Annotated in this window: 222 protein-coding genes, 3 tRNA genes, 1 other RNA gene and 1 pseudogene (2 of these 227 running past the window's edge); 125 read left to right on the forward strand and 102 right to left on the reverse strand. The window is 68.4% G+C overall.

Annotation, left to right across the window (positions count from 1 at the left end):
- Positions 1–41 carry the 5' end (the start) of a PadR family transcriptional regulator gene (locus E0H45_RS12990; RefSeq protein ID WP_131295191.1) on the reverse strand. 286 nt of this gene lie to the left of the window's left edge, so only the first 41 of its 327 coding nucleotides appear in the window; the start codon lies at positions 39–41; the stop codon falls past the left edge of the window.
- Positions 42–174: 133 nt separating this feature from the next.
- On the opposite strand from E0H45_RS12990, the gene E0H45_RS12995 reads away from it, so the two are divergent.
- Entirely contained in the window at positions 175–1,101 is a 927-nt protein-coding gene (locus E0H45_RS12995; RefSeq protein WP_131337361.1) for a helix-turn-helix domain-containing protein, read from the forward strand.
- Positions 1,102–1,199: 98 nt separating this feature from the next.
- Here E0H45_RS12995 and E0H45_RS13000 read toward each other — a convergent pair whose 3' ends face one another.
- Positions 1,200–2,063: a hypothetical protein gene (locus E0H45_RS13000; RefSeq protein ID WP_131337363.1), complete on the reverse strand. Its 864-nt coding sequence runs from the start codon at positions 2,061–2,063 to the stop codon at positions 1,200–1,202.
- 150 nt (positions 2,064–2,213) lie between these two features.
- Positions 2,214–4,145 (reverse strand): Xaa-Pro dipeptidyl-peptidase, encoded by a 1,932-nt coding sequence (locus E0H45_RS13005; protein ID WP_131337365.1) that lies wholly within the window; start codon positions 4,143–4,145, stop codon positions 2,214–2,216.
- Positions 4,146–4,290: 145 nt separating this feature from the next.
- On the opposite strand from E0H45_RS13005, the gene E0H45_RS13010 reads away from it, so the two are divergent.
- The 4 genes from E0H45_RS13010 (at position 4,291) to E0H45_RS13025 (ending at position 8,233) form a co-directional block, all read left to right on the forward strand.
- Positions 4,291–5,304, forward strand: coding sequence for a LacI family DNA-binding transcriptional regulator (locus tag E0H45_RS13010; protein ID WP_131337368.1), 1,014 nt, complete (start codon positions 4,291–4,293; stop codon positions 5,302–5,304).
- 14 nt (positions 5,305–5,318) lie between these two features.
- On the forward strand, positions 5,319–6,221 hold the full coding sequence (locus E0H45_RS13015) for a 1,4-dihydroxy-2-naphthoyl-CoA synthase (protein WP_202872274.1): 903 nt from the start codon (positions 5,319–5,321) through the stop codon (positions 6,219–6,221).
- Positions 6,222–6,300: 79 nt separating this feature from the next.
- Complete coding sequence (locus E0H45_RS13020) at positions 6,301–7,266, forward strand: phage baseplate protein (protein WP_131337370.1); 966 nt, start codon at positions 6,301–6,303, stop codon at positions 7,264–7,266.
- A 4-nt stretch (positions 7,267–7,270) separates the two neighbouring features.
- Positions 7,271–8,233 carry a phage baseplate protein gene (locus E0H45_RS13025; protein WP_131337372.1) on the forward strand — a complete coding sequence of 321 codons (963 nt, stop codon included), beginning with the start codon at positions 7,271–7,273 and terminating at the stop codon, positions 8,231–8,233.
- Between the two features lie 5 nt (positions 8,234–8,238).
- On the opposite strand, the gene upp is transcribed toward E0H45_RS13025, so the two are convergent.
- Positions 8,239–8,880 carry a uracil phosphoribosyltransferase gene (upp, locus tag E0H45_RS13030; RefSeq protein WP_131337374.1) on the reverse strand — a complete coding sequence of 214 codons (642 nt, stop codon included), beginning with the start codon at positions 8,878–8,880 and terminating at the stop codon, positions 8,239–8,241.
- A 104-nt stretch (positions 8,881–8,984) separates the two neighbouring features.
- On the opposite strand from upp, the gene E0H45_RS42430 reads away from it, so the two are divergent.
- From E0H45_RS42430 to E0H45_RS13050, 5 genes are all read left to right on the forward strand, one after another.
- Positions 8,985–9,146, forward strand: coding sequence for a hypothetical protein (locus tag E0H45_RS42430; protein WP_165546419.1), 162 nt, complete (start codon positions 8,985–8,987; stop codon positions 9,144–9,146).
- Positions 9,147–9,220: 74 nt separating this feature from the next.
- Positions 9,221–9,706 (forward strand): tRNA adenosine deaminase-associated protein, encoded by a 486-nt coding sequence (locus E0H45_RS13035; protein ID WP_131337376.1) that lies wholly within the window; start codon positions 9,221–9,223, stop codon positions 9,704–9,706.
- 31 nt (positions 9,707–9,737) lie between these two features.
- Positions 9,738–10,166, forward strand: a complete 429-nt coding sequence (locus E0H45_RS13040) for a nucleoside deaminase (protein ID WP_131337378.1) — start codon at positions 9,738–9,740, stop codon at positions 10,164–10,166.
- A gap of 13 nt (positions 10,167–10,179) precedes the next feature.
- Positions 10,180–10,270, forward strand: a tRNA-Ser gene (locus E0H45_RS13045).
- Between the two features lie 208 nt (positions 10,271–10,478).
- Positions 10,479–11,990, forward strand: coding sequence for a potassium/proton antiporter (locus tag E0H45_RS13050; RefSeq protein ID WP_131337379.1), 1,512 nt, complete (start codon positions 10,479–10,481; stop codon positions 11,988–11,990).
- Here E0H45_RS13050 and E0H45_RS13055 read toward each other — a convergent pair.
- Both E0H45_RS13055 and E0H45_RS13060 read right to left on the reverse strand, forming a co-directional pair.
- Positions 11,987–12,487: a LytR C-terminal domain-containing protein gene (locus E0H45_RS13055; protein WP_238154939.1), complete on the reverse strand. Its 501-nt coding sequence runs from the start codon at positions 12,485–12,487 to the stop codon at positions 11,987–11,989. The two genes, E0H45_RS13050 and E0H45_RS13055, sit on opposite strands and share 4 nt — an antisense overlap.
- Positions 12,488–12,582: 95 nt before the next feature.
- On the reverse strand, positions 12,583–12,876 hold the full coding sequence (locus E0H45_RS13060) for a type II toxin-antitoxin system VapB family antitoxin (protein ID WP_130386840.1): 294 nt from the start codon (positions 12,874–12,876) through the stop codon (positions 12,583–12,585).
- Positions 12,877–13,033: 157 nt separating this feature from the next.
- On the opposite strand from E0H45_RS13060, the gene E0H45_RS13065 reads away from it, so the two are divergent.
- The 6 genes from E0H45_RS13065 to E0H45_RS42435 all read left to right on the forward strand — a co-directional run bounded on the left by E0H45_RS13065 (position 13,034) and on the right by E0H45_RS42435 (position 18,505).
- Positions 13,034–13,738: a L,D-transpeptidase family protein gene (locus tag E0H45_RS13065; RefSeq protein ID WP_131337381.1), complete on the forward strand. Its 705-nt coding sequence runs from the start codon at positions 13,034–13,036 to the stop codon at positions 13,736–13,738.
- A 59-nt stretch (positions 13,739–13,797) separates the two neighbouring features.
- Positions 13,798–15,345 carry a helicase HerA-like domain-containing protein gene (locus E0H45_RS13070; protein WP_131337382.1) on the forward strand — a complete coding sequence of 516 codons (1,548 nt, stop codon included), beginning with the start codon at positions 13,798–13,800 and terminating at the stop codon, positions 15,343–15,345.
- A 162-nt stretch (positions 15,346–15,507) separates the two neighbouring features.
- Positions 15,508–16,848 carry a GGDEF domain-containing protein gene (locus E0H45_RS13075; protein WP_131337383.1) on the forward strand — a complete coding sequence of 447 codons (1,341 nt, stop codon included), beginning with the start codon at positions 15,508–15,510 and terminating at the stop codon, positions 16,846–16,848.
- Between the two features lie 21 nt (positions 16,849–16,869).
- Positions 16,870–17,394: a SigE family RNA polymerase sigma factor gene (locus E0H45_RS13080; protein ID WP_131337384.1), complete on the forward strand. Its 525-nt coding sequence runs from the start codon at positions 16,870–16,872 to the stop codon at positions 17,392–17,394.
- On the forward strand, positions 17,391–17,861 hold the full coding sequence (locus E0H45_RS13085; protein WP_131337385.1) for a hypothetical protein: 471 nt from the start codon (positions 17,391–17,393) through the stop codon (positions 17,859–17,861). Before E0H45_RS13080 ends, E0H45_RS13085 begins: the two co-directional genes overlap by 4 nt.
- A 482-nt stretch (positions 17,862–18,343) precedes the next feature.
- On the forward strand, positions 18,344–18,505 hold the full coding sequence (locus E0H45_RS42435) for a hypothetical protein (RefSeq protein ID WP_165546420.1): 162 nt from the start codon (positions 18,344–18,346) through the stop codon (positions 18,503–18,505).
- Positions 18,506–18,624: 119 nt separating this feature from the next.
- Here the strand turns inward: E0H45_RS42435 and E0H45_RS13090 are convergent, their stop codons facing one another.
- Complete coding sequence (locus tag E0H45_RS13090) at positions 18,625–19,824, reverse strand: SH3 domain-containing protein (protein WP_131337386.1); 1,200 nt, start codon at positions 19,822–19,824, stop codon at positions 18,625–18,627.
- 155 nt (positions 19,825–19,979) lie between these two features.
- Between E0H45_RS13090 and E0H45_RS13095 the strand changes: the two genes are divergently transcribed.
- Both E0H45_RS13095 and E0H45_RS13100 read left to right on the forward strand, forming a co-directional pair.
- Positions 19,980–20,495: a SigE family RNA polymerase sigma factor gene (locus E0H45_RS13095; RefSeq protein WP_131337387.1), complete on the forward strand. Its 516-nt coding sequence runs from the start codon at positions 19,980–19,982 to the stop codon at positions 20,493–20,495.
- Complete coding sequence (locus E0H45_RS13100) at positions 20,495–21,550, forward strand: hypothetical protein (RefSeq protein ID WP_131337388.1); 1,056 nt, start codon at positions 20,495–20,497, stop codon at positions 21,548–21,550. Before E0H45_RS13095 ends, E0H45_RS13100 begins: the two co-directional genes overlap by 1 nt.
- 34 nt (positions 21,551–21,584) lie before the next feature.
- Here the strand turns inward: E0H45_RS13100 and E0H45_RS13105 are convergent, their stop codons facing one another.
- Positions 21,585–22,088: a DinB family protein gene (locus E0H45_RS13105; protein WP_131337389.1), complete on the reverse strand. Its 504-nt coding sequence runs from the start codon at positions 22,086–22,088 to the stop codon at positions 21,585–21,587.
- A complete protein-coding gene (locus E0H45_RS13110; protein WP_131337390.1) occupies positions 22,085–22,879 on the reverse strand; it encodes a helix-turn-helix domain-containing protein in 795 nt (264 codons plus the stop codon). The genes E0H45_RS13105 and E0H45_RS13110 overlap by 4 nt, the downstream gene beginning before the upstream one ends.
- Before the next feature lie 125 nt (positions 22,880–23,004).
- Here E0H45_RS13110 and E0H45_RS13115 point away from each other — a divergent pair, with 125 nt between their 5' ends.
- From E0H45_RS13115 to E0H45_RS13125, 3 genes are all read left to right on the forward strand, one after another.
- Positions 23,005–23,367, forward strand: coding sequence for a nuclear transport factor 2 family protein (locus E0H45_RS13115; RefSeq protein ID WP_131337391.1), 363 nt, complete (start codon positions 23,005–23,007; stop codon positions 23,365–23,367).
- Between the two features lie 117 nt (positions 23,368–23,484).
- Positions 23,485–24,873, forward strand: coding sequence for an alpha/beta hydrolase (locus E0H45_RS13120; RefSeq protein ID WP_165546421.1), 1,389 nt, complete (start codon positions 23,485–23,487; stop codon positions 24,871–24,873).
- A 40-nt stretch (positions 24,874–24,913) separates the two neighbouring features.
- Positions 24,914–25,651 (forward strand): phytanoyl-CoA dioxygenase family protein, encoded by a 738-nt coding sequence (locus tag E0H45_RS13125; RefSeq protein ID WP_131337393.1) that lies wholly within the window; start codon positions 24,914–24,916, stop codon positions 25,649–25,651.
- On the opposite strand, the gene E0H45_RS13130 is transcribed toward E0H45_RS13125, so the two are convergent.
- Positions 25,632–26,489: an aminoglycoside phosphotransferase family protein gene (locus tag E0H45_RS13130; RefSeq protein WP_131337394.1), complete on the reverse strand. Its 858-nt coding sequence runs from the start codon at positions 26,487–26,489 to the stop codon at positions 25,632–25,634. The two genes, E0H45_RS13125 and E0H45_RS13130, sit on opposite strands and share 20 nt — an antisense overlap.
- Before the next feature lie 88 nt (positions 26,490–26,577).
- Between E0H45_RS13130 and E0H45_RS13135 the strand changes: the two genes are divergently transcribed.
- Positions 26,578–27,378: a methyltransferase domain-containing protein gene (locus E0H45_RS13135; RefSeq protein WP_131337395.1), complete on the forward strand. Its 801-nt coding sequence runs from the start codon at positions 26,578–26,580 to the stop codon at positions 27,376–27,378.
- Positions 27,379–27,823: 445 nt separating this feature from the next.
- Positions 27,824–28,576 carry a hypothetical protein gene (locus tag E0H45_RS13140; RefSeq protein ID WP_131337396.1) on the forward strand — a complete coding sequence of 251 codons (753 nt, stop codon included), beginning with the start codon at positions 27,824–27,826 and terminating at the stop codon, positions 28,574–28,576.
- A 163-nt stretch (positions 28,577–28,739) separates the two neighbouring features.
- Here the strand turns inward: E0H45_RS13140 and E0H45_RS13145 are convergent, their stop codons facing one another.
- From E0H45_RS13145 to E0H45_RS13155, 3 genes are all read right to left on the reverse strand, one after another.
- Positions 28,740–29,054, reverse strand: a complete 315-nt coding sequence (locus E0H45_RS13145) for a hypothetical protein (protein ID WP_131337397.1) — start codon at positions 29,052–29,054, stop codon at positions 28,740–28,742.
- Positions 29,051–29,233: a hypothetical protein gene (locus E0H45_RS13150; RefSeq protein ID WP_131337398.1), complete on the reverse strand. Its 183-nt coding sequence runs from the start codon at positions 29,231–29,233 to the stop codon at positions 29,051–29,053. Before E0H45_RS13150 ends, E0H45_RS13145 begins: the two co-directional genes overlap by 4 nt.
- A gap of 275 nt (positions 29,234–29,508) precedes the next feature.
- The gene (locus tag E0H45_RS13155) at positions 29,509–30,954 is read right to left on the reverse strand and encodes an MFS transporter (protein WP_131337399.1); all 1,446 of its coding nucleotides are present in this window, start codon (positions 30,952–30,954) and stop codon (positions 29,509–29,511) included.
- A 63-nt stretch (positions 30,955–31,017) separates the two neighbouring features.
- Here E0H45_RS13155 and E0H45_RS13160 point away from each other — a divergent pair, with 63 nt between their 5' ends.
- A complete protein-coding gene (locus tag E0H45_RS13160) occupies positions 31,018–31,437 on the forward strand; it encodes a winged helix-turn-helix transcriptional regulator (protein WP_131337400.1) in 420 nt (139 codons plus the stop codon).
- Here E0H45_RS13160 and E0H45_RS13165 read toward each other — a convergent pair.
- Entirely contained in the window at positions 31,418–32,596 is a 1,179-nt protein-coding gene (locus E0H45_RS13165) for an MFS transporter (protein ID WP_165546422.1), read from the reverse strand. The two genes, E0H45_RS13160 and E0H45_RS13165, sit on opposite strands and share 20 nt — an antisense overlap.
- A gap of 62 nt (positions 32,597–32,658) precedes the next feature.
- Here E0H45_RS13165 and E0H45_RS42440 point away from each other — a divergent pair, with 62 nt between their 5' ends.
- The 4 genes from E0H45_RS42440 (at position 32,659) to E0H45_RS13180 (ending at position 36,609) form a co-directional block, all read left to right on the forward strand.
- Complete coding sequence (locus E0H45_RS42440) at positions 32,659–33,063, forward strand: helix-turn-helix domain-containing protein (RefSeq protein ID WP_165546423.1); 405 nt, start codon at positions 32,659–32,661, stop codon at positions 33,061–33,063.
- 75 nt (positions 33,064–33,138) lie between these two features.
- The gene (locus tag E0H45_RS13170; RefSeq protein WP_131337402.1) at positions 33,139–33,915 is read left to right on the forward strand and encodes a GNAT family N-acetyltransferase; all 777 of its coding nucleotides are present in this window, start codon (positions 33,139–33,141) and stop codon (positions 33,913–33,915) included.
- Positions 33,916–33,917: 2 nt separating this feature from the next.
- Complete coding sequence (locus tag E0H45_RS13175) at positions 33,918–34,466, forward strand: hypothetical protein (RefSeq protein ID WP_131337403.1); 549 nt, start codon at positions 33,918–33,920, stop codon at positions 34,464–34,466.
- Positions 34,467–34,587: 121 nt separating this feature from the next.
- Positions 34,588–36,609 (forward strand): DUF222 domain-containing protein, encoded by a 2,022-nt coding sequence (locus tag E0H45_RS13180; RefSeq protein ID WP_131337404.1) that lies wholly within the window; start codon positions 34,588–34,590, stop codon positions 36,607–36,609.
- Between the two features lie 553 nt (positions 36,610–37,162).
- Here the strand turns inward: E0H45_RS13180 and E0H45_RS13185 are convergent.
- On the reverse strand, positions 37,163–37,810 hold the full coding sequence (locus tag E0H45_RS13185; protein WP_202872275.1) for a TetR/AcrR family transcriptional regulator: 648 nt from the start codon (positions 37,808–37,810) through the stop codon (positions 37,163–37,165).
- A 37-nt stretch (positions 37,811–37,847) separates the two neighbouring features.
- Between E0H45_RS13185 and E0H45_RS13190 the strand changes: the two genes are divergently transcribed.
- Positions 37,848–38,228 (forward strand): nuclear transport factor 2 family protein, encoded by a 381-nt coding sequence (locus tag E0H45_RS13190; RefSeq protein WP_131337406.1) that lies wholly within the window; start codon positions 37,848–37,850, stop codon positions 38,226–38,228.
- Complete coding sequence (locus tag E0H45_RS13195; RefSeq protein ID WP_131337407.1) at positions 38,225–38,425, forward strand: heavy-metal-associated domain-containing protein; 201 nt, start codon at positions 38,225–38,227, stop codon at positions 38,423–38,425. The genes E0H45_RS13190 and E0H45_RS13195 overlap by 4 nt, the downstream gene beginning before the upstream one ends.
- Positions 38,426–38,436: 11 nt before the next feature.
- Here the strand turns inward: E0H45_RS13195 and E0H45_RS13200 are convergent, their stop codons facing one another.
- From E0H45_RS13200 to E0H45_RS13215, 4 genes are all read right to left on the reverse strand, one after another.
- Positions 38,437–38,976: a dihydrofolate reductase family protein gene (locus E0H45_RS13200; RefSeq protein WP_131337408.1), complete on the reverse strand. Its 540-nt coding sequence runs from the start codon at positions 38,974–38,976 to the stop codon at positions 38,437–38,439.
- Positions 38,977–39,034: 58 nt separating this feature from the next.
- Positions 39,035–41,536, reverse strand: coding sequence for a Tex family protein (locus tag E0H45_RS13205; protein WP_202872276.1), 2,502 nt, complete (start codon positions 41,534–41,536; stop codon positions 39,035–39,037).
- 170 nt (positions 41,537–41,706) lie between these two features.
- Entirely contained in the window at positions 41,707–43,194 is a 1,488-nt protein-coding gene (locus tag E0H45_RS13210) for a DHA2 family efflux MFS transporter permease subunit (RefSeq protein WP_131337409.1), read from the reverse strand.
- Between the two features lie 59 nt (positions 43,195–43,253).
- Positions 43,254–43,871 carry a DUF624 domain-containing protein gene (locus E0H45_RS13215; protein WP_238154940.1) on the reverse strand — a complete coding sequence of 206 codons (618 nt, stop codon included), beginning with the start codon at positions 43,869–43,871 and terminating at the stop codon, positions 43,254–43,256.
- 76 nt (positions 43,872–43,947) lie between these two features.
- Between E0H45_RS13215 and E0H45_RS13220 the strand changes: the two genes are divergently transcribed.
- From E0H45_RS13220 to E0H45_RS13235, 4 genes are all read left to right on the forward strand, one after another.
- Positions 43,948–45,030 (forward strand): substrate-binding domain-containing protein, encoded by a 1,083-nt coding sequence (locus E0H45_RS13220; RefSeq protein WP_131337411.1) that lies wholly within the window; start codon positions 43,948–43,950, stop codon positions 45,028–45,030.
- Positions 45,031–45,143: 113 nt separating this feature from the next.
- Positions 45,144–46,418, forward strand: a complete 1,275-nt coding sequence (locus tag E0H45_RS13225) for an extracellular solute-binding protein (protein ID WP_131337412.1) — start codon at positions 45,144–45,146, stop codon at positions 46,416–46,418.
- Positions 46,415–47,353 (forward strand): carbohydrate ABC transporter permease, encoded by a 939-nt coding sequence (locus E0H45_RS13230; protein ID WP_131337413.1) that lies wholly within the window; start codon positions 46,415–46,417, stop codon positions 47,351–47,353. Before E0H45_RS13225 ends, E0H45_RS13230 begins: the two co-directional genes overlap by 4 nt.
- The gene (locus tag E0H45_RS13235; protein WP_131337414.1) at positions 47,346–48,248 is read left to right on the forward strand and encodes a carbohydrate ABC transporter permease; all 903 of its coding nucleotides are present in this window, start codon (positions 47,346–47,348) and stop codon (positions 48,246–48,248) included. Before E0H45_RS13230 ends, E0H45_RS13235 begins: the two co-directional genes overlap by 8 nt.
- A 250-nt stretch (positions 48,249–48,498) precedes the next feature.
- On the opposite strand, the gene E0H45_RS13240 is transcribed toward E0H45_RS13235, so the two are convergent.
- Positions 48,499–49,035, reverse strand: a complete 537-nt coding sequence (locus E0H45_RS13240) for a TetR/AcrR family transcriptional regulator (protein ID WP_238154941.1) — start codon at positions 49,033–49,035, stop codon at positions 48,499–48,501.
- Positions 49,036–49,245: 210 nt separating this feature from the next.
- Here E0H45_RS13240 and E0H45_RS13245 point away from each other — a divergent pair, with 210 nt between their 5' ends.
- A complete protein-coding gene (locus tag E0H45_RS13245; protein WP_272948972.1) occupies positions 49,246–50,019 on the forward strand; it encodes a nitroreductase/quinone reductase family protein in 774 nt (257 codons plus the stop codon).
- Here E0H45_RS13245 and E0H45_RS13250 read toward each other — a convergent pair.
- The 3 genes from E0H45_RS13250 to E0H45_RS13260 are packed head-to-tail and all read right to left on the reverse strand — an operon-like array spanning position 50,014 to position 53,825.
- Positions 50,014–50,769: a class I SAM-dependent methyltransferase gene (locus E0H45_RS13250; protein WP_131337417.1), complete on the reverse strand. Its 756-nt coding sequence runs from the start codon at positions 50,767–50,769 to the stop codon at positions 50,014–50,016. The two genes, E0H45_RS13245 and E0H45_RS13250, sit on opposite strands and share 6 nt — an antisense overlap.
- A 42-nt stretch (positions 50,770–50,811) precedes the next feature.
- A complete protein-coding gene (locus tag E0H45_RS13255) occupies positions 50,812–53,127 on the reverse strand; it encodes an ABC transporter permease (RefSeq protein ID WP_131337418.1) in 2,316 nt (771 codons plus the stop codon).
- Positions 53,124–53,825, reverse strand: a complete 702-nt coding sequence (locus tag E0H45_RS13260) for an ABC transporter ATP-binding protein (RefSeq protein ID WP_131337419.1) — start codon at positions 53,823–53,825, stop codon at positions 53,124–53,126. The genes E0H45_RS13255 and E0H45_RS13260 overlap by 4 nt, the downstream gene beginning before the upstream one ends.
- Positions 53,826–53,967: 142 nt before the next feature.
- Here E0H45_RS13260 and E0H45_RS13265 point away from each other — a divergent pair, with 142 nt between their 5' ends.
- The 3 genes from E0H45_RS13265 to E0H45_RS13275 all read left to right on the forward strand — a co-directional run bounded on the left by E0H45_RS13265 (position 53,968) and on the right by E0H45_RS13275 (position 56,366).
- Positions 53,968–54,756, forward strand: coding sequence for a sensor histidine kinase (locus E0H45_RS13265; RefSeq protein ID WP_131337420.1), 789 nt, complete (start codon positions 53,968–53,970; stop codon positions 54,754–54,756).
- Positions 54,753–55,412, forward strand: a complete 660-nt coding sequence (locus E0H45_RS13270) for a response regulator (RefSeq protein ID WP_131337421.1) — start codon at positions 54,753–54,755, stop codon at positions 55,410–55,412. Before E0H45_RS13265 ends, E0H45_RS13270 begins: the two co-directional genes overlap by 4 nt.
- 66 nt (positions 55,413–55,478) lie before the next feature.
- Entirely contained in the window at positions 55,479–56,366 is an 888-nt protein-coding gene (locus E0H45_RS13275) for a class I SAM-dependent methyltransferase (RefSeq protein WP_131337422.1), read from the forward strand.
- Positions 56,367–56,415: 49 nt separating this feature from the next.
- Here the strand turns inward: E0H45_RS13275 and E0H45_RS42445 are convergent, their stop codons facing one another.
- The 4 genes from E0H45_RS42445 to E0H45_RS13290 all read right to left on the reverse strand — a co-directional run bounded on the left by E0H45_RS42445 (position 56,416) and on the right by E0H45_RS13290 (position 59,741).
- Positions 56,416–56,979, reverse strand: a complete 564-nt coding sequence (locus tag E0H45_RS42445; protein WP_165546424.1) for a GNAT family N-acetyltransferase — start codon at positions 56,977–56,979, stop codon at positions 56,416–56,418.
- Between the two features lie 403 nt (positions 56,980–57,382).
- Positions 57,383–57,721, reverse strand: a complete 339-nt coding sequence (locus E0H45_RS42450) for a MarR family transcriptional regulator (protein ID WP_165546425.1) — start codon at positions 57,719–57,721, stop codon at positions 57,383–57,385.
- A 428-nt stretch (positions 57,722–58,149) separates the two neighbouring features.
- Positions 58,150–59,268, reverse strand: coding sequence for a protein kinase domain-containing protein (locus tag E0H45_RS13285; RefSeq protein ID WP_131337424.1), 1,119 nt, complete (start codon positions 59,266–59,268; stop codon positions 58,150–58,152).
- Positions 59,265–59,741 (reverse strand): hypothetical protein, encoded by a 477-nt coding sequence (locus E0H45_RS13290; RefSeq protein WP_131337425.1) that lies wholly within the window; start codon positions 59,739–59,741, stop codon positions 59,265–59,267. The genes E0H45_RS13285 and E0H45_RS13290 overlap by 4 nt, the downstream gene beginning before the upstream one ends.
- Before the next feature lie 389 nt (positions 59,742–60,130).
- Here E0H45_RS13290 and E0H45_RS43205 point away from each other — a divergent pair, with 389 nt between their 5' ends.
- The 4 genes from E0H45_RS43205 (at position 60,131) to E0H45_RS13305 (ending at position 61,730) form a co-directional block, all read left to right on the forward strand.
- A complete protein-coding gene (locus E0H45_RS43205; RefSeq protein ID WP_238154943.1) occupies positions 60,131–60,583 on the forward strand; it encodes a site-specific integrase in 453 nt (150 codons plus the stop codon).
- Between the two features lie 15 nt (positions 60,584–60,598).
- A complete protein-coding gene (locus tag E0H45_RS43210) occupies positions 60,599–60,910 on the forward strand; it encodes a tyrosine-type recombinase/integrase (protein WP_272948973.1) in 312 nt (103 codons plus the stop codon).
- Positions 60,911–61,064: 154 nt separating this feature from the next.
- The gene (locus tag E0H45_RS13300; RefSeq protein ID WP_131337426.1) at positions 61,065–61,262 is read left to right on the forward strand and encodes a hypothetical protein; all 198 of its coding nucleotides are present in this window, start codon (positions 61,065–61,067) and stop codon (positions 61,260–61,262) included.
- A gap of 87 nt (positions 61,263–61,349) precedes the next feature.
- Entirely contained in the window at positions 61,350–61,730 is a 381-nt protein-coding gene (locus tag E0H45_RS13305; RefSeq protein WP_131337427.1) for a hypothetical protein, read from the forward strand.
- A 471-nt stretch (positions 61,731–62,201) separates the two neighbouring features.
- Here the strand turns inward: E0H45_RS13305 and E0H45_RS13310 are convergent.
- Together E0H45_RS13310 and E0H45_RS13315 are read right to left on the reverse strand one after the other, a co-directional pair.
- A tRNA-Ser gene (locus E0H45_RS13310) sits at positions 62,202–62,289 on the reverse strand.
- Between the two features lie 60 nt (positions 62,290–62,349).
- Positions 62,350–63,165 (reverse strand): TIGR03620 family F420-dependent LLM class oxidoreductase, encoded by an 816-nt coding sequence (locus tag E0H45_RS13315; RefSeq protein ID WP_131337428.1) that lies wholly within the window; start codon positions 63,163–63,165, stop codon positions 62,350–62,352.
- 114 nt (positions 63,166–63,279) lie between these two features.
- Here E0H45_RS13315 and ffs point away from each other — a divergent pair.
- Both ffs and nadE read left to right on the forward strand, forming a co-directional pair.
- Positions 63,280–63,376: signal recognition particle sRNA small type (ffs, locus tag E0H45_RS13320), an RNA gene on the forward strand.
- 45 nt (positions 63,377–63,421) lie between these two features.
- On the forward strand, positions 63,422–64,240 hold the full coding sequence (nadE, locus tag E0H45_RS13325) for an ammonia-dependent NAD(+) synthetase (RefSeq protein ID WP_131337429.1): 819 nt from the start codon (positions 63,422–63,424) through the stop codon (positions 64,238–64,240).
- Here nadE and E0H45_RS13330 read toward each other — a convergent pair.
- The 3 genes from E0H45_RS13330 to E0H45_RS13340 are packed head-to-tail and all read right to left on the reverse strand — an operon-like array spanning position 64,233 to position 65,990.
- Positions 64,233–65,081, reverse strand: coding sequence for an alpha/beta fold hydrolase (locus tag E0H45_RS13330; protein WP_131337430.1), 849 nt, complete (start codon positions 65,079–65,081; stop codon positions 64,233–64,235). The two genes, nadE and E0H45_RS13330, sit on opposite strands and share 8 nt — an antisense overlap.
- 25 nt (positions 65,082–65,106) lie before the next feature.
- Positions 65,107–65,511: an SRPBCC family protein gene (locus E0H45_RS13335; RefSeq protein ID WP_131337431.1), complete on the reverse strand. Its 405-nt coding sequence runs from the start codon at positions 65,509–65,511 to the stop codon at positions 65,107–65,109.
- 2 nt (positions 65,512–65,513) lie between these two features.
- A complete protein-coding gene (locus E0H45_RS13340; protein ID WP_131337432.1) occupies positions 65,514–65,990 on the reverse strand; it encodes a MarR family winged helix-turn-helix transcriptional regulator in 477 nt (158 codons plus the stop codon).
- A gap of 163 nt (positions 65,991–66,153) precedes the next feature.
- Here E0H45_RS13340 and E0H45_RS13345 point away from each other — a divergent pair, with 163 nt between their 5' ends.
- Positions 66,154–67,779 (forward strand): long-chain fatty acid--CoA ligase, encoded by a 1,626-nt coding sequence (locus E0H45_RS13345; protein WP_165546426.1) that lies wholly within the window; start codon positions 66,154–66,156, stop codon positions 67,777–67,779.
- A gap of 7 nt (positions 67,780–67,786) precedes the next feature.
- Here E0H45_RS13345 and E0H45_RS13350 read toward each other — a convergent pair whose 3' ends face one another.
- On the reverse strand, positions 67,787–68,602 hold the full coding sequence (locus E0H45_RS13350; RefSeq protein ID WP_165546427.1) for a nucleotidyltransferase domain-containing protein: 816 nt from the start codon (positions 68,600–68,602) through the stop codon (positions 67,787–67,789).
- A 70-nt stretch (positions 68,603–68,672) separates the two neighbouring features.
- Here E0H45_RS13350 and E0H45_RS13355 point away from each other — a divergent pair.
- The 6 genes and pseudogenes from E0H45_RS13355 to E0H45_RS13380 form a co-directional block, all read left to right on the forward strand.
- A pseudogene (locus E0H45_RS13355) lies at positions 68,673–70,625 on the forward strand (DNA polymerase III subunit gamma and tau); the annotation flags it as partial.
- Positions 70,626–71,622: 997 nt separating this feature from the next.
- Entirely contained in the window at positions 71,623–72,183 is a 561-nt protein-coding gene (locus tag E0H45_RS13360) for a YbaB/EbfC family nucleoid-associated protein (RefSeq protein ID WP_238154944.1), read from the forward strand.
- A gap of 1 nt (position 72,184) precedes the next feature.
- Positions 72,185–72,784: a recombination mediator RecR gene (gene recR, locus E0H45_RS13365; protein ID WP_130386913.1), complete on the forward strand. Its 600-nt coding sequence runs from the start codon at positions 72,185–72,187 to the stop codon at positions 72,782–72,784.
- Positions 72,777–73,421 (forward strand): DUF5063 domain-containing protein, encoded by a 645-nt coding sequence (locus E0H45_RS13370; protein WP_131337435.1) that lies wholly within the window; start codon positions 72,777–72,779, stop codon positions 73,419–73,421. The genes recR and E0H45_RS13370 overlap by 8 nt, the downstream gene beginning before the upstream one ends.
- Positions 73,422–73,425: 4 nt before the next feature.
- Positions 73,426–74,073, forward strand: a complete 648-nt coding sequence (locus tag E0H45_RS13375; RefSeq protein ID WP_131337436.1) for a hypothetical protein — start codon at positions 73,426–73,428, stop codon at positions 74,071–74,073.
- Positions 74,074–74,094: 21 nt separating this feature from the next.
- Positions 74,095–75,465, forward strand: a complete 1,371-nt coding sequence (locus E0H45_RS13380; RefSeq protein ID WP_131337437.1) for a serine/threonine-protein kinase — start codon at positions 74,095–74,097, stop codon at positions 75,463–75,465.
- On the opposite strand, the gene dinB is transcribed toward E0H45_RS13380, so the two are convergent.
- Positions 75,462–76,658: a DNA polymerase IV gene (gene dinB, locus E0H45_RS13385; protein ID WP_420323327.1), complete on the reverse strand. Its 1,197-nt coding sequence runs from the start codon at positions 76,656–76,658 to the stop codon at positions 75,462–75,464. The two genes, E0H45_RS13380 and dinB, sit on opposite strands and share 4 nt — an antisense overlap.
- 87 nt (positions 76,659–76,745) lie before the next feature.
- Here dinB and E0H45_RS13390 point away from each other — a divergent pair, with 87 nt between their 5' ends.
- The gene (locus tag E0H45_RS13390) at positions 76,746–77,957 is read left to right on the forward strand and encodes an MFS transporter (protein WP_238154945.1); all 1,212 of its coding nucleotides are present in this window, start codon (positions 76,746–76,748) and stop codon (positions 77,955–77,957) included.
- Here the strand turns inward: E0H45_RS13390 and E0H45_RS13395 are convergent.
- Positions 77,840–78,427 (reverse strand): dihydrofolate reductase family protein, encoded by a 588-nt coding sequence (locus tag E0H45_RS13395; protein ID WP_131337440.1) that lies wholly within the window; start codon positions 78,425–78,427, stop codon positions 77,840–77,842. The genes E0H45_RS13390 and E0H45_RS13395 overlap by 118 nt on opposite strands.
- A 31-nt stretch (positions 78,428–78,458) precedes the next feature.
- Positions 78,459–78,779, reverse strand: a complete 321-nt coding sequence (locus E0H45_RS13400) for an ArsR/SmtB family transcription factor (protein ID WP_131337441.1) — start codon at positions 78,777–78,779, stop codon at positions 78,459–78,461.
- 161 nt (positions 78,780–78,940) lie between these two features.
- Here E0H45_RS13400 and E0H45_RS13405 point away from each other — a divergent pair, with 161 nt between their 5' ends.
- Together E0H45_RS13405 and E0H45_RS13410 are read left to right on the forward strand one after the other, a co-directional pair.
- The gene (locus tag E0H45_RS13405) at positions 78,941–80,209 is read left to right on the forward strand and encodes an aspartate kinase (protein ID WP_131337442.1); all 1,269 of its coding nucleotides are present in this window, start codon (positions 78,941–78,943) and stop codon (positions 80,207–80,209) included.
- Between the two features lie 5 nt (positions 80,210–80,214).
- A complete protein-coding gene (locus E0H45_RS13410) occupies positions 80,215–81,324 on the forward strand; it encodes an aspartate-semialdehyde dehydrogenase (protein ID WP_337590406.1) in 1,110 nt (369 codons plus the stop codon).
- A gap of 6 nt (positions 81,325–81,330) precedes the next feature.
- Here the strand turns inward: E0H45_RS13410 and E0H45_RS13415 are convergent, their stop codons facing one another.
- A complete protein-coding gene (locus E0H45_RS13415) occupies positions 81,331–82,320 on the reverse strand; it encodes a helix-turn-helix domain-containing protein (RefSeq protein ID WP_131337443.1) in 990 nt (329 codons plus the stop codon).
- Between the two features lie 1,149 nt (positions 82,321–83,469).
- On the opposite strand from E0H45_RS13415, the gene E0H45_RS13420 reads away from it, so the two are divergent.
- Genes E0H45_RS13420 through E0H45_RS13485 form a run of 14 tightly spaced genes read left to right on the forward strand, consistent with a single transcriptional unit; the run spans position 83,470 to position 99,594 of the window.
- Positions 83,470–84,336, forward strand: a complete 867-nt coding sequence (locus E0H45_RS13420) for an ABC transporter permease (RefSeq protein WP_131337444.1) — start codon at positions 83,470–83,472, stop codon at positions 84,334–84,336.
- Positions 84,337–84,352: 16 nt separating this feature from the next.
- Positions 84,353–85,141, forward strand: a complete 789-nt coding sequence (locus E0H45_RS13425) for an ABC transporter ATP-binding protein (RefSeq protein WP_130386923.1) — start codon at positions 84,353–84,355, stop codon at positions 85,139–85,141.
- A 3-nt stretch (positions 85,142–85,144) separates the two neighbouring features.
- Positions 85,145–86,257, forward strand: a complete 1,113-nt coding sequence (locus E0H45_RS13430) for a glycosyltransferase (RefSeq protein ID WP_131337445.1) — start codon at positions 85,145–85,147, stop codon at positions 86,255–86,257.
- Positions 86,254–87,576, forward strand: a complete 1,323-nt coding sequence (locus tag E0H45_RS13435; protein ID WP_238154946.1) for a glycosyltransferase — start codon at positions 86,254–86,256, stop codon at positions 87,574–87,576. The genes E0H45_RS13430 and E0H45_RS13435 overlap by 4 nt, the downstream gene beginning before the upstream one ends.
- Positions 87,573–88,316, forward strand: a complete 744-nt coding sequence (locus E0H45_RS13440; RefSeq protein WP_131337446.1) for a hypothetical protein — start codon at positions 87,573–87,575, stop codon at positions 88,314–88,316. The genes E0H45_RS13435 and E0H45_RS13440 overlap by 4 nt, the downstream gene beginning before the upstream one ends.
- Positions 88,309–89,502, forward strand: coding sequence for a hypothetical protein (locus E0H45_RS13445; protein ID WP_131337447.1), 1,194 nt, complete (start codon positions 88,309–88,311; stop codon positions 89,500–89,502). Before E0H45_RS13440 ends, E0H45_RS13445 begins: the two co-directional genes overlap by 8 nt.
- Positions 89,499–90,110 carry an acyltransferase gene (locus E0H45_RS13450; protein WP_131337448.1) on the forward strand — a complete coding sequence of 204 codons (612 nt, stop codon included), beginning with the start codon at positions 89,499–89,501 and terminating at the stop codon, positions 90,108–90,110. Before E0H45_RS13445 ends, E0H45_RS13450 begins: the two co-directional genes overlap by 4 nt.
- Positions 90,107–91,222 (forward strand): DegT/DnrJ/EryC1/StrS family aminotransferase, encoded by a 1,116-nt coding sequence (locus tag E0H45_RS13455; protein ID WP_131337449.1) that lies wholly within the window; start codon positions 90,107–90,109, stop codon positions 91,220–91,222. The genes E0H45_RS13450 and E0H45_RS13455 overlap by 4 nt, the downstream gene beginning before the upstream one ends.
- A gap of 2 nt (positions 91,223–91,224) precedes the next feature.
- Positions 91,225–92,226, forward strand: a complete 1,002-nt coding sequence (locus tag E0H45_RS13460; RefSeq protein WP_131337450.1) for a Gfo/Idh/MocA family protein — start codon at positions 91,225–91,227, stop codon at positions 92,224–92,226.
- Positions 92,227–92,228: 2 nt separating this feature from the next.
- The gene (gene wecB / locus E0H45_RS13465) at positions 92,229–93,281 is read left to right on the forward strand and encodes a non-hydrolyzing UDP-N-acetylglucosamine 2-epimerase (protein WP_131337451.1); all 1,053 of its coding nucleotides are present in this window, start codon (positions 92,229–92,231) and stop codon (positions 93,279–93,281) included.
- Positions 93,282–93,285: 4 nt separating this feature from the next.
- On the forward strand, positions 93,286–94,488 hold the full coding sequence (locus tag E0H45_RS13470) for an acyltransferase family protein (protein WP_131337452.1): 1,203 nt from the start codon (positions 93,286–93,288) through the stop codon (positions 94,486–94,488).
- Positions 94,489–94,513: 25 nt separating this feature from the next.
- Positions 94,514–95,815 carry a nucleotide sugar dehydrogenase gene (locus E0H45_RS13475; RefSeq protein WP_131337453.1) on the forward strand — a complete coding sequence of 434 codons (1,302 nt, stop codon included), beginning with the start codon at positions 94,514–94,516 and terminating at the stop codon, positions 95,813–95,815.
- Complete coding sequence (locus E0H45_RS13480; protein WP_131337454.1) at positions 95,812–98,436, forward strand: glycosyltransferase family 4 protein; 2,625 nt, start codon at positions 95,812–95,814, stop codon at positions 98,434–98,436. The genes E0H45_RS13475 and E0H45_RS13480 overlap by 4 nt, the downstream gene beginning before the upstream one ends.
- Positions 98,437–99,594, forward strand: coding sequence for a glycosyltransferase (locus tag E0H45_RS13485; RefSeq protein ID WP_131337455.1), 1,158 nt, complete (start codon positions 98,437–98,439; stop codon positions 99,592–99,594).
- 136 nt (positions 99,595–99,730) lie between these two features.
- Here E0H45_RS13485 and E0H45_RS13490 read toward each other — a convergent pair whose 3' ends face one another.
- Positions 99,731–101,671 carry a CocE/NonD family hydrolase gene (locus E0H45_RS13490; protein ID WP_131337456.1) on the reverse strand — a complete coding sequence of 647 codons (1,941 nt, stop codon included), beginning with the start codon at positions 101,669–101,671 and terminating at the stop codon, positions 99,731–99,733.
- A gap of 162 nt (positions 101,672–101,833) precedes the next feature.
- Between E0H45_RS13490 and E0H45_RS13495 the strand changes: the two genes are divergently transcribed.
- The gene (locus E0H45_RS13495) at positions 101,834–102,760 is read left to right on the forward strand and encodes a hypothetical protein (RefSeq protein ID WP_131337457.1); all 927 of its coding nucleotides are present in this window, start codon (positions 101,834–101,836) and stop codon (positions 102,758–102,760) included.
- Here E0H45_RS13495 and E0H45_RS13500 read toward each other — a convergent pair.
- Entirely contained in the window at positions 102,702–103,535 is an 834-nt protein-coding gene (locus E0H45_RS13500; RefSeq protein ID WP_131337458.1) for a helix-turn-helix transcriptional regulator, read from the reverse strand. The two genes, E0H45_RS13495 and E0H45_RS13500, sit on opposite strands and share 59 nt — an antisense overlap.
- A gap of 102 nt (positions 103,536–103,637) precedes the next feature.
- Between E0H45_RS13500 and E0H45_RS13505 the strand changes: the two genes are divergently transcribed.
- Positions 103,638–104,384, forward strand: a complete 747-nt coding sequence (locus E0H45_RS13505) for an SDR family oxidoreductase (protein ID WP_131337459.1) — start codon at positions 103,638–103,640, stop codon at positions 104,382–104,384.
- A gap of 453 nt (positions 104,385–104,837) precedes the next feature.
- Entirely contained in the window at positions 104,838–105,887 is a 1,050-nt protein-coding gene (locus E0H45_RS13510; RefSeq protein ID WP_202872279.1) for a hypothetical protein, read from the forward strand.
- On the opposite strand, the gene E0H45_RS13515 is transcribed toward E0H45_RS13510, so the two are convergent.
- Together E0H45_RS13515 and E0H45_RS13520 are read right to left on the reverse strand one after the other, a co-directional pair.
- Entirely contained in the window at positions 105,836–106,711 is an 876-nt protein-coding gene (locus E0H45_RS13515) for an NAD(+)/NADH kinase (RefSeq protein ID WP_131337460.1), read from the reverse strand. The genes E0H45_RS13510 and E0H45_RS13515 overlap by 52 nt on opposite strands.
- 16 nt (positions 106,712–106,727) lie before the next feature.
- The gene (locus E0H45_RS13520; protein WP_131337461.1) at positions 106,728–107,723 is read right to left on the reverse strand and encodes an SPFH domain-containing protein; all 996 of its coding nucleotides are present in this window, start codon (positions 107,721–107,723) and stop codon (positions 106,728–106,730) included.
- A gap of 78 nt (positions 107,724–107,801) precedes the next feature.
- Here E0H45_RS13520 and E0H45_RS13525 point away from each other — a divergent pair, with 78 nt between their 5' ends.
- Entirely contained in the window at positions 107,802–108,485 is a 684-nt protein-coding gene (locus E0H45_RS13525) for an NUDIX hydrolase (protein WP_131337462.1), read from the forward strand.
- A gap of 68 nt (positions 108,486–108,553) precedes the next feature.
- Here the strand turns inward: E0H45_RS13525 and E0H45_RS13530 are convergent, their stop codons facing one another.
- Positions 108,554–109,447 carry a carbohydrate kinase family protein gene (locus E0H45_RS13530; protein ID WP_131337463.1) on the reverse strand — a complete coding sequence of 298 codons (894 nt, stop codon included), beginning with the start codon at positions 109,445–109,447 and terminating at the stop codon, positions 108,554–108,556.
- An 86-nt stretch (positions 109,448–109,533) separates the two neighbouring features.
- Here E0H45_RS13530 and E0H45_RS13535 point away from each other — a divergent pair, with 86 nt between their 5' ends.
- Positions 109,534–110,745 (forward strand): alpha/beta hydrolase family protein, encoded by a 1,212-nt coding sequence (locus tag E0H45_RS13535; RefSeq protein WP_131337464.1) that lies wholly within the window; start codon positions 109,534–109,536, stop codon positions 110,743–110,745.
- Here the strand turns inward: E0H45_RS13535 and E0H45_RS13540 are convergent.
- The 9 genes from E0H45_RS13540 to E0H45_RS13580 form a co-directional block, all read right to left on the reverse strand.
- Positions 110,735–111,364, reverse strand: a complete 630-nt coding sequence (locus tag E0H45_RS13540; RefSeq protein ID WP_131337465.1) for a CoA transferase subunit B — start codon at positions 111,362–111,364, stop codon at positions 110,735–110,737. The genes E0H45_RS13535 and E0H45_RS13540 overlap by 11 nt on opposite strands.
- A gap of 1 nt (position 111,365) precedes the next feature.
- Positions 111,366–112,127 (reverse strand): CoA transferase subunit A, encoded by a 762-nt coding sequence (locus E0H45_RS13545; RefSeq protein ID WP_131337466.1) that lies wholly within the window; start codon positions 112,125–112,127, stop codon positions 111,366–111,368.
- A gap of 102 nt (positions 112,128–112,229) precedes the next feature.
- Positions 112,230–113,162 carry a tetratricopeptide repeat protein gene (locus E0H45_RS13550; protein WP_131337467.1) on the reverse strand — a complete coding sequence of 311 codons (933 nt, stop codon included), beginning with the start codon at positions 113,160–113,162 and terminating at the stop codon, positions 112,230–112,232.
- 43 nt (positions 113,163–113,205) lie between these two features.
- Positions 113,206–113,904, reverse strand: a complete 699-nt coding sequence (locus E0H45_RS13555) for a carbohydrate-binding family 9-like protein (RefSeq protein WP_131337468.1) — start codon at positions 113,902–113,904, stop codon at positions 113,206–113,208.
- A complete protein-coding gene (locus E0H45_RS13560) occupies positions 113,897–114,382 on the reverse strand; it encodes a hypothetical protein (protein WP_131337469.1) in 486 nt (161 codons plus the stop codon). The genes E0H45_RS13555 and E0H45_RS13560 overlap by 8 nt, the downstream gene beginning before the upstream one ends.
- A 9-nt stretch (positions 114,383–114,391) precedes the next feature.
- Complete coding sequence (gene lipB, locus E0H45_RS13565; RefSeq protein WP_131337470.1) at positions 114,392–115,021, reverse strand: lipoyl(octanoyl) transferase LipB; 630 nt, start codon at positions 115,019–115,021, stop codon at positions 114,392–114,394.
- A 4-nt stretch (positions 115,022–115,025) separates the two neighbouring features.
- On the reverse strand, positions 115,026–116,384 hold the full coding sequence (locus E0H45_RS13570) for a J domain-containing protein (RefSeq protein ID WP_131337471.1): 1,359 nt from the start codon (positions 116,382–116,384) through the stop codon (positions 115,026–115,028).
- A gap of 67 nt (positions 116,385–116,451) precedes the next feature.
- Positions 116,452–116,528 (reverse strand) — tRNA-Pro (locus tag E0H45_RS13575).
- Between the two features lie 24 nt (positions 116,529–116,552).
- Positions 116,553–117,491 (reverse strand): metallophosphoesterase, encoded by a 939-nt coding sequence (locus E0H45_RS13580; protein WP_420323334.1) that lies wholly within the window; start codon positions 117,489–117,491, stop codon positions 116,553–116,555.
- A gap of 32 nt (positions 117,492–117,523) precedes the next feature.
- Between E0H45_RS13580 and E0H45_RS13585 the strand changes: the two genes are divergently transcribed.
- Positions 117,524–117,991, forward strand: a complete 468-nt coding sequence (locus E0H45_RS13585; protein WP_131337473.1) for a GatB/YqeY domain-containing protein — start codon at positions 117,524–117,526, stop codon at positions 117,989–117,991.
- 8 nt (positions 117,992–117,999) lie between these two features.
- Here the strand turns inward: E0H45_RS13585 and E0H45_RS13590 are convergent, their stop codons facing one another.
- From E0H45_RS13590 to bagA, 4 genes are all read right to left on the reverse strand, one after another.
- The gene (locus tag E0H45_RS13590) at positions 118,000–120,393 is read right to left on the reverse strand and encodes a penicillin-binding protein (RefSeq protein ID WP_131337474.1); all 2,394 of its coding nucleotides are present in this window, start codon (positions 120,391–120,393) and stop codon (positions 118,000–118,002) included.
- 129 nt (positions 120,394–120,522) lie between these two features.
- Positions 120,523–122,874 carry an endopeptidase La gene (gene lon, locus E0H45_RS13595; RefSeq protein ID WP_131337475.1) on the reverse strand — a complete coding sequence of 784 codons (2,352 nt, stop codon included), beginning with the start codon at positions 122,872–122,874 and terminating at the stop codon, positions 120,523–120,525.
- Positions 122,875–122,959: 85 nt separating this feature from the next.
- Positions 122,960–124,078 carry an ArsA family ATPase gene (gene bagB / locus E0H45_RS13600; RefSeq protein WP_131337476.1) on the reverse strand — a complete coding sequence of 373 codons (1,119 nt, stop codon included), beginning with the start codon at positions 124,076–124,078 and terminating at the stop codon, positions 122,960–122,962.
- Entirely contained in the window at positions 124,075–125,025 is a 951-nt protein-coding gene (gene bagA / locus E0H45_RS13605) for an ATPase BagA (RefSeq protein ID WP_131337477.1), read from the reverse strand. The genes bagB and bagA overlap by 4 nt, the downstream gene beginning before the upstream one ends.
- An 84-nt stretch (positions 125,026–125,109) precedes the next feature.
- On the opposite strand from bagA, the gene E0H45_RS13610 reads away from it, so the two are divergent.
- The 5 genes from E0H45_RS13610 (at position 125,110) to E0H45_RS13630 (ending at position 128,440) form a co-directional block, all read left to right on the forward strand.
- Positions 125,110–125,271 carry a Sp36 family protein gene (locus tag E0H45_RS13610; RefSeq protein ID WP_130386959.1) on the forward strand — a complete coding sequence of 54 codons (162 nt, stop codon included), beginning with the start codon at positions 125,110–125,112 and terminating at the stop codon, positions 125,269–125,271.
- On the forward strand, positions 125,268–125,729 hold the full coding sequence (locus E0H45_RS13615; protein WP_131337478.1) for a RidA family protein: 462 nt from the start codon (positions 125,268–125,270) through the stop codon (positions 125,727–125,729). The genes E0H45_RS13610 and E0H45_RS13615 overlap by 4 nt, the downstream gene beginning before the upstream one ends.
- Positions 125,730–125,735: 6 nt before the next feature.
- Positions 125,736–126,560 (forward strand): NUDIX hydrolase, encoded by an 825-nt coding sequence (locus tag E0H45_RS13620; RefSeq protein WP_238154947.1) that lies wholly within the window; start codon positions 125,736–125,738, stop codon positions 126,558–126,560.
- Positions 126,557–127,324, forward strand: a complete 768-nt coding sequence (locus tag E0H45_RS13625) for an MBL fold metallo-hydrolase (RefSeq protein ID WP_131337479.1) — start codon at positions 126,557–126,559, stop codon at positions 127,322–127,324. The genes E0H45_RS13620 and E0H45_RS13625 overlap by 4 nt, the downstream gene beginning before the upstream one ends.
- Before the next feature lie 159 nt (positions 127,325–127,483).
- Complete coding sequence (locus E0H45_RS13630; RefSeq protein ID WP_131337480.1) at positions 127,484–128,440, forward strand: type IV toxin-antitoxin system AbiEi family antitoxin domain-containing protein; 957 nt, start codon at positions 127,484–127,486, stop codon at positions 128,438–128,440.
- Between the two features lie 167 nt (positions 128,441–128,607).
- Here E0H45_RS13630 and E0H45_RS13635 read toward each other — a convergent pair whose 3' ends face one another.
- Positions 128,608–129,285 (reverse strand): Crp/Fnr family transcriptional regulator, encoded by a 678-nt coding sequence (locus E0H45_RS13635; RefSeq protein WP_130386963.1) that lies wholly within the window; start codon positions 129,283–129,285, stop codon positions 128,608–128,610.
- 213 nt (positions 129,286–129,498) lie between these two features.
- Here E0H45_RS13635 and nth point away from each other — a divergent pair, with 213 nt between their 5' ends.
- From nth to E0H45_RS13665, 6 genes are read left to right on the forward strand one after another with little or no spacing between them, the layout of a single operon-like run.
- Positions 129,499–130,275 carry an endonuclease III gene (gene nth, locus E0H45_RS13640; protein ID WP_131337481.1) on the forward strand — a complete coding sequence of 259 codons (777 nt, stop codon included), beginning with the start codon at positions 129,499–129,501 and terminating at the stop codon, positions 130,273–130,275.
- Positions 130,272–130,889, forward strand: coding sequence for a TlpA family protein disulfide reductase (locus E0H45_RS13645; protein ID WP_238154948.1), 618 nt, complete (start codon positions 130,272–130,274; stop codon positions 130,887–130,889). The genes nth and E0H45_RS13645 overlap by 4 nt, the downstream gene beginning before the upstream one ends.
- Positions 130,886–131,650, forward strand: coding sequence for an NUDIX hydrolase (locus E0H45_RS13650; protein ID WP_131337482.1), 765 nt, complete (start codon positions 130,886–130,888; stop codon positions 131,648–131,650). The genes E0H45_RS13645 and E0H45_RS13650 overlap by 4 nt, the downstream gene beginning before the upstream one ends.
- Positions 131,647–132,819 carry a MarP family serine protease gene (locus tag E0H45_RS13655; RefSeq protein ID WP_131337483.1) on the forward strand — a complete coding sequence of 391 codons (1,173 nt, stop codon included), beginning with the start codon at positions 131,647–131,649 and terminating at the stop codon, positions 132,817–132,819. Before E0H45_RS13650 ends, E0H45_RS13655 begins: the two co-directional genes overlap by 4 nt.
- A gap of 42 nt (positions 132,820–132,861) precedes the next feature.
- Entirely contained in the window at positions 132,862–133,368 is a 507-nt protein-coding gene (locus E0H45_RS13660; protein ID WP_238154949.1) for a SigE family RNA polymerase sigma factor, read from the forward strand.
- 1 nt (position 133,369) lies between these two features.
- Entirely contained in the window at positions 133,370–134,071 is a 702-nt protein-coding gene (locus tag E0H45_RS13665) for a hypothetical protein (protein ID WP_131337485.1), read from the forward strand.
- Here E0H45_RS13665 and E0H45_RS13670 read toward each other — a convergent pair.
- From E0H45_RS13670 to E0H45_RS13685, 4 genes are all read right to left on the reverse strand, one after another.
- Positions 134,013–134,936: an alpha/beta fold hydrolase gene (locus E0H45_RS13670; protein WP_131337794.1), complete on the reverse strand. Its 924-nt coding sequence runs from the start codon at positions 134,934–134,936 to the stop codon at positions 134,013–134,015. The two genes, E0H45_RS13665 and E0H45_RS13670, sit on opposite strands and share 59 nt — an antisense overlap.
- Positions 134,933–135,370, reverse strand: coding sequence for a phage holin family protein (locus tag E0H45_RS13675; protein ID WP_131337486.1), 438 nt, complete (start codon positions 135,368–135,370; stop codon positions 134,933–134,935). Before E0H45_RS13675 ends, E0H45_RS13670 begins: the two co-directional genes overlap by 4 nt.
- Positions 135,371–135,423: 53 nt before the next feature.
- Positions 135,424–136,638, reverse strand: coding sequence for a Na+/H+ antiporter NhaA (gene nhaA, locus E0H45_RS13680; protein WP_131337487.1), 1,215 nt, complete (start codon positions 136,636–136,638; stop codon positions 135,424–135,426).
- 85 nt (positions 136,639–136,723) lie between these two features.
- Positions 136,724–137,386, reverse strand: coding sequence for a haloacid dehalogenase type II (locus E0H45_RS13685; RefSeq protein WP_131337488.1), 663 nt, complete (start codon positions 137,384–137,386; stop codon positions 136,724–136,726).
- Between the two features lie 50 nt (positions 137,387–137,436).
- Between E0H45_RS13685 and E0H45_RS13690 the strand changes: the two genes are divergently transcribed.
- A complete protein-coding gene (locus tag E0H45_RS13690) occupies positions 137,437–138,018 on the forward strand; it encodes a TetR/AcrR family transcriptional regulator (protein ID WP_131337489.1) in 582 nt (193 codons plus the stop codon).
- On the opposite strand, the gene E0H45_RS13695 is transcribed toward E0H45_RS13690, so the two are convergent.
- Positions 138,011–138,958, reverse strand: a complete 948-nt coding sequence (locus E0H45_RS13695) for a glutathione S-transferase family protein (RefSeq protein WP_131337490.1) — start codon at positions 138,956–138,958, stop codon at positions 138,011–138,013. The genes E0H45_RS13690 and E0H45_RS13695 overlap by 8 nt on opposite strands.
- 199 nt (positions 138,959–139,157) lie before the next feature.
- Between E0H45_RS13695 and E0H45_RS13700 the strand changes: the two genes are divergently transcribed.
- A complete protein-coding gene (locus E0H45_RS13700) occupies positions 139,158–139,916 on the forward strand; it encodes a GntR family transcriptional regulator (RefSeq protein WP_131337491.1) in 759 nt (252 codons plus the stop codon).
- Between the two features lie 283 nt (positions 139,917–140,199).
- Here E0H45_RS13700 and E0H45_RS13705 read toward each other — a convergent pair whose 3' ends face one another.
- Together E0H45_RS13705 and E0H45_RS13710 are read right to left on the reverse strand one after the other, a co-directional pair.
- On the reverse strand, positions 140,200–140,874 hold the full coding sequence (locus E0H45_RS13705; protein ID WP_131337492.1) for an SIS domain-containing protein: 675 nt from the start codon (positions 140,872–140,874) through the stop codon (positions 140,200–140,202).
- Between the two features lie 45 nt (positions 140,875–140,919).
- The gene (locus E0H45_RS13710) at positions 140,920–141,543 is read right to left on the reverse strand and encodes an NAD(P)-dependent oxidoreductase (RefSeq protein ID WP_131337493.1); all 624 of its coding nucleotides are present in this window, start codon (positions 141,541–141,543) and stop codon (positions 140,920–140,922) included.
- A 72-nt stretch (positions 141,544–141,615) separates the two neighbouring features.
- On the opposite strand from E0H45_RS13710, the gene E0H45_RS13715 reads away from it, so the two are divergent.
- Complete coding sequence (locus tag E0H45_RS13715; protein ID WP_131337494.1) at positions 141,616–141,960, forward strand: winged helix-turn-helix transcriptional regulator; 345 nt, start codon at positions 141,616–141,618, stop codon at positions 141,958–141,960.
- Between the two features lie 50 nt (positions 141,961–142,010).
- The gene (locus E0H45_RS13720; RefSeq protein ID WP_131337495.1) at positions 142,011–142,451 is read left to right on the forward strand and encodes a MarR family winged helix-turn-helix transcriptional regulator; all 441 of its coding nucleotides are present in this window, start codon (positions 142,011–142,013) and stop codon (positions 142,449–142,451) included.
- Position 142,452: 1 nt separating this feature from the next.
- Here the strand turns inward: E0H45_RS13720 and E0H45_RS42455 are convergent, their stop codons facing one another.
- Positions 142,453–142,593 (reverse strand): hypothetical protein, encoded by a 141-nt coding sequence (locus E0H45_RS42455; RefSeq protein WP_165546428.1) that lies wholly within the window; start codon positions 142,591–142,593, stop codon positions 142,453–142,455.
- Positions 142,594–142,869: 276 nt separating this feature from the next.
- Between E0H45_RS42455 and acs the strand changes: the two genes are divergently transcribed.
- Positions 142,870–144,804, forward strand: coding sequence for an acetate--CoA ligase (gene acs / locus E0H45_RS13725; protein ID WP_131337795.1), 1,935 nt, complete (start codon positions 142,870–142,872; stop codon positions 144,802–144,804).
- Between the two features lie 192 nt (positions 144,805–144,996).
- Here the strand turns inward: acs and E0H45_RS13730 are convergent, their stop codons facing one another.
- Genes E0H45_RS13730 through glnII form a run of 3 tightly spaced genes read right to left on the reverse strand, consistent with a single transcriptional unit; the run spans position 144,997 to position 147,286 of the window.
- Positions 144,997–145,479: a DUF402 domain-containing protein gene (locus tag E0H45_RS13730; protein ID WP_131337496.1), complete on the reverse strand. Its 483-nt coding sequence runs from the start codon at positions 145,477–145,479 to the stop codon at positions 144,997–144,999.
- Between the two features lie 8 nt (positions 145,480–145,487).
- Positions 145,488–146,204 carry a class I SAM-dependent methyltransferase gene (locus E0H45_RS13735; RefSeq protein ID WP_131337497.1) on the reverse strand — a complete coding sequence of 239 codons (717 nt, stop codon included), beginning with the start codon at positions 146,202–146,204 and terminating at the stop codon, positions 145,488–145,490.
- A gap of 59 nt (positions 146,205–146,263) precedes the next feature.
- Positions 146,264–147,286, reverse strand: coding sequence for a glutamine synthetase (gene glnII / locus E0H45_RS13740; protein WP_238154950.1), 1,023 nt, complete (start codon positions 147,284–147,286; stop codon positions 146,264–146,266).
- A 149-nt stretch (positions 147,287–147,435) separates the two neighbouring features.
- Here glnII and E0H45_RS13745 point away from each other — a divergent pair, with 149 nt between their 5' ends.
- The 4 genes from E0H45_RS13745 (at position 147,436) to E0H45_RS13760 (ending at position 151,159) form a co-directional block, all read left to right on the forward strand.
- The gene (locus E0H45_RS13745; RefSeq protein WP_131337498.1) at positions 147,436–147,876 is read left to right on the forward strand and encodes a hypothetical protein; all 441 of its coding nucleotides are present in this window, start codon (positions 147,436–147,438) and stop codon (positions 147,874–147,876) included.
- Between the two features lie 69 nt (positions 147,877–147,945).
- Positions 147,946–149,184: an MFS transporter gene (locus tag E0H45_RS13750; protein ID WP_238154951.1), complete on the forward strand. Its 1,239-nt coding sequence runs from the start codon at positions 147,946–147,948 to the stop codon at positions 149,182–149,184.
- Between the two features lie 162 nt (positions 149,185–149,346).
- The gene (locus tag E0H45_RS13755; RefSeq protein WP_165546429.1) at positions 149,347–150,663 is read left to right on the forward strand and encodes a GGDEF domain-containing protein; all 1,317 of its coding nucleotides are present in this window, start codon (positions 149,347–149,349) and stop codon (positions 150,661–150,663) included.
- A gap of 79 nt (positions 150,664–150,742) precedes the next feature.
- Complete coding sequence (locus tag E0H45_RS13760; protein ID WP_131337500.1) at positions 150,743–151,159, forward strand: MarR family winged helix-turn-helix transcriptional regulator; 417 nt, start codon at positions 150,743–150,745, stop codon at positions 151,157–151,159.
- Here E0H45_RS13760 and E0H45_RS13765 read toward each other — a convergent pair.
- Complete coding sequence (locus tag E0H45_RS13765) at positions 151,156–152,073, reverse strand: SMP-30/gluconolactonase/LRE family protein (protein ID WP_131337501.1); 918 nt, start codon at positions 152,071–152,073, stop codon at positions 151,156–151,158. The two genes, E0H45_RS13760 and E0H45_RS13765, sit on opposite strands and share 4 nt — an antisense overlap.
- Positions 152,074–152,171: 98 nt before the next feature.
- Here E0H45_RS13765 and E0H45_RS43635 point away from each other — a divergent pair, with 98 nt between their 5' ends.
- Positions 152,172–153,167: a winged helix-turn-helix domain-containing protein gene (locus tag E0H45_RS43635; protein ID WP_131337502.1), complete on the forward strand. Its 996-nt coding sequence runs from the start codon at positions 152,172–152,174 to the stop codon at positions 153,165–153,167.
- Positions 153,168–153,274: 107 nt separating this feature from the next.
- Here the strand turns inward: E0H45_RS43635 and E0H45_RS13775 are convergent, their stop codons facing one another.
- From E0H45_RS13775 to pseB, 10 genes are all read right to left on the reverse strand, one after another.
- Positions 153,275–153,490, reverse strand: coding sequence for a hypothetical protein (locus tag E0H45_RS13775; RefSeq protein WP_131337503.1), 216 nt, complete (start codon positions 153,488–153,490; stop codon positions 153,275–153,277).
- A 258-nt stretch (positions 153,491–153,748) separates the two neighbouring features.
- Entirely contained in the window at positions 153,749–157,327 is a 3,579-nt protein-coding gene (locus tag E0H45_RS13780; RefSeq protein WP_131337504.1) for a discoidin domain-containing protein, read from the reverse strand.
- 185 nt (positions 157,328–157,512) lie between these two features.
- A complete protein-coding gene (locus tag E0H45_RS13785; RefSeq protein WP_131337505.1) occupies positions 157,513–159,153 on the reverse strand; it encodes a solute symporter family protein in 1,641 nt (546 codons plus the stop codon).
- Positions 159,150–159,491 (reverse strand): DUF485 domain-containing protein, encoded by a 342-nt coding sequence (locus E0H45_RS13790; RefSeq protein ID WP_131337506.1) that lies wholly within the window; start codon positions 159,489–159,491, stop codon positions 159,150–159,152. Before E0H45_RS13790 ends, E0H45_RS13785 begins: the two co-directional genes overlap by 4 nt.
- Before the next feature lie 79 nt (positions 159,492–159,570).
- Complete coding sequence (locus E0H45_RS13795; RefSeq protein WP_131337507.1) at positions 159,571–160,419, reverse strand: class I SAM-dependent methyltransferase; 849 nt, start codon at positions 160,417–160,419, stop codon at positions 159,571–159,573.
- A gap of 50 nt (positions 160,420–160,469) precedes the next feature.
- Entirely contained in the window at positions 160,470–161,234 is a 765-nt protein-coding gene (locus E0H45_RS13800) for a cytidylyltransferase domain-containing protein (RefSeq protein ID WP_238154952.1), read from the reverse strand.
- Positions 161,222–162,037 (reverse strand): hypothetical protein, encoded by an 816-nt coding sequence (locus E0H45_RS13805; RefSeq protein WP_131337508.1) that lies wholly within the window; start codon positions 162,035–162,037, stop codon positions 161,222–161,224. Before E0H45_RS13805 ends, E0H45_RS13800 begins: the two co-directional genes overlap by 13 nt.
- Entirely contained in the window at positions 162,037–163,416 is a 1,380-nt protein-coding gene (locus E0H45_RS13810) for a class I SAM-dependent methyltransferase (RefSeq protein WP_238154953.1), read from the reverse strand. Before E0H45_RS13810 ends, E0H45_RS13805 begins: the two co-directional genes overlap by 1 nt.
- Positions 163,417–163,708: 292 nt before the next feature.
- Positions 163,709–164,848: a UDP-4-amino-4,6-dideoxy-N-acetyl-beta-L-altrosamine transaminase gene (gene pseC / locus E0H45_RS13815; protein WP_165546430.1), complete on the reverse strand. Its 1,140-nt coding sequence runs from the start codon at positions 164,846–164,848 to the stop codon at positions 163,709–163,711.
- Positions 164,838–165,821, reverse strand: coding sequence for a UDP-N-acetylglucosamine 4,6-dehydratase (inverting) (gene pseB, locus E0H45_RS13820; RefSeq protein WP_131337509.1), 984 nt, complete (start codon positions 165,819–165,821; stop codon positions 164,838–164,840). The genes pseC and pseB overlap by 11 nt, the downstream gene beginning before the upstream one ends.
- 133 nt (positions 165,822–165,954) lie before the next feature.
- Between pseB and E0H45_RS13825 the strand changes: the two genes are divergently transcribed.
- Positions 165,955–166,977 (forward strand): PseG/SpsG family protein, encoded by a 1,023-nt coding sequence (locus E0H45_RS13825; protein WP_131337510.1) that lies wholly within the window; start codon positions 165,955–165,957, stop codon positions 166,975–166,977.
- Here E0H45_RS13825 and E0H45_RS13830 read toward each other — a convergent pair.
- Complete coding sequence (locus E0H45_RS13830) at positions 166,970–169,198, reverse strand: hypothetical protein (protein ID WP_131337511.1); 2,229 nt, start codon at positions 169,196–169,198, stop codon at positions 166,970–166,972. The two genes, E0H45_RS13825 and E0H45_RS13830, sit on opposite strands and share 8 nt — an antisense overlap.
- Positions 169,199–169,318: 120 nt before the next feature.
- Between E0H45_RS13830 and E0H45_RS13835 the strand changes: the two genes are divergently transcribed.
- From E0H45_RS13835 to E0H45_RS13855, 5 genes are read left to right on the forward strand one after another with little or no spacing between them, the layout of a single operon-like run.
- Positions 169,319–170,071 (forward strand): N-acetyltransferase, encoded by a 753-nt coding sequence (locus E0H45_RS13835; protein ID WP_131337512.1) that lies wholly within the window; start codon positions 169,319–169,321, stop codon positions 170,069–170,071.
- 33 nt (positions 170,072–170,104) lie between these two features.
- Positions 170,105–172,387 carry a glycosyltransferase family 2 protein gene (locus E0H45_RS13840; protein WP_165546431.1) on the forward strand — a complete coding sequence of 761 codons (2,283 nt, stop codon included), beginning with the start codon at positions 170,105–170,107 and terminating at the stop codon, positions 172,385–172,387.
- Positions 172,387–173,211: a DNA replication complex GINS family protein gene (locus tag E0H45_RS13845; RefSeq protein ID WP_131337514.1), complete on the forward strand. Its 825-nt coding sequence runs from the start codon at positions 172,387–172,389 to the stop codon at positions 173,209–173,211. The genes E0H45_RS13840 and E0H45_RS13845 overlap by 1 nt, the downstream gene beginning before the upstream one ends.
- Positions 173,204–174,880: a hypothetical protein gene (locus E0H45_RS13850; protein ID WP_131337515.1), complete on the forward strand. Its 1,677-nt coding sequence runs from the start codon at positions 173,204–173,206 to the stop codon at positions 174,878–174,880. The genes E0H45_RS13845 and E0H45_RS13850 overlap by 8 nt, the downstream gene beginning before the upstream one ends.
- A complete protein-coding gene (locus tag E0H45_RS13855) occupies positions 174,877–177,036 on the forward strand; it encodes a glycosyltransferase family 2 protein (RefSeq protein WP_131337516.1) in 2,160 nt (719 codons plus the stop codon). The genes E0H45_RS13850 and E0H45_RS13855 overlap by 4 nt, the downstream gene beginning before the upstream one ends.
- A gap of 590 nt (positions 177,037–177,626) precedes the next feature.
- On the opposite strand, the gene E0H45_RS13860 is transcribed toward E0H45_RS13855, so the two are convergent.
- The gene (locus E0H45_RS13860; protein ID WP_238154954.1) at positions 177,627–179,117 is read right to left on the reverse strand and encodes a class I SAM-dependent methyltransferase; all 1,491 of its coding nucleotides are present in this window, start codon (positions 179,115–179,117) and stop codon (positions 177,627–177,629) included.
- A 59-nt stretch (positions 179,118–179,176) separates the two neighbouring features.
- Between E0H45_RS13860 and E0H45_RS13865 the strand changes: the two genes are divergently transcribed.
- Positions 179,177–179,920: a hypothetical protein gene (locus E0H45_RS13865; protein ID WP_131337518.1), complete on the forward strand. Its 744-nt coding sequence runs from the start codon at positions 179,177–179,179 to the stop codon at positions 179,918–179,920.
- On the opposite strand, the gene pseI is transcribed toward E0H45_RS13865, so the two are convergent.
- Complete coding sequence (gene pseI, locus E0H45_RS13870) at positions 179,917–180,966, reverse strand: pseudaminic acid synthase (protein WP_131337519.1); 1,050 nt, start codon at positions 180,964–180,966, stop codon at positions 179,917–179,919. The two genes, E0H45_RS13865 and pseI, sit on opposite strands and share 4 nt — an antisense overlap.
- 13 nt (positions 180,967–180,979) lie before the next feature.
- Positions 180,980–181,486 (reverse strand): GNAT family N-acetyltransferase, encoded by a 507-nt coding sequence (locus E0H45_RS13875; protein WP_131337520.1) that lies wholly within the window; start codon positions 181,484–181,486, stop codon positions 180,980–180,982.
- Between the two features lie 84 nt (positions 181,487–181,570).
- Here E0H45_RS13875 and E0H45_RS13880 point away from each other — a divergent pair, with 84 nt between their 5' ends.
- Positions 181,571–183,148: a glycoside hydrolase family 10-like protein gene (locus E0H45_RS13880; protein ID WP_131337521.1), complete on the forward strand. Its 1,578-nt coding sequence runs from the start codon at positions 181,571–181,573 to the stop codon at positions 183,146–183,148.
- Between the two features lie 4 nt (positions 183,149–183,152).
- Here the strand turns inward: E0H45_RS13880 and E0H45_RS42460 are convergent, their stop codons facing one another.
- Positions 183,153–185,621, reverse strand: a complete 2,469-nt coding sequence (locus E0H45_RS42460; RefSeq protein WP_202872280.1) for a DUF2339 domain-containing protein — start codon at positions 185,619–185,621, stop codon at positions 183,153–183,155.
- A 115-nt stretch (positions 185,622–185,736) separates the two neighbouring features.
- Between E0H45_RS42460 and E0H45_RS13890 the strand changes: the two genes are divergently transcribed.
- From E0H45_RS13890 to E0H45_RS13905, 4 genes are read left to right on the forward strand one after another with little or no spacing between them, the layout of a single operon-like run.
- The gene (locus E0H45_RS13890; RefSeq protein ID WP_131337522.1) at positions 185,737–186,021 is read left to right on the forward strand and encodes a hypothetical protein; all 285 of its coding nucleotides are present in this window, start codon (positions 185,737–185,739) and stop codon (positions 186,019–186,021) included.
- On the forward strand, positions 186,014–186,229 hold the full coding sequence (locus E0H45_RS13895; protein WP_238154955.1) for an acyl carrier protein: 216 nt from the start codon (positions 186,014–186,016) through the stop codon (positions 186,227–186,229). The genes E0H45_RS13890 and E0H45_RS13895 overlap by 8 nt, the downstream gene beginning before the upstream one ends.
- A complete protein-coding gene (locus E0H45_RS13900; protein ID WP_238154956.1) occupies positions 186,226–187,479 on the forward strand; it encodes an AMP-binding protein in 1,254 nt (417 codons plus the stop codon). The genes E0H45_RS13895 and E0H45_RS13900 overlap by 4 nt, the downstream gene beginning before the upstream one ends.
- Positions 187,472–188,221: an SDR family NAD(P)-dependent oxidoreductase gene (locus tag E0H45_RS13905; protein ID WP_131337523.1), complete on the forward strand. Its 750-nt coding sequence runs from the start codon at positions 187,472–187,474 to the stop codon at positions 188,219–188,221. Before E0H45_RS13900 ends, E0H45_RS13905 begins: the two co-directional genes overlap by 8 nt.
- On the opposite strand, the gene E0H45_RS13910 is transcribed toward E0H45_RS13905, so the two are convergent.
- On the reverse strand, positions 188,218–189,606 hold the full coding sequence (locus E0H45_RS13910) for an FAD-binding oxidoreductase (protein ID WP_131337524.1): 1,389 nt from the start codon (positions 189,604–189,606) through the stop codon (positions 188,218–188,220). The two genes, E0H45_RS13905 and E0H45_RS13910, sit on opposite strands and share 4 nt — an antisense overlap.
- 114 nt (positions 189,607–189,720) lie before the next feature.
- On the opposite strand from E0H45_RS13910, the gene E0H45_RS13915 reads away from it, so the two are divergent.
- Positions 189,721–190,926 carry a DUF2786 domain-containing protein gene (locus tag E0H45_RS13915; RefSeq protein WP_238154957.1) on the forward strand — a complete coding sequence of 402 codons (1,206 nt, stop codon included), beginning with the start codon at positions 189,721–189,723 and terminating at the stop codon, positions 190,924–190,926.
- On the forward strand, positions 190,923–191,441 hold the full coding sequence (locus tag E0H45_RS13920; protein ID WP_131337526.1) for a dTDP-4-dehydrorhamnose 3,5-epimerase family protein: 519 nt from the start codon (positions 190,923–190,925) through the stop codon (positions 191,439–191,441). The genes E0H45_RS13915 and E0H45_RS13920 overlap by 4 nt, the downstream gene beginning before the upstream one ends.
- Here the strand turns inward: E0H45_RS13920 and E0H45_RS13925 are convergent.
- Positions 191,422–192,000 (reverse strand): TetR/AcrR family transcriptional regulator, encoded by a 579-nt coding sequence (locus E0H45_RS13925; protein WP_131337527.1) that lies wholly within the window; start codon positions 191,998–192,000, stop codon positions 191,422–191,424. The genes E0H45_RS13920 and E0H45_RS13925 overlap by 20 nt on opposite strands.
- Positions 192,001–192,121: 121 nt before the next feature.
- On the opposite strand from E0H45_RS13925, the gene E0H45_RS13930 reads away from it, so the two are divergent.
- Positions 192,122–193,600 (forward strand): MFS transporter, encoded by a 1,479-nt coding sequence (locus E0H45_RS13930; RefSeq protein ID WP_131337528.1) that lies wholly within the window; start codon positions 192,122–192,124, stop codon positions 193,598–193,600.
- On the opposite strand, the gene E0H45_RS13935 is transcribed toward E0H45_RS13930, so the two are convergent.
- From E0H45_RS13935 to E0H45_RS13950, 4 genes are all read right to left on the reverse strand, one after another.
- Positions 193,589–194,569, reverse strand: a complete 981-nt coding sequence (locus E0H45_RS13935) for a GNAT family N-acetyltransferase (protein WP_131337529.1) — start codon at positions 194,567–194,569, stop codon at positions 193,589–193,591. The genes E0H45_RS13930 and E0H45_RS13935 overlap by 12 nt on opposite strands.
- 36 nt (positions 194,570–194,605) lie before the next feature.
- Entirely contained in the window at positions 194,606–195,661 is a 1,056-nt protein-coding gene (locus E0H45_RS13940; RefSeq protein WP_238154958.1) for an alpha/beta hydrolase-fold protein, read from the reverse strand.
- Positions 195,662–197,335 (reverse strand): arginine--tRNA ligase, encoded by a 1,674-nt coding sequence (gene argS / locus E0H45_RS13945; protein WP_131337803.1) that lies wholly within the window; start codon positions 197,333–197,335, stop codon positions 195,662–195,664. It lies immediately after the preceding gene.
- 142 nt (positions 197,336–197,477) lie between these two features.
- A complete protein-coding gene (locus E0H45_RS13950; RefSeq protein ID WP_131337530.1) occupies positions 197,478–199,559 on the reverse strand; it encodes a bifunctional glycosyltransferase/CDP-glycerol:glycerophosphate glycerophosphotransferase in 2,082 nt (693 codons plus the stop codon).
- Between the two features lie 24 nt (positions 199,560–199,583).
- On the opposite strand from E0H45_RS13950, the gene E0H45_RS13955 reads away from it, so the two are divergent.
- Positions 199,584–200,357 (forward strand): Fic family protein, encoded by a 774-nt coding sequence (locus tag E0H45_RS13955; RefSeq protein ID WP_131337531.1) that lies wholly within the window; start codon positions 199,584–199,586, stop codon positions 200,355–200,357.
- A 284-nt stretch (positions 200,358–200,641) separates the two neighbouring features.
- Here the strand turns inward: E0H45_RS13955 and E0H45_RS13960 are convergent, their stop codons facing one another.
- On the reverse strand, positions 200,642–201,439 hold the full coding sequence (locus E0H45_RS13960) for an HAD family hydrolase (RefSeq protein WP_131337532.1): 798 nt from the start codon (positions 201,437–201,439) through the stop codon (positions 200,642–200,644).
- A 416-nt stretch (positions 201,440–201,855) separates the two neighbouring features.
- Between E0H45_RS13960 and E0H45_RS13965 the strand changes: the two genes are divergently transcribed.
- Together E0H45_RS13965 and E0H45_RS13970 are read left to right on the forward strand one after the other, a co-directional pair.
- The gene (locus tag E0H45_RS13965; RefSeq protein WP_131337533.1) at positions 201,856–203,529 is read left to right on the forward strand and encodes a chitinase; all 1,674 of its coding nucleotides are present in this window, start codon (positions 201,856–201,858) and stop codon (positions 203,527–203,529) included.
- Between the two features lie 2 nt (positions 203,530–203,531).
- Positions 203,532–204,434, forward strand: a complete 903-nt coding sequence (locus E0H45_RS13970) for a helix-turn-helix transcriptional regulator (protein WP_131337534.1) — start codon at positions 203,532–203,534, stop codon at positions 204,432–204,434.
- Here the strand turns inward: E0H45_RS13970 and E0H45_RS13975 are convergent.
- Both E0H45_RS13975 and E0H45_RS13980 read right to left on the reverse strand, forming a co-directional pair.
- Entirely contained in the window at positions 204,431–204,880 is a 450-nt protein-coding gene (locus tag E0H45_RS13975) for an aminoacyl-tRNA deacylase (protein WP_131337535.1), read from the reverse strand. The genes E0H45_RS13970 and E0H45_RS13975 overlap by 4 nt on opposite strands.
- A 4-nt stretch (positions 204,881–204,884) precedes the next feature.
- Positions 204,885–206,096 carry an MFS transporter gene (locus tag E0H45_RS13980; RefSeq protein WP_131337536.1) on the reverse strand — a complete coding sequence of 404 codons (1,212 nt, stop codon included), beginning with the start codon at positions 206,094–206,096 and terminating at the stop codon, positions 204,885–204,887.
- Between the two features lie 71 nt (positions 206,097–206,167).
- Here E0H45_RS13980 and E0H45_RS13985 point away from each other — a divergent pair, with 71 nt between their 5' ends.
- Positions 206,168–207,055: a LysR family transcriptional regulator gene (locus E0H45_RS13985; RefSeq protein WP_131337537.1), complete on the forward strand. Its 888-nt coding sequence runs from the start codon at positions 206,168–206,170 to the stop codon at positions 207,053–207,055.
- Between the two features lie 88 nt (positions 207,056–207,143).
- Positions 207,144–207,926, forward strand: coding sequence for an SGNH/GDSL hydrolase family protein (locus E0H45_RS13990; protein WP_238154959.1), 783 nt, complete (start codon positions 207,144–207,146; stop codon positions 207,924–207,926).
- Positions 207,927–207,962: 36 nt separating this feature from the next.
- Here E0H45_RS13990 and E0H45_RS13995 read toward each other — a convergent pair whose 3' ends face one another.
- Together E0H45_RS13995 and E0H45_RS14000 are read right to left on the reverse strand one after the other, a co-directional pair.
- A complete protein-coding gene (locus tag E0H45_RS13995) occupies positions 207,963–209,504 on the reverse strand; it encodes a glycoside hydrolase family 18 protein (RefSeq protein ID WP_131337538.1) in 1,542 nt (513 codons plus the stop codon).
- Positions 209,505–209,532: 28 nt separating this feature from the next.
- Complete coding sequence (locus E0H45_RS14000; RefSeq protein WP_131337539.1) at positions 209,533–211,272, reverse strand: glycosyl hydrolase family 18 protein; 1,740 nt, start codon at positions 211,270–211,272, stop codon at positions 209,533–209,535.
- A 235-nt stretch (positions 211,273–211,507) separates the two neighbouring features.
- Here E0H45_RS14000 and ssd point away from each other — a divergent pair, with 235 nt between their 5' ends.
- The 10 genes from ssd to E0H45_RS14050 all read left to right on the forward strand — a co-directional run bounded on the left by ssd (position 211,508) and on the right by E0H45_RS14050 (position 218,915).
- Positions 211,508–212,551, forward strand: a complete 1,044-nt coding sequence (gene ssd / locus E0H45_RS14005) for a septum site-determining protein Ssd (RefSeq protein ID WP_238154960.1) — start codon at positions 211,508–211,510, stop codon at positions 212,549–212,551.
- Between the two features lie 25 nt (positions 212,552–212,576).
- Positions 212,577–213,755, forward strand: a complete 1,179-nt coding sequence (locus E0H45_RS14010; RefSeq protein WP_131337541.1) for a TadA family conjugal transfer-associated ATPase — start codon at positions 212,577–212,579, stop codon at positions 213,753–213,755.
- On the forward strand, positions 213,752–214,555 hold the full coding sequence (locus E0H45_RS14015; protein WP_131337542.1) for a type II secretion system F family protein: 804 nt from the start codon (positions 213,752–213,754) through the stop codon (positions 214,553–214,555). The genes E0H45_RS14010 and E0H45_RS14015 overlap by 4 nt, the downstream gene beginning before the upstream one ends.
- Before the next feature lie 219 nt (positions 214,556–214,774).
- On the forward strand, positions 214,775–215,344 hold the full coding sequence (locus E0H45_RS14020) for a type II secretion system F family protein (RefSeq protein ID WP_238154961.1): 570 nt from the start codon (positions 214,775–214,777) through the stop codon (positions 215,342–215,344).
- Positions 215,345–215,374: 30 nt separating this feature from the next.
- On the forward strand, positions 215,375–215,953 hold the full coding sequence (locus tag E0H45_RS43220) for a DUF4244 domain-containing protein (RefSeq protein ID WP_238154962.1): 579 nt from the start codon (positions 215,375–215,377) through the stop codon (positions 215,951–215,953).
- Positions 215,954–216,118: 165 nt separating this feature from the next.
- Positions 216,119–216,550 carry a TadE family type IV pilus minor pilin gene (locus E0H45_RS43850; RefSeq protein ID WP_420323328.1) on the forward strand — a complete coding sequence of 144 codons (432 nt, stop codon included), beginning with the start codon at positions 216,119–216,121 and terminating at the stop codon, positions 216,548–216,550.
- Positions 216,547–216,957 (forward strand): pilus assembly protein TadG-related protein, encoded by a 411-nt coding sequence (locus E0H45_RS14035; RefSeq protein ID WP_131337544.1) that lies wholly within the window; start codon positions 216,547–216,549, stop codon positions 216,955–216,957. The genes E0H45_RS43850 and E0H45_RS14035 overlap by 4 nt, the downstream gene beginning before the upstream one ends.
- A 110-nt stretch (positions 216,958–217,067) precedes the next feature.
- Positions 217,068–217,763, forward strand: a complete 696-nt coding sequence (locus tag E0H45_RS14040) for a response regulator transcription factor (RefSeq protein ID WP_131337545.1) — start codon at positions 217,068–217,070, stop codon at positions 217,761–217,763.
- A gap of 69 nt (positions 217,764–217,832) precedes the next feature.
- Positions 217,833–218,249 (forward strand): NYN domain-containing protein, encoded by a 417-nt coding sequence (locus E0H45_RS43955; protein ID WP_272948964.1) that lies wholly within the window; start codon positions 217,833–217,835, stop codon positions 218,247–218,249.
- Between the two features lie 189 nt (positions 218,250–218,438).
- Entirely contained in the window at positions 218,439–218,915 is a 477-nt protein-coding gene (locus tag E0H45_RS14050; protein WP_131337547.1) for a cupin domain-containing protein, read from the forward strand.
- A 45-nt stretch (positions 218,916–218,960) separates the two neighbouring features.
- Here E0H45_RS14050 and E0H45_RS14055 read toward each other — a convergent pair whose 3' ends face one another.
- The 8 genes from E0H45_RS14055 to E0H45_RS14090 form a co-directional block, all read right to left on the reverse strand.
- Positions 218,961–220,208: a CehA/McbA family metallohydrolase gene (locus E0H45_RS14055; protein WP_131337548.1), complete on the reverse strand. Its 1,248-nt coding sequence runs from the start codon at positions 220,206–220,208 to the stop codon at positions 218,961–218,963.
- Between the two features lie 16 nt (positions 220,209–220,224).
- Positions 220,225–221,325 carry an ABC transporter ATP-binding protein gene (locus E0H45_RS14060; RefSeq protein WP_131337549.1) on the reverse strand — a complete coding sequence of 367 codons (1,101 nt, stop codon included), beginning with the start codon at positions 221,323–221,325 and terminating at the stop codon, positions 220,225–220,227.
- A complete protein-coding gene (locus tag E0H45_RS14065) occupies positions 221,325–222,146 on the reverse strand; it encodes a carbohydrate ABC transporter permease (protein ID WP_131337550.1) in 822 nt (273 codons plus the stop codon). Before E0H45_RS14065 ends, E0H45_RS14060 begins: the two co-directional genes overlap by 1 nt.
- Positions 222,143–223,051: a carbohydrate ABC transporter permease gene (locus tag E0H45_RS14070; RefSeq protein ID WP_131337551.1), complete on the reverse strand. Its 909-nt coding sequence runs from the start codon at positions 223,049–223,051 to the stop codon at positions 222,143–222,145. Before E0H45_RS14070 ends, E0H45_RS14065 begins: the two co-directional genes overlap by 4 nt.
- Entirely contained in the window at positions 223,051–224,478 is a 1,428-nt protein-coding gene (locus E0H45_RS14075) for an extracellular solute-binding protein (protein WP_131337552.1), read from the reverse strand. Before E0H45_RS14075 ends, E0H45_RS14070 begins: the two co-directional genes overlap by 1 nt.
- 542 nt (positions 224,479–225,020) lie before the next feature.
- Positions 225,021–225,788, reverse strand: coding sequence for an RICIN domain-containing protein (locus E0H45_RS14080; protein ID WP_238154964.1), 768 nt, complete (start codon positions 225,786–225,788; stop codon positions 225,021–225,023).
- 321 nt (positions 225,789–226,109) lie between these two features.
- On the reverse strand, positions 226,110–226,490 hold the full coding sequence (locus E0H45_RS14085) for a hypothetical protein (protein ID WP_131337554.1): 381 nt from the start codon (positions 226,488–226,490) through the stop codon (positions 226,110–226,112).
- A gap of 37 nt (positions 226,491–226,527) precedes the next feature.
- Positions 226,528–227,190: the end of a DEAD/DEAH box helicase gene (locus E0H45_RS14090; protein ID WP_131337555.1), read on the reverse strand. The gene runs 1,647 nt beyond the window's last position; the window shows 663 of its 2,310 coding nt (coding positions 1,648–2,310); the start codon falls outside the window, past its right edge; its stop codon occupies positions 226,528–226,530.

Here is a 227,190-nt window from a genome sequence, read left to right on the forward strand (position 1 = left end):
GCGAGATCCAGTACGCCCTTGAGCAGCTGGCTCGTATCCATCGCGACCTCCTCCGGCACCGGCGGTGCTCCGCGGAGAAGACTACTACACATTGTGGAGTACTCCGTTAACCACTCAGATGTTCCGCAATTTCGATCAAGTCGGAACCCTGCCGGTGGGGGCACAGTGGTGGGCATGGCGGATGTGTTCGAAGAATTCGTGGCGGTGGTCGCGGCCGGTCTGCGCGGTCCCGACAGTCCGGTGAACGGTGCTGAGCTGGCGGGACGGGTGCATCTGTCGCGGTTCCACTTCGACCGGGTGATCGGTGCGGTGGCCGGTGAGTCGCCGTTCGCGTTCCGGCGGCGGGTGCTGCTCGAGCGGGCGGCGTACCGGTTGCTGGCCGAGCCGGTCGCCGTACTCGACGTTGCGATCGAGGCCGGGTACGGGTCGCACGAGGCGTTCACACGGTCGTTCGCCAGGGCTTATGGGATGTCGCCACGGGAGTGGCGGCGGGAAGCGTCGCGGATGTTCTTCCTCGCGGCGCCGAGTGGAGTGCACTTCCAGCCGCCGGCCGGACTTCGGCTGCCGGCTCGTAGAAAGGTGAGAGGCATGGACGTACTTGTCAGGATGGTCGAGCACCACGTGTGGTTGACCGGCGAGATGATCGAACGCGGCGCCCGCCTGGACGCCGCCACCTTGGACCGGCCGATCGAGCTGTCCGTCGAGGGGATCGACGACGACATCTCGATCCGCTACCTACTGGACCGCCTGGTCTGGCAGGAGGAGATGTGGCTGGCCTCCGTCGAGGACCGCCCGTTCCAGGTCCCCGAGTGCGGCCGCCAGGTCGTCACCCCGATCCCCGAACTCCGCACCCGGCACGCCGACGCCGGCGCCCGGTTCGTGGCCCTGGTCAACCAACTCAACGAAGACGGCCGCTTCGACGAAAGCTTCGTAGACACCACCTGCGAACCACCCCGAGTCTTCACCTACGGAGGCATGGTCGCCCACGTCCTGACCTTCGCAGCCCACCGCCGAACCCTCCTAGCCGGAGCCCTCCACTCCGCCGGCATCACCGACCTATCCTCCGGCGACCCCATGAACTTCGTAGCCGAAGGCAACTAACCCCTCGAGTCGTGGAATTCGGCTGCTATCGGGAGCCGATTTTCACGACTCGAGGTTGGGTGGAGGAGCCACCTGCCACGACTCGGCGAGAGGTGTGGTCAGGCGGCGAGGTGGGGGTGATGGCGGATGTGGAGGTCTTCGGCGATTCGGGCGACTACGGTGTGGGGGATGTTCAGGAGGTCGTACGCCGTGAAGACGCGGACGAGCCAGCCTTCGCGTTCGAGGTTCTCGCGCCTGCGGATGTCTTGGCGCCATTGGCGGACGTCCACGAGGTGGTGCCGGCCGTCGTACTCGATCGCCAGCTTGACCTCGGGATAGCTGAGGTCCGGTCGCGCAAGCCAGCCGCCCGCGGTGTCGGTGATCACGTAGCCGATCCGAGGTTCGGGTAGGCCGCCGAGGACGATGTGCAGGCGGAGCAAGGATTCCATCGGGGAGTCCACGCCGGAGCGCACGAGAGCTGCCGCTTCGCGTGCGAGCCGGACGCCTCGTACGCCGATCGCCGCGGCCGTCGCCTCGATCAGGTGGAGCGGCTCGACGTCGGTACGGCGTACCAGGGAATCTCCCGCGGCGACGAGTTTGGTGAGATCGCAGTACGGCGCCAGGTCGAGGAATGTTCGTTCGGGTGGAGTCAGCGGTAGTCCGTCACGCAGCGCGCGGTCGAGGTGCTGTACTTCGTGCACGCGCAAACCGCTGACCCGCGGAAGGGTCAGTCGCGGATCACGCTGGACAGTCACATGTACGACGTCGTCGGCGCGGTCGTTGGCGGTCCACAGACTCAATGCGGTCGCGTGGCTCGCCACCGCACCAGGCGTCATCAGCAACGCGGCCTCGGCCTGCAACCGGGGCGTGACGGCGACCGTCCCGTCGACGTACACAGGCCCCAGCACCCGTCGGTACCGCGTGCCGCGCAGCACGCCTCGGGAGATCCCCAACGCCTGGGCATCCGCCGTCGTGAACAACACCCCGTCATTGTGCCGATTTCGCCCACCCCACGACGTCCGTTGTCCACAGCCCCGCCCAGTCGTGGCGATTGGCTCCGGACCCATTCATCGAGTCGTGGATCGCGGCTGGTTTTCACAGCCGATGTTCACGACTCGGCGAACCGAGGAGTTCTAGTTCTTGGGGTCGTGGAGGTTGGGGCGTTGGGTGGGGGTTTTGATTTGGACTTCGATGGTGGGGATTTGGGTGGGGGCGGTGAGTTTGCCGGAGGAGACGGGGATGTTGAGTTGGCTGCCGGCCAGGTCGATGTCGATGGAGGCGTCGGTGGTGTTGGGGGACGTCCACTCGGTGTCGGACAGGGTGATCGCCAGTCCGACGATGCGGCCCTTGGGGATGATCTGGTCCTGGGCGCGGAGGGGGACGGTGACGGTGGTCCACTGGCCGGGCTTCAGCGGGGTCGGCTTCGAGAGCGACTTGCTGTGGGCGGCGTCGATCCAGCCGCGGCTGACGATGCCGTGATCGCTCTGGGTGGTGACCTTGTCGACGGTGTAGTAGCAGCTGTCGTCGTAGTCGGTGCTCGAGCCTTCACAGGTGCTTTCGTCGGTACGGCGTAGGCCGGAGTACCGCGTCGCCTCGCCGTACTCGATGAGTCGCGCGGTCACCGGTGTCGTCGACGAGTCGGACTTCAGCCGGAGTGTGACCGACGGCGTGCCGCTGATCCGCAGCGGTGCGGTGAGCGGTGCGGACAGGAACATCTGCCGGCCCGCGATCACCTCCGACGGGTCCGCGACGATGTCGTCCTCGGTCAGGTCGGGATCGTCCGTGACCATCACCGAACCCTTGCCCGCGGCACCTAGTTTGCCGGCCGCGAGCGGCACCGACATCGGACGGTTCACGGCCGGCCAGGTCCGGTAGTCGCGCCACACGTCGGGAGTCGTCTCGACCGAGACCATCGGCTCCTTCATGACGCCGTTCTGCACGCCCTGCAGCCAGTAGTCGAACCACTTGTGCAGTTCGTCCACCCACTCGTCGCGCCGGAACTCGAACGGATCCACATGGTCCTCGAGACCCAGCCACAGCTTCCGCGGCACGTTGTTTCGCGACAGCGCCGACCACCACTGCGAGAAGTTGTTGGTCTGCACGTTGTAGTCGCTGAGCCCGTGCGTCATGAAGACCGAGGCCTTCACCTTCGACGCGTTCTTCGTGTAGTCGCGCTCGGCCCAGAACGATGTGTAGTCGCCGGTGTCGTCATCGTCGTTGTCGCCGAGCCGGCCGCGGACCTCGTCGCAGGCCGCGCTGTCGTGGCCGACGTACCCGGCCAGCCAGGGCATGTAGTCGTCCGAGTACGGTACGCCGCCGGACCGGGTGTAGTCGTACCACGACGAGATCGCCGAGATCGGCACGATCGTCTTCAGGCCCTTCACCCCGGTCGCCGCGACACCGTTGGCCAGCGTCCCGTCGTACGACTTGCCGATCATCCCGACCGCGCCGGTCGTCCAGGACGCCAGCACCTGCTGCCCGTCGGCGGTGTGCGCGGTGTTGCGGCCGTTCAGCCAGTCGATCACGTCGACGACGGACTGGATCTCGTCCCGGCCGCCGACGTCACCGCAGCCGGTGGAGCGGCCGGTGCCGACGATGTCCACGCCGACCATCGCGTAGCCGCGGGGGACGAAGTAGTTGTCGTAGAACAACGGCATCTTCCGGATCACGCCGTCGCCGTCGTACGTCTTCTTCTCGCTCTCGTTGCCGCGTCCGCAGCAGGTGTAGTACGGCGAAGCGTCCATGATGACCGGGATCTTCGTGCCGGTGAGGGCGGTCTCGCTCGGCCGGACGATGTCGACCGCGATCACGTCGTCCTGGCCGTCGCCGTCGGTGTCCATCGTGGTGTCGACGTATACCGACTCACGGATCGCGTTCGCGTAGTCGTAGACCGGCTGGGTGCTCTTGGTGCGCGCGTCGACGTGCTGCGGCACACTGGGAGCTGCCGGGGCCGGCGTACCGGGCCCGTCCGGGATCTGAGCAGCCATGGCCGGACCGGTGACAGTCGTCAGGCTGAGCACGGCGGACGAGACCAGGATCGTCACCCTGGCGCGGACGGTCCTCATGGCTGGGAAGGCTAGTCACTCCCGCGCCGCAACGCCAGGTTCTGACCGGATTGGCAGCGACCTGCCCGATACTCAGCGTGAGAACGGCTGGGTTCGGTAGGGTGACCGCCACCGCCCCCGGGGGGACGCACGAAAGGGTAGGCCAGTGAATCTACGAGCACCGGTGACATTGCTGGACGTGGCGCAGCGTGCGGGTGTGTCGGTCGCGACCGCCTCCCGTGTGCTGAACGGCGGGGACCGGGTTCCCCGTCCAGAGCTGCAGGAAAGGGTCAAGGCCGCCGCCGTCGAGCTCGGCTACACGCCGAACGCGCAGGCGCAGGCGTTGGCCAAGTCGTCGACGAACGTGGTCGGAATCCTGGTGCACGACATCGAGGACCCGTACTTCGCCGCGATCGCGAACGGCGTGATGCGCGCCGCGGACGAGCGCAACCTGCTGGTGATGATGGCCAGTACGTTCCGTGACTCGGACCGCGAGATCGCCTACCTGTCTTCGTTGCGCGCGCAACGAGCTCGGGCCGCGGTGATGATCGGCAGCCGGCGGACCGACAGCGAGAGCTTGGCGCGGACGGCGACCGAGGTGGAGACCTTCCTCAACTCCGGCGCGGGTCTCGCCCTGGTCAGTCAGTCCGGGATGCCGGCGCATACCGTTGAACCGGACAACCGTTCGGGGTCGGCGGACCTGGCCCGCGAACTCGTCGGGCTCGGGTGGCGCAAATTCGCCGTACTCGGTGGGCCGGAAAGTCTTGCGACCGCACGGGACCGGCGCGCCGGGTTCGTCGCGGGCCTGGCCGAGGCGGGGCTGCAGCCGGTGGCGGTCGAGTCCGGTGACTTCACGCGCGACGGTGGGTACGCCGCCGCGGAGCAGCTGCTCGACCGCAAGGCCGATGTGGACTGCATGTTCGCGGTGAACGACGTGATGGCGGTCGGTGCGATGTCGGCGTTGCGGGCGCGTGGTGTCGACGTACCGGGTCAGCTCGGTGTCGCCGGGTTCGACGACATCGCGACGCTGCGGGACGTGTGGCCGGGGCTGACGACCGTACGACTGCCGCTCGAGCAGATGGGCCGCCGCGCGCTGGAGCTCGCCATCGAGGGCGGCGACGCGACGACCGAGACGTTCAAGGCGGAAGTAGTACTGCGGGAGAGCACTGCCCGCGGCTGAAATATGCTCGCCTGGTGACCGTCTCCGAGATCTTCGACCCGTCGGCCTGGAAGCAGGTGGACGGCTTCGAGCTGGCCGACATCACGTACCACCGCGCGGTTGACGCCGGTGTGGTGCGGATCGCCTTCAACCGGCCCGAGGTGCGCAACGCGTTCCGGCCGCAGACCGTCGACGAGCTGTACCGCGTGCTGGACCACGCCCGGATGTCCACCGACGTCGGCTGTGTGCTGCTCACCGGCAACGGCCCGTCGCCGAAGGACGGCGGCTGGGCGTTCTGCTCGGGCGGCGACCAGCGGATCCGCGGCAAGGACGGTTACAAGTACGCCGAGGGTACGACGGCCGACTCGATCGACCCGGCACGCGCGGGCCGGCTGCACATCCTCGAAGTACAACGGCTGATCCGCTTCATGTCGAAGGTCGTGATCTGTGTCGTTCCCGGCTGGGCCGCGGGTGGCGGGCACAGTCTGCACGTGGTCGCGGACCTCACGCTGGCGTCCGCGGAGCACGCGCGGTTCAAGCAGACGGATGCGGACGTGGCGTCGTTCGACGGCGGGTTCGGGTCGGCGTACCTGGCCCGGCAGGTCGGGCAGAAGTTCGCCCGCGAGATCTTCTTCCTCGGTGACGAGTACTCCGCCGAGGACGCGTACCGGATGGGCATGGTCAACAAGGTCGTTCCGCACGCCGAGCTCGAGGCGGTGGCGCTGGAGTGGGGCAAGAAGATCTGCGCGAAGTCGCCGACCGCGCAGCGGATGCTGAAGTACGCGTTCAACCTGATCGACGACGGGCTCGTCGGGCAGCAGTTGTTCGCCGGCGAGGCGACCCGCCTCGCCTACGGCACCGACGAGGCCGCCGAAGGTCGCGACGCCTTCCTGGAGAAGCGATCGCCGGACTGGTCGCCGTACCCCTACGCGTTCTAACACTGTCGGGTGGTTAGTTAGCAGAAAAATATGCGCGAACTGATGACAGTTCGCGGTAAACGACTTACCGTCGGGCGTTATGGACAATCTCTCCCGCCGTGGGTTGCTCGCTGGTGCCGGTGCTGTCGTCGTTGCCGGAGCCGTTGGTGTGCCCGCCTCCGCCAGCCCGTTCACCCTGACTCCGACGCGGCGTTTCGTGCTCGACGGGCCGGGTGGCGAGGTGTTTCGCAGCAAGCCGCTGGCGGACGTGACGGTCATGCAGTCGATCGCCTTCGACAGCGCGAACCAGCGGCTCTTCACCGGGCAACTGCGGGCCGGATCGCCTTCTACCAGTGGTGATCTGACGCTGACGCAGCTCACGCTCGCCGGCGACGTCGTCGGGCACATGTACCTGAGCGGGTTCGGCCACGCGGTCTCGATCGGCGCGGAGACCGTCGGGCGTACGACGTACCTGTGGACCGAGACCGACGTGGACACGGTGAACGCGCGCGGCCGGCAGATCGCCCGCTTCCGTTGGCAGGACGGCGCGACGCTGACCAAGGACTCGCCGGGGCTGCGCAGCTGGAAACCGGTCGCGGACGGCGCCGTGTTCACGCCGTCGGTGGATCAGCAGCACGGCCGGATCGGGATCCGGCACACGCTGACGGACGGCTTCCACATCAACGTGTACTCGCTGGCCGCGGCGCGCGCCGGGGACTTCTCGCGGGTGCTCGCGTCGTTCAAACAGCCCGCGATGACAGCGGGCATCGACTTCCAGGGCTGGGCGCTGTACGGCTCGTACGTCTACCTGTGGGAAGGCGAGGCGTACGCCGGTACGCCCGATCCCGCGGTGGCGACGTCGAGGCTCTGGACGTACGACATCACCAAGGGCGAGGTCGTCGAGTCCGTGAAGATCGTGGACGGCGCCGACCTGGTCTACCGCGAAGCCGAGGGTGTGGGCGTGTACGTCGACCGTCTTGGCTGCCCGCAACTCTGTTTCGGCTTCGCCTCCGGCGTGACGGGTGACCGCCGCGCAAACCTGTTCTATCGCAGCAGATTGGTCTAACCGTATGGACAACCTGTCCCGTCGTGGGTTGCTGAGCGGTGCCGGCGCATTAGTTGCCGCAGGCACCCTCGGCGTACCCGCGGCCTCCGCCCGGACCCTGTCCCTCCCGACCACCAAGCGCTTCAAGATGAGCGCGACCACCAACGAGTTCTTCCGCAGCAAGGCGTTGTGGGGACCGACGGTCATGCAGTCGTTCGCCTTCGACACCCCGAACAACCGCCTCTTCACCGGCCAGTTGCGATCGGGTACGCCGACCAACAGCGGTGACCTCACCCTCAGCCAACTCAACTTCTCCGGCACTGTGCTCGGTCACATGTACCTGACCGGATTCGGTCATGCGGTCTCGATCGGCGCCGAGGCCGTCGGGAGTACGACGTACATCTGGACCGAGACCGATGTCGACACGGCCAACGGGCGCGGGCGGCAGATCGCCCGCTTCCCGTGGCAGGACGGCGCGACGCTGACGTCGAGCTCGGTGACCAAATGGAAGCCGGTCTCCAACGGCAGCGTCTTCACACCGGCCGTCGATCAGCGGTACGGGCGACTTGGCGTTCGCTACTCGTTGTCCGGCGGGATGCACATCAACGTGTACTCGTTGGCGGCGGCACGGGCCGGCGACTTCTCGACCGTGCTCGAGTCCTTCAAGCAGCCTGCCCTGACCTCCGGGATCGACTTCCAGGGCTGGGCGTTGTACGGCGCGTACGTGTACTTCTGGGAAGGCGAGGCCTACCCTGGCGAGCCCGACGAGACCCAGGCGACGTCGAAGCTGTGGTGCTACGACATCAACGCCGGCGTACTCGTCGACTCGTTCCTGACGCTGGCCGGCAAGAGCCTCACCTACCGCGAGCCCGAGGGCATGGCGGTCTACGGCTCCACTGACGCAACGGCCCGCTTGTACTTCGGCTTTGCATCAGGAGTAGTCGGAGACCGCCGAGCCAACCTCTTCTACCGCAACACCCTCGTCTGACCTACTTACTGGGCGACGCCGTAGAGGCGATCGCCGGCGTCGCCCAGGCCGGGGACGATGTAGCCCTTTTCGTTCAGGTGCGAGTCCATGCCGGCGATGACGAGGTTGCACGGTACGTCGAGGTGGGTCAGTTCGTTCTCGACGCGTTTGACGCCCTCGGGGGCGGCGAGGAGGCAGATCGCGGTGATGTGGTCGGCGCCGCGGTCGACCAGGAACTGGATCGCCGCCGCGAGGGTGCCGCCGGTGGCGAGCATCGGGTCGAGGACGTAGCACTGGCGTCCGGAAAGGTCCTCCGGAAGGCGTTCGGCGTACGTCGACGCGGTCAGGGTCTCCTCGTTGCGGACCATGCCGAGGAAGCCGACCTCGGCGGTCGGGAGCAGCCGGGTCATGCCCTCGAGCATGCCGAGACCGGCCCGCAGGATCGGGACGACGAGCGGCTTCGGCGCGGCGAGCTTCACGCCCTGCGCCTCCGCGACCGGGGTCTGCACGGTGACCGGACCGGTCCGCACGTCCCGGGTCGCCTCGTAGGCGAGCAGCGTGACGAGCTCGTCGGTCAGCCGCCGGAACGTGGGTGAATCCGTGTGCTCGTCGCGCAGCGCGGTGAGCTTGTGGGCGACGAGCGGGTGGTCCACGACGAGGATCTGCATAAGGCCGAACGGTACCGTCGGCGATTCGCGGCGGGAAAGCGCGCTCGCTGTCAGACTTGAAACTGCATTGGATTCTGCCCTGTCGCCCACCAGGGAGCAGTTCGATGACCGAGAAGACGCCCGAGCAGCTCGACCGGCTGCGGCGCCGTGCCGCCTTTCTGCGCGAGCTCGACGAAGCGCGCGCCCTGCGCGACCGGATCGCGCCCCGGCGGGCCCGTGTCCGGCAGTTGCGCGAGGCGATGCGCAGAGCGACGTACCATCACTGACCGTTGACCGGTGTTGGCGGATCTGATATCGGCTTGAGATCGCCGGGACGCCGCAGGTCTGCGACGATGATGCGGTGTCTGATGCCACGGTTACCGACCTGGACTTCGCGGTCGCTGCGTACACCGAGGACGGGAACTGGACCGTCACGCCGCTGGTACTGCGCGGTGAGCCCGATCTGTCCACGCTGGTGTCCGCGCTCCGCCGGTATCCCGGTGAGGCCGGGGTGCTCGGCCTGGTGTCGGTCGACGAGGACTTCTTCGTCCTGGTCCGGGTGCTCGGCGGCCGTGCCCGGCTGCTGATCTCCGACGTGACCGCCGCGACCGAGTGGCCGCTGGCCCGGCAGGTCGTGGACGAGCTCGACATCCCGCTGGCCGATGACGACGACGAGCAGGTGCCGGCCGGCGACCTGACGATCATCGCCGACCTCGGGATGACCGCGATGGACCTCGGTGCGCTCTGCGACGACGTCGACCTCTACCCGTACGAGATGCTCGAGGAGATCGCCGAGACGCTTGGCTTCGGCAACCAGTTCCAAGACGCGATCGAAGCCGTTGGCTAGCCCGATCCTGCGGCAGGCGTGGTCGCGGTTGATGACGCTGGCTCTCGAGGAGGCCGAGCGGGCGTTGCCCGACGTACCGATCGGGGCCCTCGTGGTGGACGAGGGCGGGGAGATCATCGGGCGCGGCCACAACGAGCGCGAGGCGACCGGCGATCCGACGGCGCACGCCGAGGTGCTCGCGATCCGCGACGCGGCCCGGCAGGTCGGTGAGTGGCGGCTGACCGGCTGCACGTTGGTGGTCACGCTGGAGCCGTGCACGATGTGCGCGGGGGCGATCGTGCTGTCCCGGCTGGACCGGCTGATCTTCGCGGCGTACGACGAGAAAGCCGGCGCGGTCGGGTCGCTGTGGGACGTCGTCCGGGACCGGCGGCTCAACCACCGGCCCGAGGTGGTCGGCGGCGTGATGGCCGACGAGGCCGGTGCCCGGCTACGCGATTTCTTCATCGGCCACAGACCTTGATATTGTCCTCGGCGGTGGCGTGTCCGAGCGGCCGAAGGAGCGCGCCTCGAAAGCGCGTGACGGGCAACCCCCGTCCGAGGGTTCAAATCCCTCCGCCACCGCCATTCGGTCAGATGGTTCCGCACGAAGTGTGGGACCATCTGACCGAATATCAAGTGCTGTGGGATTTGGGAGGAGCCTGCGACGGTTCCCTCCGCCACCGCCAACCGCCCTCCGGGGCGGCCAGATAGGCCGGAGACCCTGATGCTGTGTGATGCGTCAGGGTTTTCGTCTCTCTGGACCTGACTCGGGACGCTCGACGAGAGGGCCCCTATGGATGTTGCGGAGCTCGACGGGATTCTGCTCGCGGGCGCGGCGATTCTGCTGGTCGCCGTGGTCGCGGTGCGGTTGTCCGCGCGGATCGGGCTCCCGTCGCTGCTGATCTACCTCGGGATGGGGCTGCTCCTGGGGGAGTCGGGTCCGGGGCACATCCACTTCGAGGACGCGCAGCTGGCGCATGCGCTGGGGTTCGCGGCGCTGGTGGTGATCCTGACCGAGGGCGGTCTGACGACCCGGTGGAACGAAGTGCGGCCGGTGATGCCGCTCGGGCTCGTGCTGGCGACAGTCGGGGTCGCGATCAGCGTCGGTGTCGTCGCCTGTGTGGCGCATTTCGTGCTGGGGCTGAGCTGGCAGCTGTCGGTGCTGCTCGGGGCCGTGACGTCGCCGACGGACGCGGCGGCCGTGTTCTCGGTGCTCAGACGGGTGCCGATCCGTCCAAGGCTGCGTGGGGCGCTGGAAGCGGAGTCCGGTCTGAACGACGCTCCGACCGTGCTGCTGGTCACGCTCGTCAGCACCGGCGAGGTCGGCGAGAAGGGCCTGCTGTGGTTCAGCGGCCTGGTCGTCTACGAGCTGGTGGTCGGCGCGCTGTTCGGGCTGCTGATCGGGTGGGTGAGCGTCGGACTGATCCGCCGGATGGCGCTCGGATCCGCCGGTCTGTACCCGCTCGCGGTGCTCTCCGTGGCGTTCATCTCGTACGCCGGTGGCTCGGTGCTGCTCCACGTGTCGGGGTTCGCGGCCGTGTACGTGACGTCGCTGGTGCTGGGACGGGCGGAGTTGCCGCACCGGATGGCGACCCGGTCGTTCGTCGACGGGATCGCCTGGCTGGCGCAGATCGGGCTGTTCGTGATGCTCGGGCTGCTGGCGTCACCGGGGGACTTCGAGCTGAACGACGTACTGGTCGCGCTGGTGATCGGGGTCGCGGTGACGGTCGTCGGGCGGTTTGCGTCGGTGGCGATCTCGGCGGCGCCGTTCCGGTTGCCGTGGCGGGAACAGACGTTCATCTCGTGGGCCGGCCTACGGGGCGCGGTGCCGATCGTGCTCGCGACCATCCCACTGGCCGAGGGCGTGCCGCAGGCGGCGCGGATCTTCGACGTGGTGTTCGTGCTGGTGCTGCTGTTCACGCTGCTGCAGGGGCCGTCGCTGCCGTGGCTGGCGAAGCGGCTGAAGGTGCTCGACGAGAACGCCGCGTACGAGGTCGACATCGACGTGGCGCCGCTGGAGTCGCTCGGCGCGGACATGCTCCAGGTGCACGTCCCGAGCGAGTCCCGGCTGGCCGGGGTCGAGATCGGTGAGCTACGGCTACCGCCCGGTGTCTCGGTCGCGCTGGTGATCCGCAGCGAACGAGCCTTCGTCCCGGACCGCCGTACGGTGCTCCGGGCCGATGACGACCTGCTCGTGGTCGCGCCCAGCCCCGTCCGCGAACAGACCGTCCGCCGCCTCCGCGCCGTCTCCCGAGCCGGCCGCTTGGCCGGCTGGTTCGGCGAACGCGGCCGCGAACAGAACTAGTTGGGGTTCTGGCCGGACGGGATCGGCTGCGGGCTGTGGATGACCGGGAGGCAGACCGTGGCGCCGGGGGCGACCGTGACCGACGGGATGCCCTTGAGCTTCACGGAGCCGAAACCGGCGCCGATGACCAGGTCGACGGTGTGGTCGGTCCGACCGTCGGCGACCATGACCGCCTTCTGGTTCAACTGACCTGCGACCAGGAGCATCTCGGGCGCATTCGCGGCGGCACCGCGCAGCGCCACCACGTCGACCTTGTCGCCCTTGGGCTCGTTCGCGGTCTTGCCGATGTTGAACCCGCGCTGCTTCAGCGCGTCGGCCACCCGGCCGGCCGAGCCCGCGCGGGCGCCGCCGTTGTAGACGTTCAGCACGACCTGCTTCGGCACCAGGCGGTTGTTCGTCAGCTTCTGCTCGGTGCAGGTCGCCTCGGCGCTGCTGTTCACCAACGAGTTCCAGCCCCACCAGCCCCCACCGGCAAGGATCCCCAGCAAGATCACCATCGTGATCGGTGTACGCCACCGGATCCGCGAGTGCGGTCTCGGTTGCGGATGGATCGCTGTCATTTGCTCCACCCCCCGTGAGCGGCAGCCATTGGTCAGTCCACTACCAGGACCCGTGCATGCAGGACCTGACGCTGCTGCAACGCGGCACGCAGCGCGCGGTGCAGGCCGTCCTCGAGGTACATGTCGCCCTTCCACTCCACCACATGCGCGAACAGATCGCCGTAGAAAGTCGAGTCCTCGTCGAGCAGCGCGTTCAGGTCCAAAGTGCCCTTCGTCGTGACGAGTTCGTCCAGCCGCACCTGCCTGGGCGGCAGCGAAGACCAGTCCTTCGGTCGCAGCCCATGGTCCGGGTACGGCTTGTCGTCCCCGACACGCTTGAAGATCACCCCCCGAAGTCTAGCGGTGTGAAAGGTCCTAGGAGGAGGTCATGAATGTCACCGGAATAGTCCGCTGCACCGACCCAACCTTTCGATGCCGTTGGACGTCCCACAGGAACAGGGCAGTGAGCGCGGTTCCGCGCCCACGAGCATGGGGGTGAACGGTATGCGAATTCTTCCGAAACTCGGTCTCGCGACCGCGTCGATCACGCTGATCGCGCTCGGTACGACGATGCCGGCCGACGCGATCACGGTGTCTCAGGTGAAGGCGGCCCAGACCCGCCTGAACGGTCTCGGCTGCACGTCGGGCCCGGTCGACGGCAAGGCCGGTGCGATGACCCAGGCGGCCACGGTCCGGTTCCAGTCCGCCAACGTCCTGAGCCAGACCGGCTCGCTGAACAGTACGACGTACGCGCGGCTGATGGCCTCGACCGCGAAACGCTGCGACGTCCGCCCGGTGCCGGGCCGCTCGGGGACCGGGCGCCGGATCGTGATCAGCCAGACGCAGAACTGGGTGTGGCTGATCGACGCGCGCGGCAAGGTGGTCCGGCAGGGCGGGATCATCGACAACCCGACGTACCTGAAGGCCGGCACGTACACGAGCGGCTCGAAGTGCGGGCGGGCGGCGCGGGTACTGCGGAACACCGACGGCGGACGGCTCTACCTGAACCATTTCGTCCGGTTCGCACCGTGCGGTGTCGGGTTCCACCAGATCCCGACGTACAAGTCGAACGGGCAGCAGATCCACGCCGACTGGCTGCTCGGGACGAACTACCGGGCCTCGCACGGCTGCATCCGGGTCTCGGCCTCGATGTCGGTGGCGATCTGGTCGTTCGCGGCCGGTGCGACGCGTGTGGTCGTGATGCGGTGACTGCGGAGGGCTAGCATTCGAGCGGGTTATTTCCGTCAACCGGGGAAAGGCACGCTCAGATGGCCGAGAAAGCCGACGTCGTGGAGACCGTGAAGCAGGGGTACGCGTTCGAGGGGGCGGCGCTCGAGCTTGGCGCACTGCTGGTCGACGGCGAGCCGAATCCGGAGGCGGCGGTCCGGATCCCGCTGGGGATGATGAACCGGCACGGCCTGGTCGCGGGTGCCACCGGTACCGGTAAGACGAAGACCCTGCAGCTGATGGCCGAGCAGCTGTCCGCGGCCGGTGTCGCGGTGTTCGCCGCCGACATCAAGGGCGATCTGTCCGGCGTCTCGCAGCCGGGTGAGGGTAACGACAAGCTGCTGGCCCGGACCAAGTCGATCGGCCAGGACTGGACCGCGTCCGGCTTCCCGACCGAGTTCTACGCGCTCGGTGGGCAGGGTGCTGGGGTCCCGATCCGGGCGACGATCACGTCGTTCGGCCCGGTGCTGCTGTCCAAGGTGCTGGGGCTCAACGACGTCCAGGAGTCGTCGCTCGGGCTGATCTTCCACTACGCCGACAAGGCCGGGCTGATGCTGCTCGACCTCAAGGACCTGCGGGCCGTCATCACGCACCTCACGTCCGACGAGGGCAAGGGCGACCTGAAGGAGCTGGGCGGTCTGTCCGCGGCGACCGCGGGCGTGATCCTGCGGTCGCTGATCGGGTTCGCCGACCAGGGCGCCGAGGCGTTCTTCGGTGAGCCGGAGTTCGACACCGCGGACCTGCTGCAGCAGCGCGACGGCAAGGGCGTCATCTCGCTGCTCGAGCTGCCGAACCTGCAGGACCGGCCGGCGCTGTTCTCGACGTTCCTGATGTGGCTGCTCGCCGACCTGTTCCACGACCTGCCCGAGGTCGGCGACGTGGACAAGCCGAAGCTGGTGTTCTTCTTCGACGAGGCGCACCTGCTGTTCAACGACGCCTCGAAGGCGTTCCTGGACTCGATCGCGCAGACCGTCCGGCTGATCCGGTCGAAGGGTGTCGGCGTGTTCTTCGTGACCCAGACGCCGAAGGACGTGCCGGACGACGTACTGGCGCAGCTCGGTTCGCGGGTGCAGCACCAGCTGCGGGCGCACACGCCGAACGACGCGAAGGCGCTGAAGGCGACGGTGTCGACGTTCCCGAGCTCGTCGTACGACCTGGGTGAGGTGCTGACCCAGCTCGGGATCGGCGAGGCGATCGTGACCGTGATGAACGAGAAGGGCGCACCGACCCCGGTCGCGTGGACCCGGCTCCGGGCGCCGCAGTCGCTGATGGCGCCGGCGTCCGCGGAGCAGCTGACCGCGACGGTGCAGGCGTCGGCGAACAACGCGAAGTACTCGCAGACGCTCGACCGCGAGTCGGCGTACGAGGTGCTCGCGGCGAAGGTGCAGGCCGGTGCCGCGCAGGCCGAGGCCGAGAAGCAGCAGCAGGAGCAGGCCAGGCCGCAGGAGCAGTCGCGGCCGCGGGCGCAGAAGCAGGAGAAGTCGATGGTCGAGCAGGTCGTCGGGTCGTCCGCCTTCAAGCAGTTCGCCCGTTCGGCCGGCCGGGAGATCGTCCGCGGCCTGTTCGGCGCAGCCCGCCGCCGACGCTGAGAAACCGGAGCGCTTTTCCCTTGTCCGCAAGGGAAAACCTGCGTTTGATTGTTGATCAAACGAATGAATTTCGAAGCATCGACGATCGTTCTCAAGTCGTCATCCACAGCCGCGCCGTCACCGATTGGGACCTGACGCCTACACGTCGTACCGTGTGAAGTGATGGTTGCACAGAGTAGGCGAGCGATACGTTCCTGGGCGCTCTGGACCCTGACGGTCCCGGCGTTCGCCGTTGTCGTGCTCGTCGACCTGGCCGCAATCGGTTACGGCGTGCATGCGTTCGCCGACCGCCAGAGCTGGCGCGGCCTGGACGTCGTGTTCGCGTTGACGGTCTCCGCGCTGATCTCCGTCGAGGGCGCCCGCCGGGTCGAGAGCCGCCGGCGGCGCGGCGGCGCGCTGCACAAGGACTTCGCCCCGGCATGGATGATCGCCGCGGCGATCATCCTGCATCCGGCGCTGGCGATCCTGGTCGCGGTGCTGCTGCGGATCTGGTGGCGGATCCGGGCCGGCAAGTGCATCCCGTACCGCTGGGCCTTCTCGACCGCCGTCCACGTCCTCGCGGTCGGCGCCGCGCACGCGGTCTTCGTCTCCGCGCGTGACCTGACCGGCGACAGCGGCCTCGGCCTGGTCGTGTCGATGGTCGGCGGCGCGATCGCGTACGTCGTGACCGACACCCTGCTGTGCGGGCTCGCGATCTCGCTGATCATCCCGGGCAGCAACCGCCGCGAGACGGTCGGCGGCCTGGACGACCTGTGTACCGACGCGACCGCCGCCACCTTCGGCTGCCTGCTCGCGGCGGCCTGCCTGATCAGCCCGTGGCTCGCGTTCGTCGCGATCCCGATCACGCTGACCGCGCAGCGCGCGCTGCTCCTCGGCCAGTTGGAGACCGAGGCCCAGACCGACCCGAAGACCAGCCTGACCCGGGTCGACTGGTGGCGCCGCCGGACCGAGCAGATGCTGCGCACCTCGCGGAACCAGCACGAGTCGATGGCGGTGCTGCTGATCGACATCGACCACTTCAAGCAGGTCAACGACCGGCACGGTCACCTGGTCGGCGACGAGGCCCTGCGCGCGGTCGCGACGATCCTGCGCAGTGCGATCCGGGCGAAGGACGTGATCGGCCGGTTCGGCGGCGAGGAGTTCGTGATCGCGCTCCCGGACACCGGCCTCGACGAGGCGACGGTGACCGCCGACCGGCTCCGCAACGCGGTCGCCAACAGCCCGCTGGCGGCGATGTGCGCCGGCGTACTCGACGACCCGGACCTGGACCCGGACACCTTCCACCTGACCGTCAGCATCGGCGTCGCGGTGTACCCGACCGACGGGGCGACCGTCGACGACCTGCTGCTCCGCGCCGACCGCGCGATGTACGCCGCGAAGGCCGCCGGCCGGAACCGGGTCCGCCTGGCCGCCGACACCGTCCCGGTGACCCGGCTGACCGCGTCGACCCAATTCTCGGAACAGACAGAACCTTTGGCGCCCGCTCAGCGTCCTGTGAGGTGAGGACGGCAGGACGGAGTGCACATGGCGGCAACGGGGAGTCGTGACGACGACTTCACGGCGTTCGTGCTGGCCAGATCCGCGCGGTTGGTGCACTTCGCGCGGGTGCTCTGTGGTGATGCGGGCCTCGCGGAGGATCTCGTGCAGACCGCGCTGGAGAAGGCGTACCTGCGCTGGGACCGGATCGAGATGGCCGACCCGTTCGCGTACGTCCGGCAGGCGGTGGTCAACCAGCACCTGTCCTGGGTACGGCGGCGGCCGTGGCGTGAGCGGCCGACCGGTGACGCGGCCGAGCTCGACCTGCTCCTCGAGGCCGAGGTCGATCCGAGTGGTGGGGTCCATCGGCGGGTCGCGGTCGGGGCCGCACTCGCCGCGCTGAGCCGGCGCGAGCGAGCGGTCGTCGTACTGCGGTATCTCGAGGACCTGACCGAACGGGAGACCGCGGCGGTCCTCGGAGTGGCGATCGGGACGGTGAAGAGCGCGAACGCGCGGGCCCTGGACAAGCTGCGGGCCGCGCCGGAGCTGAGCGCTGTGGGGGAGCGAGCATGAACGACGAGCGCGGGACGCCGGCCGAGGAGCAGCTCCGGGTCGCGCTGGCACCGGACGATTCCATCGCGCCCCTCGACCCGGCGCGGGTGATCGTGGGCGCGCGGCGGCGGCGGGCGCGGGGCCGTGTCGCTGCGGCCGGGGCTTCGGTTGCGGTCGTCGGCGTGATCGCCGTCGCGGGAATCGCGGGCAGTGGTCAGCTGCGCGGCGACGTACCGCAGCCTGCTGACCCTGGTCCGTCGGCGACTGTCCGCCCTACGACTCCTCCTCCGACTCGCATGACGCCGACGCCGACTTCACCTGTCCGGACGCCGACGGAGTCGCCTACAGTGCCGTCGACTGTGCCGCCTCGCGGGACGCCGACGGCGCGGCCTACGAGTACTCCGAGTCTGGCCACGCCTCTGCGGCCGCCTCGTACACCGTCCGGGTTGCCGACCCCGTCCAGCCCGCCGACCCGCACCCCGAGCTGAGGCCGGCAGAACCATTTCGCTACCCGGCTGCGTCCTTCAGCCCGACCGAACATCAAAAAGGTGCGGAGGGCAACAATGGACGAGGTAGGCCGGAAGCGGCGGATGACCCGGATACTGCTGGGCGGGCTCGCCGCCGCGGCGGTGGTCGGCGTCGCAGTCGCCGGTACGGCGATGGCGCGCAGCAGCAACTCAGCTGCCGACACAACCGCCCAAGGCGGACCAACCGCCGCGACCCCCTCCGAGGCAACACCAACCGCGGCCACCCCAAGCGCGCCTGCCACCCCCACGCGCTCCCCATCGGCACGGCCGGCCACCCCGACCCTCCCCCCGACCGAGTCCCCCACCTGCCGCCCAACCGCGACCCCGAGCCTCCCGCCGACCGCGACGCCGACGCGCCCGACCGCGACGCCGAGTCTGCCGCCGACTGCGACGCCGACTCGTCGGGCGGTTCCGACGCCGACTCGCGCGCCGAGGGCTTCTTCGTGTCAGACGCCAACGGTCTCGCCAACGGCGCCGCCGACCCAGACACCCGAGCCGCGGGCGACTCCGACGCGGTCACCGCGTGCGGTACGACCGACTGTCCCGGCCACGCCGTCGCTCCCGCCGACCCAGACGCCCGAGCCGACGGTCCCCTCGCGCGGTAAGTAGACGCGGTAAGTAGGCGCGGACCTCAGCCACTCACCAAGCCAACGGCCGCACGCCCGCCGAGCAATCAGCGAGCGTGCGGCCGTGGTGTTTCCGGACGTTGGTGAGTGGTGCAGGTTCAGCAGGCGCCGAAGCTACCCGCCGACACCCACGCCTTCGCGACATACATGCCGGCGTTGACCCGCAGCCACACATTGCTGGTGCCCTGCGACCCGGTGACGTTCTCCCCGGTCGTCTGGCACTCGACAGTCACCTGAGCCGACTTCCCGGCCATCCCAACAACCGCGCCAGTCGAGTTCGGCGCATTCCGCACGTTCAAATACCCGGACGAGATCGACACCGTCCCGCGCCCACCATCGCCGGTCCACAGGTACGTGACGTCGACCCACGAGTTGTCGGCCAGCTTGAGCGCGTCCCAGAACACGCCATCCGCGAGGTCGATCCCCGCCGGGTTGGCGACCGTCCGACCGAACTGGTCCTTCCCGCCGTTATAGCCGCTCTGGTACGCCGCCTGCGCCTCAGGCTTGCCCTGCGGCAGGTCCTTCCACATCTCGCGGGTCGCGCTCGGGTTCCAGTAGTCGTCTTTGGTGTTCCACGGGCCGACGTCCCACACCGGCTCGAACGCGCACCGCGAGGCGGTGCAGACCTTCACCGAGTACGTGCCGGATCCGGCGCTGGACAGTCCGCGCCGTGACGGCAGGGCGACGAAGTGGTCCCGGCTCACGATCACGTGGCCGTTGGCCGTCGTACCGCCGACCAGACCTTCACGCGTGGCGAAGACGTGCGACTTGAGCGGTGCCGCTTGGACCGTCATGCGTGGCGCGGCGGCCTGGTCCGTGGGCTGCACCGTGACGTCGCCGACCCACGGGCTCGCGCCGGTCGACGGTGCGCTGACGATGATGCGGACCTGGACCTGGTCGCTTGCACCCGGCAACGCAGTCGGCGTACCGGCCTTGGCTGCCGTCCACTCCGACCACCTGTTGTTGACCCACGACCGTACGTCGACCTCCGCCGACGAACCGTCCGGCGTACTGGACGTGTAGCCGACGACAACGGCGGACGTGGGATCTGCGAACCGGACCGGCGTGAGTTCGGCCAGGCCGGAGCGTTGCTTGATCTCGGTCGATCCGATCGCGGCCGGTGTGTCGCCGAGGACGATGCGGCTGCCGTCGACCTTGACGTTGCTGGATCCGGCGACGGGTTGGGCCGCGACCGAGACCGGATTCGGCACTGCGGCGGTGCTCGGCAAGGTTGCCGTAAAGATCGCGGCGGTCATCGCCAGACAGGCGGTGAGCGCGGTTGTACGGGTGATACGCATGGGCGGAACCTCCGGGGCGGTGAAGGCTTGAGCACCCAATGTGACTCACAAACACCTCTTCTGCATAGCCCGTGAATAAATTTCTCGTGACTGCACAGAACCCGATCGGTCACCCAGCGGGTTTGGACCGGTGTGACAGAGGCTGAGGAGAATCGATGACCCGGACCGCGGACGCCGACTTCGAGCGATTCGTCGTGGCGCAGTCGACCCCCTTGCTCCGCTTCGCGGAGATGCTGTGCGGCGATCGGCACACCGCCGAGGACCTGGTGCAGCAAGCGTTGATGCGGTCCTATCCGAAGTGGCACCGGCTGGAGGGCGACCCGTTGCGGTACGTCCGGCGGGTGCTGGTCAACCGATTCCTCTCCCAGGCCCGCCGGCGCTGGAACAACGAAGTACCCAGCGACCCGGTGGACAACGATTGGGACCAGCGAGCGGTGGCGGACTTCGCCGGGGCGGTTCAGACCAGGGAGGCCGTGCTCTCGGCCCTCAGCGGTCTGACCGTTCGGGAGAGAGCCGTGGTCGCGCTGCGCTACTCGCAGGATCTCTCCGAGGCCGAGACCGCCGAGCTGCTCGGCATGGCGGCCGGGACCGTGAAGAGCACGGCCTCCCGGGCGCTGGCCAAGTTGCGTCTGGCACCCGACCTGATCGATACCGGAGTTGGAGGAAACTGATGAGTGACGAGCAGCGGGTACACGACGCGCTCACGTACGAGATGGAGCCGTGGCAGCCGGACGCAGGTGACCTGATGCGGCGCGGCAAGCGGCTGACCTGGCTGCGCCGGGGACTGGCCGCGGCGGGTGTCACCGCACTGGCCGGAACCGTCGCGACGGTGTCCGCCGCGGTCGGCGGACCGGCGCTTCCCGTGAAGAACCTGCTGGCCGGCGGGGGAAAGCCCCCGGTGCCGGCGGTGATTCCGGCGGGTACGCCGACGGCGCCGTCGGTGGACCCAACCTGCCTGCCGCAGAAGCCGGAGAAGCCGCAGTTGCCCAAGGCGACGGTCTCGGTGAACAAGACCGTCGACCCGAACAACCCTCCGACGGCGAAGCCGACGCTCCCGGGCAAGCCCAGCCTGCCCACCGCGAAGCCGACGCTGCCCGGCAAGCCGAGCCTTCCGACCACCCCGCCGTCGCTGCCTGGTAAGCCACAGGTTCCGACGACCAAGCCGACGCTGCCGACGGCGACGCCGAGCTTCCCGACGACCAAGCCGAGCTGGCCGACCACGAAGCCGACCCTGCCGACGACGAAGCCGACGCTCCCGGGAACGCCGACCTTGCCGACAGCCAAGCCGACCCTGCCGACAGCCAAGCCGACTCTGCCGACGAAGCCGTCGCTGCCGACGACGAAGCCGACCCTGCCCGGGAAGCCCACCCTGCCGAGTGTTCCGTCGGCCAAGCCGGTCCCGACGCCGACGGTGCCGGACTGCGTTGACGGCGTACCGACCACGAAGCCGACTGCTCAGAAGCCGTCGCTGCCGACCCTTCCGACGGTGCCGGGCAAGCCGACCACCAAGTCGACTGTGCCGTCCCTGCCGACGGTCACGGTCTCCGGTGGCGTCAAGGTGACCGTCGACCCGGGCAAGCCGCAGACGGTCGAGCCGACACTCCCGAGCAAGCCGTCGGTGCCGACCACCAAGCCGACGTTCCCGACCCCGACGGAGAAGCCCAGCATCCCGACGCCGAGCTTCCCGACGACCTTCCCCACCGGCCACCCCTCCTCCGGCCGGTAGGGCACCCCGCCACCGGCGAGTAGGTCACGCAGCCCTACTCGCCGGTGGCACCATCCACCAGCTCGCGGGCCACGTCCAGGTGGCCCGCGTGCCGCGCGTACTCCTGCAGGACGTGGAACAGGATCCAGTTCAGCGTCGGCCGGTCATCGGCCCCGAAGCGCCCACCGGCTGCCGCGACCGTCGCCGGGTCCTCGCCGGCGACCACGCTCCGGGTGAACTCGCCGCCCGCGTGCAGTTGGGCCAGCAGGCTTTCCAGGGTGTCGTCGGGTTCGAGCGTCCAGGGGCTGTCCGGGTCGTCCGCGGAGTCGCCCCACGGGTGGTCGACGGGCTCACCGGTGAAGCCCCAGCGCAGCCAGCGCCGCTCCATGAAGATCAGGTGCTTCAGTAGTTCCAGCGGCGTCCATCCCGACGGCAGGCGACTGCCGCGCAGCTCGGTGTCGCTGAGCCCGATGAGCTTGTTCTGGACGATGCCGCGGTAGTGATCGAGGTACTGCAGATGCAGTTCGACCGTGTCGGCGAGGTCGCGTGCGGGCTTCATGACAGTGCTCGCAGGTAGTCGGCGGTCGCGTCGTCGGCCGGATAGAACGACTCGATCATCAGCTCCGAGACCGTGACGTCGAGCGGTGTGCCGAAGGTCGCGATCGTCGTCAGGAGCGACAGTTCGCGGCCGTCGTGGGTGAGGTTGAACGGTACGACGACCTCGGCCGGCCCGGGTGGAGCCGGCTTGTCGTTGACGGCGTACCCGCGAAGTTCGTCGTACAGGTCCTGGAGCTCGGGGTCCGCGGTGCCGGCCACCTGGCGTTGCAGGCTCGCGAGCGCGGCAGAGCGGACCTCGGCGATGTTGGCGATCCGCCGGGCCAGGCCGTTCGGGTGCAGGGTCAGCCGGAGCGCGTTGATCGGTGCCTGTAGCAACTTCTCGTCGACGTCCGTGGTGAAGATCGCGATCCCGGCGTTCGCCTCGACGATGTTCCACCAGCGGTCGACGACCAGCGCCGGGTACGGCTCGTGGGCCTTCAGCAGGCGGCGCAGCGTCGTCCGGATCGCGAGCATCGACGGCGAGTGCAGCGACGCCTCGCTGTAGATCGGCGCGAACCCGCCGGCAAGCAGCAGTTGGTTGCGGTCCCGCAGCGGTACGTCGAGATGCTCTGCCAGCCGCATCACCATCTCGCGACTCGGCTTCGACCGCCCGGTCTCCACGAAACTCACGTGCCGCGTGGACACCCCGACCCGGTTCGCCAGCTCGAGCTGACTGAGCCGCCGGCGCTCCCGCCAGCCGCGCAGAAGCTCACCGACGGGGCGCTGGAACGTCTCCTCGATCGTCGCTGCCATGGTCCGACCGTAGCGGGTGGCCCTCGACCTGACATAGACATCGCCATTACCTCTGACGTCATCGACGGTACGCCGGACCTGGCGGCAAGGTTCTGGTCATCGCAACCGATCGAGGAGGAAACACCATGAACGCAACGACTCTCGCCGACCAGTACTTCACGATGTGGAACGCCGCCGACGCCGACCGTCGGGCCGAGCTCATCGCCGGCACCTGGACCGCGGACGCGACCTTCCAGGACCCGAGCTTCGAGACCACCGGCCGCGACGAGCTGAACAAGCTGGTCGGCGCCGCGCAGCAGATGTTCCCGGGGCTCTCGTTCGTCCGGATCGGCGACATCGACGAGCACCACAACTACCTGCGCTGGACCTGGCACCTGAAGGCCGAGGGACAGGAGCCGGTCGCCGGTGGCACGGACATCGTCGTGCTCGACGCCGACGGGAAGATCCGGCAGCTGATCGGGTTCCACGACTTCGCCCCGGCACACTGAACCTTCGGGCACATCCGACTTCCGGCGACTCACGGATGGCCGATCGGCGGATGCGACGTGCCGGACCTGGCGCCTAGGTTGGCGGGCATGTGGAAATCGTTGACAGCGGCATCGATAGTGGGGTCTTTGATTGCGGCCGCCGTTCCGGTGAGTACGGCGGCGGCCGCGGGGACCCTGGACTGGAAGGCCTGCAAACCCGGCGCGGTCGAGCAGTGCGCGACGCTGACCGTGCCGCTGGACTGGTCGAAACCGGCCGGTCCGACGACGAACGTGTACGTCGCCAAGGTCCCGGCGAAGGATCAGAAACACAAGCTCGGCGCGCTGTTCTTCAACCCAGGCGGGCCGGGCGGCGCGGGCGGCTCGATCTTCGCGGCGGGGCTCGCGGACGCGGTGCTACCGCAGTACCGGGATCGGTACGACCTGGTCAGCTTCGACCCGCGCGGGACCGGGAGCAGCAGTCAGCTCGACTGCGGTCCGGTGCTACGTCGCGGCGTACCGGTGTTCCCGAAGTCCAAGGCGCAGTACGACGCTTTGGTGGCGTCGAGTCGGGCCACCGGCGAGCAATGCCTGAAGCAGCACGGCGACCTGATGCGAAACCTTGATACGCGAACGGTCGCGCGCGACATGGATGCGATCCGGGCCGCGCTCGGCGAGTCGAAGTTCAACTACATCGGGCTGTCGTACGGGTCGTACTTGGGCACGCTGTACGCGCAGCAGTTCCCGCAGCGCGTCGGCCGGATGGTGCTCGACGGGATCCTCGATCACAAGCAGGGCCCGTTGCGGCTCATGCTCGACGAGGCGAAGGAGATGGAGGCCGGCTTCAACCGCTTCGCCGCGTGGTGCACCAAGGACACGTCGTGCGCCCTGCACGGGCAGGACGTCGGCGCGGTCTGGGACGCGACCGTACGCAAGGCCGACAAGACCCCGCTGACCGGGCTGCACGGCCCGGTGAACGGCGACGTACTCCGGATGGCGCTCCCGACTTTGTTGCCGTTGACATCAATGGTCTCGGACAACTGGCCGGTGCTCGCGACCGCGCTGGCGAAAGCGGCGAAGGGCGACGGCACCGACTTCGCGAACGTCAGCTACGTCGGCGACCCCGAGACCGCGTACGCCGCCGTGTCCTGCATGGACCTGCCGGGTGAGCTGCGTGGGTACGCCGATGCGCGCGCCCGGCTCGCGCTCGCCAAGGCCGTCGCGCCGCGGGTCGGTGCCGCGGTCGAAGGCTGGGCGATCACGGCCGCCTGCGCCGGCTGGCCGATCCCGCCGAGCAACCCGTGGGGCGCGACGCCGGTGCACGGTACGCCGCCGATCCTGATCACGTCGACACTGCACGATCCGTCGACGCCGATCGCCAACGCCCGCAGCCTGGTGCGGCAGATCGACAACAGCCGGCTGCTGACCGCCGACGTCTACGGACACACGGCGTACTTCAACTCGGCCTGCGCGCGAGACCGGATCGCCGACTACCTGCTGGACGGGAGGCTGCCCGCCACGAACTGCTAATTCGGTGGAAGGTGCTCGCCGGACGTGCGCAGGATGGAACATGCTCACCACCGAAGAGCTGGACGTTTTCGAGCGCGACGGGATCGTGAAGATCCCGTCCGCGTTCACCTCCGACGAAGCCGCGGGGATGCGGGACGTGCTGTGGAACGAACTGTCCGCGCGGCATGACATGGATCGCGACGATCGTTCGACCTGGACGCCGTCGCGACCGACCGGTCTGAAGACCACCAAGTTCGATCGGCGCGCGCACGCGATCCTCGGACCGCGGGTGCGGTCGGCGCTCGACGGGCTGCTCGGCGAATGGGTCGAGCCGAAGCACCAGGGACAGGTGCTGGTGACGATGCCGGAGGGCGTGCCGTGGGCGGTGCCGCATCGGCAATGGCACACGGACGTCGGCTTCGAGACGGAGACCGGCGCTGTGAAGATCTGGGCGTTGTACGGCGATGTCGAGCCGGGTGGCGGTGGGACTCCGCAGGTCGCCGGCTCGCACAAGGTGATCGAGCGGTTCTTGACCACGACGGACGAGCGGGACTTCAAGGAGGTCCGCGATCGGTTGCTCCGGTCGGATCCGTGGTTCCGCAACCTGACGTCGGAGCAGCGCACGGTGGACCCGATGGAGCCGAAAGATCTCGACGGACTGCCGGTCCGCGTCGTCGAGCTCACCGGTCAGGCCGGTGACGTGTACCTGACCCATCCGTGGATCCTGCACTCGATCGCACCGAACGCGGCCGACACTCCGCGGATGATGCGGAGCCGGTTCATCTGGAGAGGGCCGTGATCAACCGCGCGCACCGAACCGGGTCCTCGGTGAGGCCGACAGAGAATCCCCAGAGCCAGTAGTCGACCGTTCGCCAGATCACCCAGTCGCGTGCCCGGTCCCGGTCCAAGGCGGCTTCCCGGACCGCGCTGTCGAAGTACTCGACGATGTCCTGCATCTCGTCGAGTCGCGTCCACAGCACCCGGCCGAGGTCGTACTCGATGTCGCCCTGGAACAGGACCGGGTCCACGGTGAGCCACGGCTCACGCGTCCCGGCGAGCACCTGCGCCGAGTGGAAGTCGCCGTTCACCGCTGCTGTCGAGGTGCTTTCGTACGGCGCGACGCTCAGCGCCTCGCGCAGAATCGCGACGTCGAACGGTCGGCCGAGTCGCTCCCACTCCGGCTCCAGCTGCGCCGATCGTGTGGTCACGATGTCCGCGGTCGACCGCGCTTCGGCCGGAGCCGGTACGGCGAGTCTGCGCATCAGCTGCCCGAGTACGGCGACTGCCTCGTCGACGGGCCGGGTCGTCAACGGTGTGGACAACCGCTCCAGCAACATCGCGCCGGCCTCGACGTCGACGTCGTACAGCTGGGCCATGCCCCGACCTGCCCACCAACGGAGCGCCCAGGTCTGCTCGGCCACCTCTTGTCCGGGCGGCGACATCCGCAGTACGAACTCCTCGCCGTCCCGCGTGACCGGCACGACGACCGCGTTCGACCCGTGTGCAACCGCTCCCACGACCGCCAGATCCCACCGCCGGCACTGCCGCTCGACGGCCATCGGCAGATCCCGGAGCCAGTCCGCGCCCTCGGTCCACCATCGCGGCATCCGCAGGAATTCCTCGGGAAGCTCGATCACTCGGTCAAGTTACCGGGGCAACCCGGGGCATTCACCTGATTTGCAAATGCCCTCCCCGGCGGCGGGATCGAGGACCATGATGTTGGGCATGGGCGGAGAGGTTGGCGCGGACGGGTTGCAGTTCGACGCGGAGGTTTCCCGGCAGATCGAGACGGTGTACACCACGACTGACGTGGTCGAGCAACGGCGGGCGGTGCGGGCGGCGCTGGCGTTGCGCCCCGGCGACCGGGTGCTGGACGTCGGTTTCGGGCCAGGGCTGCTGGCCGCGGAGATGGCCGGCGAGGTCGGGCCGAACGGGCGGATCTGCGGGATCGACGTCAGCGAGAGCATGCTGGCGATCGCCCGGACCCACGCCGAGGTCCCCGGCGGACCGGGCCTCGAGCTCGAACTCGGCTCGGTCGCGCGGATCCCGCACCCGGCGGAGAGCTTCGACGTGGTGGTGTCCACGCAGGTCTTCGAGTACGTCGACGACATCGCGGCCGCGCTCGACGAGGTGCGACGGGTGCTCCGGCCGGCGGGTCGCGTCGTACTGCTGGACACGGACTGGGGTTCGGTGGTGTGGCGATCGAGTGACGACGAGCGGATGGCGCGGGTGCTGACCGCGTTCGAGGATCACCTGGCGGATCCGCATCTGCCCCGGACACTGGCCGACGTACTGGCGAAGACCGGTTTCACGCCGACGCATCAGCAGGTGGTGCCGATCCTCAACACGGCGTACGACCAGCACACGTACAGCGGCGGCTTGATCGACATCGTGTCAGATTTCGTGCCCGGTCATGCCGGCGTGACGCAGGAGGAGGCGCGGGCCTGGGCGGACGATCTCCGCGGTCTCGGCGCGAGCTACTTCTTCAGCCTGAACAGGTACTTGTTCGTCGCGTCGGCCCTCTGACCCTGCCGGACACTCTTGGACGGTGTCGACCTCGGCGGGTGCGTCCTGGGAGAGACACACCCGCCGGGCCGGTCGTTCTCCCGCCCCTCAGTGGGAGAACTCGCGGCTCGGTGAACACCACCCATGCCCGAATGGCACTGACCGAACCGCGGGACCACCTACAGGTACCCCAGTTCGCGGTTTCGCACACACCCCGGCACGCGGTGCGGCCGGAAAACTTCACATTCCTCAAACCTTCACCGGTAGTTGCTGACCTGACAGCGGCCTAGGCTGGTTCGCGATTTTCGCGCACCCGGGGTCGGTGCGCGGACGCCCAAGGGGGAAGGACCAGCAATGCCGGAAGTGTTCGACGACGAGTTGACCGAAGAGCAGTTGGACGAACTGGAGGCGCTCGGCGCGGCCGAGGACGCGGACGTGATCCTCGGATCCGAGGCCGGTGGAAAAGATGCCTGAGGCAAGGATTTCCTGGCGCGGCTTCACGATGAACAAGCGCACCGTGGCGATGGCCGAGGCCGCGGAGAAGCTGTACCACTCGAAGTTCGCGATCCTGCAGGGGTCGTACAACGCCGGCGGCGTGGACGCCTCGGCCGGTACCCACGACGGCGGCGGCGCGGTCGACCTCGACGTACGGACGAAGAGCGCCGCGCAACGCGTGGCGGTGGTGAAGGCGCTCCGCCAGGTCGGGTTCGCCGCCTGGCTGCGGACGCCCGCGCAGGGCAACTGGCCGTACCACGTGCACGCGATCGCGGTCGGCGACAAAGACCTGTCCCGCGGCGCCGCACACCAGGTGGCGGAGTACCACCGGAAGCGGAACGGGCTGGCCAACCGCGGTCCGGACGACGGACCGCCCGGGTACTACGGGATGACCTGGGAGCTGTACCTGAAGGCACACCCGCCGAAGGAGCCGGTGCCGGACTCGACGATCTCGCTGGCCGCGATGGAGTACGCGCGGACGCACGATGCGATGACCGGCGTTTGGGGCGCGGACCGCGCCCGGGTGATCGCCTGGGCGGCGCACCCGCGGGTCGGCGCGATCACGAAGGCGGAGACGGTGCCGGCGGCCGGCGTTCCGTGGCACCTGCACTTCCAGCGGGTGATCCGGAAGGTGCAGCTGCACTTCAAGCTGGAGGTGACCGGGATCTTCAACACTCCGGTCGCCGGGGTGATGAAGCGGTACGGGTACAAGATCGTCGCTTGATCAGGTACGGCGCTTGAGCATGGACAAGGCCCCACCGGTAGCAGCCGGTGGGGCCTTGGTGGTCCACTACCGCCCGGGCATCCCCGGTGCAGCTGTGGAGGTGGAGAGCGGAACCGACGCCGATGCAGGGGTCAAGACGTCAGCTCCGCTTGCCTGTGTGGAGTTATCTCGAGTCGGCCGCCCAGACGTGCGCCTGGTGGAACTCGAGGTGTTGCCGCATCGCCGCCGGAGTGCTGCCGAGCCCGAGGTGGTTCATGGTCGGTACGACGACAGCGTGTACGTCGGACCGCTTCACCTCGTCGAGCAATGCGTGGAAAGCCGCGGACTCGGCCGAATCGCGCTCGGTGTAGACGGTCCCGAGGGTGAATCCCTCGGCGCTGGCGAAGGCGACCAGTGAATCTGTCGCCGCAGCCAGCTCCTCCGCGCAACTCAGCGCGTCGGCCCGTACGTACCCGAGCAGCGTCGGCCGGGTAGTCATCGCTCTGCGTCCACCAGCACCGGCTCGCTCGTCACCCGGAGGGACGCGAACCGGCGGCGCATGGCTTCCTCGTACTGCACTGCCTGCTCCGCCATGGCGGTGTGATCCGCAATCGGGTGACCGCCGAACCAGACCCGCACGCGACGGTGCGTTGTGGGGGTCTCCAGCGTCTCGGTCATCGCGGTTCCTTCGGCAGTCTCGGTCTCACCCCGGACGGCTTTGTCCGGTGTTGAGATAAAGAACACCTCACTGACGGGTACCTTCGGAACACTTTGGTAGGGACCTTTACAGAGGCCTAACGCAGAGTAGGGAAACCCTACGAACGCGCAGGTCAACGCCCTCTCAGCCGGATCGTCAGGCGGGCCGGAAACTCTGTCAAGAATGTTTGCAGGTATTTGCAGATAACGATTCGGCGTCGCGAATTGTGCGGCGAACGGAGAAATTGGATGTCCTGCTAACTGTTTGCACCAGTCCGCTCACGCACCGGAATGCAAGCCACCACAACACCGAGCACAGCGGCCGCCAGAGGTACGGCGAGCCCGGTGCGGAATCCGCCCGCGGTCAGTTCGTCGCCCGCCGCCAGAACGGCCGCCACCGCCGCCAGCCCGGTGCGGAATCCGCCCGCGGTCAGTTCGTCGCCCGCCGCCAGAACGGCCGCCACCGCCGCCAGTCCGAGTGCGGATCCGAACTGGAACGACGTCGTCAGTACGCCGCCCGCCAGTCCCTGCTCCTCCTCGGAGACTCGCTCGGTCGCAGCGATCGTCAACGGCCCATAGGTGAGCGCGAACGCGAGCCCGAGCAGCAGGAACGCCGGAAGCATGGCCGCGAAGGTCGCTCCCAGCGGCAGGAATGCCGTGTAGGCGAAGGCGGCCAGCACGAATCCGCCGAGCACCACGCGGCCGTTGCCGAACCGGGTCACCAGCCACGGCGTGAGGGTCGGGGCGAGTACGGCGTCGATGCCGATCACCATGAGGGCTAGTCCGGTTTCCAGTTCGGACCAGGCGAGCAATTCCTGCAGGTAAAGCACCGCGATGAACTGGAATCCGACGAACGAGCCGACCAGGAGGATCGCGCCGAGGTTCGCCCGGATCAGGGCGGTGTTCCGCAAGAGTCCGAGCCTGATCAACGGCGTGGCGACCCGCCGCTCGATCAGCGCGAAGGCCCCGAGCAGCACGAGTCCGGCAGCGGCAGTTGCCACTGTCTGTGCCGCCGGTACGTCGGGCGCCCGCACTACGGTTGCCACCAGCAACAACATTGAACCGGTCAGCGTGAAGGCCCCGGCCAGGTCGAAGCCTCCGGAGTGCGCGGTCCGCGCGGTGTCCCGGGGGATCAGCGCGACGGCGCCGGTCAGGATGACGGCCGAGACGATCACCGGCGCGAAGAACACCCATCGCCAGTCGATCGCGGTGAGCAGTCCGCCCGTGACCATGCCCAAGGAGAATCCGCCGGCCGCGGTTCCGGCGTACACCAGCAAGGCCTTGTTGCGTTGCGGCCCCTCCGGGTAGGTCGTCGTGATGATCGACAAGCCGGCCGGGGTCATGAACGCGGCCGCGATCCCGGTGACGAAACGGGCCAGGATCAGTACCCAGCCATCGGTGGCGAACCCGCCGAGGCCGCTGAACAGCAGGAACACCACCAGCCAGCCGACGAACATCCGGCGCCGGCCGAGCAGGTCGGCGGCGCGGCCGCCGAGCAGCACGAACCCCCCGTAGCTGAGGGTGTAGGCGCTGACGATCCATTGCAGTTCGCTGGTGGTCAGGCCGAGTTCGGCCCGGATGGACGGCAGCGCGACGCCCATCATCGAGACGTCGATGCCTTCCAGGAAGATTGCGCCGCAGAGGACGAACAGAACGGCCCAGGCGCGGCCGGTCAGCCGCTCCGGGGTGACGGTTGATGACACGTGCGACTCCCTCTCATGGTTACCTCTTGTAACTGACCCCATCATCAGGAACCATTGGGGATTGTGGAAGAAGGCACTTCAGAGGAACCGAGTCACTCCTGCTGCACCGAGGGCGCGTTCCAGTGGGACACGCGGGAGGACTGCGACGTCCGCCAGATCCTGGACCGGATCGGCGACAAGTGGTCCCTGCTGGTGATCGCGCTGCTGGACAACCGGTGCATGCGGTTCACGGAGCTGAAGAAGACGATCGACGGCATCAGTCAGCGGATGCTCACGGTGACACTGCGCCAGTTGGAACGAGACGGCCTGGTCAGCCGGACCGTTCACCCGGTCGTCCCGCCGCGCGTCGACTACGAGCTCACCCCGCTCGGCGTCACGCTGCACGCGACGATCCAGTCGCTCGTCACCTGGACGGAGACCCATCAGTCGGAGATCGCCACCGCGCGGGCCAGGTACGACGCGGTCAGCTCCCCGTCCGTGTGAAGCTCGCCGGATGCCTTGGTACGACGAGCAGCGTGAGGCCCGCGGCGCAGACCGCGAGTCCTGCGATGACGTTGAGAGTGACCGGCAGACCGAGCGCGATCGTCGCCGCGGGTGCTGCCAGGGCACCGATCAGCAGTGCGAGTGAGTCGGCGGCGAAGAAGATCGCGCCCACGCTCGCGAGCATTTCCCGTGGGGCGGTGCGCTGGATCGTGGTCTCGGCAGTGATGAGGAGAATGCTGCCGGGCAGGCCGATGAGGGCCGCGGCGACGATCGCGATCGGGATGTTCGGGGCGTTGAAGAGTGCGAAGTACGCCGCGGCTGTGGCGAGTTGGGTCAGGGTGAGGAGTTCGCGGGTTCCGAGGAGGCGGGCGGCTTTCGTGCTCAGGGCGGCGCCGATGAGGTACCCGGCGCCGAGGCCGGAGATCAGGTAGCCCACGCCGTACCCGGGCGCATGCAAGCGGTTGACGGTGAACGGTACGAGGAGCGCGGTCAGGCCGGCGTTGGCGGTCAGGAAGACCGTTTGGCCGACCAGGATGCCGCGCAGGGCCCGGTGCCGGATCGCGGCGCGGAATCCTTCGAGTGGCCGCGGTGGTTCACTCGTGCTCGCGTGCCGGCGGGTGTGGACTGTCGCGATGATTGCCGCTGACAACAAGTAGCTGGCGATGTCGACGGCGAGCACGAACTTGATCCCGGGGCCGGCCAGTAGCAGTGCGCCGAGCGGCGGTGCGGCCAGGCGGATCGCGCTGCCGGTGACGGCGTTGATCGAGTTCGCGGTGGCCAGTTCCTTGCCGGTTCCGACGACGGCCGGCAGCAAGGCGCGGGCGGCCGGACGGAACACCGTCGTTGCGGTGTTCTCGAGCAGGATCGCGAGGTAGATCGGCCAGATGTGGTCGCGGTCGGCGAACAGGATCAGCCCGACCGCCGCCGCGCTGACGAGGTCGGCGATCCACATCGCCCGTGCCAGGTTCCAGCGGTCCAGCAGGACGCCGGCCCACGGTCCGATGAGGAGCGCCGGAAGGGCCTCCAGCGCCAAGGCCAGCCCGGTCGCCACCGCCGACCCGGTCAAGGCGAAGACGTGGAACGGAATCGCGACCACGAGGAGCCAGGACCCGATCCCTGAGATCGCGCCACTGAGCCAAAGTCGCCGGAAATCTCTCACGGCGCCGGAATCTATCCTGTCGAGATAGACAACGGCAAGAGTGTTCTGTGAAGATAGGTTACATGGAGCTTGGTGACGTCCTGCGCGATCGGCGGAAGGCGGCCGGGCGGACGATCGCGTCGGTCGCCGTCGACGCCGGTCTGTCCGTGCCGTACATCGCGAACCTGGAGAACGGGCGCGGCAATCCCACGATCGCCGCGCTGGACCGGCTCGCCACGGCGCTCGGCGCGCAGCTCGAAGTACGGATCGGCGACGAGCCTCCTGCGCCGTCGCCGTCGATCGGCGCCGAGCTGGTGGCGGGCTCCGATCGGGTCGACGCGGTGCTTGCCGCTGTGGCCGGCGGAAGGTCGCGAGCCGCGACCCGGCGCGAGTTGATCGCGACGCTCGACGCACTCGCCGTACTCCTGGGTCGTCCGCCAGGCCCTGCTGACCTGAGCCGCCTTCTCGACCTGCTCCAGCTCGCCTGACCGGGCGCGCGGTGATCTCGGTCGTGCGGTGATCTCGGTCGCGCGTGGTGATCGAAGCGCCGTAGGGTCCTGGGCATGGAGATCGGTACGCGGATCGCCGCGGCTCAACTGACCGGAGCCGCGCGATCGAAACGACAGGTGGTCGCGGGGCCTCTCGCTGGTCTGCTGCACGACAAGGACGACTGGTACCTGTCCGGCCTGCTCGCGGCCGAACCTGGTCAGCCGTTCTCGCCGGACGACCTCCCGTGGGCGCTCGACACGATCCGCCAAGCCTTCGCGGCCGAAGGACGCTGGCTGAGCGCCGAACTGGTCGAGGAGGCGAACCCCGGTCTGGCCGAGGCGCTCGCGGCGAACGGGATGACGCTCGTGTCCCGCCTGCCGTTGCTCGTCGTCGAACCGGACGAGTTGGTCATTCCCGAACTCCCGTCCGGCGTGACCGTGCGGGTCGTGGCGTCGGACGAGGACCAAGAGGTGGCGAACGCGGTGTCGGCGGAGGCGTACGAGATGGATACCGCCGGCTTCGGGTTCAAGCCGGATCCTGCTGACGGCGGAGCAGTTCTCGTGTACGCCGACGACGTACCGGTCGCGACTGCGGCGTGGACCGCGGTCGCTGACGAGGTGTCCGAGGTTGCGGGGGTCGGGACGGTTCACAGTCATCGACGGCGCGGGTTCGGTGGCATCGCGACGGCGTACGCGACGTTGAAGGCGTTCGAGCTGGGTGGGGTGACGCTCGCTTGGCTGACGCCGGGGGACGACGGTGCGGACCGGGTGTACCGGCGGCTGGGATATGGGCCTAGGGCAACGGCCGTGCACCTCGGCGATCCTGGTGGGCATCTGGCCGACTTGCGCTGATCATGGCGGTGCGGGCGGAGATTGTTGCCGAGGACGGCTCGGGCTGGCTCCGGCTCGGCGGAGGGTTGTCCGATGAGCAGGTGGGGCGGCTTGTCGAGCTTTGGGTGGGGGAGGCCGCGTCGCCGCGGGAGTCTGTTGAGCGTCTGTTGGCCGGCGACCGGAGTGTGTTCAGTGGGGTGCGGTTGACCGATGCCGGAGCGCGGGTGGATCCGGGGTGCTGCCTGTTGCTGGAGGACTGGCGTAGTTGGGTCGGGGTCGAGAGCGGCGGTTGGCCGGATGTCGGGCACGACGGTCCGTGGCTGGAACGCGACGCTCTCGGGCTGACGATCTGGCCTCGCGGTGCGGAGGACTGGCGTTCGGAACCGGTGCGCGAAGGGCTGCCGGTGCGGGTCCTGTACGGCGAGGTGCCTGAACTGCGCCGCTCGCTCCAGACAGATCTCCTCGGTCTCCTCGACAGCCTCCGACGCTGGGCCAACACCCACTGCCCCGACCGCGCCGGTGCCCTAGTCGCGCACGCCGACCACGTCTTCGCAATCAGCGCCCCGGTCTAGCCGCCTTCTTGCATACTCGTTTCTTTGCACGCCGATCATGTGACGTTTCCCCTTGTGGATAAGGGAAAACTGGCTGCAGGTGTCTTGAACCTCTCGCTCCGCATGGCATAGAATCGAACACATGTTCGAGGAAGATCTGGAGTCGCTCCCAACCCGCGACCTGCTGGAAGGCGCCGCCGAATGCCGCGCCATCGCCAGCCTGGCCGACGCGCGGCTACTGGAATGCGCCCAGACCTACGCCGACCGCTTCCACCCCTCCGTCTGCGAACCCCGCCCCACCCGCCGCGCCCACGACGGCCGCGAACGCGCAGTGGTACTAGGCGGCGAAGGCTGCCCAGAGATCGCCGAGTTCGCGATCGCCGAGTTCGCCCTCGTGATCGGTGTCTCGCCCGGAGTCGGCAGCGACCTCCTCGCCGACGCCCTCGCACTACGCCACCGCTTCCCCCGCACCTGGGCCCGTATCCGGGCCGGCGAAGCCACCCCGTGGAAAGCCCGCCAAATCGTCCGGGCGTGCAGGAAACTCGACCACGCCGCCGCGGAGTACGTCGACCGCAAGGTCGCCGCGATCGTCGACACCCTCCCGCCGCACCGGCTGGAGAAGATCGCCCGCGCCGCCCGCAAACACGCCGACCCCGCCCGCGCCACCCAAGAGGCCGCCGAAGCCGCCGACGAACGCGGTGTGTTCGTCGGCCGCGGCGACGCCCACGGCAACAAAACCATCTACATCAAAGCCCCCGCCGCGGCCGTCAACGACTGCAACGCCACCATCACCGACATCGCCGAAGCCCTCCAGAAGCTCGGCGACACCCGCCCGGTCCAGCACCGCCGCGCCGACGCCATCGACATCCTCGCCGACCCCCGCTTCACCCAAGAACTCCTCACCCAAGCCCGCAACCAACCCCACCCAACCCCGCCAGACCCGGCACCCACCCCCACCGAACCCCAGCCAGACCCCAACCACGAACCCCACACCAACCACGAACCGCACACCCCCACAACCCCCGACAACCCAGCGGCGCCGAACGACGCGGCGCTGCCGAACGACGCGGTGGTGCAGGACGACGCGGTGGTGCAGGACGACGCGGTGGTGCACGAGCCAGCAGACCCGCTTGAGCCACCGGACTCGCTCGAACGTCCGGGGTCGCTCGAACCACCGGACTTGCTTGAGTCGCCGGGGCCGCTCGATCTGCTGGAGCCGGCGGGTCCACCGGACGATCCGTGGCTGGAAGCCACTGCGCCCTATGACCCTGACCCGCCGACCGATCCGTTCGACCGACGGGCACCAGCCCAGGACGCGGACGCGCGGAACGAACCCGGCGAGGGTTCGGCAATGGATGCTGCCGCACTGCGGTCACTCCGCGCCCGGCTCGCGCAGATCAAGGACGACGCCTACGCCAACCCGAGCTACCCCACCTATCCCACCCACCCCGCCAATCCGCGCACTCCGCACGATCCAGGCACCCCAGGCCACCCGCACGATCCGCGCGACCCAGGCAATCCACGCGACCTGGGTGGGTCAGGTGAGCTGGCGCGCCCAGAGATTCCAGCGCGACCGGCCGGCGGGACCAAGGGACAGGTGCGTCCGGGACCGGCGCGGGCAGGACGGGCACGCGCAGGACAGGTACGTCCGGGACAGACCGAGGTCGTCGTACATCTCACCGACCACACCCTCGCCACCGGCACCGGCGTACTGCGCGCCGAAACCATCGGACCACTCCTCGCCACCCAACTCACCGAACTCATCGGCTACGGCCCGTACACCGTCAAGCCAGTGATCGATCTCAACGACGCCGTGAGCGTCGACGCGTACGAGATCCCCACCCGCATCCGTGAACGCGTCAAACTCACCCACCCCGTCGAACTCTTCCCGTACGGCACCCGCGAATCCACCGACACCATCGACCTCGACCACATCCAGCCGTACGACCCTCACGGACCCACCGGGCAGACAAGCACCACGAATCTCGCGCCTCTCGGACGCTTCGGGCACCGAGTAAAGACCCACGCCCGCGGCTGGACCGTCCACCGCATCGACTACAGGACACTCGAATGGACCACACCCCACGGCTTCACCGTCCACGTCGACCCCACCGGCACCCACCGAGCCGACCCGACGACCCGACGCCCTGAGTCAACGCCTTGAGTCGACTCAGATGAGTCGCAGCGTCCCAACTGAGTCACCCGCGCAGACCCGACAAGCCACCGGGCAGAACGCCGTTCAGAACGGTGCTGCCCCTGAGACCGCTGTCGGGGCGCCCTTCGAGCCGCTGGTCGAGCCGCCCGCACGCCCTTGCCCTTCGCCTCGACGACGATGGCCAGGCCGGATGACGCACCGGGCAGACCCGGATGAGGTACCGCGCTGATCCGGATAGGACGCCGCGCTGATCCGGATGAGCGGCCTGCCTGGGGCGGCGTGACGCCGGGCATGCGTTATGCGAGGACGGGGCAGCGGCGTGGTTCGCGGCGGGGCGGCGGGACGTGGCGCGGGGCGGGTTTCTTGCGGCGCGGACGCCCGTCGCGGTGATCGTTGCGGCGACCGCGGACCTGGTCAGCGACACCGTTTGATTGATTGGCGCCCGCGCGGCGTGGGGTGGCGTGATGCCGCCCAGGCGTGATGCCGGACGGGCGGCGTGGGCGGCGTGACGCCGGGCGGGCGTGGTGCGCGGCGGGGCGTGCGTGGGGCGGGTTGCGCGCTTCTATGTCGGTTGTAGGAGGCGGGTGATGGTGGTGTGGAGGGTTTTGTTGGCGGTTCGGGTGGTGAGGTGGCCGGTGGCTACGGATTCGCCGGCGGCGTGGCCGAGGGCGATGAGGGTGGTGACCAGCCAGTGGGCGGGGAGGTCGCGGGTGATCTCGCCGGCGCGTTGGCCGCGGCGGATCAGGCGCTCGAAACGGTCCGCCACCGGGTCGTGGCGCTCGTCCCGGGACCCGGGCCGGGGCGCGCCGTGGGAACCGGGCTGCGACGCGCCGTGGGTGCCGACCTGTGGGGTGTTGTGGGGGCCAGTCGGCGGTAGGTGTAGCAGGAGGGGGTGGCGTTCGAATGTTCGCCAGGCGAGGTCGATGAGGCGTAGTACGTTGCCCAGCGCTGGTCCTTGGTCGAGGTCGAGGGCGTCGATCGCTTCGAGTGTCTCGGCTGTGAGTTCGTCGAGGGCTGCGTTCAGCAGTACGTCGCGGGACGAGAAGTGTGCGTACACGGTCTGTCTGGTGACGTGGGCTGCCTCAGCGATCCGTTCCAGGCTCGCGTCGGGCTGCTCGTCGAGCAGGACGATCGCCGCGGCCAGGATCGCCGTCCGGCTCCGGTCCGCGTCCGCGCGACGCCGGCGTCGTACCGGCTTGTTCTCTGACACCTTGTCAAGGTTAGTGGATTTGCTTATCTTTGACAGCATGTCAGATTTAAGCGCACGGGAGTTCGTCGCGGACTTCTTCGAATCGTTCACCCGGGAGGTGGTCGCAGGCGGTGACGCCGAAGCGGTCGTGGACCGGTATTACACGCCTGACATCGAGCAGATCGCCGACGGCATCACGCTCGATCGGCAGCGGTTGATCGACCACCTCCGACCGGTGCGGAAGAACGTGGTCTCCTGCTCGTACGACGTGCACGAGGCGATCCGCACGAGCGACCGGGTCGCTGCGCGGTTCACGATCCACGCGGAGCTGCGGCGCGGGCGGAAGATCGCGACCGAGGTGTACCTGTTCGGTGAGTTGGCGCCGGACGGCCGAATGCGCCGTACGACGCAGGCGACCCGCGACGTGAGTGCGCCATGACAACGTTCCGGGTGCTGGGTATGACTTGCAGCCACTGCGTTGGATTCGTGACCGAAGAGCTCGAGACGTTGCCCGGCGTCGAATCGGTGCGAGTGGATCTGCCGACGGGAATGGTTGCCTTGGTCACCGATCGATGGATCGACCCAGCCGCGATCCGCACTGCAGTTGAGGCGGCCGGCTACGAGGTCGAGGCGTGATGGGGGCGCGGTCAAACTGAGCGGCGGTAGATGACCAGCACAACGCCGCTTGGGAACAACCTGCAGTCACTCAACGTCAATGACTGCGGCGAGTCGGCGGGGAACAGACGACGACCGGTTCCGACGACGGTGGGGTAGACGAAGAGCCGAAACTCGTCGACTAGGTCAGCCGCGATCAGTTGGTGGGTGATGGCGATGCTGCCCGTGCAGACGATTTCGCCGCCAGTGTCGTCCTTCAGGCGGCGTACGTCGTCCAGACTGCGCAGGACCGTGGTCGGCTCCCAGGCTGGCTCTTGCAGAGTCGAGCTCACGACGTACTTCTGGACCTGGTTCAGGTACGCCGCGATGCCGGTCGGGTCGTCCGTCTGGGCGGGCCAGTAGCCGCGCATCTCCTCGAACGTGACGCGACCGGTCAGGAACGCATCCGCTCGCGTCATCTGCTCGCGCAGCGCGTCGAGTACGGCCGGTCCGCCGTCGGCAGGTCCGAACCAGTCACCGGCTTCGATTACGCCGTCGACGGTGATGTTCTGGGTGACGATCAGGTCGCGCATCAGGCTTCTCCTCGCTGGATTCACCCGGTACGTCGGAGCCGATCGTCACCCCTCGACGTCAGCGGACGGTGAAGCCGGCCTTGCGGAAGGCGTCGGCGAGAGAGGTCTCGTCCATCGGGGTCTCGGGCTGGTTGCCACGACCACCGGATCCCCGGTTGCCGCCACGACCACCCTGACCACCCGAGCCACCAGACCCACGCCCCTGACCGCCCTGACCACCGGACCCGCCCGACCCACGGCCCTGACCGCCTGGTCCACCGGCCCCACGCCCCCGACCGCCACCTTGGCCGCCGCCTTGACCCCCACCTTGGCCGCCACCTTGACCACGGCCCTGGCCGCCGCCCTGGCTGCGTCCGCCCTGGCCGCCCGCCTGGCGTCCGCCTGAGCCGAGTTCGTCGTCCAGGCGCAGCGTGAGCGAGATCCGCTGGCGCGGGATGTCGACCTCGAGCACCTTCACCATCACGATGTCGCCCGGCTTGACCACCTCGCGCGGGTCCTTCACGAAGTTCTTCGACAGCGCCGACACGTGCGCCAGCCCGTCCTGGTGCACACCGATGTCGATGAACGCACCGAACGCGGCCACGTTCGTGACCTGTCCCTCCAGCTTCATCCCCGGCTTCAGGTCCGCGATCTTGTCCACACCCTCGGCGAACACCGCGGTCTTGAAGGCCGGCCGCGGGTCCCGGCCCGGCTTCTCCAGTTCGGCCAGGATGTCGGTGACCGTCGGCAGACCGAACATGTCGTCGACGAAGTCCGCCGCCTTGAGCCGCTTCAGCTCCGCCGACCCGATCAGCGCCTTCACGTCCGAACCGGTCGCGTCGAGGATCCGCCGTACGACGGGGTAGGACTCCGGGTGCACGCTGGACGCGTCGAGCGGGTCGTCGCCTTCGGGGATCCGGAGGAACCCGGCCGCCTGCTCGAACGCCTTCGGGCCGAGGCGTGCCACGTCCTTCAGCGCCGTACGCGACGTGAACGGGCCGTTGACGTCGCGGTGCTGGACGATGTTGTCCGCCAGGCCGGGCGTGATACCGGAGACCCGGGTGAGCAGCGGCGCGGACGCCGTGTTCAGGTCGACGCCGACCGCGTTCACGCAGTCCTCGACGACCGCGTCGAGCGAGCGGGACAGGGAGTTCTCCGGCAGGTCGTGCTGGTACTGGCCGACGCCGATCGACTTCGGGTCGATCTTCACCAGCTCTGCCAGCGGGTCCTGCAGCCGACGCGCGATCGAGACCGCGCCGCGCAGCGAGACGTCCATCCCGGGCAGCTCCTGGGACGCGAACGCCGACGCGGAGTAGACGGACGCGCCGGCCTCGGACACGACGGCCTTGGTGAGCTTGAGCTCCGGGTGCTTGGCGATCAGCTCGGCCGCCAGCTTGTCGGTCTCGCGCGACGCCGTACCGTTGCCGATAGCAATCAGTTGCACGTTGTGCGCGGCCGCCAGCGCGGCCAGGGTGGCGATCGACTTGTCCCACTGGTTCTGCGGGACGTGCGGATAGATCACGCCGGTGTTGACGACCTTGCCGGTCGCGTCCACGACGGCGACCTTCACGCCGGTACGGAAGCCCGGGTCGAGGCCCATCGTGGCGCGGGTGCCGGCCGGGGCGGCCAGCAGCAGGTCGCGCAGGTTGGCCGCGAACACCCGGATCGCCTCGTCCTCGGCGACCTGCCGCAACCGCATCCGCAGGTCGATGCCGAGGTGCACCAGGATCTTCGTCCGCCACGCCCAGCGGACCGTCTCCACGAGCCACTTGTCGGCCGGGCGGCCCTGGTTGTCCACGCCGACCTTGCGGGCGATGGTGGTCTCGTACTCCGTCGGTCCGTCCGCCTCGACGCCCGCGGGCAGGGGCTCGATGGTGATCGTCAGCACGTCTTCCTTCTCGCCGCGGAACAGCGCGAGGATCCGGTGCGACGGCATCTTCGTGAACGGCTCGTCGAACTCGAAGTAGTCCGAGAACTTCGCGCCGTCGGTCTCCTTGCCCTCGCGGACGGCGGACGCCAGCCGGCCCTGCTCCCAGAGTCGCTCCCGCAGCTCACCGATCAGGTCGGCGTCCTCGGCGAAGCGCTCGACGAGGATCGCCCGGGCGCCGTCGAGCGCGGCCTGCGGGTCGGGGACCTCGGCGTTCACGAACACCGCGGCGGCGGCGATCGGCTCGACGTCCGGGTCGGCCATCAGCCCGTCGGCGAGCGGCTCGAGGCCGTTCTCGCGGGCGATCATCGCCTTGGTACGGCGCTTCGGCTTGAACGGGAGGTAGATGTCCTCGAGTCGCGACTTGGTGTCGGCCGCCAGGATCGACGCCTTCAGCGCGTCGTCGAGCTTGCCCTGGCTCTCGATCGAGTCGAGCACCGTCTGCCGGCGCTCCTCGAGCTCCCGCAGGTACCGCAGGCGCTCCTCGAGGGTGCGCAGCTGGGCGTCGTCCAGCATCCCGGTGACCTCTTTGCGGTACCGCGCGATGAACGGGACCGTCGACCCCTCGTCCAGCAGCGCCACCGCTGCCCGCACCTGGTTCTCACCGACCTCCAGTTCGCCGGCGATCCGCTGCTCGATCGACTGCACCACCACGTCCGATTCCCCTCTACCGACAACACCCGGCGAGCGTTCTGCCACCCTGCCGGACCCACATCCTTCCCCATCCCGCCCTCACTCCGAAACTCGATCCCCCACCCTGTGGACAACCGCAGTACGGCGAACTCCCCGCGGCCGGTGTGGTCGCGGGGAGTTCGGTTGGTGCGTCAGGCGGCTTCGCAGACGAGTTCTTCGTCCTCGGAGACGGTGTCGGCGGGCTGCTTGGCGGGGCGCATCACGGTGACGGCGATGGCTACCGCGGCAGCGACGATCAGGGCGGCGATGGCGAAGGACAGGTGGTAGCCGTCGGTCAGGGCGTCCAGAGCGGGCTTGGTGTCGGCGACCGAGGCGGTGCGGGTCGCGGACAGGGTCGCCAGGACGGCCAGGCCGAGGGCGGCGCCGACCTCACCCATGGTGCCGATGAGGCCGGAAGCCAGACCGGCGTCCTCGGGCTTCACGTCCGACATCGACAGGCCCATCAGAGCCGGGAAGCAGATACCGCCGCCCAGACCCAGCAGCAACAGCACCGGCAGGACGTGGACGACGTAGCTGCCACCGACCGGAGCCTGCGTGAACAGGGCCAGTCCGACGACGATCAGGGACAGTCCGACGATCAGCGGGCGGCGCGGGCCGAAGCGCATCACGAGCTTCTCGGAGTACTTCACCGACAGCAGCCCCATCACCACGGTGGTCGGCAGGAACGCCAGTCCGATCTCCAGAGCGTCGTACCCGAGCACCCGCTGCAGGTACAGCGAGCCGAGGAAGAAGATGCCGAACATCCCGGAGGCAGACAGTGCCTGGATCAGGTTCGCGCCGGTCAGGGTGCGGGAGCGGAAGATCCGCAGCGGTACCAGCGGGTTCGCGGCGGTCGCCTCGCGGACGATGAATCCGGCCAGCAGCACCAGCGTCACCGCAGTCAGCACCAGAGTCCGCGGTGCGGTCCAGCCGAGCTCAGCAGCCGGCTTCACGATCGTGAACACGCCGACCATGAGCGCTGCGGTGATCAGCACCGCACCCGGTACGTCGGTGCCCTTGCCGATCCCCAGGCCCTTGTCCTTCTCGATCAGCTTCACGGCCAGTACGACGGTCAGCACGCCGATCGGGAGGTTCACGAAGAAGATCCAGTGCCAGCTGATCGCCTGCGTCAGGACGCCGCCTGCCAGCAGGCCGATCGACCCACCGGCGGACGCGACGAACGCGTACATGCCGATCGCCTTGGCCTGCTCCCGCGGCTCGGGGAACAGCGTCACGATCATGCCCAGGATCACTGCGGAGGTCAGTGCGCCGCCAACACCCTGGACGAACCGGGCGATGACCAGCACCTCCTGCGAACCGGCCAGACCGCAGAGCACAGAGGCGGCGGTGAAAACGACCAGACCGGCGACGAAGACGTTCCGCCGACCGAGGAGGTCGCCGAGCCGGCCGGCCAGCAGCAGGAGGCCGCCGAACGCGATCAGGTACGCGTTCACCACCCACGCGAGGGAGGAGCTCGTGAAGCCCAGGTCGTCCTGAATGGCCGGCAGGGCTACGTTCACCACGGTCACGTCGAGCACGATCATCAACATGCCCGCGCAGAGGGTGTAGAGCGCCAGCCAGCGCGAGCGGCCGCCCTGCGCAGCCGGCGCAGTCGCCAGGGTGTCGGTCGTCGCGTACATTCCGGTCTCCTTGCAGTTCGTTGTAGTGGCCTTACACCTCTACGTCGAACCAGGAGCGGTCAGATTGACACGTCTTCAGAAGTTTTTTCGCGAGGCGGCCGAGACAGCCTGTACGCCGTGAGCGCCGGGACCAGTCCGGAGCCGACAAGGAGCAGTGTCGGCACCACCGACGCCAGCGCGAACCAGGTGAGCAGTACGACGACTCCACCGGCCACCGGGAGCGGTCGACGCAGCAGGAACAGGTTGGCGGACCGGAACAGCGACTTGACCGTGGAGGTCTCCGGCGCCGCGGGCAGGATCGCCAGACCGCTCAGGTACAGCCCGAGGATCATTCCGGTGAGCGGGACCAGGACGGCGAGCGCGAAGAACCGCACCGGACCGTCCGCGTTCGCCCAGAACGAGAGGCCGAAGGCCAGCATCACTCCGCCGACCCACAGACCGAACGCGGGCAGCCAGAACTGCTTCATCGCCCAGCGGAACTCCTGGAAGAACCGCCGCATCAGCTTCGGCTTCTCCTGGCTGATCGCGTCCGGCAGCACCCGCTGCATCGCGAACGCGGCCGGGAACAGCGTCAGGATGCCCAGGCTGATCACCACGAAGACCAGTTGCAGCATCAGCAGGTCGCCGACGACCGCGAGCTTCGTCAGCACGCTGCTCGTCCGGTTGGCCTTCTCCACCGATCGTCTCCTCGTTCCGTACGGGCGGGTCCTGATCGTATGATCACGAACAATCACGGAGAGACCAGGGGGCTGCATGCTTGCACAGGAGCGCCACGAGCTGATCCTGCGTAGCCTGCGCCGGCACGGGCGGCTCCGGGTGGCCGACCTGGTCGCCGAGCTGGGCGTCTCCGCGATCACAGTACGCCGGGACCTGGCCGAACTGGACTCAGCCGGCCTGCTCCGCCGGGTGCACGGCGGCGCGATCGGCACCGGGACCGCCGACCAGGGGACGCACGGGAGCCGCCTGACGATCGGCATCGTCGTCCCGAGCGCGACGTCGTACTACTCCGACGTGATCCGCGGCGCCGAGGCGATGGCGGACCGGTACGGCGCGCGCCTGGTCCTCGGCGTCTCCGGGTACGACGTGACGACCGAGCGCGAGCGGCTCGACAAGGTCCTGGGGATCGGGGTCGCCGGGCTGATGATCAGCACCGCACTCGGGGACGGCGACGCGGACCGGCTGGACACGCGGCTGGACGACATCGACGTACCGGTGGTGCTGATGGAGCGCGCGTTCGGGTTCCCGCAGGTGGGCCGCGAGTACGACCACGTCCGGACAGATCACGCGTACGGCGCGATGCTGGCGCTGCGGCACTTCGTGGCGCTCGGGCATCGCCGGATCGCGATCAACCTGCAGGCCACGGTCACGGCGTACTGGCTGCGCCGGGGCATCGAGTCGGCCGCGAAGGCGCTCGGCGTCGAAGTGTTCCTGTCGCCGGTCGACCTGCCGATGCGCGGCGACGATCCGGGCGCGGTGGCGCAGCTGGACGCGTTCCTCGCCGAGTGTGAGTCGTTCGGCAGTCGCGCCGTACTCGTCCACTCGGACGAACACGGCGCCCGCCTGGTCGAACGGGCGATGGAGCTCGGCCTCCGCGTACCCGAGGACCTGGCCGTCATCGCCTACAACGACGTCACCGCCGCGCTGGCCGTCGTACCGCTCACCGCGGTCTGCCCGCCGCGTCGTGCGCTCGGCGAAACCGCCTGCGACCTGTTGCTCCGCAAACTCCAGTCGCCGTCGATGCCCGTCCAGCACCTCAGCCTGCTTCCCACGCTCAACATCCGCACCTCCTGCGGGACCGCCACGACGGAACAGAATCTCGCCGTGTTCCGGTTCTGATCGAATGTGATCATTCGAGCGCCGAGGTATTGACGAGGAAAGCCCTTTCCCATACTTTCGCTGCACTTGGGGTCGCGGGCCCCGGCTGAACAAGTCAGCGAAGGAGTTCCCCTGTGAGACGTGGAGTGGGACTGACCCTGCTGGCCGCAGCGCTCAGCGTGCTGGTCAGCAGTTGTGGCAACGGGGTGATCGAGAAGAGCACCGACGGCGTGCCGCCGGCCGAGGCGACCGGGACCTTGCGGGTGCTGCTCCCGTCGTTCCCGCCCAGTACCAAGGGCAAGGAGGCGTTCCAGAAGGTCGTCGACGACTTCCACAAGACCTATCCGAAGATGAAGGTCGAGCCGGACTTCGCGACGTACAAGAACCTGAACGAGAAGATGTCCACCTCGATCGCCGCGGGTATCCCGTACGACGTGATGGTCACCGGCGTCGGCTGGGTCCAGCCGTTCGCGTCGAAGAACATCTTCGAGGACCTCGGCAAGTACGGCGTGACGCCGGACGTCATCAAGGAGAAGAGCACCCCCGCGCTGATCCCGGCGGTGACGTACGACAAGAAGCTGTACGCGTACCCGCTGATCGCGGACGCCCGTGCGGTCGCGCTGCGCAAGAGTGCCTTCCGCGAAGCCGGCCTGGACCCGTCGAAGCCGCCGAAGTCGCTCGCCGAGCTCAAGGTCGCGGCCGAGAAGCTGACCAAGCGGGACAAGAACGGCAACATCACCCGCAGCGGGTTCGACCTCGCCTCGGCGACCGGCTTCCGCCAGTCCTTCACCACCTTCCTGGCCTCGACCGGTACGCCGCTCTATGTCGGGGGCGAGCCGAACTTCGACAACAAGGCAGGCCTGGACACGCTGCTGTGGATCAAGTCGATGATCAACAACGTCCAGCCGTACGGCCAGACGAACGCCGCCCAGCAACCGCTCGTGCTCACTGGTGAGGCCGCGATGGGCATCGTCAACGGCGGCGTCGACTGCTCCGCCGACGGCATCGGGCAGAAGAACTGCGACGACCTGGAGTTCTTCCGCTTCGACAGTGGCAAGGAGATCGAGTACGTCGGCGGCGACCTGGCGTCGATCGGGTCGCGCAGCCGGCACAAGGACGCGGCCTGGGGATTCATCCAGACGCTGACCAAGCCGACCACGCTGGACGCGATCGCCAAGCTGAACAAGAAGATCCCGGCCTACAAGGACGCGAGCAACTCGCCGCAGGCGAAGTCGAATCCGTTGAGCCAGTTCGTCGCCGACGGCCTGGTCTACGCGGTCAACGAGAACGAAGTTCCGTCCAACTGGCTCGAGATGCGCGGCAACTTCGACATCCAGCTCACCCAGGCGGTCCTTGGACAAAAGGATCCCGCCAAGGTGCTGCACAACCTGGCAGGACAGTCGCGATGAGCACAACTCTTGAACGTCCAGCACTCCGCACGTCCCGGAAGGTGCCGCCGTCCAAGGACAGCCGGACCCTGCTGAAGAGCCAGATCCGGACCGGTTGGGCACTGCTCGCGCCGGCGCTGCTGCACTCCGGCATCTTCATCGTGATCCCGGTCGTCGCGGTCCTCGTCCTGAGCCTGACCAACTACAGCTTCGGTGACACCTGGGCCTGGGTCGGGTTCGGCAACTACGCCGACCTGTTCGGCGACGTCGACTTCCTGGCGTCGCTGTGGCACACAGTGCTCTACGCGATCGTGGTGATCCCGATCTCGATGGCGATCTCGCTCGCGGTCGCGCTAGGGCTGAACCAGAAGATCCGGGGTCTGAGCTTCTTCCGGACCGCGTTCTACATCCCGACCGTCACCGCGACGGTCGCGGTGGCGACCATCTGGCTGTGGATCTACAACCCGGGCTCCGGGTTGGCGAACGGGTTCCTCAGCCTGTTCGGGTTCGCGCCGAACCGCTGGCTGGCCGACCCGGCGACCGCGCTGCCGTCGCTGATGGTGGTCGGAATCTGGCAGGGGCTCGGCACCAAGGTGATCATCTACCTGGCCGCGCTGCAGGGCGTCTCCCGCGATTTGCTCGAGTCGTCCGAGATCGACGGTGCCAACCGCTGGCAGAAGTTCGCGAACGTGACCTGGCCGGCGATCGGCCCGGTGCAGTTCTTCGTCCTGATCACGTCGATCGTGGGCACCTTCCAGGTGTTCGACCTGGTCTACGTGATGACGCAGGGCGGTCCTGGGTCGGAGACGCGGGTGCTCGTGATGGACATCTATCAGAACGCGTTCCAGGACCTGAAACTCGGCTACGCGTCCGCCGAGACCGTGATCATGATGATCGTGATCGCGCTGTTCATCGGGGTCGGGCGCCTGCTCCAGAAGGCGGATGCCAATGACTAGCGCTACGTTGCCGGCGATCGGTTCCGCCAAGCCGTCGGCACTCCGGCCGGGCCGGATCCTGTTGTACGTCGTCATGACGGTCGGCGCGATCCTGATGATCACGCCGTTCGTCTGGATGCTGCTGACCGCGTTCAAGAGCAACCTGGAGATCGCGAAGTTCGGCTGGCTGCCGTCCGAGCTGCGCTGGCGCAACTTCAGCGAGGCGATGCAGACCGCGCCGTTCCTGCGGTACTTCCGCAACAGCCTGTTCATCGCGGTCGGTGAGACCGCGTTCACCCTCGTGGTGTGCACGATGGCCGGCTACGCGCTGGCCAAGCTGCCGCTGCGCGGGGCGAAGTCGCTGCTGAACTACTTCATCGTGCTGCTGCTGGTGCCGTTCCAGATCATCCTGGTGCCGCTGTTCCTGATCGTGAAGTCGATCCCGCTGTTCGGCGGCAACAACATCCTCGGCCAGGGCGGGATCGGCTGGCTGAACTCGTGGTGGGGCCTGATCATCCCGCTCGGCGCGGCACCGCTGTTCACCTTCCTGGCCCGGCAGTTCTACGTCTCGCTGCCGGACGAGCTGGCTCAGGCGGCCAGGGTGGACGGGCTCGGGGAGTTCGGCATCTTCCTGCGGATCATGACGCCGCTGATCAAGCCGGCCCTGATCACGATCGCGGTGTTCCAGATCGAGGCCGCCTGGAACGGGTTCCTCTGGCCGCTGATGATCACCACGTCGGACTCGATGCGGCCGCTGCAACTGGGGCTGGCGATCTTCTCCCAGAACCCGGCGGAGATCCAGTGGCCGTACCTGATGGCCGGTACGGCGCTCGCGACGCTGCCGATGATCGTACTGTTCGTGTTCGCCCAGAAGCGGTTCGTCGAAGGAATGGCGAACGTGGGGATCAAGGGCTAGCGGATCCGGGGGCAGATCCTCGAACAGGTGCTCACCCCGCCCCGGGTGAGCACCTGCGAGGCCCCCTCCACATGCGGTGGTCCCGAAGAAACACCGGAGTTTCCCACTAGGTCCCCCCTCTGGGTCACTCACCCGTTTATCGGCGGAGTGTGCTGTCCGTTACAGCATTCATGAGGATTTTTCGCCGGTTCCCGAAATGATTTCCCGAAGACGGCAGGAAGCACGACGTATCGCGACGACTTGTACACAATCAGTGCATATGGCTGTGGACGACGTACCGGACGATCGGCTCGAGGTCCGTCGTACCGAGAAGTTCCAGGGCGTTGGTGGCGCGGAGCGTGGCGAGGCCGTGGATGTTTGTCCACAGGGCGGTGGCGCGGAGGCCGGCGTCGGCGGGGTGGATCCGGGCGACCAGGTCGACGAAGTTCTGGAACAGCGGGAGCGATGTCGCGCGGAGGTTGCCTCCGGCGCCGGCCAGTAGGTCGTGGCGGAAGATCAGGTCGAACATGCCGGGGCGTTCGGCGGCGAACTGCAGGTAGTTTTTGGCAGCCGCTACCAATTGTTCTTCGGGCGGTCCGTCGGTCGTCGTTCCGAGCCGGGCGGCGAGATCCTGCAGTCCGGTGGCGGCGATCGCGGCCAGCAGCGCGTCGTGGGTGGGGAAGTAGCGCCGCGGTGCGCCGTGCGAGACGCCCGTACGGCGGGCGATCGCGCGCAGCGTGAGGTCGGCGAGGCCGTCCTCCTCGAGGAGTTCGACCCCGGCCTCGACGAGCCGATCGGGCAGTGTCACGTAGACATTGTCTCCTGCTTGGGTTGGCCCCACGGCCCGGGTACGATCTCGGACGTGACTGCCGGGTCGGCCTTGAGCCATTCACGAGTTGGGTCCCCGGCTGCGCTCTGAGCGCCGCGCGGGCCCCGCCGCCCGCTTCTCTCTGTCTGCAAAACCCTTTTTCACGACACCAGAGAGAAGCGAATCCTGAACGATTTCACTGCACAACTCATTGCGGAGTTCAAGGCGAACGACGGCCGGGTCGGCGGGCCTTTCGAGAACTCCAGGTTGTTGCTCCTGACAACCACCGGCGCGCGGACCGGGCAATCGCGCACCGCGATCCTCGGGTATTACCCGGACGGCGACCGCGTCCTCGTCGTCGGCTCGGCCGGCGGCAGTCCGAAGCACCCGGACTGGTACCACAACCTGCTCGCGAATCCGAAGGTCAGCATCGACCTCGGGCTCTTCGACTATCCGGCAACGGCAGTCGTACTGCGTGGCACCGAGCGCGACGAGGTCTTCGCCCGACTCGTCGAGGCTGACGCGGGGTGGGGCGAGTACCAGAAGGGCACTACGCGGACCATTCCGGTTGTGGCGCTCGTCCAGCAACCGGGGCCACCGGCACACGGTCGCGGCTCTTTCGCTGATGCATTGAAGACGATCCACTCCGCGTTCCGGCGCGAACTGACCTTGATCCGGCACGAGATCGCGACATCCGGGACGCTGGGCGCGCAACTCCGCATCAACTGCCTGACTGTTTGTCAGGGCCTGCACTACCACCACACCGGCGAATCAACCGGGTTGTTCCCGGCCCTGGTCGAGCAGCACCCGGAGCTGGCGGACGTGATCGCTGTACTGCAGAAGGAGCACGACCAGATCGCAGTGCTGCTCGCCGAGCTCGAGCAGCTGGTCGATACCAACGTCCTGGACCAGGTGGACGAGCTGATCGCTCAGCTCAACGCCCACCTGGACCGCGAGGAGGCAGCACTTCTGCCTTATCTATAGGGGCCTTTGGGCCAGCAGTGCGTAGGAGTTGGGGAGTCGGCCGGACCACGCCGCGGCGTTCGTGTCGCCCTGCGGGCGCCAGAACGGTTCGGCGTACTCCTCGAGGACCTGGAGCCGTAGGCCGGCTTTGGTGACCGCGGTGACGATCTGGCCGAGCGTCCACTGCCACTCCTGGGCGCCGTTGCCCGGGAACGTGTCGTTGATGTGCGACTCGGCGAAGTAGCTCCGGTCCGGCCGGACCCGCGGCTCGTCCTCGTCCCAGGTCCACAGCGGTACGGCCGGGTGGGCCTCGTACACGAAGAGGTGTCCACCCGGCCGCACCAGACGCGCCGCATCGCGCGCCCAAGCGTCGATGTCGCGCATCCAGATCAGTGCGCCCTTGCCCGTGTACACGAGGTCGACGGACGCGTCCCGCACCGGTACGCCGGGAACCTCGGCCACGACGTACCGACAGGCCATGCCAAGTTCTGTCGCCCTGCGCTGCGCAGCACCTGCCGCCACGGAGCTGTAGTCCACGCCCACGACGCTCCTGGCTCCGGCCTTCACCAGGGCCACGTCGTCGAGCCCATGTCCACTCTGGAAGTGCACCACCACCGGCCCCTCTGCCAGCACCGGCGCCAACAATTCCCGCTCCCGCGCGAACAACCCGTCGTCCCCGCGAGCCTCCTCGAGCAGCTCGTCGTACTCCACAACATGCTTCGTGGAAGCTCGCTCCCAAACGACCCGATTACCCGCCACGACCTCATCCATACACACAGTCAGCCCGACTGACCGCCGTCAAGCAAGCGCATTTCACTCGTTGTGGAGGACTTCGGCGATGGTGGTGCGGGCGGCCGTGCGGGCCGGGAAGTAGGCGCCGGCGGCGGAGATGAGGATGCCGGCGAGGACCAGGAGGGCGAGTAGGCCGGCCGGGTAGACGTCGAGCATGAAGTCCGGGAGTTCTATCTGGGCTCCGTTGGCCATGGCGGGGACGACCAGGCGGTGGGCGATGATGCCGACCGGGATGCCCAGCAGGCCGCCGAGGGCTCCCAGCGCGATCATCGAGGTCACGACCATCAGCGTGACCTGTGCGGGCGTCATACCGATCGACTTGAGCATGCCCAGGTCGCGGCGGCGTTCGCGGGTGTTGAGTATGACGGTGTTGAACACACCGAGCGCCGCAACGGTCCCCAGCATCAGCGTGAGCAGTACGACGGTCGCGAGTACGACGGCCACGAACGTGCCGGCGTCCTGACCGTCCGCCTCCTGCAAACCGGAGTCCTTCGCCTGCACGGCTTTGACCACCGCGTCCAGGTCCGTCCCGGGCTTCACGTTGATGTCGTAGATGTTCGCCCGCAGGTCAGGTGCGATCAGCGCGAGCGTCGCCCAGTTGGACAGCACCTCCTCGCCGGAGTTGTACATCGCCTTCCCGACGATCTGCGCCCGTACGCTCTTGCCCTTCGACTGCAGCGTGATCGTGTCGCCGACTGCCACACCGCTTTGCTTCAGGAAGCGTTCCGACACCACCACCTGTCCCGGACCGTCGAACCAGCGTCCGGCGAGTATCCGGTAGCCGATCTGATCGAAGTCCCCGCGGTAGAACGACACGCGGAGGTCGGTCTGCGTACCAGCCAGCCGCATCTCCAGGTCCGCCATCGCCGCCACCGACGTGACGCCCGGCGCCGAACGCAGTACGGCCTCGTCCTCAGCATCGGTCAGCTTCGCACCAGGTGGCGCATTTGGCCCTTCTGGCCCGGAGCCGTTCGGACCAGCGAAGATCGTCAGGTCAACAGCACCTGCTCGACTAGCCGCTGTCTGGTACGTCGTCAGCGACTTCCCCAGCCCCACTGCCAACGTCACGCTGGTGACACCGAGCACTACAGCCGCCAGCGTCAACGCCGTACGCCCAGGACGAGCGAACGGCAGTCCCAGACCCAGACTGACCGACCGGGGCAGCCGGGTCCCGCTCAGCCACCGCTGCACCCGCAGACCTCTCCCAGCGCGCGGTGCGCTCCCAGCACTGATCGCCTGCGCCGCTGACAGGCTCCGCGCCCGCAACGCCGGCACCAGGGCAGACAGCGCGACCAGAGCAGGTACGCCGAACAGCGTGACTACGTCGACCCAGGCGGGTACACCCGTACCGCCGGCGCCGTAGTTCTCGAAAGCCCTTGTCAGCAAGGATGTGGCGAGTATGTTGCCTAGGGCAACGCCGCCGGCACACCCGACGACAGCTGGGATCGAAACCATCCCCAGGTACACCGTCATCACTTGTGTCGGTGTGAACCCCAGGGCCTTCAACACACCGATGTGCTTGAACCCTGCGACCACAGCACCACTGACGACGTTAGCCACGATCAGTACGGCGACAGCGAGCCCTAGCCACCCGAACACCATCAGGAACGGCACGAACGTGTTGGGCTCGCCCGCAGCCATTGCCCGCAGCGCCAGGTACGACTGCGTACCAATGAGGGCATTGCTCGGCAGACCGGCCGTCACAGCCTTCTGCCCAGCCGTGAGCTCGGCATTGGTGGCGGCGTGGGTGAAGCGGTAGAGCATCTGCGTCGACGTCGGATGCAGTGCGTTCAACTGCTCCGGCGTGACCCATGCATCGGCCGACTGGCTCACGCTGTACGCGAACCCGACGATGGTGAGCGTCTGACCGTTGGCAGTCACTGTCCCGTTCAGCTGCGGCGTACCGCGGCCGCTGGACTCGGTCGGGTTCCGGTTGAGCACGATCTCGCCGGGCTTGTCCGCCCAGCGGCCCTTCCACACGTTGAGCCGGTCGACGGAGCCGCCGGGATCCGCACGCCCAACAGTCACGAGTGACCCCATCATCTGGGGCTGAGCGAGCTCGAGCGTCGCCTGCGGGAACGGTCCGCCGACAGCCGCCGCACTCCGTGCCGCCTCGGTCAGCTGCGCATCAGTCACCTTGCTGCGGTCGTACGACGCAGTCAGCTGCGAACCGCTCTGCTTTGCGTAAGCACGGTCGAACGGAGCGCTCGACGCAGCCAGCAGGCCTAGTGCGACGACGATCATCGTGGTGGAGAGCAGTACGACCACGCCGATCACCACGGTCTGCACACGGCGCCGTCGTACGGCCGCTCGCGCTACAGGCCAGACGGCGCTCACGCCGTACGCTCCAGGCTGCGTTCGCCGGCGATCTGCCCGTCGACGAAGTCGATGACCCGGCTGGCGCAGCGTGTCGCGAGTTGCTGGTCGTGTGTCACCAGCAGGAGCGTCTGGCCGATCTGGTTGAGGTCCAGGAGCAGGTCCATCACCTGCTCGCCGGCACGAGTGTCGAGAGCACCTGTCGGCTCGTCGGCGAGGAGGATGGCCGGGCGGTTCATCAGCGCGCGGGCGACCGCGACTCGTTGCCGCTCGCCACCACTCAGCTGCGAGGGGTACGTGTTGCGGCGACCGGCTATACCGAGCTCGTCGAACAGCTCGAGTGCGCGCTTCCGTGCGTGCGCTGCCGACGTACCGGTGAGCTGTGCGGCCAGCGCGACGTTGTCGAGCGCGGACAGGTCGTCCAGCAGGTTGAAGAACTGAAAGATCATCCCGATCCGTCGCCGCCGGAACAGCGCCAGCCCCTTCTCGTCCAGCTTGCCCAGGTCGTCGCCGTGCACCACGACGGACCCTGACGTCGGCCGGTCCAGGCCGGCGACCATGCTGAGCAGCGTCGACTTGCCGCTGCCGGACGGTCCCATCACCGCGACCGCCTCACCGGCGTGGATCTCCAGCGACACTCCATCGAGTGCGGCGGATTCGCCGTACTCCTTGCGTACGGCGGTGAGCTGTACGACCGCCTGTCCGTTGTCGTCCGTCATGCTGCTCACGCTAGGGGCGGAAGGCGCCCGCTGACGTCACCCTGCCGGGCGAATATCCGTGCCCTGTCATCCTGGAGATGTACGGCGTGCGCCTGACGGATGATGCGCTTGGGGGAACGGCTTTGGGACAGTGGAGCTCGTGATGTGGTTCCTTGTGGCGTTGCCGGCCGTGGCCGCTGGTCTGCTCGCGTTCGCGTACGTCCGGGCGCGGCGTGCCCACACGCGGGCGCTGGAGGAGCGCGGGTGGTTGCTGGAGCGCGAACGGGAGACAGCGGCGCGGAACGCCGTCGACGCGGAGCGGGCGCGGATAGCGCACGACCTGCACGACATCGTGAGCCACAACGTCAGTGTCATGGTCATCCAGGCCGGTGCGGCCCGGCAGGTGCTGGCAGCCGAGCCGGAGCAGGCTGAGGCTGCGCTACTCGCAGTAGAAGCCGCAGGTCGCGACACCATGGCTGAGCTGCGCCATCTGCTCGGGTTACTCGCACCGAAGGCCTCAGGTGAGGAAGACGACGCCCTGGCGCCGCAGCCGAGTCTGACGCGTCTGAGCGAGCTCATCGATCGCATCGCGTTTGCGGGTCTACCTGTCGAGGTGCGGATCTCTGGGGACCCGTACCCGCTTCCGACCGGCTTGGACGTCACGGCGTACCGCATCATCCAGGAGGCGCTCACCAACGCCCTCAAGCACGGCGACGGCGTCCAGGCCGAGGTGACCGTCCGCTACGCGCCGCACGCCTTGCGGGTCGAAGTTCTCAACTCCGGCCCGAGCGTCCTGACTGGTAGCGGTCGTTCGGTGGTCTCCGACGGAGACGGCCGGGGGCTCCTCGGCCTCAAGCAACGAGTCGCCGTGTACGGCGGCCAACTCGACGCCCGCCGGCGCCTCGGCGGCGGCTTCCGCGTCCGCGCCAAGCTCCCGCTGGAGCGCCCATGACCACGCGCGTGGTGATCGCGGACGACCAGGCCCTGGTACGCACGGGCTTCCGGATGATCCTCACCGCCCGCGGCATCGAGGTCGTCGGCGAGGCCGCAGACGGTGCCGAAGCAGTCGACGCCGTACGACGCCTGAACCCGGACGTCGTTCTCATGGACATCCGCATGCCCACCATGGACGGCCTGGAAGCCACCCGCCGCATCTTGGCCACCCCGACCGACTGCCGCGTCCTGATCCTCACCACGTTCGATCTGGACAGCTACGTGTACGCCGCCCTGGCCGCCGGCGCCAGCGGCTTCCTCCTCAAGGACGTGACGCCCGAACACCTCGCCGCAGCCGTCCGCCTGGTGACCACCGGCGACGCCCTCCTGTCCCCCTCCATCACCCGCCGCCTGGTCGAACGCTTCGCCACCCCAGCAGCCGCCCAACCCGCCATCCACCGCGACCTCTCCAACCTCACGCCCCGCGAACTGGAAGTCCTCACCCTGATGGGCCAAGGCCTCTCCAACGCCGAGATCGCCACCGCCCTCACCCTCAGCGAAGCCACCGTCAAAACCCACGCGGCCCGAATCTTCGCCAAACTAACCCTCCGAGACCGCTCCCAAGCCGTAGTCCTCGCCTACGAAACCGGCCTGGTCACCCCCGGAGACCGGTAACCCTTGCTGATTGGCTTCCGGGTCAACTAGATTCGCCACCTTCTCAATCGCGGGGGACCTGTGGCCATGCGTGACGAAACGGTATGCATTCTGTGTGCGGCGCGGGGGCCTTTCCGCTCTCGCTTCGCCAAGGACGGTTACGGTATCGCCGAGTGCCTGACGTGCGGCCTCGTTCAGCTCCAGCCCACGCCGACACCGGAAACCCTCCGTGCCCTGTACGAGACGGACTCGTACTTCGGCGGCGGGGGCTCGGGCTACTCGGAGTACGAGAGCCAGGAATCGGAGTACCTCGCAACCTTCCGGGAGGATGTCCGCCGGATCGCCGAGTTCGTCCCGTCCGGCAAGATCCTTGAGGTCGGCTGCGGCTACGGCTACTTCCTGCAGTGCGCCCTGCAAGCCGGGTACGACGCCTACGGCATCGATCTCTCACCAACTGCGATCAAGTGGGCGTCGGAGCGGCTGCCGAACCGGGTCTTCTGCGGTTTGCTGGAGGAGGTGCCGGAAATCCAGGAACAGCAGTACGACGTGATTTTCGGATCGCACCTCATCGAGCACCTCACCGAACCGGGCGCGTTCCTCGAGCGCGCCGGCAGCCTGCTCCGGCCGGGCGGTCTGCTCGTCCTGGTAACGCCCAACATCAGAAGCGTGCTCTCGCGGGCGTCCGGCCGACGATGGGTGTCCTACAAGATCCCCGAACACGTCAGCTACTACGACCCCCGCACAATCACAGCTCTCCTGAACCGCGCCGGATTCTCCGTCCGCGCCGTCGACAGCGCCTACCAGTACTACGCACTCCCGTTCGTGGCCACCCGCATGCGTGAGCTCCTGGACCCCGTCTCCCGCCTGATCCCACCCATCGAGCGCCTCCGCGGCCTACGAACCCGCCGAATCCGCGTCACCAGCGGCTCGATGCGAGTTATGGCAGTCCGACACGAGAAAGCCAGCAACGCCTGAGGGCCTCACCGTGAATGGTGAGGCCCTCGGCTTTCAGCTGATGGCTCGGTTACCACTCGTCGGCTACGCGCATTGGATGCTTGCGCAGGGAGTCTCTGAATGCGGCGCTGCGAGGACCGACCGATCGTGTCAGGAGGAGGTCATCGGAGATCCAGGTGCTCCCATCCGTTCCGGCCAGGATCGTCGCACCGGGGGCAAGCTCCCAGCCGGCCCGACTGTAGAACTCGACAAGGTGCGGGCCACAAGTCAGGACCCCCACATCTGCTTGGCCGGCGTCGATGCGGGCAACCGCAGCGGCAACCAGCCGTCCGGCCCAGCCCTCACCTCGAAAGGCAGGAAATGTCATCACCGCTGTCGGGCTCTGCACGACGTAGTGCTCTGCGCCAACTGAGACGGTCGTAGTGATGATCTCAAGGTGGCTGACGAGCTGGGAACCAGCCGCGTACAGCAGGTGGTGAGGCCTCAGGTCAGGATGAGAGGTCCAGTCACGGAACTGGTTCGGTCCGGTGAATCCCGCCGGCCAGATGATGCGCAGGAACGACAGTACCTGCGCCTTGAGAACCTCCGGCAGATGTTCGTCGGCACACTCGCGGAGTTCGATGTTTGTCTGCACGTCGGCAGGGTCTGGCCTCTGGGCACGCTTCGCAACTCGTTTACGGTGCGGGATGTGCCTGCGCAGGCTGAGACGGAACGACTCCGGGGCGGCTCCCGGATTGGGAGCCGCCCCGGCTGTTGTCGTTCTCCCGAAGGACCGAAACCACGCTCTGACCTGCGGGTTTGTGCCTCTCAGTGAGTGGCGGAGGATACGAGATTCGAACTCGTGAGGGGTTGCCCCCAACACGCTTTCCAATTCCTCGGGATCGAGTTCGCAGGTTGTCGTTGGGGCGTTGGCCCGCGTACCCCGACCTGCCCGTGGCTGCCTGTGAACCTCTGCGAACGCCAGCGAATGAGACCAGAACTGAGACCGGCGATACTCGGTCCTCTTGCCTGCGCTACGAGTGAGGACGCCGAGCGATCTACCGAACGTCGGGCTCGGCGCTCGCCCGATCAGACGATGGGACATCTCGCGCAGCGAGCGCGATTTCCTCGGCCCACGCCCAGGCCAAGCTCGAGTTACGGCGGTAGTAGGTCTTGCCGCTCGAGGTCGGCACTCGGGTGATCAGGCCGGCGCTTGCGAGGTCACGTAGCGGAGCCTGAACGCTGCTTTGTGCACGGAACCCGAGTTGCTCCGTGAGATCACTGGGGTTGATCACACCGTCACCCCTTGCGACGGCCAACATGACGGCGAGGCGATGTCGCTGTCCGAAGAGAGTCTTCGACAGCGATTGCAGCCGATCGTCGTCAGCAAAGGTCACTGAGCGATCGTACGTTGTTATCTATTATCTGTTACAGGTAACGCGTAACATGAACCTATGAAGTCAGCCCTGTTCGGTGCGTCGGATGTCCTACTGCTGGGCATCGACGCTGCCTGCGTGGCGGACGGTGGCGTTGGGTCATTCCCGAGGCGAGAGTGGGCTGTGCAGGTGCTGGCAGAGCAACTCCTGCGTGAACTGCCTCTCAACTCTTCAGCGGCAGCCGCGATGAGATGGTTCTGGGCGCCTGGTCGAGGAGTGACGACCTATCGAGTAGCGCAAGTCACTGAATGTCTCACAACCGAAGGTCGTCTGCTCCCTGTCGGTCAGGGACCTGTAGCGCGATGGACTCTGCCGCCCGAGCGGTTGGATGTTACGTTACTTCGGCAACGCCTCACCTTATGGGAGGCGAATGGTATTGATACTGCTGCTCATCGGGCATTAGCGATTACAGTTGCCTGGTCAAAGGCTCGGCGAGCGTCGGCTGACTCTAGCTTGGGTGCATAAATATCGTCGGCGTTCTTTCGCCAGCCCGCATTCCGTCGAACCTTTGTCGACAGGACGTAATCTCCGTTCCGCTTCTTCTTGGCAGAAACCTGAACCTGGCGCCCGGGAACATGCCGGAATGGCGCCTCCCAGACGAGTGGCTCGGTCTCTCGCCAGTCGGCGATCATTGCAGCGCTCAGGGCTTGGTCCATCTCTCTAGCGGTTTGGTATCGATTCTGCTGCGCTCGCTGGCCGGTCTTCGTAATTATTCGCCGCAGATCTCTAGGTGTCCAAACTGGCAACCGCGCGTCCTCAGCCGAAACCGGCGACATTTTACGAGACAAGCGGGACACGACATCGCTACGTGAGTACTTCTCATAGGGCAAGGCTCCGCCGAGCAGTTCGCGAAGTATGAGAGCAAAGGGATATATGTCGCTCGCCCTAGTGAGACTCTTTGTCGTTATCAGTTCCAGTGGGCTATAGAGAGTCGGGTTTTCGAGCGCCGGCACGGTGCCATTGGCGCCGAATTCACCAGCCAAGCCAAGATCGGCGATTTTGGCTACCGAACTGTCTTGCATTAGTAGGATGTTACCGCTCTTGACATCGCGATGAGCGATGCCGTGGACCTCGTGGAGCTCTGCTAGGCCGCGAAGGGCGGCTTGCGTGATGCGAACGGCCTCTGTTGCAGTGAAGGTCTCGCCCGATAGAAGGGCGTCTGTGATGCTCCCGCGTGGGTAGTATTCAGTGATCAGTTCGATCACTCGAAGTGGGGCTGAAAAGCCTTTAACATTTACCGCGGCAAGCACCGAAACGACATGCTTGTGCCTGATCTTCTGCAGTGTGGCAGGTTCAGGTAGTACTTCTCCGTGATCAAGCGACGAAATGTCAAACCGCTTGCCGACGCGGTAGCAATCGAGCAACTTATCCCACCAAACGCGAACCTCATTAATCCCTTCTGGGATGCTCTTGAGGCACTCGAAGTCGAGCGACAGCACTCGTTCGCGCTCTCGTCTGGTGTGATCATCAGGGTCCGAGCTTTCGGTCAACGCATTGTGCCCCGTCATGATGCGAGCAGCGGCACGGTCGCCCCGAAGGCTTCGGCGCCTCCGGCAGTCCAATACTTCGGCGGGCTATCCCAGCCGAAGGCAGTAGGAGATATGTGCTCGAGGTCCTTAGCTGGATGCTCGACCGCCTTGCCGATGCGCTCGGTCTTTATCTCTTCGTAGGGGATATCGAGCTCGACTCCCGCCAGCATTACGGCACTGATCGCCAGGACACGTTCGTAAGCAGATGTGTACTTCCAGTTGGCGTGCATTCGCGTCGCTACTAGGCCGATACGCTCAACATTGTGTGTGTGGAAGTCCTGTTGCAGTCGATCCGCCAGGTCAGTTAATCGGTGGGCTTGATCCAAGCCGTCGTTGGCGAGCACTCGGATTGGCGGCTGTATCGGCAGCGACAATAGGTGCGGCTCATTGGCCTGCTCCGCGACCGCCACATAGACCTGTCCGGACTTGATGCTCACTCCAGCGACGCGCATGCACTGATTGTGGATGCCCACGGCCACACGCGGAAGGCTTCACGATCACCAATCTGATAACGACCGGCTCGCTCAGTCACTAGACGACATCCTGGTGAGCAAGTCGGAATGGAAATGTCGCGCAGTTTGCCGAGTCGTCTATCAGCCGAACACGCAGATCTGTTACGAGGGGCAATTCGGTCTACGAGGGGGCGGTCCAAAAGCACCTCATTCCCCGTATCGGCGCGCACCTCCTGGACAAGCTCGAGCCGGAACACCTCGAGCGGCTCTACTCCAACATGGAGCGTGCCGGCAGCAAGGCCGCGACTGGGCGCCAAGCCCACCGAACGATTCGCACGGCACTTGGGGAGGTGCATCGGCGGAGGCGCATCACCAACAACCCGGCTGCAATGGCGAAGCCGCCACGGATCGACGAGGAGGACGACGAGGTCGAGCCGTACAGCGTGGCCGAGGTGCAGCTCATCCTTGACGAGGCGAAGAAGTCCCGCAACAGCAGCCGATGGGCGACCGCACTTGCGCTCGAACTGCGGCAAGGCGAGGCACTCGGGCTGATTTGGTCTGACGTCGACCTCGACAGGGGTGTGCAGAGAGTCCGCCGGGGTCGGGTGAGGCCGAAGTACGAGCATGGTTGCGGCTCGTGCGGTCGAGCGCACGCCGGCTACTGCCCGGAGCGACGGCAGATGAGGCCGGACGTGGCCAGCACGAAATCGAAGGCCGGCCGGCGGAGCATCGGCCTGCCCGACGAGCTGGTCGAGTTGCTGCGAGCGCACAAGCTCCAGCAGGACGCCGAGCGGATCGCTGCCCGGCAGCTCTGGGAGGAAGGCGGTTGGGTGTTCGCGTAGGAGATCGGGCGACCGCTGAACCCGAACACCGACTATCACCAGTGGAAGGCGCTCCTGTCGGCTGCTGGCGTCCGCGACGGCCGGCTACACGATGCGAGGCACGCGGCCGCGACGGTGCCGCTGCTGCTCGGCGTACCGGAGCGCGCGGTGATGGGGATTATGGGCTGGCCGACAACGGCTATGGCAGCTCGGTATCAGCACATCACCGAGGCTGTCCGCCGAGACGTCGCCGACCGGGTCGGGGGCCTTTGTGGGCCGCTCCTATTTCGATTGCTGACGGATCGACCGGTCACGCCGCAACGGGCGAGCAAAGCGATTGAACGATAAGGGCACTCGCCCCCGTTGACGCGACCTGCCCCGTGAACAGCGCTGTTGCTCGGTGCGACGCAGGCCCCTGTGCCCGCGTCCCGATTGCGCGCTTTCTGTAACGCCGAGCCTTTGGCCAGCGATGTGACCCCCACAACGTGGAGGGGAATCAGCTGTGTCAGAACCGGCAAACGCAGGATCAGAAGGCGCATCACCGTTCGACCGGATCCGGCGGGAGGATGAGTACGGCGACGAATACTGGCTCGCACGCGAGATGCAGCCATTGATGGGGTACGACAAGTGGGACAACTTTCAGCCGGTGATCGATCGGGCGATCCGGTCATCGGAGAACACCGCTACCTACTCCGACTAGGCTTTCTCCCAGCGTCGGCAAGAAGGTATAGACGGCGCACCGCGCAGTGATTATCGGCTGAGCCGCTACGCCGCCTACCTGGTGGCGATGAACGGCGACCCGAACAAGCCACCAGTCGCCGCAGCACAGGCCTACTTCGCGGTTCGTACCCGCGAGGCCGAGGCTGCGACAAGTAAGCCGATGGACGAGTTGGAGATGGCACGAAAGTACGTCGCTGTCCTCGAACGGCAGCAGGAGCTCACCAAGGAACTCGAGGCCGCCAAGCCGAAGGCCGGCAAATGGGATGCCTACTGTAATGCTGATGGTCTCATCGGCATGACTGAAGTCGCAGACATCCTGAGCACAACGTCCGGACCCTCACCAGTTGGCTCGTGGAAATCAACCCGTTCCGCAGGCAGGTCTCTGCCGGCGGGGGCGGTCGCAATATGCCGCGAACTGGCTACCAGAGCTCGGGTCACTTCACCGTGAAGACCGAGACCAAGAACGGGCAGGCGTTCCCTGTGGCTTACTGCACTCCCCACGGAGTGGATCTGGCTGTCGACTTCTGGGGCCACCACACCGAGTGAGACACATTGTCCTGGTCCTGCCACCTTGCCTCAGGTGGCGGGGCGCATGGGCCGGGACGGATCCACCGGCGGCCGGCGGCACCAGCCGCAACCGCGGGTCCGGTCACGGTGCGCCGACCTCGTCGAGCACCCGGCCGAGCTCGTCCCGCAGCTGCCGAGCTTCGCGTCTTGGGTAGATCGGGGATCACCTCCGGCCCTACTCAGTGCTCGCCTCTAACACCTGCTACGCCCGCGCGGGCGAGGGTGCAGATCGGGCCAAATGAGACCACAGACGAAACCGGCCCGGTTGCTGATGCGACCGGGCCGGTTCTACTTCGCGCTCCGGGCGAGCCGAAACTACGCTCTGACCTGCGGTTTCTCTACTCCGGCAGAGTGGCGGAGGATACGAGATTCGAACTCGTGAGGGGTTGCCCCCAACACGCTTTCCAAGCGTGCGCCCTAGGCCTCTAGGCGAATCCTCCAAGGCGAGAGAATACCGAGGGCACGCGGGAATCCGAAATCGGGGCGTGAACGAGAAGGAGCTACCCGACCAGCGCCGGCGCTAGCGCGCGCCAGTGCTCGATCGGCTGGGGTCCTGTGACTCCGGTGATCACGTTGACGGCGACGTGGTCCGCGCCGGCGTCCAAGTGCTCGGTCAGCTTGGCCTTGATGTCGGCCGGACTGCCCCAGGCGGCGAGTGCATCGATCATGTGGTCAGGCAGCGAGGACAGGTCGTTTTCACTGAACCCCTGTCGCTTCAGCGAGCTGACATACCCAGGGATCGTCGTGAAGAAGCTGATGGTGTCCCGTGCGATCGCCCTGGCCTTGTCCGCGTCTGTCTCCAGTACGACGAGGTGGCTGACGGCCAGGAGCTTGTCCGGCCCCAGGACCTTCCGCGCCTCAGAGGAGTACGCCGCACTGGTCAGGAACGGGTACGCACCAGCGGACCGGTCCGCAGCGAGCTTCAGCATCCGCGGACCGAGCGCGGCGAGCACGCGATGCTCCACAGGTACGTCCAGCTCGTCCAGGTACGCGTTGAGCGTCTCGATCGGCTTGGGCCCGTGCGCCCCGCCCAGACCGACCGTGAACCGTCCCGGAGCAGATGCCTCCAAAGCGGCGTACGTCGTACTCACGTCGCCCGCGCTGTACTTCACCACCGCCAGGATCCCGCTGACGAACTTGATCGCCGTCGTCGCGCCCACCAGATCGAAGATGGTCTGCAGCCCGGGCAGCGGTCCGCCGGACAGCCAGATCGCCGGGTACCCGAGCTCCTCGGCCGCCCGCGCCGCCGCGATGGACTCCGCACTGCTGTCGAGCCCGGTCGTGATGCCGAAGGGGCCGAATTGATGATCCGTCACCCATCAAGCTTGACCCTCGCGACCGGGCCGCGCACCCCTGTTCGCTCAGAGCTCAGAGGCCGGCGAAACAGCCGGTGGATTTCGGACGCGGTGATGGGATCCCGTACACTCATGGCTGGTTCCCCGCGTGGCGGTATCTCGCCCAATCCCCCCAGGGCCGGAAGGCAGCAAGGGTAAGTGAGCTCTTCCGGGTGCGCGGGGAATCCTCATGTCCGGGCACTGTCTAGGCTTGGTCCTCCCGAGACAGAGGAGCCCGATGAACCCCGAGAGCCGTTACCTGCAGGAACTGATCATCGCGGAGCTCGGTGTGCCCGCGGCGTTCGACGTGGACACCGAGGTCGAGCAGCGGGTGGAGTTCCTCGCGGACCGGCTCCGGCGGACCGGCGCGACGGCGTACGTGCTCGGGATCAGCGGCGGCGTCGACTCCGCCACGGCGGGCCGCCTCTGCCAGCTCGCGGTCGAGCGGGTCCGGGCGGAGGGCGGTCAGGCGACGTTCGTCGCGATGCGGCTGCCGTACGGCGTGCAGGCCGACGAGGCGGACGCCCAGCGCTCGCTCGAGTTCATCAAGCCCGACGAGACCCTGGCGGTCGACGTGAAGCCGGCCACCGACGCCATGGTCGAGGCGGTGCGGCACTCCGGCCTCGGCGACCGTGAGGACTTCCACGTCGGCAACATCAAGGCACGTCAGCGCATGGTCGCGCAGTACCTCGTGGCCGGCGCCCGCGGCGGTCTGGTGGTCGGCACGGACCACGCGGCGGAGGCCGTGATGGGCTTCTTCACCAAGTACGGCGACGGCGCGTGCGACCTGACGCCGCTGTCCGGGCTCTCCAAGCGCCGCGTCCGTGCGGTCGGCGAGTGGCTCGGCGCGTCGCCGGAGATCACCGGCAAGGTGCCGACCGCGGACCTGGAGACGAACAACCCGGGCGTCCCGGACGAGGCCGTGCTGGGCGTGACGTACGACGAGATCGACAGCTTCCTCGAGGGCCACGACGTGGACGAGAAGGCCGCCGGCACGATCATCGCGACGCACCGCCGTACGGCCCACAAACGAGCCGTCCCCCTCGCCTTCAACTGAGGAACTCGGTCACTAGCCGGGTGAAGAGGTCCGCCTGCTCGGCGTGCAGGAAGTGCCCGGCGCCGGTCGCGTAGTGATACGTGCCGTCCGGTACGTCGGAGCGGAACAGCTCGATCTCCCGCGGGCTGGTCGCCGGGTCGTGCTCGCCCTTGATCAGGAGCGTCGACTGGGTCAGCTGACCGAGGTGCTGCAGGACGGGCTCGACGAAGCTGGCTGACCTGGTGATCTCGCTGGAGAAGTGACCGGAGCGCTGGTGGTACTCGTCGGGGAGCTCGGTGTCGGCGGGCAGTTGCAGATCCTGGGACTCTGGGCCGAGGTAGATCTCCATGCGCCGGTCGCCGAGCTGGGCGAGCAGTGCGATCCGCTCGTCCCACATCTGCTTGGTTGCCGGACCGGTGTGTGGCGGGAGCTCGGCTCCCGGGAGGAGCGGCAGTGCGGCGCGGACGAGGCTCTCGGTGGCGAGCGCCATGTCCCAGGCAGGGTTCTCGAAGACGACCCGGGTGATCGAGTCCGGGTGTGCAACGGCGTACCGGAGTGCCAGGCGGCCGCCGTACGAATGACCGAGCAGTGACCACTGCTCGATGCCGAGCTGCTCGCGCAGCGCCTCGAAGTCGGCGATCAGGTCCTGTTCGTCGACCGGACCGGTGAGTGGGTCGGAGCGCTGCACGCCGCGCTGGTCGACGCCGATCAGATGGAAGTCGCGGGCGAGCCGGTCGCCCTGGAACGCCATGAAGTCGTACGAGCCCGCACCGGGGCCGCCGTGGACGAACAGCAGTGGCGGCGCGTCCGTGCGGCCGCGCTGGTCGACGTACAGCCTGGTGTCGCGAACCTCCGTCAGCATGACCGGAGCGTAGTGCGCGCCTGGCTCAGGCGGTGTGGGCCAGCTGGAGCTGGCGGACGCGGTTGGCGAGGCGGGCCAGGCGGATGGTCGCGATGTTCCGGTAGGCCGGGCGGAGGACGGTCGCTAGCGGGCCGGACTGCTCGAACGTGTGGGTGACGACGCTGTCCGCCCCGATGGCCCACGTGCCGACCTCACGGAAGCCGGGGACCTGCCAGACGATCTCGATGCGGTCCACCTCGACCACGGTGTACTGCAGCTCGCCGGAGAAGCCTGGACGCACGCGGAGCGCGTAGCGGGTCCCCGGGTTCGTCTCGCGGGGACCGTCGATGGCGATGAACGCCTCGTTCCACTCCGGCAGGCCCAGGGCGTCCAGCAGCACCTGCCGGATCGCCGCCTGGCCGGCGTGGATGGTCTCGGTGGCCTTTTCCATGACTAGTTCTCCTGGTGGGCGAGTGCGGGACCCCGACGGCGGGCCAGGGCAGCCCCGGTCGGGAAGGCGTCGGCGAGCGAGCGAAGGGTCGAGATCGTCTCGTCGAGCGCCTGGCCGGCGAGACGGTCGTCCATGGTGCGGTGCAGCCGGTTCTCCGCGGTGATGATGCGGCGGTGCAGCGCGCGGCCCTGCGGAGTCAGGCTGAGCGCGAGATAACGCCGGTCGATCTTGTCGATGCCGCGTTTCACCAGGCCCTGCGCGACGAGCCGGTCGACCAGCCGGCTCGGGCTGTTGCCGGTCTCGCAGACGAGCAGTCCGCCGAGGGCGTTCAGCGTCAGTGGGCCGTGGTCGCGGAGCACGCGCAGAACCTCTGCCTGGGAAGGCGTGATGCCGAGCGGGCGCAGCTCCGCCGCGAGCTGACGGTTCCCCTCACGCTGGATCGCCAGCACGAGATAACGAAGCTCCTCGACAACCTTCATGCCAGATATATTACACGACACGTGTGTCATGTCATCTGTTGGTCCTGAGTGTCTTGCCGACTGTTGCCTGAGGCGACAGTTCTGGAAGAGTTCCGGAAGAGTGCCGGAGAAAGTCCGGTTGAGGTCATGGTCAAGGTGACATCGCGGCTGGCACAGTGTCTGCATGAAGGGTCTGATGCAGAGTTACCAGCTGTCCCTGGACACGATCTTCCGGCGGGCGGAGCAGTTCTATCCGGACAAGACCGTCTACACAGGCGGTCCGGCGCCGACGAAGGTGACGTACGGCGAGTGGGCCGACCGGACCAGACGCCTGGGCGGGGTGCTGGACACGCTCGGGATCAGCTCTGACGGCCGCGTCGCCACCTTCGCGTGGAATTCGGGGCGTCACCTCGAGCTGTACTTCGCCGCGCCCTGCACCGGCCGGGTGCTGCACACGCTGAACATCAGACTCTTCCCCGACCAGGTCGTGTACATCGCGAACCATGCCGAGGACGAGGTCGTGTTCGTCGACCGGTCACTGCTCGGTTTGTTCCTGCCGCTGCTCGAGCGGCTGCCGGAGGTTCGCCACGTCGTCGTGATGGACGACCTGCCACAAGGTGCGCCGGCGGCGGAGATCCCCGACGACCCGCGGTTCCATGACTACGAGGAACTGGTCGCCGCGGCCCAGCCGGTGGAGTTCCACGTCGAGGACGAGAACCAGGCGGCCGCGATGTGTTACACGAGCGGTACGACGGGGAACCCGAAGGGCGTCGTCTACTCGCATCGGTCCACCTGGCTGCACTCGATCGGTGTCCTGACCAACGCCGGGATCGGACTCGACGAGACGGACACCGTGATGCCGGTCGTGCCGATGTTCCACGCGAACGCGTGGGGCCTGGCGCACGCGGCGCCGATGGCCGGTGCGTCGCTGGTGTTCCCCGGGCCGGACATGAGCCCGCAGGGGATTCTCAAACTGCTCCAGGAGCAGGAGGTCACGCTGTCGGCGGGCGTACCAACGATCTGGCAGGGGTTGGTGCCGCTGCTCGACGGGGTGGAGTTGCCGAAGCTGCGGCGGATTCCGTGCGGTGGGTCCGCGGTACCGGAGGCGCTGTCGGAGGCGTTCCGGGCCAAGCTCGGTCGGCCGATCCTGCAGGCGTGGGGGATGACGGAGACGAGCCCGGTGGCGACGGCGGCGCACGTTGCCGCGCGGAACAAGGACCTTCCGGAGGAGGAGCAGGCGCACCTGCGGGCGCGGGCCGGTCTGCCGTTGCCGGGCGTCGAGGTGCGGATCGTCGAGCCCGGTTCGATCACGCCGTTGCCGTGGGACGACGACGTCACCGGCGAGCTGCAGGTGCGTGGGCCCTGGATCGCGGCGGAGTACTACCGGCCGGACGACGGGGTGCAGCTGAACACCGAGGACGGGTGGATGAAGACGGGGGACGTCGCCGCCATCGATCAGTACGGGTCGGTGCGGATCGTCGACCGGACGAAGGACCTGGTGAAGTCCGGCGGCGAATGGATCAGCTCGGTCGAGCTGGAGAACCTGCTGATGGCTCATCCCGCGGTGAAGGAGGCCGCGGTGATCGGCGTACCGCATCCGAAGTGGGACGAGCGGCCGCTTGCCTGCGTTGTCCTTCAGGAGGGCGCGAGCGCGACGGGCGAGGAGATCCTCGAGTACCTGCAGCCGTTGGTGGCGAAATGGTGGCTGCCCGATGCGGTCGAGTTCATCGACGAGGTGCCGAAGACGTCAGTCGGCAAGTTCTCGAAGAAGGACCTCCGCAGCCGCTTCGCCAACTACCACTTGAAGTAAGGAATGGTCAGGCGAAGCTGGTCTGGAAGTGGTTCTGGAGGTGCGCGAGGGTTGATTCCACGAACTCGGTAGGCCACTCGGCGCCGGTTCGTTCGGCCAGGGCGGTGCCGCGGGTGATGAACTGGCGGCAGATGTACTGGTTCGCGGCGATGATCTCGGCGGGGTCGGTGCCGGCGGCCGGGATGGACTCCAGAGTGGCGCGTTGCTCGTCGGACAGGAACGCGTTCAGGCGCTTGGCTCCGCTGTTTCGGCGTACGCCGCGTTCGGCGAGCATGAGTGCGATGAGCTGGTCGCGTACGACGCCGACGCCCTGGTTGCCGACGATCCGCTCGTCCCGTCCGAGGACCGTGACCAGGTTCCCGAGGAAGTAGAAGAAGAGGTTCACGTTGGCGGCCGGCCAGTACGGTTCCCCGGGCCGGCCACCCTTCGGCGCGAGATCGCCCTCCGGGAACAGGGTCCCGTACCGGTCGAACAGCACCCGCACGCCGTCGTACTGGAACCGATCGAACGATGCGAGTGGATGCACGATCAGATCGACGTGCAACCAGTCCGCCGTGATCCCGAGTCCGCCGATCAGCCCCGGTATCCGATCCGCCAGCACGGTCGGCCCGGCGAGCTCCCGCAGTACGTCGTCCCAGTGCTTCTCGAACCACTCGATGCTGTCGTCCGTCACCACCAGATGTACGTCGACATCGCTGAACCGGTCGGCGGCGCCCGTCGCGTAGCTGCCGATCAGGTAAACCCCCAGCACCCGCTCGTCACCGCGCAGTACCTCTCCCGTGCGGGTGATCACCGCCTGCTGCCGCTCGTCCCCAGTCGTCACCCGCACCACCCTAGGACGCGCACCAGGGCGGGGGCGGGGAATTGTCCGGGGGCGGCGCTAGGGTTGCGGCGTGGAAGCGCCCCTTGCCTTGTATCGCCGGTACCGCCCGGACACGTTCGCGCAAGTGATCGGGCAGGACCATGTCACAGCGCCGCTGCGGAACGCGTTGAGCAACAACCGGGTCAATCACGCCTACCTGTTCTCCGGGCCGCGCGGGTGTGGAAAAACCACCAGCGCGCGGATCCTCGCCCGGGCGATCAACTGTGAGAAGGGACCGATCGCCGAGCCGTGCGGGGTGTGCAAGTCGTGCACCGACCTGGCGCGCGGCGGGCCCGGCAGCATCGACGTGATCGAGATCGACGCGGCGTCGCACGGTGGTGTCGACGACGCCCGTGACCTGCGCGAGCGGGCGTTCTTCGCGCCGGTCGAGAGCCGCTACAAGATCTACATCATCGACGAGGCGCACATGGTGACCACGCAGGGCTTCAACGCCCTGCTGAAGCTGGTCGAGGAGCCGCCGCCGCATCTCAAGTTCATCTTCGCCACCACCGAGCCCGACAAGGTGATCGGGACGATCCGGTCGCGTACGCACCACTACCCGTTCCGCCTGGTGCCGCCGAAGGTGCTCGCGGACTACATGGCGACCCTGTGTGAGTCCGAGGGCGTGTCGATCGAGCCCGCCGTGCTGCCGCTGGTCGTGCGGGCAGGCGCCGGGTCGGTGCGTGACTCGCTGAGCGTGCTCGACCAGTTGATCGGTGGCGCGGGGCCGGCCGGGGTGACGTACGAGCTGGCGGTGGCGCTGCTCGGGTTCACGCCGGACTCGCTGCTCGACGCGTGTGTGGACGGGTTCGCGGCGCATGACAGCGCGACGGTGTTCGAGACGATCGAGAAGGTCATCGAGACCGGTCAGGACCCGAAGCGGTTCGCCGAGGACCTGCTGCGGCGGCTGCGGGACCTCGTGGTGCTGTCCGCCGTACCGACTGCTGTGACCTCGGGTCTGATCGAGGCCGCCGAGGACCAGGCGGAGCGACTGCAGACGCAGGCCGCTGGGATCGGCCCGGCGGAGCTGACGCGGGCGGCGGACATCGTCGCGGAGGGTTTGCTGGACATGCGCGGGGCCACCGCTCCTCGCCTGCAGCTCGAGCTGATCTGCGCCAAGGTGCTCCTGCCCGGCGCTGACGACTCCACGAACGGCATCCAAGCCCGCCTTGACCGCATGGAACGCCGCCTCGCGATCGGCGTCCCCGGCGGCACCCCAGACGGCGTGTCAGCCGGCGGAGGTACGCCGGACTCCGCGCAGGCAGCTGCTGGTACGCCGGGCGCTGTCGCCACGAGCAGAGCAGCCGCCCGAGCAGCCGCGACCGCGGGCAACCGCCCAGGCCCGACAGATCCGCCCAGCCCAGACGGCGCAACCGCTCCGGGGAGTACGGCTGGCGAGAGCAGTGTGGCCGGCGCGAGCGGAGAGGTCGCCGGTGCAGGACAGGCCGGTGGTGCAGGGCGTGCGGGCAGTGACCAGTCCGCCGGTGGATCAGGTGCGGGTGGTGCTGAGTCGGCGGGCGGCGGCCCGGCGGGTGTGTCCGGTGGTGACGCCTCTGTGGGTGCTGCGTCTGGTGCTGGGGGCGGTGGCGACGGGGCCAGGCGGTCTGGTGGCGGTGCGGGCGCTGCGGCACAGGGTTCTGGGGGTGGGGCGCGTACGGGTGCCTGGGGTGACGAATCTGCTGCGCAGTCCAGTTCGCCTGCACAGGCCACTTCGCAGCCACAGTCCACGTCGCAGCGGGAGCCCAGTTCGCAGTCACAGGCCGGTCAGGGTGCGGCGGCTGGTGGGGTTGGGGCCGTTGGGTTGGGGGATGTTCGGCGGTTGTGGCCTCAGGTTTTGGAGGCTGTTAAGGCGCAGCGGCGGTTCGCTTGGATCATGCTGAGTCAGAACGCTCAGGTGATTGCGATCGACGATCAGACGCTCACGCTCGGCCTGGTGAATGCCGGTGCCCGGGAGAGCTTTGCGCGTTCGGGCAGCGACGAGATTCTTCGGCAGGCGATGATCGACACCATTGGCGTCGATCGCCGAGTCGAGGCTGTCGTCGACCCGTCGACCGACCCGGGAGCGGGGGGCGGCTCGGCTGGGCGGCCCGGCCCGCAGTCCGGCGGACCTGGTAACTCGGGCGGCCCCGGCCCGCAGCCTGGTGGCGCCGGTGGTCCTGGCGCCGCAGGTCCCGGTGGTGCCGGCGGCTCTGGCGCCGCAGGTCCCGGCGGCCCGACAGCTGATCCAGGTGCAGGCACGAGCGGTCCTGGTCCGAGCGGTCCAGGTGCCGGCGGTCCGGGGGCGAGCGGCTCAGGTGCGGGTGGCCCAGGAGTTGGCGGCCCGGGTGCTGGCGGTCCGGCTGCTGGCGGTCCGGGTGCGGGGGCGGGTAGCTCGCCGGGTGGTGGTGTGCCTGGAGCGCCGGGTGGTGCGGCCGGGGGTGGGGCTGATGGCTCGGGTGTACACGCGGGTGGCGGGGGTGGTGCGGCTCAAGGGGCGGCGCGGGGGGATGGGCGGGGGGCGGTTGCTTTGCAGGAGCCGCCTGCTTCTGAGTACGACGTACCGCCTGAAGATCCTTGGGAGGACGGGCAGCCGGCTCAGCAGGCGCCGCAGTCTGTGGTGGAGCGGCGGGAACAGGCGGGGAGTAAGCGTCGGGCGGCGGAGGCTGCGGTTGCCGCTGAGCAGGCGCGGCAGGCGGCGTCTGCGGCCGCGGCTGCTCCTGAAGTACCGCTGACGCCGGAGGAGGAGGCGGACTCGATCGGGGAGGACGACGTCGTTCTGGAAGAGGACTCCCGTTCGCACACCGACCTGCTCCGCGAAACCCTCGGCGCCCAGATCATCACCGAAGAGCCCAACTGAGCCCCTGGCCAACTGAGCGCCTAGCCAACTGAGCCCGGCCGAGCCGCTTGTCCACAGGCCTGTGGACAAGCGTGGGGAGACTGGTCGGTTTCTGGGGGTGGGTGGGGTTGTCAGGAGGACCGGCTAGTGTTGAGGCTCCGGTTGTTTGAGCGGTTCGGACGAGGAGATCGCAGTGTTCGACGGTGGCGGTGCTGGGGGCTTCGACATGTCCAACCTGCTCGCGCAGGCACAGGCGATGCAGAACCAGTTGATGGAAGCGCAGGCCGACCTGGAGGGCCAGGAGATCGAAGGCTCCGCCGGTGGCGGTCTGGTGACCGCTCTGGTGTCCGGCACGGGCGAGCTTCTCAGCCTGAACATCAAGAAAGAGGCCGTCGACCCGGATGACACCGAGACGCTGGCCGACTTGATCGTCGCCGCGGTCCGGGATGCCTCGGAGAACGCGAAGCAGGCTGCGGCTGCCGCGATGGGACCGCTGGCCGGTGGGCTGGGCGGCGCGTTCGGCGAGGGCGGCTTCCCCGGCTTCGGCGGTGACGCCCCGGCGGCCCCGGCAGGTTTCGGCCTGCCCGGCACCCCGCCCGCGGTCGAGGCGGCCGAGCCGGCCGACGACCCCGATCAGAACAAGCCGGCAAGTGGCGACAACCGTGGTGGCGTCGGGTTCGTGAACCCGGGGAATCCGGCCGGCGAGCCCGGCCAGAACCCGGGCTGACGTGTACGAGGGGGCCGTTCAGGATCTCATCGACGAGCTGGGGCGGTTGCCCGGTGTGGGTCCGAAGTCCGCGCAGCGGATCGCGTTCCACCTGCTCGCGGCCGACGAGACCGACGTACGGCGGCTCGCGCACGTGCTCGTGCAGGTGAAGGAGCGGGTCAAGTTCTGCGAGATCTGCGGCAACGTCTCCGAGGAGACGCAGTGCCGGATCTGCCGGGACCCGCGCCGCGACCTGAGCCTGATCTGTGTGGTCGAGGAGGCCAAGGACGTGGTCGCGATCGAGCGCACCCGCGAATTCCGCGGCCGGTACCACGTGCTCGGCGGGGCGATCTCGCCGATCGAGGGCATCGGGCCGGACGAGCTGCGGATCAAGGAGCTCATGCAGCGGCTGGCGAGCGGTGAGGTGACCGAGATCATCCTGGCCACCGATCCGAACCTCGAAGGTGAGGCGACCGCGACCTACTTGAGCCGCCTGCTGCGGCCCATGGGGTTGCGCGTCACCCGATTGGCTAGTGGACTTCCAGTAGGCGGTGACCTCGAGTACGCCGACGAGGTGACCCTCGGACGGGCGTTTGAAGGGCGACGATCAATCGATGACTGAACCAACCGATATTGCAGAACGGGCGCTGAGCACGGACTCCGAGGACCTGGAGGAGTTCGCTGAACAGATCGCCGACCAGGTCCGGAGCTTCCTGATCTCGGTGCGCGACATCGCCGCGCAACCGGACGAGGACGGGGTCGACGAAGGCCTCGCCTCGCTGCCGTACCTGCTGCTCGAGGTGAGCCAGTTGCTGCTCGCCGGCGGCCGGCTCGGCGCGTTCGAGGACTTCGTGCCGGAGGAGCGCTTCGAGAGCGACGCCGGCCCGGACCCGGACCTGGACGCGATGCGGGACCGGCTCGCGGTGCTGTTCGAGGGCCTGGACGAGTACGCGGAGGTCTTCGATCCGTACGCCGCTCCGCCGGAGATCACCGTCAACCGGCTCTCCGACGACCTCACCGCGATTGCGACCGACCTGGTGCACGGCCTCGCGCACTACGAGGAGGGCCGGGTCATCGAGGCGCTGTGGTGGTGGCAGTTCTCGTACGTGTCCACGTGGGGTGCCGCTGCGAGCGCCGTACTGCGGGCCATCCAGTCGCTGATCGCGCACGACCGGCTGGAGCCGGCACACGACCCGGAGACCGAGGCGACCGACCGTGAGCTCGTCGAGGTCGCCGAAGAGGCAGTCCAGCGCCGCTGACGCGATGTCTGTTCTCGAACTGGTCCGGAGGTTGCCCGATCCGGACGACGTACGGCGGGTGAGCCGGGCGCTCGCGGTGCTCGATCTGGTGCTGAACGAGGACGCGTCGACCAGGTACTACGAGTTCGACGCGCGCTGGTCGGCGACCGAGGAAGCTGCCCTGATGCGGGACGGCTCGGGGAACGAGTACTCGATCGTGTTCTCGCCGGACGGGACGTTCGCGTACGGGTTCGATCACGAGTCGCCGATGTCGCCGTACGTGAACGAGATGATGCCCTGGCCCGGGCTGGTGGACGGCGTACCCGAGGTGTTCCACGCGCAGCGGGACGACAAGGCGTTCTGGGATGAAGCGCCGCGGGCGACGGTGTGTTTCTGGCGCACGACGGACGACACTGCCTGGCGTTGTGGCCCGGTGGAGAACGTCGATGCCGACGGAGCGGACTGGCTGTTCGAACTGGTCGCGGACGGCCGGCCCGAGGCCTACCTGACCTTCGCCGAGGACTACTACGAACAGGCGCTGGACCTCGACGCCGTCCGGCACGTGTACGCGCTGATGCCGCTGACGGAGTACGTCGTCACGTCGCTCAATCGCCAGCGCCGCTTGGCCGATCTCAAGGAAACCATCGCCGAGATCGGTTACCCGCGGTCCTGAGGCGCGTTAGCGTGACGCCTGATGACAACGCATCCGCAGGATCCGGCGGTCGTCGGGCCGTTCGCGATCCAGGGGCGGCTCGGCCGTGGTGCGATGGGTGCTGTGTTCCTGGCCCGCTCGCCGGGCGGGCGGCTGGTCGCGGTGAAGGTGGTCCGCGACGAGCTCGCCGGAGACTCGGGATTCCGGGCGCGGTTCGCGCGCGAGATCGACGCGGCGCGCAGAGTCAATGGTGCGTTCACGGCGCCGGTCGTCGATGCCGATCCGTCCGCGGATCGGCCATGGTTGGCGACCGAGTATCTACCGGGACCCACGCTGCAGAAGGCGATTGAGACTTCTGGGCCGTTGCCGCCGGATCAGGTGCGGTCGCTGGCGAGCGGGCTGGCCGAGGCGCTGGCGGCGATCCACGCGAGCGGTCTCGTGCATCGCGATCTCAAACCGTCGAACATCGTGCTGACCGGCAACGGTCCGCGGGTGATCGACTTCGGGATCGCACGGGCGCTGGAGGAGGCGAGCCTGACCGCGACCGGGATGGTGATCGGTACGCCGGGGTACTTGTCGCCGGAGCAGATCACCGGGACGGGTGTCGGGCCGGCGAGCGACGTGTTCGCTCTCGGCGCGGTGCTGGTGTTCGCGGCGTCGGGGCGCGGGCCGTACGCAACCGGGAGCCCGGCGTCATTGCTCCATCGGATCGTCAACGAGCAACCACACATCCCGTCGCTACCGGAGCCGCTGGGCGACGTCGTACGCCGGTGTCTCGCCCGCGATCCCGCGCAACGGCCGACGCCGGCCGAAGTCCTGCAACTCCTCGGACCTGCAGCATCCCTGAACCCGCCGACGAGCGTCCTCCCACCACCAACCAAAGTCCTGCCACCGCAAACGACACCGGCGCAGCTCGTTGAGGCGACGTTCGAGACCAGCCGGACGCGACCAACCGTCTTCGCAGCGAGCAGCACCGTCCTCTGGCTCGCGTTCATCCCCGCGGACCCGCAGGTCAAAGCGCTCCACCCTGTCCTCTCATCGCTCTCCGCCTTGGTCTCCCTCGCTTTCTTCTGCCTCGCTGTCCGCTACTGGATCCTCGCCCTCAGACCAAAAGTCGTACTCCGCCTGTCGTCAGCAGGATTGACGGTCAACCGCAGGCGGCGGCAGGCCACCGTCCCGTGGCACGGCGTCACGCGGCTTCGCGTCGGCGGAGACATGAAGCGCCCGTGGCTGGTCGCCTGGCTCGAGCCGCCGTACCAGAACCAGCTCCCGGCCTCCCGTCACCATCACGGCGGGCTGCGCATCTACCCGATAGCCCACGGCGGATCCCAGAGCCGACGAAGAACCCAGGTGAACGAACTCCGCGCCGCCCTCAACTGGTACGCCGCCCACCTCCACGACAAATCGTTCTAGTCCGGGAGCATCGGCATCTCCAGGCCCGGCGACTTGCCGAGGAGGATGCCTCGGGTGATGGCGTTCGTGCCGAACTTGTCCTTGACCTGATCGAGAGCGGAGTCGAGCTCGTTGTTGGCGGCCTTGTCGAAGGGGAGCGCCAGCTGGAGCGCAGCCTCGTTCTCCAGGTTGCCGACGGAGATGCCGATCATGGTGAGGCCCTGGGCAGTGATCAGCGGATGGGCCGTGCGCAGGAGGGCTCGGGCGGTGACCAGGATCGCGCGCGTCTGATCCGTTGCCTGGGGCAACGTATGGGACCGGGTGGCGCGGGTGAAGTCGTCGAAGCGCAGCCGGAGTGTCACCGTCCGGCCGGAGCGGCCCGCGGAGCGCATCCGGCGGCTGACGCGGTCGACGAGACCTGCGAGTACGGCGTCCAGCGTGGCCGGGGACTTCGGCGAACGGCCCAAGGCTCGTTGCGATCCGATCGACCGGCGCCGTCGGCCCACCTCGATCGGACGCGGGTCCCGGTTGTGCGCGAGGGCGTGCAGATGCCGTCCGGAGGCGCGGCCGAGCATCGCGACCAGCGCCGCCTCGGGCAGCATCGCGACATCGCCCACCTTGGTCAGCCCGCGGTTCCGCAGCTTCTCCGCCGTCACCTCGCCGACGCCCCACAGTCGTGAAACATCCAACGGATGCAGGAACTCCAGCTCCCGGTCCGGCGCAACCTCGAGCAGGCCGTCCGGCTTCGCGACGCCGCTCGCCACCTTCGCCAGGAACTTCGTCCGCGCCACCCCGACGGTGATCGGCAGCCCGACCCGCGACAGCACCTCCGCACGTAAGCGTCGCGCGATCTCCAGCGGCGTACCGCGGATCTTCCGCAAGCCGGCCACATCGAGGAAGGCCTCGTCGATCGACAGCCCCTCGACCAGCGGCGTGGTGTCCTCGAACACCTTGAACACCGCTTTGCTGGCCTCGGAGTACGCCGACATCCGCGGCTCGACCACGATCGCGCCCGGGCACCGCCGCAACGCCTGCCCGCCGTTCATCGCCGTCCGCACGCCGAACGCCTTGGCCTCGTAGCTGCAGGCGAGCACTACGCCGGCACCGACGATCACGGGCCGGCCGCGCAGGCGTGGGTCATCGCGCTGCTCGACCGACGCGTAGAACGCGTCCAGGTCGGCATGCAGGATGGTCGCCGCCTGCAGTTCGAGCACGAACATATGTTCGCATAGACCGTGGGCAATTGAGATAGGGAGAATTCCCGACGCGCCGGACATCGATGTCAGGAAAGAATGAGCCTTATGGACCTGACGGCGTACCGCGATCTCTGGAAGACCCAAGGCGTGATGGCGCTGCTCGCCTCGGCCTTGATCGCGCGGTTGCCGGTGCTGGCGACGATGGTCCCGCTGGCTTTCCTGGCGAAGGATGCGGCCGGCAACTTCGGCTGGGCCGGTGTGGTCGCCGGCGCCTACTCCGTCGGTACAGCGGTTGCGAGCGTCGTCTGGTCCCGTATGGCGGACCGTAGGGGCGCGCGCAGGGTAGTGATCGGCACCGGGATGGCCTGGGGCGTCTGGATGGCAGTACTCGCACTGCTGCCGTACAGCTGGTACCGGCTGCTCCCGATCGCGGCCGCGCTGGCTGGTGTGTTCGTCGCGCCCGTCACGTCCGCGCTGCGCGCCAACTGGCCGCGAATCGTGCACGGGTCCCGCCTCCGTGCGGTCTACTCACTGGACGCCACAGCACAGGAGCTGCTGTTCGTCTTCGGTCCGATGCTCGGCGCGATCATGGTCAGTTTCGCGAGCCCACGGGCCGGTCTGCTGGCCTGTGCGGTCACGGCGGCGGCAGCGATCTGGTGGTTCGGTCTGAACCAGCAGTCCGGCGTACCGCACGACGAGGACGCCGGTCCGCGTCCCACTGCCCGGCAGCTGGTGTTCCATCCGCACCGTACTCCGATCCTGTTCGCCTGGGCGTGTCTGGTGATGGGGTTCGCGTCGATGTCACTCGGCATGGTCGCTGTCGCGGACGAGCACGGGAACCGGCTGATCGCCGGCATTCTCGAGACGGTCGCGGCGGTCGGTAGCGTGACCGGCGGTGTGATCAACGGCGCCCTGCCCGGCGGGCGTACGTCGGCCGTGTGGCGGCGGATGCTGTTGTTGGCCGGACTGGTCGCCGTCTGCATCTTCGTGACGTCGTCCGTGGTCGCGCTGGCGATCGCGATGTTCGCCGCCGGCTGCATGATCGCGCCGACGGTCGCCGCCCTCTACGAACGCGTCGGCGCGCTCACCCCGACCTCCGCGCACACCGAGATCTTCGGGTGGACGCAGAGCGGTGGAATGGTCGGCTCGGCCATCGGGTCCGCCGTCGCCGGCGCGGTGGTCGAGGCGTTCGGTGTTCGCTACGCGTGGGTCCTGACCGCGGGCCTCATCGTGCTCGCAACCCTGTCCCTGCTCCGGGTTCCGCCCCATCGGCCGGTCGACACCAGCGCCGTGGACGACGCCGCGGTCGCGGTGTAGCGCACGCGGTAGTTCGCCTCCAGGACGCCGCCGTCGCGGGCGCACATCGAGATCAGTTGCAGGTGCCGCCGGTCCAGGAGCATGCCGCGACCCGCGGCGACCGGGTGGATGAGCAGGGAGATCTCGTCGAGCAGCCGCCATCGCAGCAGTGAGCGGACCAGCGTGAGGCTGCCGATCACGCGTAGGTCGTCACCGGGCACGGCCTTGAGAGCCGACAGCACCCGACGCGTGTCGCCCTGCAGCATCTCGGTGCTGGGGCGCGCGACCACGGGACGGGAACCGACCACGAGGTTCCGGGTGCGCTCGAGTCCTTCGACCGCACCGGCGTACCGCTCGAACGTGCGCCGGCCCCACAGCACGGTCCCGCTCTCGGGCATCAGTTGCCCGATCGCCGGTCGCGCCAGCCATTGCTCCGGCCGCTCGACGATGCCGTCCTCGGACATGCACAACCTGGCCACGATGTTCCGCATACCAACTGAGATGCAGGTAACGCCCCGAATGTTATGACCGGCGGCCTCGGTGCAGTTCGGTCTCCAGGGCGTCGAGCCGGTTCGTCCAGAACTTGCGGTACCGGTCCAGCCAGCTGTCGATCTCCCGCAGCGGCTCGGGGTCGACGGCGTACAGCCGCCGGGTGCCGTCGACGGTCACGGTCGCGAACCCGTTGTCACGCAGCACCCGCAGGTGCTGGGACACGGCCGGCTGGCTGATGCCGAACTCCGCGCCGATCGTGCCGGCGATACTGCCGGCCGGCAGCTCGCCGTCGGCGAGCAGCTCCAGGATCCGGCGCCGGACCGGGTCGCCGAGAATGTCGAACGCGTGCACCGGTACAGTATTTCAGCGATGACTTATATGGACAAGTACCGCTGACCGGTTGCTGGTCAGCCGGTAGGCAACGGTCAGGTCACGGCTAGAATGAACCGAACGACTACGCCTGGTGCAACGCCGCACGGCGTACCGCAACCAGTGGTTTGAGGAGAAACACTGTGGGACGCGTCGTACACAAGTACGGCGGTTCTTCGGTCGCCGACGCCGATTGCATCAAGCGCGTGGCCCAACGGATCGTCGCGACAAAGAAGGCCGGGAACGACGTCGTGGTGGTCATCTCCGCCATGGGCGACACCACCGACGAACTGATGGACCTGGCCCAGCAGGTCTCTCCGCTGCCCCCGCCGCGCGAGCTGGACATGCTGCTCACCTCGGGTGAGCGGATCTCCGCCGCGCTGCTGGCGATGGCGATCGCGAACCTGGGGTACGAAGCCCGCAGCTTCACCGGCTCGCAGGCCGGCGTGATCACGACCGCCGCGCACGGCAACGCGCGCATCATCGACATCACGCCGGGCCGGATCGAGGACGCGCTCGGCGAGGGCCACATCGCGATCGTGGCCGGTTTCCAGGGCGTCGCCCAGGACACCAAGGACATCACCACGATGGGCCGCGGCGCCTCCGACACCACCGCGGTCGCGCTGGCCGCCGCGCTGGAGGCCGACTACTGCGAGATCTACACCGACGTGGACGGCATCTTCACCGCGGACCCGCGGATCGTGCCGGCCGCTCAGCAGATCCCGAAGATCTCCTACGAGGAGATGCTCGAGATGGCTGCCTGCGGCGCCAAGGTGCTGCACCTGCGCTGCGTCGAGTACGCGCGGCGCTACAACGTCCCCGTCCACGTGCGTTCCTCCTTCTCGCAGAAGGAAGGCACCTGGGTCGTCGATGCGAAGGAACTGGATCAGATGGAACAGGCGATCATCTCCGGCGTCGTGCAGGACCGCGGCGAAGCCAAGATCACGGTGGTCGGCGTACCCGACAAGCCGGGTGAGGCGGCCCGGATCTTCGAGACGGTCGCCGGTGCCGACACCAACATCGACATGATCGTGCAGAACGTGTCGGCGGTCGCCACGAACCGCACCGACATCTCGTTCACGCTGCCCCGCGCCGACGGCGCCCGGGCGATGTCCGCGCTGGCGCGGATGAAGGACGAGGTCGGCTACGAGCAGTTGCTGTACGACGACCAGATCGGAAAGGTCTCCGTCGTCGGAGTCGGAATGCGCTCACACCCGGGCGTTTCCGCGAAGTTCTTCTCCGCGCTCGCCGATGCCGGCGTGAACATCGAGATGATCTCCACCTCGGAGATCCGGATCTCGGTGGTCGTGGACGAGAACCTGGTGGATGCTGCCGTGACCGCGGCGCACACCGCATTCGATCTGGACGACGAGCACACCTCGGCTGTCGTGTACGGAGGAACGGGACGGTGACCCCTGTGAGCGCTGTGGAGAACACGATCGAGGACCGGACAGGTCTGCCTTCCCTGGCGGTGGTCGGTGCGACCGGCGCCGTCGGGTCGGTGATGCTGACCTTGCTCTCGACCAGGCAGAACGTCTGGGGAGAGATCCGGCTGATCGCCTCCGAGCGCTCCGCGGGCAAGCGGCTCAAGGTCCGCGGCGAGGAGGTCGAGGTCGTCGCGATCAGCGAGCAGGCCTTCGACGGCATCGACGTGGCGATGTTCGACGTACCGGACGAGGTGTCGGCGCACTGGGCGCCGATCGCGGCCTCCAAGGGCGCCGTCGTGGTGGACAACTCCGGCGCGTTCCGGATGGACCCGGACGTGCCGCTGGTGGTCCCGGAAGTGAACGCCGAGGCGGCCCGGAACCGGCCGAAGGGCATCATCTCCAACCCGAACTGCACGACGCTGTCGATGATCGTCGCGATGGGCGCGCTGCACCACCGCTACGAGCTCGAGCAGCTCGTGGTGGCGTCGTACCAGGCCGCGTCCGGTGCCGGGCAGTCCGGGATCGACGCGTTGTACGACCAGCTCACCAAGGTGGCCGGCAACCGCGAGCTGGGAAGCACGCCGGGTGACGTACGGCGCGTGGTCGGCAACGACCTCGGCCCGTTCCCGGCCCCGCTGGCGCTGAACGTCGTACCGTGGGCCGGCTCGCTCAAGGACGACGGCTGGTCGTCGGAGGAACTGAAGGTCCGCAACGAGTCCCGCAAGATCCTCGGCCTGCCGGACCTGAAGGTGTCCGCGACCTGCGTACGGGTCCCGGTCGTCACCACGCACTCGCTGTCGGTGCATGCCCGGTTCGTCCAGGAGGTCGACGCCGACGGCGCCCGCGAGGTACTGCGGGACGCTCCTGGCGTGCTGCTCTTCGACAACCCGGCCGAGGGCGAGTTCCCGACGCCGGCCGACGTGGTCGGCACCGACCCGACCTGGGTCGGCCGGGTCCGCAAGTCGCTCGATGACCCGAACGCGCTGGAGCTGTTCGTCTGCGGCGACAACCTCCGCAAGGGCGCCGCGCTGAACACCGCCCAGATCGCCGAGGTCGTCGCCAAGGAGTTCATCCCCGCCGCAGACCTGACAACGGCCTGAGCGGGGCTACAGCCAGTTCTCCCGGGCCGCGTGCAGGGCGAGCTGGAAGCGTGTGCTGGCTCCCGTGCGGTTCATCAGGCGCTCCAGGTAGCGGAAGAACGTCCGGCGGCTGATACCGAGCGTCCGGGCGATGGTGTCGTCCGCGGCGCCGGTCGCCAGCAGGGCCAGCAGGCGGCGCTCGATCGGCTCCAGGCGGTCGTCCTCGGTGCCCACCGACGCGTGCAGTGGCAGCGCGTTGCGCCAGCACAGTTCGAACATCCCGATCAGTGCGGACAGCAGGCTGCTCGGCCGGATGATCAGCAGCGACCGGTTCACGTCGGTGTCGCGCGCGGACATCGACACGAACGCGATCGCGCCGTCGATGATCGTCAGCTTCGCCGGTACGTCGGGTAACACCCGCGCCTGCTCACCGGCCTCCACGCAGGGGAGGATGTTCTCGGTCAGGTAGCCCGGCACCTCGACCGACTCCGGCGAGTACACGACCCGGTAGGAGACGCCGCGGCGGAGCTGGTCGATCTCCTCCTGGTTCGGGCCGCCGATGTAGTACGGCGGGGAGTCGATGGCCAGGATCTCGCGCTGTACGCCGCTCTTGATCTGGTGGATCCGCTCGACGATCGCGCTGCCGGTGACCACCTCGATCAGGTGCGTGGTCGACTCGTTGTGCACGGTCCGGCGGAACTCGTCGTACGCGTTCAGGACCTCGATCCGGGCCTGCTTCAGCTCGGACTCGCGGCGCAGCGTCATCGCCTCGAGGCCCGCGTCCGGCGGCACCGGCAGGTAGCGCGAGTGGTCCGAACCGGATCGCCTGGCCAACCCGGCCTGCACCAGGCCGCCCAGGGTGGCGTCGATCGAGCGCTCCCGGTCGGGGACCGCCTCGCCCAGTTCGGTGATCGACGACGGGCCGGTCCGCAGCAGATGCTGGTAGACCTTGATCTCGTCGTCGTTGAGCCCGAGCACCTTCAAATGGCCGACACGCTCCGTGTCCGGTGTGCTCACAAAGCTCCCCTCCCTTCCGGCTGCTGTCACCGTCCGCTACCGCCCTTCCAGCCTAGACGGGGCGATCCAGAGGCGTCGGCACTGAACGTGTCGACGCAGATGCACGCAGCGATATTTGTTGTCCCGTCAGCATTCTTGTGCCGTGTCACCATCTGGCCACCCTTTCCGCGCAGTCGTGAGCGAGAATTGAGGTCCAGCATCCCGGCGACGGACCACCTGAGCGCCGCCGGGATGCTGTTCCAATTCTGGCCCGAGTTGACTGTCTCGTCAGCGGAGCCTGTTTCGGTTGGGTCTCGATCCCGGCGCATCGGTGCCCTCGCACTTCCGTGCCATCACTGGCTGTGCTGGAGGGTGTACAAAATGTGGCATCTCCAATCGTGAGGCCGATGAGGAGGAGTGCCCGATGCGACCGGTTCCGCCCTGTGCCGCCGACCGTACCGGTGCCGCCGTCCCCAGCGCCCGCGGGTCCTTGCAGGGATCCCAACAGGCGTTGTCCTCCTGCGGTCTCCGGTCCGTCCCCACACCTGCTGCGCGCACCTGCCGGCGAACGCAGCACCTCTGGGGACGGACGCGAGGCGCGATGACCGCCGCCCTGGTCATCGTGCTGCCCGATCCGGCGCGGCTGTCCGCTCCCGCCCATTGCGGACGTGCTCCCGGATCGACGGTGGAACCCCAGGGGGTGCTGAAGGGTGCTCCGTGGATGGTGAGGCTGTCCATGGGGAGCGCGGATGTGATGTTGCGTGTCACGTCCGCCGCCCGGCACGCCCCGGCCAGGACGCACTTCCTGGGGTCCCGCCCATAACTTCCGTGCCCGTTGACCTCTCTGGTCACGCGGCCGGTGTGACAGGTCACGTCAACTTCGGACGGCGGGGTAGCGTCGTACATCGTGAATTGACCGCGATTTGACTTGGCTGGAAGGCGTTTTGGTCGTCCCCGGCTGTCAAATGTATATTCCGGATAACGATCGGCGAGGGACGACGCAGGTGTTGTGGATGCAGCGGGGTACGACGTTTGGTTGCCGTCCGTACGTCGTTGCTCACTAAGGAGGACCGCTGTGTCGTCGGCGTCCGTGTCGATCCGCTACTCTGCTTCCCGGTCTGCGTCGGCCATCGTGGATCCAACTTTCCGGCAGAGAGAGGCATCGCCTGAATGAACGCGACTAGCGTCGACGAGGAGTTCAACCCGTCGGTGCACGTGTACGAACCACACAAGGTCGGTCTGCCGGCACTGCGCCCGTACTTCAAGGCGCTGTGGCAGCGGCGGGAGTTCGCAGCGGAGATGTCCCGGACCAACATCCGGGCCGCCAACACGAACACCTTCTTCGGCCAGGTGTGGCTGGTGCTGAACCCACTGCTCCTGGCAGCGGTCTACTACCTACTGGTCGACATCATCGCCGGTGGGAGTTCCAAGATCGACGCCGGCGAGCGGTTCGCGCACATGTGCGGCGGCCTCTTCGCCTTTTACTACTTCTCCGGTGCCATGACTGCCGGTGCGGCCAGCGTCGTCGGTGGCGGCAAGCTGCTGATGAACCAGTCGTTCCCACGGATGCTGTTGCCGTTGTCCGCGGTGCGGACGGCGTTCTTCCGCTTCCTGCCGACCCTGGTCGTCTACCTGGTCATCCACCTGGCGATGCGGCAGCCCCTGCACTGGGCGATGCTGCTGGCTCCGGCGTTCCTGATCATGCTGACGGTCTTCGCCGCCGGCATGGGCATGATCTTCGCGGCCCTGCAGGTGTACTTCCGGGACACCACCAGCTTCCTGCCGTACTTCGTGCGGATCTGGCTGTACCTGTCACCGGTGCTGTGGTTCGCCGAGCAGGCCCCGGAGAAGTTCAAGGGCTTCATCCAGTACAACCCGCTCTACCCGCTGATCGGCGGCTGGGCGGACCTGCTGGTGCGTGGCGACATCCCGAAGTGGCAGATGTGGGCCGGCGGTGGGTTCTGGGCGATCGTCGCCTTCGTGATCGGCTCGCTGTTCTTCATGTCGAGGGAGCGTGAGTTCGTTGTCCGTCTCTGACACTGAGAAGAAGCCGATGCAGAAGAGCCCTTCGGACATTCCGGCCGTCAAGGTGCAGGACGTGTCCATCACCTACCGGACCACGTTCGAGCGGGTGCCGACCTTCAAGAGCGCCCTGGTGCGTTTCGGTCGCGGCGAGCGGGCGGTCCGTGAGGTCAAGGCCGTCCAGAACGTCTCGTTCGACGTCAACCACGGGACCACGATCGGCATCATCGGCGCCAACGGCGCCGGCAAGTCGACGCTGATGCGCGCGGTCGCCGGCATCCTGCCGCCGACCTCGGGCCGAATCGAGGTGCACGGCCGGGTCTCCACCCTGCTGTCGCTGGGCGTCGGCTTCAACGCCGCCCTGTCCGGCAAGGAGAACGTGGTCCTCGGTGGACTCGCGGCGGGCCTGAGCCGCAAGGAGATCGAGGCCCGGTACGAGGAGATCGCCGAGTTCGCCGAGCTCGGTGACTTCATGGAGATGCCGATGCGGACGTACTCGTCCGGCATGTTCAGCCGGCTGGCGTTCTCCGTCGCGGTGCACATGGATCCGGACATCCTCCTGATCGACGAGGCGCTGTCCGCCGGTGACGCGTCGTTCAAGACCAAGGCCGCGGCCAAGATGTCGGAACTGGTCACCAACAGCCGGACGATGTTCCTGGTCAGCCACGCGATGAGCAGCGTCCGCGAGCTGTGCAACGACTGCATCTGGTTGCACAAGGGCAAGCTGATGATGCGTGGCGAGCCGAACGAGGTCATCCAGGCCTACACGAAGTTCCTGCAGGTCGGCGAAGCAGAAGCTGTCTCACTCGAGGACCTCTGACCAATGTCACGCAGCACCGCGCCGGACGTGGGGATCATCACGACCGGCCACGACGTGGCCGATGCGCGCCTGCACAAGATCACTGCTGCCCTGCAGCAGCGTGACCTGTCGGTCGAGCTGTGGGGCCTCGGTGACGCCGACGGTGGGCCGGCGGGCGCGGACGTGCACGCCGGACCGCGCGGCAACCTGGTGCAGCGGCTGGCCCGGACCGCCGTACTGCCGTGGCGCACCAACGCAAAGGTGGTGATGACGGTCGACCCGGACATGATCCCGGTCACCCGGCTCGTCACCGCGCTGCGGCGGCGCAAGTTCGTGGTCGACGTGCACGAGGACTACGAGCGGCTGCTCGCCGATCGTGCGTGGGCCCAGGGTCCGGCCGGTCTGCCGGCCCGGCTGATCGTGCGCGCCGGGTCAAAGCTGGCCGCGGGCGCCGATCTCACCGTGGTCGCCGACTCGCATCTCGCACCGCACCAGGCGAAGCACCGCATCGTGGTGCAGAACCTTCCCAACCGCGGCTTCCTGGCCCCGTCCCCGCCGACCGGCGCACCGCGTGCGGTGTACGTCGGGGACCTGCGCCGGAGCCGTGGACTGTTCGACATGGTCGAGACCGTCGCCGCGGCGCCGGACTGGTCTCTCGACCTGATCGGCCCGGTCGCACCGTCGGACCGGGACGAGCTGGAGGCCCGGATCGCGCGGCCCGACCTGACCGGTCGGGTCCGCCTGCACGGGCGCCAGCCACCGGCCGACGCGTGGCAGCTCACCAAGGGAGCTTGGGCGAGCCTGGCCATGCTGCAGCCGACCCCGGCGTTCGTGGAAGCGATGCCGTCCAAGATCTACGAGTACCTCGCCAGCGGTCTTCCCGTGCTTTCCACCCGGCTGCCCCGGCAGACCAAGGTGATCGAGGAGTCCGGTGGCGGAGTCCTGGTGGACTCGGTGGCGGAGGCGTCCGAGACCCTGCGGCGCTGGTCCGCGGACCCCGGTGAGCTGGAGAAGCTGCGCGACCACGCGCTGCAGTGGGCGGCCGACCATCTGCCCACGAACACGCCGTACGACGACCTGGCCGACGCGATTCTCAATCTGCTGAAGGACTCTGCTTCCTTGAAAGGACGTGCATGACCGCCCGCCCACACCTGTTGTACGTCGCCTGGGGCTTCCCGCCCTGCCGTGGCGGCGGTGTCTACCGGGCTCTGGCCACGGCCAACCGGTTCGCCGCGCTCGGCTGGAAGGTGACCGTGCTGACGGCCGACCGCGACACGTTCTTCCGGTTCACCGGCGCGGACCTGACCCTCGAGGAGCGGGTCGACCCGTCCGTCGAGGTCGTCCGGGTCCCGTTCGAGTGGCCGATCCTCGAAGCCGACCTGCGCCGCTGGTCCAAGCGCCGGGCGTCGAACCCGAAGCTCTGGGCCAAGTGGCGCACGAAGCAGGACCAGATCCCGTTCCCGGAGAGCGGCTACGGGCCGTGGCGTTCGGTGATCGAGAAGGCCGCGGAGCGCATCCACCAGGCGCACAAGGTCGACCTGACGGTCGCCACCGCCAACCCGCACGTCGCGTTCACCGCGGCGTACCACCTGCACAAGAAGTTCCAGGTGCCGTACGTCATGGACTACCGCGACGCGTGGCTGCTGGACGTGTTCACCGGTGACCGGCTGCACGAGCCGAACAGCCGCGCGGCCAAGTGGGAGAAGAAGCTGGTCGAGTCCGCCCGCGAGGTCTGGTTCGTGAACGACCCGATCAAGGACTGGCACGAGAAGCTCTACCCGGCGCACGCGAGCAAGATGCACACGGTCGCCAACGGCTTCGACCCCGACCTGGTGCCGGACACGCAGGACCGGGGTGCGGTCATCGACCGGCCGCTGGTCTTCGGGTACGTCGGAACGGTGTCGCCGAAGGTGCCGCTCGCGGACTTCGTCAAGGGCTGGCAGCTCGCCAAGGAGCAGTCCGAGGAGCTCGCCGGCGCGAAGGCGAAGATCTACGGCTACCTCGGGTACTACGCGCAGCCGCGGGCGGACATGCTCGCGACGATCAACGCCGCCACCGAGGACGGGGTCAGCTACGAGGGCCCGGTCGGCAAGGCGGAGATCGCCAAGGCGTACGACGAGTTCGACGCGCAGCTGCTGATGCTGGGCAAGGGCCGGTACGTGACGAGCGGCAAGGTGTTCGAGTACCTCGCCACCGGGCTGCCGGTGGTGTCGGTGCACGACCCGGAGAACGCGGCGTCCGACGTACTGCGTGGGCACCCGTTGTGGTTCCCGGTCGCGGACGTGACGCCGGAGTCGATCGCGGCGGCGCTGATCGAGGCGGCGCACGCGGCCCGCACCGCGGACGAGGGGATCCGGGCGAAGGCGCGCGAGTTCGGTGCGTCGTACCGGCGGGACCTGCAGCTGGATCCGCGGATCGAATCGCTGGCCGCGAGTGTGAAGGTGGTGGCGGCATGAGCAACGTCGTTCTGCTGTCCACGCGCAAGCTGCCGCCGACGTACTTCGACCAGGTCCGCGAGGACCTCGGCGATCAGAACATCACCATCGACGTCGTCGGTTGGGTGGCGCCGTCGGCCTGGGTGGCCGACAAGGTCAACACCTTCACGCTGATCGGCCCGGGTCGCATGCCGGCCGCGCCGGCGCCCGAGCCCGAGCCGGCGCCGGAGTCGGTCACGGAGCCGACGGACGAGCCGACGGACGAGGCACCGGACGCGGTCATCGCGCCGGAGGCCGTCGCCGATCCGGAAACTGTCGTCGAGGACGAGGCGGAGGTCGCTCCGGCGGCTGCGCAGGTTGCGGCGGCCTCCACCACGGCCACCGCGCCGCCTGCCGCTGCGAAGCCGCGTCCCACGGGGGCCAAGCGGGTCGTGAAGGCCGTCGAGTGGCGCGCCCGGAAGGCGAAGAAGGTCGCCGGCCGGATGTTGCCCAAGGCAATCAAGACCTCGGCGCCGGTGAAGTTCCTGCGCGGTCAGCGGGCGACCAGCGATCTCGGCAAGACCTACTGGGAGCGGGTGCTCAGCCGTCGCGACGTGCTGTCGACCATCGACCAGGCCGATGTCGTGATCGCGCTCGACGCCGGTGCCATCTGGGCCGGCTGGAACCTCGGTCAGCGGAAGGCCAGCACCCCGGTCGTGCTCGGTCTGCCGGCGGCCCGCCGGGAGCTCGACATGATGAAGGCCCCAGTAGGTAATGGGTGACACGACGACGATGACGATCCACGAGCACCTGCCGGCGCCGTTGGCCCGGACCGCGGGAGCGGTCCGGCGACGCCTGCGGGGCTTGCGGTACTCGTACGCGCAGCTGCCGGCGTTCCCGCCGGCAGCGACGACCCCGGTGCGGATGCTGGTCGGACCGACCAACTCCGCCGGTCAGGGGCACGCCTGGGCACAGGCCGCCAAGACCCTGCCGGACGTCAGCGCCGTCGCGTTCGCCCTGCACCGCAAGGGACAGTTCCAGTTCGCCGACGACTACGGCGTACCGCTGGCCTGGTTCGGCCAGCCGCGCTGGCAGCGCGCCCAGGAGAAGTACGTCGTCGAGAACTACACGCATGTGATGGTCGAGTCGCTGCGCCCGATCTTCGGCGCCCGCGGGCTCTCGGACGCGGCCGCCGACATCGAGACGATGCTCGCCAAGGGCATCAATGTGAGCCTGCTCTTCCACGGCTCCGACATTCGCCTGCCCAGCCGGCACGCGAAGCGCGAGCGCTGGTCGCCGTTCACCCCGGGTGACGAGCTGACCGATCGCCTCGAGCCGCAGGCACGCCGGCACGCCGAGCTGGTCGAGTTGCTGCAGCTTCCGGTCTTCGTCTCCACGGTCGACCTGCTGGACGACGTACCGAACGCGCAGTGGCTGCCGGTCGCGATCGACCCGAAGCCCTGGCAGCAGGCCGCAAGGCCGTTGTTCTCCGGCGAGAAGCCGGTCGTCGCGCACGTTCCCTCGAACGCGAAACTCAAGGGCACCGAGGAGATCGACGCGGTCCTGACCGGGCTGCACGAAAGCGGCGCGATCGAGTACCGGCGGATCACCGGCGTACCGCACGAGCAGATGGCAAGCGTCATCGGTGACGCCGACATCGTCGTCGATCAGCTCCGGATCGGCCTGTACGGCGTGGCAGCCGCGGAAGCGCTGGCAGCCGGGCGGATCGTGGTTTCGTACGTCGGTGACGCGGTGCGCCACCGGGTGCGTAGTCTGGCCGGGCGAGAGGTGCCGATCGTGGAGGCGGATCCCGACACCCTGGGTGATGTCGTCACCGGCCTGATCGCGGATCGTGACGCCGCCGCCGAGCGGGCGGCCGCCGGCCCCGGTTTCGTGGCGGAGTTGCACGACGGACGCCGCTCGGCCGAAGTACTGAGAAGTTGGCTCATTTCGAAGGAGACCCTGTGACGTCCCGCATCGCGCCATCCGCCGACGTCGACGACAGCGCCCAGATCGGCGACGGTTCGTCGGTCTGGCACCTGGCCCAGATCCGCGAGAACGCGGTCCTCGGCAAGAACTGCATCGTCGGCCGCGGTGCCTACGTCGGGACCGGGGTCCGGATGGGCGACAACTGCAAGATCCAGAACTACGCGCTGGTGTACGAGCCCGCGTCCCTCGAGGACGGCGTGTTCATCGGCCCGGCGGTGGTGCTCACCAACGACTACTTCCCGCGCGCGGTGAACCCGGACGGGTCGCCGAAGAGCGGGCACGACTGGGAACCGGTCGGGGTGACGATGAAGGAAGGCTGCTCGCTCGGTGCGCGCAGCGTGTGCGTGGCCCCGGTCACCATCGGCCGCTGGGCGACCGTCGCCGCGGGTGCGGTCGTGACCAAGGACGTGCCAGACTTCGCGCTGGTCGCCGGGGTCCCGGCGCGCCGGCTCAAGTGGGTCGGCAAGGCCGGGGTCCCGCTGCTCTCCGTCGGGGACGGCGAGTGGAAGTGCCCGAACACGGGCGAGATGTACATCGAAACCGACGGACGGCTGCGGCCGGCCGGTGAAGCAATGGAGGAGAACTGATGGTGCAGCCGATTCCGGCCGCGAAGCCGATCATCGGGAAGGAGGAGCGCGAGGCTGTCGACCGTGTCATGCAGTCCGGCATGCTCGCCCAGGGTCCTGAGGTGGCGGCGTTCGAGCAGGAGTTCGGCGCAGCGCTGGTCTCCGGCCGGGCGTGCGTCGCGACGAACTCGGGCACGTCGGGTCTCCACCTCGGCCTGCTGGCCGCGGGGGTCGGACCGGGTGACGAGGTCATCGTCCCGTCCTTCACCTTCGCCGCGACCGCGAACAGCGTCGCGCTGACCGGGGCCACCCCGGTGTTCGTCGACATCGAGCCGACGTACTTCTGCCTGGACCCGGCCGCGGTCGAGGCCGCGATCACCGAGAAGACCAAGGCCGTCATGCCGGTGCACCTGTTCGGTCACCCGGCCAACGTCACCGCGCTGCAGGCCATTGCTGATAAACACAGCGCCGACAAGCCCGCCGAGCGCCGCATCCACATCTACGAGGACGCCGCGCAGGCCCACGGTGCCACCTGGAACGGCGCGCCCGTCGGCACCTTCGGCGAGTTCGCGATGTTCAGCCTCTACCCGACCAAGAACATGACGTCCGGTGAGGGCGGCATGAACTCGGTCGCGAACGCCGACCTCGAGCGCCGGATGCGGCTGTTCCGCAACCAGGGCATGCTCAAGCAGTACGAGAACGAGGTCGTCGGCCTGAACAACCGGATGACCGACCTGCACGCCGCCATCGGCCGCGTGCAGCTGACCAAGGTCGGCGGCTGGACCAAGCAGCGGCAGGAGAACGCGGCCTTCCTGGACGCGAACCTGCAGGGTGTCGCCGTTCCGGCCGTGGCCGCCGAGGCGACCCACGTGTACCACCAGTACACGATCCGGGTGACCGAGGACCGCGACGGTTTCGCGAACGCGCTCCGGACCGAGTACGGCGTCGGCTGCGGCGTGTACTACCCGATCCCGAACCACCGGCTCCCGTCGTTCCAGCGTGAGCTGGACCTGCCGGAGACCGAGAAGGCCGCGGCCGAGGTGCTCTCGCTGCCGGTCCACCCCTCGCTGTCCGAGGATGATCTGAACCGGATCGTGGCCGCGGTGAACACCGTGGCGAAGGCGGGTGCGTGACCATGGCGAACCTGCGTGCGGGCCTGATCGGCCTGGGCATGATGGGCCGGCACCACGGCCGCGTCCTGGCGTCCCTCGAGGGCGTCGACCTGGTCGCGGTGGCCGACCCGGGCGGTGACAAGTTCAACGTGGCCGGCGGTCGTCCGGTGCACGAGACCATCGAGCAGCTGATCGCCGAGAAGCTCGACTACTGCATGGTCGCGGTGCCGACGCAGTACCACGCCGAGATCGCGAAGGCGCTGGCCGAGGCCGGCGTGCACGCGATGATCGAGAAGCCGCTGGCCGGTTCCTCGTCCGAGGCGACCGAGATCGCGAAGGCGTTCGAGGCGGCGGGTCTGGTCGGCGCTGTCGGCCACATCGAGCGGTACAACCCGGCGCTGCAGGCGCTACGGGTTCGCCTCGAGGCCGGCGAGCTGGGTGACATCTACCAGATCACCACCCGTCGTCAGGGCCCGTTCCCGGCCCGGATCGCCGACGTCGGCGTCGTCCTGGACCTCGCCACGCACGACATCGATCTGACCGCGTGGGTGACGCAGTCGCCGTTCGTCACGGTGGCCGCGCAGAGTGCGCACAAGTCGGGCCGGCAGTACGAGGACCTGATCGCGGTGACCGGCAAGCTGGCCGACGGCACCGTGACCAGCCACCTGGTCAACTGGCTGTCCCCGATGAAGGAGCGTCTCACCGTCGTCACCGGTGAGAAGGGCGCATTCATCGCCGACACGCTGACCGCCGACCTGACCTTCCACGCGAACGGCACCGTCGTCACCGCGTGGGACGACGTCGCGCACTTCCGTGGTGTCAGCGAGGGCGACATGGTCCGGTACGCGATCAGCAAGCCGGAGCCGCTGCGCACCGAGCACGAGGCGTTCCGCGACGCGGTGCTCGGCAAGGAGGCGGACATCGTCACGCTGCAGCAGGGTCTGACCACCGTCAAGGTGGCCGAGGCCGTTCTGCAGTCGGCGTCCGAGGCTCGAACCGTCACGGTCGCCGGGGAGTCCCAGTAACCATGAAGGTTCTGAGCGTTGTCGGGGCGCGCCCGCAGTTCGTGAAGCTGGCACCGGTGGCGGAGGCTTTTGCCGCCACCGAGCACCAGCACGTGATCGTGCACACCGGGCAGCACTACGACAAGAACATGTCCGACGTGTTCTTCGCCGACCTGCGGATCCCGGCCCCGGACGTCCACCTGGGCGTCGGGTCCGGCAGCCACGGTGTCCAGACCGGTGCGATGCTGGCCGCGATGGACGCCGTACTGGACGAGCACAAGCCGGACTGGGTGCTGGTGTACGGCGACACCAACTCGACGCTCGCCGGCACGCTGTCCGCGGTGAAGATGCACCTGCCGGTGGCGCACCTGGAGGCCGGGCTGCGCTCGTTCAACCGGCTGATGCCGGAGGAGCACAACCGGGTCCTCACGGATCACGCGGCGGACCTGCTGCTGGCCCCGACCCAGGTGGCGATGGACCACCTGGCGAACGAGGGTCTGAAGGACAGGTCGCGGCTGGTCGGCGACGTGATGACCGACGTGTGCTTCCGGGTCCGCGACGCGGTCAAGGACAACGAGCTCGACCTGCCGTTCAAGCGCGGTGAGTACGTCGTCTCGACCATCCACCGGGCCGAGAACACCGACGACCCGGAGCGGCTGGCCGCGATCGTCGACGGTCTCGGCGCGGCCGGTACGCCGGTGCTGCTGCTCGCCCACCCGCGGCTCGTCGCGAAGTGCGCGGAGCACGGCATCAAGCTGGAGCGTCCGGACGGTTCGCTGCACGTCCGGGAGCCGCTGGCGTACCCGGAGATGGTCGCGGCCGTGCTCGGTTCGGCCGGTGTGGTGACCGACTCCGGCGGTCTCCAGAAGGAGGCCTTCCTGCTCGGCCGGGTGTGCACCACGCTGCGCACCGAGACCGAATGGGTCGAGACGCTGGACGACGGATGGAACGTGTTGACATCCGACGTGAGTAAGCTGCCCCAGTTGGCTGCCCGGCCGACGCCCACGGAGGACCGCCCGATGCCGTACGGCGACGGCCACGCTGCAGAGCGTGTCGTTTCCACTCTCGCGGAGTAACTACATGACGAAGGCCGCCGAAGAGAACAAGACGCAGCCGACCCAGGAAGCCCCGGGGTCGGCCGCTGTCACGACCCCACCTCCCGGCGCGCCCGTCAGTACGACCCCCGCCGACGCGGGCCCACCGCGTCCGGGCGGGAGGTTGCCACGAGTCGAGTCGCTCACCGGCTTGCGCTGGTGGGCGGCCTTCTTCGTGTTCTGCCACCACATGACCCAGCTGGCGCCACTGCCGATCTTCAAATTCCTGCAGTACGGCACGTCCGGCGTCACGTTCTTCTTCGTGCTGTCCGGGTTCGTGCTCACCTGGTCGTCCCGGCCGGGGACGAAGATCAGCACGTTCTACCGGCGCCGGTTCGCGCGGATCTTCCCGCTGTACTTCCTCACCCTGGTCGCCGCGATCTTCGTCTTCTACCGGTTCGAGCCGCCGACCGGGATGGCCTGGATCAAGCCGGTCTCGATGACTGTGCTGGTGCTGTCCGGGCTCCTGCTGCAGGGCTGGTCGAACAACCCGACGATCCTGTACGGCGGTAACCCGGCCGGCTGGACGCTGTCGGTGGAGGCGTTCTTCTACGCGTACTTCCCGTTCGTCTGGCGGGCCACGCAGCGGCTGAAGACGGTCGGCGGCCTGATCCTGTGCGTCTCGGTGCTCGTGCTCGGCGGTGCGTACCGCCTGGCGCTGTTCCACTACAAGGCCGACGTACCGGTGCTGCCGCAGCCGGTGCTGCACTCGGTGGCGTTCCTGTTCGGTATCGGCCTCGCGATCTCGCTGCGGTCCGGCTGGAAGCCGCGGATCCCGGTGTGGTTCGCATTCCTGGTCACCGGCGGCGGGCTGTACCTGCTCTGGTACTCCGGCTCGCACCCGACCCAGGTTCCGGGCGCGGTCACGATGGGCCTGTGCCAGAAGGAAGTCCTCACCTTCCTGTACGGCTTCCTGATCCTCGCGGTCGCCGCCCGCGACATGCGCGGTGGCCGGTCCGTGCTGCGCAGCAAGCCGATGGTGGCGCTGGGCCAGTGGTCGTACGCCTTCTACCTGATCCACGCCACGATCCTGTACGCGATCAAGGAGTACCACGGCATCGCCGGCCCGATCGGCTGGTCCAACCTGACCTGGTACGCCGGTGTCCTGGTCATCTCGATCTTCGCCTCGGCGCTGCTCTACAAACTTGTCGAGCACCCGCTGGAACGGAAGCTCCGAGGCCCCCGATGAAGAATCACTACCTAGTGGAGTTCCTGTGCGTGTCAGTGTTGTTGCCTTAGGCAAGATCGGACTGCCGTTGGCGGTCCAGTTCGCGGCCAAGGGCCATCAGGTCGTCGGCGTCGACATCAACGAGAAGTTCGTCGAGCTGGTGAACGCCGGCCAGGAGCCGTTCCCGGGTGAGGCCCACCTGCAGGAGCTGCTCTCCGAGACCGTGGCCGACGGCCGCCTGCGGGCGACCACGGACTACGCGGACGCGATCCCGAACAGCGACGCGGTCGTCGTGGTCGTGCCGCTGTTCGTGGACGAGCAGACCGGTCAGCCCGAGTTCGGCTGGATGGAGAACGCGACCCGTTCGCTGGCCGAGCACCTCACGCCTGGCACGCTGGTCAGCTACGAGACCACGCTCCCGGTCGGCACCACCCGGAACCGGTGGAAGCCGATGCTCGAGGAGATCTCTGGCCTGACCGAGGGCACGGACTTCCACCTGGTGTTCTCGCCGGAGCGAGTGCTCACCGGCCGCGTCTTCGAGGACCTCCGCAAGTACCCGAAGCTGGTCGGCGGCCTGTCCGAGGAGGGCGCGAAGCGCGCCACCGCGTTCTACGAGGCCGTGCTGGACTTCGACGAGCGCCCGGACCTGCAGCGCGCGAACGGCGTCTGGGACCTCGGATCCGCGGAGGCGGCCGAGCTGGCGAAGCTGGCCGAGACCACCTACCGCGACGTGAACATCGGCCTCGCGAACCAGTTCGCCCGGTTCGCCGGCCAGAACGGCATCGACGTCCACGCCGTCATCGAGGCGTCAAACTCGCAGCCGTACAGCCACATCCACCGGCCGGGCATCGCGGTCGGCGGTCACTGCATCCCGGTCTACCCGCGGCTGTACCTGTACACCGATCCCGACGCCACCGTCGTCCGGGCCGCCCGCGAGGCGAACGCCGGCATGCCCGACTACACGATCGGTCTGCTCGAGGGCGCGTTCGGTGACCTCAAGGGCGCCAAGGTTGTTGTGCTCGGCGCGTCGTACCGCGGTGGCGTCAAGGAGACCGCGTTCTCCGGGGTGTTCCCGGCCGTGGAGGCGTTGAAGGCGCGCGGTGCCGAGGTGTCCGTGCACGACCCGCTGTACACCGACGAGGAGCTCCAGGGTCTCGGCTTCACGCCGTACACGCTGGGCGCGCCGGTGGACGCGGCAGTCCTGCAGGCGGACCACGCGGAGTACGCGCAGCTGAGCCCGGCCGACCTGCCGGGTGTGAAGGTACTCGTCGACGGTCGCGACCGCACCGACCCGGCCAAGTGGGCGGGCGTGCGTCGGATTGTGATCGGAAGGTCGGTCAGCCAGTGACACATGCCGACCTGCGGGTCGTGATGATGGTCGCCAACGACGTCACCAACGACAGCCGGGTCCGCAAGGAGGCCGCAGCACTGGCCGAGACCGGAGCAGAGGTGACTGTGCTCGGGGTCTCGGCCAGCGGTCTGCCGTCGAGGGAGATGCTCGACGGAGCGCTGATCGTCCGGGTGGCGGTGCCTTTCACGCTGCGTGAGGAACGGAAACGAAGCCGCACGGCCCGCCGCAACTGGCGGCCGCCGATGGTGGGGTACCGGTACCGAGCAACCTATGTGGCGCGCAGCCAGCGGATCGCAGCCGAGCTCAAGGAACTCAAGGCGGACTCCGGGCACGCGATCGCGCGGGCCAAGGCGGGCCAGGGGAATCCGGTCAAGTTCAAGGCCGGCGTCGCCACCCGGCTGCTCCGCCGGGCGCGCTGGCAGGCCGCCGAGCGTGCCGCCTATGTCCGCAAGGGCGTCGGCAACAAGGCGGACGGACCGTTCAAGTTCGGCTGGCGGGCGTACGACGGGGTGCTGCACCGGATGCCCTGGCCGGCGCCGTGGCGCAAGCTGCACCCGGAGGCGCTGGACCTGGAGATCGCGTTCGGCGACCTGATCGACCGCCTCGAGCCGGACGTGGTGCACGCCCACGACATGCACGTGATCGGTGTCGCGACCCGCGCCGCCGGCCGCGCCAAGCTGCGCGGCCGCAAGCTGAAGGTCGTGTACGACGCGCACGAGTACGTCGCCGGACTCTCGCAGTACGGCGCGCGTACCCGGCGTTCGATCGCGGCCTGGGCCAACCACGAGCGTGAGTACATCGGTGACGCGGACCGGGTGATCACCGTCAGCCCGGCCATCGCGACCCGGTTGCAGCGCGAGCACAACCTGCGGCAAGAGCCGACCGTGGTGATGAACACGCCGAACCCTGCTGACGTGTCGGTCGAGGTGTCCGACATTCGCAGCCAGATCGGTCTGGCATCCGACGTACCGCTGCTGGTCTACAGCGGTGGTGTGACGCGAGCGCGTGGCATCCACACCGCCGTACAGGCGCTGGTGGATCTGCCGGACGCGCACCTGGCCGTCGTGTGTGTGCCTGGTGTGGCGACGGACGCGGTCCGCGAGCTGCAGGCGCAGGCCGTGCAGCTGGAGGTGCAGGACCGCCTGCACTGCCTGGACCCGGTGAAGCCGGACGAGGTGGTCGCGTTCCTGCGGACCGCCGACGTCGGGCTGATCCCGATCCTGCGCTACCCGAGCCACGAGATGGCGTTGCCGAACAAGCTGTTCGAGTACGCCTTCGCGGGGCTGCCGGTGGTGGTCAGCGACATGCCGAGCATGAAGGCGTTCGTCGACCGCACCAAGATCGGCGAGGTCTTCACCGCGGCCGACGCGCACGACCTGGCGTCGAAGGTCCGCACGGTGCTCGGCGACCTGGACAGCTACCGCGAGCGGGTCGCGGATCCGGCGTACCAGCAAGAGGTGTCCTGGGCCGGGCAGGCGACCAAGCTCCGTGAGCTGTACAGCGAGCTGACCGGGCAGCAGCTCGACATCACGCGGCCGGGCGGCAAGATGCGCAAGACCGGGCGGCACCTGCTGCTCGGACCCGTCAACAGCGCCGGCCAGGCGTGGTTGTGGGCGACCGCGCTCGAGCGTGAGGTGCCGGACGTCAAGGCGGAGTCGCTCACCACGGGCAGTGGCGCGTTCGACTTCCGCGTGCACCGCACGGGCACGTATCGCCAGTACCGGTCCGACCTGCGCTGGCAGCTGGAGCTGACGGCGTACGCGTTGCGTGAGGTCACCCACGTGCTGTTCGAGGCGGGCCGGCCGATGTTCGGTCAGCAGCGCGGGCAGATGTGGACGACCGACGTACCGATGCTGGACCAGGCCGGGATCAAGCACGGTCTGGTGTTCCACGGGTCGGAGATCCGCGATCCTGCGCAGCACCGCGAGCAGTACCGGTACTCGCCGTTCCGCAACCCGGACGACGAGCTGACGGTGCGCCTGCAGGCCGCGAACAACCTGATGCGCCGCCACCTCGACGGCTACAAGGGGCCGGTCTTCGTCACCACGCCGGACCTGCTGGAGTTCGTCGACAACGGCATCTGGTTGCCGCTCGCCGTCGACGTCGAGGGATTCGTGTCGACGCAGCCGGTGCTTGAGCGCGAGGTCCCGGTGGTGCTGCACGCACCGTCGGCTTCAGCTCTGAAGGGTTCCGCGTACGTCGATCCGGTGCTGACGGACCTGGATGCGCGAGGCCTGATCACGTACCAGCGGGTCCAGGGTGTGCCGCACGCGGAGCTCGCCGAGATGGTGAAGAGCGCCGACATCGTGGTCGACCAGTTGCTGCTCGGTTCGTACGGCGTGTTCGCCTGCGAGGCGATGGCGGCCGGCCGGGTCACCGTCGGGCACATCGCGGACCCGGTCCGGGACCTGCTGCCGACCGACCTGCCGATCGCCGAGGCGACGCCGGACGACCTGTCCGAGGTGATCGAGCGGCTGGTCGCCGAGCGCGACACCGCCCGCAAGATCGCCGATGCGGGACCGTCGTTCGTGCGCGACCTGCACGACGGGCGGAAGTCGGTCGCGGAACTGCTGCCGTTCCTCAACAACGAACTGGTGTACGAGGACGAGAGCGAGTAAGTGCGGATTCTGATGATCGCGCAGTCCCCGATCGCCGGGGACTCGCGGATCCTGCGGGAGGCGACGGCGCTCGCCGCGGCCGGTCACACGCTGCATGTGATCGGCCGGGACGTCCCTGACGGCTTCGAGGTGGGGCCTGGGATCACGGTGGAGTCGGTCTCCCGCTCTTCCGGTCTGCGGGCCGGGAACGGCGGGCTGACGGTCGGGCACGGACATTCCGGGCCCAAGGTGCTGGCCAAGCGGTTCGGGCGGTGGTTGTTGCTGCCCGAGCACCGCAACCGCACCGAGAAGCAGTGGCGGATCGCCGCGGCCCCGCGAGTGGCCGCGGCCGGTCCGGTCGACGTGGTGCATGCGCACGACTTCAACACGTTGGAGCTCGCTGCGGAGTACGCCTCGTTATGGTCTGCCTCGCTTGTGTATGACAGCCACGAGCTGTGGTTCGACCGGGCGCTGCCGGGTCGGCCGACGCCGTTGTGGCGGGCGCGCGGGCGGCGGTACGAGGTGGCGTTGGCGTCGAAGGCGCGCGTCGTCTTCACGGTGTCGGACGGGATCGCGGCGCGGCTGCGGTCGCGTGGACTGGCCGATGTGCGCGTCGTACGGAACACGTTCCCCTGGGCGGACGACGTACCGCCGGCACCTTCGCAGCCCGAGGGCTTGCTGTACGCCGGACGTGTCGGAGCCGGGCGTGATCTGCCGACCGTAGTCGCGGCGGCTCGTGAGCTGGCGCCGTTCCGGACGGTGCTGATGGGGTCGGTGGATCCCAACTATCGCTTGGATCTGGGGCCGGTGGAGACCGTCGCGGAGCGGTCCATCGACGAGGTCGACGACACGTTGCGCTCGTACGGCATCTCGCTCGTCACGCTCACCAACACCTGCGAGAACCACCGCCTCGCCCTTCCGAACAAGCTCTTCCACGCCGTCCGGGCCGGTGTCCCGGTCGTGGCGGCTGACCTCCCCGAGCTGCGGGCGGTCGTCACGCAGTACAAGCTCGGCGGCCTTTACGAGCCCGGCAACGCGCACTCGCTGGCGACCGCGGTCCGCACGGTGATCGACAACTACACCATGTACACCGACGGAGTCCGCTCAGCCGCCGCAGAACTCAACTGGGAACACGACGCCGCCACCCTCGTCACCGCCTACACGGACCTCTCCCACTAACCCCATTTGCCTGGCAGACCCACCAATTTGCTTGGCTGACCCACCAATTTGGCTGGTTGACCCATCAAATGCGGGGTTTGTGACCCTCATTCAGGGTCACAAACCCCGCATTTCGCTGGTCGACCAGGCAAATGGGCTAGCGGGACGCCTCGACCATTTGGCGCATCAGTTCGACCGGGTTCTTCTCCGGTTCCGGTTGGGCCAACCGGGTGGAGGGGACTCGGGCCTGCGGTACCTCGGCTGTCTGGAGGGCCGTGGTGTAGCCCGTCAGCGGGAGGGTGAGGGCCGAGCGGGTCGGGTCCAGCGTGATCGTCGCGCCTGTGAACGGAACCGACGGGTTGTCCGGCTCGACCGTGAGAACGAGACCCAACCGGTGACCCGCGGCGAACACGACATCGTCCGGGTTCAGCTCGAACGTGAGGTCGTACCAACGATCCGAGCGCAGCGATTCCTTGGCATACATGGACTTGTAGTGCCCGATGTCGGCCAGCGTCCGTACGACGACGGACGTGTCGGAGACCGCGGTGTTGATCTGCGTCTTCGCGTAGCAACCGGTGTCGAGCGCGTTGCCGTCACCCCAGCAGACGCGCGTGTCCGGCACGTTGGTGACGTTCACGTACCGGTTCGCCGTACCGTAGTCGACCAGCCGCGCCTTGATGCCTGAGGCAACCTTGTTCACCTTGACCCGGACCGACACCTTCCCGGTTCCGCTGACCCGGACCGCCTTCTCCAGCTCGTCGCTGAGGAACACCGCCCGATCGGTCCGCGGTGTCGTCGGATCGAGTACGACGGTGTCCGCCGACTCCTTGTCCGTCCCGGTGAAGCTGACCGGATCACTGGACGCCGCCGCGATCGACAACCCACCGGCCTTCGCACCGGCCGCCTTGCTGAGCTTCAGTGTGGTCTGCTTGGCGCCGGCCGCCGGCCATTTCGCCTCGTCGACGAACGAGCCGTCCTCACGCTGGACCGTCGCCTGCGGTGTGTCCATCACGCCGTTCTTCAGGCCCTGCAGCCAGTAGTCGAACCACGGGTGCAGCTTGTCCACCCACTCGTCGCGGAAGCTGAACCCGTCCAGGTGCACGCCCTGGTGCAGGAAGATCTTCCGCGGCACGTTCCGCTTCGCGAGCTCGTCCCACCATTCGCCGAACTGCCGGGTCTTCACGTTCTCGTCGCCGAGCCCGTGCACGACGTACACGCTGGAATGGACCTTCGAGGCGTCGAGCCGGTAGTTCCGCGGGTCCCACCACTTGCTGTACGAGCCGGTGCGGGTGTCGGAGTCCTGCTCGATCTCGTTGGTCATCTGCTCGCAGCGCGGCGAGGCGTCGTTGCTGACGTAGTCGTGCAGGAAGCCCATGTACTCGTCGTAGAACGGCACCCCGAAGCCGCGGGTGTAGTCGTACCAGCTGGAGATCGCCGCGATCGGCACGATCGTCTCCAGGCCGCGGACGCCGGTGCTTGCGACCGAGTTCGCGATCGTCCCGTTCCAGGACACGCCGACCATGCCGGCCTTGCCGGTCGACCAGTCGGCCTTCGCGGCGCTGCCGTCCGGCTTGTGCCCGGTGGTCCGGTTGTTCAGCCAGTCGATGACCGCCTTGGTGCCGAGCACCTCGAGATCCGCGCCGACATCGCTGCAGCCGGTCGACCGGAACGTCCCGGGCATGTCGACGAACGCGACGGCGTACCCGCGGGGCACGAAGTAGTTGTCCAGCCAGCTCCCGAACACCTGCCGGGTGCCGGTCGCGTCGAAGTAGGTCGTCGGATCGCCCGCGTAGTACGGCGAGGCCTGGATGATCACCGGTACGTCGATCCCGGCCTGGGCCGCCTCGCCCGGCCGGATGATGTCGACCGTGATCTGGTCGGTGATCCCGTTCGCGTCCCCGTCGAGCCGGGGTACGTCGACCTGCACCTTCTCGTGGATCGCGTTGTCGTAGTCGTAGGCGGGCACCGTCTCAGTGCCCTGGACGAAGGGTTTGGACGGTACGGCGGTAGGCCCGGCGACCGCGGTGAGCGAGGCGGCCGGGGCCACCACCGCCGCGAGTACCAGGGCCAGCCCGGTACGTAACCGAGTTCTGCGCATGCGTGGATCTCCCCCTATGGGCGGTAGGTGAAGACCTATTCTGTGCACAGAACTCACCTGCTCGCTCACTTTTCGTACACAGCAGGGGTAATACTTCGCCCGCAACTTTCGCTGTCCGCGTCGTATCAAGGGGTGTAAGAGTCTCTCCGAAAGGACGATCTGATGTTCCGTAAGGCCTTCGGGCTCGCCGGCGCCGCCGGACTTGTGCTCACCCTCGGTCCGTCGCTCCAGCCGGCCTCCGCCGCACCCGCGAACAACAGTGCGGTCGCGGCGGCTTGTGCGCTCGGGCTGGGCTCGTTCGACTTGGCCTCCGGCGTCAACAGTCGGGTCGTCAGCGCCACGGCGCCGCCGACCGTGAGCCCGGCCCTTAACACGCCGAACCTCTACACGACGCCGTACGCCGTGAGTAATCCGACCGCGTTCACCGCGGTGCCCGCGGGCAACGGCCGGACGACCCGCAGCGGCAAGGTCGTCTGGGGCGCCGGCTATCTGATGGAGAGCACCTACACGATCGGCAGCGACGGCAAGATCGTCGGTACGCCGGTGTTCAAGCGGATCGGCAACGGGTGGGGCGGGCGGTTCCTGATCCAGTCGCAGTACAAGGCGTCCGCGACCAGCAAGCCGACGCGGACGATGCTGTACTCGCAGGACATGTACGGCAAGTTCGGGCGCTGGACCGATGTCGGCCGGGGCTTCCGCAACACCGGGTACGTGACTGGGATGAGCACGATGAAGTCGTTCGCACTGATCGCCACGACTCCGACGTACGACATGTTCCTGGCGAACAACCGTGCGGGCGGTCTCTACACGGTCAAGATCCCGACCAGCGTCCCGCTGAAGCCGATCATCACGCCGGTGCGCACGTCGAGCTGGCAGATCTTCGAGCAGCTCGTGGCGGCCCCGTGCGGCAGGACCGGTTCGATCCTCCTCGGCATCGACAGGGACGCCAAAACCGCCTACCTGTACGCCGTCGGCCACGCCAACGGCACCTCAACCGTCATCAAGAGCCTAGGCAAGACCCCCGGAGCCTTCACCGACTGGGAGTCCTTCCGCTTCGCTCCCGCATACGACCCGCTGAACGGAGGCTGAGCCAGGCCGCGGTGGCCTGGTCGGCAGACGTGTAGGTGATGACGAACTGGGTGTCGTCGCCTGGTAGTTGGAGGGACTCCAGGGAGAAGGTGAGTTGCCCGGCGACGGGGTGGTTCAGGATCTTCGGGCAGTGGGAGCGGTTCTGGACGTCCTGGGAGGTCCAGAACCGCTCGAACTCGAGGCTGGCGGCGCGGAGCTCTTCGACCAGGGCCGCTAGCTCCGTGTCGTCGGCGTACTCGGCCGATGCTCGCCGGAGTACGGCGACCGCGTCCTGGGCGACGGTCTCCCAGTCGGCGTAGTAGTCGCGCGAATCCGGGTCCAGGAAGTACAAACGGGCCAGGTTCCGGTGTGCGGACCCCTCGAAGTCTGCGACCACCTCCAGTGCGGCGGAGTTCCACGCGAGGACGTTGCTCAGGCGGTCGACGACGATCGCCGGCAGGTCCTGCATCGCGTCGATCATCGCCTTGAGCTGCGGGCGGACAGGCGTCTTCGGTGGTACGGCGGGTGGTGCCGCGCACGCCAGCGACCGGAGGTGATCCCGCTCGGCCTGGTCCATCCGCAGCGCGTCCGCGACCGCGTTCAGCACCGCGACCGACGGGTTCGCGGCGCGGCCCTGCTCCAGGCGGACGTAGTAGTCGACGCTCACGTTCGCCAGCAGCGCGGCCTCCTCCCGGCGGAGGCCGGTGACCCGGCGATCCGGCCCGGGCCGCAGGCCGACGTCCTCGGGGCGTACCCGGGCCCGGCGGGACTGCAAGAACTCTCCCAGCGCACTCACCGATCCAGTATCCCTGCGAGGTTCAACGCACTGGGTGGTACTGCCAGACCTACGGTCGAAGCGGATCTTCTGAGCGAGCGCCGTACGGCGGAACGTGGAGCCATGAGCATTTCACGCATCGCACTCGTCACCGGCGCCGCCAGCGGAATCGGCGCCGCCATCGCCACTCGTCTCGCTGCCGACGGCGCGTCCGTCGCGTTGCTTGCTCGGCGCCACGATCGCCTCGAGAAGGTCGCGGCTCAGATCGCGGAGGCCGGCGGTACGGCGCTCGTCGTCCCGGCCGATGTCACCTCGGAGCAGTCCGTGGCCGAGGCAGCGGACCTGGTGCAGAACCGCCTGGGTGACCTCGATCTGCTGGTGAACAACGCCGGCCTGATGCAGCTGATCCCGTTCGGCGACGCGCCGGCCGCGGACTGGCGGCGTCTCGTCGACGTCAACCTGTCCGGCGTCATCAACGTCACGCATGCGTTCCTGCCCGCGTTGAAGCGGTCCGCCGAGACAAGGACGTCCGACCTGATCAACGTGTCGTCGCTGGCCGCGCAGCAGTTCCTTCCCGGCATGGCGACGTACGGCGCCTCGAAGGCGGGTGTCAGCTACCTGACCCGGGCGCTGCGCGCAGAACTCGCGAACGAGGGGATCCGGGTGACCAGTCTCGAACCCGGAATGATCGACGGCACCGAACTCGCCGACAGCTTCCCCGCCGAGCTGCAGTCGATGGTCGACGACCTCCGCACCACCCTCCCCGCCGTCCCGGTCACCGAGGTCGCCGACCTGATCGCGTACGTCGTCAGCCGCCCCCGAAACGTGAATCTCCCGCACCTAATCATCCAGCCGTCAAAGGAGATCTAGCACGCGGGGCAGGGTGGTGCGGACGCGACGAGCGCACGCATACGGCGGGGCAACTGCGTCGATGGCGCCCGGAGCCGAGGCTGGGGAGGATTTCTTCCCAAATCGGGTACACGATCCTCCCCAAGTCACCTCCGCCACGACCCCACTGCCCTTCGCCCGCTCGCCGGCCAGGTTCGCGTTGGTGGAGGATCTGGCAAACGAACGGATATCCCCTCGTGTTGGGGGTTCTCTGCTGGTGTGCGAGGAGAGAACCCCCAACACGAGGGGATATCCACTCCCGCACCCGACCACCCGACCCACCCAGGTGACTCCCAACTCAACCCAGCCGACCCACACATCCGTCACAAGAGCCATTTCTCTCTTCTAATCTTTCCCTCTGTCTGCCGCACCTGATCATCCAGTCGTCGGAGGAGGGCTAGCGGTTGTTCACCATGGGTTCGTAGGGTCGCGGGCATGATTGCGACGCGACGCACGCTGTTGAAGGCCGGGGCTCTGGGGATCGGGCTTGCCGCGACGCCGGGGCTCTCGTTGGCTGCCCGGCCCCGGCGGACTCGGGTGCTGCTGGCAACGAATGAGCCGTGGGGGACGTACCACGCGCAACCGTTGCTGGCCGAGGCCGTACGGCGTGGGTGGGAGCTGGTCCAGGTCGTTCCGGATCTGACGCAGATCAAGCCGGGTGACCCGGTCCCGGTCGCGACGCTGAACGACGTACCGCAGGCTGATCTGCTGGTGGTGAACGGCGCCTCGGACTGGCCGGCCGATGTGGCGGCGGCGTTGAAGCGGTTGCCGATGGCGGCGAGTTCGCTGGCGTATCTCAAGCCGGTGGAGGCGCCGCGGGCCAAGGAGTTCCGGTCGCGGTTGGAGCTCGTGACGGCGGCGTCGCCGGCCGAGTCGGACGTGTTCGCGGCGTACCTCGGCTGGAAGCATCGCGTGCGGATGGTTGGGTCGGCGCAGACAGACAACCTGCCGACGTACGCGCCGCAGAAGGACCGGGTGCTCGTGCTGACCAGCGTCACGCACCCGGACCAGACCGGCGACGCGGCGCCCGGCACGCAGTTGCTGCTCGACGCGGCCGCCAAGTTGGAGGCGGCGCGCAAGCACATCGTGGTCGGCCTGCATCCGCGCGAGGACCGGACGCTCTGGGACCAGTACGAGATCAGCGCGCTGGGTTCGGTGCCGGAATCGGCCACTGTGGACTGCGCGGTGGGCATCCCCGGCACGGTGTTCCCGATCGTCGCGGCCGTCGGCGTACCGCTGGTCGGCTGCGTGGACCCGAAGCTGCAGGTGCCGGACTACATCCTGGACGTGTGCTCGTCGACGATCGACGCGCCCGAGCAGGCCGTCGACGCGATCGAGAACGCCAAGCCGGCCAGCCGGGGCGCGGTGTTCAACGCTGTCGGCCCGATCGGCGGGTCGGCGCGGCGGCTGTACTCCGCGTGGCATGCCACGATTCAGACCACCAGGTGCAACTTGACCGGGGCGACGCCGATCTCGATCCGCTGACCCCAGCCGATGCTCAAGGTGTGGGACTCCATCCCGTCGCCGAACACGACCAGGTCCGACTCGGCCGTGATCGTCAACGACTCCGGTGCCTTGAGCAACCCTTCGGTGTTGTCGGTGCCGGTCGCCGGCGACGGCCAGGCCTCGCGGACGAACCAGCACAGCACCGGATCGATCGGCGTTGGCAAGGCCAACGGACTGCGCCGCTCCTGCCAGGCCGATCGGCACCAGCCGGTCGACCCGGTCCCGGTGCCGACCAGGATCCCGGACGACGACTGCCGCTCCGGCAATCCATCGGGCGAGCTCAGCCGGTAGCGCGCAGATTGATGCGTCCGGTGGCCGACGTACACCTCGTTCAACGCGACGAGCTGCTGCCCGTCATCGGTGCTCGCGGCAACCATCGTCCGGGCGACGACCTGACGTTCGGCCAGCAGGTCGGCGATCGCGGCGGGCTCGTGCGGCACGAGTACGCCGGGGTTGCGGGCCGGCTCGGGGTTGATCCCGATCACCGGCTGACCGTCCAGGTACTTGGCCACGTTCGCGACCAGCCCGTCCTGGCCGACCGCGATCACCACATCCTCCGGACCGAACCCGAACCGGTCCAGGTCGTTGCGCTCGGCAATGGCGCGGCGCCAGTCCAGCGGGATCGCCGCCGAGACCGTGGCGAGCGCGTCCTGCTGGGCCTGGTGCCGCGCATCCAGCTCGGCCAGATCCCGCCCGCGGCCGGCCAGGAAGAACCCGGCCTGCTGCCGCGTCCCGTGCCGGGCGACCAGCTCGGTGAGCTCGGTCGCACGATGCACGATCACTGCCCTAGGTGGCAGGCTCATGAGACGACCTCCAGGGTCAGGATGCCTGTCCGGCCAGCTTGGCCAGGAGCGGCGTGATGAGGTCCGGCGTCAGGTTCAGTGTGCCGATCTCCGGCAGCGCGCCCTGCTTGATCGCGAGCGCGAGGATGGTCGCCTGGTCGAGATCGACGTACGCCTCCAGCAACGCCTTCTCGGCAGCCGCCTCCGCCGCGCCGATCACCCGCTTGGCGTCCGCCTCCGACTCGGCCAGTGCGCGCTGACGACCGGCTGCGGCCTGCGTCTCGATCTGACCGGCCGCCGCGGCCTCGGTCGCACGCATGCGCTCGTTCTGACCGCGCTGGTTGACCAGCTGCTCTTCGCGCCGGGCGAGCTCGATCTGGTTCTGCAGCTCGTTCTCCGCGATCGACCGCTCCCGCTCGACGGCCATTGCCCGGCGTTCGTACGTCGCCTTGTCCGCGGCCTGCTGCACCATCTCGCGCGTCGGTGTCTGCAGCGCCTTCTCCACGTCCCGCTCCGCGCGTACGGCGACCACGCGCACGTCCTCGACGCCGATGCCGAGCCCGGTCAGCCGCTGGTCCTCCCGCAGGCCGGTGCCGACCGCCTGGCGGAGCGCGGTCATGCCCTCGGACAGCGCCTCGGTGAGCGTCATCCGGGCCAGCAGGTCGAGTGCGGTCTGTTGCGCCAGCTCGGTCAGCAGTCCGCCGAGCTGCTCGAGCGGGGTCGACCGCCAAAGACCGGTGTCCGGGTCGATGCCGAAGTCCAGCCGGCTCGCGGCGAGCGCCGGGTCGGTCACCCGGTAGGTGACGGTGGCCTGCACCACGACGTCCTGGAAGTCCTGCGTGCGGCCGTGGAACAGCAACGGCTGCTCGCGGTCGTCGACCGGGATCTCGCTCAGCGACGAGTTCAGGGCCCGGAACCAGAACGCCTGGCCGGCGCCGTCGTGCGCGACCTTGCCGTTGCGCAGGTGCCGCACGTGGGTGGTCGGGTTGGCCCGCAGGTGGCTGATGAAGCGGAACCGGGTGATGTCTGCCATCTCTTCGTTCTCCTTGTCGTCACTATGACGATAAGGGGTCGAGTGACTTCTCGTCAAGGTGACGATTAGAGTGGGGTGATGGACTTCGAGCCGCTCGGCCTGGCCACCGATCTGGTCATCCTGACCGTCCGCGACGGCCGCCTCCAGGTGCTGCTGATCCGCCGCGGCATCCCGCCGTACCGGGGCCGGTGGGCGCTGCCCGGCGGGTTCGTGCGGCCGGACGAGGACCTGGAGACGACCGCCCGCCGCGAGCTGGCGGAGGAGACCGGGCTGTCCGCGGAGCGGATCCACCTCGAACAGGTCGCGACGTACGGCGCTCCCGATCGCGACCCGCGTGGCCGGGTGGTCAGCGTGGCGTACCTGGCCCTGGTGCCGGATCTGCCCGCACCCGTCGCGGGCTCCGACGCCGCGTCGGCGAGCTGGGTCGACGCCACCGACGTACTGGACGACTCCGGCCGGCTGGCGTTCGACCACCACCGCATCCTCGCCGACGGCGTGGAACGCGCCCGCGCCAAACTCGAGTACTCACCCCTGGCCACCGCGTTCTGCCCCGCGGAGTTCACGATCTCCGAACTCCGCGGCGTCTACGAAGCGGTCTGGGGCCTCCCGCTCGACCCCCGAAACTTTCACCGCAAGGTCACCAAGACCCGCGACTTCGTAGCCCCGATCGGCACCACCACAACCCGCGACGGCGGCCGCCCGGCCCAACTGTTCCACCGCGGCACCGCCACCACCCTGCACCCCCCGATGACCCGCGGTTGACCTCCAGCCCGCCTATGACCCACGTCCTCATCACTGGACCAGGCCCGACTCGGCGGATCACTCAAGCTTCAGCGGTGATTCCGGGTGCGGACAGCTAGCTCCTCGGCGGTGATCAGGTTGGTGTGGGTGCCGGGGGAGGTGCAGGCCCAGCCGGCGGCGACTGTGCCGGCTTGGGCGGCGTCTTGCCAGGGGGCTCCGTCGAGGTAGCGGGCCAGGAAGGCGGCTACGAAGGCGTCACCGGCGCCGTTGGTGTCGACTACGGGGCGGTCCGGGAAGGTGATCGCGGGGAAGTGGCGGATCGGTTCGCCACGGACGTGGAGGTAGCTGCCGTCTGCGCCGGCCATTGCGACCACGACGTCGGCGCGGCCGTTGGCGAGGATCCAGTCGACGCCGTCGGGTGGCAGGGCGGCGGCGGAGACGAAGACGATGTCGGACGCGGTGGCGAAGTCCTTGTGGTGGTCGTTGCGGCCGTCCCAGTCGTGCAGGTCGGTGGAGATCGAGCGGTCGGCGGCGATCGCGTCTCCGAGGGCGTCGCGGGCGAAGTCCATGATCGAGACGTGGACGTGCTGGGCGTGCCGCATCACCGGGCGCCAGAGGTTCGGGTCGACGCGGAGACCGCGCGGGTGGCGGCCGTCGTACATCGAGAGCCGGCGGCCGTCCGGGGCGACCAGGTTGACCGATCGGCGGGTGCCGCTCGGGTGCAGGACGACGCGCAGCGGGATGCCGAGTTCGTCGTACGCACGGCGGATCCGCGCCCCCTCGGGATCGTCGCCGACCACGTCCACCAGCCCGGCGTTCAGCCCGAGCAGGTGACAGCCGAGCGCGACGCCGTGCCCGGTGTGCGCCAGGTACGACTCGATCGGTTCGACCGGAACCGTGTCCACATCCGCCAACGGCAGGCTCGGCACCCGCACGATCGTGTCGATGCCTACTCCGCCGATCACCAGCACATCCAACTCCACCGTCCCGTAATACCCGACTTTCGCCAGGGATCACAGGTGTCTTTCGCAAGCTGAACGGATAGTTGGTCTCCAGGCACAGTCGATCCATGCTGAACCGACGAATTCTCCTCACCTCCGCCGCCCTCGCCCCGCTCGCCGGTTTCGCCGCCCTGCGATCAGCGGGAGCAAGCACCGAGGTGCCCATTTCGATTCGGCTTCCGCGGCCGACAGGTCCGTTCCCGGTGGGCACGACCGAGCTGCACCTGGTCGATGCCGGTCGTGACGACCCGTTTGTTCCCGGACGCCCGCGCGAGCTGATGATCAGCGTCTGGTACCCGGCGAGCCGGGTCACCGCGCCCGCGCCGTACCTGCCGCCGTTGACCGCCGAGGTGTTCGGCGAAGGCGCCGCGATCGCCCTGCAGCAACCGGTCGGGACGATCGACTGGGTCGGCGCCAAGAGCCACGCCGGCCTGCTCGCCCCGGTCTGCCCGGGGAAGCGACCGGTCGTCCTGTTCTCGCCGGGATTCGGCGTGCCGCGGGGGCTCGCGTCGATCAGCGTCGCCGAGCTCGCGAGCCGCGGGTACGTCGTCGTCACCGTGGACCACACGTACGAGGTCTCAGGCGTCGAGTTCCCCGGCAACCGGATCGAAGTACAGACCCTGCCGCCCGCGCCGTACGCGATGCTCGCCCGCACGACCCGCTTCGCCGACCTGCGCTTCGTCCTGGACAGCCTCACCCGGCTCGCCCGCGGTGAGAACCCGGACGCGGAACAACGCCGCCTCCCGGCCGGACTCGGCAACATCCTCGACCTCGACCGGATCGGGTCGTACGGCCACTCGGCCGGCGGGCTCACCTCGATCGACCTCCTGGTCGCCGACCCGCGGATCCGCGCCGCCATCGACCTCGACGCCGAGCTCGGCTACGGGTACGACGACCCGGCAGACGCACCGACCGTCGCGCAGGGCACGAACCGCCCGTTCCTCCTGACGGGCTCAGGCGCGACCGGCCCGGGCCCGCACGACCACCGCACCGACCCGTCCTGGGGACTGTTCTGGGATCACTCGACCGGCTGGAAGCGCGACCTGAACGTCCCGAACGGCCGCCACTACAGCTTCGTCGACTACCAGGCGCTGATCCCCTGGTTCCAGCGGTTCTTCACAGTCCCGCCGGAGCTGATCGCGAACACCATCGGTACGGCGAACGCGGACCAGGTGCTGCGCGCCATGCGCACCTACATCCCAGCGTTCTTCGACCAGCATCTCCGGCACCGCCCGTACGACTGGACCCACGCGCTGCCGGAGACGAGGTTCATTGCTTGATCGGTGCCCCGGTCTTCTCCTGGAGCTCGTCGAAGGTGACGCCGTCGGCGAGCTCGACCAACTGCAGTCCGTCGTCGGTGACGTCCAGGACGGCGAGGTCGGTGATGATCCGGTTGACGACGCCGCGACCGGTGTACGGCAGGTCGCACTCGGCGAGGATCTTGTGCGAGCCGTCCTTGGCGACGTGCTCCATCAGCACGATCACCTTCTTCGCGCCGTGCACCAGGTCCATCGCGCCGCCCATCCCCTTGACCATCTTGCCGGGGATCATCCAGTTGGACAGGTCGCCGGTGGCCGAGACCTGCATAGCGCCCAGGATGGCCGCGTCGATCGCGCCGCCGCGGATCATCCCGAAGGACAGCGACGAGTCGAAGAACGAGGCGCCGGGCAGCGTCGTGACGGTCTCCTTGCCGGCGTTGATCAGGTCCGGGTCCTCGGCACCCTCGACCGGGTACGGCCCGACGCCGAGGATGCCGTTCTCGGACTGCAGGACGACGGTGACGCCGTCCGGGATGTAGTTCGGGACCAGGGTCGGCAGACCGATGCCGAGGTTCACGTACGAGCCGTCCTCGAGTTCGGCTGCGGCACGAGCGGCCATCTGCTCACGGGTGAGTGGCATCTCAGGCGTCCTTCCGAGGCTGAACGGTGCGCTTCTCGATCCGCTTCTCGACGTCCTTGCCGACGGCAACCACGCGCTGGACGTAGACACCGGGCAGGTGGATCGAGTCCGGGTCCAGCTCACCAGGCTGGACCAGCTCCTCGACCTGCGCGATCGTGACCCGGCCGGCCATCGCGGCCAGCGGGTTGAAGTTCCGCGCGCTGCGGTCGAAGACCAGGTTCCCGTGGGTGTCGCCCTTGAGCGCGTGCACCAGCCCGAAGTCGGTGGTGATCGAGTCCTCCAGCACGTACGTCGTACCGTTGATCTCCCGCGTCTCCTTGGGCTCCGACGCCTTCGCGACCGAACCGTCCGCGTTGTACTTCTGCGGCAGCCCACCGTCGGCGACCTGCGTCCCGACACCGGCCAGGGTGAAGAACGCGGCGATCCCGCAGCCGCCGGCCCGGAGCTTCTCGGCCAGCGTGCCCTGCGGGGTCAGCTCGACCTCCAGCTCCCCGGACAGGAACTGCCGGGCGAACTCCTTGTTCTCCCCGACGTACGACGACGTCATCTTGGCGATCCGCTTGTCGGCGAGCAGGATGCCGAGTCCCCAGTCGTCGACGCCACAGTTGTTCGACACGACGCTGAGCCCGGAGACCCCCTTGTCGTGCAGAGCGCTGATGAGCTGCATCGGGTTGCCGCACAACCCGAAGCCGCCGACGGCGAGGCTTGCGCCGTCCCCGATGTCCGCCACCGCTTCCTGCGGCGATCCGTACGTCTTGTCCATCAGCTGCTCCGTTGCAGTGTCGAGGCCCGATCCGCTCCGACTCTAACCAGCCGACCCGCGTCCCGCGATGTGAGTGGTACCACTCGGCTATGTGGTCAGGTGCTACGCGGATGCCTCGGACGCGTTCAGCGCCGCCAGTTCGTGCAGCGCCTCGTAGTGCGCGTCGTCCAGCTCAGGGATGGCGAGTACGGCGGACAGGTGCACGCGAGCGGCCGGGAGATTGCCCGAGCCTCGCGCCGTACGTGCCAAACCGACCCGCGCCACCGCAATGGTTTCCGGCTGGTCGGCGTGCTCCCCGATCGACAGGGCCCGGCTGTAGTCCGCGTGTGCGTCTTCCAGCTTCCCCTGCCGTCGGTAGAGCTCGGCACGCTCGCACAGCAGCAGTGCGGTCTCTTCTGCGAGGCACAGGTGCTCGGCGAGCTCCAGCGCCTCCGTGGTGGCGTCCAGCGGTTCGTCTACGACCTGTCGGAGCGCACTGAGGGCCAGGAACATGCCCCACCGGTCCTCCAGCATCCGGAACCGGCCCAGCGCCGTACGCAGGCTCTGTGCCGCGTCACCCGGCGCGGCTGTCGTCAGACCGGGGTAGCCACGGCACAGTTCGACGGCTGCGCGTGTCCAGGCGTCACCGGCCTCGTTGCGCTCCAGCACGTCCTCGACCACGGCAGCCGGCTCGAACGGCCCGAAGACGAGTGACCACAGCAGCACCGTCACGGAGTACCGGAACGGGCCTGCCGTCGTCAGCACGATCTGCTGGGCCAGCTCCACCTGCTCCTGCTCAGCCGACGCCGCGCCGTGGATGACGGCCAGCAGGTACTCCTCGTCCAGCCCGACCGGGACGGTCCGGCCGAGCATGCTGAGCACCCGCTCGGCCGCGGCCGCAGCCTCGTCCTGGAGCCCGTTCGACCACCAGTACGCCGAATAGCGCGCAACCAGCCGCAAGGCGGTCCGCAGGTCGCTCTCACACGCGCGCTCGATCGCGCTGACGACCTGGTCCGCCTCCAGACTGTGTGGTTCGCCGGAGCCCCCCAAGTTCACGTGCTTCATTGTCGCTCGCCCGTGTTAACGCCGTGTCACGGGGTCAGAAACGGAGGATGCCCCAGGTCGCCGGGCGGTGCATGTCCGCGATGCCCTGTGGTGACCAGACCCAGAACTCGCAGTCGTCGCCCTTCACGTACGCACCGTCCACGACCTCGTGCGGCCACTCGCAGCGCATCAGGTTCATCCGCCACTCGTCACCCGGGTTCGGGGGCGTCGCCCGGCCCTTGTTGTACGGCGCCAGGTCGGCCCACGGTACGGCGACCTCCGCCGACCACCCGGTATCCGTGTCCGACGGGTCGTTGAGCGTGCCGTCGACGTGGATCGCGGTCCCCAGACCGGGCAGGTTCGTCGGGTCGATCGGCACGCCGCCGTCGACGTACGGCTTCGGCAGCGTGAGTTCCCAGATCGTTCCGAGCGGGTTGATCTCGAACTCGTAGTAGTTCTGCCCGTCGCCGTCCGGGTCGAGGAACAGTTCGAAGTTGTTCTCGTGGAACAGCTTGCTGTTGTGCTCGGTCATCGTCGACCAGACATGCGGCTCCTCGAGCAGGCCGCCGACGTACAGGTACTGGTCGTCGTACATCAGCTTCGCCCGGGTCAGGAACCGTGGCGTGGGACCGTCGTGGATCGGGACGAAGGCGGTCGTCCACGGCGCGGCCTCCCAGGCCGGGTCGGTCAGGGTGCCGTCGAAGTTCGGCATGGTGGCGGTCCGCGGGCACTCGTAGACGGGCAGGTCAGGCATCGGCGCGCTCCAGCAGTCGGGCGAGAAGGTTGGCGAGCAGGAAGGTGACGGCGGTCAGCACCGGCACGACGGCGAGGATCCAGGGCGAGTCCAGGTGGCCGGTCAGGAACGCCACGACCAGCGCGACCATGAACGCGACGCCGAGGAACGGGATCAGCTTGGGGTGCGGCATCGCCAGCCGGCTGAGCGCCGTACCGCCGAGCACCATCGTGACGACCACGATCACGATCAGCAGCGGCAGCCCGAGGGCACCGCAGTTCGTGGTGTCGCGGAACCGTTCGCAGCCGCGCTCACTCAGCCACACCAGCGCGATGGTGGCGAACCCGCACAGCAGCCCGACGACGGCCAGGATCAGCCCCGGCGGCAGCGGCGGCGCGTCGTACCGCCCTGGGCGGGCCTCCTCCGCCTCGTCGTCGGCGGTCTCCAGCGCGGCTTCCAGATCGTCGGGCATCCGGTCGCCGTCGTCCTCCTGACTCATTGCGGCAGGCTATCGGGCTCCCAGGGAGTTAGCGATGGCATCGCGCACGTCGGCGTCGGTGGGGGCAGTCAGGCCCTGCTCAGCGGCCAGCTCGGCGAGCGAGACCATCGTGACGTCGTCCAGCCCGCAGCTGGTGAACGTGTGAAACACGGTCATGTCCGGGTCCACGTTCACCGAGAACCCGTGACTGGTCACGCCGCGCCGGATCCGCATGCCGATCGAGCACAGCTTCCGGCCGTCCTCGGTCCAGACACCGACCAGGCTGCTGGCGCCCTTCGGCGTGTCCCGGCGTACCAGCGGGAAACCGAGCGAGCCGAGGGCCTCGATCAGGCCGTTCTCCAGCCAGCGCACGATGTCGACCGGGCCGCGCTGGTGCAGGTCGATGACCAGGTACCCGACCAGCTGGCCGGGGCCGTGGTACGTCGCGAACCCGCCGCGGTCGACCTGCACCATGGGGATCGCGGCCGCCTCCGCAGGCAGGTCGTCGAGGACCGTCCGCGGGCCGTAGGTGATCACCGGCGGATGACTCAGCAGGAACAGGCGGTCCTCGGCCTTGCCCTCGACGCGCTCCTCGACCCAGCCACGCATGTCCTTGGTGGCGACGTCGTACTCCACCTCGCCGAGATCAATCCGCTGCATGCGTTCAGGTTAGGCCGTACGGCGCGCGGCGCAGCACGTCGTACAGCAGCCGGCGGTCGAGCACGTTGCCCTCCGGCTCCAGCCAGCTGAGGAGTTCACGATCGGCGGACCGGGCCGACAGACACGTCACGGCGGCCTCGGAGCCGGACGGCGTCATGATCCCGCCCTGGCCTTCCACGGTCGGGTGAACGATCAGGAAGCCGCGTACCTGAGCTGTCCGGAGCCGTCCGCTCCAGGCAGCGACAGCGGCCTCCAGTGCGGGCACCGGGCTGTCGATCGGCTGCCCGTTGAAGACGAGGGACCCGTAGTCATCGAGGGAGTACGCGCCGGGCGGTCCCACCAGCGACACGATCAGCGCGACGCGGTGCCCGTTGAGCAGCATGTGATCGACGGCGACGGCACCGAGCTGCGCACCGTGCACCAGCTTCGCCGCGGGCAGCGCGCCGACCACAGGGTCGAGGAGGTTGGCCGTACGCCGCTGCAGCAGCACGTCGTACGCCGCGATCGGCGCGGCGAGTGCATCGTCGACAAGCGGCTCGCCGGGACGGCCCCACAGGTTGAACTCGTACGCCGAGGTCCGGTCGATCGCCAGGTCCAACGCATGCGCCTTCGACCAGCGACCGGTGAGGATCCGGACGACCACCAGGCCGGCGACTACCCCGCCGAGCAGAATCCGGCCGACCGTGGATGCACCGCTCGCCGCGAACGGATTCAGCGTCAGGATCAGGGCCAGCAGGTAGAAGGCTGCGGTGAGCACGCCGAGCACCTTGAACAGGCCACCGAGAGGCACCCGCCTGCTCCAGTGCGGTGGCATCGCCACCACGATCATCGCGGCGGTTCCGATGCCGAAGACAACATCCCAGAATCCGTGGTAGCCGATGGTGACGAGGATCCAGACGACCAGTGCGCAGAAGGCGGTCAGCGCGATCAGGGCGGGGGTTCGCCAGCGGCCGAAGGTCGGGGTTGCGTGGATCGGGCCCGCGTCGACCGGCTGGACGTTCTCGCCGGTCGTCCTGGGCTCAGCCGGCTGTTCGCTCGACGACGACTCGCCCGACCAGGGCTGGTCGGTCGACCAGGTCCACGTGGGCTCCGGTTCGGGCTGCGGCTCCGGTTCGGGCCGGGGTTCGCGGCGGGGCTCGCGGGTGGTCGTCGTCGACTGGCCGGCGAGCAGGCGGTCGTAGGAGGCGCGCTTGACCGGGTCCGAGAGCGTGTTCCAGGCCTCCTGCACGAGCCGGAAGAGCGCCGCGTTGCCACCCTGGTCCGGGTGCACCTGGCGGACCAGCTTCCGGTACGCGGTCTTGATCTCCGCGGCGCTGGCCGTGCGCTCGACATTCAGCACTTCGTAGTGATCGGCCCCGCTCACCCCAGCACCTCCGCGACACGACAGAACGCACTGAGGGTCAGTCACCGCAGTGACTGACCCTCAATGGTGGTCGGGCTGACAGGATTTGAACCTGCGACCTCTTCGTCCCGAACGAAGCGCGCTACCAAGCTGCGCCACAGCCCGAAGTCGCGAGTAGCTTACATGGGCTCAGCGTCCGGACGAAATCGGGTTATTGCGTGGGACGAGGGTGAGCAATGTCGCCTCCGGACGGCAGGCGAAGCGGACCGGCGCGTACGGCGACGTACCGAGCCCTGCCGACACGTGCAGCGCTGCCTGGCGGCCGTCGTACCCCCAGGTCGACAGGCCCTTCACGCGGGACGTGTCGAGGTCGCAGTTGGTCACCAGCGCGCCGTACAACGGCACCGCCACCTGACCGCCGTGCGTGTGACCGGCGAGGACCAGCGGATAACCGTCGCCGACGAATCCGTTCAGGACCCGCTGGTACGGCGCGTGCGTGACGCCGATCGACAGGTCCGCCGTCGGGTCGACCTCGCCCGCGACCTCGTCGTACCGGTCGCGCTTGATGTGCGGGTCGTCGGTGCCGGCGAAGTCCAGGCGCACGCCGTTCACCTTCAGGGTGGCCTTGGCGTTGTTCAGGTCCGTCCAGCCGGCGCCGCTGAACGCGCGGCGCATCTCCTCGTACGGCAGGTCGGGACCGTGCGGCTTGTGGCGCTGCTTGTCCGCGGGCAGCAGGTACTTGCCCGGGTTCTTGAAGTGCGGCTTCCAGTAGTCGTTGGAGCCGAACACGAACACCCCGGGAAGATCGAGCAGATCGCCGTACGCACGGAGCAGCGGAGGGACCGAGTGCTCGCTCGCAAGGTTGTCGCCGGTGTTGACGATCAGGTCGGGCTCGAGCGCAGCCAGGTCGTTGACCCAGCGGATCTTCTTCTCCTGCTTGGGCATCAGGTGCAGGTCCGACAGGTGCAGCACCTTGAGCGGCGCGGTCCCCTCAGGCAGCACCGGCACAGTCACTCTGCGCAGCGTGAACCAGCGCACCTCGATACCGGCCGCATACGCGACACAGGCGGCACCCACGGCACTGACCACCGCAGTGGTCTTGAGGGTGGTGGTGGCGATCCTGCGCAAGCTCATTCCACCAGCCTGCCACAATTGTGGTCATGTCCAACTCCGGAATGAAGCAGCGCCTGCACGACGACATGACCGCCGCCCTCAAGGCGCGCGACGAGATCCGCAAGTCGACCCTGCGGATGGCGCTGACCGCGATCACCAAGGCGGAGGTGGCCGGCAAGGAGGCCCGCGAGCTCACCGACACCGAGATCGTCGACGTGCTCAGCTCCGAGGCCAAGAAGCGCCGCGAGTCTGTGGTCGCCTACCGCGACGCCGGCCGCGCCGAGCTCGCCGACAAGGAACAGGCCGAGGCGGACATCCTGGCCGACTACCTCCCCGAGCAGCTCAGCGAGGACGAGATCAAGGTCCTGGTGACCGAGACCATCGCCGCGACCGGCGCCGCCGAGCTCGGCCCGCGCGGCATCGGCAAGGTCATGGGCGCCCTGCAGCCCAAGGTCAAAGGGAAGGCCGACGGCGGCGTCGTCTCCGCCGAGGTCAAACGCCAGCTCGGCGCCTGACCGCTGGGCTAGCGGCCGCGGCGGCCGCAGTTCGGGTACTTCGGATTCGTCGGCGGACAGTTCGGGTTCAGCGTGGTCGGGGTGGTCGGCGGCTTCACGGTGGTCGTCGGCTTCCCCGGCTTGGTCTGCTTGCTGCCGTTCGACACGTAGATCGTCACCAGCGAGCCGTCGGGGGCGCCGTCGCGCTGCCGGGGATCGGTGTAGGCGACCGTGCCGGCGGTCTCCTCGGAGTTGACGGTGCCGGTCGCGATCGCGACCTCGAAGCCTGCCTGCCGGAGCTTGTTCGCGGCGTCCTCGGGGTTCATGCCGTTCACGAACGGCAGGTCCTTCACGTTGCCTCGCTGGACAACGCTGGACGGCGCGACGAAACGCGTCGTCGGGTAGCCCTGCAGGGCGGCCTTCATCGCGGCCTCCCAGATCGGACCGGCCGTACCGGAACCTGACGGGTCGTTGATGGGCTTGCCGTTCAGGCTCTGGCCCTGCAGTTCGTGGTACGGCGGGGACGCGTCGGCCACCGTGGCGGCCGCGGCGAGCTTCGACGAGTAACCGGCGTACCAGACCGCCTTGGCCTCGTTGATGGTTCCGGTCTTGCCCGCGAGGTCGCTCTTGCCGAACTTCAGCTTGCTGCCGGTGCCGCCGGTCTCCATGACCTGGTGGAGTACCGCGTTGACGCCGTCGGCGACCTCCTGTGACAGCACCTGCTTGCACTGCGCGCCGGGGATGCTCAACGCCTTGCCGGCCGAGTCCTTCACCGAGGTGATCAGCCACGGCTGGCAGTACATACCGCGGGCCGCGAAGGCGGCGTACGCGTTCGACAGTTGCAGCGGGGAGATGTTGTCGATGCCCAGGGTCATCGACGGGACCTGCTCGAGCGGTTCGCCCGTCTGGGCCTGGTACATCCCCAGGGACGCGGCGATCTTGGCGATCGGGCACAGGCCGGTCCGCTGCGAGAGCTGCAGGAAGTAGGTGTTGGTCGACTTCTGCGCCGCCTGGACCATGGTCGGGATCGGGACGTTCGTCGTCGAGTTCTTCGGGTCGTACGGCCTGGTGATCTTGTACGGGCCGTCGCAGGTGCTGAACGTCTGGCCCTCGAGATGGACCGGGCTCGGCGAATTGATCTTGTAGTTGAGCGGAATGCCCTTCTGGATCGCCGCGGCGATGGTGAACGCCTTCATCGTCGAGCCGTTCTGCCAACCGCCGTACCCGCCCGGGTAGCTCTTCGGGACGTTGTAGTTGTACGACGTCTGGCCGCGCTTGCTGCCGTACCCACGGCTCTGCGCCATCGCCTTCACCAGGCCGGTGCCCGGCTCGACGATCGTGATCGCGGCGACCGCCTGATCGGTCGTCTGGGAGTGGGTGTCGATCGAGCGCTGCGCGTCGGCCTGGATCTTCCGGTCGAGGGAGGTCTTGATGGTCAGGCCCGCGGTCTTGATGTAGTTGGCGCGGTCGGTCTTGGTCTTGCCGAAGGCCGGGTTGTCCTCGAGCAGCGAGACGATGTACTCGCAGTAGAAGGGGTACGGGCCGTTGGCGCAGCCGAGTTTGTTCGGGCGGACCTTGGCGGGGTCGATGACCGGCGTCTTGAGGGCCGAGTTGGCCTGGGCGACCGAGATGACGTTCAGCTGCAGCATCCGGCGGATCACCACGTCGCGGCGGTCCTTGGAGCGGCTGGGGGAGTTGGTCGGGTCGTAGCCGGTCGGGTTCTTCACCAGGCCCGCCAGCATCGCGGCCTGCGGGAGCGTCAGCTGGGACGCGTTCACCGAGAAGTAGTGCTGGGCGGCGGCCTGGATACCCCAGGCGCCGTCACCGAAGTTCGCGAGGTTGAGGTACTTCTCCAGGATCTCGTTCTTGGAGTACTGCTTCTCGACCGCGATCGCGTACCGCAGCTCGGCGATCTTGCGCTGGTACGTGTCGGCGGTCGCAGCGGCGAGCTCGGCCGGCGTCTTCGCCTTCTCGACCAGGCTGACCTTCACGTACTGCTGGGTGATGCTCGAACCACCCTGCTGCACCGAGCCCGACGACTGGTTCTGCAGCAGCGCGCGCAGCGTGCCCTTCGCGTCCAGCGCGCCGTGCTCGTAGAACCGGTCGTCCTCGATCGCGACGATCGCCTTCTGCATGATCGGCGCGACGTCCTTGAGCTTGACCGGTACCCGGTTCTGCTCGGCGAGCGTGGCGATCACCGACCCGTCGGCGGCCAGGATGGTGCTCTTCTGCTTGAGCGGCACCTCGTCGAACTGCTGCGGCAGGTCTTGCAGCGTGTCGGAAGTCTTCTCCGTGGTGAATCCGGCGAGGCCGGCGAACGGGATGGCGAGACCGGCGGCCAAGGCCCCCGACAGCACGCTCACCCCTAGAAACAGAACCACAGATTGGACGACACCGCGGTCGCCCTTTTCCCCTACGCGCATGGTTGTTAAGACTACGGGACCGCCGATCTGGGTTACCGCTGCGCGTGTGAGTTCGGTCACTCCTTCTGGACAAAGTTCATCCAAAAGGACGAGGGCCCGAGCACTTGCCCGGGCCCTCGGTACGCCGGGTCAGGCGGCGAACTGGTGCGCGCCGACCTCGGCCGGCTCCAGCGCCAGATCCAGCACCTCACGGACGTCGCTCACCGGGTGCACGGTCAGCTCCGCGAGCACGGACGCCGGCACGTCTTCCAGGTCCGGCTCGTTCCGCTTCGGGATCAGGATCGTGGTCAGCCCGGCCCGGTGCGCGGCGAGCAGCTTCTGCTTCACCCCGCCGATCGGGAGCACCCGTCCGGTCAGCGACACCTCACCGGTCATCGCGACCTCCGAGCGGACCGGCCGCCCGGACAGCAGCGACGCCAGCGCCGTTGTCATCGTCACACCCGCCGACGGTCCGTCCTTCGGAACGGCACCGGCCGGCACGTGGATGTGTGCGTTCCGCTCGGCCAGGTCGCCGACCGGCAGCCCCAGCTCCGCGCCGTGCGAGCGCAGGTACGACAGGGCGATCTGCGCCGACTCCTTCATCACGTCGCCCAACTGCCCGGTCAACGTGACTCCGGTCGGGCCGGTCTCCTTGTCGGCCAGCGACGCCTCGACGAAGAGCACGTCACCACCCGCACCGGTCACCGCCAGTCCGGTCGCCACACCCGGAAGCGCCGTACGCTCCGCGGACTCCGGCGTGAACTTGGGCGAACCCAGGTACCCCTTCAGGCCACCGCCGTCGATCGTCAGGTTGCCAACGTCCTCGCCCAGGGCGAGCTTCGCTGTCACCTTCCGCAGTACCCGCGAGATCGACCGCTCGAGCTGCCGTACGCCGGCCTCCCGGGTGTACTCACCCGCGAGCACCCGGAGCGCCGAGTCCTCGATGGTCACTTCGTCCGCCGTCAGGCCCGCCCGCTCCAGCTGACGCGGGAGCAGGTGGTCACGGGCGATGATGACCTTCTCGTCCTCGGTGTACCCGTCCAGCTGCACCAGTTCCATCCGGTCCAGCAGCGGCGCCGGAATGGAGTCCAGCACGTTCGCCGTGGCCAGGAACACCACGTCGGACAGGTCCAGCTCGACCTCCAGGTAGTGGTCCCGGAAGGTGTGGTTCTGCGCCGGGTCGAGGACCTCGAGCAGCGCGGCCGTCGGGTCGCCCCGGTAGTCCGCACCCACCTTGTCGATCTCGTCCAGCAGTACGACGGGGTTCATCGAACCCGCCTCGGTGATGGCCCGGACGATCCGGCCCGGCAGCGCACCGACGTACGTCCGCCGGTGGCCACGGATCTCGGCCTCGTCCCGGACACCGCCCAGGGCGACCCGGACGAACTTCCGGCCCATCGCACGCGCCACGGACTCACCCAGCGAGGTCTTACCCACGCCAGGAGGACCGACCAGCGCCAGTACGGCGCCACTGCGGCGACCGCCGACGACACCGAGACCACGGTCCGCACGACGACGCCGTACGGCGAGGTACTCCGTGATGCGTTGCTTCACGTCGTCCAGGCCGGCGTGGTCCGCGTCCAGCACGGCCCGCGCCTCGCGGATGTCGTAGCTGTCCTCGGTCCGCTCGTTCCACGGCAGCTCGAGAACGGAGTCCAGCCAGGTCCGGATCCAGCCGACCTCGGGGGACTGCTCGGACGTCCGCTCCAGCTTGTCGACCTCGGCGAGCGCGGCCTTGCGCACGTGCTCCGGCAGGTCGGCCGCCTCGACGCGAGCCCGGTAGTCCTCTTCCTCGGACTCGGCCTTGCCGTCGAGCTCGGCCAGCTCCTTGCGGATCGCGGCCATCTGCTGGCGCAGCAGGAACTCCCGCTGCTGCTTCTCCATGCCCTCCTGGACGTCCTTCTGGATCGTCTCGGAGACCTCGAGCTCGGCGAGGTGGTCCTTCACCCAGCCGATCAGCTTCTCCAGCCGCTCGGAGACATTCGCGTTCTCCACCAGCCAGGACTTCTGCCCGTTGTTCAGGTACGACGCGTAGCCGGCCAGGTCGGAAAGCTCCGCCGGGTCGTCGACCTGCTTGATCGAATCGATCACCTGGTAGGCGCCGCGACGCTGCAGCACAGAGGTCGTCAGGGTCTTGTATTCGCGGGCCAGCTCGACAGAGCGGTCGTCGGTGATCTCATGCATCACCGTCGCGCCCACCCAGAGCGCCGCACCCGGGCCGGTGGTCCCGGCGCCGATGCGGACCCGCTGGGTCCCGCGGATCACGGCCGCCTGGGCACCGCCCGGCAGCCTGCCGATCTGCTCGATCTCACCGAGCGTCCCGGCTTTGGCATATTTTCCGTCCAGCCGCGGGACCAGGAGCACCTGGTCCTGACCGGCGGCCTGCGCGGCATCGATCGCCGCCCGGGCCTCGCTGTCAGCGAGTCGGACCGGCACGACCATCCCCGGCAAAACCACGACGTCGTCCAGCGGCAGTACAGGAAGATTCAACGTATCGGTCACGCTGTCACACCCTTTTCCAAGTTGAGTCTGACAGGCTCAACCATGGGTGTAAGCAGGTAATTCCCGGCGTTCGCTGACGGTGAAATCAGGCGGTCAGCAGCTCGCCGATCTGGCGTAGACCGCTCAGATCGTGCACGTCGTCCGCCAGTGCGGGCACCTCGACGGTCTTGATGGAGCGGTGACCTCGGCGGAAGCGTTCGGCCCGCTTGTGGTCGCCAACGACCTGCTGCATCTTGTCCGCGTGCAACCGCAGTACGGCGGCCGTCAGCGGCGACTTGTCCGCTTCCTGCAGCTTCTCGGCTGCAGCGAGTGACCGCTCCGCTGACAGTTCTGGCGCCTGCGTGTTCGTCACCCGGTTCAGCACGACGCCGGCCAGCGGCATTCCCTCGGCCCGCAGCCGCTCCGCAAAGTACGACGCCTCCCGCAGCGCATCGTTCTGCGGGGCGGCCACGACGAGGAACGCGGTGTGCGGCTCGCGGAGCAGCGCGACCGTCTGCTCGGCACGCTGCCGGAACCCGCCGAACAACGTGTCGAACGCCGCCACGAACGTCTGTACGTCGGTCAGCACCTGAGCGCCGAGGACCTTGTTCAGCACCGACATCGCCATGTTCACGCCGGCCGACATCAGCTTGAACGGGCCACGCGCCGGCGCCAGCAGCAGCCTGAGGAAGCGGCCCTCGAGCAGCGACGCCAACCGCTCGGGCGCGTCCAGGAAGTCCAGCGCCGACCGCGACGGGGGAGTGTCCACCACGATCAGGTCCCACTCGCCGGTCCGCCCGGCCTGCTTGTGCAGCTGCCCGAGCTTCTCCATCGCCATGTACTCCTGCGTCCCCGCGAACGACGAGGAAAGCGCTTGATAGAAGGGATTCGCGAGAATCTGCTCGGCCTTCTCCGGCGTCGCGTGCTGCAGGACGACGTCGTCGAACGTCCGCTTCATGTCCAGCATCATCGCGTCCAGCCGGCCGCCGTTCTCGGCGTTCACCTCGGCCACCGCGCGCGGGGTGTTGTCGAGCTCGGTCAGTCCCAGGGACTGCGCGAGCCGCCGGGCCGGGTCGATCGTGAGTACGACGACCTTCCGCCCGCGTTCCGCCGCGCGCAGACCGAGCGCGGCCGCGGTCGTGGTCTTCCCGACCCCGCCGGAACCACAGGTGACGATGATCCGCGTTTCGGCGTCGTCGATGAGTGCGTCCAGATCCAGGTTCATGCCCGGAACTCCTCGGCCAGGTCGATCAGGGTGCCTTGGTCGATGCCGTCCGGTTGCAGCGTCAGCTCCGTCACCTGTTTGCCCAGGGCATCGATCCGGTCGCGGTTCTCGCGTTCGAGCCCGACCCGGATCGCGTGGTCGTGCGCCTCGCTCGCGAGGGTCTTCACCAGGTCGTCGCCGATCGTCAGGCCGGCCGCCTTCAGGCCTCTGGTCAGCTCGGCGGTGGGCAGTTTCTCCTTCACCGCAAGGGCGAGCGCGTCGTCGTCGAGCGGGCTGTTGCGGACCATGTTCACCACGATCGACCCGATCCGCAGGTCCAGTGCCTCCAGTTGCCCGACCGCGTCGAGGGTCTCCTGGACCGGCATCTCCTCGAGCAGCGTGACCAGATGCACCCGGGTGATGTCCGAGCGCAGCATGCCCATGATCGCGTCCGCCTGGTTGCGGATCGGTCCGACCTTGGCGAGTCCGGCGACCTCGGTGTTCACGTTCAGGAACGGCGCGATCCGCCCGGTCGGCGGGGCGTCCACCACCACGGCGTCGTACGCGAGCTTCCCGTGCTCCTTGCGGCGGGTGGCCTCGTACACCTTGCCGGTGAGCAGTACGTCGCGGAGCCCGGGGGCGATCGTGGTGACGAAGTCGATCGCGCCGACCTTCTCGAGCGCCTTCCCGGCGCGGCCGAGGTGGTAGTACATGTCGAGGTACTCCAGCAGCGCGGCCTCGGCGTCCACGGCCAGCGCGAACACGTCACCGCCACCGGGGCCCTGCGCGATCCGGCGTTCGACGTACGGCAGGGGTGGTACGTCGAAGAGCTGGGCGAGGCCCTGACGGCCCTCGACCTCGACCAGAAGGATCCGCTTGCCCTGCTCCGCCAGCGCGAGCGCCATGGCGGCCGCGACGGTGGTCTTCCCGGTGCCGCCCTTGCCGGTCACCACGTGCAGTCGCGCCATAGGTCCCAGGGTAGGACGTGCTCCACGACACACCGTTCCTGACCGGGGCGGTGGGGTGGGGGAGGCCTCGGTACAGTCCCCTTCATGAAGAAGTTCGAGTACTTCACCGCGCCGCTGCTGGTCCACTCGACCAAGGAGATCCTGGACAACTTCGGCCAGGACGGCTGGGAGCTGGTCCAGGTCGTCCCGGGCATGAACCCGGAGAACCTGGTCGCCTACTTCAAGCGGGAGATCGAGGACAAATGAGCCACCCCGAGGAGAAGCTCGCCGAGCTCGGCCTGAAGCTGCCCGACGTGGCCAAGCCGGTCGCCGCGTACGTCCCGGCCGTCCGGACCGGTGACCTGGTCTACACGTCCGGCCAGCTGCCGCTGCGCGAGGGCACGCTGATCGCCACCGGCAAGGTCGGCGACGCGGTCACGGCGGAGGTCGCCGGCGAGTGCGCCCAGCAGTGCGCGCTGAACGCGCTGGCTGCGGTCAAGGCGGAGATCGGCGACCTGGCGAACGTGAAGCGGATCGTGAAGGCAGTCGCGTTCATCGCCTCCACGCCGGACTTCACCGGTCAGCCGCAGGTCGCGAACGGTGCCTCCGAGCTGTTCGGCCAGGTGTTCGGCGCCGCCGGGCAGCACGCCCGCAGCGCCGTCGGCGTACCGGTTCTCCCGCTCGACGCCCCGGTCGAGGTCGAACTGATCGTCGAGGTCGGCTGACCACTCGTGCGGGACCTGAAGTCGCAGCTGATGACCGGCCGGATGGCCGAGGTCGCCCTCGAGTACGCCGCGGGCGCCCGCACGCCGGCCGAACCCCGCCCGGCATCCACGGTCATCCTGCTGCGCGACGCGCCGCGTCCGGAGGTCTACCTGCTGCGGCGGCAGCGGACGATGGCGTTCGCTGCCGGGATGACCGTGTTCCCGGGGGGACGGGTCGACGCGACGGATTCCACGGTTGCGGACTCCTGGTCGGGGCCGTCGCCGGAGTGGTTCGGCGAGCGGCTCGGCTGCTCGGCGGAGACGGCAGCGGCGTACGTCGCCGCCGCCGTCCGCGAGACCTTCGAGGAGTCGGGTGTCCTGCTGGCCGGACCGTCGAAGGACTCTGTCGTCGGCGACACCACCGGAGCCGACTGGGAGGCCGACCGGGTCGCCCTGGAAACGCGTGAGCTGGGGTTCTCGGAGTTCCTGCACCGGCGCGGGCTGGTCCTGCGCGCCGACCTGCTCGGCCCCTGGGCGCACTGGATCACCCCGGAGTTCGAGCCCAAGCGGTACGACACCGCGTTCTTCGTCGCCGCACTCCCCGAGGGGCAGGTCACCCGAGACGTGACGAGCGAGTCCGACCAGGTCACGTGGATCCGCCCGGCGGACGCGGTCTCGGCCGTCGACGCGGGCGAGGTGCTGATGCTGCCCCCGACGTACATCTGCTGCCACGAACTCTCGCAGTACGACGATGTCGCGGCGATCCTGGCCGCCGCCGGCGAGCGTGAGATCCGGGCGATCATGCCCACCGTGCGTGTCGACGGCGACCTGGCCTATCTGGAGACCACATGAACGTCACTGAGTACGCCACCCTGGTGCGGGCCGACAACCCCGGCCTGATGACGCTGGACGGCACCAACACCTGGATCCTGCGCGCCCCGGACGCGGAGCAGTCGGTGGTCGTCGACCCCGGCCCGATGCTGGAGGACCACCTCCGCGCGGTCCTGGACGCGGCCGGCAAGGTCGCCGTCGTACTGCTGACCCACAAGCACCCGGACCACTCCGAGGGCGCCGCGTGGTTCGCCAACCAGGCCGGCTGCGGCGTACGGGCGGTGGATCCCGAGTTCCGCATCCCCACCGACCACGCCCACGGCCTGGCGGAGGGCGACGTGATCACCGCCGACGGCCTCCGGATCGAGGTCCTCCCGACCCCCGGCCACACCCTCGACTCGGTCTGCTTCTGGCTCCCCCAGGACGGCTCGCTCCTCACCGGAGACACCGTCCTCGGCCGCGGTACGTCGGTCGTCGCGTACCCGGACGGTGCCCTGGGCCCCTACCTCGACTCCCTCGAACGCCTCCGAGCCTTCGCGAACTCCCCAGCCGACGTACTCCGCCTACTCCCCGGCCACGGCCCCGTGATCGACGACCCCTCCGACGTCCTCACGTACTACCTGGACCACCGCCAAGATCGCCTGGCCCAGGTCCGAGCCGCCATCGCCGAAGGCCACACCACCCCCGAGTCGATAGTCGAACACGTCTACGCCGACGTACCCCAATCCCTCTGGCCCGCCGCCGAACGCTCCGTCCGCGCCCAACTCGACTATTTGGCTGGCTGACCCACCAATTTGCCTGGCTGACCCATCAAATCGGGGGTTTGTGACCCGGAACCCGGGTGAGTAACCCCCGATTTGATGGGTCAGCCAGGCAAATTGGGGTTATCCACAGATACGACGGGAGGCGCCCCGGGACCGCGTGGCTCAGTTGATGCTGGAGGCATGAACCTCAGGCTGAAGGCGGTCGCCGACAAGCAGGGCAGCGTGTTCAGTCGTCGGCAGGCTCTCGGGTCCGGGTACACGCCCGAGCAGATCCAGGACCGCCTGCGCGACGGCCGATGGGAGCGAGTTCGCCACGGCCAGTACGTCGAGCGCGCAGACCTGAAGCACCTGCCGCCATGGGAACGTCAACTTCTGCTCCACCGGCGGCTGGTGTACGCGGCTGTCAACGCGATGCGGCCCGGTACGGCGATAGTCAGCCACCACTCGGCGCTCGTCGTCCACAATGTGCCGGTCTGGGATGTGGACCTCAACGAGGTGCAATTGACGAGGTCGAATTCGGCCCGCAGCGGCTCGGCTGCCGGCGTCAGACATCACCACGGCCAACTGACCAGCGACGCCGTCATCGAGTTCGACAACCTGATTGTCACCTCGGTCGCTCGATCCCTCGTCGAGACCGCGGCCACGGCGTCCTTCGAAGCTGCAGTGGTGAGCGCCGACGCCGTACTGCGGAATCGCCTCGTGCCCGATGCCCAGTTGCGCAGCGTGGTCGCGCAGACCGAGTTCTGGCCCGGTGGGCCGACCGTCCGGTCCGCTCTGGCTTTCGCGAGTCCGCTAGCGGAGTCAGTGGGTGAGTCGCGGCTGCGGGTGCTGATCCATCAGCAAGGCCTCCCGGTGCCGGAGCTTCAGGCGGTCTTCAATGACGCGGACGGCTTCATCGGCCGGGTCGACTTCTACTTCCCGGAGCATCGCACGATCGTCGAGTTCGACGGCCTGTCGAAGTACGCCGATGGGTCGAGCGTGGTGCTGATCCAGGAGAAGGCCCGCGAGGACCGGCTGCGCGCTCTGGGTCTGCAAGTGCTCAGGCTCACCTGGGAGGATCTCGCGCATCCGGCCCGTACGGCGATGCTCATCCGGCGGGCCTTCGCCCGGTCCCGGGAGACGCACCAGGCTGGGTAGCCCACCAAATCGGGGGTTCCACACCCATATCAAGGGTGTGGAACCCCCGAACTCGCTGGTCAGCCAGCCAAATTGGTGGGTCAGCCAGGCAAATTGGTGGGTCAGCCAGCCAAATTGGTGGGTCTGCCAGGCAAATTGGTGGGTCTGCCAGGCAAATGAGGAGGGGGTTAGCGGGCGCGGCGTTGGAGGCGGTCTACGTCTAGGAGGACTACTGAGCGGGGCTCGAGGCGGACCCAGCCGCGGGAGGCGAAGTCGGCGAGGGCCTTGTTGACGGTTTCGCGGGAGGCGCCGACCAGTTGGGCGAGCTCCTCCTGGGTGAGGTCGTGGTGGACGTGGACGCCGTCGTCGGCGGTGCGGCCGAAGCGGCTCGCGAGGTCCAGGAGGGCCTTCGCGACCCGGCCCGGTACGTCGGAGAAGACGAGGTCGGCCACTACGTCCGAGACCTTGCGCAGCCGGCCGGCCAGCTGCAGCAGCAGGCCGCGCGCGACCGCGGGGCGGCCGTCCAGCCAGCGGAGCAGCTCGTCGTGGGTCAGCGACATCAGCTGGGCGTCGGTGACGGCGGTGACCGTCGCGGACCGCGGTCCCGGGTCGAACAGCGACAGCTCACCGAACATCTGGCCCGGCCCGAGCACGGCGATCAGGTTCTCCCGGCCGTCGGCGGAGGTGCGGCCCAGCTTGACCTTGCCCTCGACCACGACGAACAGCCGGTCACCGGAATCGCCCTCGTGGAACAGCACCTGACCGCGGCGCAGCCGGCTCTCGGTCATCGAGGCGGCCAGGGCGTCGGCCGCCTCGTCGTCGAGCTGACTGAACAGCGGTGCCTGTCGGAGCACTGCGGCATCCACTTCTGGGCCTCCTAGGACCTTCGACCACGACTACGAACGTGGGATCCGCCACGTCCGTCGACCGATATGTGTACACCCGGTCGCCCCAAAACCGTAGCTCCTCGGGTATCGGCACCGCCATGTAGGCTCGCCCCGACTCGCCGGAGCACCCCTCCAGCGCCCGTCCTGGCCGGGCGGCGCGGGCTGTCGGCGGGCGGACGTAGGCTGGCCTGCATGCCATCCCCGCTTGCCGCGGAACCAGTCCCGGGCGCCCTCCCGACGGTCTCGCTGAACCTCCCCCGCAAGGCCCCGGTGTACGTCGACGAGACGCATACCCAGCTGGTCCGCCGGGCCCGGAAGATGCACAAGGTACTGACCGACACCTACCCCGACGCGCACTGCGAGCTGGACTTCACCAACCCGCTCGAGTTGCTGGTGGCCACCATCCTGTCGGCCCAGACCACCGACGTCATGGTGAACAAGGTGACCCCCACGCTGTTCGCGAAGTACCCGACCGCGCAGGCGTACGCCGAGGCCGACCGGGACGAGATGGAGGCGATCCTCAAACCGACCGGATTCTTCCGGGCGAAGACCAACAGCGTGATGAAGCTCGGCCAGGCGCTCGTCGACGACTACGACGGCGTCGTACCGAACAAGCTCGCGGAGCTCGTGAAGCTCCCCGGCACCGGCCGGAAGACGGCGAACGTGGTTCTCGGCAACGCGTTCGGCGTCCCGGGGATCACCGTCGACACGCACTTCGGCCGGCTGGTCCGCCGGTTCGGCTGGACCGCCGAGGAGGACCCGGTCAAGGTCGAGCACATCATCGGCGACCTGTTCCCGAAGAAGGACTGGACGATGCTGTCGCACCGGCTGATCTTCCACGGCCGCCGGCGCTGCCACGCGAAGAAGCCGGCCTGCGGCGCCTGCCCGATCGCCCAGTGGTGCCCGTCGTACGGCACCGGCCCCACTGACTACCAGGCCGCGGCGAAGCTGGTGAAGACGCCGGCGTGAAACTTCGATCCGGTACGTCGTTCCGCAGCGCGCGATCGCCCTTCGTGGGGGCGGTCGCGTTGGTGCTGTCGGTGACACTGGCGGCGTGTGGATCGGAGCAAGCAGGTGACAGCGGTACGCCGTCGTCCGGGCGGAGCGCGGTGGCGGGAGCGGACAAGCTCAAGGCCTGCCCGGCGGCGCCCTCGAAACCACCGGTCAGCAACGGGCTGCCGGACATCAGCCTGCCGTGTCTCGGCAGCGGTCCGGACGTCCGGCTCGCCGATCTCCGGGGGCCGCTGGTGATCAACGTGTGGGCGCAGTGGTGCGGCCCGTGCCGCGACGAAGCGCCGTACCTGGCCGCGCTCGCGAAGTCGGGCAAGGTCACGATGCTGGGGATCGACTACGACGACCCGCGGCCGGAGCTCGCGGTGAAGTTCGCCGGCGAGGAGGGCCTGGCCTATCCGCATGTCATCGACCAGGACAAGCAGATCCAGCGGGCGCTGAAGGTCGGCGGCCCGCCGCTGACCGCGTTCGTCGACGACAAGGGCGAGGTCGCCTACGTGCACCGCGGCGTACTGACGTCCCAGGAGCAGCTCGACACGTTGCTCAAGGAGAAGCTCGGGGTGACGCCATGATGGACGTGGAGATCCCGGAGTGGCTGCGACCGTTGGCGAAGGCGTCCGAGGACGTGGATCCGAACGTGCTGTCGCGGTTCCTGCCGCCGGACGACCCGTCGGTGCGCAAGTCCGCCGTCCTGATCTTGCTTGCTGACGGCAACGACGGACCGGAGGTGCTGCTCACCGAGCGGGCCTGGACGCTGCGCAAGCACGCCGGGCAGATGGCGTTCCCGGGCGGCGGCGCCGACCCGGAGGACGGGCCCGGGGAGAGCGGTCTGGTCCGCACCGCGCTGCGCGAGGCCGAGGAGGAGACCGGCCTCGACCCGAACGGCGTCGTACCGTTCGCGATCTGGCCGGCGCTCTGGGTACCGGTGAGCAACTTCGGCGTGTCGCCGGTGCTGGCCTGGTGGCGGGAGCCGTCACCGGTCGCGGTGGTCGACCCGGCCGAGGTCGCGTCCGTGCACGAGGTGCCGATCAGCGCGCTCGCCGACCCGGCGAACCGGATCAGCTGCCTGCATCCGAGCGGCTTCACCGGCCCGGCGTTCACCGTCGGTGACCTCTACATCTGGGGGTTCACGGCCGGGTTGCTGGACAAAATGCTGCAGCTCGGCGGCTGGTATCGCGACTGGGACCCCTCGAACGTCGTACCGTTGCCCGACCGACTGGTCGAGGCGGCCTGGCGGAGCGAGGGACGACGGCCGGAGGACGTGCGGCGGATGACCGCCATCGAGCACGATCTCGGCCGGGCGCCAGGTGACAAGTCGGAAGGCGTGGAATGAGCTGGCTCGACTGGGCGGTGCTGGGTACGGCGGCACTTGTGGCGATCTCGGGGTACGTCGAAGGATTCGTGCTCGGGGCGTGCGCCACCCTCGGCCTGCTCGGCGGCGCGGCCATCGGCGTCTGGGGCGTGCCGAAAGCGCTGGACCATTTCTCACCGAGCGTGACGGTGTCGTTCGCGGCGCTGGTGCTCGTGGTGGGGCTCGCCGCGCTCGGGCGAATGCTCGGGGCGCTGGTCGGCGCCAAGGTGCGGAGACGGTTGTCCTGGCGGCCGGTGCGGTTCCTGGACGCGCTCGGCGGTGCAGTACTTGCAGCGGCGAGCGTGCTGATCGTGGCCTGGGTCCTCGGCGTCGCGGTGAGCGGTGCCCGGATCCCGAGCGTCACGTCCGCCGTCCGCGGGTCGGAGGTGCTCGCGAAGGTGGACGAAGTACTGCCGAGCAGTGCCGACCGCGCGTTGCAGTCGTTCAACGACGTGGTCAACACGGACCTGTTCCCGCGGTTCCTCGACCCGTTCGTGCCGGAGCGGATCCGGGAGACGCAGCCGCCGGACAGCGCGATCGCCCGGCAGCAGTCGGTCCGCGACGCGTACACCAGGATCGCCAAGGTCACCGGTGTCGCCAGCTGCTCGCGCGGTCTTGAGGGCAGCGGGTTCGTCTACGCGCCGAAGCGCGTGATGACCAACGCGCACGTCGTCGCCGGGGTCAGCTCGCCGCAGGTCGAGGTGAACGGGAAGAAGTACGACGCGAAGGTCGTGGTGTTCGACCCGGAGACCGACATCGCGGTGCTGTATGTGCCGAAGATGACCGAGACGCCGCTGTCCTTCGACTTCACCGGTAAGGCCGACGACCCGGCGGTCGTGCTCGGCTACCCGGAGAACGGTCCGTTCGACTCCGAGCCGGCCCGGATCCGCTCCGAGGAACGGCTCCGCGGCCCGGACATCTACGGCGACAAGACGGTCACCCGCGAGGCGTTCTCGATCTGGGCCTCGGTCCGTCCCGGCAACTCCGGTGGTCCGCTGCTGTCCGCGAAGGGCGTCGTGTACGGCGTGGTCTTCGCGGCCTCCGTCGAGGACAACCGCACCGGCTACGTCCTCACCGCCCAACAGGTCGCCGCGGACGCCCGCGCCGGCACCTCCGCCACCCAAGAGGTCTCCACCCAGTCCTGCACCTGATGCAGCAGATCGCGGTGGTCACCGCGTTGAAGAACTGTGGCGGTGACTGCGAGTGAGGTGGGGCGTGAGTTGTCGTTCGACGAGTTGGTAGCGGCGAACGAGCAACCGTTGCTGCGGTTCGCCGTCATGCTGACCGGCGGACGGCACAGTGCGGAGGACCTGGTCCAGACCGTCTTTACGCGGGCGTACCGCAAGTGGAGCCGGATCAGCGAGGTCGATCAGCCCGAGGCCTATTTGCGCCGAATGGTGCTCAACGAGTTCCTCAGCTGGCGACGGCTGCTGAAGCACGGCGAGCTGCCGGTCGCCGAGCCCCGCGACGTACCAACCGACGAGGACATCGGCACCCGTCAGGCCCAGCGCGACGCCGTCTGGCAGCTGCTGGCCAGGCTGCCCCGCAAGCAGCGCGCCGTGCTCGTCCTGCGGTACTACGAGGACCTTCCGGACGACGAGATCGGCAAGCTTCTCGACGTCACCCCGAGCACCGTCCGTTCCAACGCATCCCGAGCCCTGGCGGCTCTTCGCGACCAACTGCCCGCAGAGGAGGCCTGACATGACGAAGCCGACCCGGCTGACCGACGACGAGCTCGGCGACCTCCTCCGGGAAACCTTCGCCGAGCACGAGACCTTGACCGATCACTTGCCCGAGGCAAGCAAGCGCCGAAGCCACGGCCCGGTCCTGCTCGCGGCCGCCGCCGTCCTCGTGGTGCTCGTCGGAGTCCTGTACGGCGTCAACCGCCCCGGCCACTCCGATCCGCCACCGACGGCGACGCCGGCTGCCACGCCGGCGGTCTCTGAGGACGGCCGCATCTGGGCTGTCGCCGTCGTCTCGATCGCGCGCCTGGCCGAACCCTCCGACGGCTGGCAGGTCGTGCAGGTGTTCGGGCAAGGGCAGCGTGCGCACACCCAAGTGCTGAAAGCATCCCCGGCCCCGGTCGTGACGTTCTCCGCCGCCGCGAAGGCACGGATCGAGGAAGCGGTCCGGCCGCTGGCGCCGGTCGCGTGGGGTGGTGGCGTGGACGAGTCCTGCACCGCCCGACGGGTTGCGACCGTCACGGTCGGCCCCGTGGCCAGCAAGGCCGACCACAAGGAAGTACCCACCAGCATCTTCTACGACTGCGGCCGCGGCTCGATCCTGACCTACCGGATCGAGAAGGTGGACGGCAGCTGGAAGGTCACCGGCACCGTCGGCGGTGTCACCGGCGTTCTGCCTGTGGGCGGATGTCCTTCAGCCAGTCCACGAGAAGGGTGTTGAACAGGTCCGGGGCTTCTTCGTGCGGGAAGTGGCCGGCGGGGGTGATGAGTTCGTGGCGCAGCGGTGCCGTGACCAGGTCCGGGGGTGTGGTCACGGTGGGGGAGACCGCTGCGTCCTGTGCTCCGTGGATTTGCAGGACGGGTACGGCGACCGGCGTACGCATCTTGGCCGAGTACTTCCGCCCGTCCGGCCGCAACCGGGACCGGGCGAACCACCGGTGGTACTCGAGCGCGCAGTGCGGCGCCGGCCACACCTGGAGCGCGGACCGATAGCGCCGTGACGCCTCCGAGTCCGGGAACGTCCCGCCGGGCGCGGCCCAGGCGCGGAGCAGGCGCTCGATGTGAATCCCGTCGTGCGCCAGCAGCCGGCGTTCGGGCAGGATCGGCAGCTGGAACCACGCGCTCCGCGTCAGCGCCTTCGTCTGCCCGGACCGGGTGAGCATCAGCGGGTGCGGCGCCGAGACGGCAGCCAGTCCCCGGACCTGCCGTGGCGTCAGTACGGCGGCAGACCACCCGATGAACCCGCCCCACCCGTGTCCGACGATCACCGCGTCCGTCGCGCCGAGCGACCGGATCACCCCGGACACGTCGGCGGCCGCGGTGTACGGGTCATAACCACGAGGCGTCTTGTCGCTGGCGCCGTACCCCCGCAGGTCCATCGCCACCGCGCGGTATCCGGCAGCCGCGACAACGGGCAGTTGGTGCCGCCAGGCCCACCAGAACTCGGGGAAGCCGTGCAGGAAAAGGACGAGCGGATCGTTCGCCGCGCCACACTCCGCGACGTGGAACCGGGCCCCGTTGGCCGCGACCAGGGAGTGCGACCAGGGGCCGTCGACCAGCAGGTCGACGACTCCTGCCGGGCTCAGCGCCGTACGCCCGACTCGGGCAAGGCGTACGTCTCGTCGTCGCCCTTGCCGATCGCCTTGAGGGCCTCGACCGATTCCTTCGAGGTCTCGATCGTCCGCGTCGGACCCTTCGCGCTCTTCAGCGCCCGCATCCCGATGAAGACCAGGATCGCGCCGATCAGCAGGAACGCGCCGGCGACGATCAGGAACGCGATGGCCGGGTGCAGGCCGGCAGCGGTCAGGCCGTACGCCGCTGAGATGCACAGCAGGATGACCGCGAGCAGCGCCAGGAACGCGGCCGCCGCGAACATCCCGGCTCCGGTTCCGGCCGCGATCGCGGTTTTCTTCAGCTCGGTCTTCGCGAGTTCGAGCTCGCTGCGGACCAGGCTGGACAGGTCCTTGCTGGCATTCGCAACCAGCTGGCCGACCGTGGGCTCGTCCCCGTTCATCGACATCGCGACTCCTTCCCGCACGTCCCTGCCTTGACACTACCGTCAGTGCCCGCGGGTCAATCGGTGTACGCGCGGTTCCGGCGAGCCAGGAGCAGGGCGGCGATCAGCGCGGCCAGCACCGAGGCGATCAGTACGGCGGCCTTCGCGCGCTCGACCTGGGCGGCGTCCGACCCGAACGCGAGCTGCGCGATCAGCAGCGCGACCGTGAACCCGATCCCGGCCAGCACCGACACCGCGGCGACGTCCCGCCAGGCCAGATCGGAGTTCAGCTCGGCTCGAGTGAAGCGCGCAGTCAACCACGATCCGCCGAACACCCCGATCGTCTTCCCGGCCAGCAACCCGGCGACGATGCCGATCGCGACCGGGTCGGTGAGCAACTGCCGTACGGCGCTGCCGCTGAGCGTCACCCCGGCGGCGAACAACGCGAACAGCGGTACGGCGACAGCCGCGGACCAGGGCCGCAGCCGGTGCTCGATCCGCTCGGCCGGCGCCTCGTCCTCGCCGGGATCCGCGACCACCCGCGTGACGAGCCCGAGCGCGACGCCGGCGATCGTTGCGTGGATCCCCGACTCGTGCATGAACCACCAGGCGGCGATCGCGATCGGCACGTAGAGGAACGGCGTACGGACGCGGCGGCGCTGGAGGACGTACCAGAGCGCGATCAGGGCGACCGCGGCGAGCAGCTGGAACACGTGGAACCCGTGCGAGAAGAACACGGCGATGACCAGGATCGCGCCGAAGTCGTCGACCACGGCGAGCGTGAGCAGGAACGCCCGTAGCGCGCTCGGCAGCGACGAGCCGACGATCGCCAGGACGGCGAGCGCGAACGCGATGTCGGTTGCCGTCGGCACCGCCCAGCCGTGCGGCTTGCCGTCGTTCGCCACCAGGTTGGTGATCAGGTAGATGATTGCCGGGAGCACCATTCCGGCGATCGCCGCGACCACCGGGACGACGGCCTCGTTGAGTTTCGACAGGGTGCCGACCACGAGCTCGCGCTTCAGCTCGACCCCGGCCAGGTAGAAGAACAGCGCCAGCGCGCCGTCGGAGGCCCAGGCCTCGACGGTCAGCGGGCCGAGCTGCACCTCGCGCAGGTGGTGGTACGCGTCCTGCCAGGGCGAGTTCGCCCAGACCAGCGCGACCACGGCCGCGGCGAGCAGCAGCAGACCGCCGGTCGTCTCGGCGCGCAGCGTGTCGGCGAGAAAGGCTCGCTCACGGCCGAGAATGCGGGGGAATGCGCGCTTACGCTGCCGGATCCGTGGGTGCTCGCTCATGGACGGCCCTTCATTCGGGGTCGGTCGGACGGACTGCCGACCAGACTTCCCGGCGCACCAACACTATTCTAACGTCTCCCGAGCGCTACTCCTGAAGCAGTTCGGCGAGCGCCTCGAAGTCCGCGACAGTGTGGTTCGGTGCGCTGAACACCTTCGGGTACGGCGTGGTGCGGCGGTCGATGTAGAAACCCTGGAGCCCGGCGCGCTGGGCCCCGTCGATGTCCCACGGGTGCACGGCCGCCAGACCCATCCGTTCCACGGGCACTCCGCAGACCTCGGCGGCGTACCGGTAGGCATCGGCGTGCGGCTTCCAGCGTTGCGGCACCGACACGTCGAGCCGGTGCTCGATCAAGGGCAGGATGCCGCCGTCCCGGAACACGTTTTCGGACATCGCCGCCGAACCGTTGGTCAGGGTGACGATGCGCACGCCGGCCTCGTGGATCTTGTGCAGCCCCGGTGCGACGTCGGCGTGCAGCGGCAGGCGGGTGAATCCGGAAAGTACGTTCCCGACGGTTTCCTCGGTGGGCTCGATCCCGGCAGCGACGAGCTGCGCCTCCAGGAGTCCAGCGGCCAGGTCGCGGAAAGCGGCGTACCCGTCGACCGCGGTCAGTGCGAACCCGTCCCGCAACGTCGCGGCGAACCACGCCTCGAGGCTGTGCCGGGGCAGCCCGGCCGCCGCGAATCCGTCCCGCAGCGGCTCCATATCGGTCAGCGTCTCGTTGACGTCGAGCACCAGTACGTCGATCATCACGGCTCCTCGCTATCTTGGATCGGTCGTTCCAAGATATGATGCCGGGTATGCCGGATGTCAAACATTTCGACGAGGCGGAAGCACTGGCCGCCGTCGAGCAGCTGTTCTGGCGCCGTGGAAGTGCGGCGACCGGGATCCAGGACGTGGTCGCGGCGACCGGGCTGAGTCGGTCGAGCCTCTACAACGCGTTCGGCGGCAAGGACGACCTGTATGCGGCGGCCGCCCGGCGGTACCTCGACCACCGGTCGCGGCCGATGTTCGACCAGTTGGCCGCGGACGGCCGCGGGCTCGTTGCGGTGCGCGCGTTCTTCGAACAGTTGCTGCGGTTGCGGTGTTCGGGGGAGTACGCCGGCTGGGGGTGCATGATGGCGAACGCGAACGCCGAGAGCCCGCCGGACGCCGTACGGGCGGTGCTGTCGGAGCATCACGCCGTACTGCGGGATTCGCTGGCCGCCGCGCTGAAGGTTGCTCAGGGCAACGGGGAGTTGCGGTCCGGGGTCGAGGTGTCGGGGGCGGCGGAGTTGCTGACGCTGCTCGCGTATGCAATCAACTTGCGTTCGCGGTCGGGTGCGACGCGGGCGCAGTTGCGGTCTGCGGTCAACGCGGCGCTGGCTGCGCTTGCTAGCTGATCCATGCCAGCGGATCCGGGCCCTTCGGGACGATGCCGGTCGGGTTGATGTTGTCGTGGGTGACGTAGTAGTGCCGCTTGATCTGGTCGAAGTCGACGGTCTCGCCGAAGCCGGGGAGCTGGTACAGGCGGCGCGCGTACGCCCACAGGTTCGGGAACTCGGTGAGCTTCTGCCGGTTGCACTTGAAGTGCCCGTGGTACACCGCGTCGAAGCGGACGAGTGTCGTGAACAGCCGGACGTCCACCTCGCGGAACGTGTCACCGAGGAGGTAGGTGCGGTCCGCGAGCCGTTCCTCCAGTACGTCGAGCCGCGCGAACAGTACGTCGTACGCCGCGTCGTACGCCTCCTGGCTGGTCGCGAAACCACAGCGGTAGACGCCGTTGTTCACGTCCCGGTAGATCTCCTCGATCAACTGGTCCATCTCCGCGCGATCGGCCGGAATCAGTTGCGGGGCGTCGGCGCGGTGGAACGCGGTCCACTCGGTGGACAGGTCGAGAGTGATCTGCGGGTAGTCGTTCGTGACCACCTCGCCGGTCGTGGTGTCGACGATCGCGGGCACCGTCACGCGGCCGTCGTACGACGGGTCGGTGCGCAGGTACGCCTCGGACAGGTACTGGATGCCCAGCACCGGATCGCGATCGTCCGGGTCGAGCGTGAAGCGCCAGCCGCGCTCGTCGCGGACCGGGTCCACGACCGCGAGACTGATCGCGTCCTCGAGGCCGAGCAGCCGGCGGACGATGATCGAGCGGTGCGCCCACGGGCAGGCGAGGCTGACGACCAGCCGGTACCGCCCCGGCTCGACCGGCCAGCGGCCCTGGTCGTCCGGTCCTTCTCCGGGCGCCGCCGTCGAGTCGCGGGAGATCCGGCCGGTGAATCTGTTGCCCTGCCGCGTCCATTCGCCGGTCGACGACGTCTCCTGCACGAACTGCCCCAGGGTCATAGCGCTAAAACTACCCCCCGCTGGGAATTGACTGGGCCTGTGGATCGTCACTGGCCGTGAGGCGGCACCGGACGTTACAGTCAGGCTGACAAGGACGTCCGGGACAACGTGGTCGCGGGCCCCTTGCGCGGTACGACACACCGCGGTCCGCGCCCCCCGGCACTGGTTTGCCGGGCAAATTCCCAGGGATACTGACCTCATGGCCCGCCCACGGAACAACCCAGGCGACCTCGCCGAGCTCCCTACCGAGCTGCGGACCGATCGTCCGAAGGGTGACCAGATTCGCGAGATTCTGGAGAACCTCACCCGCTCGCTGGCCGTCGGCACCGTGCTGCCGTCCGAGCGCGTCCTCGCCGAGCGTTTCGGCGTCGCCCGGATGACCGTCCGGCAGGAGGTCGACCGCGTCGTGGCCGAGGGCCTGGCCAACCGCCGCCCCGGCGGCGGCACCTTCGTCTCAGAACCGCGCCCGTCCCGGATGCTCGCGTCCTCGTTCAGCCAGGACATGATCAACCGCGGCATCGAGCCCGGCGCCAAGGTCCTCGAACACCGCGTCGGCGCGGCCGACGAGCACCTCGCCCGCGAACTCGAAGAGGCCGTCGGCGCACCGGTCCTGCACCTGGTCCGCCTGCGCACCGCCGACGGCGACCCGATGGCGGTCGAACGCACCGCCCTCTCCCTGAACCGCTACCCCGGCCTGGACGAGATCGACTTCGCCGAGAAGTCCCTCTACACGGTCCTCGCCACGCGGTACGGCGTCACGCTCGGCATGGTCTCCGCCTCGATCGTCGCCGCCCCACCGGAGCCCGGCGACGCCGAACTCCTGGAGATCGACAGCTCCACCCCCTGCCTGATCATCACCTCGGCCCCCCGCACCGCCACGGACCAGGTGATCGAATTCGGCCGCTCCATCTACCGCTCAGACCGCTACGACATAACAGTCGCCTACCGCGCCACCTGAGCAAGCTGCGGCGATGGGCTGACCGCGATCAGCCCCGGCCTTGTACGCAGTCGCTCGCCAACGACTGCCAACTGTGGTGCGGGCGACCGCAGCAGCTGAGGCCAGCAAGTCTGAGCCGGGTGAGGGTGCCGCGTTCAGCGGATGGCTGAGCGTTCGTCGGTGCGAATCAAGAACTGGGGATAGGCAATGGTGACCTGGAACAGGTCATGCCGTATCTCCAGTCCCCACCGAGGGTGCGGTGTTCCCGGAGGACCGAAGGAAGCGGCTGCGGAGCACGCGTGGGCTAGACGTTCAGGCTGCGTAGGACGTTGGGGGCTTGGCCGCGGGTGGTCAGGTTGGTGACTACTTCTACGGTTAGGGCCTGGAGGAGCAGGGCGCCTACCAGGGTGGACGTGGCGCCGGTGGGTTCCGGCGTACCGGGGACTTTGATGAGGGCGTCGCCTGGTACGCCGCAGTTGTCGATGACGACGTCTGCGGTTTCGAAGAGGCGTTGGCCGCCGGGGGCGCGGGAGGTGGTCGCGTTCGAGTGGGCCAGTGAGGTCAGGGCGATCACCTTGACACCGCGTTCGCGGGCGCCGAGGGCGAATTCGACGGGTACGGCGTTCCGTCCGGAGTTCGATGCGATGAGCAGTACGTCGCCTGCTTCGAGCGGATTGATCTCCAGCAGTACCTCGGCCAGGCCGGGGAGGCGTTCGAGGAGCGAGCTCTTCTGCAGGCCCTCGTGCAGCATCAGTCCCGGTTCGAGGATCGCCCGTACGTCGGCCAGCCCGCCGGCGCGCCCGTACAGCTCCTCGGCCAGCGTGTGGCTGTGCCCCGTCCCGAACACCCAGAACGTCTTCCCGTCGGCGAGCGCGTCGGCGACCAGCCCCGCCGCCACCCGGATCGCGCCCAGTTGCGTCTCGGCCGCCTGCTGCGCGATCGCCAACGCCTTACCCAAGTACTCCTCAGCCCCAGCCATACGCCGAACTTATCGTCCGTACGTCGACGCCCGCGACCCACCCGTCTAGACCACTACCCCGATCGCCGTGCGGTGGTGCTCCGGGTGGTCTGCCTCGTCGACGAGTGCGACCGCGAAGTCGGCGTACGAGATCAGCTCCTGGGCATCGGCCGGTGCCACGCGATAGCGCCCCTTCTGGGACGGATCGGCGTGGTCGAAGTCCCCGGTCGGCGCGATCGAGACCCAGTCGAGGGACGACGCCGCGAACACGTCCAGCGCCGCCTGGTGGGACAGGAAGAACGACCGGTACTCCCGCGGGTATCCCTCGGTGTCCATCAGCAACGTCCCGTCCGCGGTCGGGAGGATCGACGCCAAACCAACCCACACGAGCCGCCGTACGCCGGCCTTCTCGAGCCCGTCGACGAGGGCCTGAGCAGCCCGCGGGAAGAACTCACCCGGGTCGCTCCCGCCGTCGTACACCCCCGCGATCACCGCGTCACACCCCGCCGCCAACTCCGCAACCCGCCGGGCATCCGTCACATCCCCCACAACCAACCCCGCATCCCCCGCGACGCGCTCGGCAGTGGTCGTACGGGCGACGCCGACCACGGAATACCCACGGTTCTGGGCCTCCGTGACGGCCGCCGACCCGGCGCGTCCGCGGGCGCCGATCACCAGAATCTTGCTCACCGCAACCTCCTCGACAAGTGGTACGGCGACCGTAGAAGGGAGCGTGGTTACCGATTGGATACCTTGGTGAGCATGACGGGGCTGCGAGCGGACATGTTCGAGGAGATCTGCCCGTCGACGCTGCTCCCGTTCCGGGTCGGCACCGACAAATGGGCGGGCATGGTGCTGCGCTGCCTGGAGGACGGCCCGCGCCGGTACTCCGAGCTGCGCGTCCCGCTCGCCCGGATCAGCCCGAAGATGCTGACCCAGTCGCTGCGGGGACTCGAGCGTGACGGGTTCGTTCAGCGGACGGCGTACGAGCGCCGCGTCACGTACGAGCTCACCGACCTCGGCCGCAGCCTGCTCGAACCGCTACGGCTGATGTGTGCCTGGGCCGAGGACCACTGGGACGAACTCCTGGACGCCCGCGAATCGTAGGTCAGGCCAACGTCGGTGGAAGCGAACCGTTGACGACCTAGACTGCGCGGGTGGATGAGCAGACCCCGACCGCCCTGACCGAATTGCCGAGCTGGTTGCTGACCCAGAGTGCGTCCCAGGCGCACCGCATCGTCACCGAGTCGTTCGCCGCCGGAGGTGCGCGGGCGTACCACTTCCGGCTGCTCGCGACGCTGGTGGAGTTCGGTCCGGCCAGTCAGGCGGCCCTCGGCCGCCGCAGCTCGATCGACCGCAGCGATGTGGTTGCCGCGCTCAACGAACTCGAGGCCGAGGGGTACGTCGAGCGCAGCGCCGACCCGGCCGACGGCCGTCGTAACGTCATCACGATCACCACGGCCGGCAAGCGCCAGTACCGTCGGCTGACGAACCTGGTCGGCAAGGCGCAGGAGGAGATCTTCGCCCCGCTGTCGGCCACCGACCGTACGCGGCTGACCACGATCCTCGGCAAGCTCCTCGCCTACCACCAGGAGTAGCTCAGAGCGGAAGCTGGGCGCGGGCCGCCTTCTGCGTCCGGCGAACGCGCAGCTCACGGGCGTGCACCCGGCGGCGCGCGGCCCGCGAGATCTTCGGGCGTTCCTCGGCGGCGAGAGTCGGCATCTGGACCATCGGCTGCATCGGGTTCACGTACTGTCCGATGCATGTTCGGCCCGTTTGGTTCCGCCGTACGCCGGAAATCCGCGGCCGCCCGTCCTCCGACGGGGGCTGTTCGGCGCAGATTCGGAGCGGCTGGGCGATACGCCGGTTCCCGTGGCGGGGTCGGCGTTGGTAGAAAGGTAACCGGGCGCTCCAGCGCGCCGAAGCCAGCGATGAGGAGTCGTCGACGTGACGAATGCAGAGTCACCCCAGTCCGAGGGCCAGCCCGAGGCCCAGTCTGAGGCGCTGTCGAACCTGATGCACGAGGAGCGCCGGTTCGATCCGCCCGCCGAGCTCGCGGCGAACGCGAACCTCAAGGCCGACGCCTACGACCGGGCCGCGGCCGACTTCGAGGGGTTCTGGGCCGAGCAGGCCAAGCGGCTGACCTGGGCGACCGAGCCGACCGAGACGCTGGACTGGAGCAACCCGCCGTTCGCGAAGTGGTACGCCGACGGCAAGCTGAACGCGGCGTACAACTGTGTCGACCGGCACGTCGAGAACGGCCTCGGCGACAAGGTCGCGTACTACTTCGAGGGTGAGCCCGGTGACACCCGCGAGATCACGTATGCGCAGCTCAAGGACGAGGTCAGCAAGGCCGCGAACGCGCTGCTCGAGCTGAACGTCACGGCCGGCGAGATCGTCGCCATCTACATGCCGATGATTCCCGAGACCGTGGTCGCGATGCTCGCCTGCGCCCGGATCGGCGCCCCGCACACGGTCATCTTCGGCGGTTTCTCCTCGGACGCGCTCAAGGGCCGGATCCTGGACTGCGACGCCCGCGTCGTGATCACCTCCGACGGAGGCTACCGCCGGGGCGCCCCGGCCGCGCTGAAGCCGGCCGTCGACGCCGCGCTGGTCGACTGCCCGGACGTGCGCAACGTGCTCGTGGTGAAGCGCACCGGCCAGGAGACCGCGATGGTCGAGGGCCGCGACCTCTGGTGGGAGGACTTCGTCGCGAAGCAGTCGACCGAGCACACGCCGGAAGCCTTCGACGCCGAGCACCCGCTGTACGTGATGTACACGTCCGGCAGCACCGGCAAGCCGAAGGGCATCCTGCACACCACAGGCGGCTACCTCGTCGGTACGTCGTACACGCAGTGGGGTGTGTTCGACCTCAAGCCGGACACCGACGTCTACTGGACCGCGGCCGACATCGGCTGGGTCACCGGCCACAGCTACATCGTGTACGGCGCCCTCGCGAACGCGACCACGTCCGTGCTGTACGAAGGCACGCCGGACACGCCGCACCAGGGCCGCTGGTGGGAGATCGTCCAGAAGTACAAGGTCTCGATCCTGTACTGCGCGCCGACGGCGATCCGGACGTTCATGAAGTGGGGCGCCGACATCCCGGCGAAGTTCGACCTGTCGTCGCTGCGGGTGATCGGGTCGGTCGGCGAGCCGATCAACCCGGAGGCGTACGTCTGGTACCGCGAGCACATCGGTGGGAACAACGCGCCGGTCGTCGACACCTGGTGGCAGACCGAGACCGGGATGCACATGATCTCGCCGCTGCCGGGTGTGACCTCCGGTAAGCCGGGCGCCGCGATGAAGGCGATCCCGGGCGTCAGCGTGGATGTCGTCGACGACGCGGGCAAGCCGGTGCCGGACGGTTCCGGCGGCTACCTCGTCATCACCAAGCCGTGGCCGGCGATGCTCCGGACGCTGTGGGGCGACGACCAGCGGTTCGTCGACACGTACTGGTCGCGCTGGCCGGGCGTGTACTTCGCGGGTGACGGTGCGAAGAAGGACGAGGACGGCGACCTGTGGCTGCTCGGCCGGGTCGACGACGTGATGAACGTGTCCGGGCACCGGTTGTCGACGACCGAGATCGAGTCCGCGCTCGTCTCGCACCCGAAGGTCGCCGAGGCCGCCGTGGTCGGCGCGTCCGACCCGACGACGGGCCAGGCGATCGCCGCGTTCGTGATCCTGCGCTCGGAGGCCGGCGACGGCGGACCGGACGTGGTGCAGGAACTGCGCAACCACGTCGCGAAGGAGATCGGTCCGATCGCGAAGCCGCGTCAGATCATGGTCGTCTCGGAGCTCCCGAAGACCCGCTCCGGCAAGATCATGCGCCGCCTCCTCCGCGATGTGGCCGAGAACCGCGAGGTCGGCGACGTCACCACCCTCGCCGACTCCACGGTCATGGACCTCATCAAGACCAACCTGGCCGCCGGCAAGTCCGACGAGGACTGACCCGCAAGCAGAAGAGTGGATATCCCCTCGATTGTCGGGTTCTCTGCTCGTATACCAGCAGAGAACCCCACGAGGCGGCTGAAGTGGCCTCAAGTGGGGAGTGTCGTGTACCGGATCGGGCGGGTAATCCTCCCCAGTCGGCGGTTCAGGCTGTGATGGGCGTTCGCGCCGCGCCGACTCCTCAGATGGTGTTCAGAAAGCCGGGAGTTGTTCCAGGGCGGTGACGTCGGGCGGCGGGAACTCGGCGGACGGACCGTTCGGGCCTTCCTCGGCGCGCCGCACATAACGGTGGACGAACCGCTGCGTCGTGGTGAGTACGTCGGCGCACTGAGCGGTCGTGATCTTGCCCGCGGTCAGGGCGTCGGAGAGTTCGTCAAGGTCCAGGATCTGGTAGCGATCCACCGCGGGCGGAATCAGGAAGTCGACGTACAGGTCGTGCACGACGAGCCCGGTGCCGGTGCGCTCGATCTCCACCAGGTCGACGTACCACCAGCCCTCGACCGGCCCCTCGAACACGGCAGGCTTGGTGAGCTGAACCCCTTCGCCGAGCAGCAGGTAGCTGCGATCGACGGTGGGCCGCCCGGCTACCTGATACTCGGGCAGGATCTGTACGTCGTACGCAACCACCTCTCCCCGCTGCAGCCCACGACACCACTGCCCGCTGCGATGCAACACCTGGACATTCATGCCGGCGTGGCGCGGAAGATGATGATTCCGACGTACTGCGCGAGCCATTCCTGCTTGTGCGGGTACTGCTGCTTCTTCTCCTCCGACAGTTGCGGTTCGAGCACCCTCTCGACCCGGAAACCGCTGTCGGTCAAGGAGTTGTGGATCGACGAGAACGTGTCGGTGGTGTGAGTGATGGTCACGTCCTCGTTCCACCGCGAGCGGTACGAGTACGGGCCGACCGTGTGATAGGCGTCCCCGAGTCCGAGGCCGTCCCGCTCGGAGCGCTCCACCGCCCAGCGGATGGGATGCGCCATCGAGACGACCAGTACGCCGTCATCGGCCAGCAGCGATCGCACCGCGCGGAGAGTTCTTCCTCGGTCCTGCGCGTAGGCGAGGGATTGCAGGAACAACACGATGTCGAAGCGGCGACCGTTCAGCGCCGGCATCTCGTCGAGGGTCGACAGGTCTCCGGGGATCAGCGTGACGTCGGTGCCGTCCGGTGGTGTCAGGAACTGGGCGCCGACGTCGACGCCGACCACCGTGGCCGCGCCGTGGTCGCGGACGAGTTCGATCGCCTTCTCGCCGTTGCCACAGCCGATGTCCAGAACGGTCCTGCCCTCGACCGAGCCGATCAGGGAGCGCTGTGCGTCCCACTCCATCAATTGGTCCAGGGAGTCTTCGCGGGCCCGGGACTGCTCGTAGTCAGTGGTCAGCGTTTGCCACGGGTCCATGCCGCGAGATTACAACAGCCCCCGGGCTTTCCCGGGGGCTGTTGTTCAGGCGCGGGACGTCAGACCTGGCCGGCCTTCTCCAGTGCGGAGCAGCAGGTGTTCACCAGCAGGCGCGTCACGTCGTACGGGTCGATGTTGGCGTTCGGGCGGCGGTCCTCGATGTAGCCCTTCTTGTCGACCTCGACCTGCCAGGGGATCCGGACCGAGGCGCCGCGGTCGGACACGCCGTAGCTGTAGACGTCGTGCGGGGCGGTCTCGTGCGCGCCGGTCAGACGCTCCTCGATGCCATGTCCGTACCCCGCGATGTGCTCGTCGACCTTGCCCGGGGCACCGAGCGACTCGCAGGCGGTGATGATCGCGTCGTACCCCGCGCGCATCGCCTTGGTCGAGAAGTTCGTGTGTGCGCCGGCGCCGTTCCAGTCACCCTTGGCCGGCTTGGCGTCCAGCGTCGCGGCCACGTCGTACTCCTCGGCGATGCGGTACAGCAGCCAGCGGGCCGTCCACAGGTGGTCGGCCACCTCGACCGGACCCGCCGGGCCGATCTGGAACTCCCACTGGCCGGGCATGACCTCGGCGTTGATGCCGGAGATCGCCAGGCCCGCCTCGATACACGCGTCCAGATGCTTCTCGACGATCTCCCGGCCGAAGACCTCGTCGGCGCCGACGCCGCAGTAGTACGGTCCCTGCGGTGCGGGGAAGCCCACGGCCGGGAAGCCGAGCGGGCGGCCCTCCTGGAAGAAGGTGTACTCCTGCTCGATGCCGAACCAGGATTCCTGCTCGGCGTACGTCTCGGCGACCGGAAGAAGCTTGGCCCGGTTGTTCGTCGGGTGCGGGGTGCCGTCCACGAGGTAGACCTCGCACAACACCAACTTGTGGTCCCCGCCGCGGATCGGGTCCGGGCAGGAGAAGACCGGCTTGAGCACGCAGTCGGAGTTGTCACCGGGTGCCTGGTTGGTGCTCGAGCCGTCGAAACCCCAGTCCGGCAGCGCGGCGCCGTCAGCGAGGATCTTCGTCTTCGACCGCAGCCGCGCGCTGGGCTCGGTCCCGTCGATCCAGATGTACTCGGCCTTGTAGCTCACCATCGGTCCTTTCGTCACGGCCGACGTGTCGGGCGATCCGGCCAGCCTGCCTCGACAGTGTCAACCAGCAATTTCGGCCCTGTTGCTTCGATGTGAACGGCGTGTTACCCGGGACGTGACGTGGACAACCCCGATGGCTCTAGGGTCGTGGGATGACTGTGCTCCTGGCGATCATGCATGCCGGCCTCGCCGCGGCCTGGGTGGGTGGGATGGCGTACTCGTTGTTCGTGGTGCAGCCGAAGTTGAAGAAGTACTTCGGGAAGGATCAGGACGGCCGCGAGGCGCTGACCACGGTGATTGCCTCGGGCAACAGATGGAAGGTGATCGGGCTGATCGCCGCGATCGCGCTCACCGGCGGCGCGATGCTCGCGATCAACCCTGAGCACTGGTGGATCCACGCGGTCAAAGGCCTCTTGCTGCTGATCGCCACCGCGATCTTCTGGTACGTCTCCTGGCAGCACTGGCCGCAGCGCGTGTTCGCGACCACGGCCGAGCTGCCGAAGCTGCAGGCGCGTCTCATCACGCTCGCGACGACAATGCTCGGTCTCGCGGGGACGGCCTTCGCCCTGGGCGTCCTCGCCGAGCACCTCTGAACCCCGCGGAGGAACAACGGCGCACCGTAGCGTGCGCGGCCGGTTGCGGATCGTGGGTATTTTGACTTGGTGACCCGCCCCGCACATCCGTCGTCCACAGATCCCGCTGATCAACCCGCCACGTACGGCGAGGTGTTCGGCGTAGCCGAGTTCCGATGGCTGTGGCTCGCGCAGCTCGGATCGGTGGTCGGGGACCAGTTGGCCCGGGTCGCGCTCGCCGTACTCGTCTTCGACCGGACCGGATCGGCCGGGCTGTCCGCGGTCACCTACGCGCTGACCTTCCTGCCCGACATCGTCGGCGGCCCGCTGCTGTCCGGACTGGCCGACCGCTATCCGCGTCGCCGGCTCATGATCGGCTGCGATATCGCCCGGGCGGTGCTGGTCGCGGCGATGGCAATCCCCGGCGCCTCGCTGTGGATCCTGTGCGTACTGCTCGTCGCAGTGCAGTTGCTCGCGTCGCCCTTCCAATCCGCCAGAGCGGCCTTGTTGCCGTCGATCCTGACCGGCGACAAGTACGTACTGGCCAGCTCGGTGTCGAACATCACCGCGCAGGCGTCCCAACTGGCCGGGTTCGTGACCGGCGGCACCTTGGTCGCAGCATTCGGCGTCGGAAACGCACTGTTGGCCGACGCAGTCACCTTCGCGCTGTCAGCGCTGCTGCTGAAGCTCGGAGTTCGTGAGCGCCCGTTGCCGGGATCGAGCGAGGCGCGCCCGGGATGGTGGCCGTCGCTGTCGGCCGGTGCGCGGCTCGTCTGGAGCGATCGGCAACTGCGCTACCTGGTCGCGCTGGCCTGCGTCGCCGGTTTCTACGTGAGCATCGAAGGACTTGCCGCGCCGTACGCCGCAGTGGTCGGAGGCGGGCCGGCCGCTGTCGGGATCTTGCTCGCCGCCAACCCGGCCGGGCAGATGGTCGGGATGCTCTTGCTGACGCGAGCCGCGCCGGCGCGGCGGCTCAAGCTGATGGGTCCACTCGCGATCGGGTCCTGTGCGCCGCTGATCGGCTGTATCGCCGAGCCGGGACTGTGGGTGACCGTCGGGTTGTGGTTCGTGTCGGGGTTGTGTGCGTCGTACCAGCTGGCCGCGAGTGCGGCGTTCGTGCTGAACGTGCCGGACGCACAGCGCGGCCAGGCGTTCGGCCTGGCGCGCACTGCGCTGATCGTGTCCCAGGGAATCGGGGTGCTGGTCGCCGGGGCCGCCGCGGATCGGTGGGCGCCGTCCCTGGTCGTGGCGGCCGCGGGAATTCTGGGCTTACTGGTCGCGGCGGGCGCTGCGTACGGGTACGTCGGCGCCACGCGACAACCTGCATGACGGGTCACCAGTCGTTGTTCTGCATGGCGGACGCCTCCTCTCGCGGGATCTGGGCGCATCGGGGGTGAGCGCAGCGAGGCAAATAACAGGGAAGCCATGACATTGCGTGCACAACACGGCTACTCTGTGACAAGGACCGACTGTGAGGCGGGGGTCTTTTTCATGAGTATCCGGCATCGGCTGGCGCGGCGTCGCCTACGCCGACGTCAGGACGTGGGCTGGAGCCCGGCCAGGTGGGCGCTGTGGTCGCAGCCCCGGAGCATTCTCGGCTACGTCCTCGCGGTCGAACTCATCACCGTGGTGGTCGTCGCTTCGACGTTCGACCTCGTCTCGGTCACCGCCGGTGACTGGATCCGGTTGCTGGTCCTCGCGGGCGGATCGGCGATCCATCTCGAAGCGGCCCGCGATATCGAGCGGCTGCGCAAGGTCGGCGCCGAAGGCATTCCGTACGTCAATCTCAAAGGAATGTGGACCTTCGCCGGCGTCCTGATCCTGCCTCCGCCGCTGGCGGTCGCGCTGATTCTCAGCACCTACGTGCATTCCTGGCTCCGGGTACGACGAGTTCCGCCGTACCGGTCGGTCTTCACCGCGACGACGCTCGTACTGGCTGGTGCCGCAGGAGCGGTCGTCCTGGCCACGATCCGTCCCGGTATCTACCCGGGCTACCCGTCCGGCCCACTCGGACTCGTTGCCGTCGTGGCGGCCGGCCTGGCGTACTGGTTCGTGAACTACGCCCTGGTCGCGGGCGCGATCATGATGGCCAACCCCGATTCCCCAGGCCGCAACGCCCTGGGGCGGCTCTCGGACCAGCTGATCGTGGCCGGCTCGCTCGGACTGGGAGTCGCGACCGCAGCGTTGCTGCTCAGCCAACCGTGGGCCGTCGCCGTTCTGCTGCTCACCATCCTCGGTCTGCACCGCGCGCTTCTGGTCGAGCAGTTCCAGACGGCATCACGCACCGATCCCAAGACCGGCCTGGCCAACGCGGCCTTCTGGCACGAGATCGCGCGCCGTGAATTCGCCGGCGCCGAACGCACCAACTCTCGACTCGGCGTGCTCTATCTCGACCTCGACCACTTCAAGGCCATCAACGACACCTACGGCCACCTCGCCGGTGACGAGGCCCTGAAAGCGGTCGCGGCCGAGCTGCGTCACGAGGTCCGCGACAACGACTTGGTCGGGCGGCTCGGCGGCGAAGAGTTCGCCATCCTGCTCCCGCAGACGTCTGCGGCCGATACTGCCCTGGCCGCCGAGCGGATCCGGCGCCGCATCGCGGGTCTGACGGTCACCGTCGCCGCCCCCAACGGTCCCGTGCTGTGCGGCCCCATCACGTGTTCGATCGGCGCCGCGACGTACCCGGAGTCCGGTGCCAGCCTCGACGAACTCCAGATGGCCGCCGATCTGGCCATGTACAAGGCCAAGGACGCCGGCCGGAATCGCGTCGTCGCCGCACCGGCCAACGGCGAGCTCCCCCCTTCCTGACCAGGCCGCCCCAGACCGGGGCCGTAGTGATGTTTGGGTGCCTGTGCCAGGATTGCGCTTCCCGACGGAGGTGATCAGGATGGCGCAGGAGGCCTTGCAGCTGCTGGTCAGCATGCACCGAATCGTCAGACATCTGCGCCGCAGCAGGACCACCACGCTCCTGCACCCGACGCAGTTCCTGGCACTGATGCTGATCGCCGACGAGCAACCGATCCGGATCGGCGAAATCGCCGCCCGCGTCCCGTGCTCGCAACCCACCGCGACGACGACGGTCGCGGGCCTGGAAGAGGCCGGACTGGTCCGGCGCGAACCGGACCCCGTCGACGGCCGAGCGACCGCGGTCGTGCTCACCGAGCTGGGTGCCGAGACGGTCGAGGCGTCCGGCCGTCAGGCCGCCGAGGAACTCGCCAACCTCCTCAGCCGCCTCGACGACGCCGACCGGACCCTTGTTCTGCAGGCGGGCGCGGTCCTGGCGCGCGTCACCGACGGTCTCTAACGCAGACCCGGTACGACGGTCACGGTGTACGGCGGCGTACCGGGTGCGACGTCCAGCTGACTGTTCACCCACAGCAGCCGTCCGTGGTCGCGGGCGATCGTCGTCGGAGTCGCACCGGACGCGCCCGGGCCCGAGTCCGCGACCAGGGTCGCCGCGGTCAGATCCTCGTTGAGGATCGCGAGCCGGGTGACGTACTTCCCGCCGCCGGCGTTGTAGACGGCGTACAGACGGCGCCCTTCGAGGAGGTACCCGTCGCCGGACAGGACGCCGTCCGGGACGTCGAGGACCGTGACCTGCCGGGTGCGGAGGTCGATCCGGTACGTGACGTCCTGGCCCTGCTCGCCGACCAGGAGCACGCGTCCGTCGGTGACGATACCGTTCAGGAAGTACGGCGTCGGCTGGATCCGGTCGCGGGTGATCCACGGCTCGAGCTCGCCGAGACCGTCGCGGGTGAGCGGCGCCCGCCAGATCTGGTTGTGCGCCGAGTCGGTCACGTAGACGGCGTTGCCCGCGATCGTGAAGTCGTTGAGGAACGAGCCGTCCGCCGCTTTCCGTACGTCGAGCAGCCGGCCGCGGGCGTCGTACAGGAAGAGTTTCGACGTACTCGCGCCGGCGACGAGGACCCGCCCCCAGCGGTCCAGGTGGATGCCGGTGGCCGCGGTACGTCCGTCGCTGCCGGCCGGCAGGAACAGGCTGAGTCGGGACGAGTGGGTGTTGCCGCGGTACACCGCACCGGTGGCGACGCTGGTGACGTACATCGTGCCGCCGGGCGTGACCGCGATCCCTTCGAGATTCTCGCCGGGCGTGGTCGAGACGACGTACTGCGTCGGTCGGTGGACGGCGCCGGCCTGCGCGGTGACCGACGGGGTGGCCGCGGCGAGAACCAGGACGGTGAGGACTGCGAGACGTTTCATCGGGCCAGAGTGGGAGCGTACGGCGGCCGGTCGCGACCGGATTCGGTCTGAACCGAAGAGGTCTGTGCGGGTGACCTCGCGGCCGTCACAATCGAGGGATGATCCGCGTCCACTTCACCGCGGCGGACCTCGGCCGGGTCACGTTCCCCACCGAGCCGCACCCGCTGTGGGAGGCCGCGCTCGCGGCCCGCGCGCTTGGTGACCGGTCGATGTCGCCGGTCGCACGGCGGTGGCGACGTACCGCGGCACCGCGGGTGCGGGGGTCGATGCGTCCGCTGTTCAAGCTGATCTCGCCGGGCGGACTGTTCCCGGACTTCCTGATCCCGGAGGTGGCGGGACCCGGTCTGGAGCCGGCCGTCGAGGCGTTGATGGAGACGCCGGCCTCCGTCATCCGCGACGAACTGGAGCCGTGGTTGCCGCCGGAGGTCGACCGGTACATGCGTGGATTGCTGGACGGCCGCGCCGGCTCGCGGCGGGCGCTCGGCGGCGCGGTCCGGGACTTCCATCAGGAGGTGCTGGTGCCTTCGTCGGGGGAGTTGCAGCGGCGGTACGGCGCTGACCTCGGGATCCGATCGCGCGCGGTCCTGCACGGTGGGATCGATGCGCTGCTGTCGTCGCTGCATCCCGATGTCGAGTGGGCGACTCCGGTGCTGACGACGTACGGGCCTGTCGACGACTGGACCGCGGACATCCACCTGAACGGCCGCGGGCTCGAGCTCTACCCGTCCCCGCTGGTCTCCAACTGCCTCGCGATGGACAACGCGGACCGCCGCCCCGTCCTCGTCTACCCCTGCGCCGACCTGACCGACGCGACCACGGACGATGCCGCCGGCGACGCTTTGGCAGACCTCCTGGGCCGCACGCGAGCCGCCGTACTCCGCTCCCTCACCCACCCCGCCACCACAACCCAACTGGCCCGCCGAGTAGGCATCTCCCTGGCCTCCACCTCAGACCACACCAGAGTCCTCCGAGCCGCCGCCCTCATCACCACCCACCGAACCCAAGGCACCGCCCTCCACGCCCTGACCCCCACCGCCCACAACCTCCTGACCGGGGCATGCAAGGGCATCCCGGGGCAGATAGCGAATTCCTGACCAAGTCCTCCAGTTTCCCGCTACAGTTGATTCCGTCGAGGGACAAGAGTCCCCCGGAAGTGAACCCGGCAGCCCTCCGGACGGTGGACGAGCCGGGTTTCGCGCTGTCAGGGCTCCTTGACCTGACAGAACGTCGCGACAGAGGCCTTCCACGCACCGCCCCGGGTCCAGCTCCAGGCAACTGCATCCGGGATCCAGAGCAGCGGATCAGCCTTGGCCACCAACACGTCCCAACGCAGCGTGTCGTGGCACCCGAACCGGCGCGTAGCCTCCCGCAGACACCGGCGGTCGTGTTCGTAGGTCGAGTCGTCTCGCTCAACCACCAAGCGCTCCGCTGACGCCGCGCTGTCCCTGACGATCGCGTCGAGACATCGCTTCCGAGCCTCATGCGAGTTCCTGCCAACTGGGTACAGATCGACCAGCAGCCGGAAGTCGGTGACAACCTGCAGGATCTTCTTCCGCCGTTGGTTGCTCTCGCTGCGGAAATGTAGGCGCTCCTGGCCCGGCAAAGCCTCAGATCTACGTAAAACAAGGGGATTGTGCCCCGGGGGCCGCCGGCTGGCAGGCCCCCGGGGGTGGGGTTAGTTGCGGTTGAGGGTGAAGGTGGTGGTGGTGTTTTGGATGTCTTTGGCGTTGTTGGTGAGGGTGAGGTTGTTGAAGGTGGCTGCGCCGACGGCGGGGCCTTGGCCGGGTTCGGGGAGTTCGTTGGCCCAGATGCCGAAGCCGGACTTGGCGTCGAAGGCGTCGCCGGATTTGCGGGCGCCGGAGATGGTCGTGTTGGTGAAGACCGTGTCCGCGACCGGGAACTGCGGCTGGCCGCCGACGTAGTTCGTCTGGAACATGATCCCGCTGTACGTCGGATCGACGATGTCCAGATCATTGACGCGGATCCCCTGGAAGATCTTCGACGCCGAGAAGACCCACACCGCGGGGAACGCCTGGTTGCCCCAGAAATGCCCGCCGGAACGTACGACGGAGACGTTCTGGAACTGTGTCGGCGGAGTGGCCCCGAACCCGTTCATCGGGATCCCGAAGTCCAGGGAACTGATCGTGATCCCGGGGTACGTGAGCATGTCCGCGGCGTACAGGTTCCGGAAGATGTTGTTCGTCCCGCCGTACACCGCGAACCCGGCGGCCCGCCAGGTCAGCGATGCGGACAGGTTCTCGAACACGTTGTCCCGGACCTCGCCGCCACCGTTGTCGGTGGCGTTGAACAGCGCGAAGCTGTCGTCACCCGTCGATCGTGCGTCGTTGTTGCTGACCGTGTTGCCGGACGACCCGTTCGTCATGTTGATGCCGTCGGCAAACGTGTCCCGGATCCGCGAGTTCTTGATCGTCGAGGTGTCGGTGTTCGAACCCCAGTACAGACAGACCATGTGCTCGACCCAGATGTTGTCGATGGTCATGTTCGCCGTACCCGAGAAGTCGAACACCTTTCCGGGTCCGTCGATCCGCGACGTGTAGTTACCGAAGTACGTGAACCCGCTGAACGTCGACCCGTTCGCCGACGCCTCGGACCGGAACCCGACATCGGTGTTGTCCTGCGTGGTCGGCGCGTGGAAGCGGGTGAACCACGGCCCGGCCCCGACGACCTTGACCGCCTTGCCGTACACCTGGAACTTCGACGACGTGTCGTAGTCACCGGGCGGCAGGTACACACCCTGCAGCGAGCTGTCCTGACGCACCTGGTCGAGAGCGTTCTGCACGTCCTGCTGGGTGAACCCGGTTGGCGTCACGAAGCCCGCACCCGGGTTGCCGACAACGGAAGCCGTCTCGGTGTCGAGGAAGTCGATCGTGTACGTCAGGCTGTTCGCCGGATCCTTCTGCAGCCGGATCTTCGTCCCGGCCGGGTAGGTCTGGCCGAGCATCAGGTTGGCCTCGTCGTAGATGTGTCGCGCCGGACCCGACCCCGGCGAGTTGTTCGGCGACGCCTCTGCGCCGTACAGCCAGGCGTACTTCGAGGTGAGCGGCAACGTCTTCGCGAAGCTGCCGTTCACGTACACACTGATCGATGACGTCTGCCCGCCGCCTCCCGACGAGTCCGGCATCGAGAACCGGGTGACGAGCGTGTTCGTGCTGGCGCGGGTGGTGAACTCGACGTACGCGCCGTTCGAGCCGAGTGTGACCGCGCGCCGCCCGGAGGCTTCACCGGCCAGGTCGCCGATGGTGCGGTTCGGCCCGATCACGGACGCGCCGCCGCCGACCGCGGCGTCCTCCGCCTCGAGGTGGTCGTAGGGCATATTCGCCCCGCGACCAACGAAGAACGGCCGCTCGCTGGTGTTGTTCGACCGCTTCACCGGCAGCTCGTTGGCGTCGTCCGCCAGCACCACACGCACGGTGTAGCGCCCGTTGACGGCCGTCCAGTTTCCGAGAGCAACAGCCGGAGTGGTGGCACCGGCGGCGATCGACCCGTTGTACGTCCCGGTCAACGTCGCGACCGCGGACGATCCGTTGAGAACCGTCAGCGTGATCCCGTGCGCACCAGACGCAGAGGCGACACTGCCTTGGTTCTTGATCGCGACCGAGAAGGCGACCGAGTTCCCGGCCGCTGGGTTGCCCGGCGTCCAGTTGACCACCGACGCGACGAGGTCGGAGCTCGCCACCGGGGTCACCACGAGCGGACCAGAAGCGGCCGCCGTGTTGTTCCCGTCGTTCTGCTCGATCACCGAGTTGGTCTCGTCGACCTTGGCGCTCAGCGCGTACGAGCCGGCGTCGCGCGTCCCGATCGACGTGCTGACCGTGGTCGATGCCCCGGCCGCGAGCGCGCCGACAGCCGCCGTACCGACCTTGGTCGTACCGAGGTAGAAGTTCACGTCGGTCGCCGCGGACCCCGCCGTACCGCCGTTGTTCACCGTCGCGCGGACCGTGATCGCGTCGGTCTCGACCGGTGACGTGGGTGTCCACGAAACGTTCGAGAGTGTGAGATCCGGGTTCGGCGCCGGTACGCCGAGCACCTGCAGCTCCGCGACCTGCCCGGCCGGTGCGCCGGTGTTCCCGGTGAAGTTCAGCCGTACGTCGGCCACTCGCGCGCTGACCGGGATCGTCACGCTGTTGCCGCTCGCCGGGTTGAAGGCGTAGCCGGCCGAAGCGACGATCGTGGTGAAGGTCGACGAGCTCTGCTCCCGCCCGAGGATCGAGAACGTCTGCGTCCGCGGCCCCCACGCCGGATCGGGATTGAGCCGCACCACGATCGAGCTGAGGTCCGCGTTCGCACCGAGCTGCGTGGTCAGTGTGGCCGGGTTGGCGTTGCCCTCCCAGTACGTCGTCACGTCGTCGTCGTTCGCGTTCTCCGGGACGTAGGTGAACGTCGACCCGGACGCCGTGATCGGCTTGTCCAGCGCCAGGTTGCTGCCCGGGCCGCCGCTGCCGTTGCGGGTGACCGTGTTGCTGTTCGCGGACTGGTTGCCAGCGGCATCTTTCGCGCGAACGGTGTATGCGATCGAGACGTTGGCCGGCTGGTTGTCCGTGTACGTGAGCACGTTGCCGGCCACGCTGGTCCGCAGCTGCCCGTTCGCGTAGACGTCGTACCCGGTGACGCCGACGTTGTCCGTCGACGCGCTCCAGGTGAGTTTGATCTGCCCGGCGCCGGGCTCGGTGAAGGCCAGGTTGCCCGGGGCGGTGGGAGCCTGGGTGTCACCGGTCGCCGGTCCGTAGACCTCGAGTTCGGAGAGTTGTCCGGCCGGCCATCCGGTGTTCGCGGTGATCCGGATCCGGACGTACCGCGTGGTGGCGGTGCCGTAGTCGACGGTCACCGTGTTGGTCGGCGGGCTGAACGTGCGCGTCGCGGGCGCGGACAGGTCGGTGAAGTTCTGCCCGTCGGTGCTGCCCTGGACCGCGAGGGTCTCGTCGCGGGCGCCCCAGTTCGCGGTCGGCAGCTTCAGTACGACCTGGTTGGTCGCGACCGACGTACCGAGATCGACCTGGACCCATTGCGGGAAGGCGTTGTTCGCGCTCTCCCAGTAGGTGCTCTGGTTGCCGTCGGTCACGTTCGACGCGGCGTAGTCCTGGGTGCTGCTGCTGGCCGACGCGACCTTCCCGGCAGCGAGATTGGGACCGGCGAGTGTGGCGGCCGACGCGGCGGGTGCCGGCTGGGCGAGTGGAGCGGCCGCGAGACTCGCGGCCAGCAAGGCGGTCAGCAACCGCCACTTCGGAATTCGCATGGGCCTCTCCTGGTGGGCGGGACAGGGAAGAGCCGCCGCACGGGAGTCCAAAACTTTCGCTGACTTGCTCAATTCTTGCGCGGCGATTGGCTCATTGTTACGGCACCGTCAACCGTGCGTCAACGGTTCGTGACAGCGAAGGGCCGGCCCGCAATGAATGCGAGCCGGCCCTTGGAGGTACTGCGTCAGTGCTTGGCGGCACCTTCCGCGCCGGCGCCGGTGAGCGCGCGGACCGAGAGTTCGCTGTAGCGGGTCTCGCTCGACCTGTCCCGGCCGAGGTACGTGCCGAGCACGCCGAACAGGAAGCCCAGCGGGATCGACACGATGCCCGGGTTCGACAGCGGGAACCAGTGGAAGTCGGCATCGGTGATCATCGACTTGTCACCGTTGCCGGACACCACGGGCGAGAAGACCACCAGGACGACGGCCGAGATCAGGCCGCCGTAGATGCTCCAGACGGCGCCCGAGGTGTTGAACCGCTTCCAGAACAGGTTGAACAGCAGCGCCGGCAGGTTCGCCGAGGCCGCGACCGCGAACGCCAGCGCGACCAGGAACGCGATGTTCAGCTTCTGCGCCGGGATCGCGAGCCCGATCGCCACCGCGCCGATCCCGATCGCCGCGAACCGCGCCACCCGCAGTTCCTGCTGCTCGGTCGGCTTCTGCTTGGCGATGACGTTGGCGTACAGGTCGTGCGCGAACGACGACGCCGAGGTCAGCGTCAGCCCGGCCACCACCGCGAGGATGGTGGCGAAGGCGACCGCCGCGATCAGCGCGAGCAGGATCGCCCCACCGGTCGAGCCGGCCCCGCCGCCGACGGCCTCGGCCAGCAGTGGCGACGCCACGTTGCCCTTCGACGTCTCGACCGCGGACCCCTTGGTCGTGTCCAGCAGTGCCGCGGCACCGAACCCGAGGGCCAGCGTCATCAGGTAGAACACACCGATCAGGCCGATCGCCCACTGCACCGACCGGCGCGCGGCCCGCGAGTCCGGCACGGTGTAGAAGCGGATCAGGATGTGCGGCAGACCCGCCGTACCGAGGACCAGCGCGAGGCCGAGCGACAGGAAGTCGATCTGGCCGGTGAGGTCCTTGCCGTACAGCAGGCCCGGCTGCAGGAAGGCCTCGCCCTTTCCGGACTTGTCGGCGGCCGAGCCGAGCAGGTCGGAGATGTTGAAGTGGAACTTCAGCAGCACCAGGAACGTGATCACCACCGTGCCGGCCATCAGCAGCACGGCCTTGACGATCTGCACCCAGGTGGTGCCCTTCATGCCGCCGATCGTCACGTACACGATCATCAGCGCGCCGACGAGCACGATCACGGCGGCCTTCACGCCCTCGCTCTTCACACCGAGCAGCAGCCCGACCAGCGAACCGGCGCCGACCATCTGGGCCAGCAGGTAGAAGATCGAGACCACGATCGTCGAGGTCGCGGCCGCCGTCCGCACCGGCTTCTGCTTCATCCGGAACGCGAGCTGGTCGGCCATCGTGAAGCGGCCCGAGTTCCGCAGCAGCTCGGCGACCAGCAGCAGTGCGACCAGCCAGGCCACCAGGAAGCCGATCGAGTACAGGAAGCCGTCGTACCCGAAGAGGGCGATCTGGCCGGAGATACCGAGGAACGACGCCGCGGACATGTAGTCGCCGGCGACTGCCAGGCCGTTCTGCCCGCCGCTGAACGAGCGGCCGCCGGCGTAGTAGTCGGCCGCGGTCTTGTTCTGCCGGGACGCCCACCAGGTGATGTACAGCGTCACGGCAACGACGGCGGTGAACAGCGAGATCGTCAGCGTCCGGTTGCCGGGCTCAGCGGCCAGCGGGAGGAGAAGGACGTTCACCGGCGGCGCTCCCTCTTGTACTTGGCGTTCAGGCCGTGGGCGAGCGGATCGAGCTTGCGGTTGGCGAACCGGCCGTACAGGGCCGCGATCGAGAACGTCGACACGAACTGCAACAGGCCGAAGATCAGTGCCACGTTCACGTGGCCGACCACCTGGTGATTCATGAAACCGCGGGCCCAGTTGTTGCAGGCGACGTACGCCAGATACCACGCCATGAACGCGATCGTCCACGGTACGACGAAGTTCTTGTACCGCCGCTTCAGCTCTTTGAAGTCGGCCGCGTCGTGCACCGCCTCATAGGCGCGGGCGTCCCGCTCGCGCACCATTTCCTCGTCCATGAGTTCCCCTTCGGTGGACTAGAACACGTGCACGTTAGCCCCTAGTTGCGCTTTTGTGACCTACCGCAACCAAAACGTTCTAAAGGTGCGGAGCCACCGGGCCGTCGACCGTACGGCGATAGTTCGCGAACTCGCTGGGGTGGGCCCGGAAGCAGTCGGTGAAGTACGGCATCCGCAACGCCTCCGGGGGCCGCGCGGTGTGCTCGTAGATCAGCTCGATCTGGTCGAGGACCTGATCACGCCGGGTGTCCTTGAGGACGGCGACCCGCGAGTGCGACTGGGCCAACTGCCGCAAGCCCGCGCGATTCAGGTCGTGCCAGTGCCGGAACCGGGCGCTCTCCAGCAGCGTGAACAGGTTCGACTGCTCGATGATCGGCACCGGGTCGAACCGGTCGGTCCCACCGAAGCCGTCGCCCTGCAGCACCTGGAAGATCCGGCGGACCCACGGAACCACGGTGTCGGCGTTGTTCCAGAGCAGGCCGAGGACGCCGCCCGGCCGCAGCACCCGGGCGATCTCCGGCAGCGCGCGGGCGTGGTCGAACCAGTGGAAGGCTTGTCCGACGATCACCGCGTCCACCGAGGCGTGGGCGAGCGGGATCGACTCCGCGGCCCCGACCATCGTGTCGATACCGGGCCGCCGGCGGCAGACCTCGAGCATCTCCTGCGACGGGTCGACGGCGATCACGTCGTGCCCGAGGTCGGCGGCGACCGCCGCGAGCTTGCCGGTGCCGGCGCCCAGATCGAGCACCTGCAGTCCACGGCCGGGGCCCAGGATCCAGATCAGCGCCTCGGCCGGGAACGTCGGCCGGCCCGCGTCGTACGCGGTCGCGACGGCGCCGAACGACTGGGCCCGCGCGGCCTGCGCGCCGTTGCCTGCGCCGTTCTCCGGGGCAGCGGCGGAGTCCCCGGCCGGATCATTGGTGGTCATCACGGTAAATCATGCCCCAGGGAACGACACAGCGGAGCGTGTAATCCCTGCTACTCGCCGAGTTTCTTCTGTTCGATGTGCGCGTTCAGCGCGGCCAGCTCCGGGTGCTCGTCCAGAATCGCGACCAGTTCGGCGCAGCCGAGATCGGTGCCGCCGAAGTCCTCGATGAGGGCATCGAGCAACTTCCAGTCGTCCGCGGTGTCCAGGGTGAGCCGGTATTGGGCAGCGTTCTTGGATGCCGGGCCACCCGACCACGGGAGGTTCAGCAGCCGCATCTGGCCGGACCGGTTCTGGTGCAGGTACGGCGTGACGTGTTCGCGGTCCGCCTTGAGCGTGGCGTTCGCCTCGGCGTCGTACAACCGGGCGGTGGAGAAGATCTCGAAGTCCATGCCGCGCGGGTAGGTGCGCTCGAGACAGTTCGAGATGTAGAGGTCGAGGTCGTTCTCGGCGCGCCACCGATCGACGCCCGCGGCAACGATCTCGGGATCGATCAGCGGGCAGTCGGAGGTGACCCGGACGATGGCGTCCAGGTCGTGTTCGCGGGCGGCGCCGGCGAACCGGCTGAGGACGTCGTCCTCGCTGCCGCGGAAGACCGGGATGCCGTCCTCTTCACAGACCTGGACGACCAGGTCGTCGTGGAGGTTCGTGGTGGTCGCGACGATCACCGGCAGACCGGTGCGGCTCAGCCGGTCGAGGTGGTGCTCGAGATAGGAGCGCCCGGCAACGGCCAGCAGCACCTTGGCCGGCAGCCGGGTGCTGGTCACGCGAACCTGCGTGATGATGCCGATCTTCAGCTCTGGTGTCACGGGGTCCATCGGAACATCTCCCGGATTTCTGCGGGTCCGGCGACGTGGTCGACGCCCAGTTCGGTGTCGGTGAACTCACGGGCGACCGCCGGCGGGACGTACGGCTGGTCCATCTCCGGCCACAGCCGCTTGATCCGCGCCTGTCCGCCGAACGACGGGTGCTCGTTCTCCAGCACCATGGGATCACCGTAGACCCCTGCCCCCAGGCCGAGCGAGCCGCCGTACAGAACGGCGGAGCTGAGCCGGTTGGAGGCGACCCGTTCGTGCTTGCGGAGCTCGCGCAGCTGCTTGACCAGGAACTTGGCGTCGGTCTTGCGCCAGTGCAGGCCGCGGTAGCCGTGCGTGATGACCCGGAATCCGGCGTCCTTGTAGACGTTCCGGATCGCGGGCTTGTCGAATTCGTTCCAGTACAGGCAGACGGTCACCGGGCCGGTCTCGTGCTCGTTGATCGAGGCAACGATCCGGCCGTGGTCGCCGAGCACGTGCTGGCCTTCCCAGCCGTGGAACGGGTAGAAGATGGTGCCCTTGGCCCGTTTCTCCGGCGTCGCCAGTTCCGGGTGGGTCTTCAGCAGGTACAGCCAGACCGAGCCGATCACCGAGTAGTTGCGCAGGCCGAGCGCGTGGCCGCGGCGGCGGACGCTGTCCGACCAGACGAACTTCGGCAGCCCGGGCGCGAAGTTCGTGCCGTGCGCGAAGCCGTCGAGGATGTTCCAGCCGTGCTGCAGGTAGCCCCAGATCCGCGGCGGTTTCGGGAGTCCGGCGTACGTCGCCATGATGTTGGCGTGCCCGTAGAAGTGGTTGGCGTGGTGCATCAGCGGCGTACCTTCCGCAGCACCCGCTTGAGGCGGCGGCGGATCACCCGGGCCGGGTTGAGGACGGCGTGGCCGACGCGATAGGGGAGCGAGCGGCGGATGCCGCTGACCGTGCCCTCGAAGAGGATCGCTCGGGCGCTCGCATGCGCGAGCTCGTCGGCGAGCCGGGCGACGGTGGTCAACTGCTCGGCACTGCCGCGCGGGCGGACGACCTCGTCCGGAGTGAATTCCTGCTCCTGCACGGCAATCCCCGCCATCGCCGCGAGCCGTGCCGTCAGCGCATGCGGGTCGGCCGCCGCGGGCCATGGCTGCCGCGAGCCACTTTCCAGCGCCCGCTTCGCGAACCGCTGGAGGTGCTCGACAACATCCAGCTCCTGCGCCTCCCCGAACAGCCGGTACGACGTCCCGTCCAGGATCACGTTGTCGGGCGACCCCGCACCACCCGCACCCAGCCACGCCACATACGCCGGGATGACCCGCCGAAGCTCCGCCTGATCATCACAGCGCAGGGCCATCAGAAGGTGTTCCTCCAACAGGACGCCTTCGCCCTCAGGTACCACACCTTCAGGCAGCACAGGGGGCGCCTCCGCGCCGATCACGAAGTACCAAGCCGGCGCCAACTCGAAGGCAACCCCCGCGGCAGCGGCATCCAGCACCACGCGGTACGGATCCATCAACACCGGCCCGTCGTTGCGTGAGGCAACAGCCCGCGCGGCGGCGATCCCGGCGAACCCATCAACTGTCGTCAGCGCGAGGTCCGCCTGGACCAGCGACGGAAACACGGCAAAGGTCTGCAAGTCCGAGGTGCCGAGAACAGAGAGGAGGGGCTTGAGGCCCGCGGGCGCCCGGTCCCCGACGGACCGGCCCCAGTCCTCGTCGCGTGGGATCCCTGCTGTGATGTCCGGCTGAATCAACCGCTCGAATCCGAACGAGTTCGTGGCGCCGAGGAGGAGCCGCCCACCCGGCCGGAGGCGCTCACGCAGCCGATCCAGCGCCTCCACCCACGGGAAACTCGCAGTATCAGGCCCAACAAGCCGCTCCAACCCATCCAACGCGACGATCACGTCGTACGTCTCATCCACCAACCAACGATCGAGCGAGCCGCAGAAGACCTGCCCCTTGGCGTCGTCCAGTAGTTCGGCGAGTTCCTCGGCGTCAGGAGCCGAGCGGAGCAGGAGGTCGACCGAGGCGACCTGCGCGACCGCAGCCGTGATCAGCTCGGCGGCATGCGGGCCGGCGATCAGGACGGCGTCGTCAGGCCGGAGGGCGGCGGCCAGAACTGCCGTGGCTGCGGGTCCAGCGGCCGCGGGACGGGCGTCGCCCGGGCGCAGATCCGACCAGTTGAGCATCTCTCCGCCGATCAAGTTCGACCGGGTCACATCCGTCACCTTCGTGGTTTGCGCTGTAAGTTCCTCGGGGGTCAACGGCTCGCCCTGCCCGGGGCCGATCCGCCGGATCGAGCGGCCGCACCGGCCCTTGGGGCGGGGAAAGAAATCGTCACCCAGTGGCGAATAGTTTCCCAGCTTCCCGCCCGATCAAGGCGAGCGCCCCTATTGATACCGGCGACGAGTGGCTTGGGGAGTCCTACGTACCTGAAACGACCAGCAGAACTCCCCACCCGACCAAACCGGCCGACGACCTTACGGGGCGGACTGTTCAGGGATCCAGGAGTCACTGGCCAACCAAGGTCAGGAGGGTCTCGATCACCCGGTCGACGTCGCTGTCGGTGAGGTCCGGGAAGAGGGGGAGGGAGAGTTCTTCGGCGTAGAACTGTTCGGCGTTCGGGCAGAGGCCGCGCTTGTAGCCCTGGTGGGCGAAGACCGGGTGCCAGTACACCGGGATGTAGTTCACTTGTACGCCGATCCCCGCGGCGCGCATCGCCTCGAAGATCTCCCGCCGTCGGCCGCCGAGGATGCGAATCGGATACAGGTGCCACATCGGGTCGACGCCGGCGCGCTGCACCGGCGTACGCAGCCCGTCGGTGTCGGCGAACGCCGCGTTGTAGCGGGCGGTGATTTCGGTCCGGCGGCGCTTGAACTCCGCGAGCCGGCGCAGCTGGGACAGCCCGAGTGCGGCGCCCAGGTCGGTCAGGCGGTAGTTCACGCCGTACTCGTGGACCTCCTGGTGCCACGGTCCTTCGTCGGCGATCTCGAAGCGCGAAGGGTCCCGGACCAGGCCGATGAAGTGGAACTCGTGGGCCCGCTGGGCGATCGCGGGGTCCTTGCAGACGACCGCGCCGCCTTCGCCGGTGGTCAGGTTCTTGGTGGGGAAGAAGGACATCGTGGTGACGTCGGCCAGGTCGCCTATCGGTCGGCCGTCGGCTGAGCCGCCGACTGAGTGGGCTGCGTCTGCCAAGGTCTTGGCGCCGACTGCGTCCGCCAGTGGTTGTAGTGCCGAGTAGTCGGCGGATTGGCCGGCATAGTCGACCGCGCTGATGACCCTGGACCGATCCGACAAAGAAGCTTCGACGGCGGCCGGGTCGATCAGTCCGGTGTCGTAGTCGACGTCAGCGAAGACGATCTTCGCGCCGAGCATCGCGGCGCAGGAGGCCGTGGCCACGAAGGTCATGGGGGTGGTGACGACCTCGTCAGCCGGTCCGACGCCGAGGGCGGCGTACGCGATGTGCAGGGCGGCGGTGCCCGACGTGCAGCTCACCGCCCGGTGTCCGCCGGAGAGTTCGGAGATCGCGTTCTCGAAGGCGGTGACCGCGGGTCCGGTGGTCAGCCAGTCGCCGCGCAGTACGGCGGTGACCGCCTCGATGTCCTCCTCCGAGATCGACTGGCGCCCGTACGGAAGCACGTCAGGCGTCACTCTCGAGGATCTTGCGGATCTCCTCGATCGAGTACCACTGGTCGTTGGTGTCCGACGCGTAGTGGAACCCGTCCGACACCGGCGTACCACCGGTCGGCGGCTGGTAGCCCCACGTGGCGAGATCGGGCTGCAGGACGAAGCGGTCGCCGAGGGACAGCGCGCGGCGACCTTCCTCCGGGCTGATCATCTCCTCGTGCAGCTTCTCGCCGGGGCGCAGGCCGACGTCGTGCATGGTCGCGCCGGGCGCGATCGCCTCGGCCAGGTCGGTGACCTTCATCGACGGGATCCGCGGCACATACAGCTCGCCGCCGGTCATCAGGTCGAACGAGTCGACCACGAACTCGACCGCCTGCGGCAACGTGATCAGGAACCGGGTGCAGCGCAGGTCGGTGATCGGCAGCGACTGGCCGGCCGCGTGCAGCGCGCGGAACTTCGGGATGATCGAGCCCCGGCTGCCCATCACGTTGCCGTACCGGACGACGCTGAAGCGGGTGTCGTACGCCGCCGCGTAGTGGTTCCCGTTGATGAACAGCTTGTCCGCGGTCAGCTTGGTCGCGCCGTACAGGTTGATCGGGCTGGACGCCTTGTCCGTGGACAGCGCGACGACCCGCTTCACGCCGGAGTCGATGGACGCCTCGATGACGTTCTGCGACCCGATCACGTTGGTCTGGACGAACTCCCACGGGTTGTACTCACCGCTGTCCACCTGCTTCAAAGCGGCGGCGTGTACGACGTAGTCGACCCGGTGCATCGCCCGCAGCAACCGGGCGCGGTCGCGGACGTCGCCGAGGAAGAACCGCAGCCGCGGGTCGTCGGCGAACGACTGGCGGACCTCCCACTGCTTCAGCTCGTCGCGGCTGAAAACGATGATCCGTCGCGGGTTCAGGTGGTTCAGCGCGTGCCGTACGAACGTCCGGCCGAACGACCCGGTACCGCCGGTGACCAGGATGTCGGAGCCGGTAAGGATTGACACGCGAGCGGGACCCTTCTGACGGACAGTTCCGAACTGCACACACGCAGTACGGACTTCGAAACAATAGCTGCCCGGTGAACGACCATCTCAATCCACCGTCTCACCCCACCGTGATCAAACGTACGCTGGGCCCGTGAAACGCGTCGGGGTGCGATGTGATGTGGGTCCGTCCCGGGGCATCGGTCACGTGATGCGCTGTCTGGCGCTGGCCGAGGAGGTACGTCGCCGCGGCGTCGAGCTCGTCTTCGTGTGTGACGCGCATACCGTGCCGTGGGCCGCGGAGCAGATCGCGGCCCGGGGCATCGCCGTACAGCCCGCAGTCTGGGGACCGGCCGAGCATGTCGAGCTGGTCGACCGGCTTGAGCTCGACGCGCTGGTGTTCGACTCGTACGACCTGGACGCGTCCGTCTACCCCGCCGTCCGGGCGGCCGGTCTGCCCACGCTGGCGATCGTCGACGGAGACTTCCGCGGCGCCGAGGCGGACGTGCTGGTGGACCAGAACCTCGCGGCCGAGCTCGACCACCCGCCGCTGCCGCGGGACTCGATCCGGCTCGCCGGCCTGCCGTACGTGATGATCCGCGACGAGATCCTCGACCACCGTCCCGCCGCGCCACCCGCCGACCGGCAAGGCGCCGTACCGACGGTGTTCGCGTTCTTCGGCGGCACGGATGCCTTCGGCGCCGGTCCGTACGTTGCCCGCACGCTGGCCGCGACCGGTCTGCCGTTCGAGGCGACCGTGGTCGCACCCGGGCCGGACCTCGCCGCGAAGATCGCCGCCGTCGAACTGCAACCGCACCAGCACCTCGACGTCATCGGGCCGACGGATCAGCTCGCGACCCGCGTGCGCGCGGCGGATCTGACGATCAGCGCGTCCGGTACGTCGACCTGGGAGCTGCTGTGTCTCGGCGCGACCGCGGGACTGGTGTGCGTGGTGGACAACCAGGAGATGGGCTACGAGCGCGCGATCGACACCGGTGCGGCGGCCGGGCTCGGTCTGTTGAGCGCGTTGCAGGCGGATCCGGCGTCGGCGGTCCCGATGCTCAAGCGATTGCTCACCGACTCGGCCGAGCGTGGGCGGCTGGCGAGAGCCGGGTGGGAGCTCGTCGACGGCCGCGGACGTGAGCGAGTCGCCGACGCCCTGCTGCAGCTCATCTGAGTTCGTAGATCGTCGCGTCCAGCGTGGCGTGCCGCAGGCGGACGTAGTTGCGGAGCGCCGGTGACACGTATCCGGCCCGATTGTCGGCGTACAGCCAGCGCACTCCGGCCTGCCGCAGGCGCTCGATCGCCGGCGGCGTGGGCGCCTTGAACGCGATGTCGTTGGCGGCGAGCTCCTCGCTGTTCCAGTACGGGATGAGACTCGGGTTGGTGTCTCCTGCGAGAGCGATCCGGTTCGCCTGGTTGGAGTACGACCAGCCCTCGATCAGGACCGGACGCTCGGAGAGGGCGGCGAGCCAGAAGTGCCGGCTGTCGCAGAGACCGTCGCGTTCGATGATGCAGTGCGCGTTCGTCGCGATCAGGTCGCCCGGCGCGCTGTTCCGCCGCAGCCACTGCGCCGCCCCGGCCTCGGCCGCCGTCGCACCGCCGCGGAACGGGCGGGCGAAGACCAGGTTCGACGCCTTGTCCGACACGAAGCCCTGCAACGGCACCAGGGTCGCGCCGATCATGCACGCCGCCACCGCGCCGCCGAGCAACGCGACGAAGAAGTTGCCCGGTCGCCGCGCCAGTTTCCAGACGACAGCCACCAGCACCGCGACAGCGGCCAAGGCAGCGACTGTCCACACCCACGGACCCTTGATGCCGTGCAGGTCAGCGGACTGCGAGCGCGCAACTGCGAGTGCCACCAGCCCGAGCAGCCCGGCCGCGCCGACGAGCACCACAGCCCGCCGGTCCCCGAGCCGCCCGACCAGATTCGCCAGCCCGACAGCCGCGAGTACGGCGATGACCGGGAAGGCGGTCCGCAGGAAGTACAGCTGACTGACTCCCGACTGGGTCGTCAGCAACGTGCCCAGCAGACCCGCGACAGCGACCCCGGCAAGGAACACCGCACCGGTGTCCCGCCACCTCCGGCCGAGGAAGAACAACCCCGACGCGGCCAGCCCCCAGCTCAGCAGGGTCGTTGCCCCCGACAACAGTTGCGCGTGCGGGTTCGACACCAGCATCGGGTACGGCGCCAACTGGACGAACGTCTCGAACGGTTTGATCTCCGTCCCCCACGTGCTCCCGCCGAAGATCGCGATCAACGCCGCCACGAACACCGTCAGCGACAGCAGCCCGCCGAGGAACGCCGGCCGCGTATTCCGCCGCGCCAGCCCCAGCTGCAGGAACGCGAACGCGAACCCGGCACCCACCAACGGCAGGATCGTCGACTTCGCCCCGGCTGCGATCAGCGCGAGCAGGACCAGCAACACCCACCGGCCGCGCGGCCTGCCGTCGGCCCGGAGCAGGTCCACCGCCACCACGCAGAGCGCCAGCGCGATCAGGACCCCGAGGTTCTGGGTCGGACTCAGGTACGCCGCCACCGCGGTCGAGATCCCGCCCAGCCCGGCGCCGGCCAACGGCTGCACGGCCCCACCGAGACCGGCGACGAACACCGCGAGGGGCCCGGCCCAGGTGGCACCGGACTCGGCGGTCGGGGCCAGCCGGCTGGTGAGCGCGAACACCAGCCCGCACCCGGCGAGGAACAGCGGCAGCCAGCTCAGCGAATGGATCAGATCGGTCAGGTCGATCCGCGTCCCCCACTGCGTCGCGGCCGTCGCCTGGTGGAAGAACGTGTGGTACCTCATCGGCTCGCCGCCGAGCCACAACGTCGAGATCGGTACGTCGTACTTCGCGCTGGCGGCGAGCGCCTGCTGGAAGGCGAGGTCGGGATACGCGCGCAGCGGGTCGGTGTACGCCGGCAGGAACTGGCCCGGCCCGCGCCGGTACACGATCAGCAGCACGACCGCCGTTGCCGCCGCGAGCAGCCAGGCCTGCAGCGGACGCAACGGCCGCTCGACCCGCCGCCAGACCCGAGCCCGCGCGTCGCCGTCCACGAAGGCGATCACCAGAACGACGGGCGCCCACACCCACGACCACGCCTGCAGCCCGATCGAGGCGCTGGCCAGGTAGACCAGAACCTGGCCCGCCGTGCCGACCGCGAACCCGGCCGACAGGTCCTCGACCAGGTTGCGCCCGTACCCGCCGATCAGCCGCCAGAGCGCGAACCCGGGGAGCGCCACAGCGACGCCGGTGAACAGCACGAACCGGACGACCTCGAAGACCGTCGCCTGCAGCGCGAGCAGCACGATCGCGAGCAGCACGACCGCGAGCCCGGCGACCAGACCGGAAAGGGAAGGCCCCGCAGTCCGCGGCCCCCGCCGCCTCGCTTTCGCGCGCATGTCGTAACACTAATGTGAAATCAGTCGCGCCACGAATGCAACGTGTCACTCCTTGTGAGGTCCCGGAGAGTAGGTCTCGCCACACCCCTGGTAACTCTGATGCTTTAAGCTCTGCGCCCTATGAGTTGGTACGACGCCCTCGAAGCCGGTGAACTGACCGTGCGGCCGTCCGTGGAAGCCGCGAAGCGGTTCGGGGTCTCCATCGACCGGATGTCGGTGTCCGCTTCCGCCGGTACGCCGCTCGCGGAGGTGCTGGCCGCCGTCGAGAAGTCGACCGCAGAAGTGATCGTGCTGCGCTACCCGGCGCGTGAGACTACCTGGTTCGCCGCGCTGGCCGACGGGCCGCGGCACGCGTTGCTGGCCGACGCCGTCACCGGCTGGGCGCTGCCGGTCGGGAAGGGCCGCCGACCCGCTCCGCTGGCCGGGTTCACCGCGCAGCTGGAGCCGGAGGTCGACGACGATCTGGTGGACGACCTGGTCGCGGACGTCTTCGGCGACTCCGGCAACCACTACTGCTCCAACCCGATGTTCGACCGCGCGCTCGCGCTGGCCGGCCGCCAGGAGTGGGCCCGGCGGCGCATCGACGCGGCGGGTGCCGTCGTACTGCGGGGTCCGGACCGGCGGGTGCTCGCGCTGGCGGCCGTCGACGAACAGCGGTCGTGGACCGAGATCCAGCTCGCCGGTGTCGTACCGGCCGAGCAGGGTCGTGGCCGGTACGGTCACCTGCTGGCCGCGATCGAGGACGCCTGTACGACGCGACGCCTGGTGGTCACCGCCCAGGCGCATCAGATCGGCATCCAGCGGGTCTGGTCACGGTACGGGTTCGAGCCTGTGCATAACCTCCTGACGGTCCACCTCGTTGCCGCTACGTAGATAGTCAGCGACCGCGGAGGAGGGCACACCGGAGTGACTCCGCGGTTGAGCGTGGTGGTGCCTTTCTACGGGGTCGGCGAGTACCTCGGGGATTGCCTGGAATCGATCGCGCGACAGGCCTGGTCCGACTTCGAGGCGATCCTCGTCGACGACGGTTCGCCGGATGACAGCGCCGTCGTCGCGAAGGATTTCTGCGCCCGGGACGCGCGGTTCCGGCTGATCCAGCAGGACAACGCCGGCCCCGGCCCGGCGCGGGACGCGGGCATCCGGGAGGCCACCGGCGAGTACCTGGCATTCGTCGACGGCGACGACCTGGTCTCGCGATACGGGTTCGCCGCATTGGTCCGGACCCTGGACCGCACCGGCTCGGACTTCGCCGGCGGCAACGCGCGGCGGTTCAACAACAGCTTCGGTGTCCGCCCGTCCTGGCTGCACAAGCAGCCGTTCGCGCGCGTCCGGCACGCGACGCACGTCACCGAGTTCCCCGATCTGGTCCTGGACCGGATGCTCTGGAACAAGGTCTACCGCCGGTCGTTCTGGACCGAGTACGGCTACACGTTCCCCCCGATCCGGTACGAGGACTACCCGGTCGCGCTCAAGGCGCACCTGGACGCGGTGACCGTCGACACGATCACGCAGGCCGTCTACTACTGGCGCGAGCGTGAGTCCGGCGAGTCGATCACGCAGCAGAAGTTCCAGCTCGGCAACATCCGGGACCGGGTGACCTCCGCCGGGATGGTCCTCGATCTCGTCGAGGACGCCGTACCGGTGGTCCGTCGGCGGGTGCACGCGCATCTCGCGCAGATCGACGTACTCACGCTGGTGTCCGCGTTCGGCGCCGTCCCGGCCGACGACGAGCAGGCCCTGGTCGACCTGTCCCGCGAGCTGCTCGACCGGCTCGACGCGGACGTTCTGGCCGCCACCCACCGGTACGACCGGATCCAGCACGCCGCGCTCCGGTCCGGCGACGTGGAGCTGCTCCGGCGGCTCGCGGTGTTCCGGAACTCGGGCGGACTCCGCGGCGGGGCACGTGCCGTACCGCGGCCGCGACGGTCGCGGCAGCTCGACTACAACTACCCCGGCCTGGGCGAGTCCGCCGTACCTCAGGCGCTGTACAAGCTCCGCGACCAGGACCTGACCCTCGCGACGAGCGTGCGCGAGGTGGGTTGGGTCGACGGCAAGCTGTCGGTCAAGGGCACCGCGGAGATCCGCCACCTGGAGACGTTGGGTACGTCGACCCTCGAGGTCGCGCTGGCCGTCGACAAGACGACGTACCCGCTGGAGGTACGCCGGTACAACGCGCTGGACCTGCACGGGGACAAGACGCTCGTCGGGTTCGAGGTGCTGCTCGACCAGGAGCTGCTCGGTCAGTGCACGGGCACGCCGGCGCAGTTCGAGGTGCGGATGCGTTCGGGGCGGCGAGAGCGGACGGGCATGCTCGGCGGTCAGGGTCCGGGGAGTCCCGGCTGGCCGCCCGGTGCCTGGATCGACGAGCTGAACTGGATCCAGCCCGGTCCGGGGAAGTACGGCTGGTTCTCGCTGCGGCGGCTGACGGATCCGTGCCGGTTGACCGCGGTCGAGCAGACGGCCGACGAGCTGGTGCTGCACGGGCGGGCGTCGTTCGACGAGCCGGAGCTGTACCTGAGCCGGCCGGTCGTCGGCGGCGAGGAAGAGGTTCCGCTGGAGATCGACGGGCGTGACTTCACCGCCCGGGTGCCGATCCAGGACATCCTCGCGGCCGCGAACCACGACGACCCGTTCGGCCAGCGGACCACGCGGGTGTTCCGGATGCGCGGGCCCGAGCGCCAGCAGCGCGTGCTGCTGTGGACCGCGAGCGACTCGGCCGTCTCCCGGGTCGTGGACGACCGGGTGGTCACACTGACCCGCTCGACCGGCGGGTACGTGAACCTGCACGAGTCGCCGATCCGGACGACCGCTGTGGCGGCGGTTGTCGATGGCAACCAGTTGACGGTGCGCGGTGCGGAGGGTCGCGACGTCACATTCAGCTGGCGGCGGTACCTGGCCGATTCCGACGAGCATCTCGACGTCGAGTGCCGTCGTACCCTGACCGCCGACGGCTGGTCCGCGACGGCCGACGTGGACGCGTTGATCCCGGTGACCGCGGTGCAGGTCTCGGTCGATCCACTGGCCGCGCTGGCCGACTGGATCCTGTTCGCCACTCCTCCTGACGGTGCGGCCCACGCCGTACAGTGCGAGCCTTTCCTGTGCAGCCGGTTGCCGTTGGCAATCACTCACGGGACCCACGCGCTCGCCGTCCGACCCCATGCCGGCACTCTGCACGTCGAGGTGCGCTGATGCATCACCACAACCATTACTACGGTCAGACGCACATCCTGTCGCGGTACGCCGGGTTCGACTTCGACCACCCGCCGCGGCTGCGTGGATACCTGCAGCACGGCTGGAACATCGGCTGCGGGTGGAACCCGGTGCACGAGTTCTACGACGGCGCCTGGCGGTTCACCTGGAGCGATGCGCCGAAGCGGCGAGGGCATTCGCTCGGTCGGCGGAACTACCACAGCATCGGTGCGCCGTTCCTGTACCTGATGGAGCTCGAGCCGGAGAAAGAGGAGCCGGTCGAGCGCGAGGGCACGCTGTGGTTCCTCTTCCACGGGTGGGAGGGCGGCAAGATCCACGGTGACCACCAGCGGCTGATCGACGAGATCCGCGAGACCGAGCCCGGCCCGGTGACGTTCAGCCTGTACTACACCGAGTACGACCGGCCGGAGGTGCGCGGGTTCTACGAGGACGCGGGCTTCCGGGTGGTGTCGTTCGGGCGGCGCGGGTTCTCGTACGAGGGGACCGACCGGCGGTTCCTGTTCAAGCAGCTGGCCGAGCTGCGCAAGCACAAGCGGGTCGCGGCCAACCGGCTGTCGACCGCGATCTTCTACGGCATCGCGGCCGGCTGCGAGCCGGCGGTGTACGGCGACCCGATGGAGATGGACGGCGAGAACCCGTTGTTCGGCGGGCAGAGCCGGATCGAGCGGCTGTGGCCGGAAATGCTCGGAAAGACCGTCGATCTCGAGGCGGCCCGGGCGACCACCGACCTGGAGCTCGGCAAACCCTGGATGATGCCGCCCGCGGAACTGCGGTCGCTGTTCGATTGGAGAGAGCGTGTCTGAGGTTCAGGTCGTACGCGGCGAGATGCAGCCGTGGACCGATCACACGACGCCGCGGCCGGCGCTTGCCGCGCTGCTGACCGACGTCGTACCCGCCAATCGGCGGACGCTGATCCTCGGGCCGCATGCCCCGCAGCTGATCGAATCGGTGCTCGCGCATTCCGCGGACGTGGCGATCCTGGTCCGCTCGGTCGCGGATGCGCAGCAGCTGGGCGAGGACTTCGGGCCGTGCCTGCAGGTGATCGCCGGTGCGCTGGACGGTCTGCAGACCGAGCCGTACGACGTGATCATCGCTTCCGACGGACTCGATCGAGTACTGGGGTACGACAGCAGCGACCTGTCGTGGAGCGCGCGCCTCGCCGCTGTTTCCGCATTGGCTGCTCCGGACGCGGTCGTCGTACTGGGGCTGGAAAACGAGTTCTCGCTGCTGAACCTGCTGGACAGCCGGCCTGCTGACGAACGCCACGGCGACGATGAGTGGCGTCCGCTCCACGACGACCCGACCCGCCCGGTCTCGGTCGACCAGCTCAAGTCCGCGCTCCCGTGGGCCTCTGAGGTGTACGCCGACTTCGGCTCCCGCACGTTCGTCCGGGCCGACGTCGCGGCAACCGCCGGCCCCGGCGAACTCCCCACCCGCCTGGCCGGTGCCGCGCTGGAGTCGGTGGACGCCCCACTGCTGTCACCCGCCGCCGAGGGCGTGGACACCGCCGCCCGAGCCGGTCTACTCCCCGCCATCCCCACCGCCTGGCTGGCAATCGTAGGAGCACAACCCCCGCACGACCTCTACACCCAGACCGCCGACACCGTCCTCACAGCCACCCAAACCCTCACCGGCTGGGACACGACCATCACCGGCGACCCCAACTCCACCTCCGTGCTGGCGTTCGACCCTTCGGTTGTCCCCAGCACGATTGCCTCGGGGGTGTCGGTTGAGAGCGTGCTGTTCCGCCTGGCCTCCGCCGAGGACGTGCCTGCCTTCCGCAAGCTGGCCGCCGACCTGGGTGAGTGGGTGACAACCTCTCGGGTGATCGTCCGCTGGGACGACGTGATCTACGACGGCGACTCCTTCGCGTACGGCGTCTCGGGCTGGGTGGCCGAGGACTCCATCGAGAAAGAGGACCTGCTGGCCGCAGCCTGGGCGCGGTTCCACGACCGCCTGATCGGACAGCACCGCCGCCACCCGTGGCCGCCGTGGATGCTGGGCGACGACCTCGTCTCCGCCTGGCTCGGCATGTCCGGCGTCGAGGCACCGGAGCCGACCCAGGCCACGAGCCCCGACACCCTCCCCGCCACCACCGAACAAGTTGCCCGCGGCAAGGAGCTCGCCGCCGCGCTGGACGCCGTACTGGAGACGAGCACCACCACGGTCGACGTACGCACGGCCCTCACGGAAGCCGAAGAGGCCAAGCAGGAGCTGTTCGAGCTGAAGGGCCACGTCTACGGCCTCGAACGCACACTCGGCTTCCGCAACAAGGCGATGAAGACCCGCGAGAACCGCATCCGCGAGCTCCGCGGACAGCTGCAGCGGCTGACCACGGCCCACGAGCGGATCCGCGGATCCCGCACGTACGCCGTCTCGCGGGTGATCTTCCACGCCGCCCAGGTCCGCAAGCCGAAGGTCGTCGCCCGCAAGCTGGCCCGTAAAATTGACCGTCGAATCAGGAAGCGGTGAGTACGCCGCGCCCTCCTGCACGACTCAGCGTGGTAGTGCCGTTCTACAACGTGGGGGCGTACATCGAGGACTGCCTGGACTCGATCGCGCGGCAGACCTTCGGCGACTTCGAGGCGATCCTGGTCGACGACGGTTCGCCGGACGACAGTGCCGTGATCGCGAAGGAGTTCTGCCTCCGCGACCCGCGGTTCCGGATCGTGGAGCAGCAGAACGCCGGCCTCGGACCGGCGCGCAACACTGGCGTCGAGCACGCGACGGGGGAGTACATCACGTTCGTCGACAGCGACGACCTGGTCACCCGGCACGGGTTCGCGATGCTGGTCCGGTCGCTCGACCAGACCGGTTCGGACTTCGCCGGCGGCAACGCGCGACGGTTCAACAACAGTTACGGCGTACGGCCGTCGTGGTTGCATGCACAGGCTTTCACGGCCGATCGACCGGCCACGCACATCTCCGAGACGCCGCAGTTGGTGCTGGATCGGATGGTGTGGAACAAGGTGTACCGGCGGTCGTTCTGGGACGAGTACGGCTACCGGTTCCCGGCGATCCGGTATGAGGACTACCCGGTCACGCTGAAGGCGCACCTCGACGCGGTCACCGTCGACACGCTCGCGGCGCCGGTGTACTTCTGGCGCGAGCGCGAGTCGGGCGACTCGATCACCCAGCAGAAGTTCCAGCTCGCGAACATCCGCGACCGGGTCGTCTCGGCCGGTCTGGTGCTCGACGAGATCGAGGACGCACTGCCGACGATCCGGCACCGGGTGCATGCGCATTTCCGGCAGATCGACCTGCACGCGATCCTCTCGGCCTTCGGCACGGTCCCGCCGGAGGAGGAGCAGCACCTGGTCGAGCTCACCACCGAGCTCCTCGACCGTCTGGACGAGGCCGTGCTGGTGAACTCGCCGCGCCTCGCCCAGCTCCAGTTCGCGGCGCTGCGGGCGGGCGATCTCGAGCTCCTGCACAAGGTCGCGCTCGAGCCGGACACGGTCCTGGAGAACCTGGAGCTCACCAAGACCGACCTGACGATGGCGACCAGCGTGCGTGAGGTGACCTGGATCGACGGCGAGCTGTCGATCCGCGGCACCGCCGAGATCCGGCACCTGCAGTCGAAGCCGTCGAACCTCCGGATCGATCTGGTGATTGCAGGCAAGAACTTCCGGCTTCCGGTACGGCGGTTTCCGGCGACGGACCTCCGCGGCGAGGAAAGCCTGGTGGGGTTCGAGGTTCGGGTCAGTCGTGAGTTGCTCGCCAAGTGCACGGCCGGCCCGTCGCACTTCGACGTACGGCTGCGGGTCGGTGGGATCCGGCGGCGGGACCTGCTGCGCGGTCAGAAGGCCGGCAGCCCCGGGTGGCCGCCGGGAGCGTGGATCGACGGGACGAACTGGATCCAGCCCGGTCCGGGCAAGGACGGCGCGTTCGCCGTACGACGGTTGTCGGATCCGTGCCGGTTGACGTCGGTCGAGCAGACCCCCGACGCGCTGGTGCTGCACGGGCGGTCGACGTTCGACGAGCCCTCGTTGTTCGTGAGCCGGCCGTTGTCGGGTGGTGAGGAGGCGGTGCCGCTCGACGTACATGGCCGGGACTTCACTGCGTGGTTGCCGATCGGGCCGATCCTCGCGGAGATCAATCCGGACGACCCGTTCAGCCAGCGGACGACGCGTGCGTTCCGGGTCCGTGGGCCGGAGGGCCAGGAGCAGGTGCTGCTGTGGACGGCGGGCGATCGGCTGGTCTCACACGCCGAGAGCGGGCGTGCGGTGATGCTGACCCGGTCGACCGGTGGATACGTGAACCTGCACGAGTCCCCGATCCGAATGACCGCCACCGCTGCAGTTGCTGCGGGCAACATGCTGGTGGTGCGCGGGCCGGACTGGGGTGAGGTCGACTTCAGTTGGCGGCGGTACCTGCCGGATTCCGACGACCACGTGGACGTCGCATGCCGACGTACCGTCTCGGACGACGGCTGGGCCGCAGTGGTGGAGATGGCGGAGTTGGAGGCGGCGGAGTGGATCCTGTTCGCCACCGCACCGGACGGCACGTCCCACGCAGTCCAGTGCGAACCGTTCCTGTCCAGCCGCCTACCCCTGATCGTCAACCGAGCCCGCCGCACCTACGCCGTACGCCCTCTCGCCGGAACCCTCCACCTCGAAGTCACCTAGCCAACCGGCAGCTCGACAGTACGTATACGCCCACTACGACCCAACACCCGGCCAGCTGAGCGTGGAGCCCACCCACCCACCACCGGACCTCCTGTCGAGCTGCACACCCCCACTCCCGCGCCCACGTCCCGACCGCCCCTCGCCACATGTGCGCCCTCGCGCCGACGGTCCGCCCCGCGCGCCCTCGCCCCCGGCGCGCCCTCGCCACACGTGCGCCAGCGGCCACCCGCGGGGCTGGCCGCTGCGCCTCGCCCCGCTCCGCCGCAGGCCGGTCGCATTTGCTGGGTAGGCCAGGCAAATTCGTGGGTGGGCCAGGCAAGTTGGGGGTTCGGTACCCGTTATCAGGGTGTGGAACCCGGCATTTCGCTGGCTTACCCAGCAAATGGGGGCGCGGGGCGGCGGGGTAGCCGCGCGGGTGGCCGCTGGCGCGGGGCGGGCCGGTGACGCGGGGCGGTGGCGGGGCCGGTGCAGGTTGGGCTCGGGGCGGTGGCGGAGGGGCCGGTGGAGGTTGGGGGCTCGGGGCGGTGCGGCGGGGCGGTGGAGGTTGGAGGCTCGGGGTGGTGGGGGTTGGGGGCTCGGGGTGGTGGGGGTTAGCGGCGGGCGATCAGCAGTTGGTGGGTGGCTGGCCAGTCGATGGGGTCGCCTTCGGGGGTGGTGATGGTGGCGACTGGGGCGATGCGGTTCGCGATGACCCAGTCGTTGCGCCAGGCGGTCGATGCGGGGTCGATGGTGAAGCCGGCGCGTTCGGCGACGGCGGACCAGCCGGCGAAGTTCAGGCCGCAGAACTGTTCGTGGGTCTCGCTCAGCCAGTTGTCGACGTAGTCCTTCCGAGTCAGGAAGTCCATCGCGTCGGCGAGCCGCAGCACCAGCCCGTCGGCGCGGACGTCGTACCCGAGCGGCACCTTCGCGTTCCGCCGGAAGTCGTGGGCGAACTGGAAGAACCGTGCGCGCGTGGACAGTTTGCCGACGTACGCCGCCGCGTCGTCGAGCGCCTCGAGCTCCACAACGCCGTCCGGGTTCTCGCCGTCGCTGTCGTCCAGCCGCAGTACGACGGGTCGGTCCGGCTCGTCGGGGCCGCAGACGTCGGAGTTGATCCAGACACCGTTCGGAGCCGTGTGCGCGTAGAGCGCGTCGGCGAACCGCTGGACAGTATCGGGACGCGAGCCGTCGGCGTACGACCAGATCTCGTGGGTGAGCGCGAGCGTGAGCGTGGTGTCGATCGACCGCGGCGGGAACACGGCGGAGCCGAGCATGTTGCGCTGGTAGAAGTAGACGTTCGGGTTGCTGAAGAGGCCTTGCTCCTTCTTGTGCTCGCATTCGGCGAACAGGTGCCGCGCGACCTCTACACCGATCAGGTCGGACTCGTGGAACCGCGGGTCCCGGTCGACGAGTTGCAGCGTGGCGCCGGTCGCGCAGCCGATGTCGAGGATCCGTCCGGGACGCACGAAGTCCTTGATCTGCAGCCATTTCCGGTCGGCGGCGGTCTCGAACGCGTCGGCGTACGTCTTGTAGTCGCGGGTCGTGGTCAGTCCGCCGTCGTCGCCGACCACCGGGTCGTTCACGCAGCGCGCGACGTGCGCGTCCAGGGCGTAGCGCTCGAACACATCCACGGTCGCCGGGTGCGCGAGCTCCTTCCACTGCTCGTTGCCTGCGGCAATCAGCAGCAGTACGTCCCACGGTCGCGCCGTACCGTCGGGCTCGACCCCGATCACGGAGTACCCGAGTTTCTCGTACAGCTTGCTCACCTCGGGCGTCGAGCACGCCACAACCGTGTTCTCCGGCGTCAACCGGACGAGATCGTCGGTCCCGGCCTCGATCGCCTTCACCGTCACCTCGGCGAACTCGTCGGTCGGCGGGGTGTCGACCACCCCGACCACCAGCGACCGGATCCCCTCGGCCACGCTGAACCGCTCGATCGCCGCCTCCCGCCGATCGAACGCCACCGGATTCCGCTTCGTGGTCCGATGATTCGCCGACGTCACCGCCCACACCACAGTCCGGTCCGCGAACTGCCGCAGAAAGTCCCCTTGAAACCGGGTCAGCACATGATGCCGCCCCGGAAACAGCAAGTACTCGGCCACAGCAGCCAACCCTTTCCTGCGTAGCATGCGTCAGACAGAACATGATCCTAGGGGGCTCGGTGACGCGCTGGCTGCTGGCGGCCGGATGCCTGGCGCTCGCCGGTTGTACGACGCAGACCGCCGACCCCATCCCGTCGCCGACGACCGCGGTCTTCACGCCGGTGCCCCGGGCCTCGACCACCCCGAAGCCACCGGCCAAGTTCCACTTCACCACCGAGCAGTTGGTCAACGCGCTGCCGGCGTCCTTCCAGGGGGCTCCGCTCAGCCAGTCTCGCAACGTCTATCCACCGCCTTCCAACTCGACGGTCCGATGGGATCCGCTGTCGAAGTGGAAGGTGTCGCCGGAGGTCTGCCGGAACGTCATCCGGTACCGGGGCATCCCCGGCCTCCCCGGCGACTTCGTCGACCCCAGCACGCCCTCGGCCGCGGTGGTCGCCACCGTGGGGCCGATCGCCGTCACCGAGAGCCAGCAAGTCAGTGTGGCTGTCGTAGAGCTGCCCCCCGCGCTCGGCGACCGGCTCATGGATCAGCGCCTACCGACTCCGCCCGAGTGCGCGCATGTCCTGCTCGACGGTCAGGAGCGTGCCTCGGTGGTCGAGCGTGCGCTTCCCGAATACGGCGTCCGGGCGCGGTACGTCGTCCGGACCTTCCCGGTCGGCGAGCAGACCGTCATCGAACGCTCGCTGCAGTACCGCACCGACCAGTACGTCGTAGCCGTCCGCCTCGACGCCTTCGACAACCCGGTGGCGGCGTTCCTCGCGTTCGCGGCGAAGACGCGCGACGGCTTGAAAACGCTGAGCTAGAGCAAATCCCAGGTGAGCGGGGTGCCGGCCTTGACGTCGGTGCGGAACGGGCGGCCCTCGACCTGCGTGAACAGGTCAGGAGCGAGGCCGCCGGCCGGGCGGATCGAGCGGACGTTTTCGAAGGTGATGAGGTCGCCGGCGCGGACGTCTTGGGTGACGAAGAGGGAGCGGCGGAAGCGGAGGACGTTCTGTTCTGCCTGCTTCGGGCCGATGACCGGCTCGCCTAGCGACAGTTGGGCGACCCGCGTGCTCTCGACGAGGAGTTCGAGCTCCCACGGCTCGAGCGAGAACGCCGAGTCGACACCACCGTCGACGCGCTTCAGCGTCACATGCTTCTCGATCACCGTCGCGCCGAGCGCGACCGCGGCCACGGCGGCGCCGATGCCCATCGTGTGATCGGACAGGCCGACCTGTACGCCGAGAGCGTCGCGAAGGACCGGGATCCCGCGCAGATTGGACTGCTCAGGCGGCGCGGGGTAACTCGCCGTACAGGACAGCACGATGATCTGCTCGTTGCCGGTGGAACGCGCGGCGCGGACCGCGGCGTCGATGTCGGTGAGCGTGGCCGACCCGGTGGAGATGATGATCGGTTTCCCGGTCTCCGCCATGCCCCGGACCAGCGGCAGGTCGCCGATCTCGTTCGACGCGACCTTGTACGCCGGTACGTCGAGCTTCTCCAGGAAGTCGATCGCGGTGCTGTCGAACGCGGACGAGAACGCGACCAGGCCGAGGGACTTCGCGAGCTCGAAGATCGGCTCGTGCCACGCCCATGGCGTGTGCGCCTCCCTGTACAGGTCGTAGAGCCGCGCCTCGCTCCACAGCTCGTGCTCCGCGGGCAGCCGGAACGCCGGCAGGTCGAGGTCGAGGGTCATCGTGTCCGCGGTGTAGGTCTGCAGCTTCAGCGCCTGCGCACCGGACTCGGCGACCGCGCGCACGATGTCCAGCGCCCGCTCAAGGTCGCCGTTGTGGTTCCCCGACATCTCCGCGATGACGAACGGCTGGTGGTCCGGTCCGACCGGCACGCCGCCGATCTCGATCGTGCTCATGCCATACCTCTTATCAACGCTGCCCCTGAGTTCTACGGTCCTGCTTACGCAAGCTGATCGGAATCACGGTGATCTCGCGGCCGCCGGCGTACAGCGTCTCCGGCGTACCCTCGGCGAACCGGAACCGCCGGTTCATCTGCCGGACCACGGTGTTGTGCTCGAGCACCTCGCCGGTGAGCACCTCGAGGCCGAGCTCGTCGAACGCGTACGCCGTGGCCTCGCGCATGATCTCGATCCACGCCGGCAGCGTCTCGCCGCGCTCCGCGAGCCCGTCGGCGTCGAGGAAGAACCCCCAGGCGCCCGACGAACCTTCGAGGTCGAAGAAGTTCACCACTCCGGCGATGCCGTCCCGCTCGTAGATCAGCACCCGCCGCGAGGGGTCGACCGAGATCTTCGCCCACCACGCCGCGTGCTCCTCGGCGGTGATCTCGTGGGAGGTGAGGCTGACGTCGCGGTTCGCCTGCTGATTCCGCAACCGCCGGATCGTGTCGACATCGTCTTCGGTCGCGGCGCGCAGCATGCTCCTAACCTAGCGTCTTCTCTTGAAGCACTTTGGTGTGTAAACATCTTTCGACTTCACCTTGAACTACGGTCGGAGAGTGACATGAGAGTCTGGCGAGCCATGGGTGTTCTGGGCGTGACAGCGGGGCTGTTGCTGAGTGGTCTGACAGGTACGGCGTCCGCAGTGCAGACGCCGGCCGATCAGCAGGCGTGTGCGCCGAACGCGTCCACCCCGCTCCGGCAGTTCCGCGCGACGTGGATCTCGTCGGTGGTGAACATCGACTGGCCGTCGAAGACCGGGCTGAGCGCCGCGCAGCAGCAGTCCGAGCTGGTCGGCTGGCTCGACGACGCGGTCCGGCAGCACCACAACGCGGTCATCCTCCAGGTCCGCCCGACCGCCGACGCCTTCTGGCCGTCCAAGGTCGAGCCCTGGTCGCAGTACCTGACCGGCAAGCAGGGCGGCGACCCCGGCTACGACCCGCTGGCTTTCGCGGTCGCCGAGGCGCACAAGCGCAACCTCGAGCTGCACGCCTGGTTCAACCCGTACCGGCTGTCGATGGGCACCGACATCAACGCGCTCATCCCGACGCACCCGGCGCGGCAGCACCCGGACTGGGTCGTCACGTACGGCGGGAAGCTCTACTACAACCCCGGTATCCCGGCGGCCCGCAAGCTGGTCGAGGACGCGATCATGGACGCGGTCTCGAACTACGACATCGACGGCGTGCACTTCGACGACTACTTCTACCCGTACCCGGTCGCCGGTCAGGTCTTCGACGACGCCGCGACGTACGCGCAGTACGGCGGCGGCTTCTCGAACATCGCCGACTGGCGGCGGAACAACATCGACCTGCTGATCCAGGAGCTCGGCGGGAAGATCCACGCGGCCAAGCCGTGGGTGAAGTTCGGGATCTCGCCGTTCGCCGTCTGGCGGAACAAGGCGACCGACCCGGAGGGCACCGACACCACGGCCGGCGTGCAGACGTACGACGACCTGGCGGCGGACACCCGGAAGTGGGTCCGCGACGAGTGGATCGACTACATCGTCCCGCAGGTCTACTGGGCCGGTGGGTTCGCGCCGGCGGACTACAACAAGATCGTGCCGTGGTGGGCGGAGCAGGTCCGCGGTACGCACGTCCACCTCTACATCGGCGAGGCGACGTACAAGGTCGGTACGTCGACGCAGTCGCCGGACTGGTCGGACCCGGCCGAGCTGAGCGACCACCTGGCGTTCGACAGCGCGATCCCCGAGGTGAAGGGCAACATCTTCTTCTCCGCGAAGGACGTCCGTGCGGACCGGCTCGGCGCCACCACGCTGCTCAACAACACCTGGTACACGCGGCCGGCGCTGATCCCGGCGATGCCTGCCCTCGACTCGCGGGCGCCCCTCCCGGTGCACGCCGTCCACGCGTCGCGGACGAGTGACGGCGTACAGGTCAAGTGGTCCAGGACGTCGAAGGACAGCACGTCGTACGCGATCTACCGCCGGGAGCTCCGCGGCGGAGACCACTGCCCCGACAACGACGCCCGCAACCTGGTCGCCACGGTCCGCTCCACTGGCGCGGCCCAGTCCTACACGGACACCACAGCAACGCCCGGTACGGCGTACATCTACTCCGTGACCGCGCTGGACCGGCTCGCCAACCAGAGCATCGCTATCCCTGCAGTCATCCTGCGCTGAGCCGCTACGGGCTCTTGGGTCCCGGCGTGGTGGCGATCTGCGTCGGGACCGGGGTGGTGGGGAACGTCGGAGTGGTGGAGGTCGGTAGCGGGCCGGTGGGGAACGGCTGGGTCGGCTGGGTTTGGCCTGGCAACTGCGTGCCGGTCGGGAAGCTGGACGTGCTCGACGGTGTCCCTGGCGTCGCGGACGGGAATCCTGGGGTCTGAGTGGGGGACCCGGGGGTCTGCGTCGGGAAGCCTGAGGTTGGTGTGCCTGTGGGAGACGGCGTCCTCGTCGGGAACGGGTTCTCCGGAGGCGGCGGGTAGATCTGGTAGACCCGGACGGTTCCCAGCTGGAAGCGGAGTTCGGTCAGTTTGTCCAGGTTCTTCGGCGGGGCGCTGACGCGCTCGTCGAGCAGCAGCCATTGGACGCCGTACGTCGTTCGCAGCGTCTCGATCAGCTGGCGGTTCGGGTTGCTGAACACCTCGTCGTTCAGCCGCAGCTCCTCCTGGTTCCAGTACGGTCCCTGCACGCCCGCGGGGTAGGTGTCGTCGACGCGCGCGCGGTAGGCCCAGCCCTCCACGAGGACGCGGCGTTCGGCGTACCCGGAGATCCAGTACGAACCCGTCTGGCAGTGTGACGCCCGCGCCTGGTGGCAGTGGACGTTCGTGGCGATCCGGTCGTTCGAGCCCGAGTTCCGCCGGATGAAGCGCGCCGCCTCGATCCCGCCCGGTGCGATCGACGCGTACGCCGTCAGCGGCGGGCTCGCGAACCGCCGTACGGACGCCACCGTCGGCGACACCGTCGTACCGACCAGCACCGCCACCGCGATCACAGCCCAGGTACGCCGGGAACCGCGCAGGACCAGCCCGAATACGCCGATCCCGAGCAGTGCGATCACGAGCGCGACCGTGAGGCCCTGCCCGAAGCAGTTGGCCGTCGTACACGACCTCGGTGACCGGTAGCGGCCCCAGTAGATCGCGGCGACGCCGATAGCGATCGCGATTCCGGCGATCCAGTACTGCCGGCGCTCCAGCGAACCCAGCCCCCAGGTCGCGAGCAGTACGCCGAACACGAACCCGGTCCGCACGAAGAACAGTTGGGTGTCCCCACGATCGGCCAGCAACGACGCGCCCAGCACCGCCGCCACGATCCCGAACACCAGGAACACCACCATCGGATCCCGGGCCACCCGCCGCTTGATCAGCAACGCGCCGACCACCGGCATGACCCACCCGACGACGACCACGACCGCGATCACGGTGACCGCGGATCCACCACCCATCCGATCCGCGAGACTCTCGAACGTCGCGCCCGGATCGAACCGCACACTCGACGCAGCGCCCCGCAGTACGAAGAAGAACGTCAACGTGTAGGCCGCCGCAACGCCGATGCCGAGCACCAGCGCACGCAGGTTCAGCCGGCCCGCGCGGACCGTCAGATAGATCCAGGCGGCCGCCAGCCCCGTCGCGTACACAGGCAGGGTCGTCGCCTTCGTCAACGCCAACGCGGCAATCAGCACCCCCGCCGCGACAAAGAGCCGAAACAACTGACCCCGCGTCGTACCTGCCCGCCGTCGCAACAGCAACGCCGTCACCGCGATCAACGGCAACAGCAGCACCGTCGAGAACGCCTGCGGCGGATTCGTCAGCCCACCGAGCGAGAACGGCCCGTCCGCGAACACCCGGTCCGACATGGCCCACGGCCAAGCGACCAGGTCGCCTCCGGCCACGACGAGCCCGGCAGCGATCGGAGCAGCAACCGCACGACCGGTCAGCAGCATCCCGACCGCGGCCGCACCCAGCACGGTCAGCAGGATCCAGGCGAACGGCACCATCCGATGCGTCAGTACGTCGAGCGGCACGCTGGTGATCCAGTGCGTGGACGCGATGTGGTCGTACGCCGCCCAGTGGCTCGTCAGCCACCCGCCATCGGCGTACGGAATCTTCGGCGGGAAGTGGTGCGTGATCTCGCCGGCCAGCGCGAGATTGTGCGGTGTGTCCGAGTTCGGCCGCAGCGCGTCCGATCCGTCGAGCGGGACGAGCTGCGAGCCGACCCGGACGAACCACGCCGCCGCGACCCCGACCGCGACCATCGCGCCGGCCATCGACCACCACGGCGTCGGCCGCTCCGGGAGTTTGCGACGCGGCAGCGCCCGCCACATTCCGAGCGCCAACGCCGGCATCAGCAGAGCCGCGAACGGCATCTCGAACAGCATCCCGAGCGGGTAGAGCAGTGCCTCGACGGCCAGTCCGAACGCCGTACCCAGGATCACGTCCGCCGACAGCCAGCCGACACCGCCGGTCAGCCGCCGCCAGAACATCGTGCCCGGTACGACGATCACGATCAGCAGATAGGCGAGGTACGCGGCCGGCATCCACGGCGGGTGCTCCTGCAGCGCCACGAACCAGGCCAACGGCAGCACAGGCAAGCTCACCAAGGCCGCGGTCCGCTTGCCGCGCCCGGCCGCACGCCGCTTCCCCGGTCTGATCACCGGGGAAGTCTATGGGGCGGACGAGACCGGATCGGGGCCGGTGAGCCGTTTACCAACAGGGAGATCACGTTTACACTCTGTAATCTCCCAGCCCCCGCAGTGTTCGGGAGGTCCGATGGTCGTGCAGCACATCGCCGGCCTGCCGGTGGAGGAGGTCCTGCTGGCGGCACTCGCCGCCGCGGGCCCGGTGATCGCCCTGATCGGCTGGGAGATCACCAGCCGGATCAAACGGTTGAAGGACCGCTGGCACTCACCAACGTCCGGCGAGGACGCGCCGTCGGGCGCGGCTGAGCGTGGCGGGTCCGCGGTGCAGACGGTTGGTGAGGGCGGGACGTCCGGCGCTAGGCTGCGGGACTATGAGTTCGGTGGATCGGAGTCGGGTCAGGGAGTTGATGGGTGAGGTGATGACGGCCCAGGGCCGGGCATTGCCGGCCGAGGACACGGCGGACCTGCGCGAGATCGGGTTCCGATCGCTGGACTTCTCCGAGCTGGCCCTCCGGGTGGAGGACGAACTCGGCGACGAGCTGAACTTCGATGCCCCTGGGCTGCGCCGGATCGCGACGGTCGGCGACGTACTGGATTTCATCGAGCAACTCCAGTCGGCGTGACGGCCCCGATGGCCGGCCGGCGCCGCACCACCGCGCTGATCGGCGACGACAACACCGTCGTCGTCGCAGGTAAGCGCCTGACCTGGCGGACGCTGCGCAAACTGCCGCAACTGCCGTCGCCCGCAGCCGTCCTGGTCGACAACGGCGCCGACGCGCTCGCCGCCCTGCGCCACCATGCTGTGCACGGCACCGAGTTGCTGGTCGCCACCGAGTCCCGCGTCGACGAGCGCATGCGGGAGGAGCTGGGCGAGTCCGGTTTCGCGATCGTCCTGCCCGATGGGGCAGTCACTCTCCCGCGGCTGAAGCGCGTGGAGGAGTCAGGCCGGGCCTGGCTGCTCACTTCCGGCTCCACCGGCCGCCCGAAGCGCATCGGCCACACCCTGGAGTCCCTGACGACCGTCACCGCCGACCAACCCCCGCGCACTTGGCTGTTGCCGTACTCGCCCGGGACCTACGCCTGGTGGCAGGTCGTCACGCTCTCACTGACCCAGGCCGATCAGGGCCTGGTCGTGATCGAGCCGCACGAGCTCGAGGACTGGCCGAAGATCGCGACCGAGCACGGCGTCACGGCAGCCTCGGGTACGCCGACCTTCTGGCGGCAGGCCATCTACCGGGACGCCGACGCGCTCGCCGGCGTACCGCTGGAGCAGATCACGCTCGGCGGCGAGCCCGTCGACCAGGCGATCCTCGACCAGCTCCGGGAGATCTTCCCGACGACGCGGATCTCCTGGATCTACGCGTCCTCCGAGGTCGGCGCCTCGATCGTGGTGCACGACGGCAAGGCCGGGTTCCCCCGGACCTGGCTGGACCGCGACCCGCACCCGGAGCGCCCGGTCCTGAGCGTCGACGGCGACGAGCTCGTCATCCGCTCGCCGCACCACGGCGCCGGCCAGATCGGCGCGGTCCACACCGGCGACCGGATCGAGTACGACGGGGATCGCGTGCTGATCACCGGCCGCCTGGACACCGACGAGATCAACGTCGGCGGGTCCAAGGTCTCGGCCGGCGTGGTTCGCAACGTGCTGATGGGGCACCCGGGCGTGTCCTGGGCGCGGGTCTTCGCCCGCAAGGCGCCGCTGGTCGGCCGGATGGTCGCGGCCGAGGTCGTCCCGAACCGGTCGCTCGGCCCGATCACGGACGCCGACCTGGTCCAGTGGTGTTCGACCCGGTTGCCGGACTACGGCGTACCGCGACGGATCAAGTTCCTCGACCAGATCCCGCAGAAGGAAACCCTGAAGAGCGATGTCTGAAGCCCCCAGTGTCGTCCCGCCGGCCTCGGTCGTGCTGGTGTCGGGCGGTTCCCGCGGTCTCGGCCTGGCGATCGTCACCGACCTGCTCGCGGCCGGTCTCAAGGTCGCCGCGTTCGCCCGTACCGTCACACCGGAGCTGACCGCGCTCGGCGAGAAGTTCCCGGACCACCTGCACTACGGCTCCGTCGACGTCAACGATGCTGCGGCCGGGCAGGCGTTCGTCAAGGCGGTCGAGAGCACGCTCGGCCCGATCGATGCCTTGGTCAACAATGCGGCGATCGGCCAGGACTCGTTGCACGTCCACACCTCGGCCGACCACCTGGCCGAGATCATCCGGACGAACCTGACGTCGCCGCTGATCCTCACCCGCTTCGTGCTGCGCCGGATGCTGGCGAAGGGCCTGAAGGGCCGGATCGTGAACATCACCTCGATCTGCGCGCAGCGCGGCTATCCCGGCCTGGTCGCGTACTCGGCCACCAAGGGCGGGATGGACGCGGCCACCCGTTCACTGGCTCGTGAACTCGGCGGCCGCATCCTCGCCAACGCGGTCGCACCGGGGTTCTTCGCCTCGGAGATGTCCGCGGTTCTCGGCCAGACCCAGCTCGACCAGATCGTCCGCCGCACGCCGACCGGTCACCTGACCGAGCCGGAGGACGTGCTTCCGGTCGTCCGCATGCTCCTGCTGGAGAACACGAACCTCAACGGCCAGGTGCTGGTCGTGGACGGCGCTGCTTCGATCTAGGGCCTGATGTTCTGGTTCCGGCGGAACACGTTGTCCGGGTCGTACTTCCGCTTGATCTCCAGGAGCTTTGCGTACTTGTCGCCGTACGCCGCCTGGATCCGGGCCGCGTCGGGTTCGGCCATGCCGTTCACGTAGCTGCCGATGTTGACCATGTGCGGCCGCAGGGCGTCCCAGAACGTCCGCACCCACGTACGCTCCGCCTCCAGCGCCTCGAGGACCGGCGTCGTCGCGATCACGAACATCGCGTAGCGCTCGGAGCGCTGCCCGCTGAACGCGGTCGCGTCGTCTGCGGTCTCGAGGTAGCCATGGTCGAGGTGGTAGAAGAGCGAGACCGACAGCGGCGACGTCTTCCGTGGGAAGTGCTCCATGATCACGTCGATCGCCTCGTCGGTCAGCGCCTCGAGGTACGTGCCCTTCTCGTAGTGGTACGCCCCCCACGCGTTCGGCTCGTCGAGCAGTTGCTGCACCGCGACGTACGGCATCGGCGTCGAGAACTCGAACAGCGGCGGCATCGTGCTGCGCAACCGTTCCATCGCCTCGGCGTGCTGCTCGGGCGGCCCGAACCCCACAACCACCAGGGCGTATCCGAGCTTGAAGTGGTGCTCCTCCGGGACGAACGGCGCCGGCGGCGCGTTCAGGCAGGCGATCATCACGTTGACTTCGCGCGGCAGCGCCGGGATCACCTCGCGGGCGGCCCGGAACAGTTCGCCGCCCTGCTCCGCGCCCCAGAACGCGATGCCGTAGTTCACGATCGGCCCGGCCGGGTGCAACCGGAACTCGAACTCGGTGACCACGCCGAAGTTGCCGCCTCCGCCGCGGACGGCCCAGAACAGGTCCGCGTTCTCGTCCGCCGCCGCGCGCCGGAGGCTGCCGTCCGCGGTGACGATCTGGACCGACTCCAGGTTGTCGATGCTGAGCCCGTGCAGCCGGGTCAGCAGACCCATGCCGCCGCCGAGCGTCAGCCCGCCGACACCCGTGTGGCTGACGATGCCGGCCGGTACGGCGAGACCGTACTCCTGCGTCGCGGCGTCGAGATCCCCGAGCTGCGCACCACCGGCGGCGCGGGCCCGGCGGGCCTCGGGATCCACCGACACCTGGTTGAGCAGGCTCAAATCGATCATCAGGCCGTCGTCCACCGACGACAGCCCGGCCATGCTGTGCGCGCCGCCGCGGACAGCGACCTCCAAGCCTTCGGCGACCGCATAGCGGACGGCGGCCTGCACATCCGCGGCCGACCGTGGCCGCACGATCACCGCCGGATGCCGGTCGTGCTCGGCGTTCCAGAGCCGCCGTGCCTCGTCGTACCCGTCCTCGCCCGGCCGGAGTGCCAGCCCCTCCAGGGCCGCGCGTAACGCGTCGAATCCGGTTTCCGCAAGCTGAGTCATTGCTTCCCCTCCCCGATGTGGTGTCTCCAGTCAGCCTCCAGAGGCAAGGGTTTGTCCACAAGGGAACGGATTCCCGTTTGGGCGGGAACTTCGGTGGGTGTCAGACTCGACGGCGTGAGTGACCAGGAAATCCTGCGGTTGTTACCGATCACGGCCGCGGTCGTTGCCGTGCGCGACGATCGCGCGGACGCGCACCTGGCCCAGCTGGGTGCGTACGACGAGCGCGACCAGGCGCAGGTGGATCGTTGCGTGCAGGCGTTCCTCACCGGTCTGCTCCGCACCGCCTGGGAGCGCGGCTGGGCGCCGATCGACGTGGTCCAGCACGGCCGCCGCACGCTGGATGCCGGCGTCGAGCCGTTGCTGCTGGCTGCGATCTCGGCCGAACACCGCGGGTACCGGCCCGCCACGATCGACTCTCGCTGGCTCGGCCAACTGACAGATCTCGGCGTGCCGCAGCCCTTCACCGAGTTGAGCCTGACCGCCTGGGCGGCCGGTGCCCGCGTCGGCCGCTACCTCACGCTGCATCACGCCCTGTCCCTGGCAGGCTTCCTCCAGACCCTGCCGGTCCTGGCTCGGCTCTATCCGCTACCCGGTACGACGGTCCGCCGTACGCAGCCCGCCGTACCGGCGAACGGGAAGATGCTCGCGCGGATCCGCGGCCTGCTGGCGAAGGCGGAGGCGACCGAGTTCCCGGATGAGGCGGAAGCGCTGTCCGGTAAGGCGCAGGAGCTGATGGCGAAGTTCTCCTTGGACAGTGCGTTGGTGGAGGCGGAGGTGGAGATCCCGGACGATTCCGCTGGCCGCCGGTTGTGGGTCGAGACGCCGTATGTCTCGGCCAAGGCGCAGTTGGTCGGCGCGGTGGCGGCGGCGAATCGGTGCCGCACCGTCGTGATCGACGAACTGGCCGTCGTCACCATCGTCGGCGCCGAGGTGGACCTGCAGCACACCGAGATCCTCAGCACCTCCCTGCTGGTGCAGGCGAACCGCGCGATGCTTGCTGCAGGCAAACACATCGGCCATCGGGGCGAGTCCCGGACGCGATCGTTCCGGCAGTCGTTCCTGATGGCCTACGCGCAGCGGATCGGCGAGCGCTTGGAGCAGACCGCGGCGGCGACCCAGGCCGCCGTACCCGAAGCGGCTGCGGACCGTCTCCTGCCGGTGCTCGCCAAGCGGGAGGAGCAGGTCGACGCGCTGTTCGCCCAGCTGTTCCCGAACACGACCACCCGGCGGACCCGGATCACCAACGGCGCGGGGTGGAACGCGGGCGTGACCGCTGCCGACCAGGCCCAGCTCGAGGCCCGCCGGCAGGTACGCCGGTGAGGATCGAGGAGACCGGAATCCCCGGCGTACTGCGGATCCAGCTGGAGGTGCAGCCGAACGACGACGGATGGTTCAAGGAGAACTTCCATCACGGGAAGCTGGCCGAGCTCGGGATGGAGGTTGTGCAGCACAACGTCGCGTACTTCGAAGCGGCCGGCATCGTCCGCGGGATCCACGCCGAGCCCTGGGACAAGTACCTGTCGCCGTCGTCCGGACGGGTGTTCGCCGCGATCGTCGACCTCCGCTCCGGTGACGGCTTCGGCCAGGTGGAGACGTTCGAGCTCGGTACGTCGGACGCGCTCTACGTGCCCCGTGGTGTCGGGAACTCGTTCTGCACGCTGACGTCGCACACGACCTACAACTTCCTGGTGAACGAGCACTGGTCGCCGGAGCGGGTGGCCGTGGACCTGTTCGATCCGGAGCTGGCGATCGCGTGGCCGCTCGAGCAGCTCAAGTACACCGAGCGCGACGCCGGGAACCCTTCGCTGGAAGAGCTCAGGAGGCAGCGGGCCTGAGCCCGCAGAGCACGATGTCGAGCAGGCGGTGGGCCTGCTCGGGCGCGATGTCGCGGCCCATGTTGATCCCGCCGACGAGCCGCAGGACGTCCATCAGCTCCAGATCGGCCCGAACCTCGCCGGCCGCCTTCGCCTTGTCCAGCAGAAGATGTCCGGCCTCCTGCACGTTCGCCTTGCAGATCTGGAAGAACGGCGATTCCTTGCCCAGCTCAACGGTCAGTTCACTGGCCAGGCTGCCCTTGGACAGTCCGTACCCGAGGAAGCTGCGCAGCCACGCCGCCAGCGCGTCGAACGGCGCCAGCTCCCGGTCGAAGTCGTACGCACGGTCGCAGACGGACTGGATCTCCTCCACGTAAACGGCCTCGAGCAGTGCGGTCCGGCTGGGGAACCGGCGGTACAGCGTGCCGATGCCGACGCCGGCCCGGCGGGCGATCTCCTCGAGTGAAGTGTCGGTGCCGTGCTTGGCGAACGTCTCCCGGGCGGCCGTCACCAGGCGGTCGTAGTTCCGGGCCGCGTCCGCACGGGTCGGACGTGCGCACGGCAAGGGTTGTGGCGCCATCCAGCCTCCTCGCAGATCCGCCAAACATATCGCTTGCAAAGCGGAGGATGCCTCCGTATCGTATCCGGAGGAGCGCTCCGCTTTCTGTCTCAACTGTAGCCCCTCTGGGGTAAGGAGCAATATGTCGGCAACATCCGCGGCGCCGGCCGGCGCCACCTCGGGCACGCCTGCGCGGCGGCCGGGGATCGTGCTCGCGGTCATCCTGGTCACCCAGTTGATGGTGATCCTCGACGCGACCGTCGTGAACATCGCAATGCCTCACATCCAGCAGGCCCTGCACTTCAGCCCGTCCAGCCTGTCGTGGGTGCAGAACGCCTACGCGCTCGCGTTCGGCGGCCTGCTCCTGCTCGGCGCCCGTGCCGGTGACCTGCTCGGTCGCCGCCGGGTGTTCCTCACCGGCGTCAGCGTCTTCACGCTCGCCTCGTTGCTCGGAGGCCTCGCGCCGAGCGCCGAATTACTGCTCGCCGCCCGCGTTCTGCAAGGCATCGGCGGTGCGATCGCGGCGCCGGCGGCCCTGACGCTGCTGATGCTCACGTACCGCGAAGGTCCCGAGCGGATGAAGGCACTCGGCTACTACAGCCTGATCTCGTCCGGCGGCGGCAGCGTCGGCCTGGTGCTCGGGGGCATGCTGACCGACTGGGCGTCGTGGCGCTGGGGCCTGTTCATCAACGTGCCCATCGGTGTGGCGCTGATCCTGACGGCCCGCCAGGTGCTGACCGAGACCGAGCCTGAGACCGGCCGGTTCGACGTGGCCGGGGCGGTCACCTCGACCCTCGGAATCACGTCGCTCGTCTACGGCTTCATCCGGGTGGCAGAGAAGGGCTGGACCGCCACCGAGGTCCTGGTGGCGTTCGCCGCGGGCGTGGTGCTGCTGGTCTCGTTCGTGCTGATCGAGCGCCGCGTCAGCCACCCGATCGTGCCACTGCGGCTGTTCCGGTCGGCGACCCGGACGGCGTCGTACCTGACCATGCTGCTGATCGTCGGGACGATGTTCGGGATGTTCTTCTTCCTCACGCAGTACCTGCAGGGAGTGCTCGGGCTCAAGCCGTTCGCAGCGGGCCTGGCGTTCCTGCCACTGACGGGTCTGCTCTTCGCCCAGTCGCGAGTGGTGCCGAAGCTGATTGCCCGGATCGACGGCGCGAAACTGATGCTGGCCGGCTCGACACTGGTCACGCTCGGGACGATCTGGCTGACTCGGCTGGACTCGCACAGCACCTACCTGCACGACGTCGTCGGTCCGCTGCTGCTGTTCGGCGCGGGCGCCGGGATGATCTTCATCCCGCTCGTCGGCCGGGCCATCTCGGGCGTCGCACCGGAGGACTCAGGTGCCGCGTCCGGCATGCTGAACGTGGTCCAGCAGGTCGGCGGCGCGCTCGGCCTGGGCATCCTGGTCACGATCTTCGGTACGGCGAGCCGCAACTCGACGTCGACGATCCCCCGGGAGGTGCTGGTCGACGGCGTCCACGCCGCGTTCGTCGGATCGCTGGTCTACGCGGCGGTGAGCCTGGCGATGATCGTGTTCACGGTCCAGCCGTGGAAGTGGTTCCGCGGCAAGCCCGAGCTCGTCGAGACCCCGGTCGTCGTGGACTCACACGTCTGACGGGATGGGCAGCGCGTAGCTGGTGAACTTGTTGTGAGTGGTGAAACCGAGGTTCTCGTACAGGCCGAGCGCACCGGTCGGGTTGTCGGCGTCGACGCCGAGCGCAGCCCGCTGGTATCCGGCCTGTGCGGCCTCGGCCAGCACCTTCGCGATCGCTCCGCGGGCCAGACCGCGGCCGCGGTACGCGCGCCGCGTGCCGACCTGGCCGATGTACAGCTCCCGGACCCCGGTCGCTTCGGTGTCCGCCTCCCACTCGTAGCCGTTGACGTACGCCGCGACGGTCTCACCGTCCAGCACCAGGTATGACTGCGCGCCACGGAACGCCCGCGATCCGACGTTCCGGGATCGCCAGACCGCCGGGTCCGGCGGCGCCCAGCCCCAGTGGTCGGAGAAGGCCTCGAAGTGGGCCAGCCGCAAAGCTTCCTCGTACGACGGGTCGTACGACGTCAGCCGCAGTCCGTCGGCGATCGACGCTTCGGGCACCGGCTGGTCGAGCGGCCGCCGCATGTCGAAGAAGAACCGCTCGGCCTTGAAGTCCAGGCTCTCCAGCAGGCTGATCGCGCTGACGTTGTTACTGGCCGCGCCGACGCCGACCTGGCCGGGAAAGTCTGGGTGGGTGGCGGCGTGCAGTTCGCCGGCGCGCTTGATCAGCCAGCGCATCAGCGTCGTACCCAGGCCGCGCCGGCGCCACTCCGGATCGATGGTGCCCCCGACGTGCACCCGGTCGACGTCCACCACGGACGGCGAGACGTGAACCATGCCGTAGCCGATCATCCGGCCGTCGGCCCACAGGCTGATGGTGTCCTGGGCGAGGTTGAAGTTCGGGCGGTCCAGCTGCTCGGCGAGATCCTCCGCGCTGAAGTGCTCGCCCTCCTGGTCGACCTTCTCCGCGGCAGCCGTCAACACCGCCCACGCCTCGACGTCGGCCTTCTCCATCGGACGCGCTTCGATCCCCTCCGGCCAGCTCATGCGTCGAAGGTACGACGTTCGCGCCGTGACGGCACGTCAATTAGTCAGTTGCTCGGCCAGCCAGCGCACCGCCATCGGGTAGCGGTACTCGATGCCGCCATGGGTGCCCTCGAACAGCTCGAAGTGGATCCGCTCGTCCGCGAGGCCGGTTTCCCGCGCAGCGCGGTGGAACGCGGTCGCGCCGAGATCCAGGTAGTACTCGTCCTGTCTGCCCGCGTCGATCCACACCGCGCGCAGCGATCGCAGCGCGTCGGCGTACTGCGGCTCCTTCACCATCTCGACCGGGTCGCGGGACAGCCAGCGCGTCCAGATCTCCGGGACGATCGCGCCGAGGTCGTCGAACGGCAGCAGTACGGTGCCGTCGGGCTCAGCGGAGTACGCCGACGCGTAGCCGTACATCTCCAGCAGGTGCAGGTCCTCGTTGGTGGTCCGACCGGTCTTCGTCGCGAGCACCTCGAAGTACTTCTCGTAGCTGCCGTCGTACTTGTCCCGCAGCGTCCGCGCACGCTCCGGGAACTCCGGCCGGTAGCAGACGTCGAAGAGCGCGTCCCCGGCGTGCGTTGCGAGTGCCCCGAACACGTCGGGACGCAGCAGCGGCGTCACCATCGCGGTGTAGCCACCGCTCGACTTGCCGGTGACCGCCCGGTGATCGCGGTCCGGGATGGTCCGGTACGTCGCATCGACCCACGGCACGATCTCGTCGCACAGATACGACTGGTACTGCCCCGTCCCGGGGGAGTCGAGGCACTGGCTGCCGCCGTACTTCGTCCATGAGTCGACGAACACCACGACGGCCCGCGGCACGCTCTCGTCCTGGAACATCGCGTCCAGCAACTCCGGGTACGGCTGCCGGAACGGGACCCGGTTGAACCACATACCGACGTGGCCGGTGTAGCCCATCGTCACGTAGATCGACGGGTACCGGTCGGCGGAGTTGTCAGGGTCGTCGTACCCCGGCGGCAGGTACACCAGCACCGGCCGCTCGTGCGGATCGCCGAGCGGGTTCCCGCGGAGCAACTCACTCGTGTACGTCGTCTGGTCCAGACGTCCCTTGAACTCGGCCGACCACGGCAGCATTGGTCCTCCAGTCATTCACATTGCATCAGGGGCCCCGATCCCCACCAGGCCGAGTCCATCCTGCAACACCTTCCGTGTCGCTGTGCAGAGGGCGATCCGGCTTGCTCTGGTCGCGCCCTCACTGCTCAGCACCGGGCACTGCTCGTAGAAGGTGGAGAGCGCGGACGCGACGTCGTACAGGTAGGTGCAGAGTCTGTGCGGCTGGAGCGTCTGCGCGACCTGCTCGACGGTCGCGGCGAAGCCGGTGAGGAGGAGGGCCAGCCGTTGCTCGGCCGGGTCCTCCAGAGTGGTGACTTCGCCTGCTGACGTGCCGGCCTTGGCGAGCAGCCGGGTGAGCCGGGCGTGCGCGTACTGGAGGTACGGTCCGGTGTTGCCGGTCATCGCGACCATCCGGTCCAGGTCGAACACGTAGTCGTTACCCCGGTCGCTCGACAGGTCGGCGTACTTGACCGCACCGATCCCTACCGCACGAGCGGTCGCGGCCCGGTCGACGCCCTCCCGGCCGGCCAGCAGCCCGTCGGCCCGGGCGACCGCGCTCTCCAGCAGGTCCACGAGCTTGACGGTGCCGCCCTCCCTTGTTTTGAAGGGCTTTCCGTTCGGCCCGAGCACGGTGCCGAACGAGACGTGTTCCGCCGGCACGCTCCCCGGCAGCCAGCCGGCGGTCCGCGCGAGCGTGAAGATCATGTCGAAGTGCAAGGCCTGCCGGTGGTCCACGACGTACACGATCCGGTCCGCGTGCAACGTGCTCACCCGATGCCGTACGGCGGCAAGGTCGGTTGCGCTGTACCCGAATCCACCGTCGGACTTCCGCACGATCACCGGCAGCGGATCGCCGTCGCGACCGAGGAATCCTGGGAGGAAGGCGCACATCGCCCCGGCGGACTCGGTCAGCAGACCTTGCTGTTCGAGCTCGGCCACGACCCGCGGCAGGTCGTCGTTGTACGCGCTCTCGCCGACGACGTCCGTCCGCTCGAGGTTGCTGCCGAGCAAGGCGTACACCTTGTCGAAGTCGTCCAGCGACACGTCGACCATGTGCCGCCACATCGCCCGCGTCTCCGGATCGCCCGACTGCAACGCGACGACCCGCAGCCGAGCCTTGTCCGCAAAGGTGCCGTCGGCATCGAAATGCTTCCGGCTCCGCTCGTAGAGATTCTGCAATCCCTCCAGATCAAGGGATTCCGCGGAGATCCCTTCCTCGAGCAGCTGCTCGATCATCATCCCGTACTGCGTTCCCCAGTCGCCGACGTGATTTTGCCGGACCACGTCGTACCCGGCGAACCGGAGCACGTTGCACAACGCGTCGCCGATCACCGTCGACCGGAGATGGCCGACGTGCATCTGCTTCGCGACGTTGGGCTGCGAGTAGTCGACGACGACGCGCTGACCGTTGCTGCTAAAGGTTTCCGGCTCGTTGACCGCCTTCGCCAGGGTCTCCGGCAGCAAGGTCAGATTGATGAACCCCGGTCCGGCGATCTCTGGTGTCTGGCACAGGTCCTCGACCTGCAACAAGGCGACCAGGCGCGCGGCGACGTCCCGCGGCGATCGGCCGAGGGCGTTGCCGATCCGGAGCGCGAGATTGCTCTGGTAGTGGCCGAACTCGGGCTTCGTGCTCGACCGCAGCTCGGGATCGTACGACGTACCGAAGGCGGCCGCTGCGGCAGCGGACAGTCTGGTGGACAGGACAGGCAGAACTGCGGACATGACGTGGTCCTTCAACAGTGTTGTTCAGATTGGCGCGACTGGAACAGGCTGAGGTGTTCAGACAGTGCGTCGTCGTCGCAGGCTGAAGCGCACGCGCCGGGCGTGGACAGGCTTCAGGCTGATCGACATGTCAGCCATTATGCACGAAGTACGCCGACGGTGCCGGTGACCGTTCGGCCGGCGGCGCGATCGCCGGTACGTCGGTCTCGCCCAGGAACACCCGCCGTACGACGCGTTCTGCCGCGCGCCCGTCGTCGAACTCGCAGAACTTCTCGCGGTACAGGTGCCGGTGCTTGGCCGCCTCGGGCGCCGCGAACGTGCCGTTCCGGAGCGCGGCGAACAGCTCCTCGGCGGACCGTGCCACCACGCCGGGCGGGAACTCGGCGACATCGAAGTACGTGCTACGCCGGCTGTTCTGGTCGAGGTGCAGCAGGATCGGCCGGTCGAGGTTGGCGTAGTCGAAGGTGATCGACGAGTAGTCGGTGATCAGTACGTCGGCCGCGAGCATCAGGTCCTCGATCCGCGGATCCTGCGACGCGACCAGGACGCGGGCGTGCTCGCCTGCTGCGGCTGCCAGCTGGTCAAGGTCGACCCGGTCGGGAAGCGTCGGCGCGTACAGGATCACCAGGTGCGAGTCGTCGTACCCGAGCCCGGCCCGGATCGCCCGGACCTCGTCGAGCGTCGCCGTCAGCAGCCGGTCGTTGCGCGGGTAGCCGTACTCGAGCTCCTCGTAGTACGCGGGGTAGGTGCGCTCCCAGATCTCCGACGAGTACCGGTTCGAGGACAGGTTGAAGTCCCAGCGGTCGACCTCGTGCATCACCTCGTCCTTGCCCTCGTCCGGGAAGGTCACGGTCTTGAGCGGCGTACCGTGCTGGGTCTGCAGATGGATCTGGCCCTCGCGCTTGTCCAGGTTCTTCGGCCAGTTCATGTTGCTGACGAAGTACGTCGCCTTGCCGAGCAGCTTCTCGTACGCCGGGGAGTCCGCGACGACGTACTCGATGCCCTCCGGGATCGCGCCGACGTGCTCGTTGTCGACGACCCAGACCCCGCGCAGGTGCGGCGCCAGTTCGGCCGCCTTCTCGTAGATCGCGCGCGGGTTGCAGGCGTACTGCTTGAACCAGTAGGCGGCGTACGCGACCAGGTTCGGTTCGAGCTTGCTGCGCCGCAGCAGCTTGCCGACCGTCTTGCGCGGACGCGGGACGTGCAGCATCCGCGCGCTCAGCTTGAGCGTGGAGTAGGTCGCGTAGTCGTCGTGGATCAGCAGCCAGCGCTTGAACCCGCGAGCGGTCCGGTCGGCGCCGTACCCCTCCGGCTTCCAGCGCTTGGCGAAGGCGTGCGCCGCGTGGAAGAACTCGGCCCGGTCGTCGGTGTCGATCCGCTCGGGCCTGGCGAGTACGGCGAGGATGTGGTCCAGCGACCGGTCGAACGCGAACCGGCGCCAGCCGGCCAGCTCCGGGTCGGACTGGATGAACGCGTGCACGCGGTCGTACTGGTCGAAGATGTCCCACTGCCGGCGGCCGCTGGTGGCGTGGATGTTGCCGCCGGTCCGGTGCTGCCGGTAGTGCACGACGACCCGGTCCAGGGTGGCGATCCGCTCCGCGGTCAGCATCGTCGAGTAGGTCCAGGGCGCGTCCTCGTAGAAGCCGCTCGTGAACGCGAATCCGTGCCGGGTGAGGAACTGGCGGCGGTATGCCTTGTTCCAGACGACCTCCAGGAAGGTCAGGAAGATCGGCCGCTCGGCCGCCGTGAACACCCCGGCGCCCTCGCGCGCGAACGCGTCGTGCCGCTGGCTGCCGAGCACCCGGCCGTCCCAGAAGACTCGCTCGTAGTCGAAGAGCACGAGGTCCGGCTGACCCCGGTGTGTCGTCGTGGCGTCGATCCGGCCCGCGATCGCCTCCAGCGAGCCCGGCGAGTAGACGTCGTCAGCGTCCAGGAACAGCACGTACTCGCCGCGGCACTCCTTCAGGCCGGCGTTCCGGGCCAGCCCGAGGCCGACGTTCTCGTCCAGGTGCAGCGCCCGGACCCGCGCGTCCGCGGCGGCGTACTCGTCCAGGATCCGGCCGGAGCCGTCCGGGTCCGCGTCGTCCACCCCGATCACCTCGAAGTCGGTGAACGACTGCCCGAGCACCGAGTCCAGACACGGCCGCAGCCACGCCCGCGAGGCATGGCAGGGGACCACGATGCTGAACCTGGGGACGGTGCCGAGCGCCATGCCTAGTCATCCTAGGGTGCTGCTATGAGTACTGATGTGTTCGAGCCATTGGCCGGTCTCGAGGGGGTCGGGTCGGCGGCGCGGGCGGCCCGGGACGCGGTCGACGTACTGCTCCGGGATCGCGGTCTGCGCCGGGTCGGTTCGGACATGACGGCCGAGGCCCTGCTGCGGGGCGCGCACGCGTCCGCGGCGCTGGCCGGCAGCACCGCGACGCCGGACGACGTACGCCGGGGTTCCGCCGACGGGCTGGCCTCCGGCGCGGTCCGGATGACCAGCGAGCTGATGACGCTCGCGCCGCAGGTGGACAAGGCTCCGGTGCAGGTCTGGACCAGACTGCACCAGTTGGCCGCCGCCGATCTGGTAGCGGAGGACCAGCTGGGCCATCTCCGGACCAGTGCGGAACCGCTGCCGGACGACATCCCGGGACTGCCGCCGGCGCCCGGTGCCGACGAGATGTGGGAGCGGTTGAGCGCTCTCGCGCAGAACCTGACCCGCCCGACCAAGGCGCCCGGCCTGGTCGTTGCGGCGATCGTGCACGCCGAGCTCGCCGTACTGCGACCGTTCCCGGCGGCCAACGGACTGGTTGCCCGGGCCGCCGAGCGCCTGCTGTTGGTTGCCCGGGGCATCGACCCGGTGGCCGTCACGGTACCGGAGGGTGGTCACTATGTGTTGCGGGCGACCTATGCGTCCGGTCTCACCGACTACACAGCGCGAGGATTGACCGGGGTTCGTGATTGGTTGCTGCGGTCCTGCGAGGTCGTGACAAAAGGTGCCGAGCTCTCGCCGTTGGCTTCCTGAGGGCCGCGTCCGGAACGTGCGAACGGCGCTCTCGAGTGAGAACGCCGTCGCTGGCACGTTGCCCTGGTTACCATGCGTGCACCTGTCTGCCGCCACAGGACTAGGCCTGGGTCGCGCTGCCCGTTTGGGATGGGCTGGTCGCCGCGTGGGTACCTGGGTTGCCGTGCAATCTCTACCGGACCCTAAGGCCCTTTGTTGATTCCTTTGTACTCCTGAAACCCCTTTCTGGGAAGGGGATGCAGAGTCCTTCATGGAGTTGAGAACAATGAAGCTCGCTTCAGCTTTCAGCTCGTCCGGGACCGCCGCCGGGAGGCCAGCAGCAGTGCTCCGGCGGCGATCGCCGCGACCAGACCGGCAGCCATTGCGGGGCGTCGCACGGCGGGGAAACTTGCCCGCTCGGCCGGCTCCGCGAACTCCAGGACCGGCCAGCCGCGCTCGACGGCGACCCGGCGCAATGCCTTGTCCGGGTTGACCGCGTGCGGGTACCCGACGGCGGCCAGCAGCGGCTCGTCGGTGATCGAATCCGAGTATCCGTAGGAGCTCGCGAGGTCGTAGCCCTCGGTCGCGGCCAGGGCCTCGATCGCGGTCACCTTGTGTGGACCGTACGCGTATTCGGCGATCTCGCCGGTGTATTTGCCGTCGGCAACGACCATCCGGGTGGCGATCACCCGGTCGGCGCCGAGCATCGCGCCGATCGGCTCCACCACCTCGGCGCCGGACGACGACACGATCACCACGTCCCGGCCGGCCGCGTGGTGCTGCTCGATCAGCTCCACCGCCTCGGCGTGGATCATCGGGCGGACGATGTGGTCCAGGGTGTCGGCGACGATCGCCTTCACCGTCGAGACGTCCCACCCGGTGCACATCGCGGAGATGTACTCGCGCATCCGCTCCATCTGGTCGTGGTCCGCGCCGCCGAGCAGGTAGACGAACTGGGCGTAGGCGCCGCGCAGAACGGTCCAGCGGTTGATCAGGCCGCCGGCGTAGAACGGCCGCGAGAACGCCAGCGTGCTCGAGCGGGCCAGAATGGTCTTGTCCAGATCGAAGAAAGCCGCCGATCGAGCCGTCCCGGGATGCGCCATGCAGTCGAGGATAGGAGCTGAGGAGAAACGCCGGGGGACCCGGGCTTTTGCGTGGGCCGGTATCCCGTTAGACTGGTCGGCAGTGTGACAGTGACACTGGCTGGAAACGCCCGATCGGGTGGGACTGGCGCCTGGGTGACACAGATTCGGTTGAAATCGAACTGAGATGTGTGAAGCCCGGAATCGGGGGGTACAAACTCTCTGACAGTGGCAGACTGTCGCCTCCTGAACGGCCCCCGGCTCCTCCCCCCGAGCCCGTGGCCGAAGACGGCCCCCGGTCACCCCCCCGCCGGGGGCCGTCGCCTTTCTACCGTCAGCCAAGTAAGCGTAAAGATTCTCGCTTTCCTGCGCGTGGGAGCGTTCTCACTTTATGCAGGGTCTTGACAATGTAATTGAGCAGTCACAGGTTGTAAGGCATGAAACCGCCTGCACACCGCCCCCAGGCAGCGGTCGTCATCAGCCTGCTCGCCGTTGTCATGGCCTTCCTGGTCCCCGGTTCCGCCTCCGCGGCCGCCAATCTCGTCACGAACGCCGGATTCGAGTCCGGCACGCTCTCCGGCTGGTCGTGTCCGGCCGGCGGCGTCACCACGTCCGCGCCGCACTCCGGTTCGTACGCCCTCGAGGCGACGCCGAGTGGGAGTGACATCGCCCGGTGTTCGCAATCGATAGCGGTCCAGCCCAATACGGCGTACACACTGTCGGCGTGGGTGAAGGGATCGAACGTCTACCTCGGTGTCGACGGTGGTCCGTCGACGTGGACGACCAGTTCGGGCTGGAGCCAGTTGACCGTCCCGTTCACCTCCACCGGTTCTTCGGTGACCGTCTACTTGCACAGTTGGTACGGGCTGCCGGCGTACCAGGCCGATGACGTCGTACTCGACGGACCTGGCGGGACGCAGGACACCACGCCGCCGTCGACCCCGGGTGGTCTGGCGGTCGGCAGCCCGACCTCGAGCTCGCTGAAGCTGACTTGGTCGGCCGCGTCCGACGCGAGCGGCATCGACCACTACGACGTCGTCCGGGGGACCGGTGCCGCGCAGGGTGTCGGCAACGTGACCAGCTGGACCGCGACCGGGCTGAGCGCTTCGACGACCTACTCGTTCAAGGTGCGGGCGTGTGACCCCAGTGGCAACTGCTCGCCGTACGGCGCGGCCGTGTCGGGCACCACGTCCGACGGTGGCACCAACCCGCCGGTCGGCAGCCTGCCCGCGCACGTGCTCACCGGGTACTGGCAGAACTTCAACAACGGTGCGACGGTGCAGAAGATCTCCGACGTACCGGCGGCGTACGACCTGATCGCGGTCGCCTTCGCGGACGCCGACGCGTCGAAGCCGGGCGGCATCACGTTCAACCTGGACAGCGCCGGGCTCGGTGGGTACACGGTCGCGCAGTTCAAGGCGGACATCGCGGCGAAGCAAGCGGCCGGGAAGAAGGTCATCCTGTCCGTCGGCGGTCAGAACGGCACCATCTCGGTCGCCGACCCGACGGCGGCGTCCAACTTCGCGTCGAGCGCTCTCTCGGTGCTGCGGGAGTACGGGTTCGACGGGATCGACATCGACCTGGAGAACGGGGTCAACGCGCAGTACATGGGTCAGGCGCTGAGGAGCTTGCAGAGCCAGTTCGGCAGCGGGCTGGTGATCACCATGGCGCCGCAGACGATCGACATGCAGAGCACGTCGTTCGAGTACTTCAAGCTCGCGCTGGCGATCAAGGACATCCTGACCATCGTCAACGTGCAGTACTACAACTCAGGCTCGATGAACGGCTGTGACGGTCAGGTGTACTCGCAGGGCTCGGTCGACTTCATCACAGCGCAGGCCTGCATCATGCTGCAGGGCGGTCTGCGTCCCGACCAGGTCGGGCTCGGCCTGCCGGCGTCGTCGCAAGCGGCCGGGAGCGGGTATGTGTCGCCGACTGTGGTCAACAACGCACTGGACTGCCTGACCAAGGGCACCGGGTGCGGGAACTACAAGCCGAGCACTCCGTGGCCGTCGCTGCGCGGTGCGATGACCTGGTCGACCAACTGGGACGCGTCGAACGGCAACCAGTTCGCGACCCAAGTCGGCAGCCACGTCCATTCACTGCCCTGATCATGCACAACTATCGACCGGCTCCGCTGCTGGAGGCGCTCGGTGTCTGCTCGGAGGACGAGCAGCTCTACCGGGCGCTTCTGGCCTGCCCGGAGGCCACCGCGACCGATCTGGCCGCATTCGTCGACTGGCCGGCCAACCGCGTCGGCCGACACCTCAGGTCGCTCCTGTCGCTAGGCCTGGCGTCCCGGACGCCAGGCCGGCCGGCCCGCTACCTGCCCGCCGTACCGGAGGCCGCTGTCGAGCTGCTCGCGCTGCGGAAGCAGGCGGCGATCGTGGAGGCCCGGCTGGGTGCTGCGGCGCTGACAGCCGAGTTCAGACAGCCGGACGCGTTCACGGTCATCCGTGGCGCGGAGGCGATCGCCCAGCGGTTCTACCAGGCGCAGCAGTGCGCGCAGGACGAAGTACTCGTGCTGGACCGATTGCCGTACGCCGTGTTCGCCGCCCCCGGGGTGACCTACCGCACGATCTACGACATGGCGTCGCTGTCCGAGCCTGGCGATCTGGTCGCGGCCCGATCGTCGGGCTGCTGCCGGATGCTGCGCGACGTACCGCTGAAGCTGGTCGTCGTCGACCGCCGCACGGCGCTCCTCCCGACCGGGCCGGACGTCGTCGTAGAGCTGGGCCCGTCGAGTCTCCTGGACGCACTCCTGCGCCTGTTCGACCTGCTGTGGCAACAGGCCAGCCCGCTGACCCCGTCGGTCTCCGACGGCCCACTCACGTCGGACGACCAGCAGCTCCTGTCCCTGGCTGCCGCCGGACTGACAGACCAAGCCATCGCCCGCCGCCTGGGCGTGGCCCAACGGACCGTAGAACGCCGAATGCAACGCATCCTCAAAGCTCTGGACGCCACCACCCGCTTCCAAGCCGGCCTCCGAGCCGGGCAGCAGGGGCTGCTCGTCTAGTCGGTGACGTCAGCCACCGTGGCATTGAGGGCCTTGGTGAGTGCCTCGGCGTCGACAGTGATCCCGACGCCGTGGTCACCGCCGCCGATCGAGATGGTGCCGGTGATCCGCTCGTCCGCGATCACCGGCCAGTCGCGCGTGCTTCCGAGCGGGGTGATCGTCCCGCGGACGTAGCCGGTGACGTCGAACGCCGTGTCCTTGTCCGGCATCGAGATCCGGTTCACGCCGAGCAGCGTCCGCAGCTTCGGCCACGCGATCTCGCGGTCACCCGGCACCAGGACGAAGCGGTAGTCGTCGTCCGACAGCCGCACCACGATCGTCTTGATCAGCCGCGCCGGCTCGATACCGCGCGCCGCCGCGGCCTCCTCCAACGAGTTCACCCGGCCATGCCTGGTCACCTCGTAGGTGAGCCCCAACTGATCAGCCGCATCGGTCGCTTTGGTCACCCGCTTAGTTTTGCACCCGGCTGGGAACGTTCTTCAGCAGCAGCGCGAGCACCAGCGTCACGAGGAACAATGCTCCAGCCTCGGCCGCCACCCCAGCCCACTCGGCGCGGCTCCACGCCGTACCCGCGAGGCCTCCGAACACCGAGGAACCCAGGTAGAACGAGAAGAGGTACATGCTCGACGCCTGCCCGGTCCCGACCCCGCTTGCATGCGCCCGGGCCGGTACCCAGCCGCTGGCCACCCCGTGCACCGCGAAGAAGCCCGCGGTCATCACAGCCAGCCCGAGCACGATCAGCGGCAGCGGAGCCGCCAGCGTGATCGCCACACCGGCCAGCGTGATCAGACACCCGATCGGAACCACGGCCCGCCGCCCGTACCGATCCGCGAGCGTCCCAGCCGTCGCCGACCCGGCTGACCCGAGGAGATAGACACAGAAGACCAGTCCGGCCGCGCCGGCACTCAGCTCGTACGGCGAACCGGACAGCCGGAAGACCGCCCCGTTGTAGACAGCCACGAATGCGCCCACCGCTGTCGCACCGATCCCGTACAGCGCGAGCAGCGCCGGGTCTCGCAGTACGCGGAACAGGTCGTGTGGTCGCGCGGCGCTTGGGTGGAAGTTCCGCGACGCAGGCAGCAACAGCCAGACGACAGCCGCGCACAGTACGCCGACCACGGCGATCCCGCCGGTCGCGAACCGCCACCCGCCGACGTCCGACAACCCGCCTGCGATGAGGCGTCCCGCCATACCGCCAACCGCCGTACCCGCGATGTAGAGGCCGCTGGCGCGCGCGTGGCTGTCCTGGTGCACCTCCTCGCGCAGGTACGCCATAGCGACCGCAGGCAGCCCGGCCATCGCGATTCCTTGCAGACCGCGCAACGCGAGCAGCAGGTGCCACGTCGGCGCGAACGCACTGAGCAGGGCGAACACCGACGTCGCAGCGACCGACCAGCGCATCAGATTGGTCCGCCCGAGCACCTCGGACGCCGGACCGGCGATCAGCAACGCCAGACCGAGACCGAAGGTCGCGAACGACACGCTGAACGCACTCTGGCTGGGCGAGACGTGGAACGCGTCGACCAGTTGGGGCAGCAGCGGCTGCGTGCTGTACAGGAGAGCGAACGTCGCCAGCCCAGCCGCGAACAGTGCGACGGACAGCTTGCGGTACTCCGGGTCTCCGGGCAGGTACCCGGTCTGGCGGGCGACGGACTGGTGCATGTCTTCGACGGTCGCACGGCTGGAGCGATACGTAAAATGTCGATCTCGGCAGAAATCGATACGCTTCTCGCATGCATGTCGAGGATCTGCGGTGGTTCGTCGTACTTGCGGAGACCGAGCACCTCACCGAGGCGGCCGTCGCGCTGGGGACGAGTCAGCCGAATCTGTCCCGCTCGCTGCAGCGGGTCGAGCGGGCGTTCGGGGTGCCGTTGTTCGAGCGGGAGCGTCGCGGCGTACGGCTGAATCCGTACGGACGGCTGGTGCTGGATGCGGCGCGGGCAGCGACGACGGCGGTGGATACGGCGAAGCGGCGGATCGACGCGTTACTCGACCCCGAGTCCGGCACGGTGCGGCTCGCGTTCCTGCACTCGGTCGCGACCAGCCTGATGCCGGACCTGCTGAAGGCGTTCCGGGCGGTGGCGCCGAACATCGGGTTCGCGCTGCGGCAGGAGCCCGCGCACGACATCGTCCAGGACCTGGAGAGCGGTGAGGCCGAGATCGCGATCATTGCGCCCCGGCCGGATCCCGCACGCTTCGGCTGGCACCTGCTCGAGCGGCAGCGGCTGTATCTGCACGTGCCGCCCGGGCATGCGCTGGCCTCTCGGCGCCGGGTCGAGTTGGAGGCGGCCCGGGACGAGGCGTTCGTCGGTCTGCAGCCCGGGTTCGGCTTCCGGCGGGTGACAGACCGCCTGTGTCAGGAGGCGGGGTTCAGCCCCCGGCTGGCGTTCGAGGCGACCGACCTCGCGACGATTGACAGCCTGGTCGGCGCCGGCCTCGGTGTGGCGATCCTGCCGGCCGGCGCGGTTCGCGGGAACGACAGCGGCGCTGTGTCCGTTCCGTTGGCCGGTGTGCGGGCCCGGCGGGAGATCGGTATGGCGTGGCGGCTGAGCCTGCCGCTGACGCCCGCGGCCGAGCGGTTCCGGACGTTCGTCCGATCGCGCCCAGTGACGACAAGCTGACTGTATTAGCGCTGACTTCCGTAGCGTTCGTCCCAATTTCACGGTGTCGACTTGCACAGAGAGGGCTTTCCCCCGCACCCTTGCGTGCGTGAGGAAGCGTCTGGGTTCGTTCCGGCCGAGTCGCCGGCTGCTCTTCGCGGCCGGGACTGCGGCTGCTGCGTCGACGGTCGCCGCCACCGCGGCGGAGGCGGTCCCAGGTTCCCCGGAGGCTACCCTCGACACCGCGGGCGGACTGCTGTCCCTCGGCGCCTACGGCTCGGGCGTGCTCGGTGCCTGGGAGCGCCAGGCGCGGGCGATCTCGAACGAGGGCCAGATCCGCAGGACCCGCGAGACCGACGGCGTCTTCATGTTCGGCGACAGCATCGGCGTCCAGGACGGACCGGCGCTCGCCAGGCAACTGACCCAGCTCGGGATCAGCATCGCCGTCCACAACTGGGCCGGGCGGCCGGTGACCCCCGCGGTCGACGCGCTCGACCTCTGGGCGCAGCAGTACGGCCTGCCGCACCGGATCCTGATGTCGGTCGGGTCCAACGACATCTTCACGCCGCCGGCCGTCGAGGCCCAGGTCGATCGGACCATGAGGATCGTCGGCGACGAGCGGATCGTCTACTGGGTCAACGTGCAGGCGGCCCGCACCGCGCACGGCCCCGACATCAAGGTCTCGGACCAGCGCAACAGCGCCTGGATCAACCTGCAGCTCGCCGACGCCCAGCGTCGCTACGACAACCTGCGGATCGTGCACTGGGCCGAGCATCTGGCCTCCAGCCCCAACCGCCTGGCCCGTCTGCTCCGCGACGGCCTGCACCCGTCGGTCCCGCTCGGGCAGAACGCCCGCAACGGCCTGATCATCGAAGCGATCAAGGCCGGCTGAGTGCGGCTCTGACGCCGCACCCAGCCGTCCCCTTTCTCAGAAGCCCGCGGTGATGCGGGTGAAGTCCCAGTCGGCCTGGGCGATGCCACTGCAGTTGGACACCACGCCGCCGCCGGCGCAGCCGCGGTCACGGTTGACCGACCAGAACGCCAGCCGGCTGAGCCCGTTGCTCTTCGCCCAGTTGGTGATGTTCTGCCAGGTCGCGGTCGTGGTCATCTCCTGCTGGTCGGACAGACCGTTCATGCCGGAGATGCCCTGGTGCGCGTACGCCTCCGTGGTGGACCAGCCGAAGGTGGCCTTCAGCTTGTTGTTCAGGCCCTGGGACGCGCCGACCGTGTCGTTGTAGATGTTCGAGCTGCCGAAGTCGAACGGCATCAGCGTGAACACGTCGATGTTCGCGCCGAGTTCCTTCGACCGGTCGATCAGCCGGTTGCCGTAGTACGTCGGACCGGTCGTCGACGTACCGAAGGTCAGGATCGTCTGGATGCCGGGGTTGTTCTGCTTGACGATCTTCAGCGCGTTCAGGATCCGGTCCTGCACGGCCTCGTTCTCGAACTCGTCGGAGTTCTCGATGTCGATGTCGATCGCCTTGAGGCCGTAGGCGTTGATGACCTGCTGGTACGCGCCGGCCAGCGCCTCGGGCGTGCTGCAGTTCGGGCCGAGCTTGTTGCCGCTCCAGCCGCCGATCGACGGCACGATGTCGCCGCCGGCCGCACGGATCTGGGCGATCGCGTTGGCGTCCGCACTGCCCTGCAGCGGGCGGCTGCCGTCCCAGGCCGGGTTGCAGCCACCGGAGGACAGGATGAAGGCCATGGTGAACCACTTGATACCGGTCGCGTTCATCACGGTCGCCGGGTTCGGCGGGTCGCCCCAGCCCATGTAGAGGTACGGCGCGGCCTGCTTGGTGCCCGTGTTCCCGCCACCGGTGCCGGTCTTGACGGAGATGGTGCTGCTCTTCGCACCCTCACCGGCGCTGTTCGACGCACTCACCTGGTAGCTGTACGTCGTGTTCGCGGCCAGTCCGGAGTCCGCGTACGACGTACCGGTCGGGCTGCCGACCTTCGCACCGTTCCGGTAGACGTTGTAGCTGGTCGCACCCGACGCGGCCGACCACGTGAGGCTCACCGACGACGCGGACGACGTACCGGTGAGGCCTGTGGGTGCACCGGGGACGGTGCCGCCACCGCCACCTGAGCACGAGCCGCCGTTCAAGCGGCACGCGGCGAGGCCGGGGAAGTTACCCGGGCTGCCGTTGAAGCCGAACGTGACAGTCGCGCCAGGAGCCAGCGGACCGGCCCAGCTCGGCGGCGTGAAGGTGTGCGTCTGTCCGCTGCCGGTGTGGACGGCGTCCCAGGTGGAGCTGACGGTGTAGCCGGACGGGAAGTCCAGCGCGACCGACCAGGTGCTGAGAGAGCTGGTGGTGCCGTTGGTGACGGTCACCTTGCCCTCGAAGCCGCTGCCCCAGTCGGACACTTTGGTGAAGCTGGCAGTGACACCTGCCGCGCTGGCTGCCTGGGCAGTCAGCAGGGCGACAACCACGGCCGTGATGGCCGCGAGCGCTAAGGAGATGCGTTTCATGATGCTCCGATCAGTGGGCGGTACGTGATCAGACCCGGCCCCAGAGTGCGGGGACGTTCGGCGGCTCCCAGCCGACCAGGGACGTGTGGCCCTGGATGCACTTGTAGGTGACGCCGTCGTAGCTCACGAGCGCACCGGTCGCGTACGTCGTGTTCGGGGCCCACGGGGTGGCCGTGCCGGGCGGGGTGGTCGGCGGCGTCGTCGGGGGAGTCGTGGGCGGTGTGGTGGGCGGTGTGGTCGGCGGCGTCGTGGGAGGCGTCGTCGGCGGAGTGGTAGGTGGTGTGGTGGGTGGTCCGCTGCAGCCGGCCGTGTCGGCGTTGACGGAGTCGACCACGTTGTTGAAGAGGGTGACACCAGGGTCCAGCGCCTCGAGCGAATACATCATCGCGCCGGCCAGCCCGTTGCAGTGCTGGTAGTCGGCCTTCGCCTTGATCGACTGGGCGTTGTCACCGGACCAGAACGTGCCGTTGCTGTAGAACCAGGACGACTTGGTGGTGTCGTCGAAGTACGTGGCGGACGGGTTGTCCACGAAGCCGGTGAGCTCCTTGTAGAACGAGACACCCGGCACGTTGCCGCTCAGCGCGTGCCCGTCGGCCGGTCCGGTCGCGGTCTGGTACTTACCGTTGTCGGTGGCCGGGACACCCTTCCATCCCCTGTAGTAGAAGGGGTATCCGATGGTCAGCTTGTTCGCCGGGAACCCGCCCGGGATGCCGTACGCCGAGTCGCCGGTGGTCCACGCCTTCACCGCGGAGTCGACCGAGTACTTGCCCTGACCCGGTGGGATCGGGTTGCTCGGATCGTTCGGCGCCGTGTAGAGCGGGTCCTGGAAGTTCGTCGGCCCGGTGGCCTCCCAGCCGCCGTGCATGTCGTACGTCATCACGTTGTTGTAATCGAGGTACTGCCCGATCTTGTCGGTCTCGATCGTGGCGATCTTGTCCTGTCCTGCCGGGGTCGCGGCGGTCAGGTAGTACTTCTTGCCGGTCTGGCCGCCGTACGCGTCCAGCTGTGCGCGGAACTCGGCCAGCAGCAGCGTGAAGTTCTGCTTGTCGGCAGCGCTGTAGTGGTTGCCGACGTGACCGTTGGGCGAACCCGGGTACTCCCAGTCGATGTCGACACCGTCGAAGATGCCGGCCGCCGTACCGGGACCGCCGAAGCCGTCGATCACCGGCAGGTCGCCCTTGAGGAACATGTTCACGCAGGAGCTGACGAAGGCCTTGCGCTTGGCGTCGGTGGAGGCGGCGTCGGAGAAGTACTTCGAGTACGTCCAGCCGCCGATCGAGATGAGGATCTTCAGGTTCGGGACCTTCGCCTTCAGCTTCTTCAGTTGGTTGAAGTTGCCCTGGATCGGCTGGTTCCAGACGTCGCCGACCCCGTCGACACTGATGTCCGCGCCGTACGACTTGCCGTAGTCGGCGAACGCGTCCCCGGCGCCGTCACCGGCGTTCGGGTTGTTCTCGTCCTGCGACGCGGCCTTGTTGGCCATGAAGCAGGTGTGGTTGACCGGATCGATGTTGGCGAACGCGTAGTTCAGGAAGTCCAGCTTCGCGCCGGCTCCGGTGGTGATCAGGTTCTTGGGGTAGAAGGCGTTGGCGTAGATCCCCCACTGGGTGAAGTACGCCGTCTTGACGCCGCCGCTGGTCGCCTGTGGCGCCGCGACGGCTGCGTTGGCCGTGGTGGCGTCCGAGCTCGCGAGAGAGACGCCGGCGGCGGTGATCAGGGCGGTGGCCGCGACGGTGGCTGTGGCGGCGAGCATGCGCAATCGACTCATCTGTTCCTCCGGAGCGATGGGGCGGAAGCGGTCCGGTGAAATTTAGTTAAAGACGCTTCGAAAGGAACCGTAACCGTTCCCGGCGGGTTGGTCGCGGGCTCGTCGTGGCGGGTTCCCGCTGCTGACGGAAATCCGACAACCCTTTGTCCACAGGGATCCGGTCGCGTTCCCGGAAGCGGCCCGGCAACGGCATGTTCTTGGTATGGACACGAACTCACCAATCCCATCGGTGCTGATGGCAACTACCAACGAAGACCTGCTCGAAGACCTGCTCCGGCTGGCCGCGGCCGCATCCGTCACGCCCCACGTCGAGTCCGATCTGCTCGCCCTCCGGCGCAACTGGCATGCCTGTTCGCTGGTCGTCATCGGCCGCGACCTGGCCGAGCGGCTGGCACGCGCTCAACCCGCGCACCGGCCAGGAGTGGTCGTGGTCGGCTCGACATCGGACGGCGACGACCTCTACCGGTGCGCCTTCGACGTCGGCGCCGATGCCGTCTGCCGGCTACCCGACGACGAGCCGCTGCTCGCGGGCAAGCTCGCGGACGCCCTGGACGGTGTCGACCGCGCCGCCGTCACGTTGGCATTCGTCGGCGGCTGCGGGGGAGCGGGTTCGACCACGCTCGCCGCTGCAGTAGCCGTCCTCGGCAACCGGCGCGGGTTTCGCACGATGCTGATCGACGGCGACCCGCTCGGCGGGGGGATCGAGCTTGCCCTCGGTATCGAGCACGACCCCGGCGACCGCTGGCCCAAGCTCCTGAACGCGTCCGGCCGGGTCAGTGCCGCCGCTCTCCGCTCCGCACTCCCGTCGGTCGACGGATTGTCGGTCCTGTCCTGGGATCAGTCCGACGTCACCGTCCTGCCGCCGGACACGATGAGCTCGGTGATCGGCGCCGCCCAACGCAGCACCGACCTGGTCGTCCTCGACCTACCGCGCCGCGCGGACCCCGCCGTAGAAGAGGGCTTCATCCGCTCTACGGCAACCCTGCTCGTCGTCCCCTCCGATGTTCGCTCGGTCGCAGCCGCCAAACGCCTCTCCGGCCCTCTCCGAGCCGTCGCCGGCGACGTCCGCGTTGTAGCCCGAGAGTCTCGCCCCGGCCTAGCACCTATCGACGTCGCCACTCATCTCTCCTTGCCCCTAGCAACAAAACTCGGCCACGACCGAAACCTCCCCACCGCCATGGACCAAGGCCACTTCCCCCTACACCCCAGAAGCCCTCTAGCCCGAACCGCTACCACCCTCCTGGACCTCTTCCCCCCACCCCAACTAACCCCCGCCTAGCCCAACCGCAGAGGACAGGTGCCGCATGACCAACACCGTCGTACCTGCAGGTCTTCTCGACCGCGTCCGCAGCACCCTCGCACTCACCGGCGCCGCGCCAACACCAGTGCACGTAGCAGCAGCTCTCCGCGCCGACGGCACCATCTGCGGCGATGCCATGGTCCTGGCGGTCGTCACCGCCCTCCGAAGAGAAGCCCTAGGAGCCGGACCACTCGACAGCCTGCTCGCCGAGCCCGGCGTCACCGACATCCTGGTCAACGGCCCCGACGAGGTCTACATCGACCGTGGCCGCGGCCTCGAGTTCGTCGCCATCCGCACCGGAGACGAGCCCGCCATCCGCCGCCTGGCCACCCGCCTGGCCGCCGCAGCAGGCCGCCGCCTCGACGACTCCACGCCGTACGTCGACGTCCGCCTCCCCGACGGCACCCGCTTCCACGCCGTCCTGGCCCCGATCGCTGCCCCAGGAACCTGCCTGTCCCTGCGCGTCCCGTCCCGCAAGGTCTTCACCCTCGACGACCTGGTGGCAGCCGGCGCCCTCCCGCAAGCAGGCGCCGCAATCCTCCAAGACCTCCTGGATTCCCGCCTGGCCTTCCTCATCAGCGGCGGCACCGGCACCGGCAAGACCACCCTCCTCAATTCCCTGCTCTCCTTGGCAAATCCCGCCGAACGCCTGGTCCTGGTAGAAGATGCCAACGAGCTCCGCCCCGACCACCCACACGTGGTCCGCTTAGAAGCCCGCCCACCCAACATCGAAGGCACCGGCGAGATCTCCCTCCGAGATCTCGTCCGCCAAGCCCTCCGCATGCGCCCCGACCGCCTGGTTGTAGGCGAGGTCCGAGGCCCCGAAGTAGTAGACCTCCTGACCGCCCTGAACACCGGTCACGAAGGCGGCTGCGGCACCATCCATGCCAACTCCGCCTCGGACGTCCCCGCCCGGCTGGAAGCTCTAGGCGCACTGGCCGGCCTCTCCCAAGCCGCCGTCCACAGCCAAGCAGCCTCCGCCCTACACGCCGTGATCCACCTGACCCGAAGCCCCACCGGCCACCGCCGAATCACCGAGATCCACACCCTCACCAAACCGCCCAACGGCCCCCTGACCACCCACCCCGCAGTCACCTTCCACCCCGACAACACGCTCACCCTCCACCCGCCATCCCACCTCTTCACCACCCCCGCTCAGGCAACCCCCGCAGGTGCCGCATGAACCCAGCCGTCATGGCCGCCCTCCTGACACTCCTCACGTGCGCCTTCGCCCTCCCACACCGATCCCCAGGCCTCCACCGCCTGACTCCTGCCAATCGCCCACAACGAACCCGCCGCCACCTCAGATCCCCACTCTCCCGAATCTGGCTCCTGGCCATACCAACGGCATTAGCCACCGCCCTCCTCGGCACCCAAGCACTCGTCACCGCCCTAGCAACAGCCGCCATCCTCGCTCTGATCGCGCACCAACGAGCCCACCACCAACGCCAGAAATCAATCGCAACCCGGCGAGCCAACATCATCGAAGCCCTCGACGTACTCTCCGCCGACCTCACCGCCGGCCGCCCACCCATCGCCGCCCTGGAAGGCGCCGCCTCCATCAGCCCCGACTTCGAAATAGCCCACGCAGCAGCCAAACTCGGCGCCGACGTCCCCGCCGCGCTCACTCGAGCCGCCACCAAGCCCGGTGCAACCAGCCTCCGCGCCCTAGCCGCAGCCTGGCGCGTCACCGAAGAATCCGGCGCCGCCTTCGCCACCCTCACCGAACGCCTGGCCGACTACCTCCGAGCCGATGAGGCAATCCACCGCCAAACCGAATCCAGCCTCGCCGGCGCCCGCTCCACGGCCCGGATCCTCGCCACCCTCCCCGCCTTCGGCATAGCCCTCGGCTACCTCCTAGGAGCCCACCCCCTCACCTTCCTAACCGCCACCCCACCCGGCTGGCTCTGCCTGACAACAGGCCTATCCCTAACCGCAACAGGCCTCCACTGGACCACCCAAATAGCCACCCCCCAAACCTGACCCCACCCATCCACCGCGACGCACCCAACGCACACACACCCCGCACCGCACCCGCACCCCGCGAGACTCCGCATGCTCCATGCACTGACCGCAGCCACAGCGGTTGCCCTAAGCACCTATCTCCTGATCCCGCCCCACCCCAACCTCCGCCGACTGACCCCACCGCGACCTCGTGTCCGCAGCCAGTTCCCCCGATCCCACCGCCTAGCCGCAACCGCAGTGACACTCGCCGCACTGGCACTCATCGGCCTCCCCTGGGGCCTGATCCCAGCCGCGATCGCGTACTACTCCATTCCCCGAGCCCTCTCCCGCCTCGAACCAGCCACCACCAAGCAGCGCAACGCCCGCATAGCCCGCGACCTCCCCCTCGCGATCGATCTCCTGACCGCCTGCCTCCGAGCCGGCCGCCCACCCCAACACGCCCTGACCCTCGTAGCCGAAGCCCTCCCAGGCCCACTAGCCGACGTCTTCACCAAAATCGCCCACCACCTGGCGTTAGGAGCCGACCCGACCACCGCCTGGGCCCACCTACGCGCCGAACCATCCTGCGCCCCCATCGCCCGAGCCATCGCCCGCTCACTCCGCTCCGGAGCCCCACTCTCCAGAACCCTCGAACACCTCGCCGACGAAACCCGCCGAGCCCACCACCACACCGCCGACCAACAAGCCCGAACCGCAGAATCCCGAGCCACCCTGCCACTAGGCCTGTGCTTCCTCCCCGCGTTCGTACTCCTCTCGATCGTCCCAACCATCGCCGACGCCCTGATCCCATACCTCCTCCACCCCTAACAAGCCGAGGCGTGGTGGTGGAGCGGTGTGGTGAACGCATCGGCAGAACGACCGCTGGCGGCTTGTGTAACCAATACCGAGTTGTACGACGCCAGCGGTGCAACAACCTGCCATCCGAACGAGACACATCCACGCACTCACGCCGAACCTTTATCCACAGTCCAGAACTCCTTTGAAAAAAGGCGATCCAACAACGGCATGTTTATCGACAAAGCCCTCGCAGCGCCCCAGCCCACCCCGCAGGAGGCCCAAATGCCCAAGGCAGCAGCAGCCACTAGCAACCACCCACTCCCCACCGAACCTCAAGCCGCATCGCACCCCCTCCCATACCTCGTCGGCAGGACAGGATCCAGCCGCACCCGCGGCACAGGCATCCGTGTCCTCCGCGGTACAGGGATCCGCCGCCTTTGCGGCAAAGGCATCAACCGCCTCCGCCACCGCGCAGAACGCGGGGCCGTAACCGCCGAGTACGCCATCATGATCGTCGGCGCCTGCGCCATCGGCGGCGTTCTGGTCGCCCTCCTCAGATCCCCCGCAATGCAGAACGCCCTCAAAGCGATCATCAACTACGGCCTGAAGATCGCCGGCGTAGAAGGCGTACACATCTGACCCGGCCCCAGTTCCCTCCAGAGCAACCAACGCGCCCGGCCATGCGTCAAGCCAGCAGTTCAGTTCAGGCCAGTAGGTCGATCGATTCTGTGGAGTTGGTGACGCTCTCGATCCGGCGGCCGGTCGATGTCCCCTCCACGACCGGCCGCCACCCAAAGGAGCCCCATGCCCCGCCGCCCGGACTCGCCCGCCCCGCGCACTCCCGCCTCACAAACAACCACCGCGACCCGAGCTGACCGTGCGACACGCGCCGAGCGTGGGGCTGTTACGGCTGAGATGGCGTTGGCGCTTCCGGTGTTGGTTTCCTTCTTGCTGTTGGGGATTTGGTCCATCGGCCTCGTTGTACTGAACATCCGGTGCATTGATGCTGCCCGCGATGTAGCCCGGGCGGTTGCGCGTGGTGAGTCGCTCGATCACGCGAATGCGATCGGGCTCCGCACCGTCCCCGCGGGGGCGATCGTCATCACCCGCGAGGCATCAGACATCCAGGTGACAGTCACTGCCATTCCTGCCCACAAGCCACCCCTCCTCGCCTTCCTGTCTCCCACGAGACTCACTGCAACTGCAACCCTCCAAGCGGAACCGGACACGCCATGACCCGCACCGAACGAGGCAGCGCCACTCTCCACACCCTGTTCGCAGCCGTGCTGCTCTTCACGGCCCTCACCGCAGCAATCCTCTGGTCGGCGATCTCCACCGCTCGCCACAAACTCGCCGCCGCGGCCGACCTAACCGCCCTGAGCGCCGCCCAGTCCCTCAGCGCGGACCAGCCCGTCGGTTCCGGCGGCGAGCGCGCACATCCTGAGCGGCCTGCGGACGGCGCGCCGCCCGCCCCGCCGGCAGCGCCCTGTGTGGCAGCGGCACGGACAGCTGTGCTCAACAAGGTGCAGCTCACTGCTTGTGTCGTCGCTTCCGACGCAGTGACCGTTGAAGTGTCGCTTCAGCTCGATCTGCGGCTGACGCGTCCAACTCTGACCGCGGCGGCGCGTGCCGGGCCGCTATGAGCTCGCCTCGTCAACGACTCGTTGCGCGCTCGGTTCTGGTGTGATCGCGATCTGGTCGCAATCTGGTAGAGATGCCGCGTTGATGTGGACGACGTATGCGAGGGCGCTCCATGATCGGGAACCGAGTACTGCTCATCTCCCGGACGTACTTCCCCGGCGCCCGGACGGTTACCTCGGAGGCTCGTTTGCCCAACCGGATTCGGCTGCTGCTGGTCGACGACCAGATCCTCAGCCGAGGCTTGCTTCGCAGCGGTCTTGAGCGTGAGCGCGATCTGGAGATCGTTGCCGAGCTCAACCGATCTGACGACGTCGTCGGTGCAGCCAAACGGCACCGTGCGAACGTCGCGCTGGTCGATGCGGGTGGCCCGGGCAGCGACAGCATCACCGTCACCACCAGGTTGCGTACGTCGATGCCGGAGTGCCGGGTCGTCATGCTCACTACGTACGGGCGGCCGGTGCACATGCGTCGCGGGCTCGATGCCGGGGCGAAAGGGTTCGCGTTGAAGGGCAGCCCGGCGCCTCAGCTGGCGGATGCGGTACGGCGCGTGCACCTTGGTCTGCGCGTCGTCGACGCGAATCTCGCGGCGGAGAATCTCAGGTACTCCGAGACTCCGCTGAACGCGGACGAGACCGACACACTGCGCGCGGCACGCGATGGTGGATCAGTTGCGCTCATGGCTCGGGAGCTCGCTGTGTCCGAGCGCGTCGTCCGTACCCGCCTCTGGTCGGCCATCGGCAAGACCGGCGCGCACACCCGTTCCGACGCCGTCGAGATTGCGGAACGAAATGGCTGGCTTCTCGACTAGGTGCCGGCGCGCGGCCGGGTAGCGAACGGGTTCTGTCCAGCTGGTCTGCGGGGAGGGCAGACTGGGGTGGTGGATGGCGGGCGGAATCGGGTTGTCGTTGTTGATGCTGCGAACGTGGTTGGGTCACGGCCGGATGGGTGGTGGCGGGATCGCGTTGGTGCGGCTCGGCGGTTGCTGACGCGACTGGCGGCGTTGCAGGAGCGGTTGCCTGACACGGATGTGGTCGTGGTGCTGGAGGGTGCTGCTTGCCGGGCGGTGTCGGGGGAGGACGCGCCCCAGACAGGTCGTGTTCGGGTGGTGCTGGCGTCGGGGTCCGGTGACGACACCATCGTGAGCGTGACTGCGGAGGTTGTCGCGCAGTCGCATCATCCGGCAGTCACTGTGGTCACCGCAGATCGCGGGCTCCGGCAACGAGTCGAACCCGTCGGGGCCAGCACGACCGGACCTCGCTGGCTCTTGGATCAACTCGACGCACTACCTGAATAGCCAACGCACGACGCCGACGCCCTCATGTCCATCGCCTACCAGGTCATGTCCCTCGCACCCGAGGATCCCGTGCACCCGAGGATTCCTGGCGCCTGAAGATCCGAGCGGCGGAGGTGACAGTTCCTCGGACGCAAGGTGAGCTTCAGCCTCGGGGTCGATCGGCCTACTCTGGTTCGTAGGGGAGGCGTGATGTCCAAGTTCATGGGGCCCTTTGCTGTGCAGGCCGGTGAGGGTGCGAAGTACGCGACGCCAACTTCCGGTTCGGTCATCGTCAAGGCGGATACCGTCCAGACGAACGGCTCGTTGACTGTGCTCGAGTTGTTGATACCACCGAACGACGGTCCGCCGGCGCACACTCACCTGCGTGAGGACGAGGTGTGGTACGTCGTCGACGGGGACTTCCGGTTCAAGGCTGGGGACGCGATGCTCCGGGCCTCGACTGGGGGTTTGGCGTTCGGGCCGCGTGGGGTACCGCACGCTTTCCAGAACGTCGGCGACTCGGTGGGGCGGTTGCTCGTGATCACTACACCGGCGGGACTCGAGCGGTTCTTCGAGCAATCCGATGAGCTGTCGCGTCCTCCGGATCCAGAGGAGCTTGCGGCCATCGCGTACGCCACCTGGATCGAGTTCTCCGGCCTACCACTCGCCCTCTCCGATCCCCTCTAACGCTCCCACCCACGCAGTCTCTCCACGCTGCGGGCGCTTGGTCGGTTAGGTGCAGGTGGAGAGAAGTTTGCCGGTGTGGGTTATCAGGAGGTGGGGGCCGGGGGTGGCGGGGAGGTGGGCTCTGTCGGTGCGGACGGGGTGGCGGGTGCCGTCGGGGGAGATGACGAGTGAGTTGGCGGCGTCGAGGGCTATGAGTTCGTCGCCGGCTCGGACCAGGACAGGAGCGGTGTAGGACCAGGAGAGGGCGGTTCGGCCAGCGGCCAGGGCTTCGAGGGTGGCGGCGGGGAGTTCCTCAGGGCCTTCGGCCGAGGCGTCTACGGCGATCCAGGTGGTAGGAGAGCCGGGTGGCGTGATGGAGGTGGGGTTGTGCCAGTCGCTGCCGCCGATGGGGGTGGTGCCTTCGAGGCCCCAGGCCTGCCACCACGCGACGGGGCCGCCCCAGGTGTGGTCCAGCCACGAGGAGTGCCAGATCTCGGCGAGCGGTGGGTGTTCGGGGAGCGGGTGGCGCCAGGAACAGTCGCCGCCGAGTGGGTGGTTGATGGAGAGGAGACCACCGCGGCGGGCGACCTCCGTGACCCACGTGGCGGCGGGTTGGCGGAAGTCGATCGCGCCGATGGCGCCGAACGCGTTGGCGTGGCCGGTGTCGGTGGTGACTTCCTGGCCGGGGACGAGGCCGAGGCCGAAGCGTTTGCTGAGTGAGGGGAGTTCGGCGTGATGGGAGACGGTGTTGTGGTCGGTGACGGCTAGTACGTCGAGGCCGGCCGACACACCGAGTGCGGCGAGGTTGGCGATCGGGGTCGAGCCATCGGAGTGGAGGGAGTGGGCGTGGAAGTCGCCGGCGATCCACTTCAGGCCGGAGGATGCGGGAAGGGTACGGCGCGGTGGTCGCGCGGGTACGGCGATTGCGGCCGAGGCGTCGGCGTACTCGGTGAGGCCGGGGATGGTGCCGACCAGGCCGGTGACTGCTTCGACGAGGAGCTCGACGCCTTCGACCGGTACTCGGTGCAGGCCGAGGACGACCCACCAGGTGCCTGGTTCGAGTTCGCCGGGGACGTAGCCGGGGGTGGCTGCGTCGGGGGTGATCGCGAAGGTCTGGCGGGCGCCGCCCGACCATCCGCGCCAACCGGCGGCGCCTTCGCAGCCGATGTCGATGACGGCGCCTTCGACCGGCGGGATGGTGAGGGTGACGACCAGCCCGGGACAGTCGGCCGGGATGTCGACGGGCAGTGAGTGCCAGACCGACTCGGCGCGGTCGTCGAGTGTCCAGCGCCGACGGTACGACGTGACAGCCATCAGGCAATCTCCCTGCTCACGAACGAGCTCCGACGGTGCGGTCTGTGGAGGTGAGGAGTTCGCCGGTGTCTTGGGTGTAGAGGAGTACCCGGGAGGCGGGGGCGGTGAGGACCACCGGGGTGCCGGGGCTGGGCTCGGTTTCCTCGGGGACGGTGACGCCGATGAGGGTGCCGGCGCAGTCGACGCTGACGAGGGATTGCGTGCCGAGGTTCTCGGCGACGACGACCTCGCCGCGGAGGGCGGGGCCGGCGACGTCGCCCGTCGACAGGGTCAGGTACTCGGGCCGGATGCCGACCGTGACCTCGGCGTCCGTCGGTGTCGAGGAGGTTGTCGCAGGCAACGAACCTCCGGCCACAGTGACGGCTCCGTCGGTGGTGACCTTGCCCGGGAGGAGGTTCATCGGGGTCGAGCCGATGAAGTTCGCCACGAACGTGTTGGCGGGACGGGCGAAGACCTCGCGCGGAGACCCCAACTGCCGGAGCTTGCCCGAATCCATCACGGCGATGCGGTCGGCGAGCGCGAGGGCCTCGGCCTGGTCGTGGGTGACGAAGACCGTGGTGATGCCCAGGTCGCGCTGGAGCTTCTTCAGGAAGGTACGGGCCTCGAGGCGGAGCCGTGCGTCGAGGTTCGACAGCGGCTCGTCGAGCAGCAGGACCTTGCCTTCGGACGCGATCGCGCGGGCGAGGGCGACCCGTTGCTGCTGGCCGCCGGACAGTTGCCCGGGCTTGCGTTCGAGGAGTCCGTCCAAGGACAACTCGCCGGCGGTACGAGAGGCGACATCGGCGCGAGTGGCGGCAGCAACCCGGCGTACCTTCAAGGGGTAGGTGATGTTCTCGGAGACGCTCATGTGGGGGAAGAGCGCGTAGTCCTGGAAGACCATGGCGACGCCGCGCTTGCCCGGCTCGGTGCGGGTCACGTCCGTCGCGTCGATGCGGACGGTGCCCTCGCTCGCGGGCTCCAGGCCCGCGATCGTCCGGAGCAGCGTGGTCTTGCCGCAGCCCGACGGGCCGAGAAGGGCGAAGAACTCGCCGTCGGCCACGTGCAGGTCCAGCCCGTCGACGGCGCGGACGCCGTTCGGGTAGACGGTTGCGAGGCCTTCGATGTCGATGCCCGCCATCAGCTCTTGATCCCTCCGTGGAAGCGGAACCCGTAACGCGAGTTCACCAGCAGGTACAGCACGACGACCGGGATCGAGAACAGCAACGAGAACACCGGCAGCACCTGCAGGTTCACGCTGCCGCCTTCGTCGGTGAGGGTCTGCATGAGCACCGCACCGGGCTGCTTCTCGATCGACCGGATGAGCAGGAAGGGCACCAGGAAGTTGCCCCAGGAGTTGACGAACGCCCAGACCATGATGGTCGCGAGCCCGGGTCGTGCGACCGGGAGTACGACGTCGCGCAGGATCTGGCCGGTGGACGCGCCGAAGACCCGCGCCGACTCCTCGTAGGACTTGGGTACCGCGTCGACGAAGTCCTTCAGGATGAAGATTGCCGCCGGCAACAGCCCGCCGGTCATCACCAGCGCGACGCCGAACCGGGAGTCGATCAGCCCGAGCTGGTACATCATCACGAAGATCGGCACCATCGCCGCCGTCCCGGTGACGACCGAGGACAGCAGCAGCAACCCGTACAGCAACGCATCCCGGCCGGGGATGCGGACCCGCGACAACGCGTACGACGCCAACGCGGCGAACGCGGTGACCGCGACAGCGGTCGTCACGCAGATCAGCAACGAGTTGACCATCGAGTGCATCGCGTAGGGATGGTCGAGCGTCTTCCGGACGTTCTCCAGCGTCCAGTCCGGCCAGTGCACGCCGAGGCCCGGCGAGGCATCGAACGGCGCCGACGCGATCCACAGCATCGGTACCGCGAAGAACAGCGTGATCGCGCAGATCAGGACGTAGAACCCGATCCGGCGTACGACGTACGCCGGCCTCATGAGCGCCTCCGAAGCAGTCGCAAGTAGACCAATGAGACCAGCAGGTTCGCGATCAGCAGCAGGAACGAGATCGCCGACGAGTACCCGAGCTCACCGCCCTGCAGCGCCACGTTGTAGATGTAGACCGGCACCGTCTCGGACTCGTGGTTCGGCCCGCCCTTGGTGAGCAGGAACGGTGAGAAGTCGTTCGCCGTCCACAGCGAGATCAGCAGCGTGTTGGTCAGCACATGCCCGCGGATGTGCGGGAACACGATGTCCCGCAGCGTCTGCCACCCCGACGCCCCGACCATCCGCGCCGACTCGAGCTGTGACGGCGGGACGGCCTGCAGCGCCGACGAGTAGAGCATCATCGAGAACGCCGTACCGCGCCACGTGTTGAACACCACGAGACACGCCATCGGGTAGTCGATGAGCCACGCGGTTCCCGGCGTACCCAGGATGCCGTTGAGCGTGCCGCCGTCCCGGTCGAAGAACGCGACCCACAGGTACGCGACCACGGTCGACGGCAGGATCCAGGCCAGCAGCGTGAATGCCTCGACCGTACGGCGGACCACCGGGCGGGTACGGCGAAGAACCCACGCCAGCGTGAAGCCGAGGATGTTCTGGCCGATGATCGCGGAGCCGAGCACGAACAACAACGTCAGCCACAACGCGTTGTGGAAGAGCGCGTCGTTCAGCGCCTTCGTGTAGTTCGACAACCCCACGATCGACGGCGAGACGGCCTCGACGCCGGTCAACCGGTAGTTGGTGATGCCGATGTAGATGGTCCAGAGCGCGGGGAAGACCAGGAACGCGCCGATCAGCAGCATCGCGGGCGCGACGAAGCCGAGTGCGCGGCCGACCCCGAGGCCCGCGACGTCCCGCGCGGGGGCACGATCCCGCGCGGGTGCGGTAGCAGAAGTCATCAGTTGCTGGTGACCTTGTCCTTGCCGCCGGCCGCGGTCTCGACGACCTTCTGGTACGCCGTCGCGGCGGCGTCGGTGCTCTTGCCACCGACCACGTCCGCGGTCGCCTGCTGCAGCGCCGCAGAGATCTTCGGGTACTCGGCCTGGCCCGGACGGTACTGCGTGATCGGCAGCACCTTCTCGGCGACGAAGCTCAGCATCGGGTCGCTCTTCAGCACCTCGCTGTTGACGTCCGACCGCTGCGTGATCTTGGCAGCGCCGTCCAGCGACTCCTTCACCATCTCCGCGGAGTTCATGAACTGCATGAACTCCCAGGCCTGCTGCGGGAACTTGGTGTTCGGGTTGATCACGGTCGCGCCGCCGCCCGACATCGAGACGAAGTCCTGACCCTTCACGCCGGCGCCCGGCTTGCTCGCCGGGATCAGCGCCCAGCCGACTGCAGCGTCCCGGTCGGCCATCTTCGCGACGCCGGCCTTGGGCTCGACGACGCTACGCCAGAAGTAGTCGCTCTCGAGCAGGATGCCGATCTTGTTCGCGGCGAACTCGGCGAACGACTTGTCCCGGCCCTTGGCCTCGCGCTGCAGCACCGGGTCACCGAGGCCCGTCGAGTAGACCTGGTGGTAGAAGTCCAGGACCTGGCGCAGTTGCGGGGTGTTGCCCAGCCACTTGCCGTCGGAGTTCACGGTCGCGCCGGTGCCGACCAGCAGCGGCAGTACGCCCTGCATGGTGGTCGCCTCGCCCATCGCGGTGCCGGCGTTGATCTGGATCGGGGTCACGCCGGAGATCTTCTTGAGCGCCTGACCTGCGGAGATGATGTCGTCCCAGGACTTCGGCTGCCAGTCGGCGGGCAGTCCGGCCTGCTGGAACAGCTTCTTGTTGAAGTACAGGACCCGGCCGTCGGTGCCGCCGGGTATGCCGTACCGCTGGCCGTTGTAGCTGCCGAGCGCCTGGACCGATTCCGGGATCTGCTTCCAGCCGTCCCAGCCGTCCACCTTGGCGGCGTCGCCGACGGTGTCGGTGAGCGGCTTGATGTAGTTGGCCTGGGCGAACTCGCCGACCCAGATGCCGTCGATCTGGAACAGGTCCGGACCGGACTTGTTCGACAGGTCGAGGGAGAGCTTCTGCTTGTAGACCTCGTCGTCGGAGCCGTCGCCCTGGAACTTGACCGTGACGTCGACGCCCTTGCCCTTCTGCTCGGCGACGAACTTCGGGATCAGCACGTCGGAGATGAAGGTCGCTCCGGCGCTGCTCTTGCCGCCCTTGACCGAGTTCGACCCGAAGGTCAGCTCGACCTTCTTGGCGTCGGCGTTCCGGTTCGCGTCCTGGTCGCCGCTGCCGGAATCGGACGAGCCGAGGCATCCGGTGAGCAGGGCGAGCGCCGCGGCGCCGAGTACGCCGGCGGTGGTCAACCGCGAGAGTGATCGCATCAGGGCTCCTTGCAGAAGTGGTCCAGCGACAGTGCCGGTCAAACATTGGCACTCTCCGGCGACTATGTGAAGACTTTTTCCCAACACCGGGGCGAACGTTGTCAGGTGCTATAGGCAACCAACCGCAGGCTGTCAAGTTCGGATCCCGCGTGATGCGTTGCGGAAGAGTTAAAGGATGCTCAAGGTTTTGTGGCAACAGGTAGTTGACTAGATACAGAGGGTGATCAGTGGAGCTACTGTCTAGCCGTTCGATTCGGCGGATCGGAGGTGAAGACGTGACAGTGCTCCATGGAGTCGCTTGCCTTGTCCACGACCTGCTCGGGCATTGCTGGTGCTGGTGGTGACAGTGGCCGCGCGGTGACGACACCGGGCTCCCGCTGACGCGCAAGCAGCGGGACCTCCCGGAACTCATCCCCGAGCACCGCTCGGCCCACCGCTCGGCCCACCGCGAGAGACACCGCGAGAGACAAGGAGTGAAAAACGGCCGGCCCCGACGATGTCGGGGCCGGCCGTCCTCTCGTTGGTCAGTGTTCGAAATCGACTCAGCTCTGAGCCAGCTGCATCATCTGCTTCGGCAGCGTCGTCATCTGGGCCGGGATCGGGACCTGCGGCCTGAGCAGCGACAGCAGGCTGGCGGCCGCGCCCGCGATCGGCAGCGGCAGGGCCAGGCCCAGCGATGCCAGCAGCGCGTTCACGAGGGCCAGCACGGCGCCCAGAATGTCCAGACCCGGCACCGGGAGGCCGCTCCAAGCCTGGATCGGCGTGCCGGCAGTGCTCATCGTGCCGGTCGGTTGTGCCTGCTTGGCCTTCCCCTTGCCAAGCAGCGACGTCAGGGCGAGCCCACTGGCGGCGTTCACGAACGTGCCGGTGTCCTCGTCGTAGTTCCACTTCTGCCCGTCGCCGCTACGGCAGGGCAGGACCAGCAGTGGAGCGGAAGCCGGCACCTTGGCCAGGTCCGCGCCGCTGTCCAGGCAGGCTCCGGTCGTCGCAAGGGCGCCACCGACGCTCTTGCTCATCGCGACCTGCAGCTGGCCGGACTCGGTGTAGATCCACTCCTGGGTCTTGCCTTCCTTGCCCGGGGCGCACGCCATCATGACCGCCATCGGGACCTTCTCGGCCGCGACGAACGTCAGGCAGTAGCGCGTGTCGGAGCGAGTGGCGATCTGTTGTGCCACACCCACCGATACGCCCGGGGCCTTCGAACCACTGGGTGCCGGGTTCGCGGCTTGGGCCGGTATCGCGGTGGCGATGGCCACGCTGACCGCGAGCACCACCACGCCGGTGCGGCTGAACAGCTTTCGGATGATCAAGACAACCTCCAGAGGTCGTGCCATCTCATGGCGTCAGGTCGTCGGGACCCCGTGGCGCGAGCCGGGTATGCCGGCAGTGACTCAGCGCGACGTTGACGCCACAACCAGTAAGGCACAGGTGTGACCGAGGGGGTTATGCCGATCTTGCGAAACTTGATGCCAATGGCAACTAACTGCCACCCGAACGTCGTTGCGCAAGGCATCGATATCCGGTTGCCGGGTCGCCGTGCGACCACCGTGCGAAGGCTGTGAGACTTCTGAGATATTACAGCAATGCAAGGGATTTCAGATAGCTACTGATGCCAAGGGCAACGGCGTTGATCAGTGGGGCTGGTGAGTCTCTTTGGGGTCCTCGACGGTCCGCTCCTCGATCGCTGGGCGCTCGTCGGCAGAGTCCACAGCGGTGGCGGCCTCGTCGCGCTCGGCGGACACCTCCGGGACGCCTTCACCCTCCGTGACCTTGGCGCGCAGCTGGCGCATCTCCTTGCGGCGGCGCAGGTCGCGGCCGAGGCCCTTCTTCAGCAGCCACAGGCCTGCGACCAGGGCGGCGCCGGTGACCGCGCCGAGGAAGAACACAGTTGGCACCGAGACGCCGAAGTCGACGCCGAAGACCTCCAGCTTGGTGGAAGCGTTCGACGAGACCGAGATGCCCAGCCCGAACAACACGACCAGCACGACCAGGACGATTCCGAGAACGGCCATGGCGACCCCGCCTATCTGCCGGCTTTACGCCGGCCCCTCAGGCCTCACTGCTTAGTAATGCGGAGAGCAGCGCCACGGCGCCGCTCTTGTCGAGTGGGTTGTTCTGGTTCCCACACTTGGGCGACTGTACGCACGACGGGCATCCGTCTGTGCATTCACAGTGTGCAATCGCCTCGCGTGTCGCCGTCAACCACTCGCGCGCTGCGGCGTACCCGTGTTCGGCGAAGCCGGCCCCACCGGGATGGCCGTCGTACACGAAGACCGTGAGCTGGCCGGTGTCGGCGTGGCGGGCGGTGGAGACGCCGCCGATGTCCCAGCGGTCGCAGGTGGCGAAGAGCGGGAGCAGGCCGATGGACGCGTGCTCGGCGGCGTGAGCCGCTCCCGGTATGTCCTCCAGCCCGAGGCACTCGACAACGGTGTCAGGCATGGTCCACCACACGGCCTTGGTCCGCAGGGTGCGCTCCGGCAGGTCGAGGGGCTGTTCGTCGAGTACGTCGCCGGTCGCGATCAGCTTGCGCTGGTACGAGATGACCTGGCTCGTCACCTGGACCCAGCCGCGCGACAACTCCGCCGTACCCCATGAGCACGTCTCCTCGGTGGCGAGGATGCTGATCTCGGTGACGTCCCGCGCGAAGGTCGTGTAGTCGGGAGAAGCCGGCTCGACGACCGCGGCGTGCTCCTCGAGGTCGAGCGAGCGCAC

The sequence above is a fragment of the Kribbella soli genome, assembly GCF_004331345.1.
Classification (GTDB): Bacteria; Actinomycetota; Actinomycetes; order Propionibacteriales; family Kribbellaceae; genus Kribbella; species Kribbella soli.

Bases quoted from the DNA above. Each gene is read 5' to 3' on its own strand.
- E0H45_RS42440 (WP_165546423.1), top strand. From the start codon at position 32,659: ATGGAGCTTGGTGACGTCCTGCGCGATCGGCGGAAGGCGGCCGGGCGG.
- E0H45_RS13925 (WP_131337527.1), bottom strand. From the start codon at position 192,000: ATGGCGCCACAACCCTTGCCGTGCGCACGTCCGACCCGTGCGGACGCG.
- E0H45_RS13690 (WP_131337489.1), top strand. From the start codon at position 137,437: ATGCCGGATGTCAAACATTTCGACGAGGCGGAAGCACTGGCCGCCGTC.
- E0H45_RS13910 (WP_131337524.1), bottom strand. From the start codon at position 189,606: ATGACTCAGCTTGCGGAAACCGGATTCGACGCGTTACGCGCGGCCCTG.
- nth (WP_131337481.1), top strand. From the start codon at position 129,499: ATGCCATCCCCGCTTGCCGCGGAACCAGTCCCGGGCGCCCTCCCGACG.
- E0H45_RS13880 (WP_131337521.1), top strand. From the start codon at position 181,571: ATGAGAGTCTGGCGAGCCATGGGTGTTCTGGGCGTGACAGCGGGGCTG.
- E0H45_RS13560 (WP_131337469.1), bottom strand. From the start codon at position 114,382: ATGAGTCAGGAGGACGACGGCGACCGGATGCCCGACGATCTGGAAGCC.
- E0H45_RS13705 (WP_131337492.1), bottom strand. From the start codon at position 140,874: ATGGCTGGGGCTGAGGAGTACTTGGGTAAGGCGTTGGCGATCGCGCAG.
- E0H45_RS13625 (WP_131337479.1), top strand. From the start codon at position 126,557: ATGAACGTCACTGAGTACGCCACCCTGGTGCGGGCCGACAACCCCGGC.
- nadE (WP_131337429.1), top strand. From the start codon at position 63,422: ATGAACCCCGAGAGCCGTTACCTGCAGGAACTGATCATCGCGGAGCTC.
- E0H45_RS13075 (WP_131337383.1), top strand. From the start codon at position 15,508: ATGGTTGCACAGAGTAGGCGAGCGATACGTTCCTGGGCGCTCTGGACC.
- E0H45_RS13630 (WP_131337480.1), top strand. From the start codon at position 127,484: ATGAACCTCAGGCTGAAGGCGGTCGCCGACAAGCAGGGCAGCGTGTTC.
- E0H45_RS13085 (WP_131337385.1), top strand. From the start codon at position 17,391: ATGAACGACGAGCGCGGGACGCCGGCCGAGGAGCAGCTCCGGGTCGCG.
- E0H45_RS14075 (WP_131337552.1), bottom strand. From the start codon at position 224,478: ATGCGATCACTCTCGCGGTTGACCACCGCCGGCGTACTCGGCGCCGCG.
- E0H45_RS13665 (WP_131337485.1), top strand. From the start codon at position 133,370: ATGACGAAGCCGACCCGGCTGACCGACGACGAGCTCGGCGACCTCCTC.
- E0H45_RS13135 (WP_131337395.1), top strand. From the start codon at position 26,578: ATGGGCGGAGAGGTTGGCGCGGACGGGTTGCAGTTCGACGCGGAGGTT.
- E0H45_RS14060 (WP_131337549.1), bottom strand. From the start codon at position 221,325: ATGGCGGGCATCGACATCGAAGGCCTCGCAACCGTCTACCCGAACGGC.
- E0H45_RS13140 (WP_131337396.1), top strand. From the start codon at position 27,824: ATGCCTGAGGCAAGGATTTCCTGGCGCGGCTTCACGATGAACAAGCGC.
- E0H45_RS14015 (WP_131337542.1), top strand. From the start codon at position 213,752: ATGAACCCAGCCGTCATGGCCGCCCTCCTGACACTCCTCACGTGCGCC.
- E0H45_RS13380 (WP_131337437.1), top strand. From the start codon at position 74,095: ATGACAACGCATCCGCAGGATCCGGCGGTCGTCGGGCCGTTCGCGATC.
- acs (WP_131337795.1), top strand. From the start codon at position 142,870: ATGCACGAGGAGCGCCGGTTCGATCCGCCCGCCGAGCTCGCGGCGAAC.
- E0H45_RS13250 (WP_131337417.1), bottom strand. From the start codon at position 50,769: ATGGATGAGGTCGTGGCGGGTAATCGGGTCGTTTGGGAGCGAGCTTCC.
- ssd (WP_238154960.1), top strand. From the start codon at position 211,508: ATGGCAACTACCAACGAAGACCTGCTCGAAGACCTGCTCCGGCTGGCC.
- E0H45_RS13235 (WP_131337414.1), top strand. From the start codon at position 47,346: ATGACTAGCGCTACGTTGCCGGCGATCGGTTCCGCCAAGCCGTCGGCA.
- lipB (WP_131337470.1), bottom strand. From the start codon at position 115,021: ATGCAGCGGATTGATCTCGGCGAGGTGGAGTACGACGTCGCCACCAAG.
- E0H45_RS13070 (WP_131337382.1), top strand. From the start codon at position 13,798: ATGGCCGAGAAAGCCGACGTCGTGGAGACCGTGAAGCAGGGGTACGCG.
- E0H45_RS13275 (WP_131337422.1), top strand. From the start codon at position 55,479: ATGCGTGACGAAACGGTATGCATTCTGTGTGCGGCGCGGGGGCCTTTC.
- E0H45_RS13700 (WP_131337491.1), top strand. From the start codon at position 139,158: ATGGCCCGCCCACGGAACAACCCAGGCGACCTCGCCGAGCTCCCTACC.
- E0H45_RS13265 (WP_131337420.1), top strand. From the start codon at position 53,968: ATGTGGTTCCTTGTGGCGTTGCCGGCCGTGGCCGCTGGTCTGCTCGCG.
- E0H45_RS13875 (WP_131337520.1), bottom strand. From the start codon at position 181,486: ATGCTGCGCGCCGCGACCGAAGACGATGTCGACACGATCCGGCGGTTG.
- E0H45_RS13100 (WP_131337388.1), top strand. From the start codon at position 20,495: ATGAGTGACGAGCAGCGGGTACACGACGCGCTCACGTACGAGATGGAG.
- E0H45_RS13055 (WP_238154939.1), bottom strand. From the start codon at position 12,487: ATGGTGATCTTGCTGGGGATCCTTGCCGGTGGGGGCTGGTGGGGCTGG.
- E0H45_RS13830 (WP_131337511.1), bottom strand. From the start codon at position 169,198: ATGCGCGCGAAAGCGAGGCGGCGGGGGCCGCGGACTGCGGGGCCTTCC.
- E0H45_RS13515 (WP_131337460.1), bottom strand. From the start codon at position 106,711: ATGAGCCTGCCACCTAGGGCAGTGATCGTGCATCGTGCGACCGAGCTC.
- E0H45_RS13955 (WP_131337531.1), top strand. From the start codon at position 199,584: ATGAGTACTGATGTGTTCGAGCCATTGGCCGGTCTCGAGGGGGTCGGG.
- E0H45_RS13145 (WP_131337397.1), bottom strand. From the start codon at position 29,054: ATGACTACCCGGCCGACGCTGCTCGGGTACGTACGGGCCGACGCGCTG.
- E0H45_RS13650 (WP_131337482.1), top strand. From the start codon at position 130,886: ATGATGGACGTGGAGATCCCGGAGTGGCTGCGACCGTTGGCGAAGGCG.
- E0H45_RS13735 (WP_131337497.1), bottom strand. From the start codon at position 146,204: ATGGACCCGTGGCAAACGCTGACCACTGACTACGAGCAGTCCCGGGCC.
- E0H45_RS14055 (WP_131337548.1), bottom strand. From the start codon at position 220,208: ATGGCTGTCACGTCGTACCGTCGGCGCTGGACACTCGACGACCGCGCC.
- E0H45_RS13125 (WP_131337393.1), top strand. From the start codon at position 24,914: ATGCTCACCACCGAAGAGCTGGACGTTTTCGAGCGCGACGGGATCGTG.
- E0H45_RS13435 (WP_238154946.1), top strand. From the start codon at position 86,254: ATGACCGCCCGCCCACACCTGTTGTACGTCGCCTGGGGCTTCCCGCCC.
- E0H45_RS13260 (WP_131337419.1), bottom strand. From the start codon at position 53,825: ATGACGGACGACAACGGACAGGCGGTCGTACAGCTCACCGCCGTACGC.
- E0H45_RS13805 (WP_131337508.1), bottom strand. From the start codon at position 162,037: ATGCACCACGCCAACCACTTCTACGGGCACGCCAACATCATGGCGACG.
- E0H45_RS14010 (WP_131337541.1), top strand. From the start codon at position 212,577: ATGACCAACACCGTCGTACCTGCAGGTCTTCTCGACCGCGTCCGCAGC.
- E0H45_RS42430 (WP_165546419.1), top strand. From the start codon at position 8,985: ATGACCGAGAAGACGCCCGAGCAGCTCGACCGGCTGCGGCGCCGTGCC.
- E0H45_RS43635 (WP_131337502.1), top strand. From the start codon at position 152,172: ATGATCCGCGTCCACTTCACCGCGGCGGACCTCGGCCGGGTCACGTTC.
- bagA (WP_131337477.1), bottom strand. From the start codon at position 125,025: ATGGCGCGACTGCACGTGGTGACCGGCAAGGGCGGCACCGGGAAGACC.
- E0H45_RS13285 (WP_131337424.1), bottom strand. From the start codon at position 59,268: ATGACGGGGCACAATGCGTTGACCGAAAGCTCGGACCCTGATGATCAC.
- E0H45_RS13180 (WP_131337404.1), top strand. From the start codon at position 34,588: ATGTTCGAGGAAGATCTGGAGTCGCTCCCAACCCGCGACCTGCTGGAA.
- E0H45_RS13765 (WP_131337501.1), bottom strand. From the start codon at position 152,073: ATGAAACGTCTCGCAGTCCTCACCGTCCTGGTTCTCGCCGCGGCCACC.
- E0H45_RS14070 (WP_131337551.1), bottom strand. From the start codon at position 223,051: ATGACTTCTGCTACCGCACCCGCGCGGGATCGTGCCCCCGCGCGGGAC.
- E0H45_RS13760 (WP_131337500.1), top strand. From the start codon at position 150,743: ATGGCGCAGGAGGCCTTGCAGCTGCTGGTCAGCATGCACCGAATCGTC.
- E0H45_RS13025 (WP_131337372.1), top strand. From the start codon at position 7,271: ATGGACAACCTGTCCCGTCGTGGGTTGCTGAGCGGTGCCGGCGCATTA.
- E0H45_RS13220 (WP_131337411.1), top strand. From the start codon at position 43,948: ATGCTTGCACAGGAGCGCCACGAGCTGATCCTGCGTAGCCTGCGCCGG.
- bagB (WP_131337476.1), bottom strand. From the start codon at position 124,078: ATGAACCTGGATCTGGACGCACTCATCGACGACGCCGAAACGCGGATC.
- E0H45_RS13440 (WP_131337446.1), top strand. From the start codon at position 87,573: ATGAGCAACGTCGTTCTGCTGTCCACGCGCAAGCTGCCGCCGACGTAC.
- E0H45_RS13005 (WP_131337365.1), bottom strand. From the start codon at position 4,145: ATGAGGACCGTCCGCGCCAGGGTGACGATCCTGGTCTCGTCCGCCGTG.
- E0H45_RS13105 (WP_131337389.1), bottom strand. From the start codon at position 22,088: ATGAAGCCCGCACGCGACCTCGCCGACACGGTCGAACTGCATCTGCAG.
- E0H45_RS13685 (WP_131337488.1), bottom strand. From the start codon at position 137,386: ATGATCGACGTACTGGTGCTCGACGTCAACGAGACGCTGACCGATATG.
- glnII (WP_238154950.1), bottom strand. From the start codon at position 147,286: ATGGTGAGCTACAAGGCCGAGTACATCTGGATCGACGGGACCGAGCCC.
- E0H45_RS13305 (WP_131337427.1), top strand. From the start codon at position 61,350: ATGAACGGCGACCCGAACAAGCCACCAGTCGCCGCAGCACAGGCCTAC.
- E0H45_RS13345 (WP_165546426.1), top strand. From the start codon at position 66,154: ATGAAGGGTCTGATGCAGAGTTACCAGCTGTCCCTGGACACGATCTTC.
- E0H45_RS14000 (WP_131337539.1), bottom strand. From the start codon at position 211,272: ATGAGTCGATTGCGCATGCTCGCCGCCACAGCCACCGTCGCGGCCACC.
- E0H45_RS13340 (WP_131337432.1), bottom strand. From the start codon at position 65,990: ATGAAGGTTGTCGAGGAGCTTCGTTATCTCGTGCTGGCGATCCAGCGT.
- wecB (WP_131337451.1), top strand. From the start codon at position 92,229: ATGAAGGTTCTGAGCGTTGTCGGGGCGCGCCCGCAGTTCGTGAAGCTG.
- E0H45_RS13695 (WP_131337490.1), bottom strand. From the start codon at position 138,958: ATGACCCTGGGGCAGTTCGTGCAGGAGACGTCGTCGACCGGCGAATGG.
- E0H45_RS13230 (WP_131337413.1), top strand. From the start codon at position 46,415: ATGAGCACAACTCTTGAACGTCCAGCACTCCGCACGTCCCGGAAGGTG.
- E0H45_RS13020 (WP_131337370.1), top strand. From the start codon at position 6,301: ATGGACAATCTCTCCCGCCGTGGGTTGCTCGCTGGTGCCGGTGCTGTC.
- E0H45_RS13795 (WP_131337507.1), bottom strand. From the start codon at position 160,419: ATGACCACCAATGATCCGGCCGGGGACTCCGCCGCTGCCCCGGAGAAC.
- E0H45_RS13065 (WP_131337381.1), top strand. From the start codon at position 13,034: ATGCGAATTCTTCCGAAACTCGGTCTCGCGACCGCGTCGATCACGCTG.
- E0H45_RS14085 (WP_131337554.1), bottom strand. From the start codon at position 226,490: ATGGCCGTTCTCGGAATCGTCCTGGTCGTGCTGGTCGTGTTGTTCGGG.
- nhaA (WP_131337487.1), bottom strand. From the start codon at position 136,638: ATGAGCGAGCACCCACGGATCCGGCAGCGTAAGCGCGCATTCCCCCGC.
- E0H45_RS13510 (WP_202872279.1), top strand. From the start codon at position 104,838: ATGATTGCGACGCGACGCACGCTGTTGAAGGCCGGGGCTCTGGGGATC.
- E0H45_RS13970 (WP_131337534.1), top strand. From the start codon at position 203,532: ATGCACAACTATCGACCGGCTCCGCTGCTGGAGGCGCTCGGTGTCTGC.
- E0H45_RS13890 (WP_131337522.1), top strand. From the start codon at position 185,737: ATGGTCGTGCAGCACATCGCCGGCCTGCCGGTGGAGGAGGTCCTGCTG.
- E0H45_RS13615 (WP_131337478.1), top strand. From the start codon at position 125,268: ATGAGCCACCCCGAGGAGAAGCTCGCCGAGCTCGGCCTGAAGCTGCCC.
- E0H45_RS13490 (WP_131337456.1), bottom strand. From the start codon at position 101,671: ATGCGCAGAACTCGGTTACGTACCGGGCTGGCCCTGGTACTCGCGGCG.
- E0H45_RS43850 (WP_420323328.1), top strand. From the start codon at position 216,119: ATGCCCCGCCGCCCGGACTCGCCCGCCCCGCGCACTCCCGCCTCACAA.
- E0H45_RS13985 (WP_131337537.1), top strand. From the start codon at position 206,168: ATGCATGTCGAGGATCTGCGGTGGTTCGTCGTACTTGCGGAGACCGAG.
- E0H45_RS13335 (WP_131337431.1), bottom strand. From the start codon at position 65,511: ATGGAAAAGGCCACCGAGACCATCCACGCCGGCCAGGCGGCGATCCGG.
- E0H45_RS13610 (WP_130386959.1), top strand. From the start codon at position 125,110: ATGAAGAAGTTCGAGTACTTCACCGCGCCGCTGCTGGTCCACTCGACC.
- E0H45_RS13535 (WP_131337464.1), top strand. From the start codon at position 109,534: ATGCTGAACCGACGAATTCTCCTCACCTCCGCCGCCCTCGCCCCGCTC.
- upp (WP_131337374.1), bottom strand. From the start codon at position 8,880: ATGCAGATCCTCGTCGTGGACCACCCGCTCGTCGCCCACAAGCTCACC.
- E0H45_RS13040 (WP_131337378.1), top strand. From the start codon at position 9,738: ATGACGCTGGCTCTCGAGGAGGCCGAGCGGGCGTTGCCCGACGTACCG.
- E0H45_RS13270 (WP_131337421.1), top strand. From the start codon at position 54,753: ATGACCACGCGCGTGGTGATCGCGGACGACCAGGCCCTGGTACGCACG.
- E0H45_RS13420 (WP_131337444.1), top strand. From the start codon at position 83,470: ATGAACGCGACTAGCGTCGACGAGGAGTTCAACCCGTCGGTGCACGTG.
- E0H45_RS13110 (WP_131337390.1), bottom strand. From the start codon at position 22,879: ATGGCAGCGACGATCGAGGAGACGTTCCAGCGCCCCGTCGGTGAGCTT.
- E0H45_RS13995 (WP_131337538.1), bottom strand. From the start codon at position 209,504: ATGAAACGCATCTCCTTAGCGCTCGCGGCCATCACGGCCGTGGTTGTC.
- E0H45_RS13520 (WP_131337461.1), bottom strand. From the start codon at position 107,723: ATGGCAGACATCACCCGGTTCCGCTTCATCAGCCACCTGCGGGCCAAC.
- E0H45_RS13715 (WP_131337494.1), top strand. From the start codon at position 141,616: ATGACGGGGCTGCGAGCGGACATGTTCGAGGAGATCTGCCCGTCGACG.
- E0H45_RS14050 (WP_131337547.1), top strand. From the start codon at position 218,439: ATGTCCAAGTTCATGGGGCCCTTTGCTGTGCAGGCCGGTGAGGGTGCG.
- E0H45_RS13905 (WP_131337523.1), top strand. From the start codon at position 187,472: ATGTCTGAAGCCCCCAGTGTCGTCCCGCCGGCCTCGGTCGTGCTGGTG.
- E0H45_RS42455 (WP_165546428.1), bottom strand. From the start codon at position 142,593: ATGCAGCCGATGGTCCAGATGCCGACTCTCGCCGCCGAGGAACGCCCG.
- E0H45_RS14035 (WP_131337544.1), top strand. From the start codon at position 216,547: ATGACCCGCACCGAACGAGGCAGCGCCACTCTCCACACCCTGTTCGCA.
- E0H45_RS13540 (WP_131337465.1), bottom strand. From the start codon at position 111,364: ATGCCACTCACCCGTGAGCAGATGGCCGCTCGTGCCGCAGCCGAACTC.
- E0H45_RS13370 (WP_131337435.1), top strand. From the start codon at position 72,777: ATGACTGAACCAACCGATATTGCAGAACGGGCGCTGAGCACGGACTCC.
- E0H45_RS13375 (WP_131337436.1), top strand. From the start codon at position 73,426: ATGTCTGTTCTCGAACTGGTCCGGAGGTTGCCCGATCCGGACGACGTA.
- E0H45_RS13505 (WP_131337459.1), top strand. From the start codon at position 103,638: ATGAGCATTTCACGCATCGCACTCGTCACCGGCGCCGCCAGCGGAATC.
- E0H45_RS13585 (WP_131337473.1), top strand. From the start codon at position 117,524: ATGTCCAACTCCGGAATGAAGCAGCGCCTGCACGACGACATGACCGCC.
- E0H45_RS13460 (WP_131337450.1), top strand. From the start codon at position 91,225: ATGGCGAACCTGCGTGCGGGCCTGATCGGCCTGGGCATGATGGGCCGG.
- E0H45_RS13780 (WP_131337504.1), bottom strand. From the start codon at position 157,327: ATGCGAATTCCGAAGTGGCGGTTGCTGACCGCCTTGCTGGCCGCGAGT.
- E0H45_RS13555 (WP_131337468.1), bottom strand. From the start codon at position 113,904: ATGCCTGACCTGCCCGTCTACGAGTGCCCGCGGACCGCCACCATGCCG.
- E0H45_RS13655 (WP_131337483.1), top strand. From the start codon at position 131,647: ATGAGCTGGCTCGACTGGGCGGTGCTGGGTACGGCGGCACTTGTGGCG.
- E0H45_RS13590 (WP_131337474.1), bottom strand. From the start codon at position 120,393: ATGCGCGTAGGGGAAAAGGGCGACCGCGGTGTCGTCCAATCTGTGGTT.
- E0H45_RS13170 (WP_131337402.1), top strand. From the start codon at position 33,139: ATGGAGATCGGTACGCGGATCGCCGCGGCTCAACTGACCGGAGCCGCG.
- E0H45_RS13095 (WP_131337387.1), top strand. From the start codon at position 19,980: ATGACCCGGACCGCGGACGCCGACTTCGAGCGATTCGTCGTGGCGCAG.
- E0H45_RS13935 (WP_131337529.1), bottom strand. From the start codon at position 194,569: ATGAGCTGGCCGGAGGGGATCGAAGCGCGTCCGATGGAGAAGGCCGAC.
- pseI (WP_131337519.1), bottom strand. From the start codon at position 180,966: ATGAGCACGATCGAGATCGGCGGCGTGCCGGTCGGACCGGACCACCAG.
- E0H45_RS13965 (WP_131337533.1), top strand. From the start codon at position 201,856: ATGAAACCGCCTGCACACCGCCCCCAGGCAGCGGTCGTCATCAGCCTG.
- E0H45_RS13175 (WP_131337403.1), top strand. From the start codon at position 33,918: ATGGCGGTGCGGGCGGAGATTGTTGCCGAGGACGGCTCGGGCTGGCTC.
- E0H45_RS14040 (WP_131337545.1), top strand. From the start codon at position 217,068: ATGATCGGGAACCGAGTACTGCTCATCTCCCGGACGTACTTCCCCGGC.
- E0H45_RS13950 (WP_131337530.1), bottom strand. From the start codon at position 199,559: ATGGCGCTCGGCACCGTCCCCAGGTTCAGCATCGTGGTCCCCTGCCAT.
- E0H45_RS13895 (WP_238154955.1), top strand. From the start codon at position 186,014: ATGGGTGAGGTGATGACGGCCCAGGGCCGGGCATTGCCGGCCGAGGAC.
- E0H45_RS13445 (WP_131337447.1), top strand. From the start codon at position 88,309: ATGGGTGACACGACGACGATGACGATCCACGAGCACCTGCCGGCGCCG.
- E0H45_RS12995 (WP_131337361.1), top strand. From the start codon at position 175: ATGGCGGATGTGTTCGAAGAATTCGTGGCGGTGGTCGCGGCCGGTCTG.
- E0H45_RS13495 (WP_131337457.1), top strand. From the start codon at position 101,834: ATGTTCCGTAAGGCCTTCGGGCTCGCCGGCGCCGCCGGACTTGTGCTC.
- E0H45_RS13150 (WP_131337398.1), bottom strand. From the start codon at position 29,233: ATGACCGAGACGCTGGAGACCCCCACAACGCACCGTCGCGTGCGGGTC.
- E0H45_RS13430 (WP_131337445.1), top strand. From the start codon at position 85,145: ATGTCACGCAGCACCGCGCCGGACGTGGGGATCATCACGACCGGCCAC.
- E0H45_RS13115 (WP_131337391.1), top strand. From the start codon at position 23,005: ATGAACGCAACGACTCTCGCCGACCAGTACTTCACGATGTGGAACGCC.
- E0H45_RS13545 (WP_131337466.1), bottom strand. From the start codon at position 112,127: ATGGACAAGACGTACGGATCGCCGCAGGAAGCGGTGGCGGACATCGGG.
- E0H45_RS13050 (WP_131337379.1), top strand. From the start codon at position 10,479: ATGGATGTTGCGGAGCTCGACGGGATTCTGCTCGCGGGCGCGGCGATT.
- E0H45_RS13470 (WP_131337452.1), top strand. From the start codon at position 93,286: ATGACGAAGGCCGCCGAAGAGAACAAGACGCAGCCGACCCAGGAAGCC.
- E0H45_RS13290 (WP_131337425.1), bottom strand. From the start codon at position 59,741: ATGCGCGTCGCTGGAGTGAGCATCAAGTCCGGACAGGTCTATGTGGCG.
- E0H45_RS13390 (WP_238154945.1), top strand. From the start codon at position 76,746: ATGGACCTGACGGCGTACCGCGATCTCTGGAAGACCCAAGGCGTGATG.
- E0H45_RS13080 (WP_131337384.1), top strand. From the start codon at position 16,870: ATGGCGGCAACGGGGAGTCGTGACGACGACTTCACGGCGTTCGTGCTG.
- E0H45_RS13210 (WP_131337409.1), bottom strand. From the start codon at position 43,194: ATGTACGCGACGACCGACACCCTGGCGACTGCGCCGGCTGCGCAGGGC.
- E0H45_RS13940 (WP_238154958.1), bottom strand. From the start codon at position 195,661: ATGACTGGAGGACCAATGCTGCCGTGGTCGGCCGAGTTCAAGGGACGT.
- E0H45_RS13835 (WP_131337512.1), top strand. From the start codon at position 169,319: ATGAGTTGGTACGACGCCCTCGAAGCCGGTGAACTGACCGTGCGGCCG.
- E0H45_RS13845 (WP_131337514.1), top strand. From the start codon at position 172,387: ATGCATCACCACAACCATTACTACGGTCAGACGCACATCCTGTCGCGG.
- E0H45_RS13980 (WP_131337536.1), bottom strand. From the start codon at position 206,096: ATGCACCAGTCCGTCGCCCGCCAGACCGGGTACCTGCCCGGAGACCCG.
- E0H45_RS13755 (WP_165546429.1), top strand. From the start codon at position 149,347: ATGAGTATCCGGCATCGGCTGGCGCGGCGTCGCCTACGCCGACGTCAG.
- E0H45_RS13675 (WP_131337486.1), bottom strand. From the start codon at position 135,370: ATGTCGATGAACGGGGACGAGCCCACGGTCGGCCAGCTGGTTGCGAAT.
- E0H45_RS13425 (WP_130386923.1), top strand. From the start codon at position 84,353: ATGCAGAAGAGCCCTTCGGACATTCCGGCCGTCAAGGTGCAGGACGTG.
- E0H45_RS13790 (WP_131337506.1), bottom strand. From the start codon at position 159,491: ATGGACGAGGAAATGGTGCGCGAGCGGGACGCCCGCGCCTATGAGGCG.
- E0H45_RS13200 (WP_131337408.1), bottom strand. From the start codon at position 38,976: ATGCGCGACCTGATCGTCACCCAGAACATCACCGTCGACGGCGTAATC.
- E0H45_RS13330 (WP_131337430.1), bottom strand. From the start codon at position 65,081: ATGCTGACGGAGGTTCGCGACACCAGGCTGTACGTCGACCAGCGCGGC.
- E0H45_RS13930 (WP_131337528.1), top strand. From the start codon at position 192,122: ATGTCGGCAACATCCGCGGCGCCGGCCGGCGCCACCTCGGGCACGCCT.
- E0H45_RS14065 (WP_131337550.1), bottom strand. From the start codon at position 222,146: ATGAGGCCGGCGTACGTCGTACGCCGGATCGGGTTCTACGTCCTGATC.
- E0H45_RS13195 (WP_131337407.1), top strand. From the start codon at position 38,225: ATGACAACGTTCCGGGTGCTGGGTATGACTTGCAGCCACTGCGTTGGA.
- E0H45_RS13800 (WP_238154952.1), bottom strand. From the start codon at position 161,234: ATGGACCCCGTGACACCAGAGCTGAAGATCGGCATCATCACGCAGGTT.
- E0H45_RS13395 (WP_131337440.1), bottom strand. From the start codon at position 78,427: ATGCGGAACATCGTGGCCAGGTTGTGCATGTCCGAGGACGGCATCGTC.
- E0H45_RS13960 (WP_131337532.1), bottom strand. From the start codon at position 201,439: ATGGCGCATCCCGGGACGGCTCGATCGGCGGCTTTCTTCGATCTGGAC.
- E0H45_RS13190 (WP_131337406.1), top strand. From the start codon at position 37,848: ATGTCAGATTTAAGCGCACGGGAGTTCGTCGCGGACTTCTTCGAATCG.
- E0H45_RS43205 (WP_238154943.1), top strand. From the start codon at position 60,131: ATGGCGAAGCCGCCACGGATCGACGAGGAGGACGACGAGGTCGAGCCG.
- E0H45_RS13090 (WP_131337386.1), bottom strand. From the start codon at position 19,824: ATGCGTATCACCCGTACAACCGCGCTCACCGCCTGTCTGGCGATGACC.
- E0H45_RS13745 (WP_131337498.1), top strand. From the start codon at position 147,436: ATGACTGTGCTCCTGGCGATCATGCATGCCGGCCTCGCCGCGGCCTGG.
- E0H45_RS13525 (WP_131337462.1), top strand. From the start codon at position 107,802: ATGGACTTCGAGCCGCTCGGCCTGGCCACCGATCTGGTCATCCTGACC.